The 230076-nt window shown below is 64.7% G+C and carries 196 protein-coding genes and 2 pseudogenes (2 of these 198 only partly in view); 79 read left to right on the top strand and 119 right to left on the bottom strand.

All coding sequences use genetic code 11. The features are described 5' to 3' along the window. Both ACVILL_RS27355 and ACVILL_RS27350 read left to right on the top strand, forming a co-directional pair. Positions 1–920, top strand: the 3' portion of a protein-coding gene (locus ACVILL_RS27355) for a cation diffusion facilitator family transporter (protein ID WP_456731887.1). 469 nt of this gene lie to the left of the window's left edge; only the last 920 of its 1389 coding nucleotides appear in the window; its start codon lies beyond the left edge, outside the window; it ends in the stop codon at positions 918–920. A 192-nt stretch (positions 921–1112) separates the two neighbouring features. Next, on the top strand, positions 1113–3434 hold the full coding sequence (locus ACVILL_RS27350; RefSeq protein ID WP_456731886.1) for an ATP-binding protein: 2322 nt from the start codon (positions 1113–1115) through the stop codon (positions 3432–3434). 8 nt (positions 3435–3442) lie between these two features. Here the strand turns inward: ACVILL_RS27350 and mdoH are convergent, their stop codons facing one another. The 3 genes from mdoH to ACVILL_RS27335 form a co-directional block, all read right to left on the bottom strand. Then, a complete protein-coding gene (gene mdoH, locus ACVILL_RS27345) occupies positions 3443–5563 on the bottom strand; it encodes a glucans biosynthesis glucosyltransferase MdoH (protein ID WP_456731885.1) in 2121 nt (706 codons plus the stop codon). Further along, a complete protein-coding gene (locus tag ACVILL_RS27340; protein WP_456731884.1) occupies positions 5551–7017 on the bottom strand; it encodes a glucan biosynthesis protein G in 1467 nt (488 codons plus the stop codon). Before ACVILL_RS27340 ends, mdoH begins: the two co-directional genes overlap by 13 nt. A gap of 182 nt (positions 7018–7199) precedes the next feature. After that, positions 7200–8096 (bottom strand): LysR family transcriptional regulator, encoded by an 897-nt coding sequence (locus ACVILL_RS27335; protein WP_018270739.1) that lies wholly within the window; start codon positions 8094–8096, stop codon positions 7200–7202. Between the two features lie 256 nt (positions 8097–8352). Between ACVILL_RS27335 and ACVILL_RS27330 the strand changes: the two genes are divergently transcribed. The 6 genes from ACVILL_RS27330 (at position 8353) to ACVILL_RS27305 (ending at position 14953) form a co-directional block, all read left to right on the top strand. Next, positions 8353–8829 (top strand): formate dehydrogenase subunit gamma, encoded by a 477-nt coding sequence (locus tag ACVILL_RS27330; protein WP_456731883.1) that lies wholly within the window; start codon positions 8353–8355, stop codon positions 8827–8829. Further along, the gene (locus ACVILL_RS27325) at positions 8826–10382 is read left to right on the top strand and encodes a formate dehydrogenase beta subunit (protein WP_456731882.1); all 1557 of its coding nucleotides are present in this window, start codon (positions 8826–8828) and stop codon (positions 10380–10382) included. The genes ACVILL_RS27330 and ACVILL_RS27325 overlap by 4 nt, the downstream gene beginning before the upstream one ends. A 13-nt stretch (positions 10383–10395) precedes the next feature. Continuing rightward, on the top strand, positions 10396–13287 hold the full coding sequence (gene fdhF / locus ACVILL_RS27320; RefSeq protein ID WP_456731881.1) for a formate dehydrogenase subunit alpha: 2892 nt from the start codon (positions 10396–10398) through the stop codon (positions 13285–13287). A gap of 2 nt (positions 13288–13289) precedes the next feature. Next, positions 13290–14126, top strand: a complete 837-nt coding sequence (gene fdhD, locus ACVILL_RS27315) for a formate dehydrogenase accessory sulfurtransferase FdhD (RefSeq protein WP_456731880.1) — start codon at positions 13290–13292, stop codon at positions 14124–14126. Next, positions 14110–14331, top strand: a complete 222-nt coding sequence (locus ACVILL_RS27310; protein WP_456731879.1) for a formate dehydrogenase subunit delta — start codon at positions 14110–14112, stop codon at positions 14329–14331. Before fdhD ends, ACVILL_RS27310 begins: the two co-directional genes overlap by 17 nt. Positions 14332–14509: 178 nt before the next feature. Continuing rightward, complete coding sequence (locus ACVILL_RS27305) at positions 14510–14953, top strand: DUF695 domain-containing protein (RefSeq protein WP_456731878.1); 444 nt, start codon at positions 14510–14512, stop codon at positions 14951–14953. 96 nt (positions 14954–15049) lie between these two features. On the opposite strand, the gene ACVILL_RS27300 is transcribed toward ACVILL_RS27305, so the two are convergent. The 15 genes from ACVILL_RS27300 to ACVILL_RS27230 all read right to left on the bottom strand — a co-directional run bounded on the left by ACVILL_RS27300 (position 15050) and on the right by ACVILL_RS27230 (position 32281). After that, positions 15050–18007, bottom strand: coding sequence for a bifunctional [glutamine synthetase] adenylyltransferase/[glutamine synthetase]-adenylyl-L-tyrosine phosphorylase (locus tag ACVILL_RS27300; protein WP_456731877.1), 2958 nt, complete (start codon positions 18005–18007; stop codon positions 15050–15052). Beyond that, positions 18004–19458: an ATP-binding protein gene (locus ACVILL_RS27295; protein WP_456731876.1), complete on the bottom strand. Its 1455-nt coding sequence runs from the start codon at positions 19456–19458 to the stop codon at positions 18004–18006. The genes ACVILL_RS27300 and ACVILL_RS27295 overlap by 4 nt, the downstream gene beginning before the upstream one ends. Then, positions 19442–20122, bottom strand: a complete 681-nt coding sequence (locus ACVILL_RS27290; RefSeq protein ID WP_029878846.1) for a response regulator transcription factor — start codon at positions 20120–20122, stop codon at positions 19442–19444. Before ACVILL_RS27290 ends, ACVILL_RS27295 begins: the two co-directional genes overlap by 17 nt. Positions 20123–20388: 266 nt before the next feature. After that, positions 20389–21975: a Do family serine endopeptidase gene (locus ACVILL_RS27285; RefSeq protein WP_456731875.1), complete on the bottom strand. Its 1587-nt coding sequence runs from the start codon at positions 21973–21975 to the stop codon at positions 20389–20391. Between the two features lie 170 nt (positions 21976–22145). Continuing rightward, the gene (locus ACVILL_RS27280; RefSeq protein WP_456731874.1) at positions 22146–22652 is read right to left on the bottom strand and encodes a cytochrome c-type biogenesis protein; all 507 of its coding nucleotides are present in this window, start codon (positions 22650–22652) and stop codon (positions 22146–22148) included. Next, on the bottom strand, positions 22652–24634 hold the full coding sequence (locus tag ACVILL_RS27275; protein ID WP_456731873.1) for a heme lyase CcmF/NrfE family subunit: 1983 nt from the start codon (positions 24632–24634) through the stop codon (positions 22652–22654). The genes ACVILL_RS27280 and ACVILL_RS27275 overlap by 1 nt, the downstream gene beginning before the upstream one ends. After that, positions 24631–25125, bottom strand: coding sequence for a cytochrome c maturation protein CcmE (gene ccmE, locus ACVILL_RS27270; RefSeq protein WP_456731872.1), 495 nt, complete (start codon positions 25123–25125; stop codon positions 24631–24633). The genes ACVILL_RS27275 and ccmE overlap by 4 nt, the downstream gene beginning before the upstream one ends. Before the next feature lie 59 nt (positions 25126–25184). After that, positions 25185–26342, bottom strand: a complete 1158-nt coding sequence (gene ccmI / locus ACVILL_RS27265) for a c-type cytochrome biogenesis protein CcmI (protein WP_456731871.1) — start codon at positions 26340–26342, stop codon at positions 25185–25187. A 296-nt stretch (positions 26343–26638) separates the two neighbouring features. Next, a complete protein-coding gene (locus tag ACVILL_RS27260) occupies positions 26639–27142 on the bottom strand; it encodes a methyltransferase family protein (protein ID WP_456731870.1) in 504 nt (167 codons plus the stop codon). 288 nt (positions 27143–27430) lie between these two features. Continuing rightward, positions 27431–27976 carry an RNA polymerase sigma factor gene (locus ACVILL_RS27255; RefSeq protein WP_456731869.1) on the bottom strand — a complete coding sequence of 182 codons (546 nt, stop codon included), beginning with the start codon at positions 27974–27976 and terminating at the stop codon, positions 27431–27433. Between the two features lie 5 nt (positions 27977–27981). Further along, positions 27982–28188, bottom strand: coding sequence for a YgaP family membrane protein (locus ACVILL_RS27250; RefSeq protein WP_456731868.1), 207 nt, complete (start codon positions 28186–28188; stop codon positions 27982–27984). Positions 28189–28361: 173 nt separating this feature from the next. Continuing rightward, positions 28362–29756: a hypothetical protein gene (locus ACVILL_RS27245; protein WP_456731867.1), complete on the bottom strand. Its 1395-nt coding sequence runs from the start codon at positions 29754–29756 to the stop codon at positions 28362–28364. A gap of 269 nt (positions 29757–30025) precedes the next feature. Further along, the gene (locus ACVILL_RS27240; RefSeq protein ID WP_456731866.1) at positions 30026–31402 is read right to left on the bottom strand and encodes an ATP-binding protein; all 1377 of its coding nucleotides are present in this window, start codon (positions 31400–31402) and stop codon (positions 30026–30028) included. Further along, positions 31402–31584: a hypothetical protein gene (locus tag ACVILL_RS27235; RefSeq protein WP_456731865.1), complete on the bottom strand. Its 183-nt coding sequence runs from the start codon at positions 31582–31584 to the stop codon at positions 31402–31404. Before ACVILL_RS27235 ends, ACVILL_RS27240 begins: the two co-directional genes overlap by 1 nt. A 34-nt stretch (positions 31585–31618) precedes the next feature. Further along, positions 31619–32281: a response regulator transcription factor gene (locus ACVILL_RS27230; protein WP_016841655.1), complete on the bottom strand. Its 663-nt coding sequence runs from the start codon at positions 32279–32281 to the stop codon at positions 31619–31621. 490 nt (positions 32282–32771) lie between these two features. On the opposite strand from ACVILL_RS27230, the gene ACVILL_RS27225 reads away from it, so the two are divergent. Next, positions 32772–33161, top strand: a complete 390-nt coding sequence (locus ACVILL_RS27225) for a VanZ family protein (protein ID WP_456731864.1) — start codon at positions 32772–32774, stop codon at positions 33159–33161. Here the strand turns inward: ACVILL_RS27225 and ACVILL_RS27220 are convergent. Further along, positions 33158–33391 (bottom strand): hypothetical protein, encoded by a 234-nt coding sequence (locus tag ACVILL_RS27220; protein WP_456731863.1) that lies wholly within the window; start codon positions 33389–33391, stop codon positions 33158–33160. The genes ACVILL_RS27225 and ACVILL_RS27220 overlap by 4 nt on opposite strands. Further along, complete coding sequence (locus ACVILL_RS27215; RefSeq protein ID WP_456731862.1) at positions 33388–34536, bottom strand: hypothetical protein; 1149 nt, start codon at positions 34534–34536, stop codon at positions 33388–33390. The genes ACVILL_RS27220 and ACVILL_RS27215 overlap by 4 nt, the downstream gene beginning before the upstream one ends. 123 nt (positions 34537–34659) lie before the next feature. Here ACVILL_RS27215 and ACVILL_RS27210 point away from each other — a divergent pair, with 123 nt between their 5' ends. Both ACVILL_RS27210 and ACVILL_RS27205 read left to right on the top strand, forming a co-directional pair. Beyond that, a complete protein-coding gene (locus ACVILL_RS27210; RefSeq protein WP_456731861.1) occupies positions 34660–36240 on the top strand; it encodes a hypothetical protein in 1581 nt (526 codons plus the stop codon). Between the two features lie 35 nt (positions 36241–36275). Then, positions 36276–37262: a UbiA family prenyltransferase gene (locus tag ACVILL_RS27205; RefSeq protein ID WP_456731860.1), complete on the top strand. Its 987-nt coding sequence runs from the start codon at positions 36276–36278 to the stop codon at positions 37260–37262. A gap of 161 nt (positions 37263–37423) precedes the next feature. Here the strand turns inward: ACVILL_RS27205 and galE are convergent, their stop codons facing one another. The 5 genes from galE to ACVILL_RS27180 form a co-directional block, all read right to left on the bottom strand. Further along, complete coding sequence (galE, locus tag ACVILL_RS27200; protein ID WP_456731859.1) at positions 37424–38419, bottom strand: UDP-glucose 4-epimerase GalE; 996 nt, start codon at positions 38417–38419, stop codon at positions 37424–37426. A 138-nt stretch (positions 38420–38557) separates the two neighbouring features. Then, entirely contained in the window at positions 38558–38815 is a 258-nt protein-coding gene (locus ACVILL_RS27195) for a hypothetical protein (protein WP_456731858.1), read from the bottom strand. Between the two features lie 155 nt (positions 38816–38970). Next, a complete protein-coding gene (locus ACVILL_RS27190; RefSeq protein WP_456731857.1) occupies positions 38971–39600 on the bottom strand; it encodes a transglutaminase-like cysteine peptidase in 630 nt (209 codons plus the stop codon). Positions 39601–39920: 320 nt separating this feature from the next. Further along, the gene (locus ACVILL_RS27185) at positions 39921–40583 is read right to left on the bottom strand and encodes a nucleotide-binding protein (RefSeq protein WP_456731856.1); all 663 of its coding nucleotides are present in this window, start codon (positions 40581–40583) and stop codon (positions 39921–39923) included. Positions 40584–40598: 15 nt separating this feature from the next. Beyond that, the gene (locus ACVILL_RS27180; protein WP_456731855.1) at positions 40599–41834 is read right to left on the bottom strand and encodes a glycosyltransferase family 4 protein; all 1236 of its coding nucleotides are present in this window, start codon (positions 41832–41834) and stop codon (positions 40599–40601) included. Positions 41835–42032: 198 nt separating this feature from the next. Here ACVILL_RS27180 and ACVILL_RS27175 point away from each other — a divergent pair, with 198 nt between their 5' ends. Together ACVILL_RS27175 and ACVILL_RS27170 are read left to right on the top strand one after the other, a co-directional pair. Continuing rightward, the gene (locus ACVILL_RS27175) at positions 42033–42959 is read left to right on the top strand and encodes a hypothetical protein (RefSeq protein WP_456731854.1); all 927 of its coding nucleotides are present in this window, start codon (positions 42033–42035) and stop codon (positions 42957–42959) included. 24 nt (positions 42960–42983) lie between these two features. Beyond that, positions 42984–45539, top strand: coding sequence for a glycosyltransferase family 2 protein (locus ACVILL_RS27170; RefSeq protein ID WP_456731853.1), 2556 nt, complete (start codon positions 42984–42986; stop codon positions 45537–45539). On the opposite strand, the gene ACVILL_RS27165 is transcribed toward ACVILL_RS27170, so the two are convergent. Further along, positions 45480–47651, bottom strand: a complete 2172-nt coding sequence (locus tag ACVILL_RS27165) for a glycosyltransferase family 2 protein (RefSeq protein ID WP_456731852.1) — start codon at positions 47649–47651, stop codon at positions 45480–45482. The genes ACVILL_RS27170 and ACVILL_RS27165 overlap by 60 nt on opposite strands. A 396-nt stretch (positions 47652–48047) precedes the next feature. Here ACVILL_RS27165 and ACVILL_RS27160 point away from each other — a divergent pair, with 396 nt between their 5' ends. Further along, complete coding sequence (locus tag ACVILL_RS27160; RefSeq protein ID WP_456731851.1) at positions 48048–49355, top strand: UDP-glucose dehydrogenase family protein; 1308 nt, start codon at positions 48048–48050, stop codon at positions 49353–49355. Positions 49356–49496: 141 nt separating this feature from the next. Here the strand turns inward: ACVILL_RS27160 and rfbD are convergent, their stop codons facing one another. Together rfbD and rfbC are read right to left on the bottom strand one after the other, a co-directional pair. Further along, positions 49497–50408 (bottom strand): dTDP-4-dehydrorhamnose reductase, encoded by a 912-nt coding sequence (gene rfbD, locus ACVILL_RS27155; RefSeq protein WP_456731850.1) that lies wholly within the window; start codon positions 50406–50408, stop codon positions 49497–49499. After that, entirely contained in the window at positions 50408–50962 is a 555-nt protein-coding gene (rfbC, locus tag ACVILL_RS27150) for a dTDP-4-dehydrorhamnose 3,5-epimerase (protein ID WP_456731849.1), read from the bottom strand. Before rfbC ends, rfbD begins: the two co-directional genes overlap by 1 nt. A gap of 109 nt (positions 50963–51071) precedes the next feature. On the opposite strand from rfbC, the gene rfbA reads away from it, so the two are divergent. The 3 genes from rfbA to ACVILL_RS27135 all read left to right on the top strand — a co-directional run bounded on the left by rfbA (position 51072) and on the right by ACVILL_RS27135 (position 53773). Next, positions 51072–51983, top strand: coding sequence for a glucose-1-phosphate thymidylyltransferase RfbA (gene rfbA / locus ACVILL_RS27145; protein WP_456731848.1), 912 nt, complete (start codon positions 51072–51074; stop codon positions 51981–51983). Beyond that, positions 51973–53040, top strand: a complete 1068-nt coding sequence (gene rfbB / locus ACVILL_RS27140; RefSeq protein ID WP_456731847.1) for a dTDP-glucose 4,6-dehydratase — start codon at positions 51973–51975, stop codon at positions 53038–53040. The genes rfbA and rfbB overlap by 11 nt, the downstream gene beginning before the upstream one ends. 166 nt (positions 53041–53206) lie before the next feature. Beyond that, positions 53207–53773, top strand: a complete 567-nt coding sequence (locus tag ACVILL_RS27135; protein ID WP_456731846.1) for a hypothetical protein — start codon at positions 53207–53209, stop codon at positions 53771–53773. Between the two features lie 114 nt (positions 53774–53887). Here the strand turns inward: ACVILL_RS27135 and ACVILL_RS27130 are convergent, their stop codons facing one another. The 13 genes from ACVILL_RS27130 to ACVILL_RS27070 form a co-directional block, all read right to left on the bottom strand. Further along, positions 53888–55006, bottom strand: a complete 1119-nt coding sequence (locus tag ACVILL_RS27130) for a glycosyltransferase family 92 protein (RefSeq protein WP_456731845.1) — start codon at positions 55004–55006, stop codon at positions 53888–53890. A 698-nt stretch (positions 55007–55704) separates the two neighbouring features. Then, positions 55705–56628 carry a glycosyltransferase family 2 protein gene (locus ACVILL_RS27125; RefSeq protein WP_456731844.1) on the bottom strand — a complete coding sequence of 308 codons (924 nt, stop codon included), beginning with the start codon at positions 56626–56628 and terminating at the stop codon, positions 55705–55707. A gap of 10 nt (positions 56629–56638) precedes the next feature. Beyond that, the gene (locus ACVILL_RS27120) at positions 56639–58843 is read right to left on the bottom strand and encodes a glycosyltransferase WbsX family protein (RefSeq protein ID WP_456731843.1); all 2205 of its coding nucleotides are present in this window, start codon (positions 58841–58843) and stop codon (positions 56639–56641) included. Between the two features lie 334 nt (positions 58844–59177). Then, entirely contained in the window at positions 59178–61184 is a 2007-nt protein-coding gene (locus ACVILL_RS27115; RefSeq protein WP_456731842.1) for an SEL1-like repeat protein, read from the bottom strand. A 26-nt stretch (positions 61185–61210) separates the two neighbouring features. Then, the gene (locus tag ACVILL_RS27110) at positions 61211–62557 is read right to left on the bottom strand and encodes an HlyD family type I secretion periplasmic adaptor subunit (RefSeq protein WP_456731841.1); all 1347 of its coding nucleotides are present in this window, start codon (positions 62555–62557) and stop codon (positions 61211–61213) included. Then, positions 62547–64781, bottom strand: coding sequence for a peptidase domain-containing ABC transporter (locus tag ACVILL_RS27105; RefSeq protein ID WP_456731840.1), 2235 nt, complete (start codon positions 64779–64781; stop codon positions 62547–62549). The genes ACVILL_RS27110 and ACVILL_RS27105 overlap by 11 nt, the downstream gene beginning before the upstream one ends. Before the next feature lie 193 nt (positions 64782–64974). Then, positions 64975–65589, bottom strand: a complete 615-nt coding sequence (locus ACVILL_RS27100; protein WP_456734374.1) for a class I SAM-dependent methyltransferase — start codon at positions 65587–65589, stop codon at positions 64975–64977. Positions 65590–65934: 345 nt separating this feature from the next. Next, on the bottom strand, positions 65935–67809 hold the full coding sequence (locus ACVILL_RS27095) for a calcium-binding protein (RefSeq protein ID WP_456731839.1): 1875 nt from the start codon (positions 67807–67809) through the stop codon (positions 65935–65937). A gap of 191 nt (positions 67810–68000) precedes the next feature. Continuing rightward, entirely contained in the window at positions 68001–69272 is a 1272-nt protein-coding gene (locus ACVILL_RS27090) for a calcium-binding protein (protein ID WP_456731838.1), read from the bottom strand. 674 nt (positions 69273–69946) lie between these two features. Then, entirely contained in the window at positions 69947–71101 is a 1155-nt protein-coding gene (locus tag ACVILL_RS27085) for a glycosyltransferase (RefSeq protein ID WP_456731837.1), read from the bottom strand. After that, on the bottom strand, positions 71098–73089 hold the full coding sequence (locus ACVILL_RS27080; RefSeq protein WP_456731836.1) for an alginate lyase family protein: 1992 nt from the start codon (positions 73087–73089) through the stop codon (positions 71098–71100). The genes ACVILL_RS27085 and ACVILL_RS27080 overlap by 4 nt, the downstream gene beginning before the upstream one ends. Then, positions 73086–75233 (bottom strand): bi-domain-containing oxidoreductase, encoded by a 2148-nt coding sequence (locus ACVILL_RS27075; protein ID WP_456731835.1) that lies wholly within the window; start codon positions 75231–75233, stop codon positions 73086–73088. Before ACVILL_RS27075 ends, ACVILL_RS27080 begins: the two co-directional genes overlap by 4 nt. 150 nt (positions 75234–75383) lie before the next feature. Beyond that, positions 75384–76622, bottom strand: a complete 1239-nt coding sequence (locus tag ACVILL_RS27070) for a glycosyl hydrolase (protein WP_456731834.1) — start codon at positions 76620–76622, stop codon at positions 75384–75386. Positions 76623–76739: 117 nt separating this feature from the next. Here ACVILL_RS27070 and ACVILL_RS27065 point away from each other — a divergent pair, with 117 nt between their 5' ends. The 3 genes from ACVILL_RS27065 (at position 76740) to ACVILL_RS27055 (ending at position 80168) form a co-directional block, all read left to right on the top strand. Then, the gene (locus tag ACVILL_RS27065) at positions 76740–78050 is read left to right on the top strand and encodes a glycosyltransferase family 4 protein (RefSeq protein WP_456731833.1); all 1311 of its coding nucleotides are present in this window, start codon (positions 76740–76742) and stop codon (positions 78048–78050) included. A 79-nt stretch (positions 78051–78129) separates the two neighbouring features. Next, a complete protein-coding gene (locus ACVILL_RS27060; RefSeq protein ID WP_456731832.1) occupies positions 78130–79440 on the top strand; it encodes a nucleotide sugar dehydrogenase in 1311 nt (436 codons plus the stop codon). Between the two features lie 8 nt (positions 79441–79448). Next, a complete protein-coding gene (locus tag ACVILL_RS27055) occupies positions 79449–80168 on the top strand; it encodes a class I SAM-dependent methyltransferase (protein WP_456731831.1) in 720 nt (239 codons plus the stop codon). A 21-nt stretch (positions 80169–80189) separates the two neighbouring features. Here the strand turns inward: ACVILL_RS27055 and ACVILL_RS27050 are convergent, their stop codons facing one another. From ACVILL_RS27050 to ACVILL_RS27000, 11 genes are all read right to left on the bottom strand, one after another. Then, the gene (locus tag ACVILL_RS27050; protein WP_456731830.1) at positions 80190–80861 is read right to left on the bottom strand and encodes a class I SAM-dependent methyltransferase; all 672 of its coding nucleotides are present in this window, start codon (positions 80859–80861) and stop codon (positions 80190–80192) included. Between the two features lie 85 nt (positions 80862–80946). Further along, a complete protein-coding gene (locus ACVILL_RS27045) occupies positions 80947–81573 on the bottom strand; it encodes a class I SAM-dependent methyltransferase (protein ID WP_456731829.1) in 627 nt (208 codons plus the stop codon). Beyond that, positions 81570–82889 carry a polysaccharide transporter gene (locus ACVILL_RS27040; RefSeq protein WP_456731828.1) on the bottom strand — a complete coding sequence of 440 codons (1320 nt, stop codon included), beginning with the start codon at positions 82887–82889 and terminating at the stop codon, positions 81570–81572. The genes ACVILL_RS27045 and ACVILL_RS27040 overlap by 4 nt, the downstream gene beginning before the upstream one ends. After that, a complete protein-coding gene (locus ACVILL_RS27035) occupies positions 82886–84178 on the bottom strand; it encodes an O-antigen ligase family protein (RefSeq protein ID WP_456731827.1) in 1293 nt (430 codons plus the stop codon). Before ACVILL_RS27035 ends, ACVILL_RS27040 begins: the two co-directional genes overlap by 4 nt. Beyond that, a complete protein-coding gene (locus tag ACVILL_RS27030; RefSeq protein WP_456731826.1) occupies positions 84175–85290 on the bottom strand; it encodes a glycosyltransferase family 4 protein in 1116 nt (371 codons plus the stop codon). Before ACVILL_RS27030 ends, ACVILL_RS27035 begins: the two co-directional genes overlap by 4 nt. A gap of 3 nt (positions 85291–85293) precedes the next feature. Beyond that, positions 85294–86046, bottom strand: coding sequence for a class I SAM-dependent methyltransferase (locus tag ACVILL_RS27025; protein ID WP_456731825.1), 753 nt, complete (start codon positions 86044–86046; stop codon positions 85294–85296). After that, positions 86043–86852 (bottom strand): hypothetical protein, encoded by an 810-nt coding sequence (locus tag ACVILL_RS27020; RefSeq protein ID WP_456731824.1) that lies wholly within the window; start codon positions 86850–86852, stop codon positions 86043–86045. Before ACVILL_RS27020 ends, ACVILL_RS27025 begins: the two co-directional genes overlap by 4 nt. A 13-nt stretch (positions 86853–86865) precedes the next feature. After that, a complete protein-coding gene (locus ACVILL_RS27015) occupies positions 86866–89139 on the bottom strand; it encodes a polysaccharide biosynthesis tyrosine autokinase (RefSeq protein ID WP_456731823.1) in 2274 nt (757 codons plus the stop codon). A gap of 129 nt (positions 89140–89268) precedes the next feature. After that, positions 89269–89928 carry a hypothetical protein gene (locus ACVILL_RS27010; protein WP_456731822.1) on the bottom strand — a complete coding sequence of 220 codons (660 nt, stop codon included), beginning with the start codon at positions 89926–89928 and terminating at the stop codon, positions 89269–89271. A gap of 107 nt (positions 89929–90035) precedes the next feature. Further along, positions 90036–91493 carry an O-antigen ligase family protein gene (locus ACVILL_RS27005; RefSeq protein WP_456731821.1) on the bottom strand — a complete coding sequence of 486 codons (1458 nt, stop codon included), beginning with the start codon at positions 91491–91493 and terminating at the stop codon, positions 90036–90038. A 31-nt stretch (positions 91494–91524) separates the two neighbouring features. Next, positions 91525–92565: a polysaccharide biosynthesis/export family protein gene (locus ACVILL_RS27000; RefSeq protein ID WP_456731820.1), complete on the bottom strand. Its 1041-nt coding sequence runs from the start codon at positions 92563–92565 to the stop codon at positions 91525–91527. A 369-nt stretch (positions 92566–92934) separates the two neighbouring features. On the opposite strand from ACVILL_RS27000, the gene ACVILL_RS26995 reads away from it, so the two are divergent. From ACVILL_RS26995 to ACVILL_RS26975, 5 genes are all read left to right on the top strand, one after another. Beyond that, positions 92935–93243, top strand: coding sequence for a hypothetical protein (locus ACVILL_RS26995; protein ID WP_456731819.1), 309 nt, complete (start codon positions 92935–92937; stop codon positions 93241–93243). Positions 93244–93359: 116 nt separating this feature from the next. After that, positions 93360–93623: a hypothetical protein gene (locus ACVILL_RS26990; protein WP_456731818.1), complete on the top strand. Its 264-nt coding sequence runs from the start codon at positions 93360–93362 to the stop codon at positions 93621–93623. Between the two features lie 109 nt (positions 93624–93732). After that, complete coding sequence (locus ACVILL_RS26985; RefSeq protein ID WP_456731817.1) at positions 93733–95022, top strand: hypothetical protein; 1290 nt, start codon at positions 93733–93735, stop codon at positions 95020–95022. 7 nt (positions 95023–95029) lie between these two features. Continuing rightward, positions 95030–95806 carry a metallophosphoesterase family protein gene (locus ACVILL_RS26980; RefSeq protein ID WP_456731816.1) on the top strand — a complete coding sequence of 259 codons (777 nt, stop codon included), beginning with the start codon at positions 95030–95032 and terminating at the stop codon, positions 95804–95806. Continuing rightward, positions 95799–96395, top strand: a complete 597-nt coding sequence (locus ACVILL_RS26975; RefSeq protein WP_456731815.1) for a hypothetical protein — start codon at positions 95799–95801, stop codon at positions 96393–96395. Before ACVILL_RS26980 ends, ACVILL_RS26975 begins: the two co-directional genes overlap by 8 nt. Before the next feature lie 42 nt (positions 96396–96437). Here the strand turns inward: ACVILL_RS26975 and ACVILL_RS26970 are convergent, their stop codons facing one another. Then, positions 96438–97856, bottom strand: a complete 1419-nt coding sequence (locus ACVILL_RS26970; protein ID WP_456731814.1) for an undecaprenyl-phosphate glucose phosphotransferase — start codon at positions 97854–97856, stop codon at positions 96438–96440. 119 nt (positions 97857–97975) lie between these two features. Here ACVILL_RS26970 and ACVILL_RS26965 point away from each other — a divergent pair, with 119 nt between their 5' ends. Continuing rightward, positions 97976–98281 (top strand): hypothetical protein, encoded by a 306-nt coding sequence (locus ACVILL_RS26965; protein WP_456731813.1) that lies wholly within the window; start codon positions 97976–97978, stop codon positions 98279–98281. 14 nt (positions 98282–98295) lie between these two features. Here the strand turns inward: ACVILL_RS26965 and ACVILL_RS26960 are convergent, their stop codons facing one another. Then, entirely contained in the window at positions 98296–98670 is a 375-nt protein-coding gene (locus tag ACVILL_RS26960; RefSeq protein WP_456731812.1) for a transposase, read from the bottom strand. Between the two features lie 657 nt (positions 98671–99327). Between ACVILL_RS26960 and ACVILL_RS26955 the strand changes: the two genes are divergently transcribed. Continuing rightward, a complete protein-coding gene (locus ACVILL_RS26955) occupies positions 99328–99516 on the top strand; it encodes a hypothetical protein (RefSeq protein ID WP_456731811.1) in 189 nt (62 codons plus the stop codon). Between the two features lie 299 nt (positions 99517–99815). Here the strand turns inward: ACVILL_RS26955 and ACVILL_RS26950 are convergent, their stop codons facing one another. The 8 genes from ACVILL_RS26950 to ACVILL_RS26915 all read right to left on the bottom strand — a co-directional run bounded on the left by ACVILL_RS26950 (position 99816) and on the right by ACVILL_RS26915 (position 104395). Further along, complete coding sequence (locus tag ACVILL_RS26950; RefSeq protein WP_456731810.1) at positions 99816–100025, bottom strand: hypothetical protein; 210 nt, start codon at positions 100023–100025, stop codon at positions 99816–99818. A gap of 851 nt (positions 100026–100876) precedes the next feature. Further along, complete coding sequence (locus tag ACVILL_RS26945) at positions 100877–101134, bottom strand: hypothetical protein (RefSeq protein WP_456731809.1); 258 nt, start codon at positions 101132–101134, stop codon at positions 100877–100879. 62 nt (positions 101135–101196) lie between these two features. Further along, positions 101197–102222, bottom strand: a complete 1026-nt coding sequence (locus ACVILL_RS26940) for an NAD-dependent epimerase (RefSeq protein ID WP_456731808.1) — start codon at positions 102220–102222, stop codon at positions 101197–101199. 71 nt (positions 102223–102293) lie between these two features. Further along, positions 102294–102710, bottom strand: a complete 417-nt coding sequence (locus ACVILL_RS26935) for a hypothetical protein (protein ID WP_456731807.1) — start codon at positions 102708–102710, stop codon at positions 102294–102296. Positions 102711–102765: 55 nt separating this feature from the next. Continuing rightward, complete coding sequence (locus ACVILL_RS26930) at positions 102766–103044, bottom strand: hypothetical protein (protein ID WP_456731806.1); 279 nt, start codon at positions 103042–103044, stop codon at positions 102766–102768. A 166-nt stretch (positions 103045–103210) separates the two neighbouring features. Continuing rightward, on the bottom strand, positions 103211–103408 hold the full coding sequence (locus ACVILL_RS26925) for a hypothetical protein (protein ID WP_456731805.1): 198 nt from the start codon (positions 103406–103408) through the stop codon (positions 103211–103213). Between the two features lie 163 nt (positions 103409–103571). Beyond that, on the bottom strand, positions 103572–103730 hold the full coding sequence (locus ACVILL_RS26920) for a hypothetical protein (protein WP_456731804.1): 159 nt from the start codon (positions 103728–103730) through the stop codon (positions 103572–103574). Between the two features lie 512 nt (positions 103731–104242). Further along, positions 104243–104395, bottom strand: coding sequence for a hypothetical protein (locus tag ACVILL_RS26915; RefSeq protein ID WP_456731803.1), 153 nt, complete (start codon positions 104393–104395; stop codon positions 104243–104245). A 254-nt stretch (positions 104396–104649) separates the two neighbouring features. Between ACVILL_RS26915 and ku the strand changes: the two genes are divergently transcribed. Together ku and ACVILL_RS26905 are read left to right on the top strand one after the other, a co-directional pair. Beyond that, entirely contained in the window at positions 104650–105627 is a 978-nt protein-coding gene (ku, locus tag ACVILL_RS26910; protein ID WP_456731802.1) for a non-homologous end joining protein Ku, read from the top strand. 54 nt (positions 105628–105681) lie between these two features. After that, entirely contained in the window at positions 105682–105915 is a 234-nt protein-coding gene (locus tag ACVILL_RS26905; RefSeq protein WP_456731801.1) for a hypothetical protein, read from the top strand. A 33-nt stretch (positions 105916–105948) separates the two neighbouring features. Here ACVILL_RS26905 and ACVILL_RS26900 read toward each other — a convergent pair whose 3' ends face one another. Continuing rightward, positions 105949–106113 (bottom strand): Flp family type IVb pilin, encoded by a 165-nt coding sequence (locus tag ACVILL_RS26900; protein WP_024579538.1) that lies wholly within the window; start codon positions 106111–106113, stop codon positions 105949–105951. A 323-nt stretch (positions 106114–106436) separates the two neighbouring features. Between ACVILL_RS26900 and ACVILL_RS26895 the strand changes: the two genes are divergently transcribed. Then, positions 106437–108071 carry a thiamine pyrophosphate-requiring protein gene (locus ACVILL_RS26895; protein ID WP_456731800.1) on the top strand — a complete coding sequence of 545 codons (1635 nt, stop codon included), beginning with the start codon at positions 106437–106439 and terminating at the stop codon, positions 108069–108071. An 82-nt stretch (positions 108072–108153) separates the two neighbouring features. Next, positions 108154–109368: an NAD(P)/FAD-dependent oxidoreductase gene (locus ACVILL_RS26890; protein WP_456731799.1), complete on the top strand. Its 1215-nt coding sequence runs from the start codon at positions 108154–108156 to the stop codon at positions 109366–109368. 118 nt (positions 109369–109486) lie between these two features. Here the strand turns inward: ACVILL_RS26890 and ACVILL_RS26885 are convergent, their stop codons facing one another. The 7 genes from ACVILL_RS26885 to ACVILL_RS26855 form a co-directional block, all read right to left on the bottom strand. Next, positions 109487–110728: an ABC transporter substrate-binding protein gene (locus ACVILL_RS26885; protein ID WP_456731798.1), complete on the bottom strand. Its 1242-nt coding sequence runs from the start codon at positions 110726–110728 to the stop codon at positions 109487–109489. 41 nt (positions 110729–110769) lie between these two features. Continuing rightward, the gene (locus tag ACVILL_RS26880; protein WP_456734373.1) at positions 110770–112248 is read right to left on the bottom strand and encodes an ATP-binding cassette domain-containing protein; all 1479 of its coding nucleotides are present in this window, start codon (positions 112246–112248) and stop codon (positions 110770–110772) included. Further along, on the bottom strand, positions 112248–113174 hold the full coding sequence (locus ACVILL_RS26875; RefSeq protein WP_456731797.1) for a branched-chain amino acid ABC transporter permease: 927 nt from the start codon (positions 113172–113174) through the stop codon (positions 112248–112250). The genes ACVILL_RS26880 and ACVILL_RS26875 overlap by 1 nt, the downstream gene beginning before the upstream one ends. A 1-nt stretch (position 113175) precedes the next feature. Beyond that, entirely contained in the window at positions 113176–114051 is an 876-nt protein-coding gene (locus ACVILL_RS26870; RefSeq protein ID WP_456731796.1) for a branched-chain amino acid ABC transporter permease, read from the bottom strand. A gap of 94 nt (positions 114052–114145) precedes the next feature. Further along, on the bottom strand, positions 114146–115369 hold the full coding sequence (locus ACVILL_RS26865) for an ABC transporter substrate-binding protein (protein WP_456734372.1): 1224 nt from the start codon (positions 115367–115369) through the stop codon (positions 114146–114148). A 431-nt stretch (positions 115370–115800) separates the two neighbouring features. Continuing rightward, on the bottom strand, positions 115801–117396 hold the full coding sequence (locus ACVILL_RS26860; protein WP_456731795.1) for an MDR family MFS transporter: 1596 nt from the start codon (positions 117394–117396) through the stop codon (positions 115801–115803). A 219-nt stretch (positions 117397–117615) separates the two neighbouring features. After that, entirely contained in the window at positions 117616–118140 is a 525-nt protein-coding gene (locus ACVILL_RS26855; RefSeq protein ID WP_456731794.1) for a YcgN family cysteine cluster protein, read from the bottom strand. Positions 118141–118427: 287 nt separating this feature from the next. Between ACVILL_RS26855 and ACVILL_RS26850 the strand changes: the two genes are divergently transcribed. The 3 genes from ACVILL_RS26850 to ACVILL_RS26840 are packed head-to-tail and all read left to right on the top strand — an operon-like array spanning position 118428 to position 121901. Continuing rightward, complete coding sequence (locus ACVILL_RS26850; RefSeq protein WP_456734371.1) at positions 118428–120704, top strand: transglycosylase domain-containing protein; 2277 nt, start codon at positions 118428–118430, stop codon at positions 120702–120704. Position 120705: 1 nt separating this feature from the next. Beyond that, positions 120706–121284: a DUF1214 domain-containing protein gene (locus tag ACVILL_RS26845; RefSeq protein WP_456731793.1), complete on the top strand. Its 579-nt coding sequence runs from the start codon at positions 120706–120708 to the stop codon at positions 121282–121284. After that, a complete protein-coding gene (locus tag ACVILL_RS26840; RefSeq protein WP_456731792.1) occupies positions 121281–121901 on the top strand; it encodes a DUF1254 domain-containing protein in 621 nt (206 codons plus the stop codon). The genes ACVILL_RS26845 and ACVILL_RS26840 overlap by 4 nt, the downstream gene beginning before the upstream one ends. A 79-nt stretch (positions 121902–121980) precedes the next feature. Here the strand turns inward: ACVILL_RS26840 and ACVILL_RS26835 are convergent, their stop codons facing one another. After that, positions 121981–122580 (bottom strand): MBL fold metallo-hydrolase, encoded by a 600-nt coding sequence (locus tag ACVILL_RS26835; RefSeq protein ID WP_456731791.1) that lies wholly within the window; start codon positions 122578–122580, stop codon positions 121981–121983. Here ACVILL_RS26835 and ACVILL_RS26830 point away from each other — a divergent pair. Together ACVILL_RS26830 and ACVILL_RS26825 are read left to right on the top strand one after the other, a co-directional pair. Further along, positions 122567–122872, top strand: coding sequence for a hypothetical protein (locus tag ACVILL_RS26830; RefSeq protein WP_456731790.1), 306 nt, complete (start codon positions 122567–122569; stop codon positions 122870–122872). The two genes, ACVILL_RS26835 and ACVILL_RS26830, sit on opposite strands and share 14 nt — an antisense overlap. A gap of 40 nt (positions 122873–122912) precedes the next feature. Beyond that, the gene (locus ACVILL_RS26825; protein WP_456731789.1) at positions 122913–123773 is read left to right on the top strand and encodes a LysR family transcriptional regulator; all 861 of its coding nucleotides are present in this window, start codon (positions 122913–122915) and stop codon (positions 123771–123773) included. Between the two features lie 156 nt (positions 123774–123929). Here the strand turns inward: ACVILL_RS26825 and ACVILL_RS26820 are convergent, their stop codons facing one another. Beyond that, on the bottom strand, positions 123930–124697 hold the full coding sequence (locus tag ACVILL_RS26820) for a hypothetical protein (RefSeq protein WP_456731788.1): 768 nt from the start codon (positions 124695–124697) through the stop codon (positions 123930–123932). Between the two features lie 16 nt (positions 124698–124713). Beyond that, positions 124714–124908, bottom strand: a complete 195-nt coding sequence (locus ACVILL_RS26815; RefSeq protein WP_456731787.1) for a hypothetical protein — start codon at positions 124906–124908, stop codon at positions 124714–124716. Positions 124909–125203: 295 nt separating this feature from the next. On the opposite strand from ACVILL_RS26815, the gene ACVILL_RS26810 reads away from it, so the two are divergent. Further along, entirely contained in the window at positions 125204–126136 is a 933-nt protein-coding gene (locus ACVILL_RS26810) for a DUF2336 domain-containing protein (RefSeq protein ID WP_456731786.1), read from the top strand. A 93-nt stretch (positions 126137–126229) separates the two neighbouring features. On the opposite strand, the gene ACVILL_RS26805 is transcribed toward ACVILL_RS26810, so the two are convergent. Next, a complete protein-coding gene (locus ACVILL_RS26805) occupies positions 126230–127336 on the bottom strand; it encodes an NADH:flavin oxidoreductase (RefSeq protein ID WP_456731785.1) in 1107 nt (368 codons plus the stop codon). Between the two features lie 508 nt (positions 127337–127844). Next, entirely contained in the window at positions 127845–128189 is a 345-nt protein-coding gene (locus ACVILL_RS26800; RefSeq protein ID WP_016841837.1) for a DUF1491 family protein, read from the bottom strand. A gap of 458 nt (positions 128190–128647) precedes the next feature. Between ACVILL_RS26800 and ACVILL_RS26795 the strand changes: the two genes are divergently transcribed. Next, positions 128648–130102 (top strand): hypothetical protein, encoded by a 1455-nt coding sequence (locus ACVILL_RS26795; RefSeq protein ID WP_456731784.1) that lies wholly within the window; start codon positions 128648–128650, stop codon positions 130100–130102. 142 nt (positions 130103–130244) lie between these two features. Here ACVILL_RS26795 and ACVILL_RS26790 read toward each other — a convergent pair whose 3' ends face one another. The 3 genes from ACVILL_RS26790 to ACVILL_RS26780 all read right to left on the bottom strand — a co-directional run bounded on the left by ACVILL_RS26790 (position 130245) and on the right by ACVILL_RS26780 (position 133216). Next, on the bottom strand, positions 130245–130994 hold the full coding sequence (locus ACVILL_RS26790; protein ID WP_456731783.1) for a peptidoglycan-binding domain-containing protein: 750 nt from the start codon (positions 130992–130994) through the stop codon (positions 130245–130247). After that, positions 130987–132798, bottom strand: coding sequence for a PAS domain-containing sensor histidine kinase (locus ACVILL_RS26785; RefSeq protein ID WP_456731782.1), 1812 nt, complete (start codon positions 132796–132798; stop codon positions 130987–130989). Before ACVILL_RS26785 ends, ACVILL_RS26790 begins: the two co-directional genes overlap by 8 nt. Positions 132799–133150: 352 nt before the next feature. Beyond that, positions 133151–133216 carry a hypothetical protein gene (locus ACVILL_RS26780; protein ID WP_456734370.1) on the bottom strand — a complete coding sequence of 22 codons (66 nt, stop codon included), beginning with the start codon at positions 133214–133216 and terminating at the stop codon, positions 133151–133153. A gap of 6 nt (positions 133217–133222) precedes the next feature. On the opposite strand from ACVILL_RS26780, the gene ACVILL_RS26775 reads away from it, so the two are divergent. Together ACVILL_RS26775 and ACVILL_RS26770 are read left to right on the top strand one after the other, a co-directional pair. After that, positions 133223–133603 (top strand): DUF5330 domain-containing protein, encoded by a 381-nt coding sequence (locus ACVILL_RS26775; protein WP_456731781.1) that lies wholly within the window; start codon positions 133223–133225, stop codon positions 133601–133603. Between the two features lie 143 nt (positions 133604–133746). Beyond that, entirely contained in the window at positions 133747–134178 is a 432-nt protein-coding gene (locus tag ACVILL_RS26770; RefSeq protein WP_456731780.1) for a SufE family protein, read from the top strand. 7 nt (positions 134179–134185) lie between these two features. On the opposite strand, the gene ACVILL_RS26765 is transcribed toward ACVILL_RS26770, so the two are convergent. Further along, the gene (locus tag ACVILL_RS26765; protein WP_456731779.1) at positions 134186–134599 is read right to left on the bottom strand and encodes a MucR family transcriptional regulator; all 414 of its coding nucleotides are present in this window, start codon (positions 134597–134599) and stop codon (positions 134186–134188) included. Between the two features lie 183 nt (positions 134600–134782). Further along, complete coding sequence (locus ACVILL_RS26760; protein WP_456731778.1) at positions 134783–135664, bottom strand: DUF308 domain-containing protein; 882 nt, start codon at positions 135662–135664, stop codon at positions 134783–134785. Positions 135665–136002: 338 nt separating this feature from the next. Between ACVILL_RS26760 and ACVILL_RS26755 the strand changes: the two genes are divergently transcribed. Both ACVILL_RS26755 and ACVILL_RS26750 read left to right on the top strand, forming a co-directional pair. Next, on the top strand, positions 136003–137652 hold the full coding sequence (locus ACVILL_RS26755) for a glycosyltransferase family 39 protein (protein ID WP_456731777.1): 1650 nt from the start codon (positions 136003–136005) through the stop codon (positions 137650–137652). 169 nt (positions 137653–137821) lie between these two features. Further along, the gene (locus tag ACVILL_RS26750) at positions 137822–138601 is read left to right on the top strand and encodes a class II aldolase/adducin family protein (RefSeq protein WP_456731776.1); all 780 of its coding nucleotides are present in this window, start codon (positions 137822–137824) and stop codon (positions 138599–138601) included. Between the two features lie 105 nt (positions 138602–138706). On the opposite strand, the gene ACVILL_RS26745 is transcribed toward ACVILL_RS26750, so the two are convergent. From ACVILL_RS26745 to ACVILL_RS26735, 3 genes are read right to left on the bottom strand one after another with little or no spacing between them, the layout of a single operon-like run. After that, positions 138707–140107 carry a M20/M25/M40 family metallo-hydrolase gene (locus ACVILL_RS26745; protein WP_456731775.1) on the bottom strand — a complete coding sequence of 467 codons (1401 nt, stop codon included), beginning with the start codon at positions 140105–140107 and terminating at the stop codon, positions 138707–138709. A 10-nt stretch (positions 140108–140117) separates the two neighbouring features. After that, complete coding sequence (locus ACVILL_RS26740; protein ID WP_456731774.1) at positions 140118–141431, bottom strand: glycosyltransferase family 87 protein; 1314 nt, start codon at positions 141429–141431, stop codon at positions 140118–140120. 49 nt (positions 141432–141480) lie between these two features. Then, positions 141481–143103 (bottom strand): helicase HerA-like domain-containing protein, encoded by a 1623-nt coding sequence (locus tag ACVILL_RS26735; protein WP_456731773.1) that lies wholly within the window; start codon positions 143101–143103, stop codon positions 141481–141483. 354 nt (positions 143104–143457) lie between these two features. Here ACVILL_RS26735 and ACVILL_RS26730 point away from each other — a divergent pair, with 354 nt between their 5' ends. The 10 genes from ACVILL_RS26730 (at position 143458) to ACVILL_RS26685 (ending at position 152899) form a co-directional block, all read left to right on the top strand. Next, complete coding sequence (locus ACVILL_RS26730; RefSeq protein WP_456731772.1) at positions 143458–143823, top strand: DUF2267 domain-containing protein; 366 nt, start codon at positions 143458–143460, stop codon at positions 143821–143823. A 57-nt stretch (positions 143824–143880) separates the two neighbouring features. Continuing rightward, complete coding sequence (locus ACVILL_RS26725; RefSeq protein WP_456731771.1) at positions 143881–144288, top strand: DUF4332 domain-containing protein; 408 nt, start codon at positions 143881–143883, stop codon at positions 144286–144288. Between the two features lie 114 nt (positions 144289–144402). Next, positions 144403–145257, top strand: coding sequence for a dihydropteroate synthase (gene folP / locus ACVILL_RS26720; RefSeq protein WP_456734369.1), 855 nt, complete (start codon positions 144403–144405; stop codon positions 145255–145257). Further along, positions 145254–145634, top strand: coding sequence for a dihydroneopterin aldolase (folB, locus tag ACVILL_RS26715; RefSeq protein WP_456731770.1), 381 nt, complete (start codon positions 145254–145256; stop codon positions 145632–145634). Before folP ends, folB begins: the two co-directional genes overlap by 4 nt. A 6-nt stretch (positions 145635–145640) precedes the next feature. Continuing rightward, the gene (gene folK, locus ACVILL_RS26710; RefSeq protein WP_456731769.1) at positions 145641–146132 is read left to right on the top strand and encodes a 2-amino-4-hydroxy-6-hydroxymethyldihydropteridine diphosphokinase; all 492 of its coding nucleotides are present in this window, start codon (positions 145641–145643) and stop codon (positions 146130–146132) included. A gap of 104 nt (positions 146133–146236) precedes the next feature. Beyond that, positions 146237–148111 carry a methylmalonyl-CoA mutase family protein gene (locus tag ACVILL_RS26705; protein WP_456731768.1) on the top strand — a complete coding sequence of 625 codons (1875 nt, stop codon included), beginning with the start codon at positions 146237–146239 and terminating at the stop codon, positions 148109–148111. Next, complete coding sequence (locus ACVILL_RS26700; protein ID WP_456731767.1) at positions 148108–148578, top strand: GFA family protein; 471 nt, start codon at positions 148108–148110, stop codon at positions 148576–148578. Before ACVILL_RS26705 ends, ACVILL_RS26700 begins: the two co-directional genes overlap by 4 nt. 12 nt (positions 148579–148590) lie before the next feature. After that, a complete protein-coding gene (gene scpA / locus ACVILL_RS26695; RefSeq protein WP_456731766.1) occupies positions 148591–150750 on the top strand; it encodes a methylmalonyl-CoA mutase in 2160 nt (719 codons plus the stop codon). Between the two features lie 512 nt (positions 150751–151262). Beyond that, positions 151263–152255 carry a methylmalonyl Co-A mutase-associated GTPase MeaB gene (gene meaB / locus ACVILL_RS26690; RefSeq protein ID WP_456731765.1) on the top strand — a complete coding sequence of 331 codons (993 nt, stop codon included), beginning with the start codon at positions 151263–151265 and terminating at the stop codon, positions 152253–152255. Continuing rightward, the gene (locus tag ACVILL_RS26685; protein WP_456731764.1) at positions 152252–152899 is read left to right on the top strand and encodes a pyroglutamyl-peptidase I family protein; all 648 of its coding nucleotides are present in this window, start codon (positions 152252–152254) and stop codon (positions 152897–152899) included. The genes meaB and ACVILL_RS26685 overlap by 4 nt, the downstream gene beginning before the upstream one ends. Before the next feature lie 210 nt (positions 152900–153109). Here ACVILL_RS26685 and ACVILL_RS26680 read toward each other — a convergent pair whose 3' ends face one another. Beyond that, positions 153110–154870, bottom strand: coding sequence for an adenylate/guanylate cyclase domain-containing protein (locus ACVILL_RS26680; RefSeq protein ID WP_456731763.1), 1761 nt, complete (start codon positions 154868–154870; stop codon positions 153110–153112). Between the two features lie 263 nt (positions 154871–155133). Between ACVILL_RS26680 and ACVILL_RS26675 the strand changes: the two genes are divergently transcribed. Beyond that, the gene (locus ACVILL_RS26675) at positions 155134–156042 is read left to right on the top strand and encodes a Bug family tripartite tricarboxylate transporter substrate binding protein (protein ID WP_456731762.1); all 909 of its coding nucleotides are present in this window, start codon (positions 155134–155136) and stop codon (positions 156040–156042) included. A gap of 185 nt (positions 156043–156227) precedes the next feature. Here ACVILL_RS26675 and ACVILL_RS26670 read toward each other — a convergent pair whose 3' ends face one another. The 3 genes from ACVILL_RS26670 to ACVILL_RS26660 form a co-directional block, all read right to left on the bottom strand. Further along, complete coding sequence (locus tag ACVILL_RS26670; RefSeq protein ID WP_155258570.1) at positions 156228–156413, bottom strand: hypothetical protein; 186 nt, start codon at positions 156411–156413, stop codon at positions 156228–156230. Positions 156414–156609: 196 nt separating this feature from the next. Further along, on the bottom strand, positions 156610–158700 hold the full coding sequence (locus ACVILL_RS26665) for a condensation domain-containing protein (RefSeq protein ID WP_456731761.1): 2091 nt from the start codon (positions 158698–158700) through the stop codon (positions 156610–156612). After that, complete coding sequence (locus ACVILL_RS26660; protein WP_456731760.1) at positions 158582–159865, bottom strand: AMP-binding protein; 1284 nt, start codon at positions 159863–159865, stop codon at positions 158582–158584. Before ACVILL_RS26660 ends, ACVILL_RS26665 begins: the two co-directional genes overlap by 119 nt. A 393-nt stretch (positions 159866–160258) precedes the next feature. Between ACVILL_RS26660 and ACVILL_RS26655 the strand changes: the two genes are divergently transcribed. After that, entirely contained in the window at positions 160259–161629 is a 1371-nt protein-coding gene (locus ACVILL_RS26655) for a TIGR03808 family TAT-translocated repetitive protein (RefSeq protein ID WP_456731759.1), read from the top strand. 9 nt (positions 161630–161638) lie between these two features. Here the strand turns inward: ACVILL_RS26655 and ACVILL_RS26650 are convergent, their stop codons facing one another. From ACVILL_RS26650 to ACVILL_RS26640, 3 genes are all read right to left on the bottom strand, one after another. Continuing rightward, positions 161639–162133 (bottom strand): TIGR03809 family protein, encoded by a 495-nt coding sequence (locus ACVILL_RS26650; RefSeq protein ID WP_456731758.1) that lies wholly within the window; start codon positions 162131–162133, stop codon positions 161639–161641. Between the two features lie 775 nt (positions 162134–162908). Next, entirely contained in the window at positions 162909–163664 is a 756-nt protein-coding gene (locus ACVILL_RS26645; RefSeq protein ID WP_456731757.1) for a hypothetical protein, read from the bottom strand. Continuing rightward, on the bottom strand, positions 163661–164230 hold the full coding sequence (locus ACVILL_RS26640) for a sigma-70 family RNA polymerase sigma factor (RefSeq protein WP_456731756.1): 570 nt from the start codon (positions 164228–164230) through the stop codon (positions 163661–163663). Before ACVILL_RS26640 ends, ACVILL_RS26645 begins: the two co-directional genes overlap by 4 nt. A 419-nt stretch (positions 164231–164649) precedes the next feature. Here ACVILL_RS26640 and ACVILL_RS26635 point away from each other — a divergent pair, with 419 nt between their 5' ends. After that, complete coding sequence (locus ACVILL_RS26635) at positions 164650–165798, top strand: GGDEF domain-containing protein (protein ID WP_456731755.1); 1149 nt, start codon at positions 164650–164652, stop codon at positions 165796–165798. Positions 165799–165856: 58 nt separating this feature from the next. After that, positions 165857–166963: a DUF2336 domain-containing protein gene (locus ACVILL_RS26630; protein ID WP_456731754.1), complete on the top strand. Its 1107-nt coding sequence runs from the start codon at positions 165857–165859 to the stop codon at positions 166961–166963. A 109-nt stretch (positions 166964–167072) separates the two neighbouring features. Here the strand turns inward: ACVILL_RS26630 and ACVILL_RS26625 are convergent, their stop codons facing one another. Together ACVILL_RS26625 and ACVILL_RS26620 are read right to left on the bottom strand one after the other, a co-directional pair. Next, complete coding sequence (locus tag ACVILL_RS26625) at positions 167073–167711, bottom strand: NrsF family protein (RefSeq protein ID WP_456731753.1); 639 nt, start codon at positions 167709–167711, stop codon at positions 167073–167075. Positions 167712–167713: 2 nt separating this feature from the next. After that, the gene (locus tag ACVILL_RS26620) at positions 167714–168259 is read right to left on the bottom strand and encodes a sigma-70 family RNA polymerase sigma factor (RefSeq protein WP_456731752.1); all 546 of its coding nucleotides are present in this window, start codon (positions 168257–168259) and stop codon (positions 167714–167716) included. Between the two features lie 326 nt (positions 168260–168585). Here ACVILL_RS26620 and ACVILL_RS26615 point away from each other — a divergent pair, with 326 nt between their 5' ends. Beyond that, positions 168586–169254: a hypothetical protein gene (locus ACVILL_RS26615; protein WP_456731751.1), complete on the top strand. Its 669-nt coding sequence runs from the start codon at positions 168586–168588 to the stop codon at positions 169252–169254. Between the two features lie 123 nt (positions 169255–169377). Then, a complete protein-coding gene (locus tag ACVILL_RS26610) occupies positions 169378–170157 on the top strand; it encodes an enoyl-CoA hydratase (RefSeq protein ID WP_456731750.1) in 780 nt (259 codons plus the stop codon). Here the strand turns inward: ACVILL_RS26610 and ACVILL_RS26605 are convergent. Further along, entirely contained in the window at positions 170154–172016 is a 1863-nt protein-coding gene (locus tag ACVILL_RS26605) for an acetyl-CoA hydrolase/transferase C-terminal domain-containing protein (protein ID WP_456731749.1), read from the bottom strand. The genes ACVILL_RS26610 and ACVILL_RS26605 overlap by 4 nt on opposite strands. 239 nt (positions 172017–172255) lie before the next feature. Here ACVILL_RS26605 and ACVILL_RS26600 point away from each other — a divergent pair, with 239 nt between their 5' ends. Together ACVILL_RS26600 and ACVILL_RS26595 are read left to right on the top strand one after the other, a co-directional pair. Next, positions 172256–173674: a TolC family outer membrane protein gene (locus tag ACVILL_RS26600; protein WP_456731748.1), complete on the top strand. Its 1419-nt coding sequence runs from the start codon at positions 172256–172258 to the stop codon at positions 173672–173674. 138 nt (positions 173675–173812) lie between these two features. Beyond that, complete coding sequence (locus ACVILL_RS26595; RefSeq protein ID WP_456731747.1) at positions 173813–174781, top strand: amidohydrolase family protein; 969 nt, start codon at positions 173813–173815, stop codon at positions 174779–174781. On the opposite strand, the gene ACVILL_RS26590 is transcribed toward ACVILL_RS26595, so the two are convergent. The 3 genes from ACVILL_RS26590 to ACVILL_RS26580 all read right to left on the bottom strand — a co-directional run bounded on the left by ACVILL_RS26590 (position 174774) and on the right by ACVILL_RS26580 (position 180818). Further along, positions 174774–177908, bottom strand: coding sequence for an efflux RND transporter permease subunit (locus tag ACVILL_RS26590; RefSeq protein WP_456731746.1), 3135 nt, complete (start codon positions 177906–177908; stop codon positions 174774–174776). The genes ACVILL_RS26595 and ACVILL_RS26590 overlap by 8 nt on opposite strands. Positions 177909–178025: 117 nt before the next feature. After that, complete coding sequence (locus ACVILL_RS26585) at positions 178026–179276, bottom strand: efflux RND transporter periplasmic adaptor subunit (protein ID WP_456731745.1); 1251 nt, start codon at positions 179274–179276, stop codon at positions 178026–178028. Between the two features lie 150 nt (positions 179277–179426). Beyond that, positions 179427–180818, bottom strand: coding sequence for a CoA transferase (locus tag ACVILL_RS26580; RefSeq protein ID WP_456731744.1), 1392 nt, complete (start codon positions 180816–180818; stop codon positions 179427–179429). A 238-nt stretch (positions 180819–181056) separates the two neighbouring features. Here ACVILL_RS26580 and ACVILL_RS26575 point away from each other — a divergent pair, with 238 nt between their 5' ends. Then, positions 181057–181344 carry a hypothetical protein gene (locus ACVILL_RS26575; protein WP_456734368.1) on the top strand — a complete coding sequence of 96 codons (288 nt, stop codon included), beginning with the start codon at positions 181057–181059 and terminating at the stop codon, positions 181342–181344. A gap of 837 nt (positions 181345–182181) precedes the next feature. Here the strand turns inward: ACVILL_RS26575 and ACVILL_RS26570 are convergent. The 5 genes and pseudogenes from ACVILL_RS26570 to ACVILL_RS26550 all read right to left on the bottom strand — a co-directional run bounded on the left by ACVILL_RS26570 (position 182182) and on the right by ACVILL_RS26550 (position 188987). Next, complete coding sequence (locus tag ACVILL_RS26570; protein WP_456731743.1) at positions 182182–182415, bottom strand: hypothetical protein; 234 nt, start codon at positions 182413–182415, stop codon at positions 182182–182184. Between the two features lie 59 nt (positions 182416–182474). Beyond that, positions 182475–182822 (bottom strand): annotated as a pseudogene (locus ACVILL_RS26565) (REP-associated tyrosine transposase); the annotation flags it as partial. Between the two features lie 72 nt (positions 182823–182894). Next, positions 182895–186464 carry an error-prone DNA polymerase gene (locus ACVILL_RS26560; RefSeq protein ID WP_456731742.1) on the bottom strand — a complete coding sequence of 1190 codons (3570 nt, stop codon included), beginning with the start codon at positions 186462–186464 and terminating at the stop codon, positions 182895–182897. Beyond that, positions 186461–187939 (bottom strand): annotated as a pseudogene (locus tag ACVILL_RS26555) (Y-family DNA polymerase); the annotation flags it as partial. The gene ACVILL_RS26560 and the pseudogene ACVILL_RS26555, both read right to left, overlap by 4 nt. Positions 187940–188192: 253 nt before the next feature. Beyond that, on the bottom strand, positions 188193–188987 hold the full coding sequence (locus ACVILL_RS26550; RefSeq protein WP_456731741.1) for an ImuA family protein: 795 nt from the start codon (positions 188985–188987) through the stop codon (positions 188193–188195). 256 nt (positions 188988–189243) lie between these two features. Between ACVILL_RS26550 and ACVILL_RS26545 the strand changes: the two genes are divergently transcribed. Further along, positions 189244–190677, top strand: coding sequence for a UdgX family uracil-DNA binding protein (locus tag ACVILL_RS26545; RefSeq protein WP_456731740.1), 1434 nt, complete (start codon positions 189244–189246; stop codon positions 190675–190677). A gap of 568 nt (positions 190678–191245) precedes the next feature. Beyond that, positions 191246–192868, top strand: coding sequence for an inorganic phosphate transporter (locus ACVILL_RS26540; protein WP_456731739.1), 1623 nt, complete (start codon positions 191246–191248; stop codon positions 192866–192868). 48 nt (positions 192869–192916) lie between these two features. Here ACVILL_RS26540 and ACVILL_RS26535 read toward each other — a convergent pair whose 3' ends face one another. Further along, the gene (locus ACVILL_RS26535; RefSeq protein ID WP_456731738.1) at positions 192917–193888 is read right to left on the bottom strand and encodes a LysR family transcriptional regulator; all 972 of its coding nucleotides are present in this window, start codon (positions 193886–193888) and stop codon (positions 192917–192919) included. A 137-nt stretch (positions 193889–194025) separates the two neighbouring features. Between ACVILL_RS26535 and ACVILL_RS26530 the strand changes: the two genes are divergently transcribed. After that, on the top strand, positions 194026–195207 hold the full coding sequence (locus tag ACVILL_RS26530; RefSeq protein WP_456731737.1) for a cytochrome P450: 1182 nt from the start codon (positions 194026–194028) through the stop codon (positions 195205–195207). Positions 195208–195300: 93 nt separating this feature from the next. On the opposite strand, the gene ACVILL_RS26525 is transcribed toward ACVILL_RS26530, so the two are convergent. Continuing rightward, on the bottom strand, positions 195301–196473 hold the full coding sequence (locus tag ACVILL_RS26525) for a M20 aminoacylase family protein (protein ID WP_456731736.1): 1173 nt from the start codon (positions 196471–196473) through the stop codon (positions 195301–195303). Positions 196474–196752: 279 nt separating this feature from the next. Here ACVILL_RS26525 and ACVILL_RS26520 point away from each other — a divergent pair, with 279 nt between their 5' ends. Then, positions 196753–197178, top strand: a complete 426-nt coding sequence (locus ACVILL_RS26520) for a hypothetical protein (RefSeq protein WP_456731735.1) — start codon at positions 196753–196755, stop codon at positions 197176–197178. Positions 197179–197230: 52 nt separating this feature from the next. Here ACVILL_RS26520 and ACVILL_RS26515 read toward each other — a convergent pair whose 3' ends face one another. The 3 genes from ACVILL_RS26515 to ACVILL_RS26505 form a co-directional block, all read right to left on the bottom strand. Beyond that, a complete protein-coding gene (locus ACVILL_RS26515) occupies positions 197231–197857 on the bottom strand; it encodes a pyridoxamine 5'-phosphate oxidase family protein (RefSeq protein WP_456731734.1) in 627 nt (208 codons plus the stop codon). Positions 197858–197994: 137 nt separating this feature from the next. Further along, entirely contained in the window at positions 197995–199332 is a 1338-nt protein-coding gene (locus ACVILL_RS26510) for an amidohydrolase (protein WP_456731733.1), read from the bottom strand. Positions 199333–199447: 115 nt separating this feature from the next. Next, on the bottom strand, positions 199448–200218 hold the full coding sequence (locus ACVILL_RS26505; protein WP_456731732.1) for an IclR family transcriptional regulator domain-containing protein: 771 nt from the start codon (positions 200216–200218) through the stop codon (positions 199448–199450). Positions 200219–200402: 184 nt separating this feature from the next. Here ACVILL_RS26505 and ACVILL_RS26500 point away from each other — a divergent pair, with 184 nt between their 5' ends. The 6 genes from ACVILL_RS26500 to ACVILL_RS26475 all read left to right on the top strand — a co-directional run bounded on the left by ACVILL_RS26500 (position 200403) and on the right by ACVILL_RS26475 (position 205885). Beyond that, positions 200403–200894 (top strand): MaoC family dehydratase, encoded by a 492-nt coding sequence (locus ACVILL_RS26500; protein ID WP_050626224.1) that lies wholly within the window; start codon positions 200403–200405, stop codon positions 200892–200894. An 11-nt stretch (positions 200895–200905) separates the two neighbouring features. After that, positions 200906–201346 (top strand): MaoC family dehydratase, encoded by a 441-nt coding sequence (locus ACVILL_RS26495; protein WP_456731731.1) that lies wholly within the window; start codon positions 200906–200908, stop codon positions 201344–201346. A 244-nt stretch (positions 201347–201590) separates the two neighbouring features. Continuing rightward, positions 201591–202898 (top strand): MFS transporter, encoded by a 1308-nt coding sequence (locus tag ACVILL_RS26490; RefSeq protein ID WP_456731730.1) that lies wholly within the window; start codon positions 201591–201593, stop codon positions 202896–202898. A gap of 100 nt (positions 202899–202998) precedes the next feature. Then, a complete protein-coding gene (locus ACVILL_RS26485) occupies positions 202999–204618 on the top strand; it encodes a GMC family oxidoreductase (RefSeq protein WP_456731729.1) in 1620 nt (539 codons plus the stop codon). A 6-nt stretch (positions 204619–204624) separates the two neighbouring features. Beyond that, positions 204625–205527, top strand: a complete 903-nt coding sequence (locus ACVILL_RS26480) for an alpha/beta fold hydrolase (protein ID WP_456731728.1) — start codon at positions 204625–204627, stop codon at positions 205525–205527. A gap of 91 nt (positions 205528–205618) precedes the next feature. Further along, the gene (locus ACVILL_RS26475) at positions 205619–205885 is read left to right on the top strand and encodes a hypothetical protein (RefSeq protein ID WP_456731727.1); all 267 of its coding nucleotides are present in this window, start codon (positions 205619–205621) and stop codon (positions 205883–205885) included. A gap of 100 nt (positions 205886–205985) precedes the next feature. On the opposite strand, the gene ACVILL_RS26470 is transcribed toward ACVILL_RS26475, so the two are convergent. Continuing rightward, entirely contained in the window at positions 205986–206393 is a 408-nt protein-coding gene (locus ACVILL_RS26470) for a GFA family protein (RefSeq protein WP_456731726.1), read from the bottom strand. Between the two features lie 211 nt (positions 206394–206604). Here ACVILL_RS26470 and ACVILL_RS26465 point away from each other — a divergent pair, with 211 nt between their 5' ends. The 4 genes from ACVILL_RS26465 to ACVILL_RS26450 all read left to right on the top strand — a co-directional run bounded on the left by ACVILL_RS26465 (position 206605) and on the right by ACVILL_RS26450 (position 209326). Then, positions 206605–207558, top strand: a complete 954-nt coding sequence (locus ACVILL_RS26465) for a metallophosphoesterase family protein (protein WP_456731725.1) — start codon at positions 206605–206607, stop codon at positions 207556–207558. 25 nt (positions 207559–207583) lie between these two features. Continuing rightward, positions 207584–207907 carry a cupredoxin domain-containing protein gene (locus tag ACVILL_RS26460; RefSeq protein WP_456731724.1) on the top strand — a complete coding sequence of 108 codons (324 nt, stop codon included), beginning with the start codon at positions 207584–207586 and terminating at the stop codon, positions 207905–207907. A 94-nt stretch (positions 207908–208001) separates the two neighbouring features. Beyond that, positions 208002–208559, top strand: a complete 558-nt coding sequence (locus ACVILL_RS26455; protein WP_456731723.1) for a sigma-70 family RNA polymerase sigma factor — start codon at positions 208002–208004, stop codon at positions 208557–208559. After that, positions 208556–209326 (top strand): anti-sigma factor family protein, encoded by a 771-nt coding sequence (locus ACVILL_RS26450; RefSeq protein WP_456731722.1) that lies wholly within the window; start codon positions 208556–208558, stop codon positions 209324–209326. The genes ACVILL_RS26455 and ACVILL_RS26450 overlap by 4 nt, the downstream gene beginning before the upstream one ends. Positions 209327–209531: 205 nt before the next feature. On the opposite strand, the gene hpnO is transcribed toward ACVILL_RS26450, so the two are convergent. After that, positions 209532–210923, bottom strand: a complete 1392-nt coding sequence (gene hpnO / locus ACVILL_RS26445) for an aminobacteriohopanetriol synthase HpnO (protein WP_456731721.1) — start codon at positions 210921–210923, stop codon at positions 209532–209534. 102 nt (positions 210924–211025) lie between these two features. Between hpnO and ACVILL_RS26440 the strand changes: the two genes are divergently transcribed. Beyond that, positions 211026–211667 (top strand): DUF2147 domain-containing protein, encoded by a 642-nt coding sequence (locus ACVILL_RS26440; protein ID WP_456731720.1) that lies wholly within the window; start codon positions 211026–211028, stop codon positions 211665–211667. Positions 211668–211762: 95 nt separating this feature from the next. On the opposite strand, the gene hpnN is transcribed toward ACVILL_RS26440, so the two are convergent. Further along, positions 211763–214378, bottom strand: coding sequence for a hopanoid transporter HpnN (gene hpnN, locus ACVILL_RS26435; protein WP_456731719.1), 2616 nt, complete (start codon positions 214376–214378; stop codon positions 211763–211765). Between the two features lie 455 nt (positions 214379–214833). On the opposite strand from hpnN, the gene ispH reads away from it, so the two are divergent. Further along, the gene (ispH, locus tag ACVILL_RS26430; RefSeq protein ID WP_456731718.1) at positions 214834–215760 is read left to right on the top strand and encodes a 4-hydroxy-3-methylbut-2-enyl diphosphate reductase; all 927 of its coding nucleotides are present in this window, start codon (positions 214834–214836) and stop codon (positions 215758–215760) included. 45 nt (positions 215761–215805) lie between these two features. Continuing rightward, positions 215806–216975, top strand: coding sequence for an adenosyl-hopene transferase HpnH (gene hpnH / locus ACVILL_RS26425; protein WP_456731717.1), 1170 nt, complete (start codon positions 215806–215808; stop codon positions 216973–216975). A gap of 122 nt (positions 216976–217097) precedes the next feature. Here the strand turns inward: hpnH and ACVILL_RS26420 are convergent, their stop codons facing one another. The 6 genes from ACVILL_RS26420 to ACVILL_RS26395 all read right to left on the bottom strand — a co-directional run bounded on the left by ACVILL_RS26420 (position 217098) and on the right by ACVILL_RS26395 (position 223273). Further along, complete coding sequence (locus ACVILL_RS26420) at positions 217098–217856, bottom strand: phosphorylase (protein WP_456731716.1); 759 nt, start codon at positions 217854–217856, stop codon at positions 217098–217100. Continuing rightward, positions 217853–219814, bottom strand: coding sequence for a squalene--hopene cyclase (gene shc / locus ACVILL_RS26415; RefSeq protein ID WP_456731715.1), 1962 nt, complete (start codon positions 219812–219814; stop codon positions 217853–217855). Before shc ends, ACVILL_RS26420 begins: the two co-directional genes overlap by 4 nt. 67 nt (positions 219815–219881) lie before the next feature. Continuing rightward, complete coding sequence (hpnE, locus tag ACVILL_RS26410; protein ID WP_456731714.1) at positions 219882–221132, bottom strand: hydroxysqualene dehydroxylase HpnE; 1251 nt, start codon at positions 221130–221132, stop codon at positions 219882–219884. After that, positions 221132–221968, bottom strand: coding sequence for a presqualene diphosphate synthase HpnD (gene hpnD, locus ACVILL_RS26405; RefSeq protein WP_456731713.1), 837 nt, complete (start codon positions 221966–221968; stop codon positions 221132–221134). The genes hpnE and hpnD overlap by 1 nt, the downstream gene beginning before the upstream one ends. After that, entirely contained in the window at positions 221965–222843 is an 879-nt protein-coding gene (gene hpnC, locus ACVILL_RS26400) for a squalene synthase HpnC (RefSeq protein WP_456731712.1), read from the bottom strand. Before hpnC ends, hpnD begins: the two co-directional genes overlap by 4 nt. Before the next feature lie 196 nt (positions 222844–223039). Beyond that, positions 223040–223273, bottom strand: a complete 234-nt coding sequence (locus ACVILL_RS26395) for a hypothetical protein (RefSeq protein ID WP_456731711.1) — start codon at positions 223271–223273, stop codon at positions 223040–223042. A gap of 412 nt (positions 223274–223685) precedes the next feature. Between ACVILL_RS26395 and ACVILL_RS26390 the strand changes: the two genes are divergently transcribed. Continuing rightward, a complete protein-coding gene (locus ACVILL_RS26390; RefSeq protein ID WP_456731710.1) occupies positions 223686–224189 on the top strand; it encodes a hypothetical protein in 504 nt (167 codons plus the stop codon). A 79-nt stretch (positions 224190–224268) separates the two neighbouring features. Here ACVILL_RS26390 and ACVILL_RS26385 read toward each other — a convergent pair whose 3' ends face one another. The 4 genes from ACVILL_RS26385 to ACVILL_RS26370 all read right to left on the bottom strand — a co-directional run. Further along, complete coding sequence (locus ACVILL_RS26385; RefSeq protein ID WP_456731709.1) at positions 224269–226653, bottom strand: efflux RND transporter permease subunit; 2385 nt, start codon at positions 226651–226653, stop codon at positions 224269–224271. Between the two features lie 296 nt (positions 226654–226949). After that, the gene (eutC, locus tag ACVILL_RS26380; protein ID WP_456731708.1) at positions 226950–227744 is read right to left on the bottom strand and encodes an ethanolamine ammonia-lyase subunit EutC; all 795 of its coding nucleotides are present in this window, start codon (positions 227742–227744) and stop codon (positions 226950–226952) included. Between the two features lie 4 nt (positions 227745–227748). Beyond that, the gene (locus ACVILL_RS26375) at positions 227749–229335 is read right to left on the bottom strand and encodes a B12-binding domain-containing radical SAM protein (protein WP_456731707.1); all 1587 of its coding nucleotides are present in this window, start codon (positions 229333–229335) and stop codon (positions 227749–227751) included. 128 nt (positions 229336–229463) lie between these two features. Next, positions 229464–230076, bottom strand: partial view of an ethanolamine ammonia-lyase subunit EutB gene (locus ACVILL_RS26370; protein WP_456731706.1) — the 3' portion only. Its footprint extends 770 nt past the window's final position; only the last 613 of its 1383 coding nucleotides appear in the window; its start codon lies off the right edge, out of view; it ends in the stop codon at positions 229464–229466.

Raw genomic sequence — 230076 nt, 5'->3', positions numbered from 1 at the left:
ATTTCGCCTCCGACGTGATGGGCTCGACCGCCGTCATTGTCGGCCTCGTGCTGGCGGGCTTCGGCTTCTGGTGGGGTGACGCCGCTGCCGCGATCGCGGTCGCGGTGATGATCGCCTTGCTCGGCCTGCGCATGGCGCGGGAGACGGTCGAGACCCTGCTCGACCGCGCGCCCGAAGGCGCATTGGAAAAGGCCACCGCCGCCATCAAGGCGGTGCCTGGGGTGGTCGACGTCGACCGGCTGCGGGTCCGCATGGTCGGCGCAACGCATTTCATCGACGCCATCGCCAAGGTGCCGCGCACCTACCCGATTGACCGCGTCGAGGACATCAAGCGCCGGGCCCAGCAGGCGATGACCAAGACGTTCGGCGACGCCGACCTCACCTTCACCGCGGTGCCGGTGGCGCGCGACAATGAGAGCGTGCGCGAGCGCATCATGGTGATCGCGCGCAATTCCGGCCTCGCCATCCACCATGTTACCGTTCACGATATCGGCGGCAAGCTGATCGTCGGCATCGACCTCGAGCTCGACAGCGACATGGCGCTGGACGCCGCGCACGACATCGCCCACCAGCTCGAGCGCGCGATCCGCGAGGATTTCGGCGAGGACGTCGAGGTCGACACCCACATCGAGCCGCTCGAGCCAGAATTGCCATGGGGAACCGACGCCGCGCCCGACCGCGTCGAGGCCATCAAGACCGCGCTGACCGGATTTGCCGATGGCGGCGCGATCCATGACATCCACAATGTGCGGGTCCGCAACACCGACGCCGGCGAGGTCGTCAACTTCCATTGCCGCGCTGCGCCATCGATGAGTGTGATCAAGGTGCACGAAAGCGTCGACGAGATTGAACGCAAACTGCGTCGCACATTCCCCACGGTGAAGCGTGTGATCAGTCACGCAGAACCGGCGCGCGCGTAATTCTACGGAGCCGTTCCTGTTTCGGACTCACTTTGAGTCCACCGATTCTGCTTTGGGCAAGAATTATTTCGCATTAACGAATCGTTGACTCTCGACAGTCCCGGAAATCTGGATTCAAATGATCATGATTCGGATGCATCGTGGGGAGCATCCGAACTGGGTAAAAATCAGCTTAGAGCGGGGGTCTCAAGCATGGCGCGCGCGCATGCAGCGAACGCGTGCGTCCAATCCGATTCGATCAAGGGATTGGCGCAGTCGATCGCGAAACCGGCCTATCACAGGCTCTTGACGGCCGAGCCTGCACTGCGCCGCGCCGTGCCTACCCTCATCATCGCCTTCCTCATCACGATCTGCCTCGGCGCCTTCGTCCAGGTAATCGACCAGAACCGGCAGAAGCGCGGCGCGATGAAGCGCGACCTTGCCGCGCTCTCCGACATCCTCGCCGAACGTCTCGACCGGCTGACCTCGGTGCGCCGCGAGCGCCTCGCCAATATCGAGCGGATACAGGAGCTGCTGCCGGACCTGATCCCGTCCTGGGGCATCGCCTACGGCCGCCACGTCATCATCACCAGCGCCGATCATCGCGTGCTGGCGCGCGTGCCGATCGACGGCAGCGGCGAGACCGACCGCGTCCTCGACATCGTCTCCACCGCGCAGCTCCTGATCGCACCGGGCCAGCAGGGCACGGTCAACGACATGACGCTGCCGAACGGCACCGGCGCGCTGGCGATCTCGCAGCTCGTCAAGTCGCTCCCCGGCCAGGTCGTCGTGATCCAGGAGATGAACGAGCCGATCTGGGGATCCGACGCCGCGCTCTCGGTGACGCTGTCGGCGACCACGAGCTTCGTGGTGCTGATCCTCGGCTTCGCGTTCCACTGGCAATCGACCCGTGCCCGCGAGGGCGACCTGATCAACGACGCCGTGCGCGGCCGGATCGACACCGCGCTCAATCGCGGCCGCTGCGGCTTGTGGGACTGGGACCTGTCGCGTGGCCGGATCTTCTGGTCGCAGTCGATGTTCACCCTGCTCGGGCTCGATAGCCGCAACGACCTGCTCACCTTCGGCGAGGTCAACGCGCTGGTGAATTCCGACGACATCAACCTGTTCGACATCGCCGACCAGCTGATCTCGAACAAGATTCATCACATCGACCAGAGCTTCCGCATGCGCCATGTCGGCGGCCACTGGATCTGGCTGCGCGTGCGCTGCGAGCTCAGCCACGCCGCCGCCGACGGCGGCCTGCACCTGATCGGAATCGCGGTCGACATCACCGAACAGAAGAGCCTCGCCGAGAAGTCGGTTGAAGCCGACCTCCGGCTGCGCGACGCGATCGAGACCATTCCGGAGGCCTTCGTGCTCTGGGATGCCGATGACCGCCTCGTGCTCTGCAACTCGCACTTCCAGCGGCTACACAAGCTGCCGGATACCGCCGTCAGCCCCGGCACTTCCTATGAGACCGTGATCGAGGTCGGCAGTATGCCGGAGGTACGCACCCGCCTGCACGAGAGCGGCGTGCCGGCGCCGGGCGCCCGCACCTTCGAGGCCCAGCTCGACGACGGCAGCTGGCTGCACATCAGCGAGCGCCGCACCAAGGACGGCGGCTACGTCTCGGTCGGCACCGACATCACCCGCATCAAGGCGCACGAGCAGAAGCTGGTCGACAACGATCTGCGCCTGCGCGCCACCGTGATCGATCTGCAGCGCTCGCAAGCCGAGCTGGAGCGGCAGGCGGTCGAACTCGCCGACCTCGCCGAAAAATATTCGCAGGAGAAGACCCGCGCCGAGGACGCCAACGCCGCGAAGTCCAAGTTCCTCGCCAATATGAGCCACGAGCTGCGCACGCCGCTCAACGCCATCATCGGCTTCTCCGAGATCATGGGCTCTGGCCTGTTCGGAACGCTCGGCTCGGACAAGTATGCGGAGTACTGCCACGACATCCTGACCTCGGGGAAATACTTGCTCGAGGTCATCAACGACATTCTCGACATGTCGAAGATCGAGGCCGGCCGCATGAAGTTCGACATGGAGCCGCTCGACCTCTCCGGCATCCTCGCGGAATCGCTCCGCGTCGTCTCCGGCCGCGCCGAGCACAAGGGGCTGTCGCTGGAGTCGGATATCGAAAGCACGATCTCGGTCGTCGCCGACCGCCGCTCGGTCAAGCAGATCATCGTCAACCTGCTCTCCAACGCCGTGAAGTTCACGCCCGACAATGGTCGCGTGCTGGTGCGCGGCCAGATGCTGGACGACTCGATCGTGCTGCTGATCGCCGACAGCGGCATCGGCATCGCACCAGAATCGCTGCGGCGGCTCGGCAAGCCGTTCGAGCAGGTCGAGAGCCAGCTCACCAAGAGCTACCAAGGCTCCGGCCTCGGACTTGCGATCGCACGCTCGCTCACCAATCTGCACGGCGGCTCGATGAAGCTGCGGTCCAAGCTCGGCGTCGGCACCGTGGTCCGCGTCACGCTGCCCCGCGATCCGCGGCCCCTGCAAACCAGGCTTCCGGAGGCGGCCTGAGCCCCAAATTACTTCGCGAGCACGCCTTCCAGCGAGGGACCATCGCCGAGGACGGCCAGCGTCTCGCGCGGGCTGAGATGCCCGACCGCCTCGTCGAAGCTGTCGCTTGCCTCGATCCGTGCGCGCGCCACCGCGAGGTTGAGATCGATCTCGCCGGGGCCGCCGCGCCGCGCCGGCGGCAACGACGACAGATGACGATGCAGCAGGCCGGAATCCTGCCGCAACGTCGCGAGCGCGGGGGCCGACGCGTGGGCAGGCGCCGCCGCCAGTTCGTTGGCGCGAACCAGCACACTCGGCGGTCCGCTCTCCTCCGGCGTCATGAACAGCGCGCGCATCGCGGGCTTGGCCGTCCAGGCCCCGATCGGGATCGCAAACAAGAGGCCCACGATCACCGGCGACATCCACAGCAGCAGCGGCAGCGAGACCGCATAGGCGCTTGCCGCCATCGCGACGCCACAGGCGGTCGGGATGCCGTATTTCCGGTACAGCTCGCGCCGCTCGACCTCACCGTCGTCGCGCCGCTGCGTCTGCCAGCCCGCATCGCGGCCGAGCAGGATCTCGACGACGGCGATCGACTGGAACACCATCATGACGGGCGCGATCATCGCCGAGATCAGCAGCTCGGCAATGACGCCTGCAAGCGTCCGGAAGCCGCCGCCGAATTGCCGGCGCGCCTCCCGCTGCGTCAGCAACAGGATGAAGCCGAGCAGCTTCGGCACGATCAAGAGCGCCATGGTGAGGCCGAAGACCCAGGCGGCGAGCACCGGGTCCTGCGCCGGCCAGTTCGGGAACAGCGAAAAGCCCTTCGGAAAATATTCGGGGCGAATGAAGCGCGCCTGCAACGAGATCAGGATTCCGAGCAGCAGGAACGACAGCCAGAGCGGCGCGGTGATGTAGGAGCCGATCCCGGTCATGAAATGCAGCCGCGAGATCCAGTGCAGGCGGCGCGTGGTCAGCACGGCGAGATGCTGCAGATTGCCCTGGCACCAGCGCCGGTCGCGCGCGGCGAAATCCAAAAGCGACGGCGGCACCTCCTCAAAACTGCCGCCGAGCGTCGGCGCCATGTAGATGCCCCAGCCAGCGCGCCGCATCAGCGCCGCCTCGACGAAATCGTGGCTCAAGATATGTCCGCCGAACGGCTTGCGGCCGGAGAGCTCGGGCAGGCCCGCCTGCTCCGCGAAGGCCTGAATTCGGATGATCGCATTGTGGCCCCAATAATTGCCCTCGGAGCCGTGCCACCACGCCACGCCCGCGGCGACCATCGGACCATAGAGCCGGCCGGCGAACTGCTGCAGGCGGCTGAACAGGCTGCGCGCGTTAACGATGACGGGCAGCGTCTGCAGCAGCGCCGCCTGCGGGTTGGTCTCCATGGCGTGAACCATCCGCACCATGGTGTCGCCCAACATCAGGCTGTCGGCGTCGAGCACGATCATGAACTGGTAGCCGCCGCCGAACCGCGTGATCCACTCGCCGACATTGCCGGACTTCCGTGCCGTGTTGTCGGCGCGATGCCGGTAGTAGAGCCGCCCGCCGCCACAGGCCGCGCTGAGATCGAGGAACGCCCGCTCCTCGGCGATCCAGATATCGGGATCGCGGGTGTCGCTCAGCACGAACCAGTCGAAGCGTTCGGCCTGTCCGGTCGCCTCGATCGATTCATGGATGGCGCGCAGGCGTGCCATCAATTGATGTGGATTCTCGTTATAGGTCGGGAGCAGCACCGCGGTCCGGCTTGCGAGTTGCGGCAACGGACCGTCGACGCGGATCGGCAGGGCATTGCCCCTGCGTCCAAGCAGAACGAAGAAGCCGGCGAGCGCCGAGGCGAACGAAAACGCGATCCAGGCGAGCAGCGCCACGAACAGCACCAGCACCATCCATTCCATGATCGTCACGCCGCCGACCTGGAGCACCATGTACATCTCGTAGGCACCCGCGGCGGTCAGCGCCGCCGTCAGCAGAAGGATGAACGCGCGGCGCATGAACATGCCCGCACCGACCGGCACCGGCTTGCTCAAAGCGTGTGGCGGCCGGTCAAGATCGGCCGCCGCCATCGCGAGCGGGCTCTCCTGCGGCAGGAAGCCGTCGGCCGCCGTGGCGGCGCCGGGATGCGGCGACGTGACTATGGCGCCCATCGATAGACCCAGATCTCCGAGAGCGGCTTGTCTTCCTGCGCCAGATGAGCGCGCAGCTCGATCGGGTCCTTCTTGAGGGCACATTGGAAGCTGAGCCGCCATCCGCCCGTATTCGGGTTCGGCTGCGTGACGATGTTGGTGATCTCGGCCTTCTCCGCCGACACGACGCCCTTGACGCTGTCGGGATCGATCCCCTTCAGATTGTCGCCGGCGAGGTCGAGCACGAACAGCTTGCTGTCCTCGCCGCGGGCGCCGATGCCGGTGCGGGTGAAGCGCGCGAGAGAATGCGGCTTCGGCGCGTCGGGCCCCCAATGCAGGCGATAGGTCAGATTGGTCTCGCTCTTGGCCTTGAGCGGCGCCTTCGGCCGCCAGAACGCGGCGATGTTGTCGTGGATCTCTTCTTTGGTCGGAATCTCGATCAGGATGACCGCGCCCTCGCCCCAGTCGCCGATCGGCTCGACCCACAGGCTCGGACGTTTCTCGAAGCGCGATTCGATGTCCTGATAGGCGAAGAAATTCTTCTCCCGCTGCATCAGCCCGAACCCGTGCGGGTTGATGTCCTGGAACGTGCTGATCTGGAGGTCGCGCGGATTGCTCAGCGGACGCCACAGGCTCTCGCCCTTGCCGTTGTAGATCGCAAGCCCGTCGGAATCATGCACCGACGGCCTGAAGTCATCGACCTCGGTGCGGTCATTGGGCCCGAAGAAGAACATGCTCGTCATCGGCGCAAGGCCGGCGTGCTCGAGATCGGCGCGCGGATAGACCGATGCCTCGACATCGAACACCGTGGTCTTCCCAGGCCTGATCGCGAAGCGATAGCTCGCCGCGCAGCTCTTGCTGTCGAGCAAGGCATGGATCACGAGCGAGGTCGCGTTGGGCACGGGACGCTCGAGCCAGAACGCCTTGAAGAACGGAAACTCCTCGCCCTTGGCCTCGCCGGTGTCGATCGACAGGCCGCGCGCCGACAGGCCGTAGGTCTCATCCCTGGCGACAGCGCGGAAATAGCTCGCGCCGAGGAAGACGCAGACTTCGTCGTAATAGTCCGGCTTGTTGATCGGCGCATGGATCCGAAATCCGGCAAAGCCGAGATCCGTCTCGGTGAACGACGGCACGTCGTTGCCGAACGAAAAACTGTCCTTGCTGTAGCCGACTTCGCTGACCTTGCCATCGGCGACCTCGAAGATCTGAACCTTGTTCTTGTAGAAGAAGCCGCGGTGGAAGAACTGCGCCTCGAACGGAAGCTTCTGACCGTGCCATAGCGCGCGCTCGGGCACGAAGCGGATCGTGCGGTACTGATCGTAAGTCAGATCCTTCAGGCCGCTCGGCAGCTTCTCGTCGGGCGCCTCGAACGCCTTGCTCGCAAGGTTGCGGGCGAGATCCCGCACCATCGACGGGTTGAAAGCTGCGTCCGGCGTGTTCCCTGCGGCGGCAGCCTCGCGCTGCGGCAACAACATCAAGGTCGGCAACACGGCCGACCCGTGGAGTAACTGGCGACGATTCAATGCAACTCCTGCTCGCTATCCGGGACGCCGCAATGAAACCTCCGAGCGCGCGAGGAGTTCCATCGTTGCTGCGAGCAACAGAGATCGCCTGACATTGGAACCGCGGTGCAAGCGCCGCGGCGGATTGCGCGACGCTACGCGCTCTCCAGCGTCGGCGCGACCTCGCGCGCGACCTGCACCAGGGCTGCGATCAGCGGCGTCATCGGATCGCGCTGCGGGATCACCAGGCCGATGCTGTAGTCCACGACCGGATCGACGATCGGAATGCTGCGCACGGCATCCGCAAGGCCGAGCGTCTCGGCGAGCTTGGCTGGCATCACGCTGGCCCAGCGCCCGGTCTTCACATGGGTGTAGAGCACCAACAGCGAGTTCGAGGTCAGCGTTGGTGTCGCCTCCGCGCCGACCGAGGTCAGCGCGCGATCGATGATGCGGCGGTTCTGCATGTCGGGCGTCAGCAGGCAGAGCGGCACCGTGCCGACTTCCTTCCACGTCACCTGCTTGCGGTCGCCGAACATCGCGTCGGGCGCGGTCAGCAGACGATAGCTCTCGTTGTAGAGCGGGATGGTGCGGACCTTGCCGATCGGCTCGTTCTCGATGTAGGTCAGGCCGGCATCGACCTCGAGATTCTCGAGCAGGCCGAGCACGTCGGCCGACGTGCAGGACTGGATACGGAAACGCACATCGGGATGGCGCGCCCGGAACGGCGTGGTCAGCGAGGCCACCATGCCGAGCGCGGTCGGGATCGCCGCGATCCGGATCTCGCCCGATAGCTTGTCCTTGAGGCTGTTGATCTCCTGCTTCATCGCCCGCGCATCGCCCACGATGCGCCGCGCCCAATCCAGCGTCCGCTCGCCCTCCGGCGTAAAACCCTGGAAGCGCGATCCGCGCTGCACCAGCATGACGCCGAGGATCTCCTCGAGCTGCTTGAGGCTGGTCGACATGGTCGGCTGGGTGACGCCGCAGGCCTCCGCAGCCCGGCCGAAATGCCGCTCCTTGGCCAGTGCCAGCAGAAGTTCCAGCTTGTCGATCAAGGTTCAATCCCCTTCGGAAAACGGCGCCCCAAACGGCAGTCCGACGCGTCCATAGGTAGCACGATCCGGGTGCGATTCCGAAATCCAAAGCGCCCCGGAAGTGCGTGATTCCAGACCATTATTGCGATCCTAAATCAGCCCATCGCACAACGCTATTAATCGCGTTTCGCAATCGCCGCATGAGACAGCTTTATTGATGTTTCGAACGATTCCAACTCAGATGCGCGCAGCAAAAAACGGATCGTGAGAAGCGCTGATGACGGTGGGATACGAACCTTGGGACACGGCGCGCGGCGCCGAGATCATCGCCGAGCACGCCGGCCTTGAAGGCGCCACGCTGGTGATCCTGCACGCGCTGCAGGACGCCTTCGGCTACGTGCCCGAGCCGGCGATTCCGATGGTCGCGGAGGCGCTCAATCTGTCCCGTGCCGAGGTGCACGGCGTGTTCACCTTCTACCATGACTTCCGGAAAGCCCCTGCCGGACGCCACGTCCTCAAGCTCTGCCGTGCCGAGGCCTGCCAGGCTGCCGGCGGCGATCGGCTTGCGGCGCGCGCAGAGGCCAAGCTCGGCGTTTCCCTCGGAAACACCACCGCGGACGACCGCGTGACGCTGGAGCCAATCTACTGCCTCGGACTGTGCGCCACCGCGCCGTCGGCGATGCTGGATGGCCGCGTCGTCGGCCGGCTCGACGAAGCGCGCGTCGACGCGCTGGTCGCGGAGGCACAGCGATGACGACGCGGATCTTCATTCCCCGCGATGCCGGCGCGGTTGCCGTCGGCGCCGACGACGTCGCCCTCGCTTTCGAGCAGGCCGCAGCGGCGCGCGGCAAGCCGGTCGAGATCGTCAGGACCGGTTCGCGTGGCCTGTACTGGCTGGAGCCGATGGTCGAACTGGCGACCGCGCAGGGCCGCGTCGGCTTCGGCCCGGTGACGCCGGCGGACGTGCCGTCCCTGCTCGATGCGATGGCCGGCAACGGCCAGCACACGCTGCGGCTTGGTGTCACAGACGAGATTCCCTGGCTTAAGCGCCAGACCCGCCTCACCTTCGTCCGCTGCGGCGTCGTCGATCCGCGCTCGGTCGACGACTACCGCGCCCATGGCGGCTACCGAGGTCTCGAGCGGGCGCTGACGCTGACCTCCGACCAGATCCTTGCCGACGTCACGACGTCGGGCCTGCGCGGCCGCGGCGGCGCCGGCTTCCCGACCGGCATCAAGTGGAAGACGGTGGCGCAGGCCAGCGCCGACCGCAAATACATCGTCTGCAACGCCGACGAAGGCGACAGCGGCACCTTCGCCGACCGCATGATCATGGAAGGCGACCCCTTCGTCGTGATCGAAGGCATGACGATCGCTGGTATCACGGTCGGGGCCGCCAAGGGCTACATCTACATCCGCTCGGAATATCCGCACGCAGTCGAGGCCATGAATGCGGCGATCGTAGCCGCCCGCCGCGCCGGCCTGCTCGGCAAGCGCATCGGCGGCACCAAGCATGAGTTCGATCTCGAGGTCCGGGTCGGGGCCGGGGCCTATGTCTGCGGCGAAGAGACCTCGCTCTTGGAAAGCCTCGAGGGCCGCCGCGGCATCGTCCGCGCCAAGCCGCCGCTGCCCGCGCACAAGGGCCTGTTCGGCCGGCCGAGCGTCATCAACAACGTGCTATCGTTCGCGGCGATCCCCTTCATCCTCGACAACGGCGCCAAGGCTTACGCCGATTTCGGCATGGGCCGCTCGCGGGGCACGATGCCGATCCAGCTCGCCGGCAACATCAGATATGCCGGGCTGTTCGAGACCGCGTTCGGCGTCACGCTCGGCGAACTCGTCGACGAGATCGGCGGCGGTACCTTCACCGGACGCGAGGTGCGTGCCGTGCAGGTCGGTGGGCCGTTAGGGGCCTACTTCCCGCGCGCGCTGTTCGACACGCCGTTCGACTATGAAGCGTTCGCCGCGCGCGACGGCCTGATCGGCCATGGCGGCATCGTGGTGTTCGACGACACCGTCGACATGGTCAAGCAGGCGCGCTTCGCGATGGAGTTCTGCGCGATCGAGTCCTGCGGCAAGTGCACGCCGTGCCGGATCGGTTCGACCCGCGGCGTCGAGACCATCAACAAGATCATCAACGGCGAGCGCGTGGCGGAAAACCTCGCCGTGATCGAAGACCTCTGCAACACCATGAAGTTCGGCTCGCTCTGCGCGCTCGGCGGCTTCACGCCCTACCCCGTGATGAGCGCACTGAAGCACTTCCGGGAAGATTTCGGTCCCGCACCGGCCCGGCTGCAGGCCGCGGAATAGCAAGGAAATCACGATGTCGCTGATCCAGGAAACCGATTTCGGCACGCCCAAGTCCAAATCCGAGACGATGGTCACGCTGACCATCGACGGCAATCAGATCACGGTGCCCGAGGGCACCTCGATCATGCGCGCGGCGATGGAAGCCGGCACCCAGATTCCAAAACTCTGCGCGACCGACATGGTCGATGCGTTCGGCTCCTGCCGGCTCTGCCTCGTCGAGGTCGAGGGCCGCGCCGGCACGCCGGCCTCCTGCACCACGCCGGTCATGCCCGGCCTCGTGGTGCACACCCAGAGCGAGCGGCTGAAGAAGCTGCGCAAGGGCGTGATGGAGCTCTACATCTCCGACCATCCGCTGGACTGCCTGACCTGCGCCGCGAACGGCGACTGCGAATTGCAGGACATGGCGGGCGCGGTCGGCCTGCGCGACGTGCGCTACGGCTATGAGGGCGAGAACCACGTCTTCGCCAAGTCTTCCAAGAATTCGGCGCAGGGCTGCGAAAACGACAACTGGATGCCGAAGGACGAATCCAATCCGTACTTCACCTACGATCCCTCCAAGTGCATCGTCTGCTCGCGCTGCGTCCGCGCCTGCGAGGAGGTGCAAGGCACCTTCGCGCTGACGATTTCCGGCCGCGGCTTCGACAGCCGCGTGTCGCCCGGCATGAACGAGAGCTTCCTCGGCTCCGAATGCGTATCCTGCGGCGCCTGCGTGCAGGCCTGCCCGACCGCGACGCTGACCGAGAAATCCGTGATCGAGATCGGCCAGCCCGAGCATTCGGTCGTCACCACCTGCGCCTATTGCGGCGTCGGCTGCGCCTTCAAGGCCGAGATGCGCGGCGAGGAAGTGGTGCGCATGGTGCCGTGGAAGGACGGCAAGGCCAATCGCGGCCATTCCTGCGTCAAGGGCCGCTTCGCCTGGGGCTACACCACCCACAAGGAGCGCATCCTGAAGCCGATGATCCGCGAGCGGATCGAGGATCCCTGGCAGGAAGTGTCGTGGGACGAGGCGCTGAACTTCGCCGCCGCGAAGTTCAAGGGCATCCAGCAGAAATACGGCCGCGACTCCGTCGGCGGCATCACCTCGTCACGCTGCACCAATGAAGAGACCTATCTGGTGCAGAAGCTGATTCGCGCCGGCTTCGGCAACAACAATGTCGACACCTGCGCCCGCGTCTGCCATTCGCCGACCGGCTACGGCCTGTCGCAGACCTTCGGCACCTCGGCCGGCACGCAGGACTTCGACTCGGTGGAGGACACCGACGTCGTGATGATCATCGGCGCCAATCCGGCCTCGGCCCACCCGGTGTTCGCCTCGCGGCTGAAGAAGCGGCTGCGCCAGGGCGCCAGGCTGATCGTGATCGATCCGCGCCGCACCGAGATGGTGGAATCGCCGCATGTGAAGGCGCTGCATCTGCCGCTGATGCCCGGCACCAACGTCGCGGTGCTCACGGCACTCGCCCATGTCATCGTCACCGAAGGGCTCGCCAACGAGGCCTTCGTGCGCGAGCGCTGCGACTGGAGCGAGTTCGAGGACTGGGCCGCCTTCGTCGCCCAGGACAAGCACAGCCCGGAAGCCACCGCGATCATGACCGGCGTCGATCCGAAGGCGCTGCGCGAGGCGGCGCGGATCTATGCCACCGGCGGCAGCGCCGCGATCTATTACGGGCTCGGCGTCACCGAGCACAGCCAGGGCTCGACCACGGTGATCGCGATCGCCAACCTCGCGATGGCGACCGGCAATATCGGCCGGCCCGGCGTCGGCGTGAACCCGCTGCGCGGCCAGAACAACGTGCAGGGCTCCTGCGACATGGGTTCGTTCCCGCACGAGCTGCCCGGCTACCGCCACATCGCCGGCGACGCGGTGCGCGAGCAGTTCGAGGCGATGTGGAACGTCAAGCTCAACAACGAGCCGGGCCTGCGCATCCCCAACATGTTCGACGCCGCGATCGAGGGCTCCTTCATGGGGCTCTACGTGCAGGGCGAGGACATCCTGCAGTCCGACCCGAACACCAAGCATGTGGTGGCGGCACTGTCGGCGATGGAATGCGTCATCGTCCACGACCTGTTCCTGAACGAGACCGCGAACTACGCCCACGTCTTCCTACCCGGCTCGACCTTCCTCGAGAAAGACGGTACCTTCACCAATGCCGAACGCCGTATCCAGCGCGTCCGCAAGGTGATGACGCCGCTCAACGGCTATGCCGACTGGGAAGTGACGATCATGCTTGGCAAGGCCATGGGATTCGAGATGAACTACTCTCATCCGTCCGAGATCATGGACGAGATTGCCGCGCTGACGCCGACCTTCGCCGGCGTGTCCTATGCCAGGCTCGAGGAGCTCGGCTCGGTGCAGTGGCCCTGCAACGAGAAGGCGCCGGAAGGCACGCCGGTGATGCATATCGGCGGCTTCGTGCGCGGCAAGGGCAAGTTCATCCTCACCGAATATGTCGCGACCGACGAACGCACCGGCCCGCGCTATCCGCTGCTGCTGACCACCGGACGCATCCTCAGCCAGTACAATGTCGGTGCGCAGACCCGACGCACCGAGAACGTGGTGTGGCACGCCGAGGACCGGCTGGAGATCCACCCGCACGACGCCGAGCAGCGCGGCGTGCGCGACGGCGACTGGGTGCGGCTGGCGAGCCGCGCCGGCGAGACCACGCTGCGCGCCGAGATCACCGATCGCGTGGCGCCGGGCGTGGTCTACACCACGTTCCACCATCCGGACACCCAGGCCAACGTCATCACGACCGACTTCTCCGACTGGGCGACCAACTGTCCCGAGTACAAGGTCACCGCCGTGCAGATCTCGCCGTCGAACGGTCCGTCCGACTGGCAGAAGGCCTATGACGAGCAGGCACGCAACTCCCGCCGCATCGCGCCTGTCGTGGAAGCTGCGGAGTAACGATGCGCGAGCCCGTCCACAAGGCGATCCGAAAGGTCTGGCGCGACGGCGTCTTCAACGACGGCGCGCGCCTGATCCCGGAGGAGACGCCGCTCGCGCTGACCTATAATGGCGGCACCTACGCCGTGATGATGGGCTCGCCCGAGGACCTCGGCGACTTCGCCGTCGGCTTCAGCCTGAGCGAAGGCATCGTGCAATCGGCCGACGAGATCGAGACCCTCGACATCGTCGAGCTCGACGACGGCATCGAGCTTCGGATGTGGCTCGGGCCCGACAAGGCCGAGCGGATCGCCGAGCGGCGCCGCAACATCGCCGGGCCGACCGGCTGCGGCCTGTGCGGACTGGATTCGATCAGCGAGGCGGTTCGGCCGGCCGCGGTGGTGCCGGCGAGCCGCGTGTTCTCGCCCCGCGAGATCATGATCGCAGTGGCGGCGGTCGCGCCGCTGCAGGAGATCAACCACCAGACCCGCGCCGTGCACGCCGCCGCGTTCTGGACGGCCTCGCGCGGCATCGTGGCGCTGCGCGAGGATGTCGGCCGCCACAATGCGCTCGACAAGCTCGCCGGCGCGCTGGCCCGCGACAACGTCGTCACGAGCGACGGCATGGTGCTGCTGACCAGCCGCGTCTCGGTCGAAATGGTGCAGAAGACCGCCGCGATCGGCGCGCCGCTGATTGCGGCCGTATCGGCGCCGACCGCGCTTGCGGTACGGATGGCGGATGCCGCCGGCATCACGCTTGCCGCGATCGCCCGCGCCGATGGATTTGAAATCTTTACGCATCCGGAACGCGTCACAGGCGCGGTGCCCGGCAAGGAGTCCGCCTATGTCGTCGTCGCCTGACAAACTGGTCTATATGGCGAACCAGATCGGAAAATTCTTCCAGAGCCAGGGGCACGACCGCGCCGTGCAGGGCATTTCCGAGCACATCTGGAAGTTCTGGGACCCGCGGATGCGCAAGCAGATCTTCGCCCATCTCGACGCCGGCGGCGCCGGTCTCGACCCCGACGTCCGCGACGCGTTGCTCAAGCTGAGGCAGCAGGCGTAGCCGGCTCAGATCGCGGGGTGGGTTAGCCGATCGGGTGCTCGCAAAGCGCAGCGAAAACCGGGCCGATCTCCCGCCCGGCAAAATGCCTCTACGGCCGGCATGATTCGGGGTTGCACCTGCGCCAAATCGAGATTTCAATGTCCGCGGTTTTGGCCCACGGTGGACCGCGAAGCGCCAGATGAACATCGGCAAGGAAGTTATCCCCGAAGAAGTCCATTCGGTGATCGAGTTTCATCGGCAGAAATGTCCGGGGTTCGCGACCGTTAACTCGGCACTTCAGACATTCGAGTCCAAGAGCCTGTTCGAATGGCATCTCTCCGTTATCATCCATTGCGTCGACTGCATCGAGCTTCAGCTGCCTTCCGGCGACGAACAGGACCTGCTTTACGCCTTCGAGGGCAGGCTTGATCCACGCATAAAAGCGAACAACAACGCGTTGTTTCTTGCTCGCGTCACGCACAATTCCTTGAGGGAGATCGTCTGGCGGGTCCACGATCCCCATGCGGCTGATCGCGTCCTGCGAGAGATCTTGAGCAACAAGGAATATCCGCGGCACTTCGATTATCGCATCGATAACGATCCCACATGGGAAAAGGCGGCATGGTATCTCGCCGCCCGGTAGAGCATCGATTGCTTGATCAATGGCCGATCGGGTCTCGTCGTGGATGCCCGGGATATCCCGAGCCCATCGGCTCCCCCGTCGACGAGCCCGCGCGACCTAGCCCACGATCGCGTTGAAGACGCGGCGCACCTCGCTCTGCGTCTCGCGCAGGCGGGCTTCCAGCGCGGAGAAATCCGGCGTGTCGCCGGCCCGCGCCATCACGCGCAGCAGGTCCTCCCCGGCCGTCTCGGGATTGAACTTGCCGGAGACGCAGAGCCGCAGGATTTGCGTGAGGTCATGATAGAGCCGCGCCGCCGAGCGCAGTATCTCGGCCTCGGACTGGCCGAGCAGGCCGAGCTTGGCGGCATTGTCGAGCACCTGCAGCGTGGAGACGCTGAGGATCTCCGGCTTCGCCGCGGCGTGCGCGAGCTGGAGATATTGCGCGATGAAATCGATGTCGACGAGCCCGCCGGCGGCGAGCTTGAGGTCCCAGACGTCGTCCTCGCCCTTCTCCAGCGCGATTGCGCGCCGCATGTCGGCAACATCGGCCGCGGTCGACGCCGCATCGCGCGGCCGGGTCAGGACGCCGCGGATGATCGCCTCGATCTTCTCGCGGAACTCAGGCGATGACGAGATCACGCGCGCGCGCGTCAGCGCCATGTGCTCCCAGGTCCACGCCTCGCGCTCCTGATAGTCGGCGAAGGAGTCGATCCGCGAGGCGACCGGACCCGCGCGCCCCGAGGGGCGCAGCCGCATGTCGACCTCGTAGAGCACGCCGTAATTGGTCCGGGTCGTGAACGCGCTGATCAGGCGCTGGGTGAAGCGGGCGAAATACTGCGCGCCGTGCAGCGAGCGCTCGCCGTCGGAGTCCGGCGCCTCGCTGTCGAAATCGTAGAGCAGGATCAGATCGAGATCGGAGGACGCCGTCATCTCGCGGCTGCCGAGCCGGCCCATCGCGAGGATCGCGGTCTCCTGCCCCTTGATCCGGCCGTATTGAGCGGCGAACTGGTCGGTGACGAGGCCGTGCACGGTGTGCACGATGCCCTCGGCGACGTCGGCGAAGGCCGTGCTGGCATGCTGCGCCGACACCGTGCCCGACAGGATCCGCGTGCCGATCAGGAACAGGCTCTCCTGGCCGAACAGTCTCAGGCGATCGAGGAAGTCCTCGTAGGATGACGCGTCCTGCAACGTGGTCGCGAGCCGTTCGGAAAGCTCCTTCTTGTCCGGCATCGCGCCGAAGAAGCGCGGATCGACCAGGCCGTCCATGATCTGCGGCTGCCGCGCCAGCATGTCGCCGAGTCGCGGCGCCGCGCCGAGGATCAAGGCGACCAGCGCCACGAAATCGCGGTTCTGGCTGAGTAGCGAGATCAGCCGCCCGCCGCGCTGCAGGGCGCCCAGGAAACGGTCGAATGCCGCCACCGCGTCGTCGGGCTCCTCGGCATGCGCGAGGCCGTCGATCAGGCCGGGAATGAATTCGAGGAACGCCGCGCGCGTCGCCTCGACGCGCAGCGCACGGTAATCGCCCGCGATCCACTGCTGCACGGTGCCGGCGACTGCGACGGGCTTCTTGAAGCCGAGATGGGCGAGATGCTCGATCAGGCGCGCATCTTCGGGCCCGGCGCCGTAGTCGATATCCGGCAGCTTCGCGGTGCCGGTCGGATCGTCGCCCTCGAACAGCTTGCCGTAATGGCTCTGCACGGTCTTGAGCTGACCGAGCAGGTCCTTCGCAAACGCCTGGCGATTCTCGTAGCCGAAGAAATGCGCGAAGCGCTCGACGTCTTCGGGCGCTTCGGGCAGCGAATGGGTCTGCTCGTCGGCGATCATCTGCAGCCGGTGCTCGACCCGGCGCAGGAATTCATAGGCCGTGGTCAGCTCGTCGCGCGCCTCGTGGGTGATCCAGTTGCTGCCGGCGAGCACGTTGAGCGCCTCCAGCGTCGGCCGCACCCGCAATTCCGGATGGCGGCCGCCGGCGATCAGCTGCTGGGTCTGGGCGAAGAACTCGATCTCGCGAATGCCGCCGCGGCCGACCTTGACGTTGTGGCCCTCGACCGAGATCTCGCTCTGGCCGCGATAGGTCTGCATCTGCCGCTTCATGTCGTGGACGTCGGCAAGAGCGGCGAAGTCCAGATGCTTGCGCCAGACGAACGGCGCAAGCTCGGCGATCAGCGCATCGCCGGCCTTGGGATCGCCAGCGCAGGCTCGCGCCTTGATCATCGCGGCGCGCTCCCAGGTGCGGCCCTCGCGCTCGTAATAGTGCAAGGCCGCGTCGGTCGAGATCGCGACCTGGGTCGAGGCCGGGTCCGGCCGTAGCCTGAGATCGACCCGGAACACATAGCCCTCGCCCGAGCGCTGCTGCAGCATCCGCGCCATCGCCTGGGTGACCCGCACGAAGAACGGCTGCGGCTCGATGTCCTCGGCGAGCGAGGTGGCCGCGCGATCGAAGAACACGATCAGGTCGATGTCGCTGGAATAGTTCAGTTCGCCCGCGCCCATCTTGCCCATCGCGAGCACGATCAGCCCTGAGCCGATCTCGGGATGGTCGGGATCGGCGGCGGTCATCCGACCGCGGGCGACTTCCTGCCGGAACAAATAGCGCAGCGCCGACTGCACCGAATTCACCGCAATGTCGGTCAGCGCCGCGGTGACCCGCATCACCGGCCAGACGCCGCCGATGTCGCACAGCGCGATCATCAGCGCCGCCTCCGCCTTCATGCGGCGGAGCAGGATCATCACATCGGCCTCGCTGCCGGCGGCGAGCACCTCGCGCGAGGTCGTCTCGATCAGATCGGCAAGATGCGACTCCGGGTCGCATGACAGGATCCGGATCAGCCGCGCGGCGTCGGCGCGCGCGAGCTCGAACAGATAGGGCGAGAACCCGGCGATGCCGCGCAGGATGTCGCGCGCGAACGGATGTTCCAGCAGTTTCGACAGCGCGGCCGATTGGGCCGGCTCGAGCTCGGCGAACCAGTCAGTCAGGCGCTGATCGGCGGATTCGGGCGCGGCGACATGCGGCCCGTCCGCGAACCGTGCGGCCAGACGACGTCGATCCGCGTTTCCCGGCGCGGCGGCATTCATGCCGCCTTCTGTGGCACATCCTGCGTTTGAGCCGCAAGCCTGTCACTGCCGCCCGCTCGCACGGGCAGGACCAGGGTTGCCACCAGCCCCGGATGGGCATCGCCGAGCCGCAGCTCGCCGCCATGGAGCGTGGCCACCGCCGAGGCCAGGCTGAGGCCGAGACCGGAACCGGGTAAGGTGCGGCTCGCCTCGAGCCGGACGAAGCGCTCCACCGCGTGCTTGCGGTCGCCCTCGGGAATGCCGGGACCATGGTCGGTGACGCTGAGCAGGACCTGATCGCCCTCGCGCCGCGCCTCGATCAGGATCTCCCGCGCATCGGCCTTCAGCGGCTCGATGCCGGTGTCGGGCTTGCCATATTTGATGGCGTTCTCGACCAGGTTGGCAACCGCCTGGCTGATCAATTCGCGGTTGCCGTGAATCGGCGCCGGCGCGGTCTTCACCTGCAACGTCATGCCGTCGTCCTCGGCCAGCGGCTCGTACAATTCGTGGATGCCGTTGGCGACGTCGGCGCCGTCGAAATCGTCCATGTTGCCGCGCGCCTGGCCGGACTCGGCACGCGCGATCATCAGCAGCGCATTGAAGGTGCGGATCAACCCGTCGGACTCGTCGATGGTCCGCTCCAGCGCGGCGCGATAATCGGCCTCGCAGCCGGACTTCGCCAGCGCCTCCTCGGCGCGGTTGCGCAGCCGCGTCAGCGGGGTCTTGAGGTCGTGAGCGATGTTGTCGGAGACCTCCTTCAGCCCCGTCATCAGCGCCTCGATGCGCTCCAGCATGGCGTTGAGATTTTCCGCGAGGCGGTCGAGCTCGTCGCCGCTGCGGCCGACCGGCAGCCGGCCGGACAGATCGCCCGCCATGATCCGCCGCGTCGTGCCGGTCATGGCGTCGATCCGGTGCAGCACGCGGCGGGCGACGAAGATCCCGCCGCCGATGCCGAGCACGACGACGACGAGGATCGACCATTGCGCGGCCTTGGCAACGATGCCGAACAGCCGCCGCCGCTCCTCGAGGTCGCGTCCGACCAGAAGGTGGAAGCCGTTGGTCATCTCGGTGACCCGCACCAGCGCGCGGTGATCGGTCTTGTCCTGGTCGTCGATCCGGCGATAGGCGGTCTCGGTCCAGCCCTGCACGCTCATCACGCCCGGCGCCAGCGAGCCGACATTGCCGGCGAGCGCCTGCCCGTTCGGCGCCGTCAGGAGATAGAGGTTGGCGCCCGGCCGCAGCGCACGATAGCCCATGCCGTTCAGCAGGCCGTGCAGCCCGCGGCGATTATAGATGTCGATGATCTCGTTGACCTCGACATTGACCGTCGTCGTGATCTGCTCGGTGATCAGCCGCCGCGTGTTCCAGGCGAAGTAAGCCAGCAGCGAGGCGGCGAACAGCGCGAACAGGAACAGGTAGACCAGCGTCAGCCGAAACGCCGTGGTCCGGATCAGTTTACCGAATGCCGTCACGGATCATATACCCCGCACCGCGGATGGTATGCAGCAGCGGCCGCTCGAAGCCCTTGTCGATCTTGGAGCGCAGCCGCGAGATGTGAACGTCGATGACATTGGTCTGCGGATCGAAATGATAGTCCCAGACGTTCTCGAGCAGCATCGTGCGCGTCACCACCTGCCCTGCATGCTTCATGAGATATTCGAGCAGACGGAACTCGCGCGGCTGCAAGGTCAGCTCATCCTTGCCGCGGGCGACGCGATGCGACAGCCGATCGAGCTCGAGGTCGCCGACCTTGTAGGTGGTCTCCTCGGCCGGCCCGACATTGCGCCGCGACAGCACCTCGACGCGCGCCAGCAGCTCGGCGAAGGAATAGGGCTTTGGCAGATAGTCGTCGCCGCCCGCGCGCAGGCCCTTGATCCGGTCATCGACCTGGCCCAGCGCCGAGAGGATCAGGACCGGCGTCCGGTTGCCCTTGTCGCGCAGGCTGCCGATAAGCGACAAGCCATCCCGCTTCGGCAGCATGCGGTCCACGACCAGCACATCGTAATCGCCGGTTTCGGCCATCGACAGCCCCTCCTCGCCGTCGGAGGCGAGATCGGCGATATAGCCGACTTCACGGAACGCCTTGACCAGATAGTCGGCTGACTCGCGGTCATCTTCGATGATCAGGATGCGCATTTGCGGAGCGATTGCGGTCACGGGAATGGGCCCTCTGTCAGCATGACGCGGCCGGCCTGCACATGCAAGACGACCGCGCATATTCTCGAAATGTTGGGAAAAAGTGGGCGGTGAAGCTGGGGGACTTCACCGCCCTGAGACCTTCCGACGGAGGGGGGCATATTCCATCGAAAGGCAACATAGGGAGCGAGCAAGGGGCCCGCCCCCCGGAAAGCGCCGTCGGCGGGGGCGACTGATGCCGGCGACGCTTCCCAACACATAGATAGTTATCCCTTGGCCAACGGCACTGCCACAAAGCGCGACGAACCGCCGCTCTTCACGCGCATGAGAACGCTGTTCTTGCTGTCATTACGCGCCGCGGTAATCGCATCACGCACCTCACCGGCGGTGCCGACGGACTTGCCGGCGACCTCGAGGATCACGTCGCCTTCCTTGAAGCCCCGCTCAGCGGCAGCACTCTTGGGATCGACTTCGGTCACGACCACGCCTTCCTTGCCGGCGCCGGCCACGCTGTTGGCGGGCGCCACCGTCAGGCCCAGCTTCGGCACGTCGGTGCCGCGGGACGAGTTGCCCTTGTCGCCGTCATTGTTGGTGTCGGCCTTGGCTTCCAGGTTGTTCGGCAACTGGCCGAGCGTGAGGTTCACGGTCTTGTCCTGGCCCTTGTGCAGCACGTTCAGCTTCACGGCATTGCCAGGCGCGAGGCCGCCGATGGTGCGGGCGAGTTCGCGCGCATCCTTCACCGCCTCGCCATTGACGGCGGTGATGACGTCACCGGACTCGATGCCGGCCTTGGCCGCGGGACCATTGGCCTGCGGTTCGGCAACCAGCGCGCCTTCGGCCTTCTTCATGCCGAGGCTGTCGGCGATGTCTGAGGTCACCGGCTGGATCTGGACGCCGATCCAGCCGCGGCTGACCGAGCCCTTGTCCTTCAGCTGGGCGACGACGCTCTTGACGGTCTGGGCCGGGATCGAGAACGCGATGCCGACGCTGCCGCCGGACGGCGAGTAGATCGCGGTGTTGACGCCCATCACTTCGCCGGAGACATCGAACGCCGGGCCACCCGAATTGCCCTTGTTCACGGGCGCATCGATCTGGATGAAATCGTCATACGGGCCGTTGCCGATGTCGCGGCCGGAGGCCGAGACGATGCCCGCGGTCACGGTGCCGCCGAGGCCGAACGGATTGCCGACCGCCAGCACCCAGTCGCCGATGCGCGGCTTGCTGTCGGAGAGCTTGGCGAACTGGAAGTTGGAGCCGCCCTCGACCTTGATCAGCGCGAGATCGGTGCGCGGATCGGTGCCGATCACCTTGGCGGAGTAGGTCTTGCCGTCATCGGTCGTGACTTCGACCTTGTCGGCGCCGTCGACGACGTGATTGTTGGTCACGGCAAAGCCGTCAGCCGAGATGAAGAAGCCGGAGCCCTGGCCCGTCACCACGCCACCGCCACGCGGTCCACCGCGCAGGCCCGGGGGCAAGCCATCCGGACCGCCAAAGCGGCGGAAGAAGCGCTCCATCGGCGAACCGGGCTGGAACGGCGAATCCTCATTGTTGCCGTCGTCCTTCGCGACCTTCTCGCGAAGGTTGACCTTGACCGAGATCACCGACGGCTTGACGCGCTCGACGATGTCGGCAAACCCGACCGGCTGCTGAACCTTCTTGACCTCGTTGTTGACCTGCGCATGCGCGGGCGTCGTGAACAGGTCGGCCGGGTTGTGCGACGGGCTGAAGCCGTAGGTGGCGGCACCGAGGCCGGCCACGACCGACGCCATCAGCGCGAGTTTGCGGGCAGAGAACAGCGAGCGCTTCGGCGCCTTGTAGGACGGAAGGGACGAGAGGTCGGGACGGTCGGTCATGTCTTGAAATCTCCAGGGCCAGAATCATTGGTGCCGGGGCGAGCACCTGATGCGTCTGAACATGGGGTCATCAGCCTTACAGCGCGCTGGCTGCGGAATTAAACTTTTGTAATTGAGCAGACCTGCGCTGCGGCAGAATAGCGCAGGCAAATAAAGGGCTTAGAGGGGAACTAAACCGGCTTGTCCGGCGCGGATTCCGCGGCCAGCAGCCGTTCCAGGCGCGCCTCCTCGTCGGAGGTCAATCCGGGGGCTGAATCGCCCCCGCCGGCAGCCGGATTTGCCTTGCGCCGGCCGAGGCGCCAGAGCGCAAAACCGCCCAAGAGAAGCGCCAGCGGCGGGGTCAGCCACAGCACCAGCGTGTGCTCGTTGAGGCGCGGCTTCAGCAGCACGAACTCGCCATAGCGGGCGACCAGGAAATCGATCACCTGGCGGTCGCTGTCGCCGGCCGAAATGCGTTCACGCACCAGCAGGCGGAGGTCGCGCGCGAGCGGCGCCTCCGAATCGTCGATCGACTGGTTCTGGCAGACCATGCAGCGCAGCTCTTTGGAGAGCTCGCGCGCCCTCGCCTCCCTGGCCGGATCGGACATGATTTCGTCGGGCAGCACGGCGCGGGCCGGCATCGCGCCGAGCACCAGGGTCGCCGCAAGCACAGTGGCTGCAAGAGCGCGCGACCGCATCACTCGGCCGCCTGCAATGCGCGAGCCGCTTTGGCCGGTTTCGGCGCACCGACCCGCAGGCGGCGGTCGGACAGCGACAGCAATCCGCCGAACGCCATCAGCACCGGTCCCCACCAGATCATCAGCACCAGCGGCTTGTGATAGATGCGCACCGCGATCGCGCCGTCGGCGGAGCTATCGCCGAGCGAGATATAGAGCTGGCTTGCGCCGCGGGTCAGCAGCGCGGCCTCGGTGGTCGAGGCGCCGCGGGTCGTGAAGTTGCGCTTCGACGGCGTCATCACGCTGATCTTCTCGCCGTCGCGCGTCACGGTGAATTGCGCGACCATCTCGCGGAAGTTCGGCCCCTGCCGCGGGTTCAGGCCGTCGAGCCGCAGTTGGTAGCCGGCGACGCGGGCGACGTCGTCCGGCTTCATTGTGCCGATATATTCGGTGTTCCAGGTGGTCTCGCAGACGATCCCGATCAGCGCTATGCCCAGACCGGCATGCGCGAATGCCGTGCCCCAGGTCGCGCGCGGCAAGCCGCGTGCGCGGCGCAGCGAGAGCGACAGCGGAATCCGGAACAGCGCGATGCGCTCGGCGAGATCGCACAGTGCGCCTGATATGACGAACACCGCGAGCGCAATCGCGAGCGGCGCCAGGGTCGCGCCGCCATAGGTCCACGCAAACACCAGGGCCATCGCAACAAGTGCTGCGGTGCCCGCGACCATCAACCGCTGCGCGGCGCCGAGCAGGTCGCCGCGCTTCCAGGCCAAGAGCGGCCCGAACGGCACGGCGAGCAGCAGCGGCACGAACAGCGGCGCGAAGGTGAAATTGAAGAACGGCGCGCCGACCGAGATCTTCTCGCCGGTCAAGACCTCGAGCGCCAGCGGATACAGCGTGCCGATGAACACCGTCGCGCACGCGGTGGTCAGCAGCAGGTTGTTGAGCACCAGTGCGCCTTCGCGCGAGATCGGCGCGAACAGCCCGCCCTGCTTCAGCGCCGGCGCCCGCCAGGCATAGAGCGACAGGCTGCCGCCGATGAAGACGAACAGGATCAGCAGGATGAACACACCGCGGGTCGGATCGGTCGCGAAGGCGTGAACCGACGTCAGCACGCCGGAGCGCACCAGGAAGGTGCCGAGCAGCGACAGCGAGAAGGTCAGGATCGACAGCAGCACGGTCCACACCTTCAGCGCGTTGCGCTTCTCCATCACCAGCGCCGAATGCAATAGCGCGGTGCCGGCAAGCCACGGCATCAGCGAGGCGTTCTCGACCGGATCCCAGAACCACCAGCCGCCCCAGCCGAGCTCGTAATAGGCCCAGTAGGAGCCCATCGCGATGCCGAGCGTCAGGAATATCCACGCCATCAGCGTCCACGGCCGCACCCAGCGCGCCCAGGCGGCGTCGATCCGTCCCTCGAGCAGCGCCGCCACCGCGAACGAGAACGAGATCGAGAAACCGACATAGCCGAGATAGAGCATTGGCGGGTGCACCGCGAGGCCGATGTCCTGCAGCACCGGATTGAGGTCGCGTCCCTCCAGCGGCGGATTGGCGATGCGCAGGAACGGGTTCGAGGTGATCAGGATGAACAGATAGAAGGCACTGGCGACCCAGGCCTGCACCGCCAGCACATGCGCACGCAGCGACAGCGGCAGATTGTTGCCGAACGCCGCGACGAGGCCGCCGAACAGCGCCAGGATCGACACCCACAGCAGCATCGATCCTTCATGGTTTCCCCACACGCCGGTGATCTTGTAGAGCAGCGGCTTCAGCGAATGCGAATTCTCGTAGACATTGGCGACCGAGAAATCCGAGGTGACGTGCAGCGTCACCAGCGCCGCGAACGACGCCGCGACGAACAGCAACTGGGCGAGCGCGGTCGAGCGCGCGACGTTCATCAGCGCCGCATCGCGCCAGCGCGCACCGACGATCGGCACGATTGACTGGATCAGCGCGAGCCCGAGCGCGAGCACCAGGGCATAATGTCCGCTTTCGGCGATCACCGCATCGCTCCCTGAGTCGGCGCCGCGGAGGCGCTCGGCATGTTGCCTGACTTGGCGTAATCGTCCTTCCAGTGGCCCTGCTTCTTCAGGGCGTCGGCGACGTCCTTGGGCATGTAGGTCTCGTCATGCTTGGCGAGCACGGTGTCGGCGCGGAACACGCCTGACGCATCGAGCGCGCCTTCCGCGACCACGCCCTGCCCCTCGCGGAACAGATCCGGCAGGATGCCCTTGTAGGCGACCGGCAGCGTCGCGCCGCCGTCGCCGACGGTGAAGGTCACGGCGAGATTGTCACCCCGTTTAAGCGAGCCCTGTTCCACCAGGCCGCCGAGGCGGAAACGCTTGCCCGGACCGAGATGCTTCTCGGCGACCATCGACGGCGTCGAGAAGAACACGATGGAATCGCGCAGTGCGTTCAGCACCAGACCCGCAGCGATCGCGAGCACGACGAGCGCGCAGCCGATCAATGTCAAACGCCGTTGCTTCCTGGTCATGCTCTATCCTTGCGCATGACATCATCCGAAAACCGCTGCACACTTTTCGGCGTCATGCTCTATCCATCCAACCCGAGATTCTTCAGCCCCTCATTGAGCTGACGCAACCGGTCCGCATCGTTGGCCACCGCCTGACGGGCATCCGCGAGCGCGCTCATCGCCTTGTCGCGCTCTCCCATCACGAGATAGGCGCGGACCAGCCGCAGCCAGCCCTCGACATCGTCGCCGTTGGTCTTCAGCCGCGTCGCCAGCCGGTCGACCATGCCCTTGATCATGGTGCCGCGATCGGCCTCGCTCATGTCCTTGGCCGCGGCCACCACGCCCTCGGGCAGCGCCGGTGCGCTCGCGCCACCGGGAGCGATGGCGCCGCCGGGCGAGCTGACGCCGCCGGGCACGCTGCCGCCGACCCGCACCAATGCAGCCTGCACCAGCGGCCGCCACGGCGCGTCGGACGGCCCCTTGGCCAGCATCTTCTGCCAGAGTGCGGCGGCATCAGCCTTGCGGCCGTCCTGCTCGGCGGCGAGGCCGAGGAAATAGTTCGCCTTGGCATCATCGCCATTCAGCGCGACGGCGCGCTCGAACTCGGTCTTGGCGTCCGCGGTGACGACGCCGCCGGCGGTTCCCATCAGCGCCTCGCCGAGATCGGCGCGGCGATCGGCGGTCTCGCCGGCATAGGTGATCGCGTTGCGATAGGCGCGGACGGCATCATCGTAGCGGCCGAGGCGCGACAGCACCGGCGCCAGCACGGTCCAGCCGCGGCCGTCGGTCGGGTTCTTCTCCAGATGGGCCTCGACCTGCTCGACCAGATTGGCGAGCGGCTGGTTGGCATCGGCCACCCGGCTGCGCTCGGCGAGCGGAAAGTCGCCGAGCCGCGGCGAGCCGAGCGCGAGATAGAAGCTCGACGCAATCACCGGCAGCCCGACCAGGGCCACGATCGCAGCAGTGCGCCGCAGACTGAGACTGCCCTGCACCGGGGTGTCGCGCCCGCTCTGGTCGGCAGCGGCCAGCAGCCGGCGGCTGATCTCGATCCGCGCGGCATCGGCCTCGGCGGCGCCGATGATGCCGGCAGCCATGTCGCGGTCGATTTCGGCGAGTTGGTCCCGGTAGACCACGACCTCGCTGCCGCCAGTGTCCGTCCGCCCGCGGCGGCTGAGCGGCCACAGCACGGCAAAGATCGCCGCGACCGTCATCATGGCGAACACAAACCACAGCGTCATCAAGCGGTTCCCGGATGGAACGGCGGCTTCAGGCGAGCCGCCTTAGAATCGCTTTACACTACCGGCGGCGAGCCCGGCAATTGACAATTACTGGATCGGACGATGGCCGGAACAAGCGGCTTGCGGTGGCCGTTCCGGCGGTGTTGCAAGCGCGTTTGCGGGGTGAAGGCGCGCGCGACCAAAATATCGAAAACAACCCCATGCAAAGGAGCCGGCGGGCGGCCGCTAGCGCTCGAATGCCGACTTGACACGTCGGGCAAATCAGCGCCACACTTCTATTATTCAGAAATTGTGCGCTACAGGGTTCGCCAGGCAGTAAAGCGGGGGAGCCAGCGCGGCACGTTGGCGCAATAGGTTTCATACTCGGTTCCGTAGCTTTCCCTCAGCGTCGGCTCCTCATAGGCGAGTACAAAGATGTGGAAAGCGACAAACACCAGCGCTCCGTAAAGGAACAGGCGCCAATCGCCGAACAGAAGCGCCTCGCCCAGAATGACGGCGACAAGGGCAACGTAAATGGGATTGCGCACATAGCGATAGAGACCCGTCACCACCAGGTTCTGCGTCGGCGCGATCGGCGCCGGCGTGCCCAATCCCTGCAGCGCAAAGCGTGCAAACGAGTCGACAATCCCGGGGAGACCGGCGAGGATCAACAGGATCCCGACGGCGCGCGTCGCGTCGAGATCGAAGAAGGGCGGCTGAAACTCCCAACGCGTAATCCACCAGGGAACGAGCCCCGCCACCGAGCTGGGCGCAACCGCAAAGAAGAGGGCAGAGCCCAATACCGCGAGCGCTTTCCGCACGGCACCTCCTTCCCGTCCTGTCGCAATGTTAATGCAGCGATGTCCGGTCAGCGTGTTCAGCAGTTGAATCGCGACGGCCTTGCGTAAGCGTCTCGACCAGGCCCACTGTCCAGCACATCGGGCATCCGCGTAGCGCGACGAGGGCGGCAACGCCCGCGCCCAAGGAAAGCCAAGGGTGCGCGGTCTGGTGGACGATGGCCCAAGCGAGTAGCGCCGCCGCAGCCGCGCCGCGCATCAGGTGTGCGCCCAGGAAGGCGCTCCCGAACATGCCGACTCCACGAAGGTAATTCATGTGCTCTCTCGTCCGCTGTCCTTTGTGCCGAGCAGGTATTCGCGCACCAGTGCGCGGGCGCGGCGCAGGCGGCTTTTGGCCGCTTCGCGCGTCACGCCGAGCCGCCCGGCGATTTCCCAGATCGTCAGATCTTCGAGATCCCGCAGCAGCAGCACTTCGCGATGGGACGGCGAAAGCGACTCGATCGCATTGACCAAGTCTATGCGCAACTCGTCCGGCGGGACCTTTGCGAGCTCGCGTGACTCTTCCAGGCTGGCGAGCTCCTCGACTCCGCGCATCAGCATCAGCGCCGGCAGCATGCAAAGGCGCGCGATGACGGTCAGCAGCCAGCCGGCGAGTGCGGCTGGACTGCGGATCGTCCCCACGCGCCGGTACACGACGATGAGTGCTTCCTGCACCACATCCTCGATAACCGAGGCGCGGTAGCAAAGGCGCCGGGCGTAGCGTCGAATGTCCGGCTGCAGCGCCACCAATAGCTCTGTCAGCGCATGCCGGTCACCCGACTGTGCCGCGAGCAAGAGATCGTCTGAAACGCGCGCCAAGGCAGTCACCCCTTCAGTGGCTCGCGCCCGGCGATGGCGCAGGCAGGGCAATAGCCTAACACGGCGGTGACCAGGGTCACGACACCCGCGCCGCTCAGCAGTAGTCCGAGCGGCGAAGCGTGTAGCGCAACCACGCCGCAGATGAGCATCAAGCCCCCGCTGATCAGCCTGGCCGCGCGCTCCCACCCGCCAACGTTCTTCCTGTACAACATGGTTCTGTGCTCCGGTTCGTGACGCGCCGCTATGGCGCTTCACCCAGACAAGAGGGCGCAAACCCGGCGTCGGGGTCGCGACACAAAAAATAATTTGAGGGTGGCAGCTTCAGCAGGCTGGCGTGATAGCGATGGTCTGCCGGTACGGCTGGCGCCGAGCCGGTGACAGCGCCCTACCCCGCGCGCGACGACTTCCGCTCACCGGTCACGGCGTTCTCGGCCGCCCGGTTCATCAGAGAGGCGTAGTCGTGGCCGAACAGCACCTCGCAGAAGCGGATCGCGGCCTTGACCTGCTGCTGGCGGAAGGCCCGGACCCGGGCGTCGCCGCCGCGCAGTGACTGCACCAGCCCCTCGGTCGACTGCTCGACATAATGTTGCAGGTCGGAGAAGGTCCGCAGCGTCACCTCGTTGATGGCGAGCTCGCTGGCATAGGTGCGGCACACCGCGACGAAATCGATCAGGGCGGCGGCGTCCTCGACCTCGGATTGGTCGATCTTGGCGCCGGCGGTGATATCCTTGTCGGCGCGCTGGCGCAGGATGCGGCGGACCCGGCCCGGCACGCTGTCGATCTCCGATTGCAGCGCGTTGGAGGTATCCGCACGCACCGACGTGAGCTGGCGGCCCCAGGTGGAATCGTTGCGCAGGTCAAGTTCGGTGCGCAGGCCGCGGACCCCGTCATGCAGGGTCTTGAGCTGCTCGCCGACATAATCGAAATGGCCGCGCCTGATGTCGGTGCGCAGGCAGGCCGCGACGAAAGACAGGTCATGCAGCGCGATGGTGACGGCGACGCCATAGGGCGTGGCCGCAACCCGCAACTCGTCGTCGGAGGCCGCCATCTTGATCGCGAGGCGGACGATCTGCCACGGCGCGGCGAGCCGTTGCGCAATCAATGACAGCGCGAACGGCAGCAGCTGCGGCGTCTGCAGCGACGGCAGCTTGAGCGCTTCCGTGGCGGACGCGATCTGGGAGTCGGTGAAGACGCGGATCTGGCTCGGCAGCCGGCTGCCGAGGGTTTCCAGCGCCTCGCGGGCCTGCAGCACGAGGCCGATCGGCAGCAGGTCCTCGACGACGCTCGGCGGACCGACGCGTGCCAGCGCGCGCTGGCGGTCGTCCTGGGTCGGCCCGGCGATCTTGAGGATGGCTTCCGCAGCCGCGAGCTGGAACTTGCGCGCTGCGACCTCCATCGGACCGCTCTCGGTGGCCGCCGCCAGTGCCGTCTCGAATTCGCGGGCGGCCTCAGGCGCGCCCTCGCGGGCCAGCCACTGCCAGATCGGCAGCAGCGAGGCGCGCCGGAGCTGGCCCGGCCGGGTCGGGAAATTGGTCTCGACAAGGAACGGCTCGAGCGGCCGGAACAGGAGCCGCGCCGGGTCGTCGCTGCGCGGCTCGATCCGCTCGTCCTCCTCGGCCCCGCGCACGATCTTGCGCAGCTGCTCCAGGACCAGATTGGCCACAGTGACGTCGTCGCCGCGTTCGACGGCGCGCTCCAGCTCCCGCATCAGCAACGCCTGCGATTGCGGCGGAAGCTGCGCGAGATAATCCCTCAGCCGCTCGGTCGATTTCTGGCTCATGCGCCCGGTCGTGAAAGCTTGGTGCCCGGCAAACGCCGCAGCCCGTCAGCCCGCGATGATAGAGGGGGGCGCGTTAAGAACGCGTTTAGGAATACTGTCGGCGCTCGCTTCACCTCTCCCCGATGGGGAGAGGTCGATTTGCGAAGCAAATCGGGTGAGGGCCCGCCGCTCTAACGAGGGACCGTAACCCCTCACCCGGCGCTACGCGCCGACCTCTCCCAAGGGAGAGGTGAACCTCCGCTGCCGATCCAGCTCAATCTCATCCTGCCCTACACCGCCGGCAGCATCAGCTCGGCCCGCAGGCCGCCGATCGGCGCGCTGTTCAGAACGAGATTGCCGCCATAGAGGCCGGCGAGATCGGTCACGATCGACAGGCCAAGCCCCGAGCCGGGCTTCGATTCATCGAGCCGCTGGCCGCGCCGCGACACCTGGGCGCGCTCGGCTTCCGACAAGCCGCGGCCGTCGTCGTCGACCACGATGCGCAATCGCGGCCCGGCGCCCGACACCTCCGGCGGCACCACGCTGACCTCGATGGACACCTGCGAGGCCGCCCATTTGCAGGCGTTGTCGACGAGATTGCCGACCATCTCCTCGAGGTCCTGCCGCTCGCCGCGAAACCGCGCCGCCGGATCGGCCTTCGCCTCGATCGAGAGATCGCGATCGCGATGGATCTTCTCCATGGTCCGGCGCAGCGCCTCGATCACGGGCGCGACGTCGGTGATGGTCGAGACGATGGTGGCGCGGGCCGCGATCCGCGCGCGCTCGAGGTGATGCGCGACCTGGTCTCGCATCACATCGGCTTGCTCCAGCACCTTGCTGGCGAAAGGGTCCGCGGCATGCGCGGCCGCCTCGTTCACGATCACCGACAACGGCGTCTTGATCGCATGTGCGAGGTTGCCGACATGGGTGCGCGAGCGCTCGACGATCTCCCGGTTGGCATCGATCAGCGCGTTGGTCTCGCGCGCGAGCGGCGCGATCTCGACCGGAAACTTGCCTTCCAGCCGCTCGGCGCGGCCGGAGCGGATATCGGCGATCGCGTCCGAAATGCGCTTGAGCGGCGCCAGGCCGTAGCGCACCTGGAAGATCGTGGTCAGCAGCAACACGATGCCGAGGGCGGCGAAGGTGCCGCCGAGATAATAGTCGAAGCTGCGGGTCTCATCGAAGATCTCGGTCGCATCGCCGGCGACGCTGACCAGGAACCTGCCGTCGGCGCCGAGATCGACCGGCCGCTCCACCACGCGCAGGCTCTGGCCCTCCGGCCCGTCGACATAGCCGAGGCGGACGCCGGCGGCGGTCAGCTCGGCGCCGTGCTCTTCGAGCTTCGGCAGCTTCTTGTCCCACAGCGAGCGCGAGGCGCGGGTCTCGCCCTTTTCGGTGTCGGTGCGGGTGATTTGCCAGTACCAACCCGACAGCGGCAGGTCGAACAGCGGCTCGCCGAGCGACTGGAACTGGCGGTCCGCCGGCTCGTCCGGCGTCGCCACTTCGGCGATCAGGGTGCGCAGATAGAGATTGAGCCGGCGGTCGAAGGCGCGCTCGGTGGCGTCGCGGTAGACCGACGAGAGGATGACGCCGGTGATCGCCAGGATCACCACCACCCAGGCGGTCGCCGAGACGAACAGGCGGGTCGCAAGCGAGCTGCCGCCCATCAGGGCACGAGCTCGAACAGCGTGTCGGCGGGCCGCGACAAAGCGGGTTCAGACATGGCGAATCCAGTCCTCCTGGCGCGGATCATGCCGATGCCCGCATCGCGATCAAGCGCATTAAGAGCATGATCCGATTGCACAGGAGATGCCCCTATCCTTTTGTTTGGTCGCGCCTTCTTCTTCACGCGAACCCAAACATCCACTGTGCTCGAAATCGCTTTAAGTCGGCGGCGACAGCATGTAACCCAAGCCCCGAACAGTCTGGATAATATCAACTTCCAGCTTCTTGCGGATGCGGCCGACGAACACCTCGATCGTGTTGGAGTCGCGGTCGAAGTCCTGGTCGTAGAGATGTTCGACCAGCTCGGTGCGCGAGACCACCCGCCCGGTGTGGTGCATCAGATAGTCGAGCAGATTGTACTCGTGCGAGGTCAGCTTGATCGGGTTGCCGTTGACGGTGACGCGCTTGGTGCGGGTATTGAGCGCGACCGGCCCGCAGTTCAGTTCGACCTGGGCATGCCCGGTGGCGCGGCGCAGCAGCGCACGGATCCGTGCCAGCACCTCCTCCAGATGAAAGGGCTTGGCGACATAATCGTCGGCGCCCGCGTCGAAGCCCTGAACCTTGTCGCTCCAGCGATCGCGCGCGGTGAGAATCAGCACCGGCATCACCCGCTTGTTCCGCCGCCAGGCCTCCAGCACCGAGATACCGTCCATCTTCGGCAGGCCGATATCCAGCACGACGGCGTCGTAGGGCTCGCTATCGCCCAGGAAATGCCCCTCTTCGCCGTCGAACGCGCGATCGACCACATAGCCGGCGTCCGTCAAGGCGGTGGTGAGCTGGCGGTTCAGATCCGGGTCATCCTCAACGACGAGCAGACGCACTTTGGCCTCCGAGAGTGAGCATTGCGATCATCCGTCATCAAATGAGGCTTCCGGCCGTGAACGGCCTATGAATGGATCCGCAAGGCTGAGCTTATTTTTTTGTCAGGTGCACCATCCCGGGAACCCGCGCAAGCGCCGCAGGTTCCCTCGATCAGATGCGGATGAAACGAGGCTGGGTTTCAGATTGAGGTAATATAACACCTAGATTTGCACCTAGAGCATGATCCGGAAAAGTGGAAACCGGTTTTCCGAAAAGATCATGCTCAAACAAAGAGATGAGATCGTGATGCGTTTCCGTGGAAACGCATTACGATCTGGACTTAAGATGTTCGCATTGCTCATCCATGATCGCGGTATCAACCCGTCGGCTCCGTCAGTGGTGTCACGGACGGCTGCTGGTTAACCTTCGGCGGGCATTTAATTGTCGCGGCTACGCACGATGCGCTAATCCAGCGCGGCGCGGCGGGGCACAGAGACCGGGAATACTTTGTTGCTTATTTCAAAGATCAAGACGTTTGGGCTGGTTGCCGGATGGCTGGCGCTGGCCTTCATCGTATTCGTCACATTGTCCCCGATCCAGGACCGTCCGTCGTTTTTGCATCCTCAGGCCGAGCGCTTCGCCGCGTTTGCGGTGATGGGACTGGCCTTCGTGCTGGGTTACCCGCGGCGCACTGCCCTGATCTTGTTCTTTGTCGTCTTCAGCGCGTTCACGCTTGAGGCGATGCAATTGCTGACAGCGGACCGTCACGGCCGGCTGCTCGATGCGATCGTCAAGGTTGCGGGAGGGCTCGCCGGCGTCGGCGCGGGTCACTTCATCCTGCTGGTGCTGCGCAGCCAGTTTGGCCGGTTGAGATCGCGCGCGGAAAATCCGGCGAGCTAATCGCGCTTCGGCGCTTCCGCGGACCTTGTGCCGTCCTGCGTCATGCATTGCTGAAAGAAGTGCAGCCGGTCGCCGTTCATCGGCCCGGCCCCCGGGCGCTTGTACGGATAGACCAGATAGGCCGCGCGCAGGCATCGCTTCGCCGTCTCGGCATCGGGCGCCGCGAGCGCGGCATGCGACGCCAGCAAGAGCGCCAGCACCGCACCGAACCCGACGGAAACGCCGCTCACGGCTTCTCGCATTCCGAGTAGAACACGCCGTTCGCGGCCGCCAGCCGCTGCAGGCAATGGCGCTTGTCGGTCACCGCGCCCTCGACCGTGAAATCATAGGCCTGCGCCTTCAGGATCAGCGCGTAGCGTCCGGGCGACAGCGGCGCGTCGTCGCGCGGCTGGACCTCGAACATCTGCGGATCCTCCATCAGCGGCGCTGCGCGGAACGGGATCGAGATGTTGCGGATCACCCAGTTGTCGTCGCCCGGTGACACCACCGGCTTGCCGGTGGCGTCGAACGTGGTCTGCTGGGTCACGCGCGCGATCAGGCGCACATCGATCGGGTCGGAGGCGCCGCTGGAGCCCTCGCGCCGGAACACGATGAAGCGGAGATGCCCATCAGGCAGTGTGGTCTCGCTCGGCTTCGTGATCGCGGCCGAAATCGCGATGCGCGGATCCGGTGCGCGGCCCTGGATCAGTTGCAGCTCGTAGAGCTTGCCACCGCTCTCGGCGTAGACGCCATAGGCGGTCGGCAACGGCCGTTTCGGCGCCAGCGGCGCGGCGGGCACCGCAGGCTGCGGCACGGCCACAACGACCGCCGGCTTCTGGGGTTGCGCCGGCGACGGTGCGAGCGTGCCCGCAATCATCGCGCGCGCCGCGGCCAACGACACACCGCGTTGCTGCAGCAGGACGACGGCCGCGATCAATCCAAAGAGCGCCAGCATCGCAACATAACGCAGCGGCGCCGACGACGACCACAACGGACGGCGCGGCAGCTCGGCAGGCTCGAGCGTCGTGGCAAATGCCTCCTCGGCATCGATCCGCGGAGGCCCCTCGATCCGCCGCGCCGCGCCGGCCGCCTCCAGGAATGCGGGCAGCGCCCGCCCCGACCGCACGGCGAATTTTTCGAACAGATTGTCCCTGGTGTGCGCTTCGACGCCCTCGATCGCCACTTCCAGCGCCTGCATCAGACGCTGTTTTTCGCTCGGGTCCTCGTGCGCGAGCTGCTGCAGCTTCTGCCGCGCCAGCTCGTAGACCGCGCTGCGCAGCTGCTGCGGGTCGGAGCTGACGGAGTCGATGGTCCGCGCCAGCACCAGCGCGAACTCCACCTCGGGGTGCGCAGGGCTGATGTCCCTGACCGTCCTCTGGGCTGGGGTCGACGTCATAAATGTTAGTCTGGTTTACCCATAATGTTACAACATTCTAGGTGGCTTCTACAGTTAACACAAATGACAATGCCCGCAGATGACGTCGCGGTCTGACGTTACCAATCCGAGCAGCAGGATTCATTGACCCGTACTTTGCAGATCCTGGACGACTGGTTCTTCGCGCCGAAGCGGGACCGCCGGTCCTGGCCGGACCTCCTGCTGTTCGCGGGATGGATCGCGCTGGCCGGCTTCCAGATCGCCCGCCACGTGATGTGGCGCGACGAGGTCCGCGCGCTCACCATTGCCCTGAACGGCGACAATGTGATCACCATGCTGAGGGGGCTGCACGGCGAAGGTCACCCTGCCCTCTGGTATCTGCTGCTGCGCGGCGCGCACGCCGCCTTCGACCGGGTCGAGGTGCTGCCCGGCGTCGCCTTGGTGGTCGGGCTCCTCACGGTCGCGCTGCTGATCTTCCGCTCGCCGTTCCCGCGGCCGCTGGTCCTGCTGCTGATCACGAGCCACGCGCTGCTGTTCGAATATGTCGTGATGGCCAGGAATTACGGCATCTCGGCGCTGTTCCTGTTCGCGATCGCAGCCTGCTATCCGGCCCACCGCGACCGCGGCATCCTGCTCGGCGTACTGCTGCTCCTGCTCGCCAACACCAATGTCGTCGGCGCCATCGTGGCCGGCGGGCTTCTGCTGTTCTGGCTGCTCGACCTGCTCGAGACCCAGCTCGCGAACCAACTCGGCTGGCGCTGGTCGCCGCAACTCAGCAATTTCGCGATCAATGCGATCATCGCGACGCTCGGCGTCGCGATCTGCGCGGTGACGATGCTGCCGACCTATAATGACGCGGCGGCCCGGGACTGGTCGCACGCTTCAGTGCTGGCGGCCACAATCCGTTCCCTGGTGAACCCCGGCACGACGTCGCTCGGCGCGCTGTTTGCCAATCTGCTGCCGGGGGTCGTGGGATCGGTGCTGCTGTTCGCCGCGACGCTCGGATTGCTGCCGCGGCGACCGGCCTTTCTCGCCGCGCTGGCCGCGCTGCTGCTGACGTCGCTGTTCTTCGCCGTCGCGGCCAATGGCGCCTACCGCCACGCCGCGGTCTGGCTGTGCTTCCTGATCACGCTGTACTGGATCGGCTGGAGCAAAATCACGGCGGCACCGGCTTCTACGGGGCTCGACGGGCTTCTGCCGGCGATCGGACGCGCATCGCTCCTGCTGCTGCTCGCGATCCAGACCGCCGCGGGCATCAACGATTTGCGCAACGCGGCGACCGGTGCGGTCGCGAGCCGCAGCGCCGATCTCGGCCGCCTGATCGCCTCGCGCGCCGATCTCGCCAACGCGGTCATCCTCAGCGAGCCGGAATGGCTCGTCGAGGCACTGCCCTACTACGTCAGCAACCGGCTCTATCTGGCGCGCGACCACAAATTCGGCAGCGTCGTGATCTTCACGCGCAAAGGCAGGATGGACAGCGATCTCGGCGAGACCTTGCGGCTGGCACGCGAGCTCCGCGAAACATCAGGTGCGCCCGTCATCATCCTGCTGGCCTATCGGCTCGATCAGATCACGCCCGACCAGACCTACGACGAAGGCAAGGACTGGAGGACGTTCCGTGCCTCGGCCGCGCAGATCCGCGAATTCCGCGAAGCGACCACGATGATCCGCCGCTTCGACCCCGCCAAGACCGACGAGAGTTTCGACGTCTACCTCCTCAAATAGGCGATCGATCGACGACGACAGGAAAGGACCGCGCGATGGCGCTGATGGACAGCAAGGTCGAAGCCCGCAAGCTGCCTGCCGCAAGCATCCGGCAGTATCTTGCGATCCTGCGGCTCGATCACAGCACCAAGCACGTCTTCATCGTTCCCGGGATCATTCTCGCCTGGATGTTGCGCGGCGCGAGAGCCGATGATCTCGCCCTCTCCATCGCCCTTGGCCTTGTCGCCGCGGTCTGCATCGCGTCAGCCAACTACGTGATCAACGAATGGTTCGACCGCGACTTCGACCGGCATCATCCGACCAAGTCGCAACGCTCCGCGGTGCAGAGTGCGATGGACGGCAGGATCATCGGACTCGAATGGCTGCTGCTGGTCGCGCTTGGCCTCGTCTGCGCGGCAGCGAGCAGCCGCCTGATGCTGTTCGCAACCGGCATCTTTGCCCTGCAGGGCATCGTCTACAACGTCCCGCCGCTGCGCAGCAAGGACAAGGCCTATTTCGACGTCATCTCGGAATCCGTCAACAATCCGCTGCGGCTGTTGATCGGCTGGGCGATGATCGACCCGACCTCGCTGCCGCCCGGCTCGGTGATCCTGTGCTATTGGTTCGGCGGCGCGTTCCTGATGGCCGCCAAGCGGCTGTCTGAATATCGCGAGATCGCGGCGTCCCACGGCAGGGAGCTGCTGGCGCGCTACCGCGCGAGCTTTGCAGACTATACCGAGGTGTCGCTGACCGCCTCCTGCCTCAGCTATTCGCTGTTCTCGGTGTTCTTCCTCTCGGTATTCCTGGTGAAGTACCGCATCGAGTACATCCTTGCGATGCCGCTGGTGGTGATGCTGTTCACCACCTACTTCTCGATGTCGACATCGCCGGGCTCGTCGGCGCAGAAGCCCGAGAAGCTCTATGGCGAGCGCGGCCTGATGCTGATCGTGCTGACGCTGATCGCCGTCTTCCTGATGGCAAGCTTCGTCGACATGCCGTTCCTGAGCAGGCTCGCGGAGCAGCACTACATCACGCTGGATTAATACGACTGCGGCACAAGTCCCTTTCCCCTCATCCTGAGGAGCCCGCGGGACGCGGGCGTCTCGAAGGATGTAGGCCACAGTCGGGGCCTCATGGTTCGAGACGCGCTCCGCGCTCCCCACCATGAGGGGCTTATGACGAAGTAAGATTAAGCCGCGACGAGTTAGCGCCGGCGCGGATGCGCCTTCTGATGCCACGCCCAGGCCGAGCGGATGATGTAGCCGAGATCCGATCGGCTCGCCTTGAAGCCGAGACCGCTCTCCGACTTGGAGGGATCGGCGACCAGGATCGGCGGATCGCCGGCCCGGCGTTCGCGCACCACGCTCGGCACCGCCTCGCCGGTCTCGGCGCGGATCGCGTCGAGCACCTCGCGCACCGAATAGCCGGTGCCGGTGCCGAGGTTGAACACGCCGCCGGCGTCGCCCTTCAGCAGCAGCTCGAGCGCCGCGATATGGGCGCTGGCGAGATCGTCGACATGGATGTAGTCGCGCACCGCGGTGCCGTCGGGCGTCTCGTAGTCCTCGCCGAAGATCGCGAAATCAGGCACGTGCCCGAGCAGCGCCATCAGCGCGCGCGGAATCAGATGCGTCTCGGGATCGCGGAGCTCGCCGATGGTGCCGGAGGCGTCGGCGCCGCAGGCGTTGAAATAGCGCAGGCACACCGAGTTGAACCGATAGGCCGCGCGGTAGTCGGCCAGCATCTGCTCGATCATGAATTTGGAGCGGCCGTAGGGATTGACGGTCGGTCCCGCGGCGCTTTCGGGAATCGGATCGCGCCCGGCATTGCCATAGACGGCGCCGGTCGAGGAAAACACCAGGCGGTCGCACCCCGCTTCCCGCATGCCGCGCAGCAGGCCGAGCGTTCCGGCAACGTTGTTGGTGAAGTATTTCTGCGGATCGGCGACCGACTCGCCGACCGCGCTGAACGCGGCGAAATGCATCACGGCAAGCGCATTGTGCTCGCGGATCGTGGCGGCGATCTTGTCGTGATCGGCGACATCGCCGATCACGAGCGGTCCCCATTGCACGAAATTGCGATGCCCGGTCGACAGATTGTCATAGACGACCGGGACAAAACCGGCCTCGGCAACGGCCTTGGCGCAATGGGAGCCAATGTATCCCGCGCCGCCCGTGATGAGAATCGAACCCCTGCTCGTCATTGAAAATGTCGTCCCTGCGCGGACCAATCCTGCGTCTCAACAGACGCGGTCGCTGCATGGGTACGACATTCCGCCTAGCGCGGCAAAACGACGATGGGAATAGCGTTAAGACCGCACGGGTCTGCCGCCGGGTGACGGTTAACGCGGCCCCAGCGGAACGTTGGTCTGTTGCCCGACCGGCGGCCCGTATCGCGACGGCCTCCCATTCGGGTAAGCCGGCATTGCCGGCGGCACCGGCCGGGTCGCCGGCGGCCGCGACGTCGGGACGCCGCCGCCCGGTCCATCGATCGAATAACGCGTTGCGCCCTGCGAGGTCTGCCGGGTCCCCTGTGCGAGCACCGGGGCTGCTGTGGCGACGACCAGCGTCGCGGTTATGACAAGGCCGGCCAGCTTCATGTCGATGCCTCGATGGATTGGGTCGGAATCAACGGGGCAAACGTCCGATCGTTCCGGATATCGTGGCAGCGCGCCTGCGATCTTCATCATCCCCATACGAAAAGTGGCGCGGCGAAATGTCTCGCCACGCCACTTGATGGGGCTCACTCGGACGTTCAGACGCGGGCCTGCGCGACGGCGGCCCAGTGATCGGGGTTGGCCGGGGTCTGCATCCTCACCCAGCGATAATGCGCCTGCGACCAGTTGCGGATCTGCGCGTTCAGATTGTCGAGCACGACGTCGCCGCCCTTGGCGCGGACCACGAGCACGAGATGATGCTCGCCCCAGGACGTCACCACCTCGCTCAGCAGCAGGTTGCGCATCGGCCAGCCGCGCGCCAAGAGCTCATGGCGCTTGCTGACGGCGTAGTCGTTGCAATCGCCGCGCGCCGGATTGATCAGCCATTCCTCGCCGGCCAGGCCGCGTTCGTTGCGCTGCGGCGCGATGCTGCGATTGACCGAAGCATTGACCTCGATCAGGTCGGCGATGCGCTGCTTGGTCATGCGTGTCGCGCCGCCGCGGAAGACCATGCGGGCGCGCGGCTGCGACTTGCATTCGTCGGCATAGCGCATGCAGAACATGGTGTAGGCCATCGGCGCCAGCGTCGGTTCGCTGAAGCGGATCTTCTCGATCACGCCGTGCAACGGCAGCGGGAAGCCGACCATACCCGCTTGCGTGTCCCGCGCGCTTGCCCCGAGCGCAACGATGGCCAGAACCAGGACCATCACTTTCTTGACGCTGTACATGTCTTCACTCCCCACAGTGACGGGAAGCAAGTACGGGAAATGTCTTGAGCTTAGGCTCAAGCGCGCGGCGGCATTTGCCTCAAATGCTCAGATGCACGCGAGCGATCCGTTAACCAAGCGGCCCTCCGCGCCGGCAGGCTGCCGGCCGCGAATGATAACGCTCTCGCCGGGCATTCGATCGCAGCTTTGTTATCTTCCAGGCGGTCTTTTCCCGCGATTTTTGTGGACGCCGCCGTCAGGGGAGGCGTTGTTTGCGGCGCGGGAATTTTTGTTCCCGTGCGGACATGGTTAGCCCGACGTGAAGCGGCCGGCGCGCTCTGTTACATCGTCACCCGCTGCCGGGGGGCGATCCCGCACCAGTTCATGACGAGATCGGCGAGCATCTTGATCTCGAGATCCGCGGGCGTGCCGCCGGCGAAATCGGCGACCGATTGCCCCAATGCGACGGCGCGGACATAGGCGGAGCGGCTTCCGATCATCGGCCCGATCTCCTCGTCGAGCGTATCCAGTTCTTCGATCAGTTGCTGGCCCTCGAGCGTGCGCTGGTCGACGCGGTTCGGCACGATCATGGCACGCAGCGCGGTGCGCCGCGTGGCGCGCACCTCCCGCACGATGTCGAGCGTCCGCGCGGTGGCCTCGATATCGAGGCCGGACGGCGTACAGGGCATCAGCACGATGTTGGCAACCGCGAGCACGGCGCCCAGCACCCGGTCGTTCGGCGCGGAATCCACGACGATGATCTGGTGCGGAATCTGGCGCATCAGCTTGGCCCATTCGGCCACGGGGCGGGTTTCCGGATCAAGCTGGTAGACGGGGAACGTCAGATTGCCAGGCTCGGCCCAGTGACAGGCGGACGCCTGGGAGTCGGCATCGACCAGTCCCACCACGCCCGTGCGCCGGTCCAGCTCTGCGGCCAGCAAGACCGCAAGAGTCGTCTTTCCGACCCCGCCTTTGCGCTGGGCAACCGAGATGACAAGCGGCATCGCAAGCTCCTGGCGTTATCCCCCGTGCGTGCGCGGGAGGACACCTTCATCAACGAGCGTCAGCATCCGGGGCAGACAGACCCGCTTTGCGTCGTAATTGTCGCGCACGAAGCTCCTTGCCTTCATCCGCATCTTCTTGAAGGCCTTGGGCCGTGACAGCACCGAGATTACCTGATCCGACAGCGCATCAATATCAAAAAACGGCGCCAGCAGGCCGTTGCCATCAGTGATGATGTCGCGCAGCGGCGCCGTGTCCGACGCCACCACCGCGCATCCCGCGCTCATGGCCTCCAGCAGCGACCATGACAGCACGAAGGGATAGGTCAGGTAGACGTGCACCGAGGAGATCTGCAGCAGTTCGAGATAGGGTTTCCGCGGAATCCGGCCGAGGAAATGCACGCGGCGAAGATCGATGTCCGACCTGATCTCGTCCAGGAACATCGACTTCCAGCTTGAGCCCTTGGGCGGATTCGCCCCGTAGGATGTCCCGCTGCCGCCGACGATCACCACCTGCGCATTCGGCCGCGCTGCCATGATCCTCGGCAGCGATCGCATGAAGACATGGAATCCGCGCACCGGCTCCAGATTGCGCGAGACGTAGGTGATCACCTCGTCGTCCGCCGACAACGTCGCGCCGTTCGGAAGCTGAAACCTCGCGACGGGATTGGGCTTCACCTCGTCGGTGTCCACGCCCTCGTGGATGACCTCGATCTTGCTCTGAAACTCTCGGGGAAAGGTCGACCGCTGCCACGGCGTCGGCGAGACGCCGGTATCGCATTCGGTGAGCGCCAGCAGCGTGGTCGCATTCTTCAGATGGAGTGCGACATTGCCGTCGAGGCCCGTCATCGGAAACTCGGGATCGAAGCCGACGTCCCTGCCCTCGGCACCGTAGTAGAATTCGCAGTAGAGGATGATCCGCGCGCGCGGAAACATCGTGCGCAGCGGCAGCGTCTCACCCCAGCCGGGATGCGCGAAGATCAGGTCGGGCACGAAGCCCTGACCCGACAGCGACGACAGCGCATACAGCACCTCCTCGGCACGTCGCGCCTCGACATCGAAGCGGCGGGCAAAGGGATGCACGGGTGAGGAATCCGACTTGGTCGTCGAATACTTCAGCAGCCGGATATCCGGCGTCGTGCTCGCGGTCGATGAACCGACTGCAACGACTCTGTTTCCGGGCTGCTCCGCGAGAGCACGCGCAATGTGGCGGTACTGTGCCGGAAAGTTATTGTGGACGAAGAGCACGTTCATGGGCGGGCGAGCGCGCCCCCCGGCCGCGCGGTCTTCGATTGGGGTCAGGGTCGATACCATGACCTGCGATGTGTCTTCGATATTCACGTGCGAAACTATCTTACCGGATTAACATTAAGACCCCTTCTATCACACAGATTTTTGGGGCACACTGTGTGAGAGACATATCGACCCATTCCGTTAGGCTCGCAGGCGACGATGAACGAACAGATTCAGCAGAAAACCATTGACCTGGCACGAGGTCTTTTCCTGGTTCGGTACAATGGCGCGGAGGACAAGACGTCACCTCCGGTAGTACGCGTATATGCTGAACGCGCCAGTGTTAACAATTGTAATATCATTACCGGGCCCGACGCGGTCAATGGAACCCTGTTTGCGCCCGAAACCGCGCTGGTCATATCGGTCGCCCGGCCGAGCCGGCTGATCGTCGAGGTCACGGCAGGACGCGCCGGCGGGTCGACCGCCGCCAATATCAAGATCGAGCCGCTGACCCAGGGGCAACCGGCCGCGCAGCAGCCGGCCGGCCAGCGATACGACATGTACGAGCCCGAGACTGCCCTCGGCGCGCTGATCGACCTCAAGCTGCTCGCGCATGTTGCGGGTCTGGGTGATGTCACCGTCGGCCCGAACACCTGGATTGCGGGACCGGCCGCTCCGGCCCGAATCGAGGGCATTTCCCTCGAATGGCCGAACAAGCCGCACGATCTCAACCTGCAATATGCGGTCAAGTTCGCCAGGCCGCAGCAGGGCGACAACCAGTTCGTTCCGCTTGGAACCTTTGCTGGAACCCGGGGACGCGCGCTGGCCATCACGGGCTTCTCGCTGGAAGCCACAGGTCCCAGCGCGGACCGCTATACGATTTCGGCCGAGACCATCTTCCTGGGCGCGCCCGCCCTGCGGGTTACCGGGAACCGGATCGTGGTGTCGGGCCCTTCAGGCCGGGAACCGCTGGTCGGCCTCAAGCTCAACCTCGAAGAGCGCCGCGTGCAGGCAGCGCCGCTCGCACCCCAGCAGCCGAGGCGCCCCGAACCCGTCAATCCGGCGCCACGCCCTGAGGGACCGCGCCTTGAGGGACGGGTGCGCGTGTTCCGGAGCCGGCAGAGCGCCGTCAAGACGGCGAGCTGAGATGCGGGCAGACAAGGGCGACATTTGACCGCCGACGCGCGCAGGATCGCCTTTACGTCCAGAACGCTCCACCACGTCGATCTCGAGCGCGCCGCTGTCGAGGCGCTCGAGGCGCGTGATTTCCGCCGCGCATTCGCGCTCGCCGACCGGCGCTGCCGGATCCTGCCGCACCCGGGCGCCCGCGCCCACCTGCTGCGCGCCGAAGCGCTGTTCCGCCTCGATCTCGGCGATGCGGCTGTCGCCGCCGTGGCGAAGGCGATCGAACTCGAACCGGACGATCTGGCCGCTGCGCGGCGCATGATGGCCTGGGGCGACGGCCTCCAGCAGATCGAGGCGGCACGAAGCATCGCGCGGCGCGATGATGATCCGGATTCGGTCAGGAACGCCCTCGTGCTGCTCGAAGCGAGCGGTCAGGACAGTTGCGCGCGCATCGACTTCCTCGACGAGGAGGTCAAGGGATGGGTGACGTGGCGAGGCGCCGACGATCCGCACCTTTCGCTGGCGCAGGCGGATCAATCCAGCGCCCTCCAGCTTCCCGCCGATCCCCGTCACAGATTCGCCCTCGATGGACGGCGCGCCGCAAGCTTCCGCCTGATACGGCCGGCGTCCGAGACCTCGCAACGCCTCGAGATCACGCAGGCGGACCAGGTCATCGCGAGCATTCAGCTGCCCGCCAACCGCGTGCCGGATCGCCGCAACGCGTCACAGCGGCCGGCTCGGGCGCGAAACGGCGAAGCTCCTCCGCTCACCATCATCATCCCGGTATACCGGGACCTGGACGCAACGCGTGCCTGCATCGAGAGCGCATTGACGGCTGCCGCCTGCACGCCGGGCTCGACCATCGTCGTCGTGGATGACGCGTCGCCCGAACGCGATATTAAGCGCCTGCTCGGCGAGCTGGCCGCGGAGCTCCGCATCCGGCTGCTGACCAACGAGCACAATCTCGGCTTTGTCGGCGCGGTCAACCGGGCCCTCAACGAGACCGGCGCCGGCGACGTCGTGCTGCTGAACTCGGACACGATCGTGCCGAAATACGCGCTGCAACGCCTGCGCAGCGCCGTGCAATCGACGCCGCGCGTGGGGACGGCGACGCCGCTCTCCAACAACGGCGAATACACCAGCTTTCCAATCGCGAACCGGTCGAATCCCCTGCCCTCGCCAGACGAATTGGAGTTGCTGGACGAACTTGCCGGCAGTGCCAATGCCGGGATGGCCATCGACATCCCCAACGGCATCGGGTTTTGCCTCTACATCACCCGCGAATGCCTCGACGCCGTGCGCGAGCTCTCTGACGACTTCTATCGCGGCTATCTCGAGGACGTCGACTTCTGCCTGCGCGCCGCGGAAGCCGGCTTCCGCAACGTGTGCATCGCCTCGGTGTTTGTCGGACACGAGGGCTCACGCTCGTTTCTCGGCGAAAAGCGTTCGCTGGTGCTGCGCAATCTTCGCGTTCTCGAGCACCGTTACCGGCGCTATGCGACGGAGTGCGCCGCGTTCCTGCTGGCCGACCCGCTGCGCGATGGCCGCGCGGCGCTCGAGCTCAGACTGCTGTCGAACCAACAGCGCGCTGCCGGCCCGCATGTCATCCTCTGTGGCTCCTCGATCGGCCGCGAGATTGCCGTCAGGCGGTGCAGGCAGCTCGCGGCCGAAGACGAGCGCCGCCTGATCGTGCAGTTCCGTGCCGAGGGACAGCGTCAGCTGGCTGCGATGTTCGATCCGGACGGCGACGCTCCGCAGTCGATCGCACTCGACGTTGCGATGCCTGAAGGCCGCGAGGCCCTTCTGAAGCTTTTCACCGATCTCAGGGTCCGCTCGATCGAGATTGCGGAACCGAACCGCATCCCCGGCGCATGCCTTGCCCTGCTCACGCAGCGTTTCACCTACGAGCTCCTGATCACCGACACCGCACTTGCACTGCACACGACGGTGGGGTCCGGCGTCCATCCGGACTGGACGGGCCTGATCGCCGGGGCTCGGCGCGTGGCTGCGATCGGTGCAGACGGGGTCGCATTCTCGGAAGCGGTTCTCGGCCTGCAAGCGGCACGTCTGAGCGAGGCGCGTGTACTGCCGGCGCTGCATCACGACGTGAGCGGTCCGGCGTGTCTCGGCCTGCTCGCTTTGCACGCCGGCGCGGCGGAATTCCGCTTCATCAGAGCGTTGAGCGATCAGATCGCCGACGCCGACGAAGACGTCGAGATCATCGTGCTGGGGACCACCCTCGACGATCTCAAGCTGATGCAACGCGCGAATGTCACGGTCACCGGCGAAATCGCCGTCGATGATATTGCCACGCTCATCGAAGGTCACGGCATCACGAAACTGGTTCTCGACATCGGCCAACCGGCGTTCGGGCATCCGCTGGTGGACGCGCTGCTGGCAACCGGGCTGCCGGCCGCCGCGACGGAGTGGATTCCGACACCGCCGGCGCCCGGCCGCAATGCCGACCTGAAGCTAGAGCCGGGCCTTGACGCCGATGAGACGATTGCCGCCGTGCTCGACTGGGTGGTCGAGGACGTCCTGCTACATCCCGATCGGAGGAGCGGTCGGCACCGGCGGCAGGTTGGCGCGCGGCTTCCATGACCGCGGCGGCCATGCAAGCGAAGAGAACGGCGTCGCGTCCAGCCCGAGCAGCGGGCTGTAATAGGGATCGTCGAGCAGCACCTCGCCCCACTTCGCGCGCAGCATCGACAGCTCGCGCTTGAAGCGCGCCTTGCGATCCGGCGCGGAATCGCGGCCGCGGCTTGCCGATTCCAGATGAACGAGTTTCGCATCCGGCGTGAAGACGATCCGCTTTCCGAGCTGGCGCAGCTTCAGGCAGAGATCGATATCGTTGAAGCTGATCGGAAAGCGGATCTCGTCCATGCCGCCGACCGCCAGGAAATCGCGCTTGCGCATCATCAGGCACGCTCCCGTCACCGCCGAACATTCGTGCGCCACCTGGAGAAGGTCGCCGTAGCCGGGATCGCCATCCATGCGGTCGTTGAAGGCGTGGGCGGCCGAGAAATTGGCCCCCAGCACCACCCCGCCATGCTGCACGACGCTGCTCGGCCAAAGCAGCTTTGCGCCGACGGCACCGACATCGGGAGCAGCGAGCCGCCACAGCAGCTCCGCGAGCCAGCCGTCGTCGAGCGCCTCGATGTCGTTGTTGAGGAAGCAGATGTTCTCGGTGTCGACGCAATCGACGGCGGCGTTGTTGATGAATGCGAAGTTGAAGGGCCCCTCGACCGAGATGACGTCGATGTCCTCCGCGGACAGGCTCTCCAGATAGTCCAGCGTTTCCGGCTCGGTCGAGCTGTTGTCGACGACGAGAATCCGGGCGTTCGTCTCGTTTGCCGCCGGCGTCACCGTCTCGATGCACCGCTTGAGCAGCTCGGCGCGATTTCTGGTGGGAATGATGATGGTGGTGCGCTCGTTCCAATCGACCGCGCGCTTGACCTGAACGGCGGGAAGCAGACCCGCCTTTCGCGGCTCGACCGTCGCCTCGATGCCGGACCTGGCAAAATACGCCTTAGCTGCGGCGACCAGCTCGGTGGTTGCAGCCTGCGCATCGATCCGCGGCAATGCCGCGACCGATCCCGGGAGATGATAGGTCCGGTCAGGCTCCGCGCAGGACAGGAAGATGTCGTAGAGCGACGTCGCCGTTCGCAGCGCATCCACGGCGCGGTCGCGGCGCACCGCGAAGCAATACGCCCCATAGCCCTGCTCGAGCGCGCGTTCGAGATCGAATGCCGAAAACACCAGCGGCCAGACTGCGCCGACGCCCGCGGGAACCTCGACGTCGCCATAGGCCAGATCGCAGCCGGGTTCAGACGCGAACAGATCGGCGAAGCGCAGCAAGGCATCTTCCGCGAGGATGGTCCCGCTCAGACAGAAGACGAAGAAAGCGCTGTTGGCGGCATCGCCGTCGACAAACTCGCGCGCCGCTTTCGGATCGAACTGACTGAACGCGCGCGTCGGCAGGCACGCCGCCGACCAGGCCGGGTGCCGTTGGGCTTCGAGGCTTTCGATGCTCTCGTCCACCCTGACCTCGCCGATCAGCACGACGGCCGCTTCGGACGAAACGTCCGACTCCATGGCCGGCGCGAAGCGCTCCTTCCAGCCGTGATAGGCGTGAAACGGCAACGATGCCGGCAGCACCCGGTCGAACAGCTCGCCGCGCAATCGCTCGCTCTCCCAGCGCCCGAGATCCGCGAGCGTCTGCTCCAATCCGCGATCGAAAGCGACAAAGGCAACCGGCTCCGAAATCAGGCTCCGTCCGGAAATCGTCCGCGCAGACAGTCCACGCATGCGGCCGTCGGCAAAATGCTCGGGCAGATGAAAATCGATCCGGCGGCCGACGCCGAACTCGCTTCCTCGCGCAACGTTGGTCCATCCGGTCGGCTTCACCGTCATCACGGGACGTTGCGCGATCAGGATCTCGATGTCTTCGTCGATGTCCTGCGCAAGCCAGCCCTCGAAGCGCAAACCTCCGACCCATTCGATATCGCCGATCCGGTGCCACCGCGCTTCGGGCACTGCGACATCGCAACGAATCGGAGCACCGACGGGACGTCCGATATTTGCCAATCTCGCCTCGATGATCTTGGCGTTCGAGCTGACCTGATCCTGCACGTTGAAGGTAAAGCCAAATCGACCGTCGCCGATCGCGGCGTCGGCGAGCTCTGTTACAAACTCGTCACACAATGATGACATGTATGGCTCGCCGTCGACGAGCAGCTCGACGGTGTAGCGGCGGCCGAGATCTGCGCGGTCATAAACAAACCCAGAAAACGTCGTGCGATCGTATCTGGAGAATTGCGTTTGTAGTGACGCGTATTCAGTTCCTGAGGGTCTGTGCCTGCTGATCGTCTTCGTGCTCATGTCCAACCCTCAAACGGCGGCTCGATTGTCAATCGACTTCAAACTGAGATTGTGGCCATGGCGTGCCCTGGATGACTAGCGAGCACTCATCTGCACCAGCGCAAATCACCGTTTGCACAAAAAGCCGCCGACCTTCAACACAAACCATACGTTATAAAACTTGGCGTTATCGGCGCTAATTGTGCTAGTGCTAACTCCTCCTCTCCACACTGATCGACGAGCGGATTCATGAAGATTGCAATGGTTGGAACGGGATATGTAGGTCTCGTGTCAGGAGCGTGTTTTGCCGATTTCGGCCATCAGGTCGTTTGCGTCGACAAGGACGCCGGCAAGATCGAAGCCCTGAAGCGCGGCACGATCCCGATCTACGAAACGGACCTCGACAAGCTCGTCGAGACCAACACCGCCGCCGGCCGGCTGACCTTCACGACGGAGCTCGCGGGGGCTGTCGCGGACGCCGATGCCGTGTTCATCGCGGTGGGAACACCGTCGCGGCGCGGCGATGGCCATGCGGATCTCAGCTATGTCTATGCGGCCGCCAAGGAGATCGGCGCAGCGCTCAGGAAGTTCACTGTGGTGGTGACGAAGTCGACCGTGCCGGTGGGCACCGGCGACGAGGTCGAACGCCTGATCCGCGAGACCCGTCCCGACGCTGATTTCGCCGTTGCGTCGAACCCCGAATTCCTGCGCGAAGGCGCCGCGATCCAGGATTTTCGTCATCCCGACCGGATCGTCGTCGGCACCGAGGACGAGCGCGCCAAGAGGGTGATGGGCGAAGTCTATCGCCCACTCTACCTGAACCAGGCGCCGATCCTCTATACCGCACGGCGCACGGCAGAATTGATCAAATACGCCGCAAATGCCTTCCTTGCCACCAAGATCACCTTCATCAACGAGATCGCCGATCTCTCCGAGAAGGTCGGGGCGAACGTGCAGGAGGTCGCGCGCGGCATCGGGCTCGACAACCGCATTGGAACCAAGTTCCTGCATGCCGGCGCCGGTTATGGCGGCTCGTGCTTCCCGAAGGACACTCGCGCGCTGTTCAAGACGGCGCTCGACCACGACGTCCAGCTGAAGATCGTCGAAGCCACGCTGACCGCCAACGACAACCGCAAGCGCGCGATGGCGCGCAAGGTTGCCAACGTGCTCGGCGGCGAACTGCGCGGCAAGACGATCGGCGTGCTCGGCCTGACCTTCAAGCCCGACACCGACGACATGCGCGAGGCTCCCTCGATCCCGCTGATCAACGGCCTGCTCGACTTCGGTGCCAAGGTTCGGGCCTACGATCCCGTCGGCATGGAGCAGGCCCGCAAGGAATTGCCCGAAATCGAGTACAGCAAGGACGCTTATGAATGCGCGCGACAGGCGGATGCGCTCGTCATCGTGACCGAGTGGCGCCAATTCCGCGCGCTCGATCTCAAGCGCATCAAGCAGGAGATGAAGCATCCGATCGTCGTCGACCTGCGCAACATCTACCGTCCGGACGAGATGGCCACGCACGGCTTCACCTACGACAGCATCGGACGGCCGCGCTGAGCGGCCGCAGCCGACCGGCGCCGATGGAAGCCGGTCGTCAGGTCAATCCCAAAGCCCCGTTCCGACCGAATTGGAACGGGGCTTTCAATTTTTGTTCAACGCTTCACGCGCACCCGCTGGGCCGCTTTGCTCGAAATCGTTCTAGGCATGAGCGGGCGCACCGGGCTGGACGAATGCATCCAGCTCGCGCGCGAGCGCTTCCTGCCAGGTCGGCATCGCCACGCCGAACTGCGCCTTCAGCCGCGACAGATCCAGCCGCGAATTGCCCGGACGCACCGCCTTGGTTGGGAAATCGGCGGTCGCGATCGGAACGATGTTCTCGACGGCCAGCGCGACGCCACGCGACCTCAGCCCGCCGACGATGGCGGTTGCAAAGCCGTGCCAGCTGGTCTCGCCGGCGCAAACGAGATTGACGACGCCGCCCCTGCGCACCAGCTGGTCGCGCAGCGTGGTGAGGTTCGGCAGAACGATGCCGGCGACCGCACTGGCGATCGCCGGTGCCGTCGTCGGCGCGCCGATCTGATCGGCGACAATGCGCAGCTCCTTGCGCTCGCCGGCGAGCCGCGCGATCGTGCGGAGGAAATTCGTGCCCTTTGCGGCATAGACCCAGGAGGTGCGCACGATCAGATGCGCTCCGCCCGCTGCCTGAATCGCGGCATCGCCGGCAAGCTTGCTGGCGCCGTAGGCCGACAACGGTTCGGTCGGGCTGTCCTCGCGCCACGGCCTGTCGCCTGATCCATTGAAAACGTAGTCGGTGGAGAAGTGCACCACCGGCACACTGTTCGTTGCCGCCCATTTGGCGATGGCTTCGGGCCCTTTCGCATTGACCCTGAACGCCAGCTCGCGCTCGTCCTCGGCGCGATCGACCGCGGTATAGGCAGCCGGATTGATGATGAGATCGGGCCTCAGCGCGTCAAGCTGGCCCGTCAGCAATTCCGGCTTCGACAGATCGAACTCCGCGGTCGGCGGCGCGAGGATCGTGCCATGGCTTTCCAGCAGAGGCTTCAGCGCACTGCCAACCTGGCCGCGCGTTCCGGTCAACAAGATCCGCATCAGATTTGTCCATAGGTCGGAAGGTTGCTGGCGTCGGCCAGAAGCGGCGCGTCCGCATCCTTGGCCGACAGCTGCGGCTTGTCGACGCCCCATTTGATCCCGATCGCGGGATCATTCCACCGGATCGAGAGCTCGTTCTTCGGGCTGTAGAAATCGTCGCATTTGTAGAAGAAGTCGGCGGTGTCCGAGAGCACCACGAAGCCGTGGGCGAAGCCGCGCGGCACCCATAATTGTCGGCGGTTCTCCTCGCTCAATTCGACCGCGACATGCTTGCCGAAATTCGGACTGCCGACGCGCACGTCGACGGCAACGTCCAGCACCTTGCCGCGCAGCACGGAGACGAGCTTGCCCTGGGTGACCGGGTTTTGCAGATGCAGCCCGCGCAGCACGCCATAGGCCGAGCGGGACATGTTGTCCTGCACGAACGGACGCGTGATGCCGTGCTCGACATAACGCGGAGACTGGTAGGTCTCGAGGAAGAAGCCGCGCTGGTCGCCGAACAGCTTCGGCTCGACGATCAGAACTTCAGGAAGCTCGGTCTTGATGACGTTCATCTAACATTTGTTCCAGTTTGACGCGCTTGAAATGTTAATTTCCCTCTCATAACAAACTTGTGCAGCGCACGCTATATGTTATGTTCTGATAGTCAAATTGTGAGGGACCATGAAAGGCATTATCCTTGCCGGTGGCACCGGCTCGCGCCTCTATCCGGTGACCACTGTCGTCTCCAAGCAGCTGCTGCCTGTGTTCGACAAGCCGATGATCTACTATCCGCTGTCGACGCTGATGCTGGGCGGAATCCGCGACATTCTGATCATCTCCACGCCGCAGGACAAGCCGCTGTTCCAGCGCTTGCTCGGCGACGGCAGCGAGATCGGTGTCCGGTTCTCCTACGCCACGCAGGAAACCCCGCGCGGTCTTGCCGACGCCTTCATCGTCGGACGCGACTTCATCGGTGATGACTCCGTTGCCCTTGTGTTAGGCGATAACATTTTCTACGGCCACGGCCTGCCGAGCATGCTGTCCGCCGCCTCGGTCCGCAAGAAGGGCGCCACCGTGTTCGGCTACGTCGTCAACGCGCCGGAGCAGTATGGCGTGATCGAGCTGGACGGCACCGGACGGGCGCTGTCGATCGAGGAGAAGCCGAAGCGGCCGAAGTCCAACGTCGCCGTCACCGGCCTCTATTTCTACGACAATGATGTCGTCGACATCGCCGCCGGCATCAAGCCGTCGCCGCGCGGTGAGATCGAGATCACCGACGTGAACAAGGCCTATCTCGAGCGTGGCGAGCTCTATGTCGAGGTGCTCGGCCGCGGCTTCGCTTGGCTCGACACCGGCACCCACTCCTCGCTGGTCGAGGCCAGCCATTTCGTCCAGATCCTGGAGCAGCGCCAGGGCCTGCGCATCGCCTGCCCCGAGGAGATCGCGCTGCGCCAGGGCTACATCTCGCTCGAGGCCTTCGCGAGGGTGGCGCAAAAGACCGCCAAGAGCAGCTACGGCGAGTACCTGCTGTCGGTATACCGCGCATTCCAGGGTCAGCCCCGCACGGCAGAGGTATTCAAACATGCGGTTTAAGGGATCGACGATTTTCGTCACCGGCGGAGCAGGTTTCATCGGCTCCGCCGTGGTCCGTCACCTGCTGCGCGACACCCACGCCCGCGTCGTCAACATCGACAAGCTGACCTATGCGGCCAATCTGGGGTCCCTGCCCGGCTCGACCGAGAGCCTGAACTACAGCTTCGAAAAGGCCTGCATCTGCGAGGGACAGGTGCTGCGGCGGCTGTTCGAGAAGTATCAGCCCGATGCGGTGATGAACCTTGCCGCGGAGAGCCATGTCGACCGCTCGATCGACGGCCCCGGCGAATTCATCCAGACCAACATTGTCGGCACCTTCACGATCCTGCAGGAGGCACTGCGGCACTGGCGCACGCTCTCGCCCGAGAAGCGCGACCAGTTCCGCTTCCTGCATATCTCGACCGACGAGGTGTTCGGCTCGCTCGGCGACGACGGGCTGTTCACCGAGACCACGGCGTATGCGCCGAACTCGCCCTATTCGGCCAGCAAGGCATCGTCCGATCACCTGGTGCGCGCCTGGCGCGAGACCTATGATCTGCCGACCATGGTGACGAACTGCTCCAACAATTACGGCCCCTATCACTTCCCGGAAAAGCTGATCCCGCACATGATCATCAAGGGGCTCGCCGGCGAGCCGCTGCCGGTCTATGGCGACGGCCAGAATATCCGCGACTGGCTGTTCGTCGAGGATCACGCCAAGGCGCTGACGCTGGTGCTGGAGCGCGGCGAGGTCGGCGAGACCTACAATGTCGGCGGCCGCAACGAGCGCACCAACCTGCACGTCGTGGAAAGCATCTGCGACCTGCTCGACGAGGTGGCGCCGGCCGCGGCAGGCCCGCGGCGCCGGCTGATCAACTTCGTCGCCGACCGTCCCGGCCATGACCGCCGCTACGCCATCGACGCCACCAAGCTCGAAACCGAACTCGGCTGGCGCGCCGAGGAGAATTTCGAGACCGGCATCGCCAAGACGGTGCGCTGGTATGTCGACGAGCAACCCTGGTGGCGCACGATCCTGGAGCGGGGCTACAAGGTCGAGCGCGTCGGCCTGAACCAGTAATCGCCGATCTCTCCAGATCAGCGGCGTGGATAGCCAGCACGAAGCCGAGAAGCGCGATGAGGATTCAGCGGAATCTCATCGCGGCTCGGCGAGCAGCGACCGCCTTCCGACAGTGGATTGGCAGCCACCCGCCAAACAGCAAATCGAGAAACCACGGGGTCCCGCCATGAAAATCGCAATGGACGGTCAGGAACTGACACTGTTCAAAAGTTTCGTGGATCTCTCGAAACGCTATCTGGAATTTGGCTCGGGAGGCAGCACCTGGCTCGCCTGTCAAACCAGGAAGGACTGGGTCATCTCGATCGATTCCTCCCTGGAATGGCTCAACAATGTCGGCGACGCCACACGCGGCGCGAGCACCCAGCCGCAGCTGCTGCACGTCGATATCGGCAAGCTGCGCGAGTGGGGTTATCCGGTGGAGAAGGAGAAGGAGAGCTCCTGGCCCGATTATCACGAGCGTGTCTGGCAGCGTCCGGAAAGCAGGACCGCGGACCTGTATTTCGTCGACGGCCGGTTTCGTGTGGCGTGCTTCGTGCAGTGCGTGCTGCACGGCGCACCCGGCGCCTTCATCGCAATTCACGACTTCGAGAACCGTCCCCACTACCATTCGGTGCGGACGGTCGCTCGCGAAATCGCCCGCGCCAACAACATGTCGATCTTCCAGCGGCCGGCGCAGATCGACCTCGCCGCCGCGCAGCAGCTGCTTGCGAAATATCGGCTGGAGCCGCTGTAGCCGTTCGCCGCGCAGCGCGATCGAAGCGAGATCACTTTTTCACTTCAAACGCTAAAAGGGCGCGCCACTCGGCGCGCCCTTTTAGTCTAGCGTTGACGTCGCTATTCCCCCGCTTCAGCCCTGAACCAGTTTCTTCAGCTCCGGAAGAAACCGTTGAATGGTTGCGTCTTCCACGTCGTTGCGATCCCGCAACGTGAAGAACTCCATCGCGCGGATCTTTTCAGGATCGCCATCGCCCAGCGGCCTGCCGCGCTCACGCTTCTTCAGCAATTGCTGCTTTGACTTCGTGTAGTAGTGATTGATCACGAGCTTGTCGCGCTTGGGCGCGGTGCAGCGCCCGCCGATCGGGAAGACAGGCGTGCCGTCCTCGGCGACGTAGCACCCCAAGACAAGCGATTGGTGGGGATGCAGGTAGGACACGATGGTGTCGGGCCGCACGATCGACTTCATGATGAAGTGATCCGGGAAGTCGTCCGGAGCGCGGCGCGTGAAGGACTCGATGCACAGGCCCGCCGGCCTCGCGTCGTGACCGTTCGACCCGAAGTTCAGCCAGTGGACCGCCACCGCCGGCGCCGGACCGACCTGCGCCAGGACGTCCCTGATGTTGCCGGCCTTGGTCGGAAACAGATACTCGTCGGCATCGATGAAGGCGCACCATTCCGCGCAATTGCGATAGCTGTCGATCGCGTGCGAGAAGGCGCGCATCTGGCCGAATTCCCCTTCCACGAAATGATAGGTGATCATTTCGGGCCATGGGAAGGACTCGATGACGGCACGCGTATTATCGGTGCTGCCGTTGTCGTAGAGGTAGAAGTGATCGACTCCGACCAGCCGGTGGAAGTGCAGCCACTCCAGCAGATCGTCGCCCTCGTTCTTGATGGCGCACACGACAGCCAGACCGTGCTTCTTCCGGTCGACGCCGGCGTAGAGCTTCTTCGCTTCCATCACGCGCAGCAGCCCGGCGAACTCGCGCCGCAGATTTTCGCTCTTCGGGGCCGCAGCGAGCGCCGCAAGATAGACGTCCTGCGCTTCCTGGGCGGACCCCATGTTGAGATCCGCGATCGCAAGGCGATGCAGCACCCGCGAGTCGGATGGCAACTGCTTGACGAGGTCGAGAAGGATCCCACGCGCTCCGGCGAAGTCACATGCCTGCACAAGCATGGCCGCCTTTGCAAACTGGAATTCCTTGTAATCGCCGAATTGCTGCTCCAACTGCTTGACCGATTGGATCAACTCGTCGGGTTTCGGATTCGCGATCCGCCCGGAAAAGAAATCTCTAAGCCTTGTCTCGATCTCACTTGCTGGAAGCGTATCGAGATTCACGCCTGAGCTGAAACTAGACAATGCCGGAATTTCCATGTCCAACCTGAGCCGCTCCCCACGAGATCAACAAGCAATTAACATTGGTTCGCACCACGAATTCCTTATTAGCGCACTTATCCTACAAGAATAAGGCCATAACACGCAGTGCTCACAGTTAACTGTTGTAAGGTTATTTCGAGGAAAATCAATACAATAGAGTACAAGGCTCGATGTCATTTGCATGAAACCGTGCCACAGGGCGGGAACGATCGGAGATCGCCACGGACAGTGGGAACGAAGCAGGCCGCAAGCCGTTCGCGCTTGCAAGAAGGATGTTTTTGACTTCGTTATCCGCAAGCCTTCTGCCCTGGGCTTCATCAAGGGGTGCCGATGTGCAGCGAATCTGGGGCGGCGTGCAGGGCCTACGCGCCCGACTGAGCAAGTTCAGATCCGATGCGAACGCAGCCGGCCACGGCGAGCCCTACATCGTGCCGGCCGGACACGAAATTCCTGGGCCGAGAGGCCGCCAATCCGGGTGCCGACGCGGTCGGCAGACGCACCGAAAATCAAAAATCAAAGGTCCGCTCCGAGATGATCGGAAGGGACCTTTGCGGCTTTGCGCGGCTCGATCAGCGCCAACGGATCGGCCTGGTCCGATCGTTGGACTCCACCGTCCGATGTTCCAGATGATAGGGCGCGTAGATCTGCTTCACCCAATAATTGAAGTTCGGGTGAAGCTTCACGAAGTCGTAGAATGAATCGCCGAAATTGGACGGGCTGAGGCAGGTCTTGTTTTGCGGCCGCGTGGCGATTGCGTTCAGGCAATACGACATCATGCAGGCCTTGGTCTCGCTCTCTGCCACCTTGCTCAGACTTCGGAAGCTGTTGGTCGAATGAAGTCGATAGAGATATCGATCCTCCTCGAGATAGGTCGGCTCGACCTTGGTCACGGCGCGCAGCGCGAAGTCCCAGTCGTGGCAGTATTTGAGGTCGGCGAGCCAACCCACCTGCCGCAGCAGTTCACGGCTAAAGACGAAGTTTCCGGTCGACGCGGCAATCTGGGAATCCAGAAACGTCCATGACAGCGGCGCACCGGCAATCTGGGCCCGATCGATCGCATAGCGCAGGCGCGTCGGAAACTGGTAGTTGCTGATCGACTTTCCATGTTCGTCGATCGGCTCGACGGCCGAGAAGCCGAAGAACAGCCGCTCGTCGCCGTGCTTGTCCGCGAACAGTCGAACCCGGTCCTTCGAGAACGCATCGTCCGAGTTCAAAAGGAAGATCATGTCGCCCTTGGTCAACGACAACGCCCTGTTCCAGGTGTAGTGCGCACCAAGGTTCTGGGGGTTCTTGAGCAGCCGGCAGGAAAGAAAGCGCTTTCCGAACGACCGCTTCTTGATCATCTTCTGCGCGACTTCAAAGCTCTTGTCCGGCGAATGGTCGTCCACGATGACGAGCTCAATATCGGCAAAAGTCTGTTGATAGACAGTCTCGAGGCATTCCTCGAGATACTGCTCGTGCTTGTAGCAGGCGATGACGACACTTGCGAGCATCGGCGCGACCTCAACGTCTCACGATGATCGAATGGCGGGACCTCACAAGGGCACTGGCGCCGTCGCCGACCTCCAGCACCGCGAGCTGATACTCGCCATCCGGCAAATCCCTGATCGAGAAGGACACCTGGAAGCCGAAATAGCAGTCCTTGCTCTCCGCCTTCATGTATTCCTTCACGTCCACGCGCTCGTGCCAATCGACCATCAGGCAGTAGCCGCTGTTGACCGCGCTCTCCGGCGTGAGCCCCGACAGGGTCAGGAAGCCCGTCCGTTGCCGGCTTGCCTCGAACGCATTGCCCGCGCAAATCCATCCCCGCACCAATATCTCGTAGCGCGGATCAACGATCACGCGTTCGCCCGTTTGAGAATTGATGTTTTCGATGACCAGCAGCGAACCTGCCGGATGATCGGACGCGCCTGCCAGCTCGACCGGAATGCCGCTTCTGAGGCGCTGCACCCCCGAATGCGTGAGGCCCGATCGATGCAGGCTTGCGAGCACTTCGACATGCGTCGAGGCCTCCTTCACCGCCCACTCGAGCTCCTGCCGGCTCAGGCAATCCAGCAGGTCCGGGCTGTTCCGAATCTGGGTTGAAATGGGCTCGGCCGATGCGACCCTGCGCACGACCTCGAGGAACGCCCGTCCATAACGCGAATCCGGTTCGAGATGCGCACCTTCCGCCCACTCGTTCCAGGAATTGATAAACACCAAAGACTCGGAAAAGCTGTTGCCCTTGGCCCGCAGGGTCGCATCGCGAAGCCAAACCTCGAACGCCTCCGGACTGGACCGGGTAAAGACGTGGCCGCGCGCGCCCTTGCGGGGCGTATTGTCCCAACGCGGCATCACCGCGGGAAAGAACGGGAAATCGTAGGTCTTGCCGATCGACGATCGCATCGCATCGACATAGTCGTACACCTTTCCGGCGAAGGTCGGCGGTGCATCGACTTCGGTCGGCGGCACTTCCCTCGTCGAGACGGTGTGCGGCGGAAACTCGATCGCCGCATCGCAATTGACATCGCGCGGATCGAACTCGCCGAAGGTCATCGCGTTGCAGATCAGCAACTCGCCGATTCCGAGCTCTCTTGCCCGCTCGCGCCAGATCTCGAACAGGCGCTGCTTGTCCGGCAACAATGACGGTCTGTAGATGACGATGACCTTGCGGCCATCGACGGTGATGTAGCGTTCATCGAGCAGCAGGTCGGCCATGTCGTCGATGAAGCGAACATCGTCGTCCAGCGAGTGATTTTGCCCGAGCAGCAGCTCGGCATCCGAGCCGTCCCACCGGCGGGACCAGTTCTCGTTTGCCCAGCAAATGCAAAACGGCAGGTTCGGCTCGCCGTCCTCGAGCATCAATTGGAGCGGCTTCTCCAGCAGCCTGCGGCCCTGGAACCAATACACATAGTAACAGAAGCCATCGATGCCGTATTTGCGCGCCAGCTCGCCCTGCTGACGACGCGTCTCCGGCAGCCGGACGTCGTAGAATCCGAGATCGGCCGGCAGCCACGGGGATTCATGCGCCGGAAACTGGGCGCGCATGCGCGCGACGTTCGTCCACTCGGTGAATCCCGGTCCCCACCATCTGTCATTTTCTTCAAATGAATGGAATTGCGGCAGGTAGAAGCAAATGTAGCGCACCTCCTTGGCGGGAGCGTCCGCCAGTCCGGTCACGATCCTGTCGCTGCTGGGAAACAGCAGGTCGTCGTAATCCGCGGTCGAGAAGCCGAGCGCAACGACCACTTCACCCGGCGTAAAGTTCTCGAACAGCGGTATCTCGTAATATTCGCCGTCGCTCAGGCTGATGCGGAGATAGATCTGCGCATGCTTGGGATCCAGAAGCGCATTTCTCAGGGCGCGCGACAGACGACGGCGCACACCCGGCGTGGATAGATCGATACGAAATCCGGGACGCCCGATTACACTGCGCGGACCGACGCGCGACGGCATGGATCGGCCCGTCCGTCCCTCCTCGACACAGTGCGAAGCGACAAACAGCGCGAGCGAAACGGTTGAAGCAGGCGACTGGGCATCGACAATCCAGCCCGAGATCCCTCGCCCCGAATATTCGAGGATCGCGCCACGCAGCCGCGGTCCTGACTGCAGGTCGCTTACATCGGGATCCAGGAACAGGCTCTGCGGATGGTCTTCCTGTTGAACCGGACTGGCAACGGGCAACATTTCCTTCGTGTCCCTGACGCTCCGTTCCACAATCTTGTTCATTGCCACTCAATCTCCTGCCAACGTTTAACGCTGGCTCCAGTTTCTTTCCCGGTCATGCGGAAGTTCGATGCCGGGATCACATTGCATGACACGCTCAAGATCGCGACCCCCTGGTGCTTATCGATCATCTTCACACAACCAGAGGGTACAATGAGCATTTATTCCGCGAACACGACATTAACGCAATCTCTCTGTCGTCGATATGAAAGCCATTGTTAGTCCTGCCTAGATTGTCACGCAGTCGTGCCCGCTTCCGTGCCTTCGCGCTCAAAAACAGAGCCGTTCATCATGTCTGCCGTTGCGGCGCGCGACGAATTGTCCGCCTCCAGCAATCTCAGCCGACGCTCTCGCCCATTGCCTGCAGACGACGCAGCGCGCCTTCGTTGTTCTGCTGCGCCGCCTGTCGATACCAGCGCAGCGCCTGGTCGCGGTCCTGCGTGACGCCGTTGCCGGCGCGCAGCGCATCGCCGATTGCGAGCTGCGCCTCGACCATGCCCTGCTTTGCAGCCGCCTCGAACCACTCGGCCGCCTTCGCCGGATCGGCCTCGCGGCCCTGTCCGCGGCCCAGCATCACGGCAAGGTTGTATTGCGCCGTGGTGTGGCCCTGGCGCGCCGCGGCCTCGTACCACGTCACGCCCTGAGCAAGGTCCTGGTCGACGCCCTGCCCGGTGCAATACATAACGGCAAGCTTGAACTGCGCGGCTGCGTTGCCGCCGTCGGCGGCCTTGACGATCCAGCCGGCGGCGGCCTGCGGATCCTTGAGGCCGCTCTTGGGATCGGAATACAGCAACGCCAGGGTGTGCTGGGCCTCGACATGGCCGGCACTCGCCGCACGCTTGAACCATTGCGCAGCCGCCGGAAGATCGACGGCGCCGCCGGACCTTCCCATGTGGAGCCCGCCCAACTGGAACGCCGCGGCCGAATGACCGTGCTCGGCAGCGTCGGTCAGCAGCGTGCGTGCCTGCGCAAGACGCGCTTCGGAGGGCTCCTCCTGGATGAGAAACATGGCGTAGGCCGTCTTCGCATCGGCGTCGCCGCCCTTGGCCGCCTTGCTGAGCCATTCAGCGGCGCGCGCCTGATCGCGCGGCACGCCGTTGCCCGCCGAGTAGAGCCGGCCGAGCTGCACGCCCGCGGCGCTGATGCCTCCCTCGGAGGCGCGCTCGAACCACTTGATCGCCGCCGCGACGTCGCGCGTGACGCCGTTGCCGTTGAGATAGAACACCGCGATGTTGTGGGCCGCCGTGGCGTGGCCGCTCTCGGCCGCGCGTTCGAACCATTTCGCAGCCTGGCGGATGCTCGGCGGAACGCCGGTGCCGGTGGCATAGAAACGTCCGGTAAAGAACTGCGCCTGCACGTCGCCACGCTCGGCCGCCTTCTCGTACCAGTACGCCGCCTCGCGCAGATCCGGCTCGGCGGCGGTGCCGAGCGCGTAGAACTCGGCCAGAGCCTGGATCGCCGGCAGGTAGTCCCTGCGTGCCGCCTTGCGCAGCGCGGTCTCGGCCTTGTCGAGATCCTTGACCGCCCCTTTGCCGCTCAGCCGCAACAGCGCAATGTTGTAGAGCGCGACTGCATCGTCATGCGCAGCCGCACTCTGGAACAGCCGCGCGGCTTCTTCGACATTCTCGGGGAGCCCGGTGCCCTTGAGGCACATGAAAGCGAGCGCAACCTGTGCGCGTACATGCCCCTGCTCCGCGGCCTTGTGATACCAGATCGCGGCCTGCTCGAAATCGACGGGAACGCCGCGTCCTTGATAATGCACATCGCCGAGCGCGAATTCGCCGGACGCCGCCTTCTGCTCGGCCGCGGCCTCGTACCAGCGCAGGGCAACAGCGTGATCCTTGGTGCAGCCCCACCCGTTGGCGTACATGTCGCCGAGGATCGCCTGCGCCCCCGCCTTGCCGGCCTCCGCCGCCACCGACAGCCAGAGGAAGGCGGCGTCGACATCCTTCGGCACACCGATGCCGTTCGGGAAGACCAGATCATGGAGATTGGTCGCCTTGTCACCGAGGCGCGCCGTGGTGGATTGCCGCCACATCTCGGGCCTGTTCGGTCCGACCATGGCCTTGACCCCGTTGAGGTAGATCAAGCCGAGCTGGAATTGCGCTTCGGTATGTCCGTTCAGCGCCGCGCGTTCATACCACGCAACCGCGTCCGGCAGGCTGCCGATAACGCCCTCATTCCTCGCGTAGAGCAGCCCGATCCGGTAATCCGCCTCCGGATTGCCCGCGCGCGAGGCGAGCCGCCAGAAGCGCAGCGCCTCGAGATATTGCCGGTTCTCATACGCCTCCAGCCCCCGCTCAAACTGCTTGGAGTCTGAACGGGACGAGCCGGGTCGGAGCATCCCGAGAAGCGATCGCGTCACCGCCGTCATGGCTCACGCATTGCTTCTTTGGCGCTGCGCAGCATGCCGCCGAGCAGATACATCGCCACCGAGCGGGTACCGACATTGACGTCGCCCTGCAGCGTCATGCCGGGGATCAGGCGGAAGTTCTTCGGAACATCCTTGAAGTTGGTCTGGTCGACCGAACACCGCGCCTTGTAGAAGGCGTCGACGGGCTTTCCGTCGTCATCGTTCGTGAAGGCGCCTTCGCTGATCCAGCGAATCTTGCCCTGCGCCGTGCCGTGCTCCGCCGCGTTGAAGGCGTCGACCTTCATCGTGCACGGATCGTTCGGCCGGACAAAGCCGACGTCGCGCGACAGGATCTGGATCTCGGCTTCGAGCCGCGTCTTGAGCGGCATCAGCGTGATGAAGGGATCGCCCGGCTTCAGCACCGATCCGACCGAGAGCTTGGCGAGCGTCAGCACGACCGAGGGCTCGGCAGCGGTCCACCGCACGAGGTCCTGGTGCTTGATCGCCTTGTCATACTGTGAGCGGGCCGTATCCAAATTGTTGCGCGTCGTGACCAGATCCTGGCTCAGTTGCGCATTCCACTGCTCGGCGAAGGCGTTGCGATCCGCCTTCAGCGAATCCAGCTGGTGTTGCGCTTCCAGCAGGGCGTTGTGCGTGTTGTCGATCTGACGCAGCAGCTCCAGGCGGTTATCCTGCGACAGATACAGGTTGAGCTTGGATCCGCTGCCGCTTTCGGCGAGCGTCGAGCGCATGTCCTCGATCTTGCCGGCGATCTCGGCACGCTGACTGTACCGCTCGTCGTCCTTCTTCGCCTTCTGGATCGTCGCTTCGGTTTGGCTGATCTTGGAATCGTAGCTGTTCACCTGCGCGGTGTACTGGGCAATGCGCTGGTCGTAGAGCGCCTTTTGCAAGGCGTTGTACCTGGTGACCTCGGGGTCCTTGGATTGCCCGAACGACAACTGCTTTCCGGACAATTCGGCCTCGTCCCGCGCGACCTGCGCCTCGAGGCTCGCAATCTGCAGCTTGTACTGCGTGACGTCGGCAGCGGTGAACGTCGAGTCGAGAGTCGCAAGCTGCTGCCCCGTCTCGACCTGCTCACCCTCTCGAACATCGATCGTCTTGATGATCGACGCGTCCAATGCCTGCAGCACGTTGATCTGATCGACGGGAACGATCTTGCCGCCCACGCTCGTGATCACCCGATCGACGCGCGTGAAGCACATGATCGCCACGACGGATACCAGGAACCCGGCCAGGACGAACAGCGTGGCGCGGGCCAGCAACGGCTCGGCCGCCTCGCGGATGGCATCGGTTTCGGACTGGAACTGACGAACGGTCGCAAGCGACGCTTGATTAGGAGACAAGGGTCGGACTCCTGAAGTTCTTTTCGGGGCGGCCCGCCGGCACAAGATGGGTATTCTGCTGGTACCAGAGCGAGCTGTAGATGTCGTTGCGTTCCAGCAGTTCCTCGTGGCGGCCAATGTCGTTGACCACGCCGCGATTGAGCACAAGGATCGCGTCGGCCTTGGTCAGCGACGACAGGCGGTGCGAGATGATGATGAGCGTGCGGCCGTGCGCGATCCGCGAAATGTTCGCGTTGACGATCGTCTCGCTCTCCGCATCGAGCGCGCTGGTCGCTTCGTCGAGGATCAGGATCGGCGGATTGACGATCAACGCCCGCGCGATCGCGAGGCGCTGGCGCTGGCCGCCGGAGAGATTGGTGGATCCCTCGTAGACATAGGTCTCGTAGCCGCGCGGCAACTTGTCGATGAACTCCTCGGCGCCGGCCATTCGCGCCGCCCTGACGACGTCGTCGAAGGTCGCATCGGGCTTTGCGGCCGAAATATTCTCGCGGATCGTGCCGCTGAACAGGAAGTTCTCCTGCAGCACCACGCCGACGTTGCGCCGGAGATGGTCGACGTCGTATTCGCGAACGTCGATGCCATCGACCTTGATCAACCCGCCGTAGTCGGAATGCAGGCGCTGCAACAGCCGCGTGATCGTGGTCTTGCCCGAGCCGCTCTTACCCATCACGCCCAGCGTCGTGCCGAGCGGAATCTCGAACGAGATGTTGTTCAGCGCCGGCGAGACGGCGCCCTTGTACTTGAACGTGACGCCGGAGAATTCGATCAGCCCCTTGAGCGGCGCCCGCACGCCATGGCCGGTGCGCCCCTCCTCGGGAGGCTGGTTCACCAGCCTGCCGACGATCGTCACCGCCGTGCGCGCCTCGTCATACTGGTTGATGAGCTGGGCCATCTGCATCAGCGGGCCGGCAACGCGCTGCGACAGCATCAGGAAGGCAAACAGCGCGCCGACATAGACCGGATCGCCGCTCGACACGGCAAGGTAGACACCGAACGCATAGGGAGCGCTCACCGCCAGCCGTTCCAACGGCTTCACCACCGTCTGAATGGCGGTTCCAGTCATGCCTTCGGCGAGACGCGCCTTGGCGACGCGCGCAACAAGCACGTCCCACATGTGGCGCTGGCGCGCATCGAGCGCCAGCGACTTGATGGTCCTGATGCCGTTCAGGCTCTGGATCAGGAACGCGCCCTGCGCGCCTTCGGCCGCAAGGGTGGCCGAGGACTTCTTCCGGTAGGCCGGCAGCATCAGGATGAGCCAGGTCACGATCATCCCGGCAAAGGCCAGAACCATCAGCGTCATGATCGGGCTGAAGAAGAACATGACTGGCAGGAAGAAGAACAGCGTCGTCGAATCGAGAATGGTTCCGAACAGCTGGCCGGTCAGGAAGCCGCGGATGCGGAACACTTCGCGGATGTCGCGGGAGACCAGACCGACCGGGTTCTGCTCGAAATAGTCGATCGGCAGGTTGAGCATCTTCTCGAACACGTAGGTCGACAGCTTGACGTCGAGACGCGCCGTCAGGCGCTGGACGAGATACTGGCGCAGGAACGAGAACGCGGCCTCGAACATGATGACCACGAACATCGCGATGCACAGCACGTAGAACGTGTTGTAGGCCTTGTAGAAAATGACCTTGTCCGACAGCAGGCGCCAGAACATGATCGGCGCCAGGCCCATGAAGCCCAGGATCAGCGCCGCGATCGCGACGTCACGCAGGATGCGCCGTTCCCGGAACAGCAGGGCGGTGACAAAGCCGAAGCTGAAAGGCTGGGTCTCGTCGGAAATCTCGTAGTCGCGCTTGGCCATGACGACGTCGCCCGACCAGATGTCCTCGAAGCGCGGCTGATCGATCACGAGCAGCGCGTCCTCGCTCGCGTTCGGATCCTGCAACACCACCCGGGTGCTGTTTTCATCGCCCTCGAGGCGCAGCAACACCATGTGGCTGCCATCGCGCAGGCGAACGATGGCCGGCAGCGCCCGCTTGAGGTGGCTCAGGCCCTGCCAGTCCAGCGTGACGTGCTTTGCCGTCATGCCCGACGAATTGGCGCACTTCAGAAGCTCGGGCAGCGTGACTTCCTGATCGCCCAGGAGATTGTCGTGGATCAGCTGGGACGGGGTCAGGTGCAGACCATGCTGTCTTGCCACGATGACGAGACAGGCGAGACCCGAGGGTGGCAGCCCCTCCACCGAAGGTGCGCCGACGAGCGAGAGGTGTTTGGTCATGAATGCCTCGAAGTTTCGACTGCGCAAGAACCGGTCTCGAGCAGGACATAACTTATCACTGTTAGTTCGCTAACGCAGCATTTCAGTGGACCGCCTCAAAAAGATATGAGAGGCGGCGTGTTGAGATGCCGGCTTCGAACATCGCCCGGACAGTTCAACCACGGAACTTTATAACATTGTTTAACATCGACAACTAGGAGGCGGCGGCCACCGTCTCCTGGAAGTCGAATCCGCAGGCCTCCAGTTGCGGCCGGATCCGCTCGTCCTTGGCTTCCGGCATCAGCGCCAGCGCGCACACCTCGAAGTTCCCGCTCCGGACGGAGACGGTCGGAAAACCGGCGCTGAGCAGCAGGTTCCCCATCCGCTCGGTCGAAAAGCCGGTCTTGTGCGCCATGTGATGGCGCCCCTGCTCGATTGCGCCGGAGTGGCCGTAGATCATGTCGAGCGGCCGGATCGGGCCGGCCGGCGACACATAGGCGACGGCGCCAAGACCATGGATCAGCATGTGCTGGGCGACCGCCTCGAGGTCGGGCGACATGATCAGCGCGAAGCCGTCCGGCTTGAGCACCTCGCGGAACTGGACGAACGTCGGGTGAATCTCATGGGCGTAGAGATGCTCCATGACATGGGAGCACCAGATCGCGTCGAACGAGGCCAGCGGGAACAATCGAGAGAGATCGGTGATCGATCCGACGACGTCGGGATTCACGCCGCCGTCGACGTCGAGCCGAATCTCCTCCCAGTCCTGCGATGTCATGAGCGGCTGGATGCGCTTGGTCACCGTCGATCCAGCGCCGGCATTCAGCATTTTCTTCTTGGCCAATTCGAAAGCTCCAAGGTTCGCGCATTGAGCTGCTGATTTCTGCAGCGATCGTTCGTCCCGACCCCACTTCACCACGGCGGCAGAAAACCACCGGCCACAGTTCCGTCGTGTCGAGCGAGCACTACGCTTTACAAAAGCTACGTGGTCCGAATGTGACGAACTAACTTCTAACATCCGTTAGCGGACATGCCCGAAGCGGAACTTGTGGTAGGGATTCGGCGCATCGGCGCTGATCGGTCGACAAAGTTCCGATCAGCGCGGTCGATCAAAAGGAAGACGCCGCCCAACCCGGGTTGAGAGGGCGCCCTGGTTGAGCGGAGACCTGCGATCTTACAACCTGATCGATTGACCGTCGTTGAAGATCAGGTACTCGATGTTGGTGATCTGGATCACCTGGCCGCTGCTGAAGTTGACGTCCAGGAAACCATTGTTGCCGACGGTGATGCCGGTCACATCGGTCACGGCGTGATCCAGGAAGGTCAGCGAGTCCTTGTCGCCGCCACGGCCGTCGACCCTGTCACTGCTGTGGGCGTTGGACAGATAGAAGTAATCCTGACCCCAGCCGCCAACCATCGAGGCCGTGCCGGTGGCGGAGCCGACGAACGACGACCCGTCATTGCCGTCGCCGACCAGCCACTGGTGGCCGGAACCGGCGACCAGTGTATCGTTGCCGGCGTCGCCATACATCGTGTCGTTGCCGGCGCCGCCATAGAGCACGTCATTGCCGTCATTGCCAAAAAGCACGTTCGCGCGCGACGCCTCGCTGCCCGAGTAGAGCACGTCGTTGCCGCTGCCGCCGTACTCGGTAAAGCCCCCCTTGCCGCCAATCAGCCGGTCGTTACCGGCGTCGCCTCGCAGCGTGCCGCCGCGGGCGTCGCCAGAGAGCGAGCCATCGAGCGTGTCGTTGCCGTCACCACCGAAAAGCAAGCTCGCGTGGAACGCATCGCCGCCCGAGTAGAGCACATCGTCGCCGGCGCGGCCGTACAGCGTCTCGTTACCAGCGCCGCCAACCAGCATGTCGTTGCCGGTGCCGCCATCCAGAATGTCGGTACCCGCTCCGCCGTAGAGCGAGTCGTTGCCGTCATCGCCGGAGAGGTACGAGCCGCCCCCCGCAGCGCTGCCCGAGTAGAGCATGTCGTTGTCGCTGCCGCCGTATTCGGAACCGGTCTCGGCGGCGCCGATCAGCACGTCGTTGCCGGCGTCGCCATGCAGCGTTTCGGTACCAGCGAAGACACCACCAAACAGCGTGTCGTCGCCCGCACCGCCTTCGAGCACGACCCCCAACACGTCACGCGCGTTTGAATAGAGAATGTCGTTCCCGCTGCCACCGTACTCCGCAACAGTGCCGGCGCTGCCAACCAGCAGGTCGTTGCCGGCGCCGCCATCCATCGTGTTGGCAAGGGCACTCGCAGCGCCATGCAGCGTGTCGTTGCCGTCGCCGCCCGACAGCATCATTATCGAGCCTGGACGCACCCACTCACCCGCGTAGAGCACGTCGTCGCCGGCGCCGCCGTCGAGCTCGCCGCCGAAGCCGCCGACGCCGAGCAAGTATTGGCCGCCGACGAGGGTGTCATTGCCCGGGCCGCCGTCGAGGACCTCGTAGCTAAGACCCGGACCCGCGCTCAACCAGTCGTCACCGTCGCCGCCATACAGGCTATCTTCGGCCCAACCACCAACCAACGTGTCGTTTCCGGTACCGCCGTAAAGCGTGCTGGGTTTGCCGTCCTCCACGCTGCCCGACACCAGCACGTCGTCGCCGCTATCGCCGTACAGTTCCGACGCGCCACCACCGAACACCGTGTCGTTGCCGGCGCCGGAAAAGACCGTCGTATCGCCGATAAAATCCGTACCCCTGCTGCTGATAAAGGAGACATAGTCGTTTCCGGCGCCGGTCGCGACCAGCACCGGGCCGCTGCCGATCACCGACAGCGTCACGTCGCTGTTGATGGCTTCGACGATCGCCTTCAGGTTGGCGTCGACGTAAACCGTATTGTTGGGATTGATTTCGATCAGAACATTGGCGTCCGGATCCGGATTGCTGATCCCAGCTCCCTGCTGAACCGGGACCGTCGCGCCGTTATCCGGGCTGGTGTAGCCGATCCCCGCGGCGATCAGATAGTCGAGAAGCTGCTGCCGGGTCGCGGGATCGATCGTGGAGTTGATTGCGGCTTCGAGGTCGGTCTGGTTCAGATTGGACGTCGCCATCGACGTGCCCCCCTGCCTGGAAAACAAGGATTCAAGCCGCTCGTCAGTTCTCTCGATGACTCACGTGAGAGCAGCCCGTGATACTACCTTAGATTATCAGACGACATATCACAACGCCACATGCCGTCCAAAAAAAGCGCCGCCTCAACCAGGGTTGAGGCGGCGCCTTCGCTTAGTGAAGACCTAGGACCTTACAGCTTGGTCGAGTGACCATCGTTGAAGATCAGGTATTCGATGTTGCTGATCTGGGTCACCTGGCCGTTGCTGAAGTTCACGTCCAGAGAACCATCCTTGCCAGCGCTGATGTCGGTCACATCGGTCGAGGCGTGATCAAGGAAGGTCAGGGAGTCCTTGTTGCCGCCACCGCCGTCGATGGTGTCATTGCTGCTGGCGTTGTTCAGGTAGAAGTAGTCCTGACCAGAGCCACCAACCATCGAGGCCGTACCAGTGTCGGAGCCGACGAACGAGTCCTTGCCGGCGCCGCCGATCAGCGTCTGGTTGCCCGAACCGGCGACCAGCGTGTCGTTGCCGGAACCGCCATAGAGCGTGTCGTTGCCGGCACCGCCGTAGAGCGAGTCGTTGCCGGCACCGCCATCGAGCGAGGTCGCGTGCGACGCATCGCTGCCCGAGTAGAGCACGTCCTTGCCGTTGCCGCCGAACTCAGAAGCAGTCTGGGCACCGCCGACAAGGAGATCGTTGCCGTTGCCGCCATACAGCGTGTCGACACCGGAACCGCCATACAGCGAGTCGTTGCCGGCGCCGCCGTCCAGGCTGTCATTGCCTGCACCAGCGTACAGCGCATCGTTGCCCTTGCCGCCATCCAGCGTGCTGGAATTGCCGGCGGTGCTGCCGGACGCCAGCACGTCGTTGCCGTTGCCGCCGCTCAGCTGCGACGAGCTGCCGCCGTAAAGCGTGTCGTTGCCGGAGCCACCGTTCAGCGTGTCGGCACCGGAGCCGAACAGCAGATCGTTGCCCTTGCCGCCATCCAGCGTGCTGTGGCCGGAGGCGTTGTCGACCAGCACGTCGTTGCCAGAGCCGGCATCGATCGAGTCGTGACCGGCACCGCCGAAGATGGTGTCGTTGCCGGAGCCGGTGAGAACCGTCGTGTCGCCGGTGTTGTTGATGAACACCTGATCGTTGCCGTGGCCGGTCGCGACCAGCACCGGGGTGCTGCCGTTCACCGTCAGCGTGACGTCCTGGCTGGTGTTCTCAATGATCGCCTTCAGGTTGGCGTCGGTGTTAACAGTGTTAACGGGGTTGGTTTCGATCAGAACATTGGCGTTCGGATCCGGGTTGGTGATCCCGGCCCCTTCCTGCACCGGAATCGTCGCGCCGTTATCCGGCTTGGTGTAGCCGACCCCCGCGTTGATCAGATAGTCAAGGATCTGTTGCTGGGTTGTGTGATCGATATTGGAGTGGATCGCTGCTTTGAGGTCAGTTTGGTCTAGATTGTAAGTCGCCATCGATGTAGCCCCTGCTTGGGATACGAGGATTCAAGCCGCTCGCCCACACGTAAGTTGTTGATTCACAACTGGTTTGTTGCGACGCAACTCAAATGTGGACATACGTTACGAACTTGTTAAGTCCATTGTTAAGTCCGCAGGGCCGAAGTGTCAATCAGCAATGTGCTGTTAACGACCGGTTCCACGTGATTTATGTGAGACTTAGCATCGTTTCGCATGCGCACTAACATTCAGCGCAAGCCACCCACCAATGTTAGCCGCGGCGCAAAAAAGGGTAGTGATTATACGGGGTTTCATCGGGTCCCTGGATCACGCCGGAGCGCCGAATTTCGCAGCCGTTGCCCGCGCTTCAAGGCGATTTTCTATTCCGAAAAAATATTTCTGCGCCGCATGAGAGCTTTTCCAAAAAAGCTTCAAACTTCGCAACCGGCCGGCAAGCCGGCGGACGTTATACCGGTTCCTGGTTGTAGCTCGTGGGCTCCGCTTGAGCGGAAACCGGGGAATCAATCGGAGAATCGGGGCAATTCGATCGCCCGGCCAGAGCGGGCGCGGCGCCGGATCGGCCTCCCAAAATAACAAATTAACATCAGATTTGCCGCAATTTGTTAGTGGCGAGACCCGCGAAATCCGCGAGACGGCGCCCGATCACGGGCGAAGCCACCGTTCCGGTGCGATCATCCGGCGGCGGCGCGCGCGTAGATCGCCTCGAGTTGCCGGAGATTCTCGGCCGGCGCGTAGAGTTCGAGATACGCGGCGCGCGCGGCCCGCCCCCACGCCGCGGCGAGGTCTGCGGTGCCTAGAATGTCGGCGATCCGGCCGCGGAGCGAGGCAGCGTCGCCCGGCGCCACCAGAGCGCCGGTCTTGCCCGCGGTCACCACCTCGGCAAGTCCGCCGATCTCGGACGCGATCACCGGCGTGCCCCGTGCGAAGGCCTCGACCACGACCATCGGAAATCCCTCGTACCAGAGCGACGGCACGACCAATGCCTGGGCATTCGCCATTTCCCGGAGCACCTCCGCGCGCGAGCGCGCACCAAGGAACGTGACATTGCCGGTCGCCCGCGCCGCGAGCGCGGCGCGCTCCGGCCCCTCACCCACGATCCGCAACGGCACGCCGGTCCCCGCAACAGCCTCGAGCAGCACGCCGACGCCCTTCTCGCGGCTCAGCCGTCCGACATAGAGCAGCCCGGCACGCGGCAGAGCCGGCTCGGGCGCGCCCGGATCGGCCATGAAGTTCGGCTTCACATCGATCCGGTCTGCGTCGAAGCCTGCCTGGGTGAACAGGCGCCGGGCAAACTGCGTCAGCGCGATCAGGCGCAGGCCGGGACGTGTCCAGGTGCCGCGGCGCTGATGCCGCGCGATCATGTAGGCCGAGGCCATCGAGCCCGGCAGCGATCCGCGATAGCAGCGATGCGCAACGCCCCAGAGATGGCCGCGGTCGAGGCACTTGTGGCAGATGCGGCCGTCGCGCAGCAGCATGCCGCCGGTGCAGATGGTGCGATAATTGTGCAGCGTCACCACCGCAGGCACGCGCTTTCGCCGGCAGAGGTCGAACACCGCGGGCGACAGCAGCGGGAAGAAATTGTGGACGTGCACGACGTCGGGACGAAAGCGGTCGATCGCCGCCGCCATCACCCGTTTTCCCTCGGCGTTGTCGGCGACCGACAGCGTCGTGGTGATGCGCGCGGCGAGCGAATTGATCGCCTCGTTGCTGACCGTAAGGGTTTCAACACTGTGTCCCGCGCCGCGCAGCAGATCGACTTCGGCCTCGAACACGACGTCCTCGCCGCCGCGGCCCTGATATCGGTTGTGCGCGACCAGGATCTTCATGATCGGCGTGCCGGCTCCGCAAACCAGCGCAGCTCCGTCACCAGACTTTGACCGGCGGCGAGCGTCCCGGAGCCGATCAGCGTCGTCGCCGGCACCTTCACGTCGAAGGACGGCGAATACCAGCCGGCCGGCATGGTCTCGTCGCCGCGATACGACACCCAGCTGAGCTCTGCCGGCAGATCGAGCTCGCCTCGCCCGCCCGGCCATGCGAGCTGCGCCGTGCGCCCTTCGAGCCTGCATTCGACCTCGGGACCGAGGTGCCAGCTGAGGCTCGCCGGCGCCGCAAGCCCCTCATCGGAAAGCACAATATCTGTCACGACGAGCCGCGCCGCCTGACGCTGCAATTGCACCGCGCGGCGATGCACGAGACCGGCTTCATCCTGATATCCGGAATGCTCGGCGACCCAGCTGGCGTCCGCATCACGATCATCCAGGCCGCTCGATGCGACGAGCCGGCTTTGCGCATGCCGCGTCCAGAGAAACGGCCCGCCCGACACCGACTGGTCGCGCGCGAACAAGCAGAGCGTGTTGTGCGCCAGCGTGGAGCGGAAGTAGGCGCGCCATCGCGGATCGCCGTGGTAGCAATAGGTGCCGGGATCGGCGAGTATCTCGACCCCGCCGATCCTGCATTCGAGCGACAGCGCATCCGCATGGGCATGCGCCGCAATGCGCCCGAAGCCGTGCGGACCATGATCGCAGCGGCACCACACCGCTCTGTCGGCATCGACGAGAAAGGTCTGTCCCGCCGCATCGAGCAGATGCGGACGACGCGCGGGACGCGCGGCTATTGCACGCGCCTCGATGCCGTCGGTCAGAATGAACGTCCGCAGGTCGGGCTCCGGCAGTTTGGGCCACCATGGCAGATCGCCGAACAGGCGTGCACCGGTGGCGAGCAGGCCGAGCCAACGATTGCCGGCGTGATCGTCGAGCAGCAGGCCGATGCCGTCGTCGCCGTCACCCTGGCGCGGCGGATGGGCGCGATCGTCCAGCATCGCGGCAATGACATCGCTCATGCGGCACATCGTGGTCCAGACCGCATCGTCAAGCGGATGTCCGGACGACTCGCCCTGCACTGCCGCGGCAAGCAACAGTTCGAGGACAAAGCCGTGATAGTCGGTCGCAAGCTCGCCATTGCTGCCGCAGGCAAGGGTTTGCGCAATGGCCTCGTGCGCCAATGTGCGAGCGGATTGCTCGCGCCATCGCGCGCTGTCGCTGAAAAAGGGAAACACGCAGGCTGCCACGAACTGTCCGGCAGCCTCCGCGATGACGTGGTTGTTGGCGGAAGAGCCGCGGCTCGGGAACTGCGACAGCCAGTATTGATGCGCGTAGAGCTGCGTCACGAACAGGTCGTTGTCCTCGAACAGCGCCGCAGCGCCGGGCCAGTTCCGCAGTAGCTGGCGCACCCAGGCCCACGAGATCAGCCGTATGCCAAGCTCGATGCCGCTGACCCAGTGCGGGCCGCGCGGGAACGGATTTTCGCGCCACCAGCTTGTGAGATGCTCGGCGACGCGCCGGGCGTAGCGCTCGTCCGAAGTCAGCTCATACGCCGCCGCGAGCACGGTCAGATGGTGGTGCCGCGACGGCTCCCAGATGTATTTGATGTTTCCGACCGCGGCTTCGTCGCGATAGGGCACCGCAAACGCGTACACGTCCGCAGGCGCCCGCTTGCCGCTGCGGGCATCGACGAACCAGTCGGGCCGTTCGCCGAGCACACCATGGTCCTTGGCAAAGACCCGCCAGTGTCCGGCGAGAATCTGATCGGCGCACTGGATCAGCCGCTGGGCGGCCGCTCGCGGCGCGTCGGCCGGCAAGGGCAACGGCTTCAGCCGCGGCTGCCGTGGACCGGCGACGAGGCTGGCGCCGGCGCGTCGCGCGATATCGGGCGGCGTGATGCGCCAGAGCAGGCGCAGCACCTGATCGTTCGCCCGTCCGGCAAGCTCGGACGGCTCCATGCGCCGTAGCCTGCGCAGATACCAGGCCGGATTCATCTCGACGCGGTCGAGGCGCGCGCGACGCCCTGCTCTGCTGCACCGATCGTGAGATCGACCGGCATCCCGGCCGCCGCGCTCTCCTGCACCGCAAGCGTCGCGCGGGTGGTCGCAAGCAGCGAATCGAGCGCGATCGGCATTGCGGCCCCCGATGCGACCGCCGCGACGAAGGCATCCAGCATCGGCCGCTGGCCCTTGTCGAGCCGCGCCGTCTTCGCCGTCCGCTGCCCGGCATGCCAAACCTCGAAGCCCGAGAAATTGTCGAACGCGGCAAAGCCCGTGCTGGCCGATATTTCGAGCGCTTCCTTCGGCACCCGCGGATCGCCGCCGGTGAGATAGCTGAGGCTCGCGACCGAACCATCGGCAAAGTCGAAGGTGGCGACGAGATTGTCGACATCCTTACCCGCGACACGCGCAAAGACACGGACCGGCGCGGCACCGAGCCACCAGGACAACACGTCGATGAAATGGCCGCCCTCGCCGACGAAGCGGCTGCCTTCGCTCTCGGCCTGCAGATACCAGGACGATTTCTCCAGCGGGCCGGCGATGACGCGATATTGCAGGGTCTGCGGCCCTGCCGGCGCGAACGCCGCGCGCATGCCCTGCAGCAACGGCGAGAAGCGGCGATTGAAGCCGACCATCAGTCGGTTATTGCCGGTTTCGCGGATCACCTGCGCCACCTGATCGAGCGAGTCTGTATCGATCGCCAGCGGCTTTTCGACGAACACCGCCTTGCCGGCGCGCAACACCTGCGCTGCGAGGTCGGCATGGGAGGCATGGCGCGTCGCGATCAGCACGGCATCGATGTCGTCGGCCGCGATCATCGAGGCCGCATCCGTCGAGGCACGCGCGAAGCCGAACTTGCGCACCGCGGTGGCGCCGCTGAGACCGGTATTGGTGGCGACCTCGACGAGATCGACGCGCGCGTGATTGGCCAACTGCGGCAGCAGCATGCTGGAGGCATAATTGCCGGCGCCGATGACGCCGAGCCGCACCCGGCCGCTGCGTAGCGCAACGGCTGGACGATAGGTCATCTGCATCGCGCGCGGGGCAGCGTCCGGATAGGCGAACACCATGCCCAGGCCGACCTCGCCCCGGCTCATGCGCTCGAACGCCGACGTCGCCTGCTCCAGCGGCACGGCTTCGGAAATCAGCGACGAAAAATCGAGCCGCCCGTCGGCGAGCAGCGCGACGATCGCTTCCATGTTGCGCTTCTCGGTCCAGCGCACGTGGCCGATCGGATAATCGATGCCGCCCTCCTCGTAGAGCGGGTCGTAGCGGCCGGGGCCGTAGGAGCGCGAGAAGCGAACGTCGAGCTCCTTGTCGTAGAACTCGTTCCACGGCAGGTTGAGCGTGCACTTGCCGATGTCGACGATGCGGCCGCGGTCGCGCAGCAACGCAGCCGCGCGCGATGCGAGATCGGGATCGTCGCTGCCCGCCGTGATGAACACGCAGTCGACGCCGTTTGCTGCCGTCAGCTGATCGATCCGCGCGCGAAACTCGGCCGCGGCATCGTCAGATGCGACGGCGCACATCGCAGCGCCCGCAGCCTCGGCCTGACGACAGCGCGCCTCCAGCCTGTCGAGCCCCATGACCACGACACCGGCACTGCGCAGCAGGCGCACCATGATCTGCCCGATCAGGCCAAGGCCGATCACGCAGGCGGTTTCGCCGAAACGGATCTCCGACTGGCGCATTGCCTGCAACGCGATCGAGGCGATCGTGGTGAATGCGGCCTGGTCGAGCGATGCGCTGTCCGGCAGCGGCACGCAGAGGTTCACCGGCACCCAATTATATTCAGCATGGGTTGCATATTGATTGCCGCCGCAGCAGACGCGCTGCCCGACCGAGAAGCCGGCGACGCCCTCGCCGACCTCCACGACGGTGCCCGACAGCGAGTAACCGAGCGGCGTGTAGGAATCGAGGCGGTTCATCACCTTCTGATAGGTCGCAAGCAGTCCCTGCTGGCGGACCGAACGCACCACCTTGGCGACCTGATCGGGTCGCGCGCGCGCCTTGCCGAGCAGCGACAGGCGGCCTTCGGTGAACTTCATCATCTCGGTGCCGGTCGATACCGCCGAGAACGCCGTGCGCACCAGAACTCCGCCGGGGCGGCAGCGCGGCGCAGGCACGTCGATCAGCATGAGCTCGCCGCTCTTATAGTTTTGCGCGATCTGCTTCACAGTCGGTCAATCGCCTCAAGTCAACAGCGCTCCTTTTATCGCGCCCATCGCTCGTAATGAAGACAAGAACATCGTCATAGTTATCGCATCGTCCGGTGTTTAACATCCTTATCATTCGAGCAACAGGACCGGTTTGGGCGAGATCTCGACCTCACCATTGGCGACAGCTCCTTCGCCGCCATCGAGGCCCTGGTAGCGGCTGAAATGCGGATCGACGCGATAGACGGACCGGCTCGTGGTGGTCCACAAGATCAAGCCGTTGCGGCCATCCGGCATGCGAAGCTCGACGTGCCAGGTCGACGGCGACGTCCTGCCTGCGGCGACGACGCTTGCGCCGACCAGCCAGGACTGGATCGTGCGGTAGGCCACTCCGCTCGGAAGCAGCCCGCGTGCGGGATCCCATAATTTGCCAAAGTCGCTGCCGCCACCGGCAAACTCGTACCAATAGAACCGGTCGACACCGCTGATCCATTTCAGGATGTAGGCGCGTGCCAGACACCCGTCCGGATTGTCCTCATAGGACGACCAGCCGGCCTCGGTGTCCCAGATCGGCCGTGCGGACAGACCATGCGCGGCGAGGATCCGCTTGAAGCGCGCGATGATGCCAATCACCGCTTCGGGCTTGCTCGTATAGCCGTGGAAGGCGAACACGTCGGCATATTGTCCGCCGCCCTGCGCCATGAAGGCCTGTTGCCAGCGATAGCCATCGGGCGTGCCGTTGGACGGCGGCGTCAGCACGGTCAGGCTGGGATCGCTGGCCTTGATGATCTCGTAGGCCCGCTTCTGCATCTGGACCATGGTCGCGATATCGCCCGAGTAATATTTGGGATCCTCGGGCTCGTTCCAGATTTCCCAGTATTTGATGCGGCCGGCGGCGCGTGTAACGGCCGCGCGCACCCATTCATCCCATGACGCCAGATCGGCAGGCGGCGAGCTCGCGCCGGGCGTGAACGCCGGCGGCGCGTCTTTCACCGACGCGGCCCATCTCGGCGTGTAGGCGAGATTGAGCACGATCTCGACGTGCTCGCGCTCGGCCGCCGCAAGGATCGCGTCGAAGCGCGCCCAATTGTAGATGCCGGGCGCCGGATTGATCTGCGCCCAGTAGATCGCGCCCCACAGCCGGACGCCGTCAAACTTGAGCTCCGGCCATGGCTGCGACTGCCCGATCGCGTTGATCGTCATGCCGAAAAGCGAGGGCGGGATCACCGCGTTCACGCGGTTCGCGTTAAGCGCATCGTTTGCCGCCGAACCGCTCCATTGCAACGGCCACTTGTAGGCCAGCGGCAGCAGCGCGCCCAAAACCAGTGCAATCAATACCCTGTGGCCCCAATCCCTCATCCCGCCTGCCATGTCCGTGTCTCGTCGCCGTCACATCGGTGCCGGGATTGCATAGTGCAAGCCGCGCATGTTAATGCCGATGTTAGTCGGATTGTGATGTTGTTAGGTCAATGGTATAGATCATCGCAGATGTCGAGAGCTGAACCATCGCCGCGGCGGATCCTGATCATCGTCGAGAACCTACCGGTTCCTTTCGATCGCAGGGTGTGGTGCGAAGCAACGTCGCTGCGCAAGGCGGGCTATGAAGTTTCGGTGATCTGCCCGAAGGGCCGCGGCCATGACGCATCTTACGAATGCCTCGAGGGCATTCACATCTACCGCCATCCGATGCCGGTGGAAGCACGCGGAATCGCCGCTTATCTGATCGAATACCCGGTCGCGCTGTTCTGGGAAGCGCTGCTTGCGATCAAGGTCGCGTGGAAGCACGGCTTCGACGTCATCCAGGGCTGCAATCCGCCCGACCTGATCTTCCTGATCGGCCTGTTGTTCAAGCTCGGCGGCAAGCGCTTCGTGTTCGATCATCACGACGTCAATCCCGAGCTCTATGAAGCCAAATTCGGCCGCAGGGACGTTTTCTGGCAGCTGCTGCGGCTGGTCGAATATCTCACCTTCAAGACGGCCAGCATCTCGATCGCGACCAACGAATCCTATCGCGAGATCGCGATCACGCGCGGCCGCATGCCTGCCGACCGCGTCTTCGTGGTGCGCTCCGGCCCCAATCTCGAGCGGGTGCGCTCCCGTCCGACCGATCCGGCCTGGCGTCGTGGCCGGCGGTACAGCGTCGGTTATGTCGGCGTGATCGGCCAGTCGGAAGGCATCGATCTCCTGCTGCGGTCGATCGGCCACATCGTGCACGATCTCGGACGCACCGACATCCAGTTCAACATCGCCGGCACGGGGCCGGAATGGAACGCCGTGGTCAAGCTCTGCGAGGAGATGCAGCTCTCCGACTACGTAAACTTCACCGGCGCGATCACCGACGATGCGCTGTTCACGATGCTCTCGACCGCTGACGTTTGCGTCAATCCGGACCGCGTCACGCCGATGAACGACATCTCCACCATGAACAAGATCATGGAATACATGGCGCTCGGACGGCCGATCGTGCAGTTCGACGTCCGCGAAGGCCGCCGCTCCGCGCTCGATGCCTCGCTCTATGCGGCGGAGAACGACCCGAAGGACTTCGCCGGCAAGATCATCACGCTGATCGATAATACGTCGCTGCGCCAGACGATGGGTACCTTTGGCCGCAGCCGCGTCGAGCGCGTATTGTCCTGGACGCATGAGGAGCCGAAGCTGCTCGCCGCCTATGAGACGCTGTTCGCCAAAACGGCACCCCGGCAGAGCCGCGCGCCACGCGCGAATGCAGCCGCCGAGCGGCCGGCCTCGCAGACGTCCAGCGTCAACGCCAATGCAGCCGCCGGGCGGGCATCGCATTGAACGCCCCTCCGCCTCACTCACGTCAAGCGCGACGCGGCCGCGGCCGCGCGCAGGTCCCCGCGTTACTGAAGGTCGAAGCATGAACGTCAGCATTTTCGGCCTTGGTTACGTGGGAACGGTGTGCGCGGCATGCTTCACCGAACTCGGCCACCAGATCATCGGCGTCGACAAGAGCGTCGCGAAGGTCGACCTGATCCGCAAAGGCCGATCGCCGGTGATCGAGCCGGGCATCTCGGACAAGGTGGCGCGCGCGGTGGCAACGGGTCAGTTGACCGCGACCACCGACGCCACCGAGGCGATCGTCAACAGCGACATCTCGATGGTCTGCGTCGGCACGCCATCGTCCGGCAATGGCAATCTCGATCTCACCGCGATCCGGCAGGTTGCCGTCGAGATCGGCCACGGGCTGCGCGCGAAGAATGCGCCGCACACCGTGGCGATCCGCTCCACCGTGCTGCCCGGCACCACCCGCGGCACCGTCGGGCCGCTGATCGAGGAAGCCTCCGGCAACAAGATCGGACGCGATTTCGACCTCGCTTTCAATCCGGAGTTCCTGCGCGAAGGCTCAGCGATTGCGGACTTCAACGCGCCGTCCAAGACCGTGGTCGGCGCCTTCAACCAGGAAACCGCCGACCGCGTCATGGCGCTCTACAAGGATCTGCCCGGCGCCAAGATCACGCCGCCGGTCGAGACCGCGGAGCTGGTCAAATATGTCGACAACAGCTGGCATGCGCTGAAGGTCAGCTTCGCCAACGAGATCGGCACGATCGCGAAGACGCTCGGCATCGACGGGCGCGACGTCATGAACATCTTCATGCAGGACACGCGGCTCAACATCTCGGCGGCCTATCTGCGCCCGGGCTTTGCCTTCGGCGGCTCCTGCCTGCCCAAGGACGTCAAGGCGCTGAAACATCTGGCGCATAGCCGCGGACTGTCGATGCCGGTGCTCGAAAGCATCCTGCCAAGCAACGACATGATCATGTCGCGCGGCGCCGACTGGATCCTGTCGCATGAGGGCCGCCGCATCGCCTTCCTCGGCATCAGCTTCAAGGCCGGCACCGACGACGTGCGCGAGAGCCCGTTCGTGACGCTGGTCAAGGGCCTGCGCGGCGAGCAGCGGGAGATCCGGATCTACGACCCCAATGTGCAGCTGTCGCAACTGATCGGCGCCAACCGGGACTTCCTGATGCGCAACCCGGATCTGGTCGGCCTGCTGCATGACGATGTCAGTACGACGATCGAATGGGCCGATATCATCGTGCTGACAACGGCCGATCCGCGCTTCGTCGCGGCGCTGAAGGCAACCCGCCCCGACCAGGTCGTGCTCGAACTGTCGGAGATCGGGCTGCCGCAGGGCGTGCGCGCCAAGGTGAGCGGCTTCCACTGGTAGGGTATACCATGGCCACCATGGCCCAGACCCGCGACCGACCCGAAATCCGCTTTCACGACGAGATTTCGTCGGGATGGGAGACGCTGCATCGGAGCCGAACCTTCAGGGCGCGCACGGCTGCGATGTTCGGTTTGCTCGCGAATGCGGACCTCAACGGGCAGCGTTGGCTGGATGCCGGTTGCGGCACCGGAACGCTGTCCCGCCTGCTTGCCGCACGCGGCTGCGAGGTCACCGGCGTCGACGCGTCGTCGGAGATGATTGCCGCCGCACGCGGCCGCCCCGCCGACGGCGCGCCGGCCGAACGGCTCGCATTCCAGCAGATTCCGACCATCGCAAGCCTGCCATTTGCGGAGCGATCCTTCGACGGCGTGCTCTGCGCGAGCGTGCTGGAATATGTCCCCGACGTGGCGCAGTGCCTCGCCGAGATCCATCGCGTGCTCAGGCCCGGCGGATTGCTGCTGGTCTCGATCCCCAACCGCGGATCGCTGCTGCGTCAGGGCTACAAGCTCGCGCATGCCGCCTCCTCGCTGGTGTTGGGGCGGCCGCTGTTCCGCTACCTCGCCTTCTCCAAATTCGACACGTCGCCGGCCGCGATGCAGGGCCTGCTGCGGCAACATGGCCTCACGATGCTGAAGACGAGCTTCGCCGGTTCCCCGCTCCCGCCGGCGCTCGACAGGCAGCCCGCATTGGGCACCCTGATCAATGTCCTCGCGCGGCGCGACGATTGATGCGGCGGGCGGCCGCCCGCATCATGCCTTGATCGCCATCAGCGACTTGGTCATGCCGAGATAGCGTTCGCGGTAGATCTTGGCGTCCGGAAACGTTTCCGTCATCTCGCGCCAGTCGAACAAATGCCAGTCGGGCGCGGTCCGCTTGAACCAGAAGTGGTTGAAGACCGCGATCAGTGAGATCTGCAGCCGCCGCGGCAACAGAACGATGATTCCGGGCAGCCAGGTATGGCTCTCGATCGGAAAGTACCGGTACGGCGTCTGCACATAGAACGACCTTGCGACCCGCGAGATCTCGCCCGCAAAGCGGTTCTGGTGCTCCCGCGCGATCTTCCGGAACGCCGTGTCGTTCTCGATCGTCACGACGTCCTGCTTCGGCCCGGTGACATGCTCGATCACCGACGAGCAGAAGCAGAAATCGAACGCCTGATCGTCGAACGGCAGTCGTTCGGTCTCCTGCAGCAGCACCGTCTTGAAGCCGAAGCGCTCGCGCGCGAATTTCAAATCGTCGGCTGAGATGTCGCAAACCGTGATGTCGGTATGGCGGGGCAAGATCGCGCGGATGTGCCGGCCGGTGCCGCCGCCGAGATCGAGGATTTTTGCATCGAGCGGCAGGTTCACGGTGCGGACGAGGAACTCGCCGCGCCGCTGGCGCGCTGCACTGGAAAATCGGGCTTGAATAGCGCCCAGCAATGTCAGTCTCCTGCTGTCGATCGGCCCGATCTAGCACGGCACGCGCGACCGTTCACGTTAGCGTGCATCGATTTGCCGATCGCGCTCACTTGATGGCCTCGAAGAAGATCGACTCATCCGGCCGGTTATCGAGCCGGTCGATATCGGGACAGACGCCTTCGCGATAGGCCCGTGCGTGCGTCTCTGAACACCCTGCCGCGCGGAACAGCGCCGCGAGCGAGGCACGGGTAAAGCCCCAGTGATGCGCGAAGGCGGCCTCCCCGCGGCGCTCGATCTCGAACACGCCCTTGAGGAAGGCCTGCGGCGCCGCCGGATCATAGAGCGCGACGATCCTCTCCATGTCGGGAACGACGATGCGGCACACCCCGCCCGGCGCCAGCACCCGCGCGATCTCGTGCGCCAGCCGCTCGACCTCGTCCGGAAACAGATGCTCGAACACATGCGCGCTGAACACCGCCGAGACGCTGCCATCCGCGAACGGCAGCGGCCTGGTCAGGTCCATGTAGCGCAGGGCGGCAAACTTGCCCTGGCGGTGCTCGGCATAGCGGGCATCGCTCAGGAGGCCCGTGAGATGCAGCGCTTTCGCCGCGAACGGCAGGCGCGCGATCCACAGATGCACTGTGATGTCGGTGTTGATCCAGCCTTCGATGCCGCAATTGAAGGCGCCGATATGCAGCTTCTGGAGCGAGCCGCCGCGCGCGTCGTCAGTCATGCCTGCTCCCGCGCCGGATTGGTCAGCACGACTGTTATCACCGACGCCGCGCTGGAGGCCACCATCGCCGCGACCGCGCCCATCACCTGCAAGGCCATTGCGGCGAACGGCAGGACGCAGCACAGCGCGACGAGGCCGGCGATCCGGCTCAGCATGAACCGCTGCGGCTTGCCGGTGGCAAACAGCGGCAGCGCGAGGCCGAGCCACACCGCATCGAGCGCCATCGCGGCGCCCATCAGAGCGAGGCTGCCGGTGCCGATCCCGTACGTCTGCCCGTGAATGACCAGCGCGAGAATGCGCTGGCCGAACAGCACGACCATCGCGCCATAGGCGGCCGCGATCGACCCGAGCAGCAGGGCATTTTCGCGCGCGGCCGCGGCGACTGCGCGGCGCCTGCCGGCGCGCAGCTCGGCCGCGATCTCCGGCAGGCGGACCGAGAACATCGTCGCACAGAATTGGCTGAGCGGCGCGAACACCAGCAGCAGGATCCGCAGCGCCGCGCTCGCATCCAGCCCGATGAGGAAGCCGCAAACCGGGATCAGCCCGATGCTGCCGATCCAGTAGGTGAGCGAGGTGGCGACGAACCAGCGACCATTCCTGAACAGCCGCCGCAGCGAGCCGCGGAAGATCCTGCCTTGCGGCCAGGCCAGCTCGCTGGTGTGGAGCAGCAGCAGGCTCGCGGCGACTGCCGCCGAGATCGCGATGCACGCCATCGCCGCCGCGGCGCCCGCGAGCTTGAAGGCGATCATCAGGCCGGCCGAGGCGACCAGCGCCACGCAATAGGTCAGCGACGACGCCACCGCGCGCGGCAGCCGTCCGTCGAGATAGCAGATGCGGCGGAACATGCTTTGCAGCCGAACCGCCGGGATCGCGAGCCCGGTTGCGATCACAAGCTCGCCCGTGTTGCCGCCGATCACTGCGATCACAAAGCCCGCAATCACCAGCAGCAGGCCGAGCGCCGCCGAGACGGCGAGCGACGACAGATAGAGGCCGAGCCGCAACTGCGGCCAGAGCGATTTCGGAATCCGGTGCGCCGTCGCTGGCAGCCCGTCGTCGAACAGGCCGCGCAGAAACACCGCCTCGATCAGGATCGAGAACGACCATGCAACACTGAACCGGCCGAACGAATTGATGTCGAGCACATTGGCCAGCACGATGGTCAGCACGAAGGCGGAGCCGCTGAGCAGCGCCTGATCGACCAGGCCGAGCGCGACATTGCCGCCGGCGCGCCGCAGCCGGCGGAGCGATCCGCTCACGGCACCGGCGAGCCCTGTTTGGGCCGCCACCCGGTCCAGCCTGTCGGTCAACGCACTCACGCCTCACTCACACGCAGTCTGGTGAACGCCCGCCGCGGCGCCACTTGCAGCCTGGCCTCCGGGCCGAAATAGCACCAGAACACCAGCACGCAGCCGAAATAATTGTGCAGCAGCTGGCTCGAATCGTTGGCCGACGCGATCACGACGAACAGCAGCATCGCGAACGGCGCCAGCCAGTACATCCCTCTCCGCTCGAATGTGAACACGATGGTGTTCCACAACGCGCGCGCCAACAGCAGGATATAGAGCACGCCGCCCAGCAGACCGAACTGGAGGAAGGCGTCGAGGTAGGAATTCTCGAACGAGCCGAACTCGGTATTCCACGGCGCCATGCTGGTCAGCTCGTTCGCGGGCGAGTTCGGCAGCTCGTTGAAGAACCCCGAAAACCCATAGCCGAGCCAGGGGTGCTGCCAGAAGAAGTACGGCCAGACCGACCAGAGGAATGAGCGGCCGGTCAGGTTTCCGCTGCGGCCGACCAGCCCGTACAATTCGTCGCTCGGCACCGCGAACACGACAAGGGCGACAAAGGCGAGGCAAAGCCAGTAGATCGAGGCAGCCCCCCTGTGCCCGAGCACAACCAGCAGCAGCCCGAAGGTCACGGCGAGCGCCGTCAGCATGCTGATCAGCGGTCCCGCGGCGCCGGCCGCGGCGAGCGCAAAGAGATGACATCCCATCAGCAGCAGCGACCAGCCGAATTGCTTGCGCGGCCCCGCCAGCATGCGAACGAAGCAGATCAGCACCATCAGGCCGAAGAAGGCGCCCGCCAGATTCTTGTGGCCGAACACGCCGGCATAGGCCTGGGTCCCGAGCACCGTCGGCCGATGCAGCGGGTCGTAATCCCATTGCGAGCCGATCACCGGAAACAGGATGACGTGAACGATCAGCACCACCACCCCGATCCGGAACAGGGTGTCGACGAGGCGATCGACCGGACAGCTGATCACGACCCATGCCGAGAACATCGTGGTCAACAGATACATCGCGAACTTGATCGACCCGCCCGCGGGGTCGGCGCTCAGCGCCAGCGATACCAGCGCAAAGGCGATGAACGTCAGATAGAGATGCGATTGCAGCATCAGCAGGCCGAAGCGCTTCCGATCGACCGCAATGTGCAGCATCAACAGGATGTAGAGCAGCAGCCACGCCCCGCGGAACAGGGTGGATTCGCCGGCCCGCTCCGCGAACGAGATGCCCTCGATGAAATTGAACAGGAAATAGATGCAGCCGAGCACCATCACCAGATAGGCGTGCAGGAAGACGTCGGTTCGGAACCACCATCTGCCGATCATGGCACAGCTTCCTGCCGGGCCGGCGCCCTCGAGAGATGATCGACCGCCGCCGTGAAGCGCGCGGCGGCGTCGCCAAGCGCATCTTGTCGTACGCTGTGCCGGGCCTGTTTCGACATCGCCTCCCAGCGCGCGGGATGTTCGAGCAGGCCGCGCGCCGCGTCGACCCAGACTTGTTCATCGAGCGCGCAGACATGTCCGTTATCGCAGTCGCGTACCAGCTCGCCGCCCGCCCCGACATGGGGCGACACCAGGCAGGGAACCCCGCACTGCAAGGCCTCGTTGCACACCAGCCCCCACGGCTCCAGCAGCGAGGGCAGCAGCAGCAGCCTTGATTGCAGATAGACCTTCGATATCGCCTGCCAGGGCACGTAGCCGTCGTGCCTGACATCGATGCCTGCGCTACCGAGCCGCGCCAGCATGCGCTGCTCGGCCGTGCCGGACCCGACCACGCGAACCTTCAGCTCGGGCAGGATCCGGCCGAGCGCGATGGCGATGTTCTCGAAGAAGATCGCATTCTTGGCGTCGTCGTTGATGCGGGCGCACCAGAGCAAATGAAACGGGCGATCGTGGAATGCCGGCACCGACGGCGGCGGATCCCACGCCGGCACCAGCGGCACCACGAACAGATCGTCGTCGCCAACGCCCTGGTCGCGGAAGTAGGCCCTGCCCTTGTCGCTGCAACACACCACCGCGTCGCACTGGCGCAGCAGCCAGGGCCGCGCCAGCCGATGATAGGCAGTATTGGGCATCGTCTCACGCCAGCCGTCGATCGTCAGGGCGAGCGCCTTGCCGTTGGCGCGCGCCCATGCCGCGCCGGCCAGCATCGAGGGATAAAGCCCGTTGACGAACAGCAGGTCGGGCGCGAGCGCGTTCAAGGCGCGGCCGATCCCGATATTGACATGGGTATGGCGCGACCGCGACAGCGGGATCGAGACACCGGGCACCGTGCGCGTGACATAGCGCGGCGTGAACGATCCGGCCCAGAAGCGATCGGCCTCCTGCGCAGTGCAGGACAGCACGGCGAGATCCAGTCCACGGTCAACCAGCTCGTTGTAGAGCCGGTTGGTGTAGGGTGTGATCATGTTGTTGAAGACGACCACGCGCGGCGCCATGGCTCATCGGTCCCGTGGCGGCGCCGGGTCGTGCCGGCAGATCGCCCCGCAATGATACGTCGCAAGCCGGGTCGCGAGCGCCGGGCCGACCGTCAGCAACGACTTCCGCACGATGCTTTTGGCGAGCCCCTTCGCGCGCGAGGTGTGGAACGCATGCACCGGCAGGCTGTGGTCCCAGGTGCCGACGTCCTTGACCTTGAGCCCCACGGTCTCCAGCAGCAGCCGGAACGTATCGGGCGTGTAGAAATTGATATGGCCGATGTCGAGCGTCGATTGCAGCGCGCGGCGACTGGTCCGCGCGTGCAGTTCGCACGGCACCTCGACATAGATGAAGTCCCGCGAGACGCGGGCGAGCTCGTGAAGCAAGGCGCGCGGTTCGGGCACATGCTCCAGCACATGGCTGGCATAGACAAGGTCGAACGCGCCGTCGGCGAACGGGATCGTCGCACCGTCATAGCGCGACCAGCGGAACGGCGCCCGGGCAGCGCCGTCGATCTCCAGGTTGGTCGCTGGATCGATGACGTCGATGCCGGTGAAATCGCGACCGACACCGATTGCCGACAGCCGCGCCAGCACCGCGCCGGTGCCGCAACCGACCTCGAGCACGCTGCCGATCTTGCCGGCGCAGGCGCCGAGCAAGCCTTTGATGTGATCCGCCTTGTCGACCGCACAGACGCGCCGCCAGTCGCGCTCGCTCGCCGAATAGACGCCCTCATAATGTGCGTTATGTCGTCCGACGCTGAATTCCATCGTCATGGTCTAGCCATCGCTCGGGGCGGCATTCGGGCAAGCTCGTCGGGGCGATCGTTCGATTTGCGCTCCAGATCGCGCCGTTCCGCCGGCGAGCGGCGGTCGAGATCGTATCCGATGTCGGCCATGGTGCGGGTCAGGATGTCGACGTTCCGTTGCGGGACAGCGGCAAGGCCGGCCAGCAGCCTGTCCCGGTGCACCCAGCCCGGTCCCTTCAACAGATCGATCGCCTCGGTGTACAGTTCCGTCTTCACCAGACGCGCGAACTCGGCAACCACGGCGTCCGACAGGTCGGGCGGCAGGGCATCGAGCATTGCGAGCGCCATGGCGCTGCGCTTGACCACGATCCACCCCTCATTCGGTCCGAGCCGGTACGACATCCGCAGCAGGTCGAAATTGGCGTCGCTCAACCCCTGCCTGATGTTGCGAAGCCAGAACAGCACGACCCAGAGATAGGGATCGGACGGCGCGCAGCCGAGCGACTTGCGGACGGCCGTGTCGAGCTCGCCCATCCGGGCGTCGACCTGATCACCGGATGCGAGGGCATTCTCGGCGAACCGCAGCCGGATCACTGCCGCGCTGCGATCGATGGCCGGCATGCAATCCGGTCGCGCCGCGGCGCGCGACAGCAGCGGACCGAGGCCGCCGAGCTCGGCGTCGCTGACCGGTACGTTGCGGAGGATCAGGTCGCTGGCGCCATCCAGCCGGGTCTGGTCGACAAAGTCAGGCAAGGCGGCCGCGCCCCAGGCGACCGAAGAGCACGCAACCGCGGCCAGGAAGCCGCGCGCAAGCCAGGCGGCGCCCCGGGGCATCCCACCACGTGTCTCACTCGGTGTAGCCATATCGCCCATAATGCGAGTTGTAATAGTAGTTCTTGCCGCCGTAGCCGCTATAGCGGCTCATCGCGGCGATATCGGCCTTGTTGAGCACGACGCCGAGCAGGTTCTCGTTGACCGAGCGCGCACTGCGCAGCGCGCGCTCGACCACCTGGACCTGGGTCTTGCCCCACTCCACGATGAAGACGAAGGAATCGACGAAGTGCGCGGTGATGCGGACATCGACCACCGGCGTCAGCGGCGGGAAATCGACGATCACATAGTCATACTGGCTACGCGCCGCGTCGATGAAATCCTTCATCTGATCGGAGGCCAGCACGTCGTGCGAATGCGCGATACGCGACCGCGTGGCGCCCGGCAGGAAGACAAGGCCGGTCTCCGGATCGCGCCACAGCGTCTCCTGCAATGTCGCATTGTTCGACAGGATGTCGAGAATGCCGCGCTCGGCAGTCGCGGCAACCTTGCGGCTGAGCGAGGGATTGCGCAGGTCGCAATCGACCAGCAGCACGCGCGCCCCGCTCTGCGCGACCAGTTGCGCGAACACGAAGGCCAGCGTCGACTTGCCCTCGTTGGGCAGCGCCGAGGTCAGACCGAGGATCTTTGACGGCTTGGTGACGTTGAGGTCGGCATTGACCTTGATCGAGCGGATCGCTTCCGAGAACCGCGAGAACGGCGAATCGATCGCCGCCCACAGCACCGGCTCGTCGCCGCGCCGGATCGTGCGCGGCCCGACCGGCAGATTGGGACGACCGGCAACCGGTGCCTTGAGCCGGCTTGGCGAGACGCGGGGCACGATGGCGACGCAATCCGCGTCGAGGATGGTCTCGACCATTTCAGCGGTGCGGAACACCCGGTCGTAGAGATCGCGCAGCACGCCGAGCCCGAGCCCGGCGATCAGGCCGCCGAGCGTCGAGAGCGCGAGCACCACCAGGGTCTGCGGGTGGCTCTTGCTGAGCGGACGCGAGGCACGGGTGATCACCCTCGCCTCGCTGACCGGGAACGACTGCTGCTGCACATTTTCCATGTAGCGCTGCAGGAAATTGTCGTAGAGCGAGCGATAGGTCTGCGCCGAGCTCTCGAGCTCGCGCAGCGTGACCTGCGCCTGGTTGGTCGACTGCGACTGCGACACCGAGTCGTTCACGGCGCGCTCGATCTCGTTCTGGCGCTGCAGGGCGATCGCGTAGTCGCTCTTGTAGCTCTCGGCGAGCCGCTTCAATTCGTCGATGATCGACGACTGGATCTCGCGCATCTGGTTGCGCAGATTGACGGCGGCCAGATGGTTGTAGCCGTAGCGCGACGACCAGTCGGCCTCGCGATTGGCGAGCTCGAGATATTGCGAGCGCAGCTTGGTGATGACCTGGTTGTTCAGGGTATCGGCAACCGTCGCATCGGGGACGCCCCCCTTCACCACCGCCTCGATGCGGTCGAGCTTGGCCTTGGCGTCGGTGACCTGCGACTTGACGTGGACCAGCTGCGTGTTGAGCTCGCCGAGCTGCTGCTCGTTGAGCAGCTTGCCGCTGGAGGTGACGATGTTGTTGGTCTTCTTGTAGTCGAGCACCGCGCGCTCGGCGTTGGATGCCTGCGTGCGCAGCTCCTGGATGCGGTCCTGCAGCCAGACGCTGGCGCGGCGCGTCGCCTGATACTTGGAATCGAGCTGGTCGACGATATAGGCGTCGGCGACCGCGTTGGCGATCTGCGCCGCGCGCTCCGGATCGAGCGAGCGGAAGCTGACCTCGATCACATAGGTCATGCCGCGGCGGCGGACGTCGAGCTGCTTCTGGAAGGTGCGAACCGCGCGCCGGGTCCGGTCGAACTCGTTGGGCGGCGCGCCGCCGGCGAACAGACCGGACACGAAATCGATCACGGCTCCTGCCGCGCCGGCCTTGGAGCCGATGAATTCCGGATCCTCGTTGAGCTTGAGTTCGCGGATCACCGCGAGCGCCACGTTCTCCGACTTCAGGATTTCCACCTGGCTCTCGACCGCGGAGGAATCGACCGGGACGTCGCTCACCGGCGATTGCTGCTGGAAGGCCTGGAATTTCCGCGTGTCGATGATCATGGTGGCAAGCGCGGTATAGCTCGGCGCCGCCGTCATCAGGTAGCAGATGCCGCCGAACAGGCAGAGCCCGGCGGTGCCGAGAATCACCCAGTATTGCCGCAGCAGATAGGTGACGAAGGCGTCGAACGTTTCCGCCAGCGACGGCAGTTCGGCCGGACGATTTCTCAGATCGACAGACGGTGAAATCTGGTTGCGCTGAAGCATCTCGTCCTATCGCCGCGCCGACAGGATGCGTCCTGCCCTCGCGCCCTCCAATGATCCTGGGAAGCGTCCCGCCGCTGACACCGAAGCGCGTTGCTGCAGAAAGTTCTCCATTGGCGATCGGAAGCCCGCTCAGGGAGTGACGGTTGTGAGGAGCGTGGTGGTGCCGGTGGTCGCACCCGTCGTCCCGTTGCCGGATCCAGTGACCGATGAGGTGAAGCTGAAGATTCCGGTGTTCACGCTGTTGCCGTTGATGGCTTCGAGCGTGCCGCCGCCTGCGCCGGTGGCGCCGAGCGCGCTGGTCTGGCCGCCGGAAGCACCGGCGCTGCCCGCGCCGCCGGCACCGGCCGCGGCGGTGCCGGTATCACCCGACGCTGCGGCAAACGCCATCACGGCGTCGAGATCCTTGGTGTCGGCGATCGCCTGCTGGATCCGCGTCGCATAGGACTGGTTGCTGCGCACGACGATCCGCGCGGCCTGGGCGAGACCGGCTGCGATCGCCGTCTTCTGATCCTTGCTTGCCTTGGCAAGCAGCGCGATCAGCGGATTGAGCGACGTCGGATCGTTGACGGCGAAGTCGCGCGCCCGCGAGGTCAATTCCACGCCCGCGTTCGGATACTGGGTCAGCAACTGTTCCGGACTGGCCTTGAAATTCGTCACCGCCTGCGAGAGCTGGATCAGCCCGCCAGACGTTTGCGCCAACGCCGCGCCGCCGGGCGCAGCGAGTGCCAACACCGCGAATACCGCCAGACGCGGAGCGGAAAAGCCGCCGGATCGTTCAAATGTGAACACAGCTATCTCCCTAACCAATACTAACAGTTCGTTAGCATAGTCAGAGTTATCGTGCCAATTAAAACCCCTGCCCGGCCGCGGCCCGGGCACCGCGCGCAAAATCAGCGTTAACCGGCCGCCCCGGCCGTAACACGGGCGTCACGGTGACCGCCGGCACCGCTGCCGGCGCGGAACGATTGCGACAGGCCCGCGCCAAGCAGGGCCGCAATAACAACGGCGTAGCCGGTGATCTGGAGCGAGAAATCAATCATCGAATGCAGTGCGCCGGCAACCGACGCGCACAGCGCCGCAAGCGGCACGATAACGTCGCGGCGGCGGGTCCGCACGCCATGCGCGAGCACGCCGAACGCTGCGAGCAGCGCGATCATGACCGCGCCGGCCACTAACATTCCGCCGTCGGACGCCAGTTCGAGCCAGCTGTTATGCGCCCGGTTCCAGGTCCCGCGCAGCGAGATGTCGTCGGTGCGATAGGCCGGATAGACCCATTCGAAGCTCCCGAAACCGTCGCCGAGCCAGGGGTGGTCGGAGATCATCCGCAACGTCGCGCGATAGGTCGAGAACCGGCCCTCATCCGACAGGCCCATCGTGCTGAAGCGCGCACCGACGCCACCGCCGAGAAGCTGCAGCAAGGCCAGCGCGACCAGGCTGCCGATACCAATCGCCGCGATCAGGCCATAGCGGCGCGGCACCCGTTTGCGAAAGAAGATCGCGGCCGCGATCACCGCAGCCAGCAGCGAGATCCCGACGCCGCCGCGCGATCCGGTCAGAAACATCGCGAGCAGGCAGATAAGCCAGCCGAACGCATGACCGACAAGCCGGCGACGCGTCGGCGGATCAAGGCGCGCCAGCAACCGCAGCAGGCTGGGCCGGCGCGATGGCAAATGCCGCTCGATCAGCTCGCAGCCGAACAGCAGCCAGATCAGGGCGCAGCAGCCATAATAGATGCCCGCCGTGTTGCGATTGACGAACGGCGACGTCAGCCACTCCAGATGTGCCTGCTTCTCGTGCAGCAGGTAGATCCGGGCGGGATCGATCGCGAAGGTGACGATGCCGGCGATCGCGTAGACGAGGCCGGCCGCGGCCACCGCCCGCAACAACCCGCGCGCCAATGCGCGGTTGGCGCCGAGCACGACGCCGATCGCAAAGCTGAGCAGGCAGACGATCCCGACACCCGCCGAATAAAACGGCTGATTGCGCACGATCGTGACGGCCGGCGGAAGCTCGGCGGGCAGCAATTTGCCGGCTTCCGCCCACAGCGCGCTCGGCGCCACGCCCAGCCAGGGCCGCGCCGCCGATTGCTCGTGCAGCACCAGCATGGCGAGCGCGGTCAGCAGTGCCGTCACCGCGAGGATCGCGAGCTGAGTGTCGCGCAGGCGCATCGGCAAGACTCCGAGCAGCGCGATGCCGAGCAGGATCGACCAGATCGCGGGTGCGACGACACCGACCGAGCCGAGCGGCAGCGGCGCCAGCGCAACGACGGCGCAGAACAGCCACGACGACCAGCGCACCGGCAAAGGCAATGCCGTCGCCTCGCTCGCGCCGAGAGCTAGTCGTGAACGTGTCATGAAGCCGGTCGGGCCGGCTCACGCCCGAAAATCAGGGCGCAAGCTTGATCGAATTACGAAGTAAGGTTGCGTTGTAGGCGGCCACGATCGGATCGTTCACCGTTGCGGTCACGAGGCGGATCTGCTGCATGACCTTGGCGTCCTCGACCGAGGCCGCGTTCGACGCATAAAGCACGTCCTTGTTGCGCAACTGAAAACGCGTGGCCAGGAAATAGCCGGCCGGATCGCGGAAATTGATGTTGTAGACGACCGGGATGATCGGCCCTGAATATTTGCTGACGTCGACGCCGAGCTTGGCGGCCACTTCCGGCAGCTCGCCGCGATAGACGAACACCGAGGCCGGATCGGCCGAGGAGTCGTTCAGGCCGCCCGCCTTGGCGACGGCTTCGGCGAGCGAGATGCGCCAGGCCTCGAAATTGAACTGGCCTTGCGCGCCCGAGGCACCAAAGGCGACGAAGGTCTGCGGCTCGCGGTAGACATAAATGGTGTCGCCCGGATGCGCATAGATGTTGCTCTTGGGCTCATAGACCAGCTGGCCGAACGGCACGGTCGTCCGCTTGCCGTCGCGCTCCAGCATCACCCATGTGTCAAAACCCTGCCCCTTCGGGCCGCCGGCGCGCGTGATGGCGTCGAGCACGCGTTCGCCCGCGGCGTTGGCAGGGAAGCGGTTCGGCGTATTGACCTCGCCGAGCACGGAGATCAGCGAGGTGCGCTGCTCGATCAGAGCGACCACGGCCTGCGGCTCGATCGCGCGGTTCTTCAGCGCGTCGACGATCGAGCGCTGCACTTCGGTCGGCGTGCGGTTCTTGGCGCGGATCGCGCCGGCATAGGGCACCGAGATGTTGCCGTCGGTATCGACGTTCTGGTTCGGCAGCGTGATGTAGTTGCCGGGACGCACGCCGGCCTCGACCGGGATGAACAGACCGCCGGCGGCGGCCTCGAAGATCGTGACGCTGACGACGTCGCCGATGCCGAAATGAATGTCCTTGGGCGGCGGGCCCTGGATGCCGCCGGCGAGTTGCGGCGCGAATGACGCCAGCACGTTCTCGACCTGCGGCGTGATCTTGACCATCGCGTAGGGCAGGCTTTCCGAATCCCGTTGCCCGGCAACGACATCAGAACTCGTCGGACCGTTAGTCGGCATGTAGTGGCAACCGCCGACCCAACAGGCGGCCGCAAGCAATAACATTGCTCGAATGAAATTCGCACGCGACATTTAAATACTCCGGCCGTGCCGTAACACGCCAAATATCACAATCACAAGTTTCCACGATATGTTGCGGCGCAATTGATAAGGAATGTTAGCAAGGTGAGGCAATTCGGCGACACCGGCGCCTCGCCGTGCGACCAACGGCGTGCGAACCTCACTCCGGCTTTGATTTCGTGTGATGTTCCAGTTATCTGTGAATGAGATGGTTTGAGTTAATGGATTGAGGGTTCGATGGCCCGCATGAAGCCACTGGCGATCGCATTCGGGACCGCCGCCGTCCTGCTCGGCTACTCCCTTGGCTGCTCTGGCGTTTTTGCCGCAGAACTTGGCATTTCCCCTGCCCCGCGCGCGGTGCAGCGCATCGGCGGCAACTGCCAGCGGCTGCAATATTGTCATGGCGATGTCTGCCAGTGGAAACGGGTCTGCTGGCACGGCTGCCCGGATCGCTACTCCTGCGCGCCGCTCTACGGCGCCTATGGACCGTATGGCGGCCGTGACTACTGGGCCGCCTATAGTTACGGCGATCTGCGCCCGTTCTGAATGTTAATAACTTAACGTAACCACCGGTCATCCGCGTCTCGCCCGGCGGAATCGCGACGGTTGCCTTAACCCCGGTTTAGGACCCGGCCCGCTATGGTGCGGGCGCAGGTTTGGTTATGTTATTTGTTTTCCTTGGTAATTTGATCGGCGGTGCCGTTCTCGGGCTGCGTCAGCACTGCCTGGTGCTGGCGCCGGTGGCGTTTGCGGAACTCGCACTGCTGGCCGCCATCGGAAGCGCGCGCCTGTCGTGGCCGGAGACGGCGCTGTTCATGATCATCGCGATCGTATCGCTGCAAGGCGGATCTCTCGCGAGCACATTCGCGCCGCTGTTCTGGTCGCGCTCTTCGATGCCGCGCCTCGCCCTGCGCCGTCCGCACTGACGCGACACAACGCTGCCGCGTTGGGCGCGCCCGATTTCCATTGACCTCGCGGCGAGCCCGGGGCATCCCGCTGCCTTGCGTTCTCATCCACCCAGGACCCCGCCTTCTCGTGTGGAACGTCACGGCTTTCATCTGCATCCTGATCGGGGCGTCGATTCCGGTGGGTCTCATCGACACATCGCTCGCCACCGGTCTCGTCGGCGCCGCAGCGTCGCTCGGCCTGTTGGCAAGCCTGATGGCGATCCGTCCCGGTGAATTGTCTTTCCTGAGGTCGGTCGCCGGCCCCGCCATCGCGGCGGCGCTGGTGCCGATGCTCTGGATCATCCTGCAGATGCTTCCATTGCCGTCGCTGGCGCATCCGGTGTGGAAATTCGCCGGCGAGACATTAGGTGCCCCGCTCAGCGGCAGCATCACGATCGACACCGGCGCCAGCCTCGGCGCGCTGCTGCTCTGGCTCTCGCTGCTGTCGGTCATGATATCAGCCGCGGCGATCGCGATCGATGCCCGCCGCGCCGATCTGGTGGCCCGCGCCGTCGCAGCGACGGCCGCCGTCGCGGCATTGATCCTGCTGCTATATAGCGATCCGATCAAACTCTGGCTTGGCGCGGGCGCTGCGCGCGATGAGACGGCAAACGGATTCCTGCTCGTCGTTCTGATTGGCGTTCCGCTCAGCCTTGCGCGCGCGCTCGATGTCGGCGGACATGCCGACGGCCGCACGGCGGCCCAGCTGACGCAGCTGCGCCGGCTGCTCGCCGCCGGCGCGTTGTTTTGTGCCATTTGCGCCTGCTGGTACGGGCGCCGCGGCGCCGCGATCGCGATTGCTGCGGGCATCGCGCTCGTCCTGATGATCTTCGCCGCGCGAAAACTGCATCTGCATCGCTGGAGCAGCGCCGGTGCCGCCGCCGCGATCGCGCTGATCGCGCTGGCGACGGCGATCGCCAACCGTCACCCCGATGTGGCGCTTGCTGTCGCCTTCGCCGATGCGCCGGCCGAGCTCGTGCAATCGACCCACAATCTGCTCGCCGACCTGCCCGCGCTCGGCAGCGGCGCCGGCACCACGGCAATGCTGGCATCGACCTACATCGACTGGCAGGGCGCAACCGCGCGGCCGGCGGTCGCCACCAGCGCCGCCGCCTTGATCGCCCAGTTCGGTTCCGCCATGTTCTGGACTCTACTCGCCGTTACGATCGTCGGCATCGCGGCGTTCACCGCCGGTGCCCGCAATCGCGGCCGCGACTGGTCCTATCCCGCGGCGGCGGCCGCCGTGTTGCTGACGCTGGCGCTTGCCGCCTTCACCTTGCCGGAATTGCCGGCGCTGCCCGGAGTGATCGTGTTGGGAGCCGTGATCGGAACAGGACTGGCACAGCGGCTCAGCCGTTCACGGTTGCGGGCGGGTTAGGCGATAGATGCGCAGCCTGCTCCGGCGCATTGTCGGCCAGACCGGCGACCTCGAGCATGAGGGCGACGAGACCTGCATCTACGCCGTCGGTGACATCCACGGACACGCCGACCTGCTGCATGAGATCTGCGCACGCATCGACGCCGATATCCGCAAGTTCCGGCCGGCGCGGCCGATCCAGGTGTTCCTCGGCGACTACATCGATCGCGGACCGGATTCGCGCGACGTGATCGCCATGCTCGAGCAGCGCCGGCGGACCCGCAGCATGGTCTGCCTGCTCGGCAATCACGAGGCCTGCCTGCTGCAATTTCTCGTCAATCCCGACATGCTCGCGCAGTGGCGGCAGTTCGGCGGCCTGCAAACGCTGATGTCGTATGGATTGACGCCCTCGCCCAATCCGGATGCCGCGGAACGGCGGGCACTCGCCCAGCAGCTGATCCGGCAGATGCCGCCCGCCCATCTCGCCTTCCTGCGCTCGCTGCCGATCACCTATTCCTACGGCCGTTATTTCTTTGTGCATGCCGGCGTCAGGCCCGGCATCGCGCTGGCGCAACAGCGCAAGGAAGACCTGCTCTGGATCCGCGACGACTTCCTGGTGTCGGAGGATGATTTCGGCAAGGTCGTGGTCCACGGCCACACGCCGGTGCATGAGGCCGAGCTGCTGCGCAATCGCATCAACGTCGACACGGGCGCCTATGCGACCGGCCGCCTCACCTGCGTCAAGCTGGAGGGAGCACGGCGAAGCCTGCTGATGACCGGCAACCGGGCGGCGCGCCATGGCTGACACGATGACTGACGCGGCCCGGCGATATGCGCGGCCCTTGTCGCCGGCCTTCGTGCCGGTCGCAGCCGCGATCGGCGCTGCAACGCTGGCATTGTCGGCCTGGTGGCTCGGCGCTGATGCGTTGCGCGCCAAGCCCTCACTCGCGGCCGGGACCGGCATGGTCAGGAGCGAATTGTGGCTGCGCGACGGCTGGAACGAATTGCCGACATCCCCTGAGGCGGCCGAGGCCGCCTTCACGCGCGCGCTCCGGCTGTCGCCGATGGACGCCGGCGCCTGGTTCGGTCTCGCCTCGGCGACCGGGCGGTTCGACTGGCTGAACCCGACGGCGTCGAAGGCGCTGAAGATGTCCTACTACACCGGCTTCAACCGCGGCGACCTGATCGCGCCGCGCCTGATCCTGCTGGCACAGGTCGACACCACGCGCGACGTCGAGCTGGTCGATCTGCTGCAGCGGCAGATCGGCCTGATCCTTACCCGCGCGCCGGAGCTGAAGCCTGTCATCAGCCAGGCCTATCGCGTGGCGACCGACGCCAACCGGCACATCATCGAGGCGGAATTCAAGGACGCCAATCAGAGCATTCCGGAGTAGTCCGCGTCGGCACGCGGATGGCCGTCAGCACGCGGGCGGCCGTCAGATGCCCGTGTGCCGCAGCACCGCGCCGAACGTGCGCAGCAGGATGCGCAGGTCGAGCACGAAGCTCCAGCTCTTGATGTAGATGAGGTCGTGCGCGACGCGCAGCTGCATGTCCTCGATCGCGGGCGTCGCGCCGCGCAGCCCCTGCACCTGGGCAAGGCCGGTGATGCCCGGCTTGACGTGCTGGCGCTGCGCATAGCTCGCGATCAGCTTGGAATATTTGTCGTCATGCGCCAGCGCGTGCGGCCGCGGCCCGACCAGCGACATGTCGCCGCGCAGCACGTTCACCAGCTGCGGCAATTCGTCGATGCTGCGCCGGCGCAGCGTTGCGCCGATCCCGGTCAGCCGCGAATCGTTCGGGCGCGCCTGCGTAATAACATCGCCATCCTCGAGCACATGCATCGAGCGGAATTTGAGGATGGTGAATTGCTTGCCGTCAAACCCGTTGCGGCGCTGCCGGAACAGCACCGGTCCCTTGGAGTCGAGCTTGATCGCGATCGCCGTCCCGACCAGAAGCGGCGCAAACAGCACCAGCAGGCCGCTGGATGCCAGGATGTCGAACAGCCGCTTGCCGGCACGCTCGAGCGAGGTGAGCGGCGAGCGCTGCATCTCCACCGTCGGGATCGGGCCGCTCGCCACCATCCGCAGCGCCAGGAAGCGCTCCGCCGTCCGATCGGGCAGCAGCCGCACCGGCAACGGCGACGCGCGCAGCTGATCGCACACGAACTGGATGCGCGGCTCCTGCTGCCAGGGCATCGCCAGGATGATCTCGTCGGCGCCGCACTCCCGCGCCGCGCGAATGGCTGACGCGACGGCCGCCCGATCGCCCTCGTCGTCGGACATTCCGGACAGCTGCACCCGCCACACCTCGCTGAGGCCGAAATCGCGCAGCAGGCTCGATTGCCGCACCCGGGACAATTCGTCCGCCATGCCGACCACGACCGCGCGGCGCGTCGCCAGCATGCCGCGATCGATCGCGCGTTGCAGCGGCGCCTGCAGCAGTATCCGTCCGGTCACCAGCCCGAGGCCGCCGATCAGACCGAATGACAACACCGAGCCGCGCGAGACGCCGGAGCCAACCTTCAGGAGGAAGATGATCAGGGTCATCAGCAGGACGACGAGCAGCCACCCGCCGAGCAGGCTGCTCCAGCGCCGGTCGAGCCCGGCCAGCACCTGTGCGTTATAGAGCCCCTGCGACTTAGCCACGAACATGTGAAGGATGGCGGCGAGGACCCCGATCCCTAGAAAACCCTCGAAGCTGTTGCTATAAACCGTGTGGTAGTAAAACAGATGATAGGCCGCGCCGCCAATGATGCTGGACAGCACGACGATGATCATCTCGAAAGCGACGGCAAACGCTTCGAGAGAGGCAAAAGCGAACGAGAGGCCGCCGAAGTTAACCGGTACCTTCGCCAATCGAGCGTCCGAAAGGTCGGTCATCGGGAATTAACATTCGTGTTAACAATTTATATGTTTAATATCAGGCAGGTCGCGAGCTCGCAAGGCCTGCCGGGAGTATCGGACAGAGACCGTCGATGAGTTCATCTGCTGGCGAAACAGAGGCCGCGCTGGTGGCCCTCCTTCACTTGATCCGCCTGATGGGCGCAGAGCTCGTCGCAGGCCAGCATCGCGACGACGTCGAGCTGCTGGTCAAGGCGGTCGAGACAAAGCTGCGATCGGCCCGATTTCCGGCCGAAATGCCGAATCAGGACATCGTCAAAGGTCTGGACCTCGCACAGGCCAGACTTCGTCCAATCCTAGAAGAGCTCCGCGCGAGGTCCGAGAAAGCGCATCTGAGCGACCAGCTGCTGCTGGCCCCCAGGCCCTCGCGTATCCATTAACGGATCAGTCTTTGTCAGCTCTGAACTTCGCCACGGCGGGGCAGACTGTTCCCGCCGCTCGATCTGAGCGCAAGCTTTTCCTCGATCTTCATTTTCTCGAGTAGCAGGTCGGTCACGATCCGGCGCAGCCGTTCATTTTCCAGCCGCAATTCGTCAATACGGTTGCGGACAGGGGGGATCCCATCTCGATCTTCGGTGTGAGCAGCGAACTCGGTAACAGTACCATTCGCCTGGTGGCCGCGCGCGGCCTCCTGCTTACGCCAGCGATGAAATGTCATCACGCTAACGCCCAGCACCTTGCACGCTTGGGCTTGTGACTGCCCCCGCGCCATGAGTTCCTCGGCCTGTTTGACCTTGGAAGTGATCTCGTCAGTAGAATGACGCCTCATTGGTCATCTCGTTGCCCCCTAGATTAGCAATAATCGCATGGCCTATAAGCTATGTAAATGCAACAGGAAATTCAAATTGAGGATTTCCCGGGGGTCTTTCGGAAGCCTCAAACTTTCCGTCGGCAGCAACGCATTGTGCGAAGAAACGCCGAAGCTGCAAGGGATTTACCGGATTATGTGACCAATATTCCCCCGCAGAAGGCATCCGACACAAAAAGTTATACGACTTTCTGCGTATGAGAATTTGATCGGGATAACTGGCGCACTGTTTGCATTCCCAAATGAGAATATCCAATCGGTCCCTCGACAGATTGTGAGTGCATCATGCCTCCCTGTGATATCTGCCGCGCCAGTCAAGCGCGAGTTTCACAAAATTCTAACAAATTAATCTCGCACCCGTCGTGTCCGGCGGCTTGCGGGTGCACACGCGCAGCAGTAGTTACTAAGCTGTTAGGTGTCATGAGGGTTTCAACATATTTAAGGATTATTTTCACGGAACCTAACAACTGTAGCTCGATCCACGAATTATCAATTAAGCGCTTTCCTATCCGAGACCGTCAGGCGGAACCACGACCGCCCGATTATCCGTGAACTTTTCTCTGTGCTGACGCTTGTCAGAGCCTAGCTCTGACCAACAATATTGCGAGGATCGACACTATGGCGCGTCTCAAGGTCTTCGAGGGGAATCAATCCGCGTCCAGTGAGGGGGCCGACGCCCTGGAGCGCCTCGTCGCAGAGAATTTCGAGCTCCGGCACACCGCCGTCGAGTTGGTCTTGCAGACTTGGATCCTGCGCGAGCGTCTGTCCGACGTCGGAGCGCACAAGTCCGTGCCGCAAGAGCACTGAACGCTCTAGCCCTGCCCTCAAGCGCAAGACCCGCAAGCGCAAGTCCCTTGGGAAAGCCGCCCCGGGCGGCCCACGAGGCTGCCCGCCCTAGGCAAGTGGGACGCCATGCGGCCTGGCTGCAAAGCAAGTTGGGCTCAGAGCAAGTTGGGCGCGGTGCACCTTGCACCCAACACGATTTGGGGGCCGATTCACCTCTCTATTTTAAATTGAGTTATCCGCACCCATAGACAAACCACCATCCTCGCCATGCCGGCGCGGAAATGGTGGCAATTGCTGGGTGAGGAATTCGCCGACGAACGTCAGCGATGAACCCGGCGCAACGCGGCGCGCGGAGTGGTCTGCTCACGCGATACACTGAAGGATCGAGACGCAAGCGGGCGCTCGTGAATCTCACGCAACTCAGCGATATCCAGCATCAACGCGACGACTTCGTTGCGTAGCGATTGATTGGTCGCGAGCAACGCCTCTTCGATAGGCTGATGCAAATGTTGAATCTTGTGCTGCTTCATGGCGCGCCCTCGCTCTGCAGTTAAGGGTATGAGCGATGTGATTGAAGTTTCGATGACAGAGTTAGATCACGCACATGGAATGCGGTTAATGGGGCAGGTTTGCGACCAACGTCACCCTGACAGAAAATTTCCCAATCGGGTTCCACAACCTGATCGCGAAAGGTTTAATCGATGGCCGCATTGTGTCGTCGCGATGGGACGCCGGCGGCAGCGATGAGGCCCGCGGCGCAAGCGCGCGGTTGGCGCCGATCGTGAGACGTGACCAACAGCATGAAATCATTCGGTGATCGTTGATCGCAGCCCGTGCCGTCGAAGCCGGAGGCGCGACCCGTCCGTCACTACAATGTGGCCGCGTCGAGGGCCGGGCCTTGAAGAGGCGTTCCGTTACGAACCAGATATTCCACCTGGAACGCTGTGCACACACTAAATCTGCTGCTTCGCATCCAGCTGGATTTGCTCTGTGCATAACAGGTTGAACCGAGCAGCATGGGAATTCGCAGCCGACGCCGCCATTCGCACTGATCGCAAAATGTTTCGAACCATTACGATAGCAAGATCGCCGTCGCGTTTGAGCGTTGTGATCGGCTCCAACGATGCGATGGAAGACTTCAACGCGTCAGATACGGACGTGCAAAATAATCGTCTCGACCAGGGACCAAACGCTGCAATGCTATTCTCATTCGAAGATTGCGCGGCGTCGCCACGCTCCGGCCTGGATAGATCAGCGTACGCCTTTGCACTTCGTTTATTCGATTGCACATGCGCTTTGCACGATCATTGCAACGAAGAGCAATCGGCGCCACCAACCGCCATAAGCATCTCTAATTCGCAAGGCGCGTCGCGATCGCACGCTATTTCGATTTGGGAGGAGCGTCGTCGTCCATCTTGCCGCCATTGGCGACACACTTGTTGAAGTAGTCGCGCTGGACCTTCGCATTGCCGCTCGCGCTACTGGAAGCCGGATTGCCCGGCTGTCGCGGCGGAAATGCCTTCGCCACCAAGGCGTCGCAGGCGCGCGCGACCTGGACGTCGATCGCATGCGCCGGCGCGATTGCGCTGGAAACGACCATCACGGCTGCGGCCATGGCAAAACCATTGGTAACTCTCATCGCGACACTCCGTTCCACACCGAACCAGATTTTTTCGCGAGCCCGGATTGGCAACGAGCGCACTACATGCGGTCGACGTCGTGATAGGCCCGGTACCAGGCGACAAACTTGGCAATGCCATCCTCGATCCGCGTCCGCGGCCGGAAGCCGATTTCACGCTCGAGGTCGGAGACATCGGCTGACGTCTCCAGGACATCCCCTGGTTGCATCGGCAGCAACTGCTTTTCGGCTTGCCGCCCGAGGCCGTGCTCGAGCAGCGCCACCACGTGCAGCAGTTCTTCCGGCCTGCTGTTGCCGATATTGTAGACCCGCCAGGGCGCCTTGCTCGAACCCGGATCGGGATGCGCTCCGGACCAGTCGACGTCGCCCTCGGGCGCGCGGCCGATCAGCCGCGCCATCGCCTCGACCACGTCGTCGACATAGGTGAAGTCGCGCCGCATATTGCCGTTGTTGAACAACTGGATCGGCGTCCCCTTGGTGATCGCATCCGCGAACGTATAGAGCGCCATATCCGGCCGGTACCATGTCCCATACACGGTGAAAAACCGCAGCCCGGTCGTCGGTATCCGATAGAGATGGCTGTAGGAATGGGCGAGCAGCTCGTTAGCCTTCTTGGTCGCGGCGTACAGGCTGACCGGATGATCGACGTTGTCGTGGATCGAGAACGGCAGCTTGGTATTGGCGCCATAGACCGACGATGAGGACGCAAACAGCAGGTGCCTGCACGCGGTATGCCGGCAGCCCTCGAGGATGTTGAGGAAGCCCTCCAGATTGGAATCCACATAGGCATGCGGATTCTGCAGGGAATAGCGCACGCCGGCCTGCGCAGCGAGGTGCACCACGATCTCGAAGCGATAGCGCTCGAACAGCGCCTTCATTCCGGCGCGGTCGGCGAGGTCGAGCTCCAGGAAGGTAAAGCCGCGGTGCTGCTTGAGCAGGTCGAGGCGCGCGCGCTTCAGCGCCGGATCGTAATAGCTGTTCAGATTGTCGATGCCGATCACCGGCTGCCCTGCCCGCAGCAGGTGCTCCGCCAGATGGAAGCCGATAAAGCCGGCGCAGCCCGTGACGAGTAGATTGCCTGCGATCATCACGTCCTGCCTGTGCCTTTCGCCTTGCGCCGGACCAGGCCGAATACGCCGTCACATGTGGCCGCAGAGCGTCAGTTGCCGGCGGCCGGAGGCTTGTAGTCGGGAAAGCGGCTCAGGACCGCGGCCTTCATGAACTTGAAGTGCGCGATCTCGGTCGCCAGTTCCTTCAGCCGGCGCTGGCCGTTGGAGATCTCGGCGTCAAACAGGTCCTGATGATAGTTGTCAAGCGCCTCGCGTTCCAGATATTCGTCGGTGCCGTTGCCCAGCGTCACCGCCGCGCGGGCCAGAACATCATCGACCCGGCGGCCGAGGCCGGATTGCTCGCTTTCGGCCGCCTGCAACGCCGCCTCGATTGCGGCCATGATCGATCCGATCCGGGCGCGGTCGGTCTCGGCATCGCGCTCGGCCGAGCGTGCTTTGAAACCCTGCTCCTCACGCCGCGACCTGATCAGGTCATGCGCGCGAGACCGCAAAAACAGCTGAAACATCTGTCAGTATCCGGTTCGGGCCCAGTCAGGCAGGACGGTCGAAAATCGCCCGGTCTTAGTTAAAGAAGAGTGAATTGTCTTCGTACCCGGCCCTCAGATCGGCCTTCCACTTGATCCAGGCCTTGTCGTGCTTGTCGTAGAGCTCGAGCCACCGTCCCTCGCCGGCCGGCGGCATCAGCCCCGCCTCCTGGTCTCCCGGGTCCGCGAGCACCGGCAGCGAGGAGTCCAGGCCCTCGAATTCCGACGTCTCTTCAGGCGTGAGACCGACCAGCACGCGCCGGCCACTGACATCGACAACATACCGCCGCGGCGAATGCCCCCTGAGATCACTCATGTTGCGAAAGTTCCCTTGCGATCCGCGGGGCCGGCGACGCGATCAGACCGGCGCCGACACGCGACCAGCCAGCCTGCGGCACGAACGCGGATATGATGACCGATTGCATGTCGCCCGCCAACCCCAACTCACCACACCGTCGCGCTACCTCGATCGAACTAGCCCGCTAGAACGCGCGGCGCATATGGCCGAACGCCGAGACCGGCCGTTCCCGCCGCGACGATTTAGCGGCCGACGGCGCCACGTACGGCGCATAGATCCGATATTGAGCGCGGCGCCTGTGCGAGCGCCACGAACGCGCGGCGAAACCGGAGAAGAAGCCTGCGACGAATGCCGCCGCGAGAATGAGAACAGGAGAAAGCATCACAGTCGTCCACGTTCGCCCCGATGTTATTAACATTCGAAAGTTATGACGACATCATGATTGGGCGCGCCGAAAGATTGTTCAGCTGCTGGAATTTTTGTGCAATCGAACGGCGCAACAATCACCAGGCGCCAACGCCGGTTGTTCTCGCGAGAGAAACCGCTCAGGAGAACCACCAGAGCATGAATTTCAGGAACATCGAGCTGAGAAGATAAATCCACCCCACCATCGCCAGCACGGTCAGTCCGACGAAGACACCTGATACGCTTTTTTCCTTGAAGCGCACTAACAACGAGTTTTTTTCTTCCTGCGGATAGAACATCTCAAGCTCAAGACGCATATGGCTCAAATCAGCTAGCAGCCAATTTCGATGATCTCGTGACGCGTCGCGTCAGCAATTCGCCCCGCGCACCACAGAACATCACTGCAAAATCTCGTGAACCCGCACGCGGTCGTTCGAGAAAATTCCTGGGCTCAACAAAAATTCTTGGCCCAACACTTGGCTCAAGAAAATTCGTGGCTCAAGAAGATTCTACTCGACATCCTCAGGGGTTCGACTTCGGCGACCACGACAACCGCGTGTCGGAATTTTGAGTCGCATGATATTTCGACCAGCGCACAACCATGCGTCGCGCATCAGCAGGATTGCGCGGCTTGAGCATGCGATGCCGTTCGAGCATGCCATGCAGTTCGAGAATGCCGCGCGACCGCCGCGCGGGACAGACTCAGGCAAGCGTGACCAGCCGCACGCAGTCGCACGGACGGATCGCTGCGCCGGCCGCACCTCAGTTCAAGAATGGGGATCTCACCTGCGGACGAGGAACAATCGCAATGTTACACGTGGAAAAAGGCGAACCAGATAACGCCGAGGATCAGAACAGCGAGCCCTGTCGAGGCGGTGAGCAGCGCCAGAAACGAAGGTCCCGGTTCGGCATAGCGCACCTCGGCCGGGGTTTCGATGATCTGACCGTGTCGTTCCGCTGCCATAGAGACCTCTTTGCTTAAGTGCCTGTAACTCCGGCGATTGCCGCTCCCCTTCGGAAGGCCAACGCGTGATCCGGAGTGATGTTCCGAGCCGTTTTCGGCGACTGCCCGATGACGGTCCACGCGGCGCGTCAAACGGGCGCAGGCGCGAGGACGGTTAACGCCGTTGCGAGATTCACCGGGCCGCGTTGTTTCAAATTGGGGTTCCCGGTGTTATCCTTGACCGTTCCGTCGGTTGCGTAATCGGAGTTTTCCCTATGGCCCCTCGCGCCAACTGGAAGGGCTTTTTGCGCCTTTCGCTCGTGACCTGCCCGGTTGCCTTGTACCCGGCGACGTCGGATACCGAGAAGGTCTCCTTCAACCAGATCAACCGCAAGACCGGCCACCGGATCAAATACGCCAAGGTCGACGCGGAGACGGGCGAGGAAGTCTCCACCGAAGACATCATGAAGGGCTACAAGGTCGACACCGACACCTATATCGAGGTCACCAAGGAAGAGCTCGACGACATCGCGCTGGATTCCACCCGCACCATCGAGATCGACGAATTCGTGCCGCGCAGCGAGATCGACAGCCGCTATCTGATCCGCCCCTATTATCTCGTCCCCGACGGCAAGGTCGGCCACGACGCCTTCGCAGTGATCCGCGAAACCATCCGCAGCCTGAACAAGGTCGCGATCGGCCGCGTGGTGCTGACCAACCGCGAGCACATCATCGCGCTCGAGCCGCTCGACAACGGACTGATGGGCACGCTGTTGCGCTATCCCTATGAGGTGCGCAGCGAGAAGGAATATTTCGACGACATCCAGGATGTGAAGATCACCAAGGACATGCTCGATCTCGCCAAACACATCGTCGAGCAGAAATCGGCCGAGTTCGATCCGGAGGAGTTCGAGGATCGCTACGAGCAGGCGCTGATCGACCTGATCAACCAGAAGCGCAACGGCACCAAGATCGCCAAGCCCGCGGCGAAGACCAGCGGTAACGTCATCAACCTGATGGACGCGCTGAAGAAGAGCCTCGCCAACGAGAAACAGGCCGCGCCGGCGAAAGCCGAAGCGAAGGCGGCCAAGGGCAAGAAGCCGAAGAAGCGCATCGAGGGCCAGCGCGAAATGCTGCTGCCGATCTCGGGCAGCGGCAAGCGCGAGCCCAAGGAGGTCGCGAAGCCCGAGCCGAAGAAGGCCGAGAAGGCCACGCGCGCGCAAAGCACCGCGGCGCGCAAGAAGGCAGGCTAGCGCGGCGAGCGCAAGATGACCTCGACACGCCGCGCCTGAGACGTCCTGACCGCAATGCCCTGGTCGACGCCGTTTGACGAGCCGATCGCGCTGCACCGCGGCGGCGCGCTGGTGACGCTGCAGCACGCCGCCGACTACATCATGACGCTATCGGAAGACACCCAGCAGGAGGCGCGCTGGCAGATCGCGGTCGAGCATCTGATCAACGCGGCGGAACAAGGCGCGGGCTGGCTGATGTTCGCGCGCATCGCGATGCTGCGCGCGTTGAACGGAGATGGCGGCGGCTGAATTGGGAGAGGCTGAAGCGATGTCCGGCAGCGCTTACTTGAATGCCGAACTGACGGCATTAAATTGGCCGCTCACGCTGGTGCCGATGCCCCTGACGCCCGCGACGATCACGATGCTGATGCCGCCAGCAATGATCGCGTATTCGATGGCTGTCGCCCCGACCTCATCACGCAGAAATCTTGCCAGCAACGCGCGCATGAAAAGCTCCTGTCCGACGCTCGCGGCTTTCTCTCCCGCGCCGTAGTAATATGCCAGCAAAACTAGGCCACATTGGTTGACGGCCCATTGACGGACAGGATGAACGATCGCTTAAGGGTTGCAGCGAATTTCGCTGCCAGTTCTGCCTGCAATCACGCCGCCGCGCGGCGGGCCCCGAAACCGCGATTGGGCGTAAACGCATATCAGGACTACCTGATCCGGCCGCAGCCCGGCTTTACCGACCGGCGGAATCCTGTTCCTTTATCGGACAGGACGACAACGAGGCCGGAGCGAACCGGCCGCATCCAAAGGGAGTGACCGTCATGAAGCTCGGCACCGCGATCGCGGAAATCATGAAGCGCGAGGGGATCGAGATCCTCACGGGCTACCCGGTCAACCACCTGATCGAATACGCCGCCAATGCCGACATCCGCCCCGTGATGGTGCGCCAGGAGCGCATCGGTGTGCACATGGCGGACGCGATCTCCCGCGTGACCTCGGGCGAGAAGATCGGCGCGTTCTGCATGCAGCACGGCCCGGGCGCCGAGAACGCGATGGGCGGCGTCGCGCAATGCTATGGCGAATCCGTTCCCGTGCTGGTGCTGCCGATGGGCTATGCGCGCCGGCTTGCCAACATCGATCCGAACTTCAATTCCAGCCAGGCGATGAAGGCGTTTTCCAAATCCTCGGAGCCGATCAACATCGCAGCGGAGGTCTGCAACATCTTTCGGCGTGCGTTTACAAAACTGAAGAACGGCCGCGGCGGCCCGGTGATCGTCGAGATTCCCGCCGACATGTGGAACGAGGAGGTGCCGGAGCCGCTGAACTACACGCCGGTGCTGCGGACGCGTTACGGCGCCGACCCCGTGCATGTCAAGGAAGCCGCTGCGCTGCTCGTCAACGCCAAGCGCCCGGTGATCTATGCCGGCCAGGGCGTGCACTACGCAAAAGCCTGGCCGCAGCTGAAGCGGCTCGCCGAGCGGGTTGCGATCCCGGTCTGCACCAGCCTCGGCGGCAAGTCGTCATTCCCCGAGACGCATCCACTCTCGCTCGGCTCCGGCGGCGTCGGCATGCCGCGCGCGGTGCCGAAATTCCTCGGCGAGGCCGACGTGATCTTCGGCATCGGCTGCTCCTTCACCGAGACCTCGTTCGGCGTCGCGATGCCGAAGGGCAAGACCATCATCCATTCGACGGTCGATCCGAACCACATCAACAAGGATGTCGAGGCCAAGGTCGGGCTGGTCGGCGACGCCGGCCTGGTGCTCGACGCACTGCTGGACGAGATCGGCAAGACTGTCACGTCCGACCGCAACGCCGGCGCGATCGCGGAGGAGATTGCGGCTTCCCACAAGGAGTGGCTCGCCAAGTGGATGCCGAAGCTGACGCACAATGACGCGCCGCTCAATCCCTACCGCGTGCTGTGGGACCTGCAGCACACCGTCGACATCCGCAATACCATCATCACCCACGACGCCGGCAGCCCGCGCGACCAGCTGTCGCCGTTCTGGAAATCGGTCGAGCCGCTGTCCTATATCGGCTGGGGCAAGACCACGCAACTCGGCTATGGCCTCGGCCTCGCGATGGGCGCCAAATTGGCCAAACCCGACAAGCTCTGCATCAATGTCTGGGGCGACGCCGCGATCGGCTTCACCGGGATGGATTTCGAGACCGCGGTGCGCGAGCGGATTCCGATCATGTCGATCCTGCTCAACAATTTCTCGATGGCGATCGAGCTGAAGGTGATGCCGATCTCGACCGAGAAATACCGCTCGACCGACATCTCCGGCGACTACGCCGCGATGGCCCGCGCCTTCGGCGGCTATGGCGAGCGGGTGACCAAGCCCGAGGACATCATCCCTGCGATCAAGCGCGGCATCCAGAAGACCAGGGAGGGCGTGCCGGTGCTGCTGGAATTCATCACAAGCAAGGAGACCGAGGTGTCGCGGGCGGGGACGTGACGGCACCTCACACGCCCTCACCCACTTGATTTGACCTCGCCTGCGCAGGCAAGCTCCCTCCGGTGCAACATCGGAGGGAGAGATGGCGCGCATCCTGGTGCTGGGTGCCGGCTTTGCCGGACTGTGGGCCGCGCTCGGCGCCGCCCGCAAGCGCGACGAGATCGGCGCGCGCGCGGCTGATGTCGAGATCCTGGTCGTCGATCGCAACGCCTACCACAACATCCGGGTGCGCAATTACGAGGTCGACCTCGGCGATGTCGCGCTGCCGCTGAACGAGCTGCTCGATCCCGTCGGCATCAGGCACATGGTCGCCGAGGTCGCGGCGATCGATCCGGCCAAGCGCGAGGTCGTGGTCAAGACAGGCCCTGGCGCGGAGACGCTGAGCTATGACCGGCTGGTGCTGACGACCGGCAGCGAGCTGGTCCGGCCCGCCATCCCGGGCCTTGCCGACCATGGCTTCGACGTCGACACGTACTACGCGGCGATGCGGCTCGGCGCGCATCTGGCGGCGCTCGGCAAGGAGCCGCCATCGCCGGCACGTGCGACGGTCGCGGTGGTCGGCGCAGGTTTCACCGGGATCGAGGTCGCGGCCGAGATGCCGGCCAAGCTCGCGCATGCCGGCATCGGCGGCGATCACCGCGTCATCCTGATCGACCCCAATCCCGTGGTCGGCGCGACGTTCGGCGCGCATGGCCGTCCCGTCATCAACGAGGCGCTGGCCGCGCTGGGCGTCGAGACGCGGCTCAACGTCCGGGTCAGCGCCGTCGGCGCCGACAGCATCACGCTCGATAGCGGCGAGATCATTCCGGCCGCGACCGTGGTGTGGTGCGGCGGCATGCGCGCCAGCCCGCTTGCCGCAACAATGCCGGCCGAGCGCGACAAGCTCGGCCGCCTCGCCGTGGACCATTTCATGCGCGTCGAAGGTCTTCGCGGCGTGTTCGCCGCCGGCGACGTCGCCGCCTGCCTGATCGACGGCGAGCATCCGACCGTGATGTCCTGCCAGTTCGCGCGGCCGATGGGCCGGTTCGCGGGCCACAATGTGGTGGCGGACCTGTTCGGCGAAGAGCTGCTGCCACTCAATATCGACTGGTATGTGACGGTGCTCGATCTCGGCGCCTGGGGCGCGCTCTATACCACCGGCTGGGACCGCGAGGTGCACACCACAGGTGCTGCCGCAAAACTCACCAAGCAGACCATCAACCAGCAGCGCATCTATCCGCCGCGCAACGGCGACCGCGCCGAGCTGCTCGCGGCGGCAGCGCCGACGATCCAGACGGCGCCGCCGACGCGCAAGTAGCAAAGGGGCGTCTTTCCACGCCGTCATTGCGAGGAGCGAAGCGACGAAGCAATCCATCTATCCCCGTGCGGAGGCATGGATTGCTTCGCTTCGCTCGCAATGACGGCGGGTACGTCTGTTACTGCGACAGCTTCACAAAGTTCGGAAACTTCATCTGGCCCTCGGCGATCGCCTTCGGCCAGACCGTGATCTGCTTGCCGCCCTGCCACTGGAACACGAGGCCGGTGACGGCGCCCGGGCCGGACTTGATGCCGTGGGTGAACTCATCGTTCTTGCCGTAGAACTGGATCTTGCCGATCGTGCCCTCGAAGTCTGTCTTCTCGAGTTCGGCGACCATCTTGTCCGGATCGGTCGAGCCGGCGCGCTGGATCGCCTCCGCGATGATGTAGACCTCGTCATAGGCGGTGTAGCCGGTATAGGCCGGCGGCGTGCCGAACTTGGCCTTGAACGCCGCCGCGAACGGTTTTGTCTTCGGCGTGACCGCGACGTCGGGCGTCGCCACCGCGAGCGAGGGCACGCCCTCGGCAGCACCATTGGTGTCGCCCCAGAAGGTCGGGCTCAGCGCCTGCGCGCTGATGCCGAACATCGGGATCGGCACCTGCTGGTTCTTCCACTGCACCGTCGGCTGCACGCCGACATGGGAGATGCCGGTGACGATCACGTCGGGCTTGGCGGCTTCCATCTTGTTGAAGATCGGCGTGAAGTCGGTGGTGTCGGGCGAGAAGCGGATGTGCTCGACCACCTTCAGCCCGGCCTTCGGCAGGCAGGCCTCGTAGCCGACGTCGAGCGGCTTGGTCCAGGCCGCGTCCTCGCTCATGATCGCCGCCGACTTGAACTTGAGCTGGTCGACCAAGAGCTCCTTGGCGGCGTCGCAGACGAGCTGCGCCTGCGCGGCCGAGGTCAGATAGCCGTGGAAGGTGTACTTGTTCTTCTCGTAGTCGTTGTGGACCGCCTTGGTGATCTCGTTCGAGGCGGCGCCGGGCGTGATCAGCGGCATCTTCAGCCGCGATGCCCACGGCTCCAGCGCCAGCACGACCTCGCTGATGTAGCTTGCGATCACGGCCGAAACCTTGTCCTCGCTCACGGCGCGCTGGAACGCGCGCACCGAATCGGCCGACGAGCTCTTGTTGTCATAGGTGACGATCTCGATCTTGCGGCCCATCACGCCGCCCTTGGCGTTGATCTCGTCCGCCGCGATCTGCGCGCCGCCCGGGGTCGCCGCGCCCGCGATCGACTGCACCTCAGCGATGATGCCGATCTTGATCGGATCCTTGGACTGCGCATAGGCCGGTGCCGCGAGGCAGAGCGCGAGCGCCGAGGCCAACAGGCTCACGCGGGTGGTTGAAAATCCTGACATCATGATCTCCCTTGCTTTGTTTTGTTGTTTGAAACTTTCGAACGTCAGAGAAAGTCCTTGCCGGCCTCCGCGGCGAAGCGGCCCGGATCGCCCTCCCAGACGATCCGCGCGTGCTCCAGCACATAGACGCGGTCGGCATGCGGAAGCGCGAAGGTCACGTTCTGCTCGCCGAGCAGCACCGTGATCTTGGTGGTCTGGCGCAGCTTCTCCAGCGCCTTCGACAGCAGTTCGAGGATCACCGGCGCCAATCCGAGCGTCGGCTCGTCGAGGATGAGGATCTGCGGCTGCATCATCAGCGCGCGGCCGATCGCCAGCATCTGCTGCTCGCCGCCGGACAGTGTCTGCGCCATCTGGCCCTGCCGCTCCTTCAGGATCGGGAACAGCTCAAACAGCCAAGCGAGCTGCTTGGCCCGCGCCGCGTCGTCGAGATGCTGGCCGCCGAGGTCGAGGTTCTCGCGCACTGTCATCTCGCCGAACAGCTCGCGCGATTCCGGACACTGCACGAGGCCGGAGCGGGCGATCTTCGCAGGCCCGGTGCCACGCAGCTTCTCGCCGCCGCGCAGGATCTCGCCGGTATAGGGCAGGAAGCCGGAGATGGTGTTGAACAGCGTGGTCTTGCCGGCGCCGTTCAGGCCGACGACGGAGACGAACTCGCCCTCATGGACGTGGATCGAGACATTCTCCAGCGCCTGCGCCTTGCCGTAATGCACGCTGACATTCTCGACCTGCAGCAGCGGCACCTTGTCCTTGAACGAGGTCTCGGGCCGCGCATGGGTCTCGATCGCGCCGCCGAGATAGACCCGCCGCACGGTCTCGTTCTTCATCACGTCCTCGGCGCGGCCGGTTGTGATCTCCTCGCCGAGATACATCGCGAGCACGCGGTCGACCAGCGCCGCGACGCTCTTGACGTTGTGGTCGACCAGCATCACCGCGCGCCCCTCGTCGCGGAAGCTGCGGATCAGTGCGGAGAATGTACCGACCTCGGCGCTGGTCAGCCCGGCAAAGGGCTCGTCGACCAGCACCACCTTCGGGTCACGCGCGATCGCCTTCGCCAGTTCCAGCCGGCGCAGATCGGCGAACGGCAGTGTCGGCGGCCGGCGGTGCATCACCGCCCCGAGCCCGACGCGCTCGGCGATCCACTTGGCGCGCTCGGTCAGCGCCTTGTCGGGGAACAGCATGAACAGGCTGTCGGGCAGCAGCGCGACCATGATGTTCTCCAGCACGGTCTGCCGGTTCAGCGGCCGCGAGTGCTGGAACACCATGCCAAAACCCTTGCGCGCGATCTTGTGCGCTGGCAGGCCCGCGACGTTCTTGCCCTCGAACAGCACCTCGCCCGCGGTCGGGCGCTCGATGCCCATCACGCTCTTCATCGCGGTCGATTTGCCCGAGCCGTTCGGCCCGATCAGGCCGAGGATCTCGCCGGGATGCAGGTCGAACGAGAGGTTCTTCACGGCAGTCAGGCCGCCGAATCGCTTGGTCAATCCGCGAACGGTGAGCGTTGCTGTGGTCACGGTCTGGTCCATCATGAGCGCGCCTCGCGTGACAGGGCCGCTCCGAGGAAACCGCCGGGGAAGAACAGGACGACGAGCAGCGCCACCGCCGAGACGATGAAGGTCGCAAGCTCGCCGGTCGGACGCAGGAATTCACCGGCCACGACCAGGAAGATCGCACCCAGCGCCGCCCCCAGCACCGTGCGCCGGCCGCCGAGCACGGCGGAGACGATCACGTTGACGCCGACCGCGACGTCGACCACGGTGCCGACCGAAGCGGTGCCGAAGTAGAACACCAGCAGCGCCCCTGACAGTCCCGAGAAGAACGCGCTGACGATGAACGCCGCGAGCTTGTGCTTGACGATGTTGAAGCCGAGCGCGCCGGCCTGCACCGGATCCTGCCCGCTCGCCTGCAGCACGAGGCCGACAGGTGATTGCGAAAGCCCGTACAGGATCGCAGCGCTCACGGTCATGAAGCCGAGCGCGATCCAGTAATTGGCGCCGGCATTGATGGTGATGACGTCAGGGATGGTGAGCCCGATCTCGCCGCCGGTGAGGTCGGCGAACACCACCACGAAGTTCTGCAACATCAAGACCGCCACCAGCGTGGTGAGGCCGAAATACGGTCCCCTCACCCGCAGCGCCGGCAGCGCCAGCACGAAGCCCGCGACCACCGACGCCAGCGCGCCGAGCAGGATGCAGACATAGACCGACCAGCCGAACTGGTTGTTGAGGATGCCGGCGGTGTAGGCGCCGGTGCCGATCAGGAAGGTCGGGCCGAAATTGACCTCGCCGGCGAAGCCGAACAACAGGTCCCAGGCCATCGCGAACACGCCGAAATAGAACGCGACCGTGAGCAGCCCGAGGATGTAGCCGGAGACGTAGAACGGCAGCGTCGCGGCGATCACCACGCAGGCGAGTGAAATGAAGAACAGGCGCGAGGAGAAGAAGTTGGCCATCTCAGCGCCTCCCCAACAGGCCCTGGGGCCGGATATACATCACGAAGACCAGCAGCAGCAGCGCCGGGATGGTGCGGTAGGCCGGCGAGATCATGTAGGCCGTGATGGTCTCGAGATAGCCGACGACGAAGGCCGCGATCAGCGAGCCCGAGACGCTGCCGAGGCCGCCGAGCACCACGATCGAAAACGCGCTCGCGGTCAGCGGCCCCACGCTGTAGGAGCTGACGCCCAAGAACATGCCGAGCAGCACGCCGGCGATGCCGGCCAGGATGCCGTAGATGCCCCACACCACGATGTAGATCTGGGTGAGCTCGAGGCCGAGCAGCGTGACGCCGCGCGGGTTCATCGAGGCCGCCAGCACCGCCTTACCGGTCCGGGTGCGGTTGACCAGCAGCCACAGCAGGCCGATCACGAGGCAGCACACCAACGCGGTGAAGATATTGTTGCGCGGCGTGCGGTTGCCGAAGATATCGACGACGCCCTCGACGATCGGCAGCACCGTCTTGGCGTTGTTGGTGAAGAAATAGGCGATCAACTCCTGGATCATGATACCCCACAGCAGCGTGCCGGTGAGGACGAAGATTTCCTTCTCCTCGTTGGGGATCCGCGTCGAATTCTGGATCGGCTTCACGACCGCGAAATAGGTCGCGAACGACACGATCAGCGCCACGCCGACACCGAACAGCGCGCCGGTGTAGATGTCGAGGTGCAGCAAGCTGGCCGCGGCCCAGGCCGCGACCGCAGCGGCCACCATGATGGCGCCGTGGGAGAGGTTGAGAACACCGGACACACCGAAGATCAGGGTGAAGCCGGTAGCGCCGAGCGCATAGAGCGCACTGATGGCGAAGCCATCGATCAGGATCTGTAGGGCAAGCATCTCATATCGGCCGCGGCAGCAGGGCTGCCTGTTGTGGAGGACACGGAACCGAAGACCGATGCTCCCGGGAGGGGCCCGGGAGCTTGGTCGACAGTCAGTTCGTGGTGACCTTGATGAAGCTCGGGAACTTGAGGTCGCTCTTGGCGACCTCCTTCGGCCAGACCGCGACCTGCTTGCCGCCCTGCCACTGCAACATCAATCCGGTGATCAGGCCCTTGCCGTACTTGATCGAATGGGTGAACGGATCGTCCTTGCCGTAGAACTGGACGCGTCCGATCGTGCCTTCCCAATCGGTCTTCTCCAGCGCATCGACCATCTTGTCGGCCTCGACCGAGCCGGCGCGCTTCACCGCATCCGCGATGTAGTAGACCTCGTCATAGGCGGTGTAGCCCGCGTAGGACGGATAGTTGCCGTAACGCTTCTTGAAGCCTTCCGCGAACGGCACCGACTTCGGCGTCACCGCAACGTTCGGGCCCGACACGCCCTGGTACAGCACGCCTTCCGCCGCGTCGTTGGTGTCCTTGCCGAAGGTCTCGTTGGTCGCCTGCGAGGAGATGCCGAACATCGGAATCGGCACCTGCTGGTTCTTCCACTGCACCGTCGGCTGCACCCCGACATGCGAGATGCCGGTGATGATGACGTCGGGCTTGGAGCCTTCGACCTTGTTGAAGATCGGCGTGAAGTCGGTGGTATCGGGCGAGAAGCGGATATGGTCGACGACCTTGAGCCCGATCTTCGGCAGGCACTCCTCGTAGCCGACGTCGAGCGGCTTGGTCCACGCCGCGTCCTCGCTCATGATGACCGCGGTCTTCATGTGCTTCTGATCGACCAAAAGCTCCTTGGCGGCGTCGCAGACCGACAGCGCCAGCGCCGCCGAGGTCAGATAGCCGTGGAAGGTGTACTTGTTCTTCTCGTAATCGGCGTGGACGCTCTTGCTGATCTCGTTGGAGGCGGCGCCTGGCGTGACGAACGGCGTCTTCAGGCGCGAGGCCCAAGGCTCAAGCGCCAGCACCACCTCGCTGATGTAGCTCGAGATGACGACGTTGACCTTGTCCTCGTTGACCGCGCGCTGGAATGCGCGCACCGAATCCGCCGAGGATGAGTGATTGTCGTAAGAGACGATCTCGATCTTGCGGCCGTCGATGCCGCCCTTGGCGTTGATCTCGTCGGCGGCCAGCTGCGCCGCCTGCGGGATCGACGCACCGGCAATTGCCTGCGCTTCCGCGATCACGCCGATCTTGAGGGTGTCGGCGGCCTGCGCCCCGCCGGGCGCGAGCGCGACAAGGCCCAAAGCGGCTGCGCCGGCGAATTGCTGCATCGCATGAAATGGCAGTCGCGATGTTCTTGTCACTCTGTTTCTCTCCTCTTGTTGTTCTTCGGCTGCTTCGAGCTCTTGGGGCGGGACTATAGCCGCGACAAGATGTGCAGCAAGTGAAACTGCGCGCAGATCGCCATGCGCGGACGGCGACTAAAGTAGTGGGTCGACGCTCACCGTCTGAACAAATATGAGGCAGCGCGGGAATAATCGTCGTGGGCTGAGGTCTCTCAGCACGTCATTCACCGATGCGCAATTCCCGCTGAGGAAAGATTTCGGTTTATCAGCATAAATTCAGTAACGATTCGCGTCGCGCGAATGCGAAGCTGCGTCCGCATCCTCACCTGTCATCGCGTGTTTGGCATCTTGAATCGAGGACCCATCAACATCGTCGTCCTGGCAAAAGCCAGGACGACGCTCGGGAGGACCCCGCCCTACTCCGCCATCTCCGCCGGCGGTCGCGCGGCGGGGCCGGCGAGCGGGCGCTCTTCCATCGTGATCATGCAGATCGAGGCGGTGGTCAGCAGCACGGCGGCCGCGCCGAACACGTAGCGGAACGCCGTGATCATGTCGGCCATCGGGATCGCGCTCACCGTGCTGGCCGCCGCGGCGTGATGCTCGCCGGCGAGCGAGATGTCGGTGCCGAGCGTCATCAGCAGGATCGTGGTGAAGGCGGCGACCGTGAAGGAGGCCATCATCGCGCGGAAGAAGTTCATCGCACCGGTCACGGTGCCGACCTGCGGCCGCGCCACCGCATTCTGCAGCGACACCACGCTGATCGGGAACGTGGTGCCGAGCCCGAGCGCGAACACGCTCATCAGCGTCAGCAAGCCCCACAGCGGCAGCGTCGTCACCGCCATGCCGACGGCACAGATCGCAGCCACCGAAGTGCCGACGATCGCGACGCGCTTGTAGTGCTTGGCCTTCGCCATGGTGCGGCCGGCGATTGCAGCGCCAAAGGTCGAGATCGCCGCGAGCGGGATCAGCGCAAGGCCGGCTTCGCTCGCGGTGAGGTGATAGACCACCTCGTAATAGAGCGGCAGGTGTACGGTGAGACCGACCATGGCGCCGAGCGCGCAGCCGCCCGCGCCCATCGCGAACGGCACCACCGAGCCGCCGAGCAGCGACAGCGGCAGGAACGGCTCGTCGGCGCGGCGCGCATGCCAGACGAAGGCGCCGGCGAGCGCGATCGAGGCCCCGATCATCGCGGTAATCGTCGGCGACAGCCAGGACAGACGGGTGCCGCCCCAGGTCAAGACCAGCATCAGCACCACGGCCGAAGCCATCAGCAGCACGCCGCCGAGCCAGTCGACCTTGCGCTTGCGGTGGAACACCGGGATCTTGCTCATCTTCGGCAGCAGCAGCGCCAGCGCCGCCGCCGCCAGCGGCAGGTTGATCCAGAAGATCATCGACCAGTGCAGATGCTCGGCGAACACGCCGCCGACCACCGGCCCGAGAATGCCGCCGGCCATCCAGACGCTGGAGAAATAGGCCTGGTAGCGACCGCGTTCGCGCGGGGTGACCACGTCGGAGATCACGGTCTGGACGACAGGCATGATGCCGCCGCCGCCGAGCCCCTGCAGGCCGCGGGCAACGATCAGCATGGTCATGCTGGGCGCGATCGCGCACAGCACGGAGCCGACCACGAACAGGCTGAGCGAGGTGATGATCATGACGCGGCGGCCATAGATGTCGCTCAAGGTGCCGAACACCGGCGCCACCGCGGTCGAGGCCAGCAGATAGGCCGTGATCACCCAGGACAGATTGGTGACGTCGTGAAACTGGCGCCCGATCGTCGGCAGCGCGGTTGCGACGATGGTCTGGTCGAGCGCAGCCAGGAACATCGTCAGCATCAGGCTGATCACGATGGTGCGGACTTCGTCCGGATTGAGCGGAGCCGGCGGCGCCAGCGGCGGCGCATCGCTGAGTTCGATCACCTCGCTCGGGAGATGGGACAGCTCTTCGGCAATATCTTCAGGCAATGTGGATTGGTCGGCAGGAAAACGGCTCTGCCGTTCATACTTGTTCATTTGAGGCGTAAGGCTGCTGCGCGGGCACATCCCGCGATGGAATCATTCTCTGCTTCGTAATTTATGCAGCAATTCGTTGCTGAGGCAGGCACCCCAGCGCATGGGTGCATCCCGCCGCAGCGTTCTCGCGATGACGTGATGACAGACGAGCCGGCGACGGCAGTTGCGGCGTCATCGTTACGTCTTGGATTAAGTCTTGGAAGATTAGTTCTTGGACGATTAGGTCTTGGAGACCTTCGGCCGCTTCTTCAATTGTGCCCGCTTCGGCAGCAGAGCCGGCCAGCGCACGATGTGATCCTCGAGATCGGCGTCGTTGACGTCGAGCTCGGTGCCCTCCACCCGTCCGCGCACCGAGACCCCGGCTTCATGAACAGTGTTGGGATCGCCCGAGATCAGGGGATGCCACCAATAAAGGTCGCGCCCCTCGGCCACGAGGCGGTAGCCGCAGCTCGGCGGCAGCCAGTTCAGCGTCCGGACGTTTTCCGGCGTCAGCCGCACGCAATCCGGAACCTGGTCGGAGCGGTTCGTATAGTCCTTGCAGGCGCACAGGCCGGAATCGAGCAGCTTGCAGGAGATATGGGTGAAGTAGATCTTCCCGGTGTCCTCGTCCTCGAGCTTCTCCAGGCAGCACCGTGCGCAGCCGTCACACAGGCTCTCCCATTCGGCGTTGGACATTTCCTCCAACGTCTTGGTTTTCCAGAAGAATCCCTCCTGGCCCGACGGGCGCTTGGGCGGTGCGGTCATGGTATCCCTGAAATGGCGGTACAACTCTTCTTGGGACGCCAGCGCCCCGTCTGCAAGGGGGTGCTATTGCGGCGTCGCGAAAGGCGGTGGGCAGCGTTAGGGCTTTCATTAAATTCACGAGCCGCGCCATTGGTTTATGGCAGCCGCTCGGATAGAACAACGAACGAGTCCCCAACGACGCAAAAGCGCCTTGGGATTGCCGCAACATCGAAGCAAGACGCTCGCCTGTGCCCGTTTGGGGCGCCCGCAGCGCTGTCGAACTGATCAAGGGTCCGGTCCTTCAGATCATGCCGTCGCATTGGAAACAGAAGGTCCGGAACTTCTTCCTGGACCTCGATGCGCGTATCGACTCGGCGCTGTTCTCGTCGGGCAAGGGCCTGCGCGAACTCTACGAGCGCTATTCCACCTTCATGGACCGCTTCTATGTCGGCCGCTGGAAGCGCTGGGTGTTCATCGAGCCGCTCTCGGAAGCCGCGACCATCGGGCTCGGCGGCATGATCCTGATGCTGACGCTCGCGATCCCGGCGTTCCGCGAGACCGCGGACGAGGACTGGCTGAAGAAGTCCGACCTCGCGGTGACCTTCCTCGACCGCTACGGCAATCCGATCGGCAGCCGCGGCATCAAGCACAACGACTCGATTCCGCTGGAAGATTTTCCGGACAATCTGATCAAGGCGACGCTCGCGACCGAGGACCGCCGCTTCTATGACCATTTCGGCATCGACGTGCCGGGCCTCGCCCGCGCGCTCGTCACCAACGCGCAGGCCGGCGGTGTCCGCCAGGGCGGTTCGTCGATCACCCAGCAGCTCGCCAAGAACCTGTTCCTGAACAACGAGCGCACCATCGAGCGCAAGGTGAAGGAAGCCTTCCTTGCGATCTGGCTGGAAACGCGCCTGACCAAGAACGAGATCCTGAAGCTCTATCTCGACCGAGCCTATATGGGCGGCGGCACCTTCGGCGTCGACGGCGCGGCGCACTTCTACTTCAACAAGTCGGTGCGCGACGTGAACCTCGCGGAAGCCGCGATGCTCGCCGGCCTGTTCAAGGCGCCGACCAAATACGCTCCGCACATCAACCTGCCCGCCGCACGCGCCCGCGCCAACGTCGTGCTCGACAACCTGGTCGATGCCGGCTTCATGACCGAGGGCCAGGTGTTCGGCGCCCGCCGCAATCCGGCGGTCGCGGTCGACCGGCGCGACGAGAACTCGCCGAACTACTATCTCGACTACGCCTTCGACGAGATGCGCAAGCTGGTCGACACCTTCCCGAAATCCTACACCGAGCGCGTCTTCGTGGTCCGCACCGCGATCGACATGAACGTGCAGAAGGCGGCCGAGGAAGCGATCGAGAACCAGCTCCGCCAGTTCGGGCGCGACTATCATGCGACGCAGGCCGCAACCGTGGTGTCCGATCTCGACGGCGGCATCCGCGCCATGGTCGGCGGTCGCGACTACGGTGCGAGCCAGTTCAACCGCGCCACCGACGCCTACCGGCAGCCCGGCTCGTCGTTCAAGCCCTATGTCTACACGACGGCGCTGCTGAACGGCTTCACGCCGAACTCGAAGATCGTCGACGGCCCGGTCTGCATCGGCAACTGGTGCCCGCAGAACTATGGCCATTCCTATTCGGGTCAGGTCACGCTGACGCAGGCGATCACCCGCTCGATCAACGTGGTGCCGGTCAAGCTCTCGATCATGCTCGGCGGCAAGGAAGGGCCGAAGGCGGGCCGCGCCAAGATCGTCGAGGTCGCGCGCCGCTTCGGTCTCAAGGCGCCGCTGCCCGACACGCCGTCGCTGCCGATCGGCTCCGACGAGGTCACGGTGCTGGAGCACGCGGTGGCCTATGCGACCTTCCCGAACCGCGGCAAGGCGGTGACGCCGCATTCGGTGCTCGAAGTGCGCACCGGCGCCGGCGATCTGGTGTGGCGCTGGGACCGCGACGGTCCGAAGCCGCGCCAGGCCATTCCGCCGAATATCGCCGCCGACATGGCCGGCATGATGAGCCACGTGGTCAGCGAAGGCACCGCGCGCCGCGCCGCGCTCGACGGCATTCCGACCGCGGGCAAGACCGGCACCACCAACGCCTATCGCGACGCCTGGTTCGTCGGCTACACCGGCAACTTCACCTGCGCGGTCTGGTACGGCAATGACGACTATTCGCCGACCAACCGCATGACCGGCGGTTCGCTGCCGGCGCAGACCTGGCACGACATCATGGTCGCCGCGCATCAGGGCGTGGAAGTGAAAGAGCTGGTCGGCGTCGGTATGGGCCAGAAGCTGCCGCCGCAGCCGGCGCAGGCCAATGCCCAGGCGAACGTGGCGCCGCGCGTCCTGGAGACCAAGCCGGGTCCGCCGCCGGTGCTGACCAAGCGCGGCGCGGACATCCTGGTGCGGGTCGAGAAGCTGCTCGACGACGCGGCCAGGGCCGCCGGCAAGACGACGCTGAACGAGCCCTCGAAGACCGGCAAGCCGGAGTCCTCGAGCGCGCTGGCGTTCCCCGAAAACTACGTTGCCGTGGCCGGGCCGGACGGCACGACGACGGCTACCGTGCCACGCAAGAACTGACGTGCGGCTCCTCCTCACCACCCTGCTGGCACTCGTCATCGCCACCGCCGTCGGCCTCGGCCTGACCTACGCGACGGCGACGCGCGGCACCGATCTCGGCACGCTGAAGATCGGCGCCTGGACCGCGCGGCCGAAGAGCGGCACCTCCGACGTCGACCCCTATTCGCGCGCCACCATCGCGCGCAGCGGCGAGCTGCCGATCGGCACCGGCGACGGTATCGCGTTCTCGGCAACCAGGGACGACAAGGACAAGCCGCTCGACGGCCGCTGCGACATCGTGGTCAGCGGCGTGACGCCGGCCGCGCGGTTCTGGACGCTGACGCTGTTCGACCGCAAGGGCCATCTGGTCGCCAACACGCTGCAACGCTACGGCTTCACCAGCCAGGAGATCATGCGCGCCTCCGACGGCACGTTCGAAATCCACATCGCCTCGCGCTCGCGCGCCGGCAACTGGCTGCCGACCGGCGGCATCGAGCGCTACGCGCTGATGCTGCGGCTCTACGACACGCCGGTCGGGGTCGCGACCCGCACGCAGCGCGACGCGCCGATGCCCTCGATCACGACGACGGGCTGCCCATGATCCGCTTGCTGTTCACCATCCTCGCAGGCGTGCTGCTCGGCGGCGTGGTGCATCTCGTCAGCGTGCTGGCACTGCCGCGGATCGCCTCGCAGGACGCCTATTCGCGGCTGACGCCGATGACCAAGCTCAACGAGGTGACGCAGCTGCCGCTGGCGGACCCGACCCATTCGCCGATGCCGCTGATGGATCCGGCCTTCGCGGTGGCGATCTGCCGCTACGATCTCTCGACGGGCCCGCTCAAGCTCACCGTGCCGGTCAGCCAGGCCTATACTTCGGTGTCGTTCTACACCCGCAACGAGGTCGCCTATTACGCCATCAACGACCGCTCCGCCGGCAAGAAGGTGATTGAGCTCGACCTGATGACGGAAGCGCAGCACAACGAGCTGCCCGAGGACGAGGAAATCACCGCCGCCGACCGGCTGATCATCGATTCGCCGACCTCGACCGGCCTGATCCTGCTGAAGGCGCTGGCGCCGGAGCCCGGCCTGATGCCGCAGGCGCAGGCCTCGCTCGCGGCCTCGTCGTGCAAGGTGCAGACCGAGCCGGTCGCCGCCAAGCAGGAGGCACCGCCGCCGCTGCCCGTCCCGGCACCGCCGCCGGCGGCACGCAAGCGCTAGCTAGAGCATGATCCGGAAAAGTGTGTAGCGGTTTTCCCCGCGACAAACGCGAGGCGTTTGCGCGTAGATCATGCTCAAATCAACGAGCCAGCGCGTGCCGGCCGCAACGGCAGGTCTCGTAGTCGACGGGATCGTGGCTGTTGACGATCGTGACGCTCTTGCCATGCGTCGCCTTCAACTGGCGCAGCCGCTCCTGGTTCTGGATCCGCGTCGCGCGATCCATGTCCGCGCGGCGCTGGAACATGCCGAGCACCAGCGGGATCCGCGGCCGGGCATCGAGCTGCGCGTGATGGAAATAGGCATCGCCGGCGTGCAGCAGCCATCCGTTCTTGTCGCGCACCGCGATCCCGCAATGACCGAGCGTGTGGCCCGGCAGCGGGACCATCAGGATATCCGGCTCGCGGTCACCGAGCGCGCGCACGCCCCTGAAGCCGAACCAGTCCTCGCCGCCCTCGCCATAGAACGCCCAGTCCGGCCCGTGCTTCCACTGCGCCGTGATGTAGCGTCCCTCGGGCGGCGTGACCTGATGCGTCACCGCCATCTCGTACTCCTTGCGATGGACATGCACCTTGGCCTTCGGAAAGTCCGGCACGCCGCCGGCGTGATCGCGATCGAGATGCGTCAGCAGCAGATGGCGGACATCGTCGGGCGAGAAGCCGAGCGCCTTGACCTGCCGCACGGCGGTCTCGGCCGGATCGAGCCGCGGCGTCGTTTGCCGCACCCATCTGCGCCCGAGCCGGGGGCGGATTGCCGATGTCGTCGAGCCCGATCCCGGTGTCGACCAGCACGAGGCCGTCATTGCTCTCGACCAGCAGGCAGTGACAGACCATCCGCGCCCGCTGGAAGATGCTGCCGCTGCCGTTCACGAGCCGCTTGCCGATCGGGCACATCGTGCCGGTGTTGAGATGATGGATGCGCATGACAAATCCTCCGCTGAAACAGATGCAGACTTGCCACTCGCCATTCCATAGGTAAAATATTGTCTCTCTATCGATATGATAGGATGGAACTATGGATATCCGCGAGCTCCGCTACTTCGCCGCGGTCTACCGCGAGCGTAATCTGACGGCTGCGGCGAAGCGCTGCTTCATCTCGCAGCCGTCGATCTCGGCGGCGATCACCAACCTCGAGGCCGAGCTCGGCACCACGCTGTTCATCCGGCACAAGAAGGGTATGGCGCCGACGGAGTCAGCCGCGCAGTTTCACGGCATCGCGCGCAAGATCATCGACGAGGCGGACGCGGCGCGAAACCTGTTTCGCAAACCAGCGACAAAGCAGACGCTGACGCTCGGCCTGTTGCGGACGCTCGATCAGGCGCGGACGATCGCGCTGCTGAAGCCGCTGACCGGCAATGCCGATCTCGCGCTTCGGCTGGTCGGCGCCAGCGAGAAGGCCGACGCGCGGATCGTCGCAAAGACCATGATCGGCGCAGGCGAGCACTTCATCCCGCTGTGGAGCGAACGCTACGTCGCGGCGTTGCCGCCGTCACATCCCCTCACCCTGAAGGAGACGCTTCGGACCAGCGACTTCGCCGGCGTTCCGATGATCGATCGCTGCCATTGCGAGCAGCAGGAATTCTTCAAGCGCGCAGCGCCGCCGCGCAGGCCGGTGGCAATCGCGGAATCCGAGGAATGGGCGATGGCACTGGTTGCGGCCGGGGTCGGCGTCGCGATCGTCCCCGAAGGCGTGGCGCGCGGCAATCCCGATGTCGCGGTGCGTGCAATCGAGATCGACGTCACGCGCCAGATCGGACTCGCCTATCCCTCGGCGCACCCGCCATCCGATGCGCTGAAGGCGTTCATTGCGAGTCTGCCGCGGCAACCAAGCAGCCGCCGCATCAAGCCGACAACGAAGAAGATGAAGCGGGCCTAGTGTGCTGAATGCGAAGTTCGTGCGATTTCGCGGCAGCCACTTTCACGAACTTCGCATTCATAAAGCACACTAGAATCATAGTTTGCTAGTGTCCTTATCGAATCCGAAGTTCGCTCCGAAGGTGCGGCAAATGATCCGAACTTCGGATTCGGGACACTAGCCCTTCGTCACCACGGCCTGGCCCGCGACCGGCGCGGAGATGAGCGGTGAATTGGCGGTGAGCCGGGCAAGCTCGTTGATCTGGCGTTCGGCGTCGGCGGCCATGCCGTCGGGTGCCTGGATCACCAGCCGCTCCAGCGCCCAGCGATAGGACGAGATCCGCCGCTCGAGCGCCTGCTGCACCCATTGCACGATCAGCATGTTCTCTTCCATCCGCGCCACCGCGTCGGCCCGCTCGCGCGGCGACACGTCGGCGATCATGTGGAGGCTGGCATTGCGCCTGCGGTCGAGTTCGATCACCTGGGCCGCGGTGGCGAAGAACGGCTCGAACCGGGTGATGTCGTCGCGCACCTCGTCGATCAGCAGCGCGTAGCGCGAAGCGAACGAGCGATGCGGCTCGTCGATCAGGTTGCGGCCGTAGGCGGTGCGGTCGAACACGACATTCTGCCGCCACGGCGCGGGCAGCCGCTGATAGTCGCCGAACACGCTCTTCCACGCCGGGCGCGACAGCGGCGCCTCGACGAACTGATAGGCGAGATCGCGCAGCTGGCGTTCGTGTTCGGTGAGCTGGAATTGCGAGGCTTTCATGCCGACGCTGCCGGTGGCCTCGGCGCCCATCCAGCGATGCATGTCGTCGTTGCGGAAATCGGCGCGGGTGCGGCCGAAATCGCCGCCGCTGCAGCCCGCGAGCGCCGAGCCCGCCAACAGCAGGATCAGCACCGGGAGTGACCGACGAGCGGCGGTCCGCTGCACAAGCTGCGGCATTGCACGATGCCCGCGATCAGGAGCGACGCCGGCGACGGCGGCCCTGCGCAGTGCCCTGCTCCGGTCCGCGACCACCGCCGGTCCCCTCCGTCGTTCGCTCGATCCGAACGACGGGAAGGATCAGCACGGTCCCCATGCCTTCGCCGGCAGCACCGGCCGTGCTCGGCCGCCGTGCAGCCGCATCCGCCGGAAACTCAACGATGGTGCCCATGTTCCGTTCTCTCTGGCCCCGCACGGACATGATTTGCCCCGCGCACGCCGAGTTAAGAACGGCCATGGTTAATGACATCTTAATCTGCCGATACGGACGGTTACGGATGTGGCGCTGTGCCTTAATGGCCACGCGCAAAATCGAGCGTTCAGCTTCACGGCTTGTTTTCCTTAACTGCGTCTTAAAACAGCCTGCGTAGGCTCGCTGCCACAGGGTTTTCAAACCGAGTCTGATTGGCAAGTCGCGTACGCCCGAGATGAGCGCAGCTCCGCTATTTCCTGGTTTCGATGGGCTGATGACGCTCTCCCGTCGCGAGGGCGTCGACATCCGCCCGACGCTGCTGCGCGTCCTGACCGATCTCTATGTGCAGGCGAGCGCGCACTCCGCCGATGAAGAGCGTCAGTTCGTCGAGCTGACGTCGCGCCTGATCGACGAGGTCGACGACGCGACCCGCGCCGCCGTCCGCGCGCGGCTTGCGATCTATCCGGCGACGCCCGCCAGGATCATGGACAAGCTCGGGCTGCGCCGCATCGGTCCCGACCAGCCGCCGCCGGCAGCCGCTCCGCTTGCCGCGCCGGCACCATCGGCGCCGTCGGCCAAAATCCCGACCGAGGCCGAGCTGCGGATGGCCGCGAGCCTTGCGATGCGGCCGAACGATGCCGCCGAAATCTCCGACATGTTCTTCGCCGCCAGCGCGAAGGAACGCGCGCAGATCCTGCACAATCTGCAGGAGACGCCGCTGAAGGCCGCGGCGCGGATTCCGGCGGCACGCGCCGCGCGCGCGATCCACATCCTGGAGATGGCGGCGTTCGCCGAGGACCTCGACAACTTCATACTCGAGCTCGGCGAGGCGCTGATCCTGCCGTCGCGGATCGCCGCCGAAGTGGTCAACGATCCCGGCGGCGAGCCGCTCGCCTGCGCGATGCGTGCGCTCGACGTGTCGAGCGCCGCGTTCCAGCGGATCCTGATGTTCCTCGATCCGGAAGCCGGTTCGTCGGTCAACTACGTCTATCGGCTGTCGCGGCTCTACGATCGGCTCAGCGAGCGCTCGGCGCTGGTGATGCTGGCGGCGTGGCGCGGCTCGACCATGGCGGTGGCTCGCGCCAAGTACCGCTCGTCGCTTTATGACGACGAACGCCATCGCGTGCGCACCGCGCCAGCGCAGACGCGACCTTCGGTGCAGCCCGGCAGCGCGCCCGCCATCCGCAACCAGAAATCCGGAAGCTAAGGCGCGACCATCGCGTTCCAGCTTTATTCGGGGCAAGCGTGGACTCGCTGGCGCGGCAAGGTCGTCGTGGCGCCCTGCCACCCGTCCCGCCGATTAACTCAGGGTGGCGAACGCGGCCGGCGTGAACTCGGCGATCTCGCGACCTTGCCGTACTTTCTCGAGCCAGGTGGCATCCTGCAGCAACGCGCGTCCGACCGCGACCAGGTCGAACTCGCCGCGTTCCAGCCGCCTGAGCAGTCCATCCAGCGGCGTGGATTGGGCGCTCTCGCCCGCCAAGGATGCGTAGACGTCACAAGACAAGCCGACAGCGCCAACGGTTATCGCGGTGACCCCCGTAAGCTTCTTCGCCCAGCCGGCAAGGTTCAGCTCCCGATCGATTTCAGGGAAAGCGGGCTGCCAGAACTTTGGCTGCGAGAGGTGGAAGGCATCCGCTCCCGCGTCGACAAGGACGGAAAGCCATTGTTCCAGCGCCTTCGGCGTCGCGGCCAACCGTGCACTGAAGTCTTTCGGCTTCCATTGTGAAAGGCGGAGAATCACCGGAAAGCCCGAGGTCACCACCGACCGGATTGCGTTCAGAATCTCGACCACGAAGCGAGAACGCTCGACGAGCGTCGAGCCACCGTATACGTCGTCGCGCAAGTTGAGATGGTCGTAAAAGAACTGATTGATGAGATAGCCGTGCGCCCCCATCAGCTCTATGCCGTCGAAGCCGAGCCGCTCGGCATCCATTGCTGCCTTCGCGAACGCATCGATGATGTCGGCCACGTCGGCCTCGCTCATCGGCTGATTGACGCGCTCGCCTGTCACTGAAAGCCCCGAGGGACTTTCATAGGGCGCCGGCGGTGTCCAGTCCGGTACCGCGTTCGAGAGCTTATGCCCCACATGAACCAACTGCGGCGCGATGCGCCCACCTGCCGCGTGAACCTCGTCCACCACTTTCTTCCAGCCGGCGAGCGCCGTCTCGCCGTGGAAGCGGGGCATATCGGGCTCGTTGAGCGCGGCCGGGCGACCGACCCCTGTCCCCTCGGTGATGATGAGGCCGACGCCGCTCTCTGCGCGGCGGCGATAATAGGCGGCGACCTCCGCGGTGGGTACGCCGCCTGGAGACATGGACCGCGTCATCGGAGCCATCACGACGCGGTTCGGCAGGTCGAGGGCGTTCAGGCGGTAGGATCTGAACAGGACGTCAAGACTGGACATGGGACGTTTCCGGGGCGCGAGAGACAGTCGACCAGAGTGCATTGACGCAAGCCGTCGTCAGGCGTTTCGCTATTTTGGGTATCAGAGATGCGCCGGCTAACCATCACGACGGTCGCTCTCTCTGCCGCGAAGCGCTTCGACGCCGCGAGACAAAGGCCGCTTGCGCGACGATTGCTATCCACCCTTGCAGTCTGCCCATCGATCCTGTCCTTTCTCGTGCGTCGAGCCTGGCGGCATCACGGATGCGCTCACCGGCTCGGCCCTTGGCAGCGTACTTGGGGTCGCGGGCTGCCGAACGGGACTGCGCAGTGCTCGACAACGGCTGTGCATCGGCGCACCAGTCCGACCGACCGCGCTTCGCCTGGCCACGCCGCGCGGTCTCGGGGGCGCGGCGGTCGTGTCCGGATCTGGTCGGACCGCGAAGTCGTTGAATGTCGGGATTTGCGCGGCCGTTATGGGGCAAGCGGACATCAAATGCGCTTGCTTCCCAAGCAGCCGAGGCTGCGCCCTAGCCCTTCGCCAGGTCGAGAAAATGCCGCCCGGCGCGGTCCTCGGTCTCGACGATCCAGGCATCGGGATCGAAGCGCAGCTCCTTGGTCAGCCGCTCCTCGACCGACGGCTCGGACACCGGCTGTGGCGCGGTCGGTACGAACAGCCGCTCTACTGGACGGCTGTCGTCATAGACCGTCTGCGGCGCCGGCGCGTACAGCATCGCGTTGCCGTCCATCAGCGCCACCTTGACGAACACGGCCCCCGCCTCTTCGGCGCCCTTCTTGCGGACCGCGCCGAACACGCCCTCGGTCTGGCAGCGGCGCAGATACGCCGCGACCCATATGCTGGTTTTCAATCGCATGCGCCGACCTATAGGCCAGCGGCGCGGCCACGTCCAATTGTCACAGATGCCGTCACGCAGCGGCGGGTGTCCGCAGCGGCGGGTGTCCGCAGCGGCGGGTTGACCGACACAAGGGTCGCTCATATCCTTGCATGTGCGGTGCAAGCCGCACCCGGGTCCACGGGAAGGGTTGAACCCACTTGCAGCGAAGATGCGGACAACCAAGCCTTTGTGCGGCCGGTTTTGTGGACCATCGGCGATTGATGCACGGAGGTTTCCATGAACCGATCGCCCGCGCGATTGAATCTCGAACATCTGAAGAAGCAGGCCAAGGAGCTCATCCGCCTCTACCGGCGGCAGGCGCCGGAGGCCTACGCGCGTTTCCGGCAGGCGCTGCCGGCCGCGGCCGGGCGCAGCGACGCGCAAATCGCCGCGCTTGATCTGAAGCTGCACGATGCGCAGTCCTGCGTGGCGCACGCGTGGCGCGCGATCTCGGCTTCGCCTCGTGGCCGGACCTGCGGCGTTATGTCGAAGCGCAATTGCCGCCCGGCAAGAGCAAGGCCGATCGCGTCCGGCGCTGGCTGCAACTGGTCTATGCCGCAGACGTTGACGGCACCACTGATCGCGCCAATCCGCGCGTCGCAGTACGGATGCTCACCGAGGATCCCGGCCTCGTCGCCGACGATCCCTATCTCGCCTGCGCCGTCGGCGACGAGGAGATGGTGCGACGTACCGCAACCAATGACGCCACATGGGTCAACCGTCCCGGCGGTCCTCTAAAACTGCCGCCGCTGGTCGCGGTGACGCATTCCGGCCTGCTGCAGATTCCGGAGTTTCGAGCTCGGCTGCATCGCTGCGCGCGCCTGCTGTTGCAGGCGGGCGCCGATCCCAACCAGCACATCAGCAGCCGCTGGCCGCCGGGATCGCTCGACGCGCCCGATGACAGCAATCCGCTGTCGGCGCTGTATGGCGCAGCGGGACGCAACCATGATCTCGAGCTGACCCGGCTGCTGCTGGAGGCGGGCGCCGATCCGAACGACAATGAATCGCTGTACCACTCGCTGGAAGGCTTCGTGACGACTGGCGCCCTGCTCGAGCATGGCGCACGGATCGCGAACACCAACGCGATGTACAAGGTGCTCGACGACGAGAACGTGGCGGCGCTCGAATTGCTGCTGCGGCACGGCGGCAACCCGAACGAACCCGCCCGCAATGCGCCGCTGACGGATAGCGGTTCGCCCTTGATGTGGGCAATCCGGCGACGGCGGTCGCGGACATGCATCGCGACCTTGCTCGACGCCGGTGCAGATCCGCACATCACGACACCGGACGGGTTGAGCGCCTACCGGTACGCATTGCAGTTCGGTTTGACCGAGGTCGCCGAGCTGCTGCGCGCGCGCACCGGCGACGAGACATTGGCCGATGACGAGCGGTTCGTCGCGGCGTGCAGCAGCGGCGACGCGCGCGAGGCGCGGCGGATCCAGGCCGAGAGGCCCGATCTTCCGGCTTTGCTTTCACCACAGCAGTTGCGGCTGCTTCCCGAGCTCGCCGCCGCAGGCGGCGACGACGCGGTGCGGCTGATGGTCGAGCTCGGCTGGCCCGTCGCGGTGCGCGGCGCCGACTGGGATGCGTCGGCGCTCAATCACGCGGTGTTCCGCGGCAACGCGGCGCTGACGCGCTTCCTGCTCGAGCACGGCGCGGATTGGACCGAGCAGCACGGCTTCGGCGACAACGCGTCCGGAAGCCTCTCGTGGGCCTCGTGCAACGAGCCGGTCAGTGACGGCGATTGGGCGGGCTGCGCGCAGGCCCTGCTCGATCACGGGATGCCGCGCGCCGTGCCGGATCGCGACGATCCGGAATGGGTGCTGCTGGCCGGCCGCAGGAAGCTGTTCTCCGATGAGGTCAGGGACGTTCTGCTGGGCGACTCTGTATGAGAGGCTGTGTTTCTATCCATCCCGTCATTGCGAGCGAAGCGAAGCAATCCATTGCGCAGCAAATGCAGAGATGGATTGCTTCGTCGCTATCGCTCCTCGCAATGACGAGGTTGATAGCTTCACGGTCTCTGAGGAGCTGAGCCTAGTCGATCGAATGTCCGATCATCGCGCCGAGCTCGTGCACGAGGCGATCGGACATCTGTCCGGTCACCGGCAGCTTGCGCGCGCGCTCGAACTTCGCGATCGCATGCTGGGTATCAGCACCGATCGTGCCGGTCGGCTTGAGCTGGCCGTAGCCATATTCGGTCAGCGCGCGCTGGACCGCGGCGATACGTTTGCCGGCCGGGCTCAGATGCGCGGTCGGGATCGGCGCCGGCGGACGAATGGCATTGGACGGGGCGGCGGCCGGCGGCGCGGCGGTCGACTTCAGCACCAGATTGGCCATGGGGTCGACCGGCTTTGCTTCAGCCGGTTTTGGTTCCGCCGGTTTGGATTCGACGGACCTGGTCTCGGCCGGCTTGGTCTCCACCGGCTTGACGTCGACCGGCTTCGGCGGCTCCGCGGCGGCGGGCTCGGCCGATCGGGCGGCAGCCTCGGCCGGACGCGGACGCGGTATCGGGCTCGCGGCCGCGGCAACCGGGGCCGGTGGCGGCAGCGTCACCACCGAGCCGCCGAACATCGGCGACGGATGACGGCCGGCCTGCAGGAACAGCGCATTGATCAGGATCGCGACAATGGCAGACGCCGCCAACACGCCCGCGACCATATCCTTCGGACTGTGCAGCAGCACGCGCAGGACGAGGCCACGCTCTTCCTCGACCGCGATCGCCGCCGCCTTGGCGCCGCGACGACGGCGCGGCGTTTCATCATCATCCAAAGTCTGTCTAGGCACTCTTCTTCACCTGATGGGTTTGCTCTTGTAATCCGGAGCGCAGCGCGGGCTTCAGGGTCGAGACATTGCTGGACGGCTCGCCGGCGGCCGGCGGGGTGAGCGCCAGCGGCAGCGCGACCGACACGATGGTGCCCTCGCCCACCTTGCTCTCCACATTCATTTCGCCGTGATGCAGACCGACCAGTCCCTTCACGATGGACAGGCCGAGGCCGGTGCCTTCGTGGCGGCGCTGATAGGTCTTGCCGGCCTGGAAGAACGGGTCGCCGATCCGCTTGAGGTCGTCGGCCGCGATGCCGACGCCGGTGTCCGAGACCCGCAGCAAGAGCCGCGATCCCTCGACGCCGGCCGACACGGTCACCTTGCCGCCGCGCTCGGTGAACTTGACGGCGTTGGAGACGAGATTGAGCACGATCTGCTTGAACGCGCGCGGATCGCCGTTCACGATCGGCAGGTCGTCGGGCACGCGGGTGACGAGGTCGACACCGTTCTCGCGGGCCTTCAACGCCACCAGGTTGCAGCAATTGAGCAGCGCCGGCCGCGGCGCGAACGGCTCCGGCGAAATCTCGAAATTGCCGGACTCCATCTTCGACATGTCGAGGATGCCGTTGACGACCGACAGCAAATGCTGGCCGGAATCGTTGATGAGCTGGGCGTATTCCTTGCGACGGGGCGCGTCGAGCCCGAGCACGTCTTCCTGCGCGATCATCTCGGAGAAACCGATGATGGCGTTGAGCGGGGTGCGCAGCTCGTGGCTCATGGTGGCCAGGAAACGCGTCTTCGACGCGTCGGCCTGCTCGGCGACGTTGCGCGCCTGTTCGAGCGCCTGCTCCTGCACCTTGCGATCGGTCACGTCGCGGATCACGGCGACGACCTCGGCGTCGGCCGAGGTCTGGTCGAGCGGACGGCAGCGCATCTCGACCCAGATGAATTCTGCGGTCTCGCCGCGCGCGGCATCGCGCCGCACGCGGAACTCGACGCTGCGGGACTCGCCGCGCGCGGCATCCGACAGCGCGGTGAGATAGGCCGGGCGATCGGCGACATGAACGCGGTCGAACAGGCCGTGACCCAGCAGCCGCGCGGCCGGCACGCCGCCGAGCATGATCTCGGCCGCAGGCGAGATGAAGCGCACCGCGCCGTTGCGGCTGTGCCGCGACAGCACGTCGCTCATGTTGTGGGCGAGCAGGCGGTAGCGCTCTTCCTCGACATAGAGCAGCGCGACACTGGTGCGCGCCAGCGACTCCGCGCCGAAGGCGAGCCCGGCCGCATAGAAGATCGCCGATACGACGCCGAAGCCGGCCAGCGTGGCGTTCGACACAATCGCGGGATCGACCACCAGCAGCACGTGATAATGGCCGAGCACGGTCAGCAGCGCCGCGCAGATCATCGCCAGCGCAAACGCAAAGGCCACCACGCGCCGCGAGGCCGACAGCGCCGCCTCGATCGGAATGACAACGAGCCAAACCGCGGCAAATGACGCGATGCCGCCGGTCGACGCCGCGATCATCATCACGAGACCGGCAAGCGCCAGCGACGACAGCACATGCGCGCCTTCATAGCGGCCGGTGCGCGACAGGAACCAGGACAGCAGGATCGGCGCGATCAGCCAGGCGAAGGCCGCGACCTCGATCGCCGTCGGCGCGCCGCGCATGGCCAGAAAGGCCGGGAACGAGGCCAGCGCCGCCAGGCTGCCGAGCAGCCGCGGCGCCATGAAGGCACGATGGCGCGCACGCGTCAGCGCATCATATTGCGCCGACGGATGCAGCAGCGCATCCAGGCAATCGCGGATCAGACTCAAACTACTCACAGCACTCGCGCTTCGGCTCAATCGTCAGACAGACGCGCCGGAACGCCTCCTTCGTGATTGCAGGCCAACGTGTCAGAGCGAACTTAAGCGAACGCTAAGGCGGGGCGGCCTGCTGCCAAACACCGTGCATTGGCGAGGCTTCGGCGCTGCTGTTCACCGGTCATTTGTCGGTGATGGTGAACGGCTGGTTTCCGGATGCGACACTCTATGGTTTCGAAATGGTGGATGCGGCACATCCTGCGCACCCACCGCGCATCAATCGAATATTTACGGCGAATCAAATCGGGCGAATTTTCCGCGATTTTTCGGCGGATTTACTTCAATGCAGATACTTCCGATTTATCGACCGATGCTAACCCTGAGGGCAATAGCGGCATCGACCGCGCAAGAAGCAAAAGACAAGACAGACGACCGGGATCGCGCCATGTTCTTCCTGTTGCGTTTGGCATTCTGGCTCGGGCTAGTGCTCGTGCTGCTGCCGAGAGACAAAACACCTGAATCGGACAAGACGCCGCAGATCAGCGCGTCCGACGCGGTGTCGGCTGCGACCGCGACGATCAACGACATGGGTCAGTTCTGCAAGCGTCAGCCGTCCGCCTGCGAAGTCGGCGGCCAGGCCGCGACCGCCATCGGCCAGCGCGCGACCGATGGCGCGCGCAAGCTCTACCAGATCATCACCGACAAGAAGCCGCCTGACCACACCGGCTCGATCGGCAACGACGATACCGACCTCGCCAGCGCGTCCCGCGACACGCTGACCGCGGACGATGAGGCGATCGAATTCCGCCTGCCGCCGACGCCGTGAGCACCAATCAGAGCGTTTCGAGCCAAGCGGGCACCGGTTCGCGTCAAGAAAACCCGTCAAAACAACCGGGAACCGGTTCCATTTTCGTCGCTTTCGCGGCCCGCCTTCCTATATAAGCCGTTAAGGACAGGACGCGGGCCACGATGACGACGATCGACGAAATCAGGGACAATTTTGCACTGCTCGACGAGTGGGACGACCGTTACCGCTACGTGATCGAGCTCGGCCGCACGCTGGAGCCGTTGTCGGAGGCGGAGCACTCGGCCGAGAACAAGGTGCAGGGCTGCGTCAGCCAGGTCTGGCTGTCGAAGCGGATCGAGCGCGATGCCAGCGGCGAACCGCGCCTGATCTATATCGGCGACAGCGACGCCCACATCGTGCGCGGCCTGGTCGCGATCGTGCTGACGCTGTTTTCCGGGCACACGCCGCAGCAAATCCTCGCGACCGATGCGCTCGCGCTGTTCGACGAATTCGGCTTCCGCGACCATCTCACGCCGCAGCGCTCCAACGGGCTGCGCTCGATGGTCGATCGCATCCGCAACGATGCGCGCGAGGCGCTGGCGTCCGCCGCGTAGCAGGCCGTTACTTCCGCTTCCGGGTCTGCTGGCCAAGTCCCATCTTCTTGGCGAGTTGCGATCGCGCCACCGCATAGTTCGGCGCCACCATCGGATAGTCGGCCGGCAGCCCCCATTTGTCGCGATACTGTTCCGGCGTCATGTTGTATTGGGTGCGCAGATGGCGCTTGAGCGACTTGAAGCGCTTGCCGTCCTCGAGACACACCAGATATTCCGGCGTGATCGACTTCTTCATCGACACCGCAGGCTTGGCCGGTTCGCTCGGCGTATCGCTGCGCCCGCTCGACACCCGCAGCAGCGCCGCGTGGACCTGACCGATCAGGCTCGGAATATCCGAGGCCGGCGTCGGATTGTTGCTGAGATAGGCCGAAACGATATTTGCGGTCAGCTCGACCGGCGTTTTGCCTGACGTATCGGACATGGCTCAACCTTCTCGGCGCTCTCGACGGCGCGGCGTTGCGGGCCGCTCGGACAGTATCCGAGCGCGACAATACATTAACAGAATCGCTGACTACTTCACGAATATGAGCGGATTACAGGAAATCTGACAAGAACGCCCGTGTTTTAGACTTCGGGCCCACCGTTCGCAAGTATTGCCGTAGATCTACGGGCGTTGCTCCAGGTGCGAGCGGAGCTCGTCGATCGAGGCAAACCGCATCATGCCCTCCGGCATCTGCGCCTCGATCGAACCGTCCGAATAGAGCGAATAGGCCATGCCGTCGACGACGCCCGATTTGAGCACTGTCACCGGGGGCTGCTCCTGCGGCGACGGCGGACGGCCTGACGACGGCTGTGCTGCCGGCGGCTGGGTCTCGCCAAAGGTTGACGGACGGGGCGTGCGCCGCGAGGCGGCATCGACCGACCTCGGCCGCTCGGCCTTCGGCCAGGCATCGTCGAATGTCGGCGCCGCGGGCTCGGCCGAGGCGGCGGGATTCGGACGCAGTTCCGGCGACAGCATATCCGGCGTCAGCGGCTCGGAGGCACGCGCCTGGGTCCGCTCACGCTCCTTCCGCGAGGAAGTAAACAGCAGGTTGCGCCGCTTCGGCGGCGCCTCGCCGTCGGTCGGCGCTGCGCCCGGCACGGGCGGCGGCATTTCGGCGGGCGCGCTGCGCGGGGCGATTTCGTCGTGCCAGGGCGGCGCCGACGCGGGCGCGGAGGGCGCGACCGGCGGAGGGGCTGCGACCTTCGTCTCACGCGGCGGCGGGAAAACCGCATCCTCGGGTGCATTGCGCGGGGAAGTCGCCGACGGCAGCGGAACCTCGAACCGGACGCCCGCGGCACCGGGCTCGAACCGCGCGGCGATGTGCTGGAGTTCCCGGAGCACGGCGGCAAGCGCCAGCACAAGCACGCCCGTGCATACCCCGGTCACACCTGTCGTGATCAACGTGCCACCGACGCTGAATTCCTTGTAGGGGATTCCCAGGCCGACCGCCGCCAAGCCCGCCACAACCAGGCCCGCGCCGACGACCAACAGACCAACCATCATCGAACTAACCCCCTGGAGATCCGACCGAAAATCGGCGCGGGCCACCAACGCCACGATACCGTCATATTGCCCACACCGCCAACCGCCAACTGTAGACGCAGTTCCCTAAAATCCCGCTTAACCACGCGGACGCGCTGCCCTCGCGCGCCAAGGCCGACTGCGCCGGCGCGCCGCTCCCGTAGATTTACTGACGACGAATTGCTGCCAATTTATTGCAACGCATCTGGGAAATTACGCCACAATTACCAATTACTTGGAAACGGAACTGCGCTATGGATGCCGGGGAATGAGGCCCTAAAGCGCCAAACTGGGCCACAGGCACGCCGGTATCACTAGCTATGTCATCGATTACGACGTCTGCCATCGAGGCGCCTGCGCGGCGCTCCGTGGAGAAGACCTGCGACGATCTCGCATTCCTCGTCCTCGGCGTGGTCGCCGTGGTCGCCGGCCTCACTTTCCGCGATTATGGCTTGGGCTGGGACGATTACACCCACGCTGAATATGCCGACCTGCTGCTGCGCATGTACGAGTCCGGGTTCAAGGACACCGGCGCGCTGTCATTCGCCAATCTCTACATGTACGGCGGCGGCTTCGATATGGCAGCAGCCCTGCTGCACAAGGTCATTCCGCTCGAATTGTTCGAGACGCGCCGCCTGCTCGGCGCGATCGTCGGCGTTATCGGCCTTGCCGTGACCTGGCGCCTCGCGCGCCGCGTTGGTGGCCCGCTGGCGGGACTGGCGGCGCTGCTGCTGCTGGCGCTGTGCCCAACCTTCTACGGCCACATGTTCATGAATCCGAAGGACGCACCTTTCGCGGTCGCGATGGTGGTCCTGATCATGGGCCTCGTCCGCCTGATCGAGGAATATCCGGCCCCCTCGCCGCGCACGATCCTGATCGTGGGCCTCGGCGCGGGCCTGTCGATCGGTTGCCGCGTGCTTGGCGGGCTCGCGCTGATCTACGCCGTGATCGGCTTCATCCCGCTCGGGATCGAGGAATTCCGCAAGCAGGGGACGCGCGAAGCGACCCGCCGCTTCGCCCACGTCGTCTATGTGCTGATCCCGGGACTTGTGCTTGGCTATCTCGTGATGGGCCTGATCTGGCCGTGGTCGATCATGGAGCCCGGCCATCCGCTGGAGGCGGTGACCTACTTCTCGCACTTCTTCGAGAAACCGTGGAAGGAAATGTTCGACGGCGCGCTGGTGTCGGTACCGGACATGCCGTGGTCCTATCTGCCCACTCTGTTCGCGCTGCAGCTTCCCGAAGTGATGCTGGTGCTGCTGACCGCGGCTGTCGTCGCCACCTTGATGTCGCTGTCGCGCATCGATGTGACCGCGAAGCGCAAGTCGATCATGCTGATGCTGACCCTGGCGGCGACGCTGCCGCTGGCGATCGCAATGGTGAAGCGGCCGGCGCTCTACAACGGCATCCGTCATTTCATCTTCGTGATCCCGCCGATGGCGGTGCTCGGCGGTGTCGCGTTCGCTCGCGGCATGGACTGGCTCGGCGAGAACCGCCGCGTCTGGCAGCCGGCGGCGCTTGCCATGTTCGCATTCGGCCTGCTGCTGCCGCTCAGCGAAATGATCCGCCTGCATCCGTATCAGTATACGCACTTCAACCATATCGCCGGCACGGTGCGCACCGCGGACAACTTCTTCATGCTGGACTATTGGGGCCTGGCGCTGAAGCAGGCATCCGACGGGCTGCGCGAGCAGCTGGCGGAGCGGCAGGAAGTGCCGCCGCAGAACCGCAAGTGGAAGGTCGCGGTGTGCGGACCGCAGCGCCCCGCGCAGGTCGCGCTCGGGCCCGACTTCACGATCGGCTGGGACAGCAATGCCGCCGACTTCGCGATGACGCTCGGCGAATTCTACTGCAAGGGCCTGGCCGCGCCCGTGATGGTCGAGATCAAGCGCGACGACGTCGTGTTCGCCCGCGTCTACGACATCCGCGGCCGCAGCATCTCGAGCCTGCTGGCGATCCCGGCGCCGTAGCGCACAGCACGTCTGTTGCGCTCCTGCCCACTCCTGGAGCATGATCTCCCGGATCGTGGGCCAGCCGTCGCATGCTGACATGACTGTCACGCCGTTACGCTGCCTTGCCGCGATCAGGCACCGACGCTAGGTTCGACGCAGGAAACAGCCGTCAATGGAGCAATCGGCCATGTCGCCAGCGGAAGCGCGCCTGAAGGAAGTGCCGTCGGATATGAGTGCGGCGGAATGGGAGCAGCGGATCAATCTGGCCGCCTGCTACCGGCTGGTCGCACTCTACGGCTGGGACGATCTCGTCGATACCCACATCTCCGCCCGCGTGCCGGGGCCCGAGCACCACTTCCTGATCAACCCCTACGGGCTGATGTTCGACGAGATCACCGCATCGAGCCTCGTCAAGGTCGACCTCGACGGCAACCAGCTCTCGAAGAGCGACTACAGCATCAACCCGGCCGGCTTCACCATCCATTCGGCGATCCACGAGGTGCGCGAGGACGCCGGCTGCGTGCTCCATCTGCACACGATCGACGGCACGGCGGTGTCGAGCGGCCCCGATGGGCTGCTGCCGCTGAACCAGACCGCGCAGCTCGTGACCCACGACCTCGCCTATCACGACTATGAGGGCATCGCGCTCGATCATGACGAGCGTCCGCGCCTGCAGCGTGATCTCGGCACCAAGAACCACATGCTGCTGCGCAATCACGGCACGCTGACGGTCGGCCGCTCGGTCGCCTCCGCCTTCGAGCGGATGTACCATCTGGAGCGCGCCTGCTCGATGCAGGTGGCGACCCGCGCGCTCGGCGGCACCGCCTATCCGGTCGACCAGCTCGCGATCGACAAGAACACCGAGCTGCTGTCGAACCCGGACCGTGCCGAGTTGCGCTCGACCCAGCTGGTCTGGCCGCCGCTGCTGCGCAAGCTCGACCGGGTCAATCCCGGCTACCGTGATTGAAATTTCACAATTTTGGGGTAGGCTATCCGCCAACACCCTCTGCACTATCGGAATCAAAACGCCGCCCAATTCCGGGCGGCGTTTTTGCGTTCGGAGTGTCTCGCGCTATTTGGCGTCGGCGAAGGCCGCCAAAATCCGCGCCCAGGAGCGGATGCCCTTGTGGTAGCTCTTGAGGTCGTACTTCTCGTTCGGCGAATGGATGTTGTCATCGTCGAGCCCGAAGCCGACCAGCACGCTGTCGAGGCCGAGCGTGCGCTTGAAATCGGCGACGATCGGGATCGAGGCGCCGGAGCCGATCAGCAGCGCCTCCTTGCCCCATTCGTCGGTCAGCGCGCGCCGGGCGGCCGCGAGCGGCTTCATGTTCCAGTCGAGCGCGATCGCCGGCGCGCTGGAATGATCGGTGAACTCGGCCTTGCAATCCGCCGGTACGCGCGCCTTCACGTAGTCGCGGAACGCCTTGCGGATCTTCTCGGGATCCTGTCCCTCGGCCAGGCGGAACGAGACCTTCGCCGACGCCTCGGCCGGGATCACCGTCTTCGAGCCCTCGCCGGTATAGCCGCCGACGATGCCGTTGATGTCGCAGGTCGGGCGCGAGGAGACCTGCTCGATCAGCAGCCGGTCCTTTTCGCCAGCCGGCACCGAGAGGCCGATCGGCTTGAGGAAGCTCTCCGGCGTCAGATTGAGCTGCTTCCACTGCGCCAGAATGTCCGGCGGCAGATCCTTCACGCCGTCATAGAAACCGGGGATGGTGATGTGGCCGTTGTCGTCATGCAGGCCGCCGAGAATCCGCGTCAGCACGCGGATCGGGTTCTGCGCGCCGCCGCCGAACACGCCGGAATGCAGGTCGCGACTGGCGGCCTTGATCTTGACCTCGTCATAGACCAGGCCGCGCAGCGAAGTCGTGATCGCCGGTGTGTTGGGATCCCACATCCCGGTATCGCAGACCAATGCGAAATCGGCCTCGAGCTCGGCCTTGTTCGCCTCGAGGAACGGCACGAAATTCTTCGAGCCGATCTCCTCCTCGCCCTCGATGATGATGGTGATGTCGACCGGCAGCGATCCCGTCACATTCTTCCAGGCGCGGCAGGCCTCGACGAAGGTCATCAACTGCCCCTTGTCGTCCTCCGCGCCGCGCGCGACGATGATCTTGCGCCCGTCGGCATGGTCGGTCACGACGGGCTCGAAGGGCGGACGGTGCCAGAGATTCAAGGGATCGACCGGCTGCACGTCGTAGTGCCCGTAGAACAGCACATGCGGGCGGCCGTCGGTCGAGCCGTTCAGCTTGCCGATCACAGCCGGATGGCCCGCCGTCGGCCGCACCTCGGTCTTGAAGCCCAGCGTTGCGATATCCTTGGCGAGATGATCGGCAGCCGCCTTGCAGTCATTGGCGAAAGCCGGATCGGCCGAGATCGATTTGATCCGCAGCAGCGTGAACAGCCGCTCGAGACTGTTGTCGAAATCGGCATCGATGCGGTCGAGGACGGGCTGCAGCTTGGCGTTGGACATCGCGGATATCCTATTGGTTGGACGTTGCGCCAAGTTGTAGCGCGCCGGGCGCCGGAGGCAAAGCTTCTCCACTTTGCTTGAGCGGAGACTTGAGGTGCCAGGCCAGGCCCGCGATCAGCACGAAGGTCGCGGCGAGATTGTTGCCATAGGCCTGCAGCGCGATCGGATACACCGGTAACGAGAAGCCGAGCAGGACGCAGACGGCCACAAGCACGAGCCAGGTTCCGGTCCGCGCCTCAGGCCGCGGATGATGGGCAGCGCGATGCACCAACACCGTGATCGGGAAGAACAACCAGACGAAGTAATATTCCCGCGCCAGTGGCGAAGCCACCGTCATCAGGCAGAACAGGATGCCGATCTCCTCCGCATCCGACTTTTCGGTCCGCAGCCAGGCCGACGGCATCAGCCAGATGTAGCCGAGCCCGATCAGCACGCAGACCGCGGCGGTGACCCAGTTCGCCGTCGCGAAGTCGAGATCGACGATGTTCATGTAGCGCGGCGGCTTGCGCGGATCGTCCTGATTGTAGTTCAGCGGCCGCAGCAGCCGATGCGATACCGCGATGATCGACTGGTTGACCGACGACCAGTTCTGCTCGGCCCGCTGGCCAAACCCCTCGGCCGAACTGGTCCCGACCATGCCGTGGTACCAGGTCTTCAATTCGGCGACGTTGTGCTGGAAGCCACGGAACGACGCCGGCAGGATGAACAGGAAGAAGGCCAGAAACACGGCCATGCCGGCGACCGCGCCCCAGCGCCGGCGCCAGACGAGATAGGGCAATACCGCAATGGGAAACACCTTGATGGCGGTCGCCAGGGCGAACGCGCCGCCTGCAAGCCACGGCCGCCCGCCCCGCAACAGCCAGAAGCCGCAGAGCATCATCACGAGCAGAAGCAGGTTCGGCTGCCCAAGGTCGAAAATATCGAGGACGAAGGTGATCATGATGCAGCCCGGCAGCGCCTCGAGCCAGGGCCCCGGCTCGCGGCCTGAACCCGCCAGCGCATGCGAGAACTGCGCAACCAGCCACGCCGCAGCGACATTGAGCAGGCAAAGGCACAGGTAAAGCGGGATCTTGCCGAAGAGGGTCAGCGGCGCGAGGAGCACCGCCGGCAACGGCGGGTAGATGAACTCGAAATAGCCGGAGGAATCGACCGGATAGAGGCTCCGACCGTGCAGCACCTGCTGTCCGGCCCAGAACCACAACGGATAATCCTTCGTCTTGCCGTGTCCCCAAATTTCGGGGACCAGAACATCTGCGGTCAGCCCGATGCAGCAGACCAAAAACAACAGATGAAACGGCGCCTTCAGCGACGGATATCTCAGCAAAGATTCGATCCAAACGGATAACGAAAATGCTGAGATGATACCCCTAATATTATCTGCGCAGCAAGCCGCCCAGGGCGCCGCGCACCAGCGCACGGCCGATCGAGCCGCCGACCGAACCGCCGACCGACTTGCCGAGATCCGCGACCACGCCGCCGACCACCTTGTCGGTCACCGAGCGCGTGACGTTGCGCGCGATCACCTGCCCGGTCGAGAGCCGGCCGCGCTTGACATTGGTGCCGAAGATCGTTGCGGCGATCGAGCCGATCTGGCCGAGGATGCCGCCGCCCTCGCCTCCGCCACTGCCATCGGCCGGCGCTGCCGTCCCGGCGAGCCGCTTCTGGATGATCTCGTAGGCGGACTCGGCGTCAACAGCGGTGTCGTATTTGCCCTTCACCGGGCTCGCATCCATGATCGCCTTGCGCTCCTCCGCCGTGATCGGCCCGATCCGCGCCGACGGCGGCCGCACCATGATCCGCTCGACCATCGACGGCGTGCCGCCGCCCTCGAGGAACGACACCAGCGCCTCGCCCTTGCCGAGCTCCATGATCACCCGCGCGGTGTCGAGCTTCGGATTGGGGCGGAAGGTCTGCGCAGCCGCGGCGACCGCCTTCTGGTCGCGCGGCGTGAAGGCGCGCAGCGCGTGCTGCACGCGGTTGCCGAGCTGCGCCAGCACCTTGTCCGGCACGTCGATCGGATTTTGCGTGACGAAATAGACACCGACGCCCTTGGAGCGGATCAGCCTCACCACCTGCTCGATCTTGTCCATCAGCGCCTTCGGCGCGTCGGTGAACAACAGATGCGCCTCGTCGAAGAAGAACACCAGCTTCGGCTTCGGCAGGTCGCCGGCCTCCGGCAATTCCTCGAACAATTCCGAGAGCATCCAGAGCAGGAACGTGGCGTAAAGCCGCGGGCTCTGCATCAGCTTGTCGGCGACGAGGATATTAACCATGCCGCGGCCGTCGCGGTCGGTGCGCATGAAATCCTTCAGCGTCAGCGCCGGCTCGCCGAAGAACTTTGCGCCGCCCTGGTTCTCGAGCACCAGCAGCTGACGCTGGATCGTTCCGACGGTGGCCTTGGACACGTTGCCGTAACTTTGTGCGGCCTTGCGGATCGGCGCCAGCGGGTCTTCCTCGTCGTCGGCGCTCTTTTTGCTGCCGTCAGGGGCGATCGCATCCAGCAGGGCCCGCAGATCCTTCATGTCGATCAGCGTGAGACCGTTCTCGTCGGCGACACGGAAGGCGACGTTGAGCACGCCTTCCTGCACGTCGTTCAGATCGAGCATCCGAGACAGCAGCAGCGGTCCCATCTCTGTGACGGTCGCCCGCACCGGATGGCCCTGCTCGCCGAACACGTCCCAGAACACCGTCGAGAACTGATCGGGCTGGAAAGTCAGCCCCATCTCCTTGGCGCGCTTCAGGATAAAGTCCTTCGCCTCGCCGACTTCCGAAATGCCGGACAGATCGCCCTTGATGTCGGCTGCGAAAACCGGCACGCCCGCGCGCGCAAATCCTTCCGCCATCACCTGCAGCGAGACAGTCTTGCCGGTTCCGGTCGCGCCGGTCACGAGGCCGTGCCGGTTGGCCAGCGCAAGCGTCAACCAGGCGGTCTCCTCGCCCTTGCCGATAAAGATTTTTTCATCGGTATCGGCCAACTTGTTGTCGGAGGTCGTCATCGCTTCGCCTCTTCGCGCAGATTAGATCGGTTCGATCGTCGAATCCGGCATCATCTTCCAACCGATGCCATCATATTGCATGTCGCAGGTCGATTGAAACCATTGACGGATGCTGACGTACATTGTCGCCCCAGTGGTTCCTCATACTTTATTCCCGGCCAAGTGACGAAAGGCATTGCGCATTGCGACAAGATGGTGTGAATCCGCCGCTCACTCTTGCAGCGAGGCCACAGTCACGGCGCGATCGAAAAAGAATACGAACTGAAATGCGCGGATCGCTTGTATTTCGTGACACAGGCGCTCAAGATAAATCTTCAAGAATGATCCGGCAAAGTCCGGTTGAGGCGGGGCAAGATGGACGAATTGGTTGGACAGCTGGCCGCTAAGGCCGGCATCGATGGCGCTGTCGCTGAAAAAACCATCGGCATCGTTCTGGGTTTCCTCCGTAACGAGGGACCTTCCGACAAAGTCCAGGCTCTGATCGACCAAATCCCCGGCGCCGAAGCGGCTATTGCCGCCTCCAACAACAGCGGTGGTCTATCGCGGTTGATGGGTGGCGGACTGATGGCTGTCGGCACCCGCCTGATGGGGCTTGGCTTGAGCATGAGTGAGATTCAGAACGTTGCGCGTGAACTTTTCAGGTTCGGTCGCGACAAAATCGGAGCGGATCAAATGGGCGAGATCATCTCGGGGACACCGGGCCTCAGCCAGTTTGCCTGAAGCACTCCTCGCGACGCCCTTGCACGTGCGCTCCCCTTCTACCTGCATACGAGTATCATGACATACCCCCTCTCCGAGATCGAAGGCCTGTCCGCCTATTGCGCCACCAAACTGAAATCGCAGGGTATCCGCACGACCGACGCACTGCTTGAAGCCGCCCGCACCGTCAAGGGACGCAAGGCGCTCTCCTCCAAGACCGGGATCAGCGAACAACAACTGCTCGAATGGGCCAACATCTCCGACTACATGCGGATTCCCGGGATGGGCAAGGCGAAGGTCGGCCTGGTCCGCGCCGCCGGCGTCACCACCGTGCGTGAGCTCGCGCACCGCAACCCCTCGCGGCTGGCGCAGAGCATGAAGGACGCCAATGTGCGGCGGAAGCTCGTCCGCGTGATGCCCTCGGAGAAGTCGGTCGAGCTGCTGATCGAAGAGGCACGCAAGCTACCTCCCAAAATCACCTATTAACTGCACCTATTAGCATCGCCATTAGCCGGTTTTAACGGCATTCGGCGGTGGCGGCGCCAGCCGTCGTCGCGGCACCTTGACTTGCCGCTGCCGTCAGCGCAAAGCCACCGCATGATGGCGACCAAGCCCATAGCATCGGCGGTGTCCGGCCCGGCCGTATCAACGGTGCTGCCGGCGCTGTTGTCGCGGCCGTATCCGGCCGTGATGGGCATCCTGAACGTGACGCCGGACTCGTTCTCCGACGGCGGCCGGTTCATCACGCCCGAACAGGCGCTGGCGCAGGCCCGCAGGCTGGTCACCGAGAGCGCCGACATCATCGACATCGGGGCGGAATCGACCCGTCCCTATGGCTCGGAGCCGGTCACGGCGGAGGCCGAAATGGCGCGGCTTAAGCCGGTGCTGGCCGAGGTGATCGCGCTCGGCGTGCCGGTCTCGATCGACAGCATGAAGTCCGAGGTCGTGGCCTGGGCGCTCGACCAGGGCGCTGTTATCGCCAATGACGTCTGGGGCCTGCAGCGCGATGCCGGCATGGCGCCGCTGGTCGCCGCTCGCGGCGTGCCTGTCATCGTCATGCACAATCGCGAGAGCGCGGATCCTGCGATCGACATCATGCAGGACATCGCCGCCTTCTTCACCCGCTCGCTCGAGATCGCAGCGCGTGCCGGCATTGCGTCCGACCGGATCGTGCTCGATCCCGGCATCGGCTTCGGCAAGACCCCGGAGCAGAGCATGATCGCGCTGGCACGGCTTGCCGAGCTCAACGCGTTCCGCCTGCCGGTGCTGGTCGGCGCCTCGCGCAAGCGCTTCATCAGCACGGTCGTGCCGTCGGAGCCGCAACAGCGGATCGGCGGCTCGCTCGCGGCGCATCTGATCGCCGCGCAGAATGGTGCCCGCATCATCCGCGCGCATGACGTCGCGGAAACCGTTCAGGCGCTGCGGGTGGCCGCGGCAATCGAGGGACAGCAATGACCGATACGATCTTCATCACCGGGATCGTCATCCATGCCCGTCATGGCGTGATGGAACATGAGACCGAGGTCGGGCAGCGCTTCGTCATCGACCTCGAGCTCTACACCGACCTCTCGGAATCCTCGCGCACCGACCGCCTCTCCGACACGGTGTCCTATTCCAACGTGGTGGCGACCGCGACGTCGGCATTCAAGAACACCAACTACAAGCTGCTCGAGCGCGCCGCCGGCGCGGTGGCCGAGGACATCCTGGCCACCTTCCCGCGCGTCAGGGCCGTCAAGGTCACCGTGCACAAGCCGCATGCGCCGATCGCCGCGATCTTCGACGATGTCGGCGTGGTGCTGACCCGCTCGCGCCATCCGACGTCGCATGGTTGAACGCTGATGGCCGACGTCCTGATCGCCCTCGGCGGCAATGTCGGCGACGTCCGCTCAACGTTTCGCAAGGCGATCGCCAATATCTGCGGCATGACGCAGGCCGCGCTCTTGGCGCGCTCGTCGGATTATTCGACGCCGCCCTGGGGCGAAGCGCAGCAGGACAGCTTCATCAATGCCTGCATCGAGATCGACACCAGCCTCGATCCGCATGCGCTGCTGTTCACGCTGCACAAGATCGAGAAGAAATTCGGCCGCGACCGGGCCAACGAGCAGCGCTGGGGCCCGCGAACCCTCGACCTCGACCTGATCGCCTATGACGATATCACGCTGAACAAGCCGGAACTGACGCTGCCGCACCCGCGTTTGTTTGAACGTGCCTTCGTGCTGGTGCCGCTGGCCGAGATCGTTCCCGACCGCGTCATCGCCGGACGCCGCGTCGCGGACGCGCTGGCGGGGGTCTCGACAGACGGTATTTTCCGTCTTGCGGACCTCGATTAAAGCCTCACGCCTCAAACAAAAGTTTGGCTTGGCCGCTCGCCCGTGGCAATTTCCGGCCAAATCAAGGGGCCCCGCGCGGGGCCGGTGAAGGATATTCTGGGCGGATGACGACCTCGACTGACGATTTGCCTCTGGCTTCGGATTTTCCGGCAGCGACCCATGACGACTGGCGCAAGCTGGTCGACGGCGTGCTGAAGGGCGCGCCGTTCGAGAAGCTGGTCGGCAAGACCTATGATGGCCTGAAGATCGATCCGATCTACCGCCGCGCCACCAATTCGAGCCCGCTTCCGGGTCGCGCCGCCGCGGCCCCGTGGCAGGTCCTGCAGCGGGTCGACCATCCCGACGCCGCGCAGGCCAATGCGCTGGCGTTGCATGATCTCGAGAACGGCGCGACCGGCCTCGAGTTCGAATTCGCCGGCGGTCCCGGCGCACGCGGCTTCGGTCTCGCCGATGCCAGCAAGAAGACCTTGGCGCGCGCCTGCGGCGGTATCCATCTCGATGCCGGCATCATGATCGCGCTCAACCCGGTAATCGGACGCGAGAACGCCGGCGAGACCTTTGCCGACATGGTCGAGGCGCGCAAGCTCGACCCGGCCAAGCTCGATCTGCATTTCAATTACCAGGCGCTCAGCACCATGGCCGTGCGTGGTGCTGCGGCGATCGCCTGGCCCAACTATGAGAAGTCGTTCGGCCAGGTCGTCAACGGCCTGATCAAGCGCGGCTTCAAGGGGCCGTTCGTGCTGGCCGATGGCCGGCCGGTCCATGATGCCGGCGGATCCGAGGTGCAGGAGCTCGCCTTCACGCTCGCGGTCGGGCTCGCTTATCTGCGCATGCTGGAAGCCGCCGGTCTCGATCTCGATGCGGCGCGTGCGGCGATCTCGTTCCGGCTCAGCGCCGATGCCGACCAGTTCCTGACCATGGCGAAATTCCGCGCGCTGCGGCTGTTGTGGGCGCGGGTCGAGCAAGCCTGCGGCCTTGCGCCGAAGCCGATCTTCGTCAACGCGCAGACCGCCTGGCGGATGCTGACCCAGCGCGACCCCAACGTGAACATGCTGCGCGCGACGATCGCGACTTTTGCGGCCGGGCTCGGCGGCGCCAATGCGATCACCGTGCTGCCGCACACGCTGGCGCTCGGCCTGCCTGACGATTTCGCCCGGCGCGTCGCGCGCAACACCCAGCTCGTGCTGCTCGACGAGTCCAACCTCGCAAAAGTCTCCGATCCCGCGGCCGGCGCCGGCGGCATCGAGACGCTGACCTCGCAGCTCTGCGAGGCGGCATGGACGCTGTTCCAGGAGATCGAGAAGGCCGGCGGCATCTTCGCCGCGCTCGAGCAGGGGCTGCTGCAGAAGAAAGTCGCCGCGACGCGGGCGCAGCGCGAAACCAACGTCGCCAAGCGCCGCGACGTGCTGACCGGCGCCAGCGAATTTCCGAACCTGCACGAGGCCGATCTCGCGGTGCTGGACGTGAAACCGGCCGCGCGGGTGACATCAGCCGATGCCAAGGTCAGGTTCGATGCGCTCGCGCCGATGCGGCTCGCCGAGCCGTTCGAGGCACTGCGCGACAAGTCGGACGTCGCGCTGAAGGCGCAGGGCGCACGGCCCAGGATCTTCCTCGCCAACCTCGGCACCCCGGCGGATTTCACCGCCCGCGCGACGTTCGCAAAGAGCTTCTTCGAGACCGGCGGGATCGAGGCCATCGACAGCGAGGCCTCTGCCGACCCGGCAGCGCTGGCCGCGGCCTTCAAGGCCTCGGGCGCGGTGATGGCGTGCATTTGTTCCTCGGACAAGGTCTATGCCGCCAGCGCTACGGAGGCCGCCAAGGCCCTTCACGGCGCCGATGCAAGGCATATCTATTTGGCAGGGCGACCCGGCGACCAGGAAGCAGCGCTGCGGGCGGCCGGCATCGGTGAGTTCGTCTTCGCCGGCGGCGATGCGCTGGCGATATTGCGCGACGCCTATCGGCGGATGGAGCAGGCATGACGGCAGAGGCACCAGCAAAACCCGTTCTGACCGGCGGCTGCCAGTGCGGCGCCGTGCGCTTTGCGGTGTCGGCGGCACCGAACCGGGTCAGCATCTGCCACTGCCGGATGTGCCAGAAGGCCTCCGGGGCGCCGTTCGCCTCCTTCGCCGACATCAACAAGGAGGATTTCGCCTGGACCCGCGGCACGCCGGCGGCGTTCAAATCCTCCTCGATCGCCGAGCGCGACTTCTGCGCCGCCTGCGGCACGCCGCTCAGCTTCCGCCGGATCGACGGTCCCCGCATCGAGATCATGACCGGCGCCTTCGACCGGCCCGACCGGGTGATCCCGACGCAGCAATTCGGCACCGAGTCCCGCCACGGCTGGGTGGTCGGGATCGCCAATCTGCCGAGCCAGACCACGATGCAGAATTACGGACCGGACAAGATGGCGACCATCGTCAGCCACCAGCATCCGGATCATGATTAAGGAAGCCAAGGAATGACCCGCATTCCCAATTTCGCCGATGTCGCGTTCCAGCCCGTCGCCACCGCCGCGCCGGCTGCGAGCGCCGAGCCGTGGCTGACGCCCGAAGGCATTCCGGTGAAATCCGTCTACAGCGAGGCCGATCTCGAAGGCATCGATTTCCTCGAGACCTGGCCGGGCATCGCGCCCTATCTGCGCGGCCCCTACCCGACCATGTACGTCAACCAGCCCTGGACCATCCGGCAATATGCAGGGTTCTCCACGGCGGAGGATTCCAACGCCTTCTATCGCCGCAACCTCGCGGCGGGACAGAAGGGCCTCTCGGTCGCATTCGACCTCGCCACCCACCGCGGCTACGACTCGGATCATCCGCGCGTCTCCGGCGACGTCGGCATGGCCGGTGTCGCGATCGATTCCATCTACGACATGCGCACGCTGTTCGCGGGCATCCCGCTCGACCAGATGAGCGTGTCGATGACCATGAACGGCGCGGTGTTGCCGATCCTCGCGCTGTTCGTCGCGGCCGCCGAGGAACAGGGCGTGCCGCCGGAAAAACTGTCGGGCACCATTCAGAACGACATTCTGAAAGAGTTCATGGTGCGCAACACCTACATCTATCCGCCCGCGCCCTCGATGCGGATCATCTCGGATATCTTCACCTACACCTCGCAGCGGATGCCGAAATACAATTCCATTTCGATCTCCGGCTATCACATGCAGGAGGCCGGCGCGACGCAGGACCTCGAGCTCGCCTATACGCTCGCCGACGGCGTCGAATATCTGCGCGCGGGCTTGGCCGCGGGCCTCGACGTCGACCGTTTTGCCCCCCGGCTGTCGTTCTTCTGGGCGATCGGCATGAACTTCTTCATGGAAGTCGCCAAGATGCGCGCCGCGCGGCTGCTGTGGGCCAAGCTGCTGAAGCAGTTCAACCCGAAGGACCCGCGCTCGCTGTCGCTGCGCACGCATTGCCAGACCTCGGGCTGGTCGCTGACCGCGCAGGACGTGTTCAACAACGTGATGCGCACCACCATCGAGGCGATGGCGGCAACCCAGGGCCACACCCAGTCGCTGCACACCAACGCGCTCGACGAGGCGCTGGCGCTGCCGACCGATTTCTCGGCGCGCATCGCCCGCAACACGCAATTGTTCCTGCAGCAGGAGAGCGGCACCAACCGCATCATCGATCCCTGGGGCGGCTCCTATTATGTCGAGCGGCTGACCCGCGACCTCGCGCAGAAGGCCTGGGGCCACATCCAGGAGGTCGAGGAACTCGGCGGCATGGCCAAGGCGATCGAGGCCGGCGTGCCGAAGCTCAGGATCGAGGAAGCCTCCGCCAAGACCCAGGCGCGGATCGATGCCGGCCGCCAGGCGGTGATCGGCGTCAACAAGTTCAAGCCGGAGAATGAGAGGTCGATCGACGTGCTCAAGGTGGAGAACTCCACCGTGCGACGGCTGCAGATCGACAAGCTGGCGCGGCTCAAGAAGGAGCGCAACCAGAAGGACGTCGATGCGGCGCTTGCCGCGCTGACCCGCTCGGCCGGCGAAGGCAACGGCAATCTGCTGGCGCTTGCCATCGATGCTGCGCGCGCCAAGGCAACCGTCGGCGAGATTTCGGACGCTATGGAAAAGGTGTTCGGCCGCCACCGCGCCGAGATCAAGTCCATCACCGGCGTCTACAAGCGAGAGGCAGCGGCGATGTCCAACAAGGTCGAAAAGGTGCAGGCCCTGATCGGTGCGTTCGAGGAGGCCGAAGGCCGCCGCCCCCGCATCCTGGTGGCCAAGATCGGCCAGGACGGCCACGACCGCGGCCAGAAGGTGATCGCATCAGCCTTCGCCGATGTCGGCTTCGACGTCGATATCGGGCCGCTGTTCGCGACCGCCGACGAGGCCGCGCGCCAGGCGGTCGAGAACGACGTCCACATCCTCGGCGTCTCCTCGCTCGCAGCAGCCCATCTCACCGCGGTACCGGAATTGAAGGCCGCGCTGAAGAAGCACGGCCGCGAGGACATCATGATCATCATCGGCGGCGTGGTGCCGCCGCAGGATTACGACGCGCTGTACAAGGCCGGCGCCGAGGCGATCTTCCCGCCCGGCACCGTGATCTCCGACGCCGCCGAGGAGCTGATCCACAAGCTCAACGCCCGGCTCGGCCATAGCGAGGCGGCGGCGGAATAACGCCGCCGTATCCCCGTCCGCAAAGACTCGTCATGCCCGCGCTTGTCCCGGGCCCGACGGGCTACGCCACATGCGAAAACCTTGCGGGTGGGGAGCGCTCGTGCGATTTCGGAATATTGGAAATATATCCCTGATTTGCCCGACGGGTCAAGCTGCCTTGTCGGACGCCGGTCGCCGCCAGCTCCTTTGCATGGGGTTGTTTTCGATATTTTGGTCGCGCGCACCTGTAGTGGCGAGTTCCTCCACCATCGCCGGCTAAGCACCGTGCGACATTCTGCGGTAGCGGGTCCTGTTCGCCGGTAGGGCGAGGCCGGGTCTAGCCCGGCTCGCGCGGGAAGGCCGAGGTGGGCTCTCTCCACGAGTCACGCTGTGGAAGAGAGCCCCCACCCGTCTCGCACCTTGTTGCGATACGACAAGCGGGAGAGGTGCCGCAGCAGCGCCATCAACAGGCCGCGCCGGTGCCGATCCGCGTTCCCCTCGCCTGCAATGGCCGGCCGTTGTAAAGCAAGACCATGATCGCATCGAAGCCTGCCGCTCCCGACATCCGCACCCTCGCCAAGGACCTACGCGCCGGCCACCGCGCGGCGCTGGCGCGGGCGATCACGCTGGTCGAGAGCCGGCGCGGCGATCACCAGGCGGCGGCGCGCGAGCTGGTGCAGGCCCTGCTGCCCGACACCGGCAAGGCGGTGCGTGTCGGCATCACCGGCTCGCCCGGCGTCGGCAAGTCGACCACCATCGACGCGCTCGGCATGTTCCTGATCGAACGCGGCCACAAGGTCGCGGTGCTGGCGGTCGATCCCTCCTCGGCGCGCACCGGCGGCTCGATCCTCGGCGACAAGACGCGGATGGCGCGGCTCGCCGTCTCCGACCAGGCCTTTATCCGCCCCTCGCCCTCGTCGGGCACGCTCGGCGGCGTTGCGGCGAAAACCCGCGAGGCGATGCTGTTGTGCGAGGCCGCCGGCTTCGACGTCGTGCTGGTCGAGACCGTCGGCATCGGCCAGTCCGAGACCGCGGTCTGCGACATGACCGATTTCTTCCTGGCGCTGATGCTGCCGGGCGCCGGCGACGAATTGCAGGGCATCAAGAAGGGCCTCGTCGAGCTCGCCGACATGATCGCGATCAACAAGGCCGATGGCGACAACCTCAAGCGCGCCAACCTCGCCGCCGCCGATTATCGCGGCGCGCTGCATATCCTCGCACCGCGCTCCGAGCACTGGCATCCGCCGGTCGAGACCTATTCCGCGCTGACCGGCGCCGGGCTCGACAAGCTCTGGCAGAAGATCCTCGACCACCGCACCGCGATGAACGCCTCGGGCGAGTTCGCAAGCCGCCGCAGGGATCAGCAGGTGAAGTGGATGTGGTCGATGCTGGAGAGCCGGATGATGGCGCGGCTGCGCTCGGATGCCGCCATTCGCGCCAAGGTGAAGAAGATGGAAGCCGAGGTCGCCGCCGGCCGCATCTCGCCGGCGGTCGCCGCCGAGCAGATCGCGGAGATGCTGCATTGAGCGAGAGGCTGCGCATCCTCGTCACCGGCTTCGGCGCGTTCCCGGGTGCGCCGTTCAACCCGACCGTGCCGCTGGTGAAGCGGCTGACCGCGCTGCGCCGGCCGGCCTTCGACAATGTCGCGCTGACCAGCCACATCTTCGACGTCACCTACGCGACCGTCGACCGCGACCTGCCGGAGCTGATCGCAAGCCATCGCCCGCAGGCGCTGTTGATGTTCGGCCTCGCCGGCCGCACCGAATATCTGCGGATCGAAAGCCGCGCCCGCAACGCGGTGACCACGCGCTTCCCCGATGCCGGCCGCCAGCACGCGCGCAAGGGATCGATCGCCGGCGGTGCCGATGCACGGATGTTCGGGCCGCACAGCGAGAAGCTGCTACGCGCCGCGCTCATGACCGGCATCGATGCGCGGCTGTCGCGCGACGCCGGCAGCTATCTCTGCAACTATCTGAGCTGGCGCGCGATTGAGGCCGTGAACGGCGACAACGACCTGCACCTCGCGCAATTCATCCACGTTCCGCCGCTTGCTCACGACGGGACAACCGCATCGGGCAAATCAGGGATGACACTGGAGCATCTGGTCGATGCCGGCGAAGCCATGCTGATGGAGCTGGTGAAACTGACCCGAGAGGCTGCGCGCGCGTGAGCGACGCGAATTCGATAGTGGTCCTCACGAGCCGGGACACAACGCATCTGGACGTCATCGGAGGTCTGCCAACGCCTCACGGGCGGTGCGCAAACGTACGTCGCCAGAGGTCCGAGTCGCGCCACAAGCAAACTTCGGCCGAGCACTACCGCGCAAGACGGAGGGCTGCTGTCTTGCCCCCGCGCATTCGCCAAGACTCATTTGCCGAGACTATGCTGGAAGGCCGGCCTTTCGCAGCCCGTCAACCAGGTGCTCCAGATCCTCGGCGCGTTTCAGAATCGATACCTGTTGCTGGGTGCCGCTGATGCTGTATCTCGGATTCAAGCGCAGAACCTCGCTTGCCTCTGCACGAGCGTCTTCCATTCGTCCCAGCTGAGCGTACGTCGCTGCCAGGAAGGCGTGGCCATACTGGTGATTGGGCGCGCGGCCAATCGCTTCAGTCAACCAATGTTGGGCATCGTGGTATTCTTTGAGGTGATAGTGAGCTACGCCGGCCATCAACGGCGCAAAATGCGGATGGAATGGATCAAGGCGCATTTGCAACTTGGCGATGGCAATGGCTCTGGTCGGCTCTCCCACCGAGTAAAATATTTGCGCGAGGCGGTAATCCGCGAAATTGGGGTTTAGCGCCAGCGCTCTTTCGGCGGCGCCAGTCGCTGCGTCGAAGTCACGCTTCCGGATGATGTTATAGCCCAACTCGGCATAGGCTTCGGGCAGGCTCGGATTGTGGGCAATTGCCGTGCGCGCCAATTTGATGGCCAAGTCAAGAATAGTCGGGCTCAAATATTCATCATTCAGCGGATTGAGCCAAGCCACCCGGTGAGTGCTTGCCAGCATTGTATAGCAACGGGCATATTTCGGATCGATGGCCAGCGAATCTGCAAGGTGCCCTCGTGTCCTCAATAATTCCGCCATTTGCCACGAGGACTGGAATGATATCCAGGCCGCCGCTGCGCGCATGTAGTGATCGTAGGCCTGCCAAGTCGCGGGCGGCTTGAGCAAGGTGCGCTCGGCTTCCGCCATGTTCACATGCGCGACCAGAATTGCGGCGATCGTCCGCGCCACGTCGTCCTGGATCGCAAATACATCCTTTAACTTCTGGTCATAGCGCTCGGCCCAGCGGTGGACGCCACTTGCAGCATCAATCAGCTGAGCCGTTATCCGAACTCGGTCTTTGCCCCGTCGAACGCTGCCCTCCAGAACATAGCGCACGCCGAGTTCTCGACCCACCTGACGCAAATCAACCGCACTGCCCTTGTATCGAAAACTCGAATTGCGTGCGATCACGAACAAGTCGGAGAAGCGGGACAACTCGGTGATGATATCTTCCGAAATTCCATCCGCAAAGTACTCCTGCTCCGGGTCGCGACTCATATTCTCGAAAGCCAGGACGGCGACCGATGGCTTGTCGGGAAGCGCAAGCGCCGGTCGCGCCGGAGCGTTGCCGAACGACACGCGATAGACCCGCACCGGCCGTGCGATGTTCTTCAGTTGATGCTCGCCACTATCTTCGAATTCGACGTCAAGCTTATCCTGCGCATCTTCTCGTACGCGTTGCGATACACAGATGCCGCCCGGCTCGCAAAGCGCCTCGAGCCGAGCCGCAACATTTACCCCGTCCCCAAAGATATCGCCGCCTTCTATGATGATGTCGCCGGCATTGATGCCAATGCGGAACTCGATCCGCTTTTCAATTCGCACATCGGTGTTTCGGGTGATCATGCCGCGCTGTATGGCAACGGCGCATCGCATAGCGCCGACCACGCTGGCAAACTCCACCAACACTCCGTCGCCGGCGCTCCTGATAAGCCGCCCGCCGTGCTTTTCGATCTCGGGATGGAGGAGGGCGGACAGATGCTCGTTCAGCCGGGCGTGCGTCCCCTCCTCATCAGCGCCCATCAGGCGGCTATAGCCAGCCACATCGGCCACGAAAATAGCACTCAGTCGCCGTTCCACACGGTCTGCGGCCATAAAAGCTCGCCCTGATCCGATCCGATCTTTGGTCAAAGTCTATTGTCAGAAGCAGGAGGTGTCTATCGGGCTCCGAACACCGGTGTCCTTCAGGTGGTGCCAGCCCGCCTACGAGCTTGGCGAGATCGAGCTCGGTATCGAATTCTGCCCGCTTTGACGGCGAACCGCGTGCGGGTTACGGACGGATGGGCGCGCGCGCAGCGTGCCGGAGAGCCAGGCCGGCCGGATGACGTTCTTTCGGAGATTGCGCCCTCGAAGGGAACGTGATCCAGCTGTCCTTGAAAATCGCGATACTCGTTGAAAAAGGGGATCAGCGAATGACGAGATTCACGCCGCTTTTTCTCGCCGCACTTGTGATGCTCTCCAGTCCCGCACGGCCGAATGATGGACAGATTACATTGGTTGTGGGATTCGCGGCAGGGGGGACCTCTTCAACCGCAGCCAGAATCGTTGCTGAAGCAGCAGAGCAGATCGCGCGAACCTCGACGATCGTGGAAAATCGACCTGGCGCAGGAGGAGCAATAGCGGCGGATTGGGTACTTCGGCAAAAGGGGACTCAAACACTCCTGTTCATGTCCTCCACGTCGTCGCTCAGAACGTCTCCTCAAAGCGAGCTCGTGCCCATCGGAATTTTGGCGACCTTCTCATACGTCGCCGTCACGAGAAAAGATGCGGCCGCGCATCTTGCTGAATACATGCAGGAGGCCTCGCGCGAGGAGAAATATCGCACCGTAGCCACCGCGGGCGCCGGGAGTATTCCCCATCTCATAGGTACAAAGCTTTTCAACGATTACGGAGTGCCGATGGTGCACGTACCCTATCAAGGGTCGGCGCCAGCGATCCTCAGTGTCCTTGGGGGGCATGTCGCGGTTGCGATTGTTCCTTTTCCGGACTTTCTCCCGTTTCAAGATTCGCTTCGCATTCTTGCGCAAACCGGCAGCGGGATCGAGACGGAAGGATGGGTCGGCATCTTCGCTCCGCCGGAAACATCAGCGGAGGAAGTCTCCCGACTCTCCGAAATCTTCCGGCAGGCATCGCAACGTTCTCAGGAGAAACTGCAGAATGTCGGATTTAGGCAAGTATGGCGATCCGGTGCGGAGGCACGAGCAATGCATGAGAAAGATTACACCCAGTGGACGCCAATACTTAAGGTGCTCGGAATTCAACCGTGACACAGCCACAACGGTGGCCGGACGTGACGTAACCGGAGCTTCACAGCCTGCCGTCCGAAGCCGCGTCGATTTCACGTGCCGTTTGGTCAGGCCCTCCGCTGTCTTTTCCGCATTCGGCGGAGCCCCTGCACGGATGAAGCGCGGAGACCAGACTGCAGCGTTGTCGGGCGCTGACGACCCGGGCACTAACGGCGCTTTGATACTTTCTGGACCGTCTTGAGCGCTTGATTGACGCCCTTCAGCGATTCATTGACCCCCTCCAGCTGCGCTTGCAGAGCATCCCTGCGCTTCTGTAGGTCCTTCAGCAACGCCTTCCTTTGCGCCGCGGTCAATTCCTCAAAGTCGATGAGATCCACTGCAAATCTACACATCGCCGCCTCCAAGTGGCAAAATTAGATTTGATCAATCCATTGTCCAATGTACCCCTGAATTGTCGACAATTTCTGGTGGATAATCAAGCTGGATGATCCTCGGGTCGGACGAATTTTGGGCGACCTTGCGCACGGCAGGACACCGGCACCGGCGTCGCACTTTCTTCACCGGCTTGGCGCGACCGACCTGATCGCTTCAAGGATCAATCAATCGCCCAAGCTGCTCGTCGGGGTTTGCGGCCGCATTGACCAAGATTGCCGTGTAATCGGCAACCCAATTCTGGACGGTGTTTGGCTCGAACAAGTCGTCCTTGCGCCCGCATATACCGGTCATTCCCGACGGGGTGTCCTTAAGCGTAATCGAGAGCCAAGCGCGATCGATCGGCATGGCAGACCGATCTTCCTGGTAGCCGAACGGGTGAACCGCCAGATCGGGCAGCTGGTGCGCTCGGCGGAACGCAACTTGGAGAACGAAATAAACTTGAACGAGTGATGCCGGGCACAAGCCGGTTTCTTCCGCTAGTCGGCTGGCAATGATATCGAAGGGAAGTTCTTGTCTGGCGTAAGCCTCCAAGACGGCCCTGCGCACGCGTTTAAGCGCTTCGCTAAAGCTCAGACCAGCATCTAGTTGGGTGCGGATGATCGTTGTGTTCGCGAACGGACCGATCACGCGTTCTGTCCTGAGTTGAGGCCGATTGGCCATCAAAGTCGCCACACAAATGTCGTTGCGTTCGCTCCGGAGCAACAGCAGGGTCTTGAACCCGGCGAGTAGACTCATGAACAGAGTTGCGCCCCGGTCACGGCTCATGGCGCTCAGCTGCGTCACCAGATTGTTCGATATTTGAAATGGTTCCTGGAGAACGCGCGAGGTCAATTCGCCTCCAACGCTGCTTTTCGGGGCTGCAAATGGAGGTGAGGCTTTGTCGAGGCACCGCTTCCAGTATGCGAACTGCCTGTTTGCTTCCTCGGTGCTGGACCACAAACGCTGCCAGCGAGCGAAATCGGAAAACTGAAACGATCGTTTGGGCAGCTGCGCCTTCGCGCCAGAGATCGAAGCGGCATAGATCTCCAGAAGCTCTTCCATGAAGATTGCCATCGACCAGCCATCGATGACGATATCGTGCATGACCAGAAGCAAAACATGGTCGCTGGCGTCGAGCCGGAAGATATGGGCCCGGAACAGTGGTGCATTGTTCATGTCGATCGGCGCCAGAGAGCACCGTTCGGCTTCCAACTTCGCCTTTACCAGCAGAAGTTCCTTGGCACGGGTATCTCCGGTATGCGTCGGAGCTGCATAATCCTTCACAGCCAGGATTGATCTGACATCGACGTCCGGCAAGACGCGAGCAAGGGGAACCTCATCCTGCCAGATGAACGCCGTGCGCAGCAGGTCGTGCCGACGCACGACCTCGGCAAGGCTCTGCTCGAGAGCGGGAATGCTTAGTCGGCCCTGTAATCGATAAGCGAACGGCAGGTTGAACTGGGGTAAGCCGGGTAATTTTCGCTCGATGCGTAGCATGCGCTCCTGCACGATGGAGATTGGCTGTGCGCCATCTGCATCAGCAAGCGAGATCTGCAATGGCGGATCGTGCGGGCGCGCGAACGAGCCGGCCTCCCCTTTTGATGATTCAAGACGAAGCGCAAGCGCCGCAACGGTCGACGAATTAAAGATATCCTCGAACGACAGCATGATGCCGAAGCGCTCTTCCACACGCAAAATCAACTGGGTCATGGCAAGTGAATCCACCCCGAGCGCGAAGACATCCTGATCAACGCTGATCCGATCGATGTCGAGGATGTCCTTCCAGATACCGGCCAGTTGACGCTCCAATTCCGAGCTGGGCGCAACTCCTTTGCCGTCGTCCTGGATTGGTCCAGTCTTTGAAAAGCCGGCCGCAAGTTCATTGCGCTTGACCTTCCCGCCGGGGCCTTTCGGAATCTCCGGTACAATCGCGATGAGGCCAGGGACCTTAAACCCGGCCAGGCGTCCTCGGGCGAAGTCTCGGAGACTTTGTACGCTCACCTTTGCGTCCTGACGCAGCACGACGGCGGCGGCGACGTCCGTGCCTAGTCGCTCATGGGGGACAGGGAAAACAGCGGCTTCGATCACAGCCGGATGGCTCAGCAAAGCGCCCTCTACCTCGGCGGGAGCAACCTTCTGCCCGCCCTTATGGATGATCTCCTTGATGCGACCGACGATGAAGAGATACCGGTCGGCGTCCAGGTATCCGAGGTCGCCGGGTCCGGAACCAGCCGTCCTGAAATGCGGACGCTGTAGCGGCGGCATCGTTGTCGTACCCCCTGGTTATGGTGGGACCTCGCAGCGCGATCTCTCCGCGTTTGCCGGATGGCAAGCGACGGCCTCCCCTGTCCAGTATCGCGATCTCGGGACCGGCCGGCCGGCCGACTGAACCGCGCTTTCGCCGCTGCAACGGATTTGCCGCGATCTGGGTGGCGGCCTCCGTCATGCCGTAGGTGTCTATAACGGGAACACCAAATAGCGCTTCCAGTCCGTCGAGCACTTCCGAAGACAGAGACGTCGAAGCCGAACGAACGAGCCGCAAGGAGGACCGCCGCGCGGCCTGCCTGTAGGGATCCGCCGCCGCCAATAGCGCGCGATGGATTGCCGGTACCGCCGTGTACCAGGTTGGTCGAAACTCCGTCAGCCAGCCGAAGAACGCTGCGGCATCGAAGCCGGGCGGACAGACCGCACTGGAGCCTGCCGCAAGCGCGGCCAGAAGTCCCGAGATCAAGCCATGCCCATGAAAGAGAGGCAGTACGCTTAGCAATCGGTCGCGAGCCTCCAGTTCCAAGGCGGCGCCAACGTTGTCGGCTGACAGACAGACGCTCGCATGGGTCAGAGGGACCGTTTTGGGCCGCGACGTGCTGCCGGATGTCATCAGGATGAACGCGTCGTCAGCGCCGGACGCAAACTCGTCGTCAGCCAGGAGCTGCGGTGCCCGACCGGTAACACTGAACGCGCCGGCTCCCTCGTTCGGCCGCATCGACACATCGATCACGGGCATGCCCTGGATTTGGGCGGCGAGTCGGCTAGCCGAATTCAAGTCAGCGTGCGTCAATAGCGCCGCCAATTGCAACTCGGCGAAATAACGCTGGTATTCATCACAGGTGAAACCCGGATTGAGAGGTACACAAACCGCGCCGGCCGCAACCGTGATCGCCGCCACTGCAGCCTCTGGTCCGTCCGACAACACGACCGCGACCCTGTCAGTTCGGCGCACGCCGACGTCCCGCAACCCGAAAACCACTTCATTTGCCTGCGTCCATAGCGCGCCATACGTCATCGGACGGCGCGCCGGAGCCAGAATGGCATGGCGCTCCGGCGCAGTTTCCGCATGGTCGGCGAGGAGGTCTCGAACGCACGGAAAGGGGCGTCTTCCGGCGCTCTTGCGTGTGCTACATTTCCGCAATTCCCTGACAATGTTCGACAACGCCGCCCCTCTTCGTCAATGTCGCTCCGTATCCTGCACTGATGAAGTCAATTTCCAGAACCCTCAAACACGTCGAAGGGCGAGAATAGGCAGATAGCAACGTCGGGTAATCGCCCGCAGGCGCCTCGGCTGCGCTCGGGCAAGTTGCCCGTTCCGACAGCATCTTGGGAAGCTCAACGCTTATAGCAGTATGTTGAGACACTGTCCGGCATGGCCGACGACCGTTTCTGGTCATACCGAGTGCGACACAGCCAGTCAGCCCTCAGCAGTGGTTAACCCTACCGCCAACAATCGCCCGGCTGCGCCAGTGTGTTCATCATGCCGCGCCGCGTTTCGCGCTACCACTCGACCCGCGAACGTCACCGCTCGCGAATGTTTGCGAGGGCCGAGCCCATGGACGTCAACCGCCGCCATCTGATCGGAGCATCCGCCGCAGGCGCTGCCGGCGCGCTGACGATGTCGCCGGATGTCGTGCGCGCCGCGCAGTCCGCCGGCTCACTCGGCCGCGACGTCACCCAATATGGCGTCCGCCCCGGCAGCCCCGACGACCAGACCCGCAATTTGCAACGCGCGATCGACGATGCCGCGCGGGCCCAGGTGCCGCTCGCCTTCCCGCCCGGCGCCTACCGCACCGGTCTCCTTCGCCTTGCGCCCGGCAGCCAGTTGATCGGGGTGCGCGGCGCCAGCCGGCTGGCGTTCAACGGCGGCGCCTCGCTGCTGGAGGCCGAAGGCGCCGGCGGCATCGTGCTGATGGGGCTGTCTTTCGACGGCGGCAACGTGCCGCTGCCGACCCGGCGCGGCCTCGTGCACTGCCTGTCCGGCCGCGACATCCGCATCACCGATTGCCAGTTCATCGGCAGCGGCGGCAACGGCATCTGGTTCGAGCAGATGTCGGGCGACGTCAGCAACAACATCTTCACCGACATCGCGACCACGGCGCTGGTGTCGTTCGACGCGCTCGGCCTGATCGTCTCGCGTAACACCATCAAGGGCACCAGCGACAACGGCATCGAGATCCTGCGCAGCGCGATCGGCGATGACGGCTCGATCGTCGCCGACAACCGCATCGAGGACATCAAGGCCGGCCCCGGCGGCTCCGGACAGTACGGCAACGCCATCAACGCGTTCCGCGCCGGCAATGTGATCGTGCGCGGCAACCGCATCAAAAACTGCGACTTCTCGGCGGTGCGAGGCAATTCCGCCTCCAACATCCACATCACCGACAACAGCGTCAGCAATGTCCGCGAGGTCGCGCTCTACTCGGAGTTCTCCTTCGAGGCCTCCGTGATCGCCAACAACACGGTCGACGGCGCGGCGATCGGCGTCTCCGTGTGCAATTTCAACGAGGGCGGCCGCATCGCGGTGGTCCAGGGCAACATCATCCGCAATTTGCTGCCGAAGCGCCCGATCGGCACCGACCCCAACGACGGCGCCGGCATCGGCATCTATGTCGAGGCCGACAGCGCCGTCACCGGCAATGTGATCGAGAACGCGCCGACCTTCGGCATCGTCGCCGGCTGGGGCAAGTATCTGCGCGACGTTGCGATATCAGGCAACGTCGTCCGCAACGCGCCCATCGGCATCGGCGTCTCGGTGGTGCCGGGCGCGGGCTCCGCGCTGATCAACAACAACATGATCTCGGAGACCCCGCGCGGGGCGGTGGTCGGGCTCGACCACGCCCGCCCGATCACATCGGATCTCTCGGCGGGCGGCGCCCAGCAATATGCGCAATTGACGATTGGCGCGAATGCGGTGCGCCGCTAGAGCGGTCGCCTACAGCGCGTTGCGCAGCAGCGGATAGCGGCGCTGGATGGTGTCGAGATCGAGCACCGGCGGGGGCATCGCCGGAGGGGGCATCTCCAGCAGTGGCGCGTCGGCCACGGTGGGCGGCTTCTCGAGGACCTCGGCTGCCGTCTCCAGGGCGGCTGCGACCGCGGTCATCGCGGCCTCCGCCAGAATTGCCGCCTCAGACCGGCGCTCCGGCATCGGCGAGATGTCAGGCGGCGGCAGCTTGGACTTGCCGCGGCCGAGCCAGGACAGGTCGATCGGCGAATTGTCGAGCGAGGCTTCGCGGGACAGCAATTCCCGCCAGATCTCGACCGCGGCCCGGGCTTCCCTGATGTTCTCGAGGAAGGCCTGCTCGCTGTGATAGCGGCGCCAGCGTCCGGTTTCGAACAGTTCGGTGAGGTGTTCCAGCCTTTGCTCGGCAAGGTTGCACCAGCGTGCAACGATCTCCTGGCCCCTGGCCACGTCGGTCCGATGTGTCATTTCAACTTGCCCGCAGGAAAAGAAACGGACGCAGACGCAACCGAACCGAATCAACTGGACGTGACGCTGATATTCTGTGGAAAAGGTAAATAAAGTCTAACTAAATTCTTAATCGCGGAAGGGTGACGAAAGAAGTCCGCTCGACTACGGAGTTTTTCGCCCGAAGCATGGTCAAGTCATCGACTTGCAATGCTGGCGATGCGCTTCGCTCCCGCGCACCGCTGCCGAACGATCCATAGCAAACTGTCAGCCGCGCTCGCGCACCCGCCGCAGCGATCGCGCTGCGCAGCGTCGGGGCCGCCGGCCACGTCCGGCCGGTCCGTCATGCAAGAGTGCCCAAAAATGAAAGACCCGTCCGGGGGGACAACCGGACGGGTCAAAGCCATATGGGCGCTTGGGGTGGATGGGCGCTCGCGCCTGATATAGCCGGGGAGGGATAAACCGCTCCCACACAGTTAAGTCGTGAGAGGAACACGGACGTTCAAACCGTCGGCGACTTTTTTAACGTTCCCGCCGCGAGGTTCCATCGCACCATCGGAGGCGTTCGGCGGCGAAAATCACTGCATAGCAAGGCAATTTGCAGCGAAATCGTCCGATGCGATCGATGGCGCAGCATCATTCAACACGCGGCTCACGGAAGTGTTATTGCCGTCCGGCTGTCTGAGGAGATTGCGGAGACTGCGGTGGTTTGTCCAACGCTGCGGCAACCGGGCACATGGTCGGTCCGTCGGGCGGTCGCGATGACCGCAACTGGCGCAGAACCGCCGGCCGCCGCTTACGGCGTCTCGACGGCGAGGCTGACGATCTTCTCTCTCTGCAGTCGCGCAATCAGCGCCGCGACGGCGTCCTTGTCCATCGCGCGGAACTGCAAGCGGAACATCCCGCCCTTCCCGTCGACGATCGAAGCCTGGTAGTTGTCCAGCAGCGACGAGATGTCGGCGATCCTGGCATCCGGCGCAAAGCGCACCAGCAGCCGGGTCGGCGCCGCCGCCACGCTCGCGCTGAGGTCGCGGGTGATCGGCGCGCTGGGCGCGACCGGCGCTGCACTGGGGGCGACGGCCGCGCTCGGCGCGCTGCGCTGCTCGGCGACGTCGAGCGATGCGGTCTGGAACGAGCCCGGCGGACTGCGCATCAGCACCGCGCCGATCACGCCCGCCTGCAACAGCACCACGAGCGCACCAAGGCTCGACGACCAGGCCAGCGTCCGCGGCGACAATTTCGAAAAGAACTCCGAGATCCCGGCCGACATGCGCGTGCCCGCCGACGGCTTGCGCTCAGGCTCGGCGTCGATCGCGGCAAACAGCTTCTGCATGGCGCGCGCCGAAGGCGCACCGAGGCTCTCGTTGAGGCCGATGGTCTCGGCATATTCCTGGCGGATCACGGCATATTGCCGGGCCAGCTCCGGATCGCTCGCCAGCGCGTCCTCGACGCGGCGCGCGTCGCGTGAGTTCAGCGTGCCGGCGGCATGCCAGGGCAGCAGCATCTCGACTTCGTCGGGCTCTTGCACTTTCTTGTTGCTCGCAGCCATCATGGCCAACCTCGCTCGACACCGGCTGCCTTCAGCAACTCGGCAAGTTTCTTGCGCGCATAGAACAGGCGCGTCTTCACGGTGTTCTCCGGAATGCCGACGATCTCAGCGACGTCTTCCACGGACTTCTCGTGATAGTAGACAAGATCGACGATCTCCCGGTGTTCCGCCGATAGTCCCGTCAGGCACCTGCGCAGCGTCGCGCCGGTGTCCTTCTTCTGCACTACCGTTTCCGGATCGTCGGACGTGTCCTCGATCGCGTTCGCGGCCTCATCGTCCAATTCGGCGTCTTTCCTTCGCCGCAGCGAAGACAACGCCTTGAACCGAGTAATCGCCAGAAGCCAGGTTGAAACGGCGGATCGTCCCTCGAATTTGCCCGCCTGACGCCACACGTCCAGAAAGACCTCGCTTATGAGATCCTCCGCCACCTGTTCGTCCCGCACGAGCCGAAGCCCGAAGCGGTACACCCTGACATGATGCCGTCCGTACAGCACCTGCATGGCGAGCCGGTCGCCTTGAGCGATCCGAGCGATCAGAACCTCGTCTGAAGCCGCCTGTGTCGCGCTCAATGGCCGTCTCGCAAAGTTGGTCTGAGGGGGGTGGTGCGTGGTTCGACGCGAGAGCCAAGATTCTTCACAATACGGCAATGTGCGGACCGCATGTGTGATCTATGACACAGTCGGCGATCCAAATGAGAAATAATCGCCGAAGGCTCGAATAACGGTATCATAATACAGAACACTCTCGCGGACGCCCACCGTCCGGCCGGGACCATATCAAGGCTTTGCCGGCAAGCCAGCATCGTCGCGAAGCGGGTATCGGCGCAGGTCCCCTGCCCGATCGCTTCCGCCCCGCGTCAGTGAACGGATTCCCCTTACGAAACAAGGGTGATGACCGCATTACGCCGGAGCCAGATTCGGTTCCAAAAGATACCAAACCTAAAGGCTTTCCCACTTAGATTTCGCCGGATTTCACCAATGGCGAGACCATGGGCAGCGCTGCGTCGTCACTTCCCAGTCCGATCGCGGGCGCATCGGAAAGCGGCCGTCCCAGGCTGACGCTCGAACGCCTCGCGCGCCGGGCCAGGCAGCGCCGCCAGATCCAGTCGATGATCGCCGGCTGCTTCGTGCTCGATGCCGTCGCGCTGCTGATCTACGCGCATGCCGGCACTACGTCGGTCCTGGTGGCGGCGGCCTATGCCCTGACCGGCCTCTCCCTCGTCGCGGTCTATGTGGTGCTCTCCGAGCGCGGCTTTCACGAGCGCTTCCTCGACCACTACCTGGTCGCGCCGCAATCGGCCGTCAACATGGTGAACCTGCTGGTGTTCACCTACATCGCGCCGGAAGTCGGCGTGCTGTTCCTCTGCAACCTGTTCGTGGTGTTCGGCTTCGGCGCGCTGCGCACCTCTGCGCGGCAGACCGCGATCATCTGGACCATCATGGTGCTGGGCCTGGCCGCGCTGTTCCTCGGCACCGACAAGGCGATCGGGATGCCGATGGGCACGCGGATCGACCGCCTCGCCACCATGCTGGTGTTCGCGCTGACGATCGGGCGCTGCATGTATCTCGGCATCTTCTCCAGCTCGATGCAGAAATCGCTGTACCAGAGCGGAAAGAAGCTGAAGGAAGCCTACCGGCGCATCGAGGAGCTCGCTGAGCTCGATGAGCTGACCGGCGCCTCCAATCGCCGCAGCATCATGCGCACGCTCGAGGAGGAGATTGCGCGCTGCGCCCGCAACGGCAGCTCCTGCGCGGTCGCGCTGATCGACCTCGACCATTTCAAGCGCATCAACGACGTCTACGGCCATCCGATCGGCGACGAGGCGCTACGCACCTTCGCCATCGGCATGTTCGCCAATCTCCGCAGCATCGACCGGTTCGGCCGCTACGGCGGCGAGGAATTCCTGCTGGTGCTGCCCGACCTGTCGCAGGATCAGGCGATGCGCGCGCTCGAGCGGCTGCGCACGATCATCGCCGATCTCGACTGGAGCGCGTTCTCGCCGGGCATGCGGGTGACGATCTCCGCAGGCGTCACCACGCTCCAGCCGCGCGAAAACTCCGACACGTTGCTTGCCCGCGCCGACGGCGCGCTTTACGCAGCCAAGGCGAGAGGACGCAACCGCATCGCCAGCGCCTGATCTTTCATTTCCCTATTCGGCGACGGAGAAGCCGTCGCCACCGCTCCAGGACAGAGTCATGAGTTCGAAGCCCGCGACCGCCCCCGAAAGTCTGCTCGACGAGTTGCAGACAACGCTTGCCCACGGCACCGTCGCACGCCGTGTCGAGACGCTGCGTCGCGTGACCGACCTCTTCATCAACGGATCGGTGAACTACTCGAACGAACAGATCGTGCTGTTCGACGACGTATTCCAATGCCTGCTCGAGCACATCGAAAACTCGGCCAAGGCGCTGCTCGCCGACCGCCTCGCGCCGATCGAGACCGCGCCGCCGCAGACCATCCGCACGCTCGCCTTCGACGACCTGATCGAGGTCGCAGGCCCGGTGCTGACGCTGTCGCCGCGGCTCGACGACGACACCCTGATCGAGACGGCGCGCAGCAAGAGCCAGGCGCATCTGCTCGCGATCGCCAACCGCAAGACGCTGAGCGGCGCCGTCACCGACGTGCTGGTGCTGCGCGGCAATGACGAGGTGATCCAGAGCGCGGTCAACAATCCCGGCGCGGAGTTCACCGAGCGCGGCTTCACCCGCCTGGTCAGCCGCGCCGAGGGCGACGAGAATCTGTCGACCTGCGTCGGCCTGCGCCCGAACATCCCGCGGCACCTCTATCTCAAGCTGGTCGCCAAGGCCTCGGACACCGTCCGGCAGCGGCTCGAGGCCGCCAATCCGCAGCAGGCCAAGGAGATTCCGATCGCGGTGAAGGAAGCCACGCGACGCGCGCGCTCGGCACCCGCCGGCGTGACGCCGGACACCACGATCGCGCATGCGCTGGTCAAGTCGCTCTACCGGGACGGCCGGCTCGACGAATTCCAGCTCGCGGCCTTCGCCGAGGCCGGCAAGTTCGACGAGACCAATGCCTCGCTTGCCGCGCTCGCCAATGTCTCGGTCAGCGTCGCCGAGAACATGATGATCGAAACCTGCGCCGAGGGCGTGATGATCCTGGCCAAGGTCTCGGGCCTGTCATGGTCGACGGTGCGAGCGATCATCAACCTGCGCGACGACATTTCGGGCGGCGAGCCGACCGATTTGCAGGCCTGCAAGGATACCTATGAGCGGCTGCGGCCCTCGACCGCGCAGCAAGTGCTGCGCTTCCATCGCATGCAGCAGTCCGCGCCCGCGGCGTAGTATCTCAACCTACTTTCCGTAGCCCGGATGAAGCGCAGCGCAATCCGGGACCAGTTCGCCCGCGGATAGAAACCCGGATTTCGCTTCGCTGCATCCGGGCTACAAACAGTCAGTACCGCAGCGCCCGCTTCCCCATCAGCGCGCCGACGCTCGCGACGATCGCGGTCGCCAGCGTGTACCAGGTGGCGACGAACAGCGGTGAATCATCCGTGCAGTGCGACGCATAGACGGTTGCCGCGAGCCCCGCCGACAGCAGGCCGGCAATAGCACCGGCGACGGCCGGCCGCGCCGGTGCGCCCTGCCGCAACCCGAACAGCGCGCCGACCAGCAGCGGCAGCGACATCGCGGGAATCGCGGTCATGCACGCCATCGAGTTCTTGCCGATCAACCGCGTCATCATCGGCGTACGTTGCGGCATCATCATCTCGCCGCTGATGGCGGCCACCAGAATGCCGGCCGGAATCAGCAGCCACCAGCCGAAACCGCGCAGCGAGGCTTCCGGCCGCGACAGATGCAGGCTGACCGCGATCGCCGAGGCGGCGAGCGCCAGCGTCACCGCGAACTTCAGGTCGAAGAACGGATTGTGCATCGCCGTCATCACGTCGGGCCGCACGCCGAGTTCGGCGAAGAAGATCAGGAGAGAGACCGGCGCCGCCGCCAGCAGCGCCAGCATCAGCGCAAGGCCGATCGGACGCGCGCGATAAGCGTTGTCCGCGGCAAGGGTTCGAATGAGTTGATCCGTGTCCATGCTCATCGATCCCGTAATTTCGCGGTGAGGCTCGCAAGCCCGCGATGCAGCGCCACCCGCACCGCGCCCTCGGTCATCGAGAATTTCGCGGCGGTATCCTTGATCGAGGCGCTGTCGACCGCAATCGATTGCAGCACGTCGCGCTGCCGCGCGGGCAGCGTCTGCAACTGGGCGGTGACCTCGCCGGGCGACGCCGTCGGCTCCGGTGTTTCCCCCGGCAGCGTCTCGGCGAAATCATCGATGTTGACGAAGATGCGCTTGCCGCGGCGGCGCAGCGCATCGATCAGCTTGTTGCGCGCGATCGCGAACAGCCACGGCGCGAACGGGGCGTTCGTGTCCCAGGTCTGTCGCTTCAAATGCACTGCCAGCAAGATGTCCTGCACGATGTCCTCGGACTGATCGACCGGTTGTCCCGCGCGCGCCAAGCCGCGTCGCGCCGCGGCACGGAGTACCGGCGTGATGGCCTTGAGCAGGCGATGATACGCCGCGTCATCGCCTGAAATGGCCGACCGCATCAGGTCGGTCCATTCATCCTCACGTTCGCGCACGCAGGCTCCTGAATTGCAATTCGGCCGATCTTTCAGTTCGTTACGCGGCAAGCCAAGAGATCACGAATTCGTGATCGCGATCCTCCGGCAAGACCGCGCCGAGCGTCAGCCTCAGAGAATCGCTCCGGCGGGTTTCCAGACATCACGGCTCATAACACCGATCGGTCCGGCAAGCATCGGGGTTGCGGGCGCCCGATGACCTACTAGGATGAAATTGCCCAGCTTTCGCCCCCTGAAGCCCGAAGATTCCCTCTTTTTGCCCCGGTGTGGACACGCAGCGGGGTCTCATTTCGGCCTTGGGCGGGCAAAATGGGGAGATCATCAGAATGAAGATCAAAGCCAGCGGGCGCTTGGCCTTGATGGTTGCGACAGGGCTGACAGGGTTTGTTGTGTATCTCGCAGCTCCGCTGCCGGCGCTTGCCAGTCCGGACGCATCAGCATCGAAATCCGACAGTGCGACGACCGACAAGTCCGCGCAGCAGAGTTCGCGGCATAGCCGGCGCCATGCGCGCCACAGCTCCTCCAAGACAGCCGACAAATCCGAGAGCCAGAAGGCCGGTAGCGACGCCGGAAGCGTGACGTCGGCAGGCATGCCCGCCACCGTCGCCAACGCCAATGCGGAGCTGACCTCCGGCGACGACAATGCGGCATCGACCACGGTCAAGGCCAATGCGTTGATTGCTGCGGCCGACAAACCCGCCGACCAGCAGCCTGACGGCAACGTGGTGGCATCCGACCAGCTCAACGACGTTGATCGGGCCCTGCAGCAGGAGCAGCCGTCGGAACCGCCGCAGCCGACTCAACAGCAGGCCGCCCAGCCGGAGGCGCCCCCGGCGCAGCCGCCGGCCGCGCCGGCAGCCGAACCCAAGCCGGCCCCGGTTCTGGCGAGCAGCGACAGCGCGAGCTGGGACCAGACCTCGCTGATCGGCAAGATCTTCATCGGTTTCGGCGCCCTGCTCACGGTGGCCTCCGCCGCCCGGATGTTCATGGCCTAGCCGAGGCACTTGGCTGCGGCGCGGCGCGCGCCGCACCGCCGCCCACAGCCCCGTTTCAACCACTTGAAGCGCATCCCGGCAGCGGGCACATTGCCCGGCAAATCAAGGCACGGGGTTTGCGTCATGGCTACGTTCGAATTCATCATTGTCGAAAGCGAGGGACCGGTCGGCGTCATCACGCTGAACCGGCCCAAGATGCTGAATGCGCTGTCGTTCGGCGTGTTCCGCGAGATCGCCGCGGCGGTCGACGATCTCGAGGCCGACGACAAGATCGGCTGCATCCTGATCACCGGCAGCGAGAAGGCCTTTGCCGCCGGCGCCGACATCAAGGAGATGCAGCCGAAGGGCTTCATCGACATGTTCAACAGCGACTTCACCGCGATCGGCGGTGACCGCGTCGCCCGTTGCCGCAAGCCGACGATCGCGGCGGTCGCGGGCTATGCGCTCGGCGGCGGCTGCGAGCTTGCAATGATGTGCGACATCATCATCGCCGCCGACACCGCCAAGTTCGGCCAACCGGAAATCACCCTCGGCACCATTCCCGGGATCGGCGGCACCCAGCGCCTGACCCGCGCGATCGGCAAGTCGAAGGCGATGGATCTCTGCCTCACCGGACGGATGATGGACGCGGCGGAAGCCGAACGCTCCGGCCTCGTGTCGCGGATCGTTCCGGCCGACAAGCTGATGGAAGAGGCGCTCGCGGCAGCCGAGAAGATCGCCTCGATGTCGCGCCCGGCCGCCGCGATGGCCAAGGAAGCCATCAACCGCGCGTTCGAGACGCCGCTCGCCGAAGGCATGAATGTCGAGCGCAATCTGTTCCACTCGACCTTCGCGCTCGAGGATCGCTCCGAGGGCATGGCGGCCTTCATCGAGAAGCGCAAGCCGGTCAACAAGAACCGCTAGCCCATTCGGCTCCGCCGCAACGCCGCGGTGACGAGCGCGCGATAGGCGCGCTCGGCGACATGCGTCGGCTTGTCGAGACCGAGCCGCGCCAGGCATTCGCGATCACCGGCATTGGGCGGATGCCGCATCCCCTGCCACAGCAGGCCGGCGAGCTGCAGCGGCGTCCGCTGCGCTTGCTGCAGTATCTGCAGCGCCGGAATCAGCCGCTGCTCGACATCGGAGAAGTCGCTGCCGAACGGGAATGACGGCAGGAGCCCGGCATCGCGCGCGGGCTTCAGCGCATCGCGGATGCGCTCGGGATAATTCTCGCGATGAGCGGCCGGGATTTCGTGATTGCGCGGCAGCTTGCCGGCGTCCTTGGCCTGCCGCATCAGTTCGCTTTGGAAGCGAGAGTCCGACACCTGCAACATCGCAGCAATCACGTCCGCATCAGATTTGCCGCGCGTATCGGCAACGCCGTACTCGGTGACGAAGATATCGCGCAGGTGCCGCGGAATGGTCTCATGGCCGTAGGACCAGCGGATGTTGGACTGCATCTGCTTGCCGGACTGATGGGTTGCCTCCAGCGCCAGCACCGAGCGCCCGCCCTCGAGCGTGAAGGCCTGCGCCACGAAATTGTACTGGCCGCCGACGCCGCTCACGACCTGGCCGTTCTCGAGCCCGTCGGAGATCGCAGCGCCCAACAGCGTCGCCATCATCGCGTTGTTGACAAAGCGCGCATCGACGCGGGCGCGGCGCTTGCCCTCCTCGTCGCCGAAGATCTCGTTGGTGAAGGACACCGGCATCATCTGGATGCGGGCCAGTTGCTCCGGTGGCATCTCGCGCAGAGTGCGGTAGAATGATTGCGGTCCGAGGAAGAATGCGCCGTGCAGGATCACACCGTCGACGTCGCGCCTGAGGATGCCGGCGTCGATCAGCCCGAGGAACGCCTCGAACAGCATCTCGCTGACGCCGTAGAGGCCCTTCTCGAACGGCCCGGTCTCTGCCACCGCGAGCTGTTCGGTATCGGGCGCCAGCCGCTTCATGATGCCGTGGAATTGGGCGTTGTCGCGGTGGCGGACCACGAGACCTTGCGCCAGCGCATCGCCGACCTGCCCGATGCCGATCTGCAGCGTGCCGCCGTCGCGGACCAGACCGGCGGCATGCAATCCGATCGCATATTTGGTGTCGCTGATCGGCTCCGACGGCGGCGCGAACAGCGGAAAATCGGTGTCCGGACTGTCGAGCACCGCGTCGAATTCATCCGCCGGCAGATCGCCGGGTCCGGGCATGAACGGCAGTTCGGAATTGACCTGGCCGATCAGCTTGAATGACGCCCGCCCCGCTGCACGGGCGCGCAACACGTCGAGCGTCGTGTCGGTGTTGCAGCTCAGACTGTAGCGCGGCACGCCGTCGACCACACGCTTGGCGACGAGCTGAGGGACGACATTCAATCTGCGCGACAGCAGATACGACGCCGCGTGGGTGTAGTTGGCGGAAATGTAGTGCTGCTGGGCGAACGGCTGATACAGCCACTGCCCCGCGAGGAAGAAGAACTCGATCACCTTGATGTTGGGCGGAAGCGCCCCGCGATGCAGTGCATCGGCGTAGGTGAGATCCGGATAGGAGCCGAACAGGCGATCGATCACCGGGCCGATGAAGCGCTGTTCGAGCAGGCTCTTCGGCTTCGGCTTCTCCAGCGTCAGCGCGGAGAACAGCGTCAGATTGATCGAGCGGTCGGCGACCGCCCGCGCATACAGCGCGTTGACGATGTGGTTGGCCTTGCCGAGGCCGAGCGGCAGCCCCACCACCAGTTCGGTTCCGACGTCGCGAACGATGTGCTCCGCGATCGCCTCGGGGTCGGAGAAAAATTTGGGCATCTGCATTGAACCCGGGCACGCGGTGGATAACCGGCGCCGCTGAATCGGCGGTCGGCGGCCCGAACTTATACTTCATATGCCTGACACGTTCGCCTGTGACGAACCGGCAACAGACAAGAACTGAAATGATGTGCAGATGTCGCGCGGTGGTTTGCCTGTGGCGGCGCCTCCCCCTAAACAGGTAGATGTGTCGACGGCGTCGGCGGAAGCGGACTGCCGGGTTTGGTTTGCGGGATCACATGGTTGAGCGTGCCGCTGATATTGGCAACGTGGCGAGGCGCGTGCTTTTGTCGGGCATCGGCCTCGGCGCATTGGCATGCGCGCTCCTGACCACCCCTGCCGCCCACGCCGAGAGCCTGCCCGAAGCGCTGGTCAAGGCGTACCAGACCAATCCGCAGCTCAATGCCGAACGGGCGCGCCAGCGTGCGACCGACGAGAACGTGCCGCAGGCGCTGGCCGGCTACCGCCCCCAGGTCGCTGCCAGCCTCTCGCTCGGCCTGCAGGCGGTGCGCGACCAGCTGCCTGGCAATGTGATCCAGACCGCGACGCTGAAGCCGTGGCAGATCGGGGTCACGGTGACCCAGACCCTGTTCAACGGCTTCAAGACCGCCAACAGCGTCCGCGTCGCCGAATTGCAGGTGCAGTCCGGCCGCGAGGCGCTGCGCAATGTCGGCCAGGGCGTGCTGCTCGACGCCGTCACCGCCTACACCAACGTGCTGGCCAACCAGACCCTGGTCGAGGCGCAGCGGTCCAACGTCGCCTTCCTGAAGGAGACCCGAGCAATCACCGAGCGCCGCCTCAATGCCGGCGACGTCACGCCGACCGATACCGCCCAGGCCGAGGCCCGGCTCAACCGCGGCCTCGCCGATCTCAACGCCGCCGAGGTCAACCTCGCGGTCAGCCAGGCCACCTATGCGCAGGTGATCGGCAACGCACCGTCGCAATTGCGTGCCGCCGACACCACCGACCGGCTGCTGCCGCGCAGCCGCGAGGACGCGATCGCGCTTGCGCTCCGCGAGCACCCTGCCGTGACCGCCGCCGGTTTTGACGTCGATGTCGCCTCGACCTCGATTCGCGTCACCGAGAGCAGCCTGATGCCGAACGTCACCGTGCAGGGCAGCGTCAGCCGCAGCCGCGACACCGACCAGACGCTCGGCACCTTCGCGACCGACCAGGCCTCGGTGATCGGCCAGGTCACGCAGCCGATCTACGACGGCGGCACCGCGGCCTCGCAGACCCGGCAGGCCAAGGAAGTGGCGGCGCAGAGCCGGCTCGTGCTCGACCAGGTCCGCAATCAGGCCAGGACCGCCGCGGTCAGCGCATGGGTCGCCAATGAGGGCGCCAAGATCGCGGTGTCGGCGTCCGAATCGGAGATGAAGGCCGCCGAGGTTGCGCTGGCCGGCGTGCAGAAGGAAGCCGCCGGCGGCCAGCGCACCACAGTCGACGTGCTCAACGCCCAGCAGGATCTGATCACCGCCCGCGCACGGCTGATCGGCGCGCAGCGCGACCGCGTGATCGCCTCCTACACGCTGCTCAGCGCGATCGGACGCCTCGACGTCAAGACGCTCAATCTCAAGACGCCGGACTACCTGCCCGAGGTGCACTACCATCAGGTGCGCGACGCCTGGCACGGCCTGCGCACGCCGTCGGGACAATAGGCTTTTTGGAACCGTTCGCACCGCGAACGGCCCCTTTCCGCCCGCGCTCTCCGCCGATAACCTCCGCCCTCGCCGGCGACCGATAACGCCGGTGCGCGGTTCACGCGCATAACAGCCGAGCACGCAGGGAGACGTCCAATGCTGACGCGACGCAGTATGATGCTGGCTTCCATCGCGACGGGAGTGACCATGACCAGCAGCAACGCATTTTCCAAGGCAGCGCAACCATCGACCCCGGTGAACTTCGACGTGCCTGCCGGTGCGTGCGACTGCCACACCCACATCCATGGCGACCCGGCGAAGTTCCCGTTCTTCGCCGGCCGCGTCTACACGCCGGAACCGGCCTCGCCGGAGGAAATGAGCGCGCTGCACAAGGCGCTGCATGTCGAGCGCGTGGTGATCGTGACGCCGAGCGTCTACGGCCCCGACAATTCATCGACCCTGTTCGGCATGACGGCGCGCGGGCCGACGGCGCGGGGCGTCGCCGTGATCGACGACAAGACCAGCGAAAGCGATCTCGACGCGATGCAGAAGGCCGGCTTCCGCGGCATCCGCCTCAACCTCGCGACCGGCGGCGTCAACGATCCCAATGTCGGCCGGCAGCGCTTCTCGGCCGCGATCAAGCGGATGAAGGCGCGCGGCTGGCATGTGCAGCTGTTCACTAGCCTCGCGATGATCTCCGCGATCAAGGACCTGGTCGCCACGGCGCCGGTGCCGGTCGTGTTCGACCATTTCGGCGGCGCCGAGGCCGCGCTCGGCACCGGCCAGCCGGGATTTGACGACCTGCTCGCGCTGGTCAAGTCCGGCAAGGCCTATGTCAAGATTTCCGGCGCCTACCGTGCCTCCAAGCTCGCGCCCGACTATGCCGACGCAACGCCGCTGGCGCAGGCGCTGATCGCTGCTAACGCCGAGCGCATCGTCTGGGGCACCGACTGGCCGCACCCTGATTCGGTGACGCCGGCGGGCAAGCAGGTCACCGACGTGACGCCGCTGTACCAGATCGACGACGGCCGCCTGCTCAACCAGCTTCCGGTCTGGGCGCCGGACGCCGCGGTCCGCAAGACCATCCTGGTCGACAATCCAGCGCGGCTCTACGGCTTTACCTGACGTTGTCCTTTGGCCGGCGCGAGAAGTAGGAGATCAGGACCGGCAGCGTGATCAGGATCACCAGCGGCGCCAGCATCATGCCGGTGACGACCACGATCGCGAGCGGCTTCTGCACCTGCGAACCGATGCCCGCCGACACCGCCGCCGGCAACAGCCCGATGCCGGCGACCACGCAGGTCATCAGCACCGGACGAAGCTGCAATTCGCCGGTGCGGATCACCGCGCGCATCCGGTCGTAGCCTTCGTCGATCAGCTGGTTGAACTGCGACAGGATGATGATGCCGTCCATCACGGCGATGCCGAACAGCGCGATGAAGCCGATCGCGGCCGAGACGCTGAACGGGATGCCCGAGATCAAGAGCCCGAGCACGCCGCCGAAGATCGCCATCGGGATCACGCTCATCGCGAGCATGGTGTCGACCATCGAGCCGAAATTGAAGAACAGCAGCACCGCGATCAGCGCGAGGCTGATCGGCACCACGATCGACAGCCGCTTGATCGCGTCCTGCAGATTGCCGAACTCGCCCACCCATTCGAGATGCGAACCGGGCGGCAACTGGACCTGCTCGTTGACCTTCTGCTGCGCCTCCAGGATCGCGCTGCCGAGATCGCGGTCACGCACCGAGAACTTGATCGGCAGATAGCGCTCCTGCTGCTCGCGATAGATGTAGGCCGCGCCGGAGATCAGCTTGATCGAAGCGACCTCGCTGAGCGGGATTTGCGTGATGCCGCCATTGGCGTTGGTCACCCCGACCCGCAGGTTCTGGATCGCCTCGGCACTCTTGCGATACTCCGGCGCAAGCCGGACGATGATCGGGAAGTGCCGGTCGCTGCCCGGCTCGTAGAGGTCGCCGGCGCTGTCGCCGCCGACCGCGACCTTGATCGTTGCATTGATGTCGCCCGGCGACAGGCCGTAGCGCGCAGCCCGCGCGCGGTCGACGTCGATCTGGACGGTCGGCTGGCCAAGCGAGGTGAACACCGCGAGGTCGGTGACGCCCTGCACGGTCGACAACACGGATTTGATCTTGTTGGCGGTGTCGGTCAGCGCCTGCAGATCGTTGCCATAGAGCTTGATCGAATTCTCGCCCTTCACGCCCGACACCGCCTCCGAGACGTTGTCCTGCAGGTATTGCGAGAAGTTGAATTCGACACCGGGGAACTTGTCCTGCAACTGACCGAGCAATTGCGCGGTGAGTTCGTCCTTGTCATGCGTGCCCGGCCATTCGCTGGCCGGCTTCAGCGGCGCGAAGAATTCAGCATTGAAGAATCCAGCGGCGTCGGTGCCGTCGTCGGGACGGCCGTGCTGCGACACCACCGCCACCACCTCGGGACGGTCGCGGATCAGCTTCCGCATCTCGTTGACATAGGTGTTGCCTTCCTGCAGCGAGATCGTCGGCGGCAGCGTGGCGCGGATCCACAGATTGCCCTCTTCCAGCTTGGGCAGGAATTCGAGGCCGAGCATCCGCGCGAAGATGATGGTCATGACCACGAGGCCGGCGGCGCCGGCCATCACGATCTTGCGGTTGCCGATTGCCCAGTTCAGCGCCGGCAGGTAGATCGCGTCGAGCTGCTTGACGATCCAGGTCTCGGTTTCGTGGATATGCGCCGGCAGGATGATCGCACTCAGCGCCGGCGTGATCGTGAACGTCGCCAGCAGTCCGCCCGCCAATGCATAGGCATAGGTCCGCGCCATCGGCCCGAAGATATTGCCCTCGACGCCGCCCAGCGTGAACAGCGGCAGGAACGCGGCGACGATGATGGTGGCGGCGAAGAAGATCGAGCGCGAGACGTCGGCCGCGGCCGACAGGATCGCATGGCTCTTCATCCCCATCACCGTATCCTCGGAGATGTGGGCCCGCTCGGCCTCCGACAGCGCGGTGGTCTGCGACAGCCGGCGGAAGATCGCCTCCACCATGATGACGGTGGCGTCGACGATCAGGCCGAAATCGATCGCGCCGACCGACAGCAGATTGGCGGATTCGCCGCGCAGCACCAGGATGATCACGGCGAAGAACAGCGCGAACGGGATCGTCGCACCGACGATCAGTGCGCTGCGGAGGTCGCCGAGGAAGATCCACTGCAGCAGCACGATCAAGAGGATGCCGACCACCATGTTGTGCAGCACGGTGTGGGTGGTCAGCTCGATCAGGTCCTTGCGGTCGTAGATGCGCTCGATCTTGACGCCCGGCGGCAGGATCGAGGAATTGTTGATCTGGTTGACCAGATGCTCGACGCGGGAAATCGTCGGCGAGCTCTGCTCGCCACGCCGCATCAGGACGATGCCCTGCACGATGTCGTCGTCACCGTCGATGCCGGCGATGCCAAGCCGCGGCTTCTCGCCGATCGTGACGGCGCCGATGTCCCTGACCAGCACCGGATTGCCGCCGGATTGCGAGATCATGGTGTTGGCGAGATCGTCGATCGAGCGGATCAGGCCGACGCCGCGCACCACCGCCGATTGCGAGCCGATGTTCACGGTGTTGCCGCCGACATTGATGTTGGCGTTGGAGACCGCCTGCAGCACCTGCGGCAGGGTCAGGCCGTTGGCGACCAGCTTGTTGAAGTCGACCTGGATCTCGTAGGTCTTGGTCTTGCCGCCCCAACCGGTGACGTCGATGACGCCGGGCACGGCGCGGAAGCGGCGTTGCAGCACCCAGTCCTGCAGCGTCTTCAGGTCGAGCACGCTGTAGTTCGGCGGTCCCTTGAGGCGATAGCGGAAGATTTCACCGATCGGGCTGGTCGGCGAGATGCCGGGTTGCACGTTGCCCGGCAACGGCGCCAGTTGCGACAGGCGGTTCAGCACCTGCTGCAGCGCCTCGTCATAGGTGTAGTCGAAGGAGAACTGCAGCTTGACGTCGGACAGACCGTACAGCGAGATGGTCCGGATCGTCTTGAGGTTCTTGATGCCGGCGACCTGGGTCTCGATCGGAATCGTGATGTAGCGCTCGATCTCCTCGGCCGAGAGGCCCGGGCTTTGGGTCACGATGTCGACCATCGGCGGGGTCGGATCGGGATAGGCCTCGATATTGAGGTGCTGGAACGCGACCAGACCGCCGATGATGACGATGGCGAACAACGCCACCATCAAGTAGCGGCGACTGACAGCGATTGCGACAAGGCGATCCATTTCAGATCGGAGCTTTCAGCTGGAAGGACTTTTCTTGATTGGGCAGGGTCGCGGCGCCAACGTGTTGCGCGCTGGCCGCGAAGGAAAACCGGTTCGCGCTTGTCCGGATCATGCGTCTCAGGTGCCGGATGCGGCGCGGTCGATGAAGAGGCTTCCCTTCGTCACGATCTGTTCGCCGGGCTTCAGGTTGCCGGCCACCTCGACCAGATCGCCGTTGGTGAGGCCGGGCCTGATCTGGCGCAGCTCGATTGTCTTGTCATCGGCATGCGCGACCCAGAGCCGAACCTGATCGCCCTCGTAGATCAGCGCCTGCTTCGGCACGCCGACCGCTGGATGATCGCCCTTCGAATACAGCGTCACATTGGCGAACATCTCGGGCTTCAGCCGATTGTCCGCGTTGTCGATGGTGGCTCGGACCAATAGCCGGCGCGACGTCGGGTCGATCGCCGCGGCCACGTAGTTGACCCGGGCGTTGAGCACCTTGCCCGGCAGCGCCATCACGTTGAAGTTGAGGTCCTGCCCGACCGCGACATTGTCGGCGTCGGATTCGCGGACAAAAGCGATCAGCCAGACCGTGGAGAGATCGCCGATCACGTAGACCGGGTCGCTCGCGCCGGTCGAGACATACTGACCCGGCCCCGCCTTGCGCTGGACGATGGTGCCGCCGAGCGGCGCGAACACCGTCGTCTCCGGGTTGAGGCGGCCCTTCTGCTGCAGCGTGGTGATGGCGTCGTCGCCGAAGCCCAGGATGTGCAGCTTGTTCTGCGCCGCTTCCAGCAGGGTCTGCGCCGAGCGCGCATCGTTCTGCGCCTGCACCAGCGTCGCCTGCGCCTGCTGATAATCCTTCAGCGGGATTGCCTTTCCGTCGGACAGGTCCTTGGCGCGTTTCTCCTGGATCGCGGCAAGATCAAGCGCCGACTGTGCCTTGTTGAGACCCGTCATCGCCGCGACATAATCGTTTTGCGCCTGCACCGTGTCGGCGGCCTCGATCACAAACAGCGGCTGTCCCTTGGTCACGCTCTCGCCCGGCCGCACCAGCAGGCGGGTGACGCGGCCGGTATACGGCGAGTACACCGGAGTCGAGCGATCTTCATCGATCCCGATCTTGCCCTCGGTCACCAGTTCGGAGCGGAAGGTGTGCTCGGTCGCGGTCTGGAAGGTCAGGCTGGCCCATTCGGCCCCGGTCGGGGTGTAACGGGATCCCCCCTTGCGGGACTGGCTGGAAACCTCGGACGAGGGCGTCGGCTTGGCCGCGCTGAGATGCGTATAGCCGTAGGCGCCGGCGCCAGCCAGCGCCGCCACCACCACCACCGTCACCAGCCGCGGTCGGCTAAGGGTCTGCATTCGCTTGGTAAGCTCTTTAAGCATGGGGTCCGGGGATCGATCGTTGCAGCTTCCGGCGGGACGGCCCCAGCGGTGCGGTAATAGTGCCGAATTGGTGTCGCAAACAACCTAAAAATCGCGGTTCGGCGATGCCGGCTGTTAAAGTTCGGATAGCCTGAATGGCTGCTGAATGTCTCATCCGGGAAACTCCGGGGGATGGCTGCCGAGCGGCATCGCCGGACGGGACCAATGGGCCGGCGTCCGCGACAGCACGGCCGCATGCCGGACCGAACTCAGCGTGCCAAAGCCGGACGGAAGCTGCTCGATGAAGGGCAGCACCGCATCCGCCGTGAGGTCAGCCGTCGCCAGGCCCTCTTTGAGACGGCCGAGATTCCACAGCCAGCGCCCGGTCTGCGCCAGCGACACCCGGACGTGCCAGCTGCCGCCCTCGCACGCCTGGCGGGCCTTGGCCATCATGGCGCCGAACGCCATGAAATATCCGGTGGCGTGGTCGAGCATCTGGGCCGGCAATTCCTTCGGGCCCTCGACGCCGGCCGCCTGCCCTTCGGCATGATTGAAACCGGTCGTGGTCTGCACCAGCGAGTCGAAGCCGCGGCGCTCGGCCCACGGTCCGGCATGGCCATAGGCCGAGAGCGTCACATAGACGATGCCGGGATTGATGCGCGCCGCGTCCTCCGGCGAAAAGCCGAGCCGCGCGATCGCCTGCGGGCGATAGCCCTGAGAAAGAATATCGGCCTGCGCCACCAGACCGCGCATCACGCCGCGCCCCTGTTCGCTGCGCAGCTCGACGAAGCTCGAGAGCTTGCCGCGTCCGGTGTCGATGGTGAGCCACGGGATATCAGGCAGGTCGGGACCGGAGATCAGCAGCACGTCGGCGCCATGCGCGGCGAGCGTGCGGCCGGCGACCGGACCGGCGATCACGCGCGACAGATCGAGCACGCGGATGCCCCCCAGCGGCCGGTCGCCGGCGGGCCATGGCTTCGGCGCGGCCTCGCCGATCTTCTCGATCGAGATCAGCGGCAGCCTTGCCAGTTCTCTTGCATGCGGCGTCGCCGACCATTCGTCATAAGAGCGCATCAAGGCGACCACGCCGCCGGCGGCATGGGCCGCGGTCTCGAACGCCTCGCCGTCCCATTGCAACAGCGCGGCCTGGACCTCGTCGCGCTCGGCGTTGCAGCCGAGCACCTTGCAGACGGCGTGGCGATGATGCGGAAAATTGGTGTGGAGGCGGACGAAGCGGCCGTCGCGGACGCGGTAGACGCCGGCGATCTTGTCCCAGGCCGGTGGCGGCGGCTTGTCGTCGACGCGCAAATAGCGCTCGCTGCGGCATTCGACGACGGCATGGCGGATATCGACCGCGACCTCCTGGGTCTCGCCGCTGCGCGCTTTCCAGATCTCGGCGGCGGCCAAGCCGGCCGCCGCGATCGGAGCCTGCGCCGCGGCCGCGACACGAAACGACGACGGCAATTGCGGTTCGCTGCCGGTCAGCCTGACGGCATCGAGCGCGGACGGCGCGCCGCCGGCGCCGGTCCACACGTCGGCAAGAATTTCACGGATGCCCTGCATGCGCATCCCCGTTTGCGATTATTTTATGCCCGAGCATGATGACACAAAAGCGTTGTCCGATCTCACCCGTCATGCCTTGTTTGGGCGTAACCTCCGCGCCAACACGTTCCGCGTTCGTCGCGAGGGAAAACCGCTTCACACTTTTCCGGATCATAGCTTGTTTGGGCATGACCTTTTCGGAAAACCGTTTCACACTTTTCCGTATCATGCCTTCTGCCCGACCCGAACAGGAGTTGCAATGGCTGCCATCGATCCCATCACTGCCGGTGCTGTCTTCATCGCGACCGCGGCCACCGACGCGGTCTATGTCATGTTTACTTCGGCGGTCGTGGCGCGCAAGCGCGTGCCGGCGGCGACCTGGAGCAGCATCTGGTATCTGCTCTCCTCGTACGCGGTGATCAGTTACACCGAAAACTGGGTGTATGTCGCCTTCGCCGCAGCGGGGTCGTGGCTCGGCGCCTATGCATCGATCACTTTCCTGCACCGCCCGCCCGGCGGACCGCCGGTGGGTGCGGCGGTCGAATAGCGTGCAGCTGCCGAAGAATTCATCCGGCATGCGAACACGAGACCGATCTGACGGAGATCATTTGTAAGCTCCGTGTCAGCATTCGCGTGTAAGCTTCACGACAGCTTTCCCGCGGCATGAGCCAAGATCTGAGTGTCATCGCCCGCGAAAGCGGGTGATCCAGTATTCCAGAGACGCCTGAGCTTGAGCCGAGAAGCTGCGGCTTCTTCCGGTGTCGTCCCGGCGCACGCCAGGGACCCATACTCCGTGGCGGATATTGTGAATGGGGCTCGTCGTTCGAGCATCGCGCACCATCACCATCGGTGGTTATGGGTCCCGGCCTTCGCCGGGACGATGGCGAGTATGTTGCGCGACCAGTGAGTCATACGTCCGCGTCCTCGCGACATGATTTGTCCGAGCTTTGCTTTGCGTTTCGCCGCTCTGACATCAGAGGGCGCAGGGAAAGCCGGGTGCCGATCGCACCCATGGGCCCCGAGCAATGGGTAGAAAGCTCGGGGGTAGGACCACAGGTGTAACCGGAGCAATCCGGCTTTCCCTGCGCGATGGGCTACGGCTTATACGTGCTCTCCCCGGCGAGACTGGGCTTTGTTGTCACCGTCTTCGCAACGCGCACCGCGCAATGCGAAAAGACACCTGCCACTAGGGCGTCAGGCCTGCACGACTTCACCGTCCGCGTCACGCGCTCTCGTCAGTACCGCGCTCGGCGTCCACCGCATCTCGACCCACGTTCGTGACGACCGCGAAGCGCCCCTCGTGCCGGGTGAGATTTCGGATTTATAGCATCTGGATATACTTCGGATAAAGCGAAATATTTTCATCGCCGGGGATTGACAGACTTTAGCTGAGTTGCTCGTCGGGTTGTTTTGCCGCAACTCGCTCAGCTTCGCCGTTATTGTTGGCGGCGAAGCTGCGCAACCGCCGCCGCCAGATCACCCACAGCATCAATCTGATGAGCCAGTTCGGCACATTCAGATGGCGCAGGGTTTCAATCTGGCCGTGATCCTCACGCTGCCGGAAACTCGGATCAGACAGGTACTCCCGGTCGCTAGCGCACCACTCGATCGTGCGCACGATCTCGTCTCGCAGGGGCTCCGCGTCAAGCAGTCCGGCGAGGAAGTTCAGTTCGCGCCGATCAGATGCTCCCAGAACCGACGTTGCCAGATTCCTCGTTCGTTGCGGGCGACACGAACGTCGCTGAGCATTTCATGCTTTGGAAGTACTCTCGCGAAGCGATGCTTGATGAGTCGCCAGCGCGTCGAAAAATCGGTATCGCCGGGCGGCAAGGTCCAGATCGCGTGCAGGTGGTCGGGCAGGATGACGAATGCGTCGATCGTGAAGGAATAGTCCCGGCGAGTCGCCGCAACTGCGGCACGCAATTCGGCAATGTGATCCACGAGCAGGGTTTGCCGTCGGTCCAGCAGGTTGACCGTGAAGAACCAGCAGCCACCAGGGACGAACGCACGACGATAATTCGGCATGAGCTTCACGTCGGTTGATATGAGCGGCGGATTACGCCTTCGGCTAATCCGCCCTACGATTCCGGCATCCCCTCAATGAAAGTCGCGGGACGGCGGCAGGATGCGGACGTTGCGCGGGTGGCGGATTCTTTGCGGCGAGTTGTCGCCGTGATCGCGGCTGATGTCGTTGAGCGGCTCGATCAGCGCGGGGCCCGCCGGCACCGGATGCTTGCGGCTTAAGGATTCGTTGGCGAGGCCGATCAGATCGTGGGAGCGATCGGTCATGCGCTGCGCCACCAGATGCGTCACACCCTCGGGGCTGCTCTGGATATAGCCTTCGACCAGGATCAGGCGCGCGCCCATCACTTCCTTGCGGTACTGCTCCATCACCTTCGGCCACACCACGATGTTGGCGATGCCGGTCTCGTCCTCCAGCGTCATGAACACGACGCCCTTGGCGCTGCCCGGCCGCTGCCGCACCAGCACGACGCCGGCACAACTGACGCGGCGGCGGTCGTTGCTGCGGTTGATGGTGTGGCAGGCGACGACGCGCTCTTTGCTGAACATCTCGCGCAGGAATTCCATCGGGTGGCCCTTCAGCGACAGGCGGATGGTCTGATAGTCGGCGACCACCTGCTCGGGGCGCGGCATCTCCGGCAGCGGTTTTGTTCCTTCATCCGGCTGCTCGCGCGCGGTGGCGGCCTCGAACAGCGGCAGCGGCACGTCGTCGGGCAGCCGCCGCACCGCCCACAGCGCCTCGCGGCGGTCGAGCCCGAGCGAGCGGAATGCATCGGCATCGGCAAGCAGGATCAGCGCGCGCTTGGGCAGGCCGGTGTCGCGGGCGAAGTCTTCCAGCGAGGTGAAGGGCCGGCGGTTGCGCGCCGCGACGATGCGGTCGGCCCAGTCGAGCTCATCTCTGTCCAAGGCCGCGCGGGAGGTGGGCGGGTTCCCTCCCCCCTTGCGGGGTCCGAGGCGAGCGAAGCTCGCTCTCGAGGTTAGGGAGAGGGGTAAGCCGCTCGGGTCGTGGCTTACCCCTCTCTCCAACTCTCCCCCGCAAGGGGGGAGAGAGCCCATCCGTTCGTGCCTCCCTGACTCATGCACATCTACGCTTTGCGTATCCCGGAATAACGACTGCATTCGTTTCAGCCTCTCCTCATCCTCATCCAGCCAGTGAAACCCGTCGATCTGGCGGAAGCCGAGCCGCACCGCGCAATGCTCGCCGACCTTCTCCTCCAGCGTGTTCTGTGCAAAGCTGAAGGAGACATCGACCTCGCGTACCGTGACGCCGTTCTTGCGGGCGTCGCCGACGATCTGCGCCGGGGCATAGAAGCCCATCGGCTGCGAGTTGAGCAGGCCGCAGCAGAACGCGTCGGGATGATAATGCTTCAGCCATGAGGAGATGTAGACGAGCTGCGCGAAGCTCGCGGCGTGGCTTTCCGGGAAGCCGTAGGAGCCGAAACCCTTGATCTGGTCGAAGCAGCTGCGGGCGAAGTCGGGCGAATAGCCGCGCGCCACCATGTTGCCGACCAGCTTCTCCTCATAGGTGCCGATGGTGCCGAGATTGCGGAAGGTCGCCATCGAGCGGCGCAGGCCGTTGGCTTCCTCCGAAGTGAAGTGCGCCGCCTCGATCGCGATCCGCATCGCCTGCTCCTGGAACAGCGGGACGCCGAGCGTCTTGTGCAACACGTTGTAGAGCTCGTTCTTGTCGCCCTGGTCGGGCGCCGGCGACGGATAAGTCACCTGCTCCTGATTGTTCCGCCGGCGCAGATAAGGATGCACCATGTCGCCCTGGATCGGACCGGGGCGCACGATCGCGACCTCGATGACGAGGTCGTAGAAGGTGCGTGGCCTCAGCCGCGGCAGCATGTTCATCTGGGCGCGACTCTCGACCTGGAACACGCCGAGCGACTCGCCGCGGCACAGCATGTCGTAGACTTCTTCTTCGTCCTGCGGGACCGAGGCGAGCTCCCAGCGCTCGCCCTTGTGGTCGGCGATCAGGTCGAAGCATTTGCGGATGCAGGTCAGCATGCCCAGCGCCAGCACGTCGACCTTCATCATGTGAAGCGCGTCGACGTCGTCCTTGTCCCATTCGATGAAGGTGCGGTCGTCCATCGCGGCGTTGCCGATCGGCACATAAGTGTCGAGCCGGTCCTGGGTCAATACATAGCCGCCGACATGCTGCGAGAGATGGCGCGGAAACTCGATCAGCTCGGTGGCGAGCTCGACCGCGAGATTGATCATCGCGTTCGCAGGGTCCAGCCCGGCCTGCCGCACCTGCATGTCGTTGAGGCCCTTGCCCCAGCTGCCCCACACGGTGTCGGCGAGCGCCGCGGTGACGTCCTCGGTCAGCCCGAGCGCCTTGCCGACATCGCGGATCGCGCTGCGCGGGCGGTAATGGATCACGGTGGCGATGATCGCGGCGCGATGGCGGCCGTAGCGGCGATAGACATATTGCATCACCTCCTCGCGCCGCGAATGCTCGAAATCGACGTCGATGTCGGGCGGCTCCAGTCGCTCCTTGGAGATGAAGCGCTCGAACAACAGATCGACCTTGGTCGGATCTACCGAGGTGACGCCGAGCACGAAGCAGACCGCCGAATTCGCCGCCGAGCCGCGGCCCTGGCACAGGATGTTCTGGCTGCGCGCATAGTGCACGATGTCGTGCACGGTGAGGAAGTAATGCGCGTATTTCAGCTTTCTGATGAGGCGCAATTCCTTGTGCAGGGTCTTCTTGAGTCTAGGCGAAATGCGAATTGGAAATTTTCTATGCGCCCCCTTCCAGGTTAAATCCTCCAAATGACGTTGTGCGGTCTTGCCCGGCGGCACCGGCTCGTCGGGATACTGGTATTTGAGCTGGTCGAGCGAGAACGAGATGCGTTTCGCAAAGCGCATGGTTTCCGCGATCGCGTCCGGCAGATCGCGAAACAGCCTGATCATCTCATGCGCCGGCTTGAGATGGCGCTCGGCATTGGCCTCGAGCCTGCGGCCGACAGCCTCGATCGTGGTCTTTTCGCGGATGCAGGTCAGCACGTCCTGCAACGGGCGGCGCGCGGGATGATGATAGAGCACCTCGTTGGTGGCGAGCAGCGGCACATTGGCCTCGGTGGCGAGACCATGCAGCCGCGCGAGGCGGCGCCTGTCGTCGCCGCGATAGAGCAGGCTTGCGGCGAGCCAGACGCCGTCGGCGGCGCTCGCCTTCAAGCGCGTGAGAACGTCGAGCGCTTTCTCCGCCTCGAAACGATGCGGCAATGCCAGCACCAGGAGCTGGCCTTCGGCGAAATCGATCAGATCGGACAGCGTGAGCCGGCAGTCGCCCTTCTCGATCTTCACAAGGCCATCGCCGCGCTTGCCGCGGGTCAGGAGCTGGCACAGCCGGCCATAGGCGGCGCGATCGCGCGGGTAGACCAGGATATCGGGCGTGCCGTCGATGAAGACGATGCGGGCGCCGACCAGGAACTTTGGCGGATCGGCGACCTTCTCGCTGTCGAGCTCCTTCCAGGCGCGCACCACGCCGGCCAGCGTGTTGTGATCGGCGATCCCGATCACGGGAAGCTTCAGTTCGCTCGCCTGATGCACATAGGCGCGTGGATCGGAGCCGCCGCGCAGGAAGGAGAAATTGCTGGTGATACCGATCTCGGCATAGTCTGTGACGGGTGTCTTCATGCAAACAGCCCGTGCACATACCAATTGGCTGGAACGGGCTTGCCTTCCTCGTCGCGCAGTTCACTCTCGTAAAGACCGTCGCGAAAGATCCAGAAGCGCTGGCCCTCGGCATCCTCGACGCGAAAATAGTCGCGCGTCAGTGCCGCGCCGTCCTGCTTCCACCATTCCATCGCGATGCGCTCGGGACCCTCGACCCGCACCACGTCGTGCTGTGCGCGCCGCCAGGTGAATTGATGCGGCGGACCGTCGGGCACGGTCGCGAACGGCACCTTGATCGGCTCGGGCCGTTCGAACAGCCTGAGCGGCCGCAGCGGCGGCTCGCCTGCGACGCGCTCCGGCCACGCGGCGGCGCTCGCCGCGGCCAGATGATGCTGCGCCGGCAGCGCGAGCGCGGATCGTTCGGGGATGTGACTCTCGAGCGGCAGATGCACGACGACGCGTTTTCCGCCGATGCGGGCGGCGATGCGGTCGATCAGCGCCGAGATCTCGTCATTGTCGTGCACGGTCGCGTCGAGGTCGCGCTGCTGCTGCACCACGATCTCGGTACGCCCGGCGGCAAGCCGGATGAGATCGAAGCCGAAGCCGGGATCAAGGGGATCGTTGAGCGCATCGAGCCGCTCGCCGAACAGGCGGTCGATCATCTCCGGCCGCGTCACCGGACGGCCGGTCTCGACCATGATCGTGCGCACCGCACCGTCAGTACGGAAGAAGCTCGCCTCCAGTTGCCTTGCGCCCTTGCCCTGCTTGTCCATCGCCGCAACCAGCATTTTGGCAAGGCTCGAGAGCGTCAGCGCGATCACGGTGTCGGTCGCGATCGGCTCGGGAAAGCGCTTCTCGACGATGTAATCGGGCAGCGGCTTGCGCGGGCTGATCGGGGCATCGCCCTGCCCGAGCGCGTGGGAGAGCAAGGTGGTGAAAGCCGCACCGAACCGCGCCGAGATTTCATGCGGCGCGCGCGAGGCGACATCGCCGATGGTCTTCAGGCCGGCGCGGCGCAGGCCGGTGGTGATCGTGGCATCGGCGCCGAGCGCCGACACCGGCAGCGGACCGACGGCCGCCGCTTCCACGCCATTGGCGACGATCTGCCCCGAGGCATAACGCGTCAGCGTGCGCGCCGCGGTCGAGGTGCCGGCGATGGCCGCGCTGACGGCAAAGCCGCGCCGGCGCAGTGCATTGATCACGATCTGCAACAGCGCGTGCTCGCCGCCGAATAGATGCGCGCAGCCAGTGATGTCGAGGAACAGTCCGTAAGGCGGATCGAGCGCGACCAGCGGCGTGAAGCGGTCGCACCAGTCGGCGATGTCGTTCAGCGTCTTCAGGTCGGCGGCCGGATCGGCGTCGTAGACCGTGAGCTCCGGGCAGATCGCCCGTGCATTGGCGAGCGGCAGCCCGATCGACAGCCCGGCGCGCACCGCGGCCTCGTCGATCGCATGCAGCAGGATCGCGTTGTGGTCTTTTGCCACCACGACGCTGGGGAGTTCTGCTTGCTTCGCCTCGTTCGTAAGGGACGCATGGACGGATGGGTTCCCTCCCCCCTTGCGGGGTCCGAGGCGAGCGGAGCTCGCTCTCGAGGTTAGGGAGAGGGGTGAGCCGCCCGGGCGGTGCTCGTGGCCACCCCTCTCTCCAACTCTCCCCCGCAAGGGGGGAGAGAGCCCTGCCAATGTGCTCACCTCACTTGAAGGTTCAGCTACCTCCCGTGTGTCAGGCGGAGAGACGTTGCCTTGCCCATCAGCTTGCGAGGCGATGTCCTGCGCGAGCTTGCGCTTGATGCGGTCGATGGGCAGACGTGGCAGCCACAGGCTGAGGATACGCCGATGGTTCACTGAATTGGCACTCATCACATTTCCATTCCATGATCCATCGCCCGACCGGGCCATGACGATTGCGCACGAGTTCGGCCTCGAAGCGCGGCGCGCCCCAGGTGCTGGCGGCATTGCCGGGCGGTGAATGGGCCGCGCGCACGATCCAGCGCGTCTCCGCGGTCGAGGGAATTGGCGTGGCCGCGATCCGCAGCACCAGCGCGGTGACGCCTGAGGCTTGCGCGGCCAAGGTCAATTTACGGCTGGCGACGAGATCGAGCTGGCGCGCAGGACCCCAGACTTCGAGCACGACAGCGCCGAGCGCATCGCAGGCGAGCGCGTCGGCCGCGCTGCGCATTGCGGCATCGACATCGGCGGCGCGCACCGTGACCAGGAGGCGCGGATCGAGGCCGAGTTCGGCGAGCCCGCGCATCGACAGCGCGCCATTCTCGCGATCGGAAAAATCCTGCCGTACCCAGACCAGCGGCTTGCGCGCCGATATCCGTCCGGCAAGCCCCGCGATGAAGCCGGTCGCAGCACCGCCCTGATGGCCGGCGGCGAACACCTCGTGCAGCACAGCCGGCGCAAGCCCGCCGCGCAGCATCGCGTCGGCGCTGGTGTGGCCAAGCGCGATGCGGTTCGGCATCGCCGCCTCCGATGGCGCCTCGATGCGCGCGATGCTGCCGCGCAGAGACGCAAGCGTACCCATGCGTGCGCCATTCATATGCGCCGCTCCTTCCAAGCAAAATTTGAGGCCGTCACTGGTCTGAACACGAACCAGGGACTGGCTCATTTGTTCATGATATGTTCTAATATAAAGCTAACAGGGCCCGCGGAGTCAATCGGATTGGTGAGCTCAGTGATTCATGAGTGGAATCAATGGGATTCAGCGGCCGCTGAACCGGACGGGCCGTGATCTTCCGCAAGTGTCAGGCGCGCTCGCCTCGAAAATGACGGCAGGACGGAAACGGAGCAATCGCATGCGTATCATCGTGCTCGACAACGACACCGATTTCGAAGGCTGGCGCAAAGCCGCGCGGCGACTGGCACTGAATGACGTGGAGCCTGCGGAGGTCACGTGGACAATCCGCCGCGACGACGAATTGTCGCCGGCATCCTGCGTCAATGAATTGCCTGACACGCCGCAGGCGAAGTTCAACGTCCCAGCCAAATTCGTCGAGCTCGCAAAGACCGCGATCCTGCATCGTAATGACGAGCGCTTCGCCCTGCTCTATCGCCTGCTGTGGCGGCTGCGCAGCCAGCACGACCTGCTCGGCACGACTGACGATCCCGATGTCGCCGAGGTCCACGCGATGGCGCGCGCGGTCTATTGCGACATCGACAGGATGCACGCGCATCTCCGCTTCCGCGAGATCGGGCGCGAGCGGACGGCACACTACGTCGCTTGGTTCGAGCCGGAGCATCGCATCGTCGAGCTCGCCGCACCTTTCTTCGCCGGCCGCTTCGCCGACATGCCGTGGTCGATCCTCACTCCCGACGTCTGCGCCCATTGGGACGGGCACGCGATCTCGATCACGCCGGGCGTCGCCAAATCCGAGGTGCCGAGCGAGGATCGGCTCGAGGAGGCCTGGCGGCGTCACGACAACGGCTTCTCCAATTCTGCACGGCTGAAATTGATGGAGATGCCGCAGGCCTATTGGAGGAACCTGCCCGAGGACTCGATCATTAAGCCCTTGATCGAAGACGCCATGCGCATGACCAGCGGCCCCTTCATCGCACGCAAGGCGGCCGCGCCGCAGCAGCGGCAGGACGAACCAATGGCCCGCAAGCAAACCCAGGATGCACAGGTGCGCGACACCATTGCGGCCCTGCGCGATGAGGCCGCGGATTGCCGCGCCTGCCCGCTGTGGAAGGACGCAACCCAAACCGTGTTCGGCGAAGGGCCGCAAGGCGCGACGCTGATGCTGGTCGGGGAGCAGCCCGGCGACAAGGAAGATCTCGCAGGCCATCCCTTCGTCGGACCGGCCGGACAGATGCTCGACCGCGCGCTCGAGGAAGCCGGCATCGCGCGCGGCAAGGTCTACATCACCAACGCTGTGAAGCATTTCAAATTCGTGTCGCGCGGCAAGATCCGGCTGCACCAGAAGCCGAACACGCCGGAAATCCGCGCCTGCCGTCAGTGGTACGAGCGCGAGCTGGCAGTCATCAAGCCGGAGCTCGTGGTAGCGCTCGGCGCCACTGCGGCACACAGCGTGCTCGGCAAGATCACACCGATCAACAAGAACCGCGGCCAGCTGATCGACTACGACGGAACCAAGGTGCTCGTCACCGTGCACCCATCCTATCTGTTGCGGCTGCCTGACGAAAAAGCCAAGGCGCTGGAATATCAGCGCTTTATCGACGACCTCAAAATCGCGGCGAGCCAGCTCCGCCGCTCGGCCCGCGCGGCTTGAGCTCCGCAAAACCAACGGAACCCGGGAACCACACTTCAACGTGAAATTGTTCTAATCGCTGACAAATGCCTACAACCTTTAATTGATCCGTGGTACTGTGACGTGTTCCGCAGGTATCGGGCGTCATGTTCACGCCATGACGTACCCTGAGGCGGGCGCGCTGCGCGGTTTGCTAGCCCCGATCGTGCGGCGCGCCACCTCATCTCTCCGCCCACGATCTCTCCGCTCGCGCGACCACGCCCTGCCGTCTCGCGGTACTGCGGCTCCAGCGTCGCCTCCCGCAGCATTCATGTCACGGTCACCAAGCATGGCCCGGCCGTGGCTGTGGCCTCATTCCCACAATGTCTCGCCCCGCGAAACGCGGGCGGCACGTTTCCGTCCCGATCGGTGACCCATTGTTGCCGAAGATTGCCACGAGACCGCGAGGTCTCGTGCGCCTTCAACGCGTTGCACAAAAATTCGGCCCGCACCTCCACCGCGAGGGGCGCAAGCTCATTTCACGCGGCGGATTTCAATTGCTTGTCATATGCATCGCGCAAAATCGCACGCATTGGGACAGGAGTTTACCATGAGCGATATGGCGTTACCCGGATCGATCGAGCCCGCCTTGAAAAAGGGGCCGGACCTCGACAAGGGCTTCCACCCTATGACGGGGATTATTTATATGGGCGTGGTCGCGGCCGCGCTGCTGTTCGTTGCCTACAGCATCTATTCCGATGTTGACGCGACCGGCACGCGTGTCACTTCGTTCCTGCCGTACATCCTGCTCTTCGTGGCGCTGCTGATTGCGCTCGGCTTCGAATTCGTCAACGGCTTCCACGACACCGCCAACGCGGTCGCGACCGTGATCTACACCCGCTCGCTGCCGGCGCATATCGCCGTGGTGTGGTCGGGCATGTTCAACCTGATCGGCGTGCTGCTCTCCAGCGGCGCCGTCGCGTTCGGCATCGTGTCGCTGCTCCCGGTCGAGCTGATCCTCCAGGTCGGCTCCAGCGCCGGCTTTGCGATGGTGTTCGCGCTCCTGATCGCCGCCATCATCTGGAATCTCGGCACCTGGTGGCTCGGCCTACCGGCCTCGAGCTCGCACACCCTGATCGGTTCGATCATGGGCGTCGGCATCACCAACGCGCTGCTGCGCGGCCGTGACGGCACCTCGGGCGTGGACTGGTCGCAGGCGACCAACATCGCCAAGGCTCTGCTGCTGTCGCCGCTGTTCGGCTTCGCGCTCGCCGCCGGTCTGCTCTACGTCCTCAAGATCGTCCTGCAGCGCGCCACCCCGGCCCTGTTCGGTGAGCCGGTCGGCGACCAGCCGCCGCCGTGGTGGATCCGTGGCATCCTGATCCTGACCTGTACGCTGGTCAGCTTCTTCCACGGCTCGAACGACGGCCAGAAGGGCATGGGCCTGATCATGCTGATCCTGATCGGCACCGTGCCGACCGCCTACGCGCTGAACCGCGCGATGCCGGCGAGCCAGATCGAGCAGTTCGCCGCGCGCTCGGCCGCGGCCAGCAAGGTCATCGAAGGCAAGGCCGCCGGTTACAATGTGATCGGCAACCCGCGCCCGGCCGTGACCAACTACGTCGCGCAGCACCAGATCAACGAAGGCACCTTCCCATCGCTGGCGGTGCTGGTGCGCGACATCGGACAGCAGGTCGCCCAGTATGGCTCGCTGGCCAAGTTCCCGGCAGACGCGGTCGGCAACACCCGTAACGACATGTACCTGGTCTCCGAGGCGATCCGTTTCCTGATGAAGGACAAGGAAGCCGAGCTCTCTGCCGCCGACGTCGCCACGCTGAACGAGTACAAGAGCTCGCTCGATGCCGCGACGAAGTTCATCCCGAGCTGGGTGAAGTTCGCCGTCGCCATCGCGCTCGGCCTCGGCACCATGGTCGGCTGGAAACGCATCGTCGTCACCGTCGGCGAGAAGATCGGCAAGACCCACCTGACCTACGCGCAGGGCGCCTGCGCTGAAATCACGGCAGCTGCGACGATCGCGGCGGCCGACGGCTACGGCCTGCCGGTCTCGACCACGCACGTGCTGTCGTCAGGCATCGCCGGCACCATGGCCGCCAACGGCTCCGGCCTGCAATGGGCGACGATCCGCAACATCGCGATGGCTTGGGTGCTGACCCTGCCGGCCGCGATGATCCTCTCGGGCGTGCTCTACTACGTGTTCTACCACGTGTTCTGATGCCAAATGCTTTCGGTGCCGCAACGCGCCGGACGGAAGGCCCGCACATCAGGTGCGGGCCTTTTGCTTTTTGCTGCTTGCGGGGCGGAAACCGCCGGCACACGCGGCGGACGCCTTGTCGTACGCCTTGGCATCCTCGGCGAGCAGGCCGCGCGCCCATTTGTGCAGGCCGGACTTGGCCGTCCTGGCGCTCCAGTACATGTCGATCGAGATCGGCACGCGGAACGGCAGCGCCGCGACATGCAGCCCGCCGCGCATCGCCCGCGCCAGGTGATGCGGGATGGTCGCGACGAGCCTCGTGCCGGCGACGATGCGCTCCAGACTGTCGTGGTTGGGAAGGCTGACCACCGGCTCGATCTCGATCTGCCTCGCCTTCAGCGCTTCGAGATAGAGCGGCTGCCACTCGCCGCTATGGGTGATGAAGACATGTTCGGCCTTCGCATAGGCCGACAGCGCGATCCGGCCGCGCGCCAGCGGATTGGCCGGATCCATCACGCAGACATAGTGATCGGTGAGAATGTGGCGCCTGAAGAAGTTTTCGCCGGCGATCCCGACCGGACCGAGCACGATGTCGCACTGGTTCTGCCTGAGATGGACGTCGCCATGACCCGCGGCGTCGAGCAGGACGAGACGGACCTTTGGTGCACCGGTCCGCAGCCGCGCGCTGAACTGCGGGATCAGGGTCTGGCGTTCGTGATAGTTGCAGGAGATCGTCACGCTGCCCTGCGCCGTCGCCGGATCGAATTCTGCCGGTGACGCAAGCCCGTCGATCTCGCCGATCATGTCGCGCGCCCAGCCGACCAGCGCCGCGCAGCGCTCGGTGGCGGTTACGCCATTGCCGTTGCGGACGAACAGCGGGTCGTGCAGCGCGCCGCGCAGCCGCTCGATCGCATAGCTGATCGTGGACTGGTTGACGTCGAGGCGCTTGGCAGCGGCCGAGAACGACTGCAGGTCGTAGACCAGCACGAGCATCCGCAAGGTCCCGATGTCGATCGGATCGATCGAGGAATTGGCTGCCACGTTGCACCTCCGCATTCGCCGGCGGTGCAGCCTATCACATAGTCATGCAATATTTCGATGGTCAAGATCGATCCCATCGAATTGAGCGATTACGCCTCCAGAGCTAGGCTTCGCCAAAAGCATTCCCGGGAGGATCAATGACCAGCGCCGTGCCTGTCGTCACCGACATCGCGTATCAGGATCTGCTCGACGACCCCTATCCGATCTTTCGCCGCCTGCGCGAGATGGCGCCGGCGGTCTTTGTCGAGCCGGCGAAGCTCACGCTGGTGACGCGCTTCGACGACATCGCGCGGATCGAGCGCGATCCGGCGACCTATTCGGCCGACAATCCGGCCTCGCTGGTCAACAGGGTGATGGGACCGACCTTCATGCGCAAGGACGGCGTCGAGCACGCGGTCGGCCGCAAGGCGATCGAGCCTTCGTTCCGGCCCGCGACGATAAAGCAGCACTGGGCGCCGCAATTCACCGCGATCGCGCAAGAACTGATCGATAATCTGTCCGCGGCTGGTGAGGCCGATCTGTTCTCGACGCTCGCCGCGCCGATGGCCTCGCTCAGCCTGATGGCGATGATCGGCTTTCGCGCGATGCCGTGGCAGACCCTGGCCGACTGGTCGCAAGCGCTGATCGACGGCGCGGGCAATTACGCGGCCGATGCCGAGATCGAGCGCAAGGCGATGCGGGCGAGCGCAGATGTCGATGCCGCGATCGACGCGGTGCTCGACGAGCACCGCAGCCATCCCAACCCCTCGATCCTGTCCTCGATGGTCAACGCCGATCCGCCGATGCCGATCGAGGGCATCCGCGCCAACATCAAGGTGATCATCGGCGGCGGACTGAACGAGCCGCGCGACGCGATCCTGACGCTAGTGCTCGGCCTCCTGGAAAACCCGGCGCAGAAGGACCGCGTTCTGGCCAAGCCGGAGCTATGGCCGGCCGCGCTCGAGGAAGCGGTGCGCTGGATCTCGCCGATCGGCATGTATCCACGCCGCGTCACCCGCGATGTCGAGCTGTCCGGCACCGTGCTGCCGCAAGACCTCCAGATCGGCCTCTGCGTCGGCGCCGCGAACCGCGACGGCAACCGCTTCGCCGAGCCCGATCGCTTCGACGTGACACGACCGAAGCAATCGCATCTGGCGTTCGGTGCCGGACCGCATTTCTGCGCCGGCACCTGGGTGTCGCGGCTCACGGTCGGCAAGATCGTGGCGCCGATGCTGTTCGAACGCCTGCGCAATCTGCGCCTCAGCGAGCAGACGCCGCCCGTCGTCCGCGGCTGGGTATTCCGCGGACCGGTGTCGTTGCCGGTGCGATGGGATGCGTGAGGTTTCACGCTCCCAAGTCATTGCGAGGATGCAGACAGATGGATTGCTTCGCCTCGCTCGCAATGACGGCAGAAAGGGCGGTGGCTGTGAGCCTCACGCCGCCAGCGCGTTCTCCACGATCTTCACGAAATACGAGGTGCCGTAAACGATCGCGTCGTCGTTGAAATTGTAGGCGGGGTGATGCAGGCCCGCGCTGTCGCCGTTACCGCAGAAGATGAAGGCGCCGGGACGCGCTTCGAGCATGTAGGAGAAATCCTCGGCGCCCATCAGCGGCGGCATTTCGTGCACGTTGGACGCACCCGCGACGTCGCGCGCGATGCGGCTCGCGAATTCGGTCTGCGCCTCATGGTTGACGGTGACCGGATAGCCGCGCTCATAGGTGAGATCGATCTTGGCGCCGGTCATCTTGGCGACGCCATCGACCACCTCGCGCACGCGCTTCTCGATGAGATCGCGCACCTCCCTCGTCAGCGTGCGCACGGTGCCGCGCAGCTCCGCGGTCTGCGGGATCACGTTGCGGGCGTTGCCGGCGTGGAATTCGCACATCGAGATCACGGCGGAATCGAGCGGATCGACGGTGCGCGCGACGATCTGCTGCAACGCGGTGACGAGCTGCGCGCCGACCAGCACGGAATCGATGCATTTGTGCGGCCGCGCGGCGTGACCGCCGAGCCCTTCGATCTTGATGTCGATCGCATCGGTCGCGGCCATGATCGGACCGGTTCGGATCGCGAACGAGCCGATCGGAATCCCCGGACCATTGTGCATGCCGTAAACCTGCTCGATGCCGAAGCGGTCCATCAGGCCGTCCTTGATCATGGCGGCGGCACCGGCGCCGCCCTCCTCGGCCGGCTGGAAGATCACCACGGCATCACCGGCGAAATTGCGCGTCTCGGCGAGATAGCGCGCGGCGCCGAGCAGCATCGCGGTGTGGCCGTCATGGCCACAGGCGTGCATCTTGCCCGGCGTCTTCGAGGCGTAAGGCAGGTTGGTCTGCTCGTGGATCGGCAGCGCATCCATGTCGGCGCGCAGGCCGATCACCTTGACGTCGCCCTTGGCCGGCCCCTTCTTGCCCTTGATGACGCCGACCACGCCGGTCTTGCCGAGGCCGGTCGCGACCTCGTCGCAGCCGAATTCCCTGAGACGATCGGCCACGAATGATGCAGTGCGGTGCACATCGTAGAGCAGCTCGGGATTTTCGTGGATGTCGCGGCGCCAGGCCTGGATATCGGGTTGCAGATCGGCGACGCGGTTGACGATGGGCATGAGACTTTTGACCTCAGAGGTTGGACGTAGATCACCTCTAGCATGCAAAAGCCGGTCCACCCAAACAGATGAGGCATGCCGCCGGCTGGGGCGTGTATTGATGAGAGGATACGGAATGTTCCCCGAACGCGGGACCGAGTGACTTCAAGACCGCCGGGGGTCAGGCCTGCTACTATCGCATCCGACCAAAGCCCAATAGTGCCGGAGATATCCGCTGCGGATACTACTCCAGGTTTTCCGCACCGGGATCCTCTCGTCTTCCAAAGAAGGGGCGGCAGCATGACGCCGGATCAGGCGGTCCTGTTTTCCACCATCATCCTGCTGGTGCCGATGGGCTACTTCCTGCTGGCGGCGCCGGCGTTCCTGCTGGTGAAGCTCGACGTGCCGCCCGTCACCCGCCTGCTGCGCGGCATGTTCAACGCCTACTTCCTGGTGCTGACCGTATCCGGCGTGATCGGGACCCTCGCCTTTGCCGCGGCGAGCCGACCGGCAGTCGCGCTCGGCATCGCCTCGATCGCAGCGTTCGCGGTGCTGGCGCGCCGTTGGTTTCTGCGGCGACTCGATACCGAGGCGGATGCGCGAGACTCAGGCGATCCCACCGCGGTGCGGCGGCTGCGCCGCCTGCATTGGGGCGGCATGCTGTGCAACGCGGTCCAGGTGTTGGCGCTGATCGGCAGCATTCCCTACATGGCGCCGCTGCCCTGATCGCGGCTTGCGGCTCCGCCCGGATGCGATTCTTGGCGATCTTCGCCAGCCGCTATGCCTCAGGCTTCCGATGCGGATCGTATTTCGAAAGCACGTCCTTGAGGTAGTCCCGGCTCTTCCATTCCGGTGCGGGCGGCTCGTACCCGGGCCGAGGAACGAACAGATTCGCCGGCACGTCCACCGAAGCGCTCATCAGGTCCGGAACGTAGCGCGGGCAATTCGGAAAGATTTCGCACTTGACGCGCACGGCAACCTTCGCGCCGTGATGCCGGGCAAGCGTTTCAGCATCGTCGTGGATCGCTGCCTTGCCTCGGATGCGCGTGCGAAACGTCTTGCCGTCGAGGCGGACGAACAGCAGCCCGACATTCGGGTTGCGATGAATATTGCCGAGCGTGCGGTACATGTTGTTGCCGTCGTACTCAGGGAACTCGAGCGTGTCTGGCCCGGTGATCTTCACGAAGCCCGGATCTCCGGAACGCATCGAACAATCGACGTTGTCCTGATAGCTCGTCGCAATGAAAAAGAATCGCGTCTCTTCGATCAGCTTGCGATCCTGCTCCCAGAACTCAAAATGGAGACGGTGCTTCTCGAGGCCGTCGGCGACACGACGGCCATCGAAGCGGTCCTGCAACTCACGCATTCCGTCGTGGTAGAAGGGGGCGCGGACCGGGTCTGCCACGGGAATCCTCCAGCGAGTTGAGCCTGGCAATCTGGCCGGCCAATGAAGCGAAAGCCTTTTCATTCGTCATCTGCGTGAAAGCCATCGAAGGCCGACTGGCCGAAAGGCGTCGATCAAGGCCACCCCCACGCAGACGGCTATTTTTCTCGTGCCTGCTGGTCGAACGCACTCAGCACGGCAAGCGTCATCGCCTTAATACCGGTCTTGATCGTCGGCTCCGGCACCGGCGCGAACAAGGGCGAATGGTTGGACGGCAATTGCGGGCCGGTGCCGTCGCGCGCCGCGGCGACGCGTTCCGGCTCGTAGATACCGATATTGAAGAACATCGAGGGCACGCCGGCGTTGATGAACTCCGAATAATCTTCGCTGGGCGTGCCGGGCGGTGAAGGTGCGAATTTGTCGCCGAACGCCAGCTTCAGCATCTTTTCCGCCGTGCCGACCACACCGGGATCGTTGATCACCGCCTTGGTCCCTTCGGTGAGGTTTATCTCCGGCTCCGGCGCGTTCGACATGGCGGCGACCGCCTTTGCCGTGCGCTCAATGCCCGCAAGCATCCTGGCGCGGACCTCGGGCTTGAACGAGCGAATGGTGCCGAGCAGCACCACATCGTCAGGAATGATGTTCGCCGCGGTGCCGCCGTGAATTGCGCCGATGCTGACGACGCCAAATTCGGTCGGGTCCTTTTCGCGGCTGATTACACTTTGAACATCGACGACAAAGCGCGCGGCCATCATCACGGGGTCAATGGTCGCCTGCGGCACCGCGCCGTGGCCGCCGCGGCCACGGAATTTGACATAGAGGCCATCGGCGGCGGAGGAGCCGATACCGACGCGATAGCGCACCGTTCCATAGGCGAACGGGCCATCGTGCAAGGCGAAGCCGAAATCCGGCTTTGGAAATCGCGTGAACAGGCCATCCGCCAGCATCGCCTTGGCGCCCGCCACGATTTCTTCGGCCGGCTGGGCGATGAACATCAGCGTGCCGTGCCACTGGTCTTTCAGGCCGACCAGCGTCTTCGCCGCGCCGACCCAGCTCGCCATGTGGATGTCGTGGCCGCAACTATGGGCCACGAAGGTTTCCCGTCCCTGCCATGTCGTCTTGTCGTGGCTGGCATAGGGAAGTCCGGTCTTTTCCTCCATCGGCAGCGCATCGAGCTCGGTGCGCACCATGATGGTGGGGCCCTCGCCATTTCTGTAAAGCGCGACCAGCCCGGTCTTGCCGACATGTTCCGTCACGTCGAAGCCAAGCGCCCGCATTTCGGCGGCCAGTTTGGCTGCGGTCTTCTCCTCCTGGAAGGCGATCTCCGGGTGGGCGTGAATGTCCTTGTAGAGCGCGTCGAGCTTCGCATAGTCGGCCTCGACCGTTTTCTCGATTGCGCCCTTTAGCGTGACGACGTCAAGCTCGGCATTCGCCCGGTGCGGCAGTGACGCGCAGAGCGCGGCGGACGCAAACAGAGTCAAAACCATTCTGGTCATGGCAATCGCTCCCGCCGAAATCCGGATACTGCGTTCCGAATGACCTTACATCACCAAGCCGTGCTCGGTGCGTGATCTAAGCAGGCAACGCGATCGGAGACAACGACCTATCCAGCTAGCCTGACGTCAGCATCTGGCTGCGGATCTCCTGTGCGGTGCGGCGCAACGGCAGCAGGAATTTCTTGCGCGCGCCGGCCTCGCTGACCGTGCCGGAAATCGTGTTGACGCTGAGCGCCGCAACCACCGTGCCGGCCGGATCGCGCAACGGCACCGCGATGCCGCAGATCGCCGGATCGAGCTCGCCGTCGACCCAGGCATAGCCTTCGCTCTCGACCCGCACCAGCAATTCGCCGAGCCGCTCCGGATCGGTGATGGTGCGCGGCGTGACCTGCTTGAAGCCGCCGGTCGCGAGATAAGCCTCGCGGGTGCCTGGCGGCAGCGCCGCGAGCATGACGCGGCCGAGCGACACCAGATGCGCGGGCAGCCGGCTGCCGACGCCGAGATTGGCCGACAGGATCCGCCGCGCCGGGAGGCGCAGCGCGTAGACGATCTCGTCCTCGTCGAGCACCGCCATCGCGCAGGACTCGCCGATCTCGTTGCGCAGATTTTCCAGCGCACGCTGTGCATGCCCCCAGTATGGCAGTGCGTTGAGATAGGACAGGCCGAGCCCGAGCGCGCGCGGCCGCAGACTGAAATAGCGCCCATCGGACGCGCAGTATTTCAGCGCCACCAGGGTCGCGAGGATGCGGCGCGCAGTGGCGCGGTTGAGGCCCGCGGTGTCGGCGGCTTCCGCCAGCGTGTGCCGGCCCGGCGGCTTACCGAGCGCCTCGATGATCGAGAAACCGCGCGCGATCGCGCGCACGAAGCCGTCACTCTCTTTGCTCATCGCGGTTCACTCATGGCGCCGTTGTGCGGGGGACATTCGTTCCGCTCATGACATCGCAGCCCGCATGGCTGCCTGCACATGACGCGGCCCTGCGCGCTTGTCAGGGACTCCCGACCGCGCTAGCGTTAATTCATACAGCGAATGAATTGTTCGCCTGGCGAACTGAATAGCAGGAGGATCCACGATGGCGCAAGCAGAAAGTTCTGCGGCCACCCCGTTCGAAACCGATTTCTGGAAGGACGCGAAGCTGCGCAAGATGTGGGACGACATCGTCCCCGGCGAGCCGCGCAAGACGCTGCCCTACAAGCTGACCCAGGAGGCGATCGCGCTGTACTGCCGCGCCGTCGGCGAGACCAATCCGCTCTATCTGGACGAAGCCGCCGCCAAGGCCGGGCCCTATGGCGGGCTGATCGCGCCGCCCGCGATCCACATTCTCCTGATGTTCGCCTGCACGCCGGCCGACGACTGGATGCGCTCGCCGGGCACCGTCAATGCCGGACAGTCCTGGAGCTACAACATCCCTGCCCGCCCCGGCGACACCATCACCCTGCAGGCCCGCGCGCTCGACAAGTTCATCAAGCGCGAGCGGCTGTTCGTGGTGCACGACAACGTCTTCTTCAACCAGCATGGCGACGTGATCTGCTCGGGTCGCGGCCAGACCATCCGTCCGATGTAAGGAGGATCACGATGACATCAGTGAATTTCGACCAGCTTAAGGCCGGCGACAGCATCGACGGCCCCGCCTTCGCGGTCTCGCGCGAATCGATCCGCCTGTTCTGCGACGCGTCGCTCGACTACAACCCGCTGCATCTCGACGACAACTACATGAAGGGCGATTTCGGCAAGACCAATTTCGGTGGCATTATCATGCATGGCATGAACAATTTCGGCCTGATCTCGCGCATGCTGACCGACTGGGCGACACCCGCAGGCGCGATCCATCGCAGGCTCGAGACGCGCTGGCTGAAGCCGGTGAAGCCCGGCGACACCATCCGCCCCGGCGGCACCATCAAGGCAAAGCAGGTCACCAGCAAGTCGCGCTGGGTGCTGGTCGACGTCGCGGTGCAGAACCAGCGCGGCGAAACGGTCGCGGCCGGCGAAGCGATGCTGGAGTTTCCGGCGAGCTAGCCGCGCGCTCGCATCGAGCAGCACGCGCCCCTTCGCCTCGCTCAGCGTGCGGGGAGAGGCCGGAACGGATCGTCAGATGCGTTCCGGGTGAGGGGGAGCCTCCGCGAGCAACTATCGCCGGGTTGTGCGGAAGCAGCCCCACACCGCAACCCTCTCCCCGCAAGAACGGGGCGAGGGAGCGCAGCGCCATTGCGGCGCGCCATTCGCCCTGACAACCAAAACAAAATCGCTCAAGGAGGTTTCGATGCAGGATGCGGCCCAATCGCGGCTCTATGGACGGATCGCCTGGCGCCTGATTCCGTTCCTGCTGGCGTGCTACACGACGGCGATCATCGACCGCTTCAACATCGGCTTCGCCAAGCTGCAATTCCTGCACGACCTGAACATCGATGACGCGGTGTTCGGGCTTGCCGCCGGCGTCTTCTCGGTCGGCTACGTCGCGCTCGAGGTGCCGAGCAACCTGCTGCTGGTCAAGGTCGGCGTCCGCAAGACGCTGCTGCGGATCATGGTGCTGTGGGGCACCGTGACTGTGCTACTCGCGCTGGTGCAGAACCAGTATCACCTCTATCTGCTGCGCTTCCTGCTCGGCGCCGCCGAGGGCGGCTTCTTCCCCGGCATCCTTTATTACCTGACGCTGTGGTTTCCCGACCGCGTGCGCGGCCGCATGACGAGCCTGTTCGTGATGGCGGTACCGCTCGGCGGCGTCATCGCGGGACCGTTGTCGGGCCTGATCATGGATCACATGCAGGGCGTCCACGGCCTGCACGGTTGGCAGTGGCTGTTCATCCTCGAAGGCGTTCCCGCCGTGCTGCTCGGCATCGCCGCCTATCTCTATCTCGCCGACGGGCCGCAGACTGCAAGCTGGCTCAGCGCCGACGAGCGACGGCAGGTCGCAAGCGATCTTGCCCGCGATCGCGCCGCCGCACCCGGCACCACGCGCAGCTTCGCGGCAGCGCTGCGCGAGCCGCGCGTCTATCTGCTGTCCTTCATCTATTTCGCGTTCTTCTGCTCGCTCAACACCATTCTGTTGTGGACGCCGACGCTGCTGAAGCGCGTCGGCGTGGCGACGGCCACCGAGATCGGCTGGCTGAGCGGCGCGATCTCGATCGCGTCGGCAATCGGCATGGTCGCGATCGGCTACAGCTCCGATCGCACGCGGGAACGGCGCCGGCACGTGGTTTGCTGCGGCCTCGTCGCAGCCGCCTGCTTCATTGCCCTGCAGGCCGCGCAGGGCAGCGTCCTCTTCACCGTGACGCTACTCGCGATCGCATCGATCGGCATCTTCGCGATCCTGTCGCTGTTCTGGACCATTCCGAACGCGATGCTGGAGGGCAGTGCCGCGGCCGGCGGCATCGCGCTGATCAGCGCGATCGGTTCGTTCGGCGGCGCGGTCTGCCCTGCCCTGATCGGCTGGATGAACGTCGCGACCGGGAGCATCTACGCACCGCTCGCCCTCGTCGGCGCCGTGCTTGGTATCGGCATGCTGACGCTGATCGTCTGCGTTCCCCGAGCAAGACATGAGGTCACACTGGCTGAACCGAGCCGTCCCTGATCATCCAGCGCACGCCCGGCATCCACCGCCCGGGCTTGTCTCCACCCGCCGCGTCTGACTAATAGGAAGTCAATAAAAGACGCTTGCCGGGAACGAGGACATGCCGCGAAGGCTCGAGGGTGATTTCGACTACATTATCGTCGGCGCGGGCACGGCGGGCTGCATCATGGCCAACCGCCTGTCGGCCGATCCGAAGAAGCGCGTGCTGCTGCTGGAAGCCGGCGGCAAGGACAACTGGATCTGGTTTCACATCCCGGTCGGCTATCTCTTTGCGATCGGCAATCCGCGCTCGGACTGGATGTTCAAGACCGAGGCCGAGCCCGGCCTCAACGGCCGTGCGCTCGCCTACCCGCGCGGCAAGGTGATCGGCGGTTCGTCGGCGATCAACGCGATGATCTCGATGCGCGGCCAGGCCGCGGATTACGATCACTGGCGGCAGCTCGGGCTCACCGGCTGGAGCTACAGCGACGTGCTGCCGGCGTTCAAGCGGCTGGAGGATCATTTCCTCGGTGAAAGCGAGCATCACGGTGTCGGCGGCGGCTGGCGCATCGAGGCGCCGCGGCTGTCGTGGCAGATCCTCGATGCGGTCGGCGATGCCGCCGAAGAGATGGGCATCAAACGCATTCCCGATTTCAACACCGGCGACAACGAAGGCACCAGCTATTTCCACGTCAACCAGAAGCGCGGCCGGCGCTGGTCGTCGGCGCGCGGCTTCCTCAAGCCGGCGCTGAACCGCAGCAATCTCAGGCTCGAGACCGACGTGCTGGTCGACCGCCTGATCATCGAGAGCGGCCGCGCCGCCGGCGTGCTGTTCCGCCAGGGCAACGAGGTCGTCGAGGCGCGCGCCAAGGGCGAGGTGATCCTCTGCGCCGGCTCGATCGGCACCACCCAGGTGCTGCAGCGCTCCGGAATCGGCCCGTCCGAATGGCTGTCGCCGCTCGGCATCGACATCGTGCTCGATGTGCAGGGCATCGGCCAAAATCTGCAGGACCATCTGCAGCAGCGCGCGATCTACAAGGTGTCAGGCGTGCGGACGCTGAACGAGACCTATTACAACCTGGTGCGCCGCGGCCTGATGGGACTCGACTACGCGTTCCGCCGCCGCGGTCCGCTGACCATGGCGCCGTCGCAGCTCGGCATCTTCACGCGCTCGGATGCGACGCGCTCGCGCGCCAACATCCAGTTCCACGTGCAGCCGCTGTCGCTCGACAAGTTCGGCGATCCCTTGCACCGCTTCCCCGCGATCACCGTGAGCGCCTGCAACCTGCAGCCGACCTCGCGCGGCACCGTGCGGATTCGCTCGACGGCGCCGGACGACAAGCCGTCGATCGCGCCGAACTATCTGTCGACCGAGGACGACCGCCAGGTCGCGGCCGACGCGATCCGCACCACGCGCAAATTGATGAAGCAGAAGGCGCTCGAGAAATATCACCCTGAGGAGTTCCTGCCCGGCCCCTCCGTCGCCGATGACGACGCCTCGCTCGCCAAGGCCGCCGGCGACATCGGCACCACGATCTTCCACCCGGTCGGCACCGCGAAGATGGGTACGGCCAACGATCCGATGGCCGTGGTCGACGAGCGGCTGCGCTTTTACGGCCTGCACGGCCTGCGCATCGCGGATGCCTCGGTGATGCCGACGATCACCTCAGGCAACACCAACACGCCGACTGCGATGATCGCCGAGAAGGCAGCAATGATGATCCTGCAGGATGCGCGATAGCAACCAATGACGCAGCCGCAGCGCATTCTCGTTGGCGATGCCGGCGCGCAGGTCGCGGTGGCACGATGGGGCGAGCCGGCCTCCGGCAAGCCTGTGGCGTTGCTGGTGCACGGCACGGGCTTTGTCGCCGAAGTCTGGACCGAGGTCGCGGAAGCGCTGGCCGCCGACTACACCGTCTACGCGCTCGACCGCCGCGGCCACGGCCTGAGCCACAAGCCGGCCGCCGACCGCTATCACTTCCAGGATTTCGCCGAGGATGTCTGCATGGTGGTCGAACGCCTCGACCTCCAGAACATCTACGGCATCGGCCACAGCGCCGGCGCGACCGACCTGCTGCTCGCGACCAAGCCGATGCCGGACCGCTTCGCGCGGCTGTTCGTAACGGAGCCGACTGCGATGGATCCGCGCGCGCCGCGCAGCGGGAGCTTGAGCGAGATCGCCAACGCATCGGTGCAAGGTGTGCTGCGCCGCCGCGCCGAATTCGACAATGCCGACGATGTGTTCCAGCGGCTGCGCGCCGCGCCCGCCTTCGCGCCATGGACCGAACGATCGCTGTGGGCCTATGTCCATCACGGCTTTGCGCGGCTCGACAATGGCCGCATGCAGCTCCGCTGCACGCCGGAGATCGAGCAAGCCATGCTCAAGCCGATCTTCCAGGCCATGGAACAGATCTACACCGGCGACGCCCGCGGCAACCCATTCCCGTGGTTCTCCGACATCGCCTGCCCGGTCCGCATCGCAACCGCTGAGCAGTCATGGCCGATCTACAAGGAGATGGCCGACCGCGCCGCAGCCCTGATCCCGCACGCCAGCCGACGGACGTTTGATGGCGTCGGCCATTGCGTAGCGCAGGAAGGGCCGGAGCTGATGGTCGCGGCGCTCACGGCGTTTGCGGCGCGCACGACCTAACGCCGTCGTCACGCGCGCCCCCGGCCAAAAGAAAGCGCCGCCCCCTTGCGGGGACGGCGGAAGCCACTCACGCAGTACTGGAACGTTTTTAGTGCTTGCCGTGGTGCTCGGCGTGATGCCGGCTCGCTTCGGTGTGGTGGTGCTGGGCATGGCTCGCATGGCCATGGGCGCTGTGGGCGTGATGCGCCGCCTTCTCGTGATTGCCCTCTTCGTGGTGCTTGGCGGCTTCGCGGTGGTGACGCGCCGCGTGCTCGTGATGCTCGGCTGCCTTGTTGTGATGCTCAACGCCTGCGTGGTCGCTCATAGTGATCTCCCGGTCTGGCGAATGAAGTTCGCCATCCTTATGCGGCAGCGCTGACATTATGCTGACGGCAGCAAGACAGCTTTGTTGCGGCCGTTCATCTACCTTGCAGGACGCTGACATGTTGCGGCGCGCATCGCCGCCGATGCGCCGTCGGTCATTCCGGCGGCGGAAAGCGCTCGAAGGCCGGCAGCTCGTGCGCCGCTTCCATCCAGCGCAGCCGTTCCGCGACCTGGATGTGCATGGTGGCCGGCACCGCATCAGGATCGTCATAGGTCCCGCTCTGGATGTCGATGAATCCGGGCAACATGTTGCCATTGGTGTAGAAAAGCCCGGTGCCGCAATTCGCACAGAAGTGCCGCCGGCCGTGCTCGGAGGATCGGTAGATCGTGGACTGACCCTTGGTCACCTTGAGGGCGGCCTCGGCGACCATTACCCAACCGACCATCGGCGCGCCGGCATGGCGCCGGCAGTCTGTGCAGTGGCACAGCGCATGGACGACCGGTTCCCCGGTCACCTCGTAGCGAATCTCGCCGCAGTGACAGCCTCCCGTCACGTTGCCCATGGTTTCCTCCGACCGATTAGTGGTTTGCCGGATGGATAGCGTCGCGAGCCGTTGGTCTTCAATGACGCATCTTGCCTTGCGTCCACCTGTCGCGCGGACGCTCACGAAATCGTCATCCCCGCTCTCAGCGCCCAGGGCCCCGGGAATAAAGCCCCGGCGCCGCCGATCACCTCCCCGGAAACCCAATCCCTGGGACCACGGGAGACTTGTCATGAGCGGACACGATCACAATCACCACGACGAAGAGAAAGGCGTCAGCCGACGCAAGGTGCTGGAATGCATGACCTGGGCCGGCACCGGCGTGCTGTGGACCGTCACCGGCGGCGTGCCGCATTCGCTCGGCATCGTCGGCTCGGCCGCGGCTGCGGAAGCCACCACCGGCATGACCTTCATGCAGATCAGCGACAGCCATGTCGGCTTCGACAAGCCGGCCAACCCGAATGCCATCGGCACGCTGGAAGAGGCCGTCAACAAGGTCCGGGCGATGCAGGTCAAGCCGTCCTTCATGATCCATACCGGCGACATCACGCATCTGTCGAAGGCATCCGAATTCGATGACGCCGATCGCATCATCTCGCAGGCCAAGCTCGACGTGCATTACGTACCGGGCGAGCACGACTTCATCGACGAGGAGGTCAAGCTCTACAAGGAGCGTTACGGCAAGGGCACCAAGGGCCCGGGCTATTATTCGTTCGACGCCGGCGGGGTTCACTTCGTCGGCCTCGTCAACGTCGTCGACCTCAAGGGCGGCGGCCTCGGTAATCTCGGCAATGAGCAGCTCGAATGGCTCGAGAACGACCTCAAGGGCCGCTCGAAGTCGACGCCGATCGTGCTGTTCGCCCATATCCCGCTGTGGACGGTCTATCCGCAATGGGGCTGGGGCACCGAGGACGGCGCCCGCGCGCTGGAATACGTCAAGGGCTTCGGCTCGGTCACCGTGCTCAATGGCCACATCCACCAGGTGATGCAGAAGGTCGAGGGCAACGTCACCTTCCACACCGCGCGTTCGACCGCGTTCCCGCAGCCGGCGCCGGGTGCCGCCCCCTCGCCCGGCCCGATGAAGGTCGAGGATGCCAAGCTGCGCAGCATGCTCGGCGTCGCCAGCATCAACTTCAAGCAGAACAGCCAGCCGCTGGCGATCATCGACACGCCGCTGCAAGGCTGAAGGACAAGGCCAAGGGAAGACACCGATGAGCTCGATCAACCGACGCGACTTCGGCATCGCCGTGGTCGCAACCATGCTGCTGCCGGTCACGGCGGCCCGCGCCGAAGATGCCGCGGTCCACATCGACAACTTCTCGTTCGCGCCGACCCCGCTCGACGTGAAGGTTGGCACGACAGTGACCTGGACCAACCGCGACGACATCCCGCACACCGTGGTGTGCGCGGGCAAATTCCGCTCCAAGACCATGGATACCGACGGCACCTTCTCGTTCACCTTCACGGAGCCCGGCGAGTACAAGTATTTCTGCTCGCTGCATCCGCACATGACAGGCAGTATCAAGGTTGGGTAACGTGACCAGCCATACAATCACAACCATGCCCGGCCGGTGGCCCTCAGCCCCCAGCCGGGCACAAGCCGTCTCTCGACATGCCGGGCAGGACACGATGGTTGTCAACGCGTCGCAGGACGACCCCGAAAAGGCGCGGCGCTTCCGCGAGGCCGCGCTGCCGTACCTCGACGACGCCTATACGCTGGCGCGCTATCTGCTGCGCGATGCCGCCGACGCCGAGGACGCGGTGCAGGAATGCTATCTGCGCGCCTACAAGCATTTCGACAGCTACCGCGGACCTGCGATGAAGCCGTGGCTGTTTGCGATCCTGCGCAACGTCTGCCGCGCCGAATATGCCCGGCGCAAGACCGCGCCCACGGCGGTCGAGGAGCTGCCCGAGGGTGGCGACCAGACCCCGATGTGGAATGAGGCCCCGGAGACGCCGGAAAAGCAGCTGCTGCGCCGCTTCGACGGCGACACCGTGCGCAAGCTGGTCGCAGCTCTCGCCGAGCCGTTCCGCGAGACCTTCGTGCTCAGGGAAATCCAGAATCTATCATACCGCGAGATCGCCGATGTCGCCGCCGTGCCTGTCGGCACCGTGATGTCCCGCCTCGCGCGCGCCCGCGCCATGCTGCGATCGGCCTGGCTTGCGGAACAGGAGCAAGTGAAATGACCTGCGAGGAAGCCGAAGTGCTGATCCACGCGCTGATCGACGGCGAACTCGACGCCGGCCATGCGCGCGAAGTGGAAGCCCATATCGCGGGGTGCGCGCATTGCGCCGCGCTGATGAAGGAATATCAGGAGATCCGCCAGGCGATCGCCGAGAGCGACGTACGCTATAAGGCGCCGCTCGAGCTGCGCCGCAAGATCGAGAAGGCATTGCCGCAGACGCAGGCGCAGGCGGCACCGAGCCGCCGCTCGGTGCTGCGCGGCTTTGCGATGGGCTCCGCGGTATCGGCGATGGCGGCAACCGGCCTCGTTGCGATCGTGCTGCGCAATGACGACGAGCAGCGCATCGAGAACGAGGTGGTGTCCGCGCATCTGCGCTCGCTGCAGGCCGGCCACCTGATCGACGTGGTCTCGACCGATCAGCATACGGTCAAGCCGTGGTTCAACGGCAAGCTCGACGTTTCACCTCCGGTGATCGACCTCACCGCGCAGGGCTTTACGCTGATCGGCGGCCGGCTCGATTACGTCAACGCCCGCGAGATCGGCGCCGTGGTCTACAAGCGGCGCCAGCACGTGATCAATCTGTTCGTGGCGCAGACCGCGAACACCGAACGGAAGAGTGCGAGGATCTCGACATTGCAGGGCTTCAACATCCGCCGCTGGAGCGACCGCGGCCTGAACTACTGGGCGGTCAGCGACCTCGGCGCCGATGAACTGAGCGAGTTCGGCGACAAGTTCGAAAACGCAATGCGCGCGAACAAGGAAGGGTGAGCCCATCAATCGTCATTGCGAGGAGCGACAGCGACGCAGCAATCCACCTCCCCGCTTGCGGCAACATGGATTGCTTCACTTCGCTCGCAAAGTCGATGAGACAGTTTCGTAGCCCGGATGGAGGGCAGCGCAATCCGGGAAGCGTCTTGCAAGTATCGAGAACCCCGGATTTCGCTGCGCTCCATCCGAGCGACGTCTTCGAACCTCACGCCGACTTGCGTACCGCGTTGTCGACCAGCGTCTTCCCGAGCGACCAGATTGCGCCGGGCACCTTGTGGCTGCCGGCGATCACGTCGTCGAACGACTTCTCGATCCAGCTGCAGTCCTCTTCGGTGATCGTGAGCGGCGGCAGCAGCTTGATGGTGTGGAGGCCGTGGCCGGCGACCTGGGTCAGGATCTTGTGATCCTTGAACAGCGGCACCGTGATCAGCTGGCAGAACAGGCCCTTGTTGGCGGTCTCCAGCAGATTCCACGACGCCTTGAGCCGCAGCGATTTCGGCGGACCGAATTCGACGCCGATCATCAGGCCCTTGCCGCGGACTTCCTTCATCAGTTCATAGCCGGGCACCATGCGCGTCAACGCGAGGCGGAGCTCGGCGCCGCGCTTGGCGGCGTTCTCGACCAGCCTCTCGGCCTTGATGACGTCGAGCGTGGCGATGCCGGCGGCCATCGCCAGATCGTTCTTCGCGAAGGTCGAGCCATGCACGACGGCGCGGTCCATCTGGTTGAAGATCTTGTCGAAGATGCTCTTGCGTGTCAGCAGCGCGCCGATCGGCACGTGACCTCCGGAGAGCGCCTTCGCCAGCAGCACCATGTCGGGCTCGATGCCCCAGTGCTCGATCGCGAGGAACTTGCCGGTGCGGCCGATGCCGGTCTGGATCTCGTCGGCGATGAACAGCGTGCCATATTTGCGGCACAGCGCCAGCGCACCGGGCAGGAACTCGTCGGTGGGCATGTTGACGCCCTTTCCCTGGATCGGCTCGACGATGAACGCGGCAACCTGACGCGACGACAGCGCCTTCTCCAGCGCCTCGAGATCGTTGTAGGAAATCGGGGTGCAGCCCGGCAGCAGCGGCTCGAAACCGCTGCGGAAATTCGAATCATCCGTCAGCGACAGCGCGCCGTAGGACAGGCCATGGAACGAATGCCCGCAATAGACGATCCCGGGACGGCCGGTGGCGCCGCGCGCGAACTTGATCGCGGCCTCGACGGTTTCGGCGCCGGAATTAGCGAAAAACACCTTGTCCAGATATGGGACATATTCCAGCAGCCGTTCCGCGAGCACGCCGGCGAGCGTCGAGACGTCGAGTTGCACGAGATTGGGCAGATCGGCGTCGAGCACGCTCTTCAGCGCCTTGCGCAGGGCCGGATGATTGCGGCCAATCGCAAAAACGCCAAATCCGCTCAATAGATCAAGATAACGAGCCCCCTGACGATCGAAGAGGTATTGGCCTTGCCCCTTCTGGAAGCCGACGTCGTAGCCGATGGTCTTGAGGACGCGAACGAGCTGCTCGTTGAGGTGCCGCGTGTGCATGGCACCGCGCTGCCCCTCGCGCTCCACAAAAATCTCGGAAACGTCTAAATTGGAACTTACCATTCGTTACATACGTCGGTTGATGGCCATCTCGTCAACTTAAAACGCTCGCTAGCGGCGTTTTGCCCCCCGCTCGGATCGTCTAGTTAAGCACAGGTTTGGACCATGTTGCACTGCCCAAGAACTTTCGCGCACACAATAGCCTTTTCGGGTTTATTTTTGGCCACCGTACTATCACCGGCCCTAGCAGCGGACCCGACCGGCGACTGGAAGGTCGCTGACGGTGTCGCCACCATCCGCGTCGCCCAGTGCAATGGCAACATGTGGGGAGCGGTTTCCTGGGAAAAAACCCCCGGCGGCAAGGATAAGAACAATCCTGATCCTGCGAAGCAGAGCAGGCCGACGCTCGGCATGCCGATCCTGATCGACATGAAGAAGAAGCCCGGCGTCGATGCGTGGGAAGGCCAAGTCTACAACGCGAAGGACGGCCAGCTCTACAGCTCGACCATCAAGCCCGTCGGCACCGATCAGCTCGAGATCCAGGGTTGCGTACTCGGCTTCCTGTGCGGCGGCGAAACCTGGACCCGCGTCGGTCCGCCGATCCCGGTGAGCACAGCCGGCAACCCGGCGGCGAAGGGCGCCGCCCCCAAATCGGCGGCGCAGAACCAAAAGACCACCGGCTCTGTGGCGCCTGCCACCAAGCCTGGTCAAAAGCAGGGAGCTCACGCCCCGGCCAACGCCAATGCATCGGCCGACACCGTGGGCGATATCTGCCTGCTCCCGGACATCGCGCGACCGACGCAATAACGGACCGCGCAACAACGGACCGGCGGGCTACACGACCCCGTCCGCAATCCGGCTCGGCGGCATCTGCCGCCAAGCCGGATCCAAGCCCCAACGCGTCAGGTGACGTCGTTGGCGATATCCTCCTCCTTGATGGCCTCGCGCGGCTTGCCCATCAGCGCCGGCTGGAACAGCAACACCGCCGCGAGCGTGGTGACGAGCGACAGCGCAAGCAGCTTGCCCATGCTCGCGGTGCCGGGATGGCTCGACAGCCACAGGCTGCCGAACGCGGTCGCCGTGGTCAGCGCGCTGAAAAAGATCGCGCGCGTCAGACTCGACTGCAGCAGGTTCGTCCTGCCCTGCCGCCACGCCGTGACATAATAGATCTTGAACGCCACGCCGACGCCGAGCAGCAGCGGCAGCGCGACGATGTTGGCGAAGTTGAGCGGCAGCCCGATCAGCACGCAGATCTCCAGCGTGACGATGCCGGCAACCAGGAGCGGCACCAGCGTCATCAGCACGTCGACGACGCGGCGCAGGGTCAGCCACAACAGCAGGCTGATCGTGACCAGCGCCAGAATGCCGGCGTGGATGAAGGCGTTCACGATGACGTCGCCCGACTTCAGGATCGAGACCGGTCCGCCGATCGCGGTCGGCTCGGCGGCGAGCACCGCGTCCGCAAAACGGCGCAGATTGTCGTTGTCGTTCGGATCACCCTTCGGCTCCGCCTCGACACGCATCAGGCCGTCCTTGGTCTTCCAGCTCGCGACCAGTTCCGGCGGCAGGTTCTGCAGCGTGACGGTCTGGGCCTGCAGCGTGTTGCGGAGCTGATCGAACACGATCTTCATCGGCGCGACGAAGATCTCCTGGGCCTTGTCGCGGGTGGCCTGGGTCGAATCGGCAAGCTTCTGCAGGGCGTCGGCGAGCCGGCGCGCGGCAACCGCGCCCGGCCCCTTGCCGTCACCCGCGGTCTTGCGCAGGCTGTCGACCGAGCTCTTCAGCGACTCGACATTCTCCTGATCCGACGGCGCCGGATCGACCGAGTCGGGGTTGAGCGCAGGCCCGAGCGTCTTGGCCGCCTGCGCAATCAGCTTCAGCTTGGCGGGCTGGTCGTCGGGCACGAAGCTGTCGAGCGACATCACGCGCGACACTTCCGGCAGCTTCGCGAGCTTGGCCTCGATCTTCCTGGCGTCGGCTTCCGAGCGCGTCATCACGTCGATGGCGTTGGCGCCAGTGTTCGGGTCCTTGCGCAGGTCGAGGAAGGTCGCGATCGATTCCGCGTGCTTGTTGCGCAGATTGATCGGGTTGAAGTCGAACTTCATGTAGTGGAGCAGCGGCAGGCCCGCGACCGTGACCAAGAGCGTGCCGACAATGATCGGAATACGATGCTTCTCCAGGAAGTGGTCGACCGGCGCCAGGAAGGCGTAGCCGACCGGCTCCCTCTCGCCCGGCGGGTTGAGCAGGTCGAGCAGCGCCGGCAGCACCGTGATGCTGGTGATGAAGGCCACCAGCATGCCGGCGCCGGCGATCTTGCCAAGTTCGGAGATGCCCTTGTAGTCGGTCGGCAGGAAGCACAGGAAGCCGGCGGCGGTCGCCATCGCCGCAAGCGACAGCGGTACCGCCGAGCGGCGCGCGGCGTTTTCGAGCGCCAATGTCAGATTGTCGTTCTTGAAGCGCTCGGAGCGGTAGCGCACGCTGAACTGGATGCCGAAGTCGACGCCGAGGCCGACGAACAACACGGCGAAAGCAATCGAGAGCAGGTTCAGCGATCCGACCATCATCAGGCCGACTGCCGTCGTGATGGCAAGGCCGATGAACAGATTCACGAACACGGCGAAGATGATCTTGCCGGAGTGCAGCGCCAGCCAGAGGATGATCAGCACGATCACCACGGTGCCGATGCCGTTGGTGATGGCCCCGTCCTGTACGGTGGCGTATTCCTCGTTGGCGATCGGCACCGGTCCGGTCAGGCGCACGCGCGCGTGATATTCGGTCGGGAATTTCAGGTCGGCGGCCGCTTGGCGGATCGCGTCGGTCGCGGACTTGCCGGGCTCCAGCGCAGAATAGTCGATGATCGGTTTGACCTCGATGAAGGCGCGCTTGTCGGAATCGGTCAGCGGCTTGTCGCTGGTGAGTTCGCGCCAGGAGAAGGTCGCATTGCCCTTGGCGAGGATGGTCTCGACAGTCTCGGAGATCAGGTTGAAGGGCGGGGCTGTGTTGTCGAGCTTGACCTGCCCGCGCTTGACGCCGGCAAGGCCGGTTTCGAGCGCGCCGGTCAGTCCGCGGATCGAAGGATCGCCGGCCATGATCTCGATCAGCGGCGCGGCCGATTCGAGCTGCCCCGTGACCTTGCCGACCTCTTCGGTCGGCAGGAACAGCAAACCGTTCTTCTCGAAGAATTCGCCGGAGCCGAGCGCGGTGATCGCCTCGAAGTTCTTCTTGTCGGCTGAAAGCTTCGCGGTGAGCGCCTTGGCGGCCGAGCTGGTCAGCTCTGGCGTCGCTGCCTCGACAACAACCAGGATCAGCCGCTCGCGGTCAAAGGCTTCCTCGAACTGGTTGTCACGCTTGCGCCAATCCAGATCCGGCGAGATCAGCTTGTTGATGTCGGTGTTGATCGAGAAATTGCGCGCCGCATAGAAGCCGGCCCCGATCGACAACAGCACAGCAAAAATGACAACCGGAAGGGCAAAACGCGTACAGGTTCTAACAACGGAGACGACAATATTTGTCAGCACTTCGTTTCTTTCTAATTTCAGGGAAGCATGGCCGAAAACGCTCGCTCTGTAGCGGAGTTCCCGGGACCGATCTAATGTTGTTTTGGTTATCTTCCTCGACGGGATGGCGAGGAGGTTCCAAACGACAGGACGCGGCCACGAATGGCCGGTATAAACCGCATCAGTGGGCGATAAAGTGACGAACAAGTGAGGGGACAGACGGTCGCAGGGGCCGATATCCCACACTATATTACCTCAACGATCATTCCCCGCTGACCTCCCGACCTGTCGAGGCGCTACCTTTTTGACACAAAACCCTGTATTTCCATGCCTTTGAGGGCGCGGATCACGTGCATGACCAGAGATGGTGCGGACATTGCAGCTAACGTTGCGGTGCCCGGCCGGGCGAGCTGCGTTGCCGAAAAGGCCGCAGGGCATTGAATGAGATTGGTGCAAATTTGCGTAACGAACGTCCTATGGAAGTGTTTCTGGCTCAGCCGCGCGGCTTTTGCGCGGGCGTTGTTCGCGCGATCGAGATCGTCGAACGCGCGTTGGCGAAGTACGGTCCGCCGGTCTACGTCCGCCACGAGATCGTTCACAACAAATACGTGGTCGAAAGCCTGAAGAAGAAGGGCGCGATCTTCGTGGAGGACCTGTCGGAAGTGCCGGCCAAGGCGGTGACCGTGTTCAGTGCCCATGGCGTGGCCAGGAGCGTCGAGGAGGAGGCAGAAGCCCGCGACCTGCCCGTGCTCAATGCCACGTGCCCGCTCGTCACGAAGGTCCACAACCAGGGCAAACGCTATATCGCGAAGGGCCGCGCCCTGATCCTGATCGGGCATGCCGGCCATCCCGAGGTCGAGGGAACCATGGGCCAGGTTCCGGGGCCGGTCCTGCTGGTCCAGAGCGTCCAGGACGTGGCGGAATTGCAGCTGCCGACCGACGCTCCGGTCGCCTATATCACCCAGACAACGTTGTCCGTGGACGACACCAAGGACATAATCGCGGCTCTTCAAGCCAAATTTACAGATATTCAAGGCCCGAACATCAGGGATATCTGCTATGCGACACAGAACCGCCAATCTGCGGTAAGGGACCTAAGTAAGCTGGTGGACGTCATTTTGGTGGTGGGGGCCGCCAATAGTTCCAACTCGAACAGGCTTCGTGAAATCGGCACCGAGGTCGGCGTCGCGAGTTATCTCATTGCCGATGGGAGCGAGCTCAATCCGGACTGGCTGAAGGATGCGAAGGCCGTCGGCATCACGGCGGGCGCCTCGGCGCCTGAAGTCCTGGTCGACGATGTCATCGAGGCCCTGCGGCGCATCGGACCAGTGTCGGTCTCGGTCGTTCCGGGCCGAGAAGAGAATATCGAATTCCGACTGCCAGCCGAACTGACTGCGGGCTGATCTGAACCCACTTCCCTTTGATAAGTGCAGAAAGAAAATCGTCTAATGGCTATACCGTTCTTCAAGGAAATGCGTATCGGCGGTTATCTGATCAAGCAGAAACTGCTTGGCCGCAAACGCTATCCGCTCGTGCTGATGCTCGAACCCTTGTTCCGCTGCAACCTCGCCTGCGTCGGCTGCGGCAAGATCGATTATCCGGACGCGATCCTCAACCGCCGCATGACCGCACAGGAGTGCTGGGACGCGGCCGACGAGTGCGGCGCGCCGATGGTGGCGATTCCCGGCGGCGAGCCGCTGATCCACAAGGAGATCGGCGAGATCGTGCGCGGCCTCGTGGCGCGCAAGAAGTTCGTCTCGCTGTGCACCAACGCGCTGCTGCTCGAGAAGAAGCTCGATCTGTTCGAGCCCTCGCCGTACCTGTTCTTCTCGGTGCATCTCGACGGCCTGAAGGACCATCACGACAAGGCGGTGTCGCAGAAGGGCGTGTTCGATCGCGCCGTCTCGGCGATCAAGGCCGCCAAGGCCCGCGGCTTCACCGTCAACGTCAACGCCACGATCTTCGACGGCCATCCGGCCGAGGAGATCGCCAAGTTCCTCGACTTCACCACCGAGCTCGGCGTCGGCGTCTCGATGTCGCCGGGTTATGCCTATGAGCGTGCGCCCGACCAGGAGCACTTCCTCAACCGCACCAAGACCAAGAAGCTGTTCCGCGACGTCTTCGCCCTCGGCAAGGGCAAGAAGTGGAATTTCATGCATTCCGGCCTGTTCCTCGACTTCCTCGCCGGCAACCAGGAATACGAGTGCACGCCGTGGGGCATGCCGGCGCGCAACATCTTCGGCTGGCAGAAGCCCTGCTATCTGCTCGGTGAAGGCTACGCCAAGACCTTCAAGGAGCTGATGGACACCACCGACTGGGACACCTACGGCACGGGCAAGTACGAGAAGTGCGCCGACTGTATGGCCCATTGCGGCTACGAGCCGACCGCGGCGACCGCTGCGATCAACAATCCGCTGAAGGCGATGTGGGTCGCGCTGCGCGGCATCAAGACCTCGGGCCCGATGGCGCCCGAGATCGACATGTCGAAGCAGCGTCCGGCGCAGTACATCTTCGCCGAGCAGGTGCAGAAGAAGCTCTCGGAGATCCGCCGGGACGAGGCTGCGGCCGCCCAGCAGAAGGCTGCCGCTGCGGCCCAGAAGGCTTCCACGGCCGCGTAAGCCGCCCCGTCCAGGCACCAAACGCAAAGGCCCGATCGCGATGCGATCGGGCCTTTGTTTTTGAACTTGATCGTCTCGAGCTTGATGCGGCGAGGAACCGCGTCCCGGGCCCCGCCGTCGGATCAGGCCGCCTTGGCCGTAACCAGGACGTCGTCCACAGGCATCAGCACATCGTTGCCGAGCAGGAAACCGCGGCAGCTGCGCAGCGAGCGCAGCGCACGGTTGAAGTCGATCCCGGTCGACACCAGCGCCCGCAGCGTCCGTGGGTTGCGCGCGATGCCGCGCAGCACCTTGCGCAGGTCGATGTCGCCGTTCGGCTTCACCGCCGATTTCGCGAGTTCCGGCAGCGCCCGGTGCGCGGGATCGCTGATCACGCGCAGCGCGGCGAACGGAATGCCTGCTTTGGCGGCATAGGCTGCCGCGATATGGCTCTCCATGTCGACTGCGGCTGCGCCCGTCAGCGAGCGCAGCGCGGCCTTGCAGGCCTTCGCCGCGATCACCTCTTCCACGCCGGCAAGTCTGCCGCGGACGATCCTGCGCCGCTTCAGCGCGGCGCTGGCGATCATCTGCTCGTTCAAGGCGGATGCCGCCAGGAACCGCGTATCGCCGGACATCACCTCGGTCGCGACCACGACGTCGCCCGATTTGAGCGACGGGTCGAGCCCACCGGCCACACCGAACGAAATCACGCCGCGGAATGTCGTCGGATCCAGCGTCGCCAGCAGCGCACGCAGCTGCTGCGGATCGCTCGAACTGCAGATCACGATCATGCCGGGACCTGCCGCGATGCGGGCCTCCTGCACCAATCCAGTCACAATCAATACCGGCCGAGGATCAATTCTACTGCCCACGGTCTCGGCGGCCCCCGCCTCAACAATCACATCCCGACCCCTACCACCCTGCTATTGGTGCTTTTTAAATTCCGGTACCGCGCCAGCGCCCAGAGCGGAAAGAACTTCGAGTAGCCATGATATCGCAAGTAAAATACCCGCGGAAACCCCGTAGCGGTGTATCGCTGCTCGTCCCACAGTCCTTTTTCCGTCTGTGTTGCCTTTAGGTACTCCACCCCCCGCACAACAGCAGGGTTTTCGACCTCACCGGCCGCCATCAATCCAAGCAAAGCCCATGCCGTTTGCGAGGAGGTCGACGGCGCAACCTCATAACCCCTGTAATCCAGCCGGTAACTGACGGCGTCCTCGCCCCAGCCGCCGTCCTGATTCTGGACCGACGCCAGCCAGTCGACCGCCTTCCGAATCATCGGGTCGTTGCGGTCGACCCCTGCGACATTCAGCGCACAGAGCACCGACCAGGTACCGTAGACGTAATTCAGGCCCCAGCGGCCGTACCAGGAGCCGTCGGGCAGCTGGGTGCGGCGCAGATAGGCGAGGCCGTCGGCCATCACCTTGCTGCTCTCGGGGGTCGCGCCGAGCTGGCCCAGCATCGAGATACAGCGCGCGGTGACGTCCTCGGTCGGCGGATCGAGCAAGGCGCCGTGGTCGGAGAACGGGATGTTGTTGAGGTAGTATTCGAGGTTGTTGACGTCGAACGCGGCCCAGCCGCCGTCGCGGCTCTGCAGCCCCTCGATCCACTCGCGGCCGCGCGCGATCGCGTCGTCATATTCCCGGGTCCCGGTGTGGCGCCGCGCGCGATCCATCGCCATCACGACAACGGCGGTGTCGTCGAGATCGGGATAGTGATCGTTGTTGTACTGGAACGCCCAGCCGCCGGGCCGCACGCCGGGCGCCTTGACCGCCCAGTCGCCCTTCAACTCCAGCACCTGGCGCGGCTTCAGCCAGTCGAGAGCCTGTTTGGCGTTGGCGAACGTATCGTCGCCGCCGGCTTCCTGCAGCGCATGGCACGTCAGCGCGGTGTCCCACACCGGCGAGACGCAGGGCTGGCAATAGGCCTCGTCGTCGCCGATCACGAGCAGCTTGTCGATGCCGCGGCGGGTGATCGCGCGCGGCGGGAAGCTCTCGTCCTTGCCGAGCGCCTCATACATCATGACGATGTTGGCCATCGGCGGATAGATCGCGCCCATGCCGTCCTCGCCGTTGAGCCGCTCCTCGGTGAAGGCGAGCGCGGCGTCGATCGCGCGCTGGCGCAGGCTCTTCGGAAACATCGGCTCGATCGCGCGCAGCACGGCGTCGAGCGAGCGGAACAGATAGAACCAGCCCGCGCTCTGATGCGGGGCCTTCGGCGCCATGCGGACCGATTTCGGATCTTCCAGGAACAACTCGTCGATGCCGACGCCCTTCGGATTCTTCGCACGCGGCTTCAGCGCGGCAAGCACCATCAGCGGCACCATCGTGGTGCGCGCCCAGTACGAGATCTTGTTGATGTGGAACGGCGACCACATCGGCAGCAGCATGATCTCGATCGGCAGCACCGGCGTTGCGCGCCAGGTCACGACGCCATAGAGCGCGAGCAGGAAGCGCGTGAACACGTTGCTGCCCGAAGCGCCGCCGCGCGAACGGATCGCCTCGCGCGCCCGCACCATATGCGGCGCGTCGACGGAATCGCCGATCATCTTCAGCGCGAAGTACGACTTCACGCTGGCGCTCATGTCGAACGGGCCGTCATGCACCAGCGGCCAGCCGCCATGCGCGCCCTGAACGCGGCGCAGATAGTTGCCGATCTTGGCCTCGAGCCCGGTGTCGACGGGCTCGGCGAGATAATGGCGCAGCAGGATGTATTCGGCCGGAATGGTGCTGTCGGCCTCGAGCTCGAACACCCAGTGCCCGTCGGACTGGCGATAGCCGAGCAGCGCTTCGGTTGCCTTGGAGATGCTCTTCTCCAGCGCGACCGTATCGACTGCAACGCCGTGATCTCTCGAAAGCATTTCCCTCGATATCCTCTTCATCGCGGGGCCGGCTGATCGAAAGCCGTGCCCACTCAACAGGTCGAATCTAGCGCGTGGCCAGAACCAGATCTGCGGCGCGATCACCCGACCGCACCGATCCCTCGATGGTTGCTGGCAACCCGGTAGCAGTCCAGTCGCCGGCAAGGAACAGGTTTTTTTGCGCCGTTGCGGCACCCGGACGCAGGGCGTTCTGCTCCGGCGTCGCCTCAAATGTGGCACGGCGCTCACGCACGATCTGCCAGGGCGGCAGGTCGCCGGACACGCCGGATGCCTTGCAGATGTCCCGCCAGATCGCCTGCGCGAGCTCCTCGCGCGGCATGTCGACCAGCCGGTCGCCGTTGCTGATCGTCACGGACAGCCGCTGCGGGAACGCGAACAGCCACTCCACGAGGCCGCCGACCACGCCGAGAATGGGCGCCGCGTCGCGCGGCGGATCGACGCGGAAATGCGCGTTCACGATGGCGCGGAATTTGGTCGGCGTTTTCAGCCCCGGCAGCAGCGATGCCGCGGCGCGCGGCGGCACCGCGAGCACGACGGCATCGTCGGCCGCCAGCGCGATCTTGTCGCCATTGCCAAAGTCGAGCTCGCTGACGCGGTCACCCGACATGCCAAGCGTACGCAATTCGTGACTGAACTGGACGCTGTGGCCCCGCTCCTGCAGCAGCTTCACGGCCGGCTCGATCAGAACCGAGCTCAGGCCGTCGCGCGCGATCAACGGACGGCAGGCCTGCCCGCCCGCGAGCAGTGTCTCGCGCACGATGGCGCCGGCGAGCCCTGCCGAGCCCTCCGGCGGATCGACGTTCAGTGCCGCGAGCAGCAGCGGCTGCACCAGGCGGTCATACAGCGTGCCCTTGCAGGGAATGGTGTTGCCGACCAGCGCCTCGGTGCCGGCCCAGGCCAGCGGCGCCAATGCGAGATAGTCGCGCAAGGTCGTGTCCGGGACGCGCCGCGCCTCGTCGAACACCCACAGCGGCAGGCGGGAATCGCCGAGGTCGAGCTGCCAGCGCTGGCCAGAGGCAAGATCGACGAACGGAAACTGTGCGCGCGCGGGCCCCACGAGGCCGGCCCCGGTGCCGATCGAGCGCGCGTAGCTCAGCGCATGACGGTTGCCCGACAGCAGGAGATGGTTGCCATTGTCGATGGTGAGGTTGGTGGCGGCGTCGAAATAGGAGCGGCAGCGGCCGCCGGCCTGTTGCGTCGCCTCGTGGACGGCCACCTTGTAGCCGCCATTGGCGAGCCGCACGGCCGCGGAGAGGCCGGAAATACCGGCACCGATGATATGAACGGTCTTTTGCATCAGATGATCGCGTAACGAAGAAGAATGCCGATCTTGGCCGCCTTGGACACACGCACCGGCTCACGCGGAGCCGTGAAGCCGCGCGCGATCAACAGATCGAGGATCGCACGGTAGTATTTCGACATGATGCGCGGCGCGCGCACGGCGCGGCGCGAATTGCGCTTCATGATCTCGTCGGACTTCTGGAAATGCATCTTGGCGCGCTCGGCAAGCGGCGCGCACACCTTCGGCAACGCGCGGTCGGCGGTGACTCGGGCCGGGTCGTTGTTGGTGATGCCGGCGTGCCAGAGCCATTCGCGCGGCAGATAGAGACGGCCGAGACCGGCATCCTCGTCGATGTCGCGCAGGATGTTGGTGAGCTGCAGCGCGCGGCCGAGGTGATGCGCGAGCTGGATGCCATCCTCCTCGGGCAGGCCGAACACCCGCACCGACAGCCGGCCGACCGCGCTCGCGACACGATCGCAATACAAATCGAGCGTGGCGAGATCCGGCGCGCGGATGTCCTGCGGCACGTCCATCTCCATGCCGTCTACGATCGCTACGAAATCTTCGCGTTTCAAGCCGAAGGTCTTCACCGACCCGACATAGTCCTTCAGGCGCTCCGGCGGATGCCCCGCATAGAGCGCGTCGATATCGTCGCGCCACTGCTGCAGCGCAGCCAGCCGCTCCGGCCGCGGGCCGTCGGAATCCGCGATGTCGTCGACCTGGCGGCAGAAGCTGTAGATCTGGAACATCGCCTCGCGCTGCGCGCGCGGCAGGATGCGCATCGCGGCATAGAACGAGCTGCCCGACGCGGTGCTGTCGTAATTTGCGTTGGCCGCCGCCTCGACGCTCATGCGCCCGCCGCCGTCTTGGAGACCGCACGCCGACCGGTCGCGCGCTGCGCGGTCTCGCCGGCGACGCCGCCAAGGCTCTGCAGCAGCAGTTCGACCTTGCTCAGATGCACGCGCTCGCTGAGCGGATCGCGCACCTTCAGCATGTTGACGATCTTGTCGGCGAAAGCCTGGATCACGGAGATCTCGAGCCCCAGCCTGAAGTCCCTGACCTCGGCGGCGAGCGACTTGCTCTGGTCGAGCAGCGCCTCGGTGCGCACCGCGAGCGCCTGCAGGCACTTCAGCAGGGCCGGCTGCGACTTCGCCTCGCCGAGCATCTCGACGGTTGCGCCGGCGGCGGCCAGAGCATCGCGCGGCAGGTAGACGCGGTTCAGGTTCCGGTAGTCCTTGCCGCAGTCCTGAAGATGATTGTTGATCTGCAGGCCGGCGCAGAGCGCATCCGACGCCGCCCAGGTCGAGGTGGCCTCGCCATGGACGTCGAGCATGAACCGCCCGACCGGCATCGCCGAGTAGCGGCAGTAGTCGATCACGTCATCCCAGGTTTCGTAGCGCAGCTTGGTGACGTCGAGTCGGAACGCCACCAGCACGTCGAGCGCGTGCCGCGGCGGCATGCCGCGCTCGGCGAGAGCCCGGCGCAGATTGACCGCTTCCTTCTGGGTCTCGCCATTGCCGAGCAGTTCGGCCTCCATGAGGTCGAGATAGCGCAGCTTCTCCTCAGCCGGCAGCGTAGCGTGATCGGCGATATCGTCGGCCGTGCGGACGAAATTGTAGAAGGCCAGGATCAGGGCACGATGCCGCGGATGAATGATCCACGACGCGACCGGAAAATTCTCGTCGCGGTGGGTCTTTCCGGATCGCAGGTCGCTCGCGGTGGTCATGGGAAATTTGGGCTACACTGGTCATGGCACGACGCAGGCGCGAAACGGTCAGGCGCATGCGGGGATTTGCGAGCCCCATATAGGGGAATATGCCACCAAAACCAATGCTATCTGTGACCGCCAGCATATGTGGCCGCGGCCGGCATGGCTGCCAGCCGCGGTGTTGGTAGCGGTCCCTTGAGACCTGAATCCGGTCTTACTGGCCGTGGTTCTTCAAGACCGCGTCGCAGGCGGCGCTGATCTTGCTGCGGTTCTGCTGCAGGCAGGCGAGAATGGTGAAATCGCCCTGATCGATCACGGCACGGCAGTGACGCTGCACGTCGCGGGTGCAGGCCTTCTGCTCGTCGGGTGTGCCGCGACCCTGCTGGGCAAAGGCGCTGGACGAGAGCGGGATCGACAACAGGGCAAGAGCCAGGAGAAATTTACGCATCGTATTCCTTCATTTCCGACAGCAGAAAATCTGTTCCCGAAAAGCGCTTCGGCATTGGCCGGGACGGATTTTTAGGGATTGCAGACGCCGCATAACGCGGCAACGGATCGACGACAAGCACCGCTAAATGCGGCTAAATTTGCGGCGCTGTAAACCCCCATATAAGCCATTGATTTACAAAAGCGATTTACGCCATCACTTTGTCGCGTTTGGGTATTGCGGACAGTGCTTGCGCAAAGCTACATGCAACGCCGGGGGCTGGCGGTTTGCGATTCTGTTCGATGACAACATTAGGCGTCGCGAGCGCTCCTTCTGTCGTTTGAACCTAACAATCTTCGGTGACACTAAACCTTCGATGCGGCGAGACGCTTTTCTTGCGAAGGAAGCGTTGATTTTGATGGGAAAATTCACAATGAAACTGTTTGGTTCCAGCCTTTGTGGTCAGGCCCTCAGGGCTGTGGGCGTCGGCGCCGCGCTGATGCTGTCGGCCTCCGCGGTCCATGCGCAAGCCAGCGGGCCCTTTGCCGGGTTTGCCGGCTCGTGGACCGGAACGGGCACGGTGGCGTTGTCCAACGGCACCACGGAACGGATTCGTTGCAAGGCCGATTACAAGGTCGCGCCGTCGGGCATGAGCCTGAAGCAATCCCTGCATTGCGCCAGCGACAGCTACAAGTTCGATCTATCGAGCGACGTCACCAGCCAGGGCGACCGGATCTCCGGCAACTGGAGCGAGGCGAGCCGCAACATCTTCGGCAATTTGCAGGGCACCGCGGGCGGCGGACGGATCGACGTGTTCGTCGAGGCCTCCGGCTTCGCAGCGAACCTCAACCTGCAGACCAACGGCTCCAAGCAGGTCGTGCAGATCGACTCCAAGGGCGAGATCCGCGGCGTCACGATCACGATGACGAAGACCTGACGCTCCCGATCGTTTTCGCCGGCCAATAGAAAAGGCCCGGTTCCGAAGCTTCGGAACCGGGCCTTTTGTTATCGATCGATCAGGCCTTCTCGATCGGCGCCGGTTGACCGCCCTTGCCGCGGAGCCTTTGCGACAGATTGATCAGGAACATCGAGGTCGGCCGCAGGATGAAGAGGTCCGCGACCAGGGCTGCGACCATCGAGAACGCGCTGAGCCAGCCGAACAGCCGCAGCGACGGCAGGTCGGAGAACACGGTGACGACCAGGCCGCAGGCCAGCACCACCGTGGTCAGGATCAGCGCCGGACCGACCAGGACGGTGGCGCGCTCGACCGCGAGCTCCGGCGTGACACCCGGCTTGGTCTCCAGCCGCAGTCGGTTGAGGAAGTGGATAGTGGCCGAGAGACCGAGGCCGAACGAGACGGTCAGTGCCACCACGCTGGCGAATTGCAGTCCCTCCCCGAGCAGCCACAGCACGGTGCCTGACAGCACCACGGGGAAGATGCCGGGCAGGATGCAGGAGAACATCACCACGACGGAGCGGAACGCGAGCCCGATGAAGATCGCGACCAGCAGGAACTCGATGGTGAGGCCGTGGTTGAGCTTCTCGATCATGTTCGCGCTGTTGCGCGCGGCAATCACCGACAGGCCGGTCACCGCGATTTCGTAACCGGGATGCTCGGCCCGCACCTTGTCCAGCGAGTGATCAAGCTTGTTCACGACCGGAAGCAACTGGCTCGAATCCAGATCCGGGACGCGGCCCGACACCACGACGGCATCCTGATTCTTGTCGATGAAGCGACGCACCAGATGCTCGGGGATCAGGTCGACATATTCCTTCAGCGTCGCGACATCATTGCTGCCGGCCTTTTCGGCGAGCCAGCGCCGCAAGGTCTCCAGCGACCAGACGTTGCCGACGCCGGCGGACTCCTCGACCATCGCATGCACGTCGGCGATCGTTTTCAACGTCTCCGGCGAGTACAGCGATTGCCCCTTGGGGAATTCGATCAGCACATCGACCGGATTGGCGCCGGTCAGTTTGGCGTCGAGCCGATTCGACGCCGCCACCGCCTGCCGCTTGTCCGGCACCTGGTCGGCCAGCCGGTAACGGGGCTCGAGATTGGCGTAGATGATGCCGAGGCCGCCGACCACGATCAGCGCAAGCAGGCTGAACAGGCCCGGACGGCCAACCATGCGCACCGCGATCCAGTAGCAGAAATTGCGCAGCGCCTGCACGCCGGCATCGGCGCTCTGGAACTTGACCGCAAAGATCTTCTCGTTGCGCACGAACAGGACACCGAACACCGGCACCAGCGAGAGCACCGCGACCAGCGCGATGATGGTCGCCGCAAGCCCGGCCTCGCCGAACTTGCGGATCAGGTCGGAATCCGAGAATTGCAAGGCAATGAAGGAAATGCCGGCCGTGCCGTGGGTCAGCACGCAGGCCGGGCCGACCACCAGCACCGCGTTCTTGAACGCGGTGAACTTGTCCTGGCCCGCGATCAGCCGGTCGCGCGCCGCGAATGTCAGCTGCATCGAGTCGGAGAAGCTGATCACCATGATGAGCGGCGTCATCACGTTGAGGAACATGTTGAGATTGAAATTGGCCCAGCCGAGGCCGCCGAGCGCCAGCAGGATCGCGATCATCGGCGGGAACGCCGCCGCCACCATGAAGGAAATCTTGCGGAAGAAGATGATGGCGATGACGCAGCCGGCAAGAATGCCGAGGATGTTGTAGGTCAATCCGTCACGCTCGACCGCGTTGCGGATCTCGAGCTGCATGACCGGCACGCCGGACAGTTGGGCATTGAGCCCGCTGCCGCCGAGATCGTCGGCCATGATCTTCCTGATGTCGCCGATCACCTTGCCGAGCTTGTTGCTGCCGACCACCTCGGGTTCGAGCGACAGCACGATCAGCGCAAGGGTGCCGTCCTCCGACAACAACTTGCCGCGGATGATCTCGTTGCTTTTGACGGTCTCGACGAACTTGTCGTAGGCCGCGCCCTCCGGAAGCTCGTTCGGGAACAGCGCCGCCGGCAGCTTGCCGCGCTCCGGCGCCTGGCGCGCCGAGAACAGCGAGACCAGGCCGCGCACGCCCTCGACCAGCTGCAGGTCAGTGACCATGTCACGGAGCTTGCCGAGATTATCGCGCTCAAGCAGCGTCTTGCCTTCGACCACGACGAGGACGTCGAACTCGGTCGCCGGGAAGCGCTTGGTCACCGCCTCGTACTGCTTGTAGTCCTTGGAGTTGGAGCGGAACAGCTGCGACAGCGAATCGTCGATCTTGATCCGGTGCACACCGAACACGGCGCCGATCAGCAACAGGACGAGGACGATGCAGGACAGGATCGGTGCCCGCATCGGGATCAGGCCGAGCCGCTCGATTCCGAACGCGATGCTGGGACCCGACCGCGGCTCTTCGACCTTCTCGACGTGGACCTGACTTTCGGAATTCTTTTCGAGCATGCCCTGTCCAGTTCTGAAAACGGCTCAATCTGTCTAGCTTGGGTCTAAAGCGCGATGAGATCGGGTTGAATCATCGCGCTTTTAGCGTCTTGTTTGCGCATGATCTTTTCGGAAAACCGCTTCGCATTTTTCCGGATCATGCTCTAGGGGCGCGAATGAGGCGGGTGAGCGCAACCGATCGGCGCTAGTCCTTGAAAACACGCGAATATTGACCGGCGCCGGTTTTACCTGCCCGCCCCCTTGCTCGCAAGCGCGAGGGTCGGATGAAATCGGCGGGGAACCGCCGATCATCGCCATTAAGTAGCTGATTTGTCACACCCCGGTAGCGCATTCTGTGACGATCCACCGCCGCTTTCACCCTTCAACGCGACCCCTGTGATCTGGCGTGCCAGGCCCTCACGCACAAGCCACGAAATCCTGAACGCGGCTTCCGCATGGCTCAGCCCGGCGCGGTGGACGTTGGAGACGCAGTTGCGGTCGGCATCGGTGAGACCGATCCGCGGCGCGAAGGTGAGATAGGCGCCAAGGCTGTCGGGCGCGGAGAGGCCGGGCCGCTCGCCGATCAGCATCACCAGCATGCGCGCGCCGATGATAGCGCCGATCTCGTCACCGAGCGCGACCCGCGCGCCCGACGCTGTGATCACCGGGCGGGCGTCGATCCCGTCGGCGGTAAGATGCGGCACGAGATGCCGGATCAGTTCGACGGCATGCACATTGACCGCGGTCGGCGACAGGCCGTCACCGATCACGATCGCGCAGCGGCACGCGCTGATGCCACTCCCCTCCAGCGACCGCCGCGAGGCGGAATCCAGCATGCGCCCGAGATCGGGCCGGCGCAGATAGTCGCGCCGGCTGTGCGCCTGGCTCGACACGTCGAGCGGCGTGATGCCGAGGCCGGCAAGACCGGCCGCAATTCCGCTGACATCGAAGGCTGCGTGCACGGCATCGCGGGCACGGGCGTGGTCGAGCGTGAAGGACAGCAGCGCATCGGTCGGCAGGCTGGCTCCGGACCGGCCAAGACCGACACGCGCCGGCGTGAGGTCGCGCAAATCAGGAAGCGAGGGAGACGATGGCGCCGGCGGTGTCGTCATGCTGTTATTCGGCGGGAACGGAGGCCTCGCGCAGCCGGAGCGAGTAATTCGAGGCGTTCTGCCGGCCGCTGGAGGCCGCACGCGCGAACGTGATCAGATGATGCGCCACCAGCGTCGCCGAGATCAGCCCTTCGATGTCGCCGCGCTTGAGCCGGCCGAGTGCGAACTTCCAGAACACGCGCTTGTAGTCGCCGAGCACACCGACCTTCCAGAAGATGTTGCGCAGCATGATCAGGCCGCGCCGGATGTTGGCCCAGCTCTTCATCTCCGGACTGACCGGCACCTTGATGCGGTTGGCATAGGTGTAGTTGCATTGATGCAAATAGCGCTCGAACAGCTTCTTCGGCTCATAGGCGAGCTCCATGCACTTGCGCCAGGAACTGACCACGTCCTCATAGGGCAGCAGGAACTCGACATTGGAGTCGCGGCCGTCGTCATGGATCAGCCGCCCCGCCTTTTCGAGCCGGTCCCACAGCGGCGTCTTCGGCAGCGCCTGCAGCAGGTTGATGGTGAGCAGCGGAATCCGGGACTCCTCGACAAAGGAGATCAGCGCGTCGCCTGTCTGCGGCTTGTCGGTATCGAGCCCCATGATGATGCCCGAGACGACCTCCATGCCGAATGAATTGATGGTGCGCACGCCCTCCAGGATCGGAACCATCATGTTCTGATCCTTGTGCATGGCCTTCAGCGCGTCGGGGTCGGGCGTCTCGATGCCGACGAAGATCGTCACGAAGAAGGCTTCGCGCATCTTCTCCAGGATCTCGGGCCGCTTGGCGATATTGAGCGTCGCCTCGCAGGCGAGCCGCGTGACATAGCCGGTCCGCTTCTGCCATTCGATCAGATGCGGCAGCAATTCGCTCGCCGCCTTGCGGTTGCCGATGAAATTGTCGTCGACGAAATAGACGGTGTCGGTCGCGCCGCATGCGCGCAGCTTGTCGAGCTCGGCGATGATCTGTTCCGGCGACTTCAGGCGCGGATTGCGGCCGTAGAGCCCGGGGATGTCACAGAACTCGCACTGATAGGGGCAGCCCGAGGAAAACTGGATGCTGCCGAGGAAGTACTTCTTGGTCTCGGCGAGTTCATAGGCCGGCAGCGGGAATTCCGTCATCGGCAGGCGGTCGAGGGTCTTCAGCACCACCTGCTGGTCGGGACGGCTGGTGTCATCGGCCAGACGCCTGATCAGCTCATTGGTGGCATCGCCGAGCTCGCCGACGTGAAGGTAGTCGAATGAGGGATAGTAGTCCGGGCAGGCGCTGACCGACGGGCCGCCGATCGCGACCACAAGGTCATGGTCATGCGCGCGACGGCAGATGTCGTTCATCTGCTGGCGCTGGATGTGCATACCGCTGACGAACACGGCCTCCGCCCACTCGAAATCCTCCTCCGTCGCCGGACGCAGGTTCTCGTCGACGAAACGGACCGGCCAGTTCTCGGGAAGATATGCGGCGATCAGCAGCAGGCCCTGCGGCGGCATGAACGCCTTGACGCCGTCGGTCAGCGGATAGGAATGCTCGAAGGTCCCAAAGGACGACGTATAGCGCGGAAAGACGCAGAGGATACGCCGTGCCGTCTCTATGCCCTCAGCTCTCATCGAATGACCCCGAAGCACCCGCAAATCTAACCATGGCGTGGAACGCTGGGCCAGAATTTCTTCAACATTGTGGCACCAACTAACGTCACAACGGCGAGATAGTTGCTCTGCAGAATTTTGCCATCCCGTCAGGTCAAGAGCCTGGCAGCGAGATCGGGCAGCCCCCCGGCGTCGGCGGCAAGACGAAAATCCGGCCCGGCAAGGCCGACACGCAACAGCCAGTCGTCGAATTCGGGCGCCCGCTTCAGGCCGAACAGGTCGCGGATGTAGAGCGCATCGTGAAACGATGTCGACTGATAGTTCAGCATAACGTCATCCGCGCCCGGCACGCCCATGATGAAGTTCACGCCGGCGGCGGCAAGCAGCGTCAGGAGATTGTCCATGTCGTCCTGGTCGGCCTCGGCATGGTTGGTATAGCAGACGTCGATCCCGAGCGGCAGGCCGAGCAGCTTGCCGCAGAAATGATCCTCGAGCCCGGCACGGATGATTTCCTTGCCGTCATAGAGGTATTCGGGACCGATGAAGCCGACCACGCTGTTGACGAGCAGCGGATCGAACGCGCGCGCCACCGCATAGGCCCGCGCCTCGCAGGTCTGCTGGTCGACCCGGTGATGGGCGTTGGCCGACAGCGCCGAGCCCTGCCCGGTCTCGAAATACATCACATTGTCACCGACCGTGCCGCGGCGCAGCGACAGCCCGGCCTCGCGCGCCTCCCGCAGCAGCGAGAGGTCGACGCCGAAG

It is taken from the genome of Bradyrhizobium sp. USDA 3364, from assembly GCF_054056355.1.
The sequence above is the reverse complement of the archived record's forward strand: the minus strand, read 5'-3'. Positions and strand labels throughout refer to the sequence as shown.

Excerpts from the sequence above, each read along its gene's own strand:
- ACVILL_RS26450 (WP_456731722.1), top strand. The coding sequence starts at position 208,556 with ATGACCTGCGAGGAAGCCGAAGTGCTGATCCACGCGCTGATCGACGGC.
- ACVILL_RS26760 (WP_456731778.1), bottom strand. The coding sequence starts at position 135,664 with ATGATGGTTGGTCTGTTGGTCGTCGGCGCGGGCCTGGTTGTGGCGGGC.
- ACVILL_RS26815 (WP_456731787.1), bottom strand. The coding sequence starts at position 124,908 with ATGGGCACCATCGTTGAGTTTCCGGCGGATGCGGCTGCACGGCGGCCG.
- ACVILL_RS26960 (WP_456731812.1), bottom strand. The coding sequence starts at position 98,670 with ATGAGGCGTCATTCTACTGACGAGATCACTTCCAAGGTCAAACAGGCC.
- ACVILL_RS27215 (WP_456731862.1), bottom strand. The coding sequence starts at position 34,536 with ATGACGTCGACCCCAGCCCAGAGGACGGTCAGGGACATCAGCCCTGCG.
- ACVILL_RS27020 (WP_456731824.1), bottom strand. The coding sequence starts at position 86,852 with ATGCCCCGGGGCGCCGCCTGGCTTGCGCGCGGCTTCCTGGCCGCGGTT.
- ACVILL_RS26965 (WP_456731813.1), top strand. The coding sequence starts at position 97,976 with ATGAGTTCATCTGCTGGCGAAACAGAGGCCGCGCTGGTGGCCCTCCTT.
- hpnC (WP_456731712.1), bottom strand. The coding sequence starts at position 222,843 with ATGACCACCGCGAGCGACCTGCGATCCGGAAAGACCCACCGCGACGAG.
- ACVILL_RS26885 (WP_456731798.1), bottom strand. The coding sequence starts at position 110,728 with ATGATGTCAGGATTTTCAACCACCCGCGTGAGCCTGTTGGCCTCGGCG.
- ACVILL_RS26480 (WP_456731728.1), top strand. The coding sequence starts at position 204,625 with ATGACGCAGCCGCAGCGCATTCTCGTTGGCGATGCCGGCGCGCAGGTC.
- ACVILL_RS27120 (WP_456731843.1), bottom strand. The coding sequence starts at position 58,843 with ATGAACAAGATTGTGGAACGGAGCGTCAGGGACACGAAGGAAATGTTG.
- ACVILL_RS26940 (WP_456731808.1), bottom strand. The coding sequence starts at position 102,222 with ATGATCGCAGGCAATCTACTCGTCACGGGCTGCGCCGGCTTTATCGGC.
- ACVILL_RS26765 (WP_456731779.1), bottom strand. The coding sequence starts at position 134,599 with ATGTCCGATACGTCAGGCAAAACGCCGGTCGAGCTGACCGCAAATATC.
- ACVILL_RS27125 (WP_456731844.1), bottom strand. The coding sequence starts at position 56,628 with ATGCTCGCAAGTGTCGTCATCGCCTGCTACAAGCACGAGCAGTATCTC.
- ACVILL_RS26900 (WP_024579538.1), bottom strand. The coding sequence starts at position 106,113 with ATGCGCGCGTTGCTGGCAAGATTTCTGCGTGATGAGGTCGGGGCGACA.
- ACVILL_RS27015 (WP_456731823.1), bottom strand. The coding sequence starts at position 89,139 with ATGCTTCAGCGCAACCAGATTTCACCGTCTGTCGATCTGAGAAATCGT.
- ACVILL_RS27070 (WP_456731834.1), bottom strand. The coding sequence starts at position 76,622 with ATGGCAGGCGGGATGAGGGATTGGGGCCACAGGGTATTGATTGCACTG.
- ACVILL_RS26665 (WP_456731761.1), bottom strand. The coding sequence starts at position 158,700 with ATGCCGCCGCTACAGCGTCCGCATTTCAGGACGGCTGGTTCCGGACCC.
- ACVILL_RS26855 (WP_456731794.1), bottom strand. The coding sequence starts at position 118,140 with ATGACCGCACCGCCCAAGCGCCCGTCGGGCCAGGAGGGATTCTTCTGG.
- ACVILL_RS27005 (WP_456731821.1), bottom strand. The coding sequence starts at position 91,493 with ATGACACGTTCACGACTAGCTCTCGGCGCGAGCGAGGCGACGGCATTG.
- ACVILL_RS26385 (WP_456731709.1), bottom strand. The coding sequence starts at position 226,653 with ATGCTCGAAAAGAATTCCGAAAGTCAGGTCCACGTCGAGAAGGTCGAA.
- ACVILL_RS26975 (WP_456731815.1), top strand. The coding sequence starts at position 95,799 with ATGGCTGACACGATGACTGACGCGGCCCGGCGATATGCGCGGCCCTTG.
- ACVILL_RS27350 (WP_456731886.1), top strand. The coding sequence starts at position 1,113 with ATGGCGCGCGCGCATGCAGCGAACGCGTGCGTCCAATCCGATTCGATC.
- ccmI (WP_456731871.1), bottom strand. The coding sequence starts at position 26,342 with ATGACGCTGTGGTTTGTGTTCGCCATGATGACGGTCGCGGCGATCTTT.
- ACVILL_RS26875 (WP_456731797.1), bottom strand. The coding sequence starts at position 113,174 with ATGGCCAACTTCTTCTCCTCGCGCCTGTTCTTCATTTCACTCGCCTGC.
- ACVILL_RS27105 (WP_456731840.1), bottom strand. The coding sequence starts at position 64,781 with ATGACCAAACACCTCTCGCTCGTCGGCGCACCTTCGGTGGAGGGGCTG.
- ACVILL_RS26995 (WP_456731819.1), top strand. The coding sequence starts at position 92,935 with ATGGCCCGCATGAAGCCACTGGCGATCGCATTCGGGACCGCCGCCGTC.
- ACVILL_RS26610 (WP_456731750.1), top strand. The coding sequence starts at position 169,378 with ATGGCTACGTTCGAATTCATCATTGTCGAAAGCGAGGGACCGGTCGGC.
- ACVILL_RS26580 (WP_456731744.1), bottom strand. The coding sequence starts at position 180,818 with ATGCAGGGCATCCGTGAAATTCTTGCCGACGTGTGGACCGGCGCCGGC.
- ACVILL_RS26725 (WP_456731771.1), top strand. The coding sequence starts at position 143,881 with ATGACATACCCCCTCTCCGAGATCGAAGGCCTGTCCGCCTATTGCGCC.
- ACVILL_RS26775 (WP_456731781.1), top strand. The coding sequence starts at position 133,223 with ATGTTCTTCCTGTTGCGTTTGGCATTCTGGCTCGGGCTAGTGCTCGTG.
- ACVILL_RS27340 (WP_456731884.1), bottom strand. The coding sequence starts at position 7,017 with ATGTTGTTGCCGCAGCGCGAGGCTGCCGCCGCAGGGAACACGCCGGAC.
- rfbC (WP_456731849.1), bottom strand. The coding sequence starts at position 50,962 with ATGAACGTCATCAAGACCGAGCTTCCTGAAGTTCTGATCGTCGAGCCG.
- ACVILL_RS26545 (WP_456731740.1), top strand. The coding sequence starts at position 189,244 with ATGCGTATCATCGTGCTCGACAACGACACCGATTTCGAAGGCTGGCGC.
- ACVILL_RS27165 (WP_456731852.1), bottom strand. The coding sequence starts at position 47,651 with ATGTCATCATTGTGTGACGAGTTTGTAACAGAGCTCGCCGACGCCGCG.
- ACVILL_RS26860 (WP_456731795.1), bottom strand. The coding sequence starts at position 117,396 with ATGAACAAGTATGAACGGCAGAGCCGTTTTCCTGCCGACCAATCCACA.
- ACVILL_RS26630 (WP_456731754.1), top strand. The coding sequence starts at position 165,857 with ATGAGTTCGAAGCCCGCGACCGCCCCCGAAAGTCTGCTCGACGAGTTG.
- ACVILL_RS26625 (WP_456731753.1), bottom strand. The coding sequence starts at position 167,711 with ATGGACACGGATCAACTCATTCGAACCCTTGCCGCGGACAACGCTTAT.
- ACVILL_RS26560 (WP_456731742.1), bottom strand. The coding sequence starts at position 186,464 with ATGAAGACACCCGTCACAGACTATGCCGAGATCGGTATCACCAGCAAT.
- ACVILL_RS27185 (WP_456731856.1), bottom strand. The coding sequence starts at position 40,583 with ATGCCGCTTGTCATCTCGGTTGCCCAGCGCAAAGGCGGGGTCGGAAAG.
- ACVILL_RS26575 (WP_456734368.1), top strand. The coding sequence starts at position 181,057 with ATGGCTGCCATCGATCCCATCACTGCCGGTGCTGTCTTCATCGCGACC.
- ACVILL_RS26680 (WP_456731763.1), bottom strand. The coding sequence starts at position 154,870 with ATGGCCGCAGACCGTGTGGAACGGCGACTGAGTGCTATTTTCGTGGCC.
- ACVILL_RS26750 (WP_456731776.1), top strand. The coding sequence starts at position 137,822 with ATGTCGCCAGCGGAAGCGCGCCTGAAGGAAGTGCCGTCGGATATGAGT.
- ACVILL_RS26460 (WP_456731724.1), top strand. The coding sequence starts at position 207,584 with ATGAGCTCGATCAACCGACGCGACTTCGGCATCGCCGTGGTCGCAACC.
- ACVILL_RS26375 (WP_456731707.1), bottom strand. The coding sequence starts at position 229,335 with ATGAGAGCTGAGGGCATAGAGACGGCACGGCGTATCCTCTGCGTCTTT.
- meaB (WP_456731765.1), top strand. The coding sequence starts at position 151,263 with ATGATCGCATCGAAGCCTGCCGCTCCCGACATCCGCACCCTCGCCAAG.
- ACVILL_RS26520 (WP_456731735.1), top strand. The coding sequence starts at position 196,753 with ATGACGCCGGATCAGGCGGTCCTGTTTTCCACCATCATCCTGCTGGTG.
- ACVILL_RS27240 (WP_456731866.1), bottom strand. The coding sequence starts at position 31,402 with ATGGGCGGCAGCTCGCTTGCGACCCGCCTGTTCGTCTCGGCGACCGCC.
- ACVILL_RS26865 (WP_456734372.1), bottom strand. The coding sequence starts at position 115,369 with ATGCAGCAATTCGCCGGCGCAGCCGCTTTGGGCCTTGTCGCGCTCGCG.
- rfbD (WP_456731850.1), bottom strand. The coding sequence starts at position 50,408 with ATGCGGATCTTGTTGACCGGAACGCGCGGCCAGGTTGGCAGTGCGCTG.
- fdhD (WP_456731880.1), top strand. The coding sequence starts at position 13,290 with ATGCGCGAGCCCGTCCACAAGGCGATCCGAAAGGTCTGGCGCGACGGC.
- ACVILL_RS26755 (WP_456731777.1), top strand. The coding sequence starts at position 136,003 with ATGTCATCGATTACGACGTCTGCCATCGAGGCGCCTGCGCGGCGCTCC.
- ACVILL_RS27025 (WP_456731825.1), bottom strand. The coding sequence starts at position 86,046 with ATGACGATGGAATTCAGCGTCGGACGACATAACGCACATTATGAGGGC.
- ACVILL_RS26950 (WP_456731810.1), bottom strand. The coding sequence starts at position 100,025 with ATGAAGCAGCACAAGATTCAACATTTGCATCAGCCTATCGAAGAGGCG.
- ACVILL_RS26645 (WP_456731757.1), bottom strand. The coding sequence starts at position 163,664 with ATGATGGCTGCGAGCAACAAGAAAGTGCAAGAGCCCGACGAAGTCGAG.
- ACVILL_RS26955 (WP_456731811.1), top strand. The coding sequence starts at position 99,328 with ATGGCGCGTCTCAAGGTCTTCGAGGGGAATCAATCCGCGTCCAGTGAG.
- ACVILL_RS27000 (WP_456731820.1), bottom strand. The coding sequence starts at position 92,565 with ATGGTCAAGATCACGCCGCAGGTCGAGAACGTGCTGGCGTCATTCGCG.
- ACVILL_RS27075 (WP_456731835.1), bottom strand. The coding sequence starts at position 75,233 with ATGCTGATCGACGTGCCTGCGCCGCGCTGCCGCCCCGGCGGAGTTCTG.
- ACVILL_RS27310 (WP_456731879.1), top strand. The coding sequence starts at position 14,110 with ATGTCGTCGTCGCCTGACAAACTGGTCTATATGGCGAACCAGATCGGA.
- ACVILL_RS26735 (WP_456731773.1), bottom strand. The coding sequence starts at position 143,103 with ATGACGACCTCCGACAACAAGTTGGCCGATACCGATGAAAAAATCTTT.
- ACVILL_RS27095 (WP_456731839.1), bottom strand. The coding sequence starts at position 67,809 with ATGGCGACGTCCAATCTGAACCAGACCGACCTCGAAGCCGCAATCAAC.
- ACVILL_RS27330 (WP_456731883.1), top strand. The coding sequence starts at position 8,353 with ATGACGGTGGGATACGAACCTTGGGACACGGCGCGCGGCGCCGAGATC.
- ACVILL_RS26935 (WP_456731807.1), bottom strand. The coding sequence starts at position 102,710 with ATGTTTCAGCTGTTTTTGCGGTCTCGCGCGCATGACCTGATCAGGTCG.
- ACVILL_RS26880 (WP_456734373.1), bottom strand. The coding sequence starts at position 112,248 with ATGGACCAGACCGTGACCACAGCAACGCTCACCGTTCGCGGATTGACC.
- ACVILL_RS27180 (WP_456731855.1), bottom strand. The coding sequence starts at position 41,834 with ATGAACGTGCTCTTCGTCCACAATAACTTTCCGGCACAGTACCGCCAC.
- hpnO (WP_456731721.1), bottom strand. The coding sequence starts at position 210,923 with ATGGTAAGTTCCAATTTAGACGTTTCCGAGATTTTTGTGGAGCGCGAG.
- eutC (WP_456731708.1), bottom strand. The coding sequence starts at position 227,744 with ATGACGACACCGCCGGCGCCATCGTCTCCCTCGCTTCCTGATTTGCGC.
- ACVILL_RS27300 (WP_456731877.1), bottom strand. The coding sequence starts at position 18,007 with ATGAATGCCGCCGCGCCGGGAAACGCGGATCGACGTCGTCTGGCCGCA.
- ACVILL_RS26530 (WP_456731737.1), top strand. The coding sequence starts at position 194,026 with ATGACCAGCGCCGTGCCTGTCGTCACCGACATCGCGTATCAGGATCTG.
- ACVILL_RS27115 (WP_456731842.1), bottom strand. The coding sequence starts at position 61,184 with ATGCTCCGACCCGGCTCGTCCCGTTCAGACTCCAAGCAGTTTGAGCGG.
- hpnD (WP_456731713.1), bottom strand. The coding sequence starts at position 221,968 with ATGAGCGTCGAGGCGGCGGCCAACGCAAATTACGACAGCACCGCGTCG.
- ACVILL_RS26395 (WP_456731711.1), bottom strand. The coding sequence starts at position 223,273 with ATGCGTAAATTTCTCCTGGCTCTTGCCCTGTTGTCGATCCCGCTCTCG.
- ACVILL_RS27190 (WP_456731857.1), bottom strand. The coding sequence starts at position 39,600 with ATGTACAGCGTCAAGAAAGTGATGGTCCTGGTTCTGGCCATCGTTGCG.
- ACVILL_RS26820 (WP_456731788.1), bottom strand. The coding sequence starts at position 124,697 with ATGCCGCAGCTTGTGCAGCGGACCGCCGCTCGTCGGTCACTCCCGGTG.
- ACVILL_RS26705 (WP_456731768.1), top strand. The coding sequence starts at position 146,237 with ATGACGACCTCGACTGACGATTTGCCTCTGGCTTCGGATTTTCCGGCA.
- ACVILL_RS26455 (WP_456731723.1), top strand. The coding sequence starts at position 208,002 with ATGGTTGTCAACGCGTCGCAGGACGACCCCGAAAAGGCGCGGCGCTTC.
- ACVILL_RS26585 (WP_456731745.1), bottom strand. The coding sequence starts at position 179,276 with ATGCTTAAAGAGCTTACCAAGCGAATGCAGACCCTTAGCCGACCGCGG.
- ACVILL_RS27290 (WP_029878846.1), bottom strand. The coding sequence starts at position 20,122 with ATGCGCATCCTGATCATCGAAGATGACCGCGAGTCAGCCGACTATCTG.
- ACVILL_RS26550 (WP_456731741.1), bottom strand. The coding sequence starts at position 188,987 with ATGAATGGCGCACGCATGGGTACGCTTGCGTCTCTGCGCGGCAGCATC.
- ACVILL_RS26470 (WP_456731726.1), bottom strand. The coding sequence starts at position 206,393 with ATGGGCAACGTGACGGGAGGCTGTCACTGCGGCGAGATTCGCTACGAG.
- ACVILL_RS26850 (WP_456734371.1), top strand. The coding sequence starts at position 118,428 with ATGCCGTCGCATTGGAAACAGAAGGTCCGGAACTTCTTCCTGGACCTC.
- ACVILL_RS27135 (WP_456731846.1), top strand. The coding sequence starts at position 53,207 with ATGAAAATCGCAATGGACGGTCAGGAACTGACACTGTTCAAAAGTTTC.
- ACVILL_RS26895 (WP_456731800.1), top strand. The coding sequence starts at position 106,437 with ATGAAGCTCGGCACCGCGATCGCGGAAATCATGAAGCGCGAGGGGATC.
- ACVILL_RS27280 (WP_456731874.1), bottom strand. The coding sequence starts at position 22,652 with ATGCGGTCGCGCGCTCTTGCAGCCACTGTGCTTGCGGCGACCCTGGTG.
- folP (WP_456734369.1), top strand. The coding sequence starts at position 144,403 with ATGGCGACCAAGCCCATAGCATCGGCGGTGTCCGGCCCGGCCGTATCA.
- ACVILL_RS26825 (WP_456731789.1), top strand. The coding sequence starts at position 122,913 with ATGGATATCCGCGAGCTCCGCTACTTCGCCGCGGTCTACCGCGAGCGT.
- fdhF (WP_456731881.1), top strand. The coding sequence starts at position 10,396 with ATGTCGCTGATCCAGGAAACCGATTTCGGCACGCCCAAGTCCAAATCC.
- mdoH (WP_456731885.1), bottom strand. The coding sequence starts at position 5,563 with ATGGGCGCCATAGTCACGTCGCCGCATCCCGGCGCCGCCACGGCGGCC.
- ACVILL_RS27305 (WP_456731878.1), top strand. The coding sequence starts at position 14,510 with ATGAACATCGGCAAGGAAGTTATCCCCGAAGAAGTCCATTCGGTGATC.
- ACVILL_RS27030 (WP_456731826.1), bottom strand. The coding sequence starts at position 85,290 with ATGGCGCCGCGCGTGGTCGTCTTCAACAACATGATCACACCCTACACC.
- ACVILL_RS26465 (WP_456731725.1), top strand. The coding sequence starts at position 206,605 with ATGAGCGGACACGATCACAATCACCACGACGAAGAGAAAGGCGTCAGC.
- ACVILL_RS26730 (WP_456731772.1), top strand. The coding sequence starts at position 143,458 with ATGGACGAATTGGTTGGACAGCTGGCCGCTAAGGCCGGCATCGATGGC.
- ACVILL_RS26920 (WP_456731804.1), bottom strand. The coding sequence starts at position 103,730 with ATGTTCTATCCGCAGGAAGAAAAAAACTCGTTGTTAGTGCGCTTCAAG.
- ACVILL_RS26655 (WP_456731759.1), top strand. The coding sequence starts at position 160,259 with ATGGACGTCAACCGCCGCCATCTGATCGGAGCATCCGCCGCAGGCGCT.
- hpnE (WP_456731714.1), bottom strand. The coding sequence starts at position 221,132 with ATGCAAAAGACCGTTCATATCATCGGTGCCGGTATTTCCGGCCTCTCC.
- ACVILL_RS26595 (WP_456731747.1), top strand. The coding sequence starts at position 173,813 with ATGCTGACGCGACGCAGTATGATGCTGGCTTCCATCGCGACGGGAGTG.
- ACVILL_RS27065 (WP_456731833.1), top strand. The coding sequence starts at position 76,740 with ATGTCGAGAGCTGAACCATCGCCGCGGCGGATCCTGATCATCGTCGAG.
- ACVILL_RS26505 (WP_456731732.1), bottom strand. The coding sequence starts at position 200,218 with ATGAGCAAAGAGAGTGACGGCTTCGTGCGCGCGATCGCGCGCGGTTTC.
- ACVILL_RS27285 (WP_456731875.1), bottom strand. The coding sequence starts at position 21,975 with ATGACCGACCGTCCCGACCTCTCGTCCCTTCCGTCCTACAAGGCGCCG.
- ACVILL_RS27325 (WP_456731882.1), top strand. The coding sequence starts at position 8,826 with ATGACGACGCGGATCTTCATTCCCCGCGATGCCGGCGCGGTTGCCGTC.
- ACVILL_RS27160 (WP_456731851.1), top strand. The coding sequence starts at position 48,048 with ATGAAGATTGCAATGGTTGGAACGGGATATGTAGGTCTCGTGTCAGGA.
- ACVILL_RS26805 (WP_456731785.1), bottom strand. The coding sequence starts at position 127,336 with ATGTCCAGTCTTGACGTCCTGTTCAGATCCTACCGCCTGAACGCCCTC.
- ACVILL_RS26840 (WP_456731792.1), top strand. The coding sequence starts at position 121,281 with ATGATCCGCTTGCTGTTCACCATCCTCGCAGGCGTGCTGCTCGGCGGC.
- ACVILL_RS26490 (WP_456731730.1), top strand. The coding sequence starts at position 201,591 with ATGCAGGATGCGGCCCAATCGCGGCTCTATGGACGGATCGCCTGGCGC.
- ACVILL_RS27085 (WP_456731837.1), bottom strand. The coding sequence starts at position 71,101 with ATGAAGATCCTGGTCGCGCACAACCGATATCAGGGCCGCGGCGGCGAG.
- ACVILL_RS27060 (WP_456731832.1), top strand. The coding sequence starts at position 78,130 with ATGAACGTCAGCATTTTCGGCCTTGGTTACGTGGGAACGGTGTGCGCG.
- ACVILL_RS26500 (WP_050626224.1), top strand. The coding sequence starts at position 200,403 with ATGGCGCAAGCAGAAAGTTCTGCGGCCACCCCGTTCGAAACCGATTTC.
- ACVILL_RS26870 (WP_456731796.1), bottom strand. The coding sequence starts at position 114,051 with ATGCTTGCCCTACAGATCCTGATCGATGGCTTCGCCATCAGTGCGCTC.
- ku (WP_456731802.1), top strand. The coding sequence starts at position 104,650 with ATGGCCCCTCGCGCCAACTGGAAGGGCTTTTTGCGCCTTTCGCTCGTG.
- ACVILL_RS26905 (WP_456731801.1), top strand. The coding sequence starts at position 105,682 with ATGCCCTGGTCGACGCCGTTTGACGAGCCGATCGCGCTGCACCGCGGC.
- ACVILL_RS26990 (WP_456731818.1), top strand. The coding sequence starts at position 93,360 with ATGTTATTTGTTTTCCTTGGTAATTTGATCGGCGGTGCCGTTCTCGGG.
- shc (WP_456731715.1), bottom strand. The coding sequence starts at position 219,814 with ATGCTTTCGAGAGATCACGGCGTTGCAGTCGATACGGTCGCGCTGGAG.
- ACVILL_RS26510 (WP_456731733.1), bottom strand. The coding sequence starts at position 199,332 with ATGACCAGAATGGTTTTGACTCTGTTTGCGTCCGCCGCGCTCTGCGCG.
- ACVILL_RS26810 (WP_456731786.1), top strand. The coding sequence starts at position 125,204 with ATGACGCTCTCCCGTCGCGAGGGCGTCGACATCCGCCCGACGCTGCTG.
- ACVILL_RS26890 (WP_456731799.1), top strand. The coding sequence starts at position 108,154 with ATGGCGCGCATCCTGGTGCTGGGTGCCGGCTTTGCCGGACTGTGGGCC.
- ACVILL_RS26485 (WP_456731729.1), top strand. The coding sequence starts at position 202,999 with ATGCCGCGAAGGCTCGAGGGTGATTTCGACTACATTATCGTCGGCGCG.
- rfbA (WP_456731848.1), top strand. The coding sequence starts at position 51,072 with ATGAAAGGCATTATCCTTGCCGGTGGCACCGGCTCGCGCCTCTATCCG.
- ACVILL_RS26440 (WP_456731720.1), top strand. The coding sequence starts at position 211,026 with ATGTTGCACTGCCCAAGAACTTTCGCGCACACAATAGCCTTTTCGGGT.
- ACVILL_RS26650 (WP_456731758.1), bottom strand. The coding sequence starts at position 162,133 with ATGACACATCGGACCGACGTGGCCAGGGGCCAGGAGATCGTTGCACGC.
- ACVILL_RS26770 (WP_456731780.1), top strand. The coding sequence starts at position 133,747 with ATGACGACGATCGACGAAATCAGGGACAATTTTGCACTGCTCGACGAG.
- ACVILL_RS27045 (WP_456731829.1), bottom strand. The coding sequence starts at position 81,573 with ATGACTGACGACGCGCGCGGCGGCTCGCTCCAGAAGCTGCATATCGGC.
- ccmE (WP_456731872.1), bottom strand. The coding sequence starts at position 25,125 with ATGACCAGGAAGCAACGGCGTTTGACATTGATCGGCTGCGCGCTCGTC.
- ACVILL_RS27205 (WP_456731860.1), top strand. The coding sequence starts at position 36,276 with ATGGCGCTGATGGACAGCAAGGTCGAAGCCCGCAAGCTGCCTGCCGCA.
- ACVILL_RS26615 (WP_456731751.1), top strand. The coding sequence starts at position 168,586 with ATGAAGATCAAAGCCAGCGGGCGCTTGGCCTTGATGGTTGCGACAGGG.
- ACVILL_RS27090 (WP_456731838.1), bottom strand. The coding sequence starts at position 69,272 with ATGGCGACTTACAATCTAGACCAAACTGACCTCAAAGCAGCGATCCAC.
- folB (WP_456731770.1), top strand. The coding sequence starts at position 145,254 with ATGACCGATACGATCTTCATCACCGGGATCGTCATCCATGCCCGTCAT.
- galE (WP_456731859.1), bottom strand. The coding sequence starts at position 38,419 with ATGACGAGCAGGGGTTCGATTCTCATCACGGGCGGCGCGGGATACATT.
- ACVILL_RS27245 (WP_456731867.1), bottom strand. The coding sequence starts at position 29,756 with ATGAGCCAGAAATCGACCGAGCGGCTGAGGGATTATCTCGCGCAGCTT.
- ACVILL_RS27055 (WP_456731831.1), top strand. The coding sequence starts at position 79,449 with ATGGCCACCATGGCCCAGACCCGCGACCGACCCGAAATCCGCTTTCAC.
- ACVILL_RS26600 (WP_456731748.1), top strand. The coding sequence starts at position 172,256 with ATGGTTGAGCGTGCCGCTGATATTGGCAACGTGGCGAGGCGCGTGCTT.
- ACVILL_RS27080 (WP_456731836.1), bottom strand. The coding sequence starts at position 73,089 with ATGAATCCGGCCTGGTATCTGCGCAGGCTACGGCGCATGGAGCCGTCC.
- ACVILL_RS27250 (WP_456731868.1), bottom strand. The coding sequence starts at position 28,188 with ATGTTGTACAGGAAGAACGTTGGCGGGTGGGAGCGCGCGGCCAGGCTG.
- ACVILL_RS26670 (WP_155258570.1), bottom strand. The coding sequence starts at position 156,413 with ATGTGTAGATTTGCAGTGGATCTCATCGACTTTGAGGAATTGACCGCG.
- ACVILL_RS26930 (WP_456731806.1), bottom strand. The coding sequence starts at position 103,044 with ATGAGTGATCTCAGGGGGCATTCGCCGCGGCGGTATGTTGTCGATGTC.
- ACVILL_RS26925 (WP_456731805.1), bottom strand. The coding sequence starts at position 103,408 with ATGCTTTCTCCTGTTCTCATTCTCGCGGCGGCATTCGTCGCAGGCTTC.
- folK (WP_456731769.1), top strand. The coding sequence starts at position 145,641 with ATGGCCGACGTCCTGATCGCCCTCGGCGGCAATGTCGGCGACGTCCGC.
- ACVILL_RS26745 (WP_456731775.1), bottom strand. The coding sequence starts at position 140,107 with ATGTCCAACGCCAAGCTGCAGCCCGTCCTCGACCGCATCGATGCCGAT.
- hpnH (WP_456731717.1), top strand. The coding sequence starts at position 215,806 with ATGGCTATACCGTTCTTCAAGGAAATGCGTATCGGCGGTTATCTGATC.
- ACVILL_RS26980 (WP_456731816.1), top strand. The coding sequence starts at position 95,030 with ATGCGCAGCCTGCTCCGGCGCATTGTCGGCCAGACCGGCGACCTCGAG.
- ACVILL_RS26590 (WP_456731746.1), bottom strand. The coding sequence starts at position 177,908 with ATGGATCGCCTTGTCGCAATCGCTGTCAGTCGCCGCTACTTGATGGTG.
- ACVILL_RS26495 (WP_456731731.1), top strand. The coding sequence starts at position 200,906 with ATGACATCAGTGAATTTCGACCAGCTTAAGGCCGGCGACAGCATCGAC.
- ACVILL_RS26605 (WP_456731749.1), bottom strand. The coding sequence starts at position 172,016 with ATGCCCAAATTTTTCTCCGACCCCGAGGCGATCGCGGAGCACATCGTT.
- ACVILL_RS26525 (WP_456731736.1), bottom strand. The coding sequence starts at position 196,473 with ATGCCCATCGTCAACCGCGTCGCCGATCTGCAACCCGATATCCAGGCC.
- ACVILL_RS27035 (WP_456731827.1), bottom strand. The coding sequence starts at position 84,178 with ATGATCGGCAGATGGTGGTTCCGAACCGACGTCTTCCTGCACGCCTAT.
- ACVILL_RS27195 (WP_456731858.1), bottom strand. The coding sequence starts at position 38,815 with ATGAAGCTGGCCGGCCTTGTCATAACCGCGACGCTGGTCGTCGCCACA.
- rfbB (WP_456731847.1), top strand. The coding sequence starts at position 51,973 with ATGCGGTTTAAGGGATCGACGATTTTCGTCACCGGCGGAGCAGGTTTC.
- ACVILL_RS26635 (WP_456731755.1), top strand. The coding sequence starts at position 164,650 with ATGGGCAGCGCTGCGTCGTCACTTCCCAGTCCGATCGCGGGCGCATCG.
- ACVILL_RS26390 (WP_456731710.1), top strand. The coding sequence starts at position 223,686 with ATGAAACTGTTTGGTTCCAGCCTTTGTGGTCAGGCCCTCAGGGCTGTG.
- ispH (WP_456731718.1), top strand. The coding sequence starts at position 214,834 with ATGGAAGTGTTTCTGGCTCAGCCGCGCGGCTTTTGCGCGGGCGTTGTT.
- ACVILL_RS26540 (WP_456731739.1), top strand. The coding sequence starts at position 191,246 with ATGAGCGATATGGCGTTACCCGGATCGATCGAGCCCGCCTTGAAAAAG.
- scpA (WP_456731766.1), top strand. The coding sequence starts at position 148,591 with ATGACCCGCATTCCCAATTTCGCCGATGTCGCGTTCCAGCCCGTCGCC.
- ACVILL_RS26700 (WP_456731767.1), top strand. The coding sequence starts at position 148,108 with ATGACGGCAGAGGCACCAGCAAAACCCGTTCTGACCGGCGGCTGCCAG.
- ACVILL_RS27100 (WP_456734374.1), bottom strand. The coding sequence starts at position 65,589 with ATGCTGAATGCCGGCGCTGGATCGACGGTGACCAAGCGCATCCAGCCG.
- ACVILL_RS26945 (WP_456731809.1), bottom strand. The coding sequence starts at position 101,134 with ATGAGAGTTACCAATGGTTTTGCCATGGCCGCAGCCGTGATGGTCGTT.
- ACVILL_RS26800 (WP_016841837.1), bottom strand. The coding sequence starts at position 128,189 with ATGCGATTGAAAACCAGCATATGGGTCGCGGCGTATCTGCGCCGCTGC.
- ACVILL_RS26915 (WP_456731803.1), bottom strand. The coding sequence starts at position 104,395 with ATGGCAGCGGAACGACACGGTCAGATCATCGAAACCCCGGCCGAGGTG.
- ACVILL_RS27175 (WP_456731854.1), top strand. The coding sequence starts at position 42,033 with ATGAACGAACAGATTCAGCAGAAAACCATTGACCTGGCACGAGGTCTT.